Origin of the sequence: Clavibacter michiganensis (genome assembly GCF_016907085.1) — a bacterium.
GTDB lineage: Bacteria > Actinomycetota > Actinomycetes > Actinomycetales > Microbacteriaceae > Clavibacter > Clavibacter michiganensis_O.
In genome coordinates this window covers 1026584-1257269 of sequence record NZ_JAFBBJ010000001.1, presented here as the reverse complement: position 1 = coordinate 1257269, position 230686 = coordinate 1026584, and the positions used below count along the sequence as shown (strand labels likewise).

The following is a 230686-nucleotide window of genomic DNA, read 5'->3' as shown; positions in this document are numbered from 1 at the left end:
CAGGAACTCCTGCGCGAAGGCGACGTGCCCGATGGCGCGGCCCTCCTCGCGGCCGGAGTCGCTCCACTCGGCGAGCACGCTGCCCATGGTCTGGGGCACGAGCCGGGATCCGGCGCCCGCGATGGCGGACTGGAGCACGACGTCCGGGTTCTCGCCGTGGTGCAGCGCGCGGAAGACCTTGACGATCATCGGGTTCACGGCGTGGCCGTCGGCCGAGACCATGTCGTAGATGATCGACGTGTTCGACTGCTCGCCGGAGAGCACGTGGGATCCGACGACGGTCGCGATCTCCACGCCCGGCTGGCGCTGGCCGCGGGCGGTGGCTCCGAGCGAGGTCTCGTCGACGTCGGCGTCGCGGTCGTCGAGGATCGCGCGGATGAGCGCCCACGCGTACGCGGGGTCGTGCGGGCCGTCGTAGACGTGCAGCTCGACGCCGTCGTCCTCGACGGTGGTGCCGATGTGGAAGGGCTTCAGCTCCTCCAGCGGCGCCTGCCGGTAGGTGAGCGGCACCTGGTACAGCACGGGCTTGGCGCTGCCGTGGTCGATGATCAGGTGCGTCTCGATGCGGGCGAACCAGCCCTCGTCGCTGAAGCTCCAGCCGCCGATGCGCTCGAGGCGCGGCTCGGTGCCCTTGGAGGCGAACCAGCGCTGCTCGCGCATCCACGCGGCGAGGAAGTCGGGGATGACGCTGAGGTCGTGGTGCTGCATGGCTCAGGCCACCTTCGCGGTCACGTCGGCGAGCGACGGGTTGGTGGCGGACGAGCCGTCGGGGAAGAGGACGGTCGGGACCGTCTGGTTGCCGCCGTTGATGGCCTCCACGAGCTCCGCGGTGCCGGGCACCTGCTCGATGTCGACCTCGTCGTAGCCGATGCCCGCGCGATCGAGCTGGGCCTTCAGCCGGCGGCAGTAGCCGCACCAGGTGGTGGAGAACATCGTGATCCGCCCGGGGGCAGGTACGTAGGAGGAGGTCTCGGGCGCCATGGTGCTCACCATACGCGCCGTTCTCCACGCCGACCCGGGATCCGCGGCGCGCGAGGAGGTGCTCGGCGCGTCGCGGATCCCCGGGTGCGGTCCCGGTCAGGGGCGGATGCGGATCAGCCGAGCAGCGAGCGCTCGAACCAGGCGTTGCGGAACTTGCCCGCGGGGTCGAGTCGCTCGGCGAGGGCCAGGAAGTCGCCCGATCGCGGGTACAGCGGGGCGATGTCGGCCGCCTGGGCGGCGAAGACCTTGCCCCAGTGCGGCCGTGCGCCGAACGGACGGATCGCCGCCTCGAGCTCGACGAGGAGCGCCTCGACGGCCTCCTGGTCGCGCTTCCACGTGAAGTGCAGGCCGATGGTGGTCTGCCCGAACTGGGGGCTCAGCCACAGCCGGTCCTCGGCGACGGCGCGCAGCTCGCACACGAGGAGGATCGGGCGGATCCGGTCGCCCATGTCGCGCAGCGCCCGCACGGCCTCGACGGCCCGGTCGAGCGGCACGTGGAACTCCGACTGGATCTCCTCGCCGTCGCTCGGCGTGAAGCCCATCTTGAAGTGCGAGAGGCGGTCGGACCAGAGGCCCACGACGCCGAGCTGGGAGGTGCTGTTGACGGGGTCGATGCCGAGGATCGGATGGCGCTCCTCGGTGGCGGCGGGTGCCCCGAAGTAGTCGGCCACGACGACCTCGTCCTCGGGCTGGCCGTCGACGTCGAGCTGCACGCGGCTCTTCAGCCACACCTGGTCGGTGGCATCGCCGAAGCGCGTGAAGACGCTGACGCTGTACGCGCCGCCGAAGACGTCCTCGAGGTTCTCGTCGAACGCGTCCCAGGAGAGGCCCTCGAACACGCGCTGGCGCACGAGGTAGGCGGGCTCGACGTCGAGGGTCACGCGCGTGACGACGCCGAGCGCGCCGAGGCCGACGACCACGCCGTCGAAGTCGTCGTCGCCGCGGCGGTACGTGACGGTCTCGCCGTCGGCCGTGATCATCTCGAGGGCCGCGACCGCGGTGCCGAGGTTGCCGTTGCCGATGCCGGATCCGTGGGTCGCCGTCGCGATGGCGCCGCCGACCGAGATGTGCGGCAGCGACGCGAGGTTGTGGATCGCGAGGCCCTCCTCGCCGAGGAGCTCCGCGAGCTTCCCGTAGGCGAGGCCCGCGGAGAACGTGACGGTGCTGGCGTCGCGGTCGATCACGAGGTCGGCCGGCAGCTCGGCGAGCGAGACCAGCACCTCCGAGTCGGCGATGTCGTTGAACGAGTGGCGGGATCCGAGGACCCGGATCCGAGGCGCGTCGCGGACGATGTCCCGCAGCTCCTCGACGCTCGTCGGCGTGCGGACCTCGCTCGCCCTGTACGCGTAGTTGCCGGCCCAGTTGGTGCCCGCGGTGCCCTGCTCGATGGTGTCGGTCATGCGTCCTCCTCGCGCCCGCCATCGGACGCCGTCGTCTCCAGCTTGCTCGCCCTCCGCGAGGAAGGACGCGCGCCGGGCCGCCCGGATGGGCGACCCGGTCCCGTTCCGCGTCAGCGGCTGCGGATGGTGAGCTCCAGCGTGCGCGCCGACGGCCACAGCTGGTGCTCGGGCAGCACGTCGAGGCCGCACGCGCGCGAGCCGAGCCCGTGCTGCGCGGCGTCGATGTAGAGGTGCACCGCCTCGCTCGCGGGCAGCTCGTGCGGGTGCGCCGCGCGGTCCAGCTCCTGCGGCGTGTGCCGCGAGGCCGTGAAGCCGGGGCGGCGGCCCGCGGTGTCGGGCCGGGCCTGGATCACGATGCCGCCCTCGCCGTCGAACGTGCCGAGCTCGAGCTGGCGCAGGTCGCTGCGGTGGCCGGTCTCCTGGGGCATCGAGTACACGGCGCCCAGGTCGTCGACGAGCGACGAGAACCGGCCGACGAGCGCCGCGCGGCGCGAGTCGGGGTACGACTCGAGCGGGCCGGTGCCGAACCACTCCGCGTTGGTGACGCTCGCGGGCAGGTCGATGCGGATCCCGACGCGCGGCCAGGTGATGGCCCAGCCGGCGCTCGGCACGATGTCGACGCGGAGGCCCAGGTCGCCGTCGGCGCCCTCGGTCCAGCAGTACGTCGTGTCGACCGAGTCGAAGGACTGCGCCGCGCTCGTGCGCACGACGACCGTGAGCGAGCCGGAGCCGACCTTGACCGAGCGGACCCGGTGGGTGAGCCGGTCGAGGCCCGCCTGGCGCCAGCGCGCCTCGCTCGACGGCCCGGGCACGCCCTTGCCGAAGGTGAGGCGCGGATCCGCCAGCTCGTAGGAGCCGCTGCTGTCGCTGCGGTCGTTGTCGGTGGGCGCGCGCCACAGCTCCAGGCGCGGGCCGTCGACCTCGAGCGAGCCGAGGCGCACGAGGCGTCCGGTGGCGAGGTCGAACTCGCCGTCGCCGAGGGTGAGGCGCGTGGCGCCGGATGCGGGGTACGCCTCCTCGTCGGCGTCGACCCAGCGTGCGGGCACGGCCGGCCGCGGCGCGGGCGTGAGGTCGAACTGCTCGACGGCGACCACATGGCCCGCCTCGGCCCACGGCGCGTCGTCGCGGAGGATCGCCTGCACGGTCAGCCACACCTCGGCGCCGTCGGCGGCGAGCTCGCCCGCGTCGAGGGCGTCGGCAGGCAGCGGGATCCGCGCGGTCTCGCCGGCCGCGACGGCCGCGGCGTCGAGGACGCCGGTCGCGATGTCGTCGCCGTCGACCGCGAGCACCCAGACGAGGCTCGCGTGCGCGGTGGAGATCGAGTGGTAGCGGTTCTCGACCACGAGGGACGCGGATCCGCCCTCCCGCTCGAGCCCGAACGCGACGGGCTGTACGACGGCCTTGTACTCGGCGAGGCCGGGCGTGGGGGTGTCGTCGGGCAGGACCATGCCGTCCATCACGAAGTTGCCGTCGTGCACGACCTCGCCGAAGTCGCCGCCGTAGGCGTAGAACGCCTCGCCGTCGGCCGTCTCGGTGAGGATGCCGTGGTCGCGCCACTCCCACACGAATCCGCCGTGCAGGCGCGGGTAGCGGAGCACGAGATCCTCGTACTCGCCGATCTGGCCGGGGCCGTTGCCCATCGCGTGCACGTACTCGCACAGGATGAAGGGCTTGGTGCGCTGGCGCATGCCCTCGCCGGGCGTGCAGCCGAGCAGGTCGCCCGGAATCACGTCGCTGCCGATGGACTCCGTCTCCTGCAGGTTCGAGTACATTCGCGAGTAGACGTCCGTGTACTCGCCCGTGTAGTCGCCCTCGTAGTGCACGGGGCGGCCCGGGTCGCGGCGGTGCACCCACGCCGACATGGCGGCGAGGTTCCGTCCGGTGCCCGACTCGTTGCCGAGGGACCACATGACGATGGACGGGTGGTTCTTGTCGCGCTCGATCGTGCGCTCGATGCGGTCGAGGTACGCGTCGGCGAAGCGCGGGTCGTCGCTCGGGTTGCCGACCCAGCCGCCGAACTCGAAGCCGTGCGTCTCGAGGTCGCACTCGTCGATGACCCAGAAGCCGAGCTCGTCGGCGAGGTCGAGCACGCGGGGGTGCGGCGGGTAGTGGCTGGTGCGGATCGCGTTGACGTTGTGCTGCTTCATCAGCAGCATGTCGGCGCGCGCGTGCTCCTCGTCGAAGACGCGGCCGCGCTCGGGATGGGCCTCGTGCCGGTTGACGCCGTGGAAGACCACGCGGCGGCCGTTGACGAGGAACCGGTCGCCCTCGATGCGCACGGTGCGGAAGCCGAGGCGGATGGAGAGCGCCTCGACGTTGGTGCGGAGGAAGCCCTGGTACTGCGTGGGGCTCTCGGCGCTCCACGGCTCGACGCGGTCCACGTGCACGGGCGCGACGTCGGCGGGGGTGTCCCAGGTGACGTGGATCCCCAGGTCCTCGACCTCGAACGTGACGGGGAACGCGGTCGGCTCCGCGTCGATCTCGACGTGCACCGTGCCGGCGCCCGTCTCGTGGTCGTACTCGGCGCGGGTCCACGCGTCGTCGATGCCGCCCTCGGGGCGGCCGAGGAGGGTGACGTCGCGGAAGATGCCGGGCATCCACCACTGGTCCTGGTCCTCGAGGTAGCTGGCGATCGACCACTGGTGCACGCGCACGGCGAGCACGTTGGATCCGGGGCGCAGCGACGCGGTCACGTCGAACTCGTGCGAGAGGCGGGATCCCATCGCGGTGCCGACCTCGTCGCCGTTCAGCCACACCTTGAACGCCGACTCGACGCCCTCGAAGCGGAGCACGACGCGCTCGAGCGACTGCCAGTCCGTGGGCACGTCGACCTCGACGCGGTAGTCGCCCGTGGGGTTCTCGTCCGGCACGAACGGCGGCTCGACCGGGAACGGGTACTGCACGTTCGTGTAGGCGGGGAGGCCGAAGCGGCCGTCCTGGCCGAGCACCCAGTGGCTCGGCACGGGCATCTCGTCCCAGCTGGAGTCGTCGAACGCGGGGTCGGCCATCTCGTCGGAGAGGCCGCGGGGGGTGGGGGAGAGGCGGAACCGCCAGTCGCCGTTCAGCACGATGCGGGGGGCATCCGAGTGCAGGCAGGACCGGGGACGGCGGGCCGCGCCCGAGGTGGGGGCGAAGTCCTCGAAGTAGGGGAGGGCGTGCGTCATGGGCTTCCTTGCGCGTGGGCGGGTGCGGCGACGTGCCGCGCATCCATCATCGTGGGTCCGGGGGCGACGCGCCGAACGCGCGGACGGCCGGGCAGGTCGCCCCGCCCGGCCGTCCGCGCATGCATCGGTCGCGTCGGGCGTCAGCCCTTCACGGCGCCGTCGGTCAGACCACCCCGCCAGAACCTCTGCAGCACGATCATCGCCGCGATGAGCGGGATGATCGAGACGAGCACGCCGCCCGTGGTCAGCTGGTAGAACTCCGGCAGCCGGTCGACCTGGCTCCGCCAGTTGTTGAGGCCGAGCGTGATCGGGTACAGCTTCGTGTCGGCCAGCATGATCAGCGGCAGGAAGTAGTTGTTCCAGATGCCGACGAGCTGGAAGAGGAACACCGTCACGAGCGCGGGCGTCATGGAGCGCAGCGCGAGCGTGTGGAAGATCCGCAGCTCGCTCGCCCCGTCGATCCGGCCCGACTCGATCACCGCGTCCTCCACGGACGCCTGCGCGTAGATCCGGCAGAGGAACAGGCCGAACGGCGAGACGAGCGACGGGATCAGCACCGACCAGTACGTGTTCGCGATGCCCATGCTGCTGAACAGCAGGAACAGCGGCAGCGCGGTCGCCGTGCCGGGCACGAGCACCCCGCCGAGGATCGTGCCGAACACGATGTTCGATCCCTTGAACTTGTACTTGGCGAGCGCGTACCCGCCGGCGGCCGCGAAGTACGTCGCGACGAGCGCGCCCACCCCGGCGTAGAGCACCGAGTTGAGGAACCAGCGCACGAAGATGCCGTCGTCGTACGTGAACACCATCGTGAGGTTCTGCCAGAGGTTCATGTTCGCGAACAGGAACCCGTTGGTGCTGAACAGGTCGGCCGTCGTCTTCGTGGCGGCGACCACGATGTAGTAGACGGGGACGAGGAAGTACAGCGCGACGAGCGTGAGGATCGCCGTGACGATGATCCGGGTCGCGGGCTTCGAGCCGGCGCCCGGCGTGCTGCCCGCCTTCGACGGACGGCTCACCTTCGCCTCGGCGGCCTGCGCGGCGCGCTTCTGCTCCGCCTTCTCGGCGGCGCTCTCGCTGGTGGTCGGTCGTGCCTCCGTGGCGGTCATGCGCGCGCCCCCTTCTTCCTCGCTGCGGCGGCTTCCCGCTCCTCCTTGGGCTTCCTGTTGGTGAACGCGAGGAACACGAACGACAGCACGAACGCGGCGAGGGCGATGATGACCGCCTGGGCCGCGGCGACGCCGTAGTCGTTGTACGCGAACGCCGTGGTGTACGCCGACAGGTTCGGCGTGTACTGCGAGTCGATCGCGGGGGCCGAGGTGGCGAGCACCTGCGGCTCCGCGAACAGCTGCAGCGTCCCGATGATCGAGAACACGGTCGCGAGCACGAGCGCCGGACGGATCAGCGGCAGCTGGATCGACGTCGCCGTGCGCCATGCGCCCGCTCCGTCGATGCGCGCGGCCTCGTACACGTCGCCGGGGATCGACTTCAGCTGGGCGATGATGATGAGCATGTTGTAGCCCGTGTAGGTCCAGGTCACGATGTTCGCGATGGACCAGAGCACGGTGCCGGCGCCGAGGAAGTCGAGCTGGATCCCGAGCATCTGGCCGATGTCGATGATGGGCGACAGGCCCGGGATGTAGAGGAAGCCCCAGAGGATCGTCGCGATGACGCCCGGCACGCCGTACGGCATGAAGTACGCCGCCCGGAAGAACTGGGGCCACTTCGCCGACGCCGACTCGAGCAGCAGCGCGAGGATCGTGCAGAGGATGATCATCACCGGCACCTGCACGATGCCGAACAGCAGCACCCGGCCGATCGACGCCGTGAAGGCGTCGTTCGCGAGCGCGAGCGCGTAGTTCTCGAACCCGGCGAACACGGTGGTCACGCCCTGCTCACCGAACAGGCCCTCCCGTCGCACGGTCGTGAACGACTGGAACACCGCGTAGATGATCGGCAGGACGAAGGTCAGCAGGAAGACCGCGAGGAACGGCGCGAGCAGCACCCACGGCGCGATGGTCTGCGACTTCTTCAGCTGGCCACGGCTGACGCCGGAGCGCTGCGCCCGGACGGGGCGGGTGCCGGCGCGCTCGCCGCTCGCCTGGCGCGTGTCGACGCTCATGCGGACGCCGCCTCGACGCGCAGGCCCTTGTTCTGGAAGGCCTCGATCACGGCCTCCTGCGCGAGGGGCAGGGACTCGACGAGGGTCTGACCGCTCGTGAGCTTGCGGCGGAACTCGTCCTGCAGCGTGTTCAGCGTGAACTGCGTGAGCGGGCACCAGGTCCAGTCGAGGTTCTGCTCCTTCGCCGCGGGCGCGAACACCTCCTCGTTGTAGCTCTGGCCGCTGAACCACTCGCTCGGCTCCTGCCGGGCGGCGCCGATGTAGTCGGGCGACGGCGACCAGCCGATGCCGGAGTTCTCGATCATCGCGTCGATGCCCTCCGGGGAGGTCGTCATCCACGTCATGAACTTGAGCGCCTCGGCGGGGTGCTTGCTGTTCGCGAGCACGGCCGCGGTGGATCCGCCGAGGTAGCTGGATCCGTACGCCCCGTCGAAGCCCCACGTCTGCATGGGCGCGACCTTCCACTTGCCCTCGCCGCCGGAGACCGACTGGATGAGGGCGTCGCCCCAGCTGGCGCTCGTGACGCCGAAGACCTTGCCGTCCGCGGCGGCCGCGGTCCACGGCGGGGAGAAGGCCGAGTACGAGGTGTTGACCACGTCGTCGTCGATGGCCTTGTCGAAGAACGCGGCGACCTCCATCGTGCGCTCGTCGAGCATGTCGACCACCCAGCGCTCGCCGTCGACCTTGAACCAGTTCGCGCCGGCCTGCGTCGCGTAGGAGGTGAAGACGGAGGCGTCGGCGACGGGGAAGCAGTCGAGGTAGTTGCCGGCGCCGGTCTTCCGCACCTCGGCGCCGAGCGTCGCCCAGTCGTCCCAGGTCGCCGGCGGCTGGCCGCCCACCTGGTCGAGGAGCTCGCGCTGGTAGTAGAAGGCCATGGGGCCGGAGTCCTGCGGGATCCCGAAGACGCCGTCCTGGAAGCTGACCTGCTTCCACAGCGCCTCGTCGTAGCTGTCCCTGTACTCCTCGACGCCGTAGCGGGTGAGGTCGACGAGCCCGTTGGCGAGGAGGAACTCGGGCAGCTGCCGGAGCTCGACCTGGCCGATGTCGGGTCCGCCGCCCGCCGTGATGGCGGAGTACATCTTCTGGTAGCCGCCCGCGTTGCCGCCGGGGATCCAGACCGCCTCGACCTGGATGTCGGGGTTCTGCGCGTTCCACACGTCGGCGACCTTCTGCAGGTCCTTCAGCCAGGCCCAGTACGTGAGCGTGACCTTCTCGCCGGCCTTCGCCGCGGGGATGACCGGATCGGAGTTGACCAGCCTCCCGCCCGGCGCCGAGCACGACGCGAGGGCCAGCGTGCCCGCGGCGGCGGCCCCCACCCCCAGTGCCTGTCTCCTGCTGATCGAATGCGTCATCGCATCCCTCCCGTCGTCGTTGATGGCAGATGGGCCGGAGCCCACGATCACTCTAAGCGCGCGACGAAACTTATTCCTAACCCCTGGTCGGGATTCCCGGGAGGACGACGGCGCGGGCTCAGCGGCGCGCGCCCCGGTTCCGCACGGCCCACTCGAGGGCGTGCATCGCCTGGTCCTTCGTGAGGCGCGTCTCGAGTTCGCAGTTCGGGCACTCGACGCGGTAGGTCGAGCGCAGCGGGACCAGCGGCACGAAGAACACCGTGAAGCGGAGCGTGCGGTGGAGCACGCGCTGGGCACTCGTCACGCCGCAGCGGAGGCACGCGAAGGTCACGATGACGATGAGGGCGTCGCGGGCGCGGGTGCCGAACAGGAGGATCACCTCCTGAGGCTACGCGCGCCGCGCGGAGCATAGGCGGTGGGGCGGCCCCCGGACGAGGAGGCGACGCTCCGCGGATCACCCGGTACGTTCGAGGGACACGCATCCAGCAGATCGGCCCCGCATGACCCCGCACCACGTCGGCGCGCACGTCACCGCGGCGGCGGCCTGCCCGGGAGCCGCGGCGTGATCGTCTTCGTGGTCGTGGGGGCCGTGGGCCTCCTGCTCCTCCTCTCCAGCATCGTGCTCGGCGACCTGCTCGACGCGATCGGCGGCGGCGACGGACTCGTGTCCGGCGTCGCGCTCGGCGCGGCCCTCGCCATCTACGGCGTCGGCGGCGTGCTCGCCGACCAGGCGGGCATCGGATCCGGCGGCGCCATCGCGATCGCCGTGGCCCTCGCGCTCGTCGCCCTCGTCGTGGTGCAGCTCACCGTCCGCTTCGTCGCGAAGCAGGAGAGCGGCGGCTCGTACTCGCCCGTCGGCATGGTCGGCGTCGTCACGTCGCCCACCTCGCCCACGGGCGGCGAGGTGCGGCTCGAGCACATCCGCGAGCTGGAGCGGCGGCTCGCCATGAGCGCGGAGCCGCTCGCCGTCGGCACCCGCATCCGCGTCGTCTCGGAGGACGGGTTCCGCGTGCACGTGGAGCCCGACGCCGACGGCGCCCCCACCACCTAGCAGCACCCGTCCCAACGAGAGGAACCATCCCGTGGACCTGATCTCCGGCGGCACGACAGCCATCGCCGTCATCGTCGTCATCGTCATACTCGTGGCGCTGGTGGCGTTCATCGCCTCCCGCGTCCGCCGCGTCCCGCCGAACCAGGCCCTCGTCATCGTCGGCCGCAACGCCGAGCGGAGCGAGGGCGGCGCCGGCTTCTCCAGCCCGCAGAAGGTCATCATCGGCGGCCGGACCTTCATCTGGCCGATCTTCCAGGAGGGCTTCACGCTCTCCCTGGAGCAGTACCAGACGAGCGTCACGGCCGAGGCGCGCGACGCGAACTTCATCAACACCGCGGTCGTCGCGACCGTCAACTTCAAGGTGACGGGCACCGAGGACGGCGTGCGCCGTGCCGTGCAGCGCTACCTCCTCCAGCAGGATGCCCTACCGGAGATCGTGCGCCAGTCGCTCGAGGGCGCGATCCGCGGCCTCATCGGCGACCGTCCCGTCGACGAGCTCGTCAAGAGCTTCTCGGTCGTGGCGCAGGAGGCCGTGAACCAGACCAAGAACGACCTCGCGGAGCTCGGCCTCCAGATCGAGACGCTCAACGTCCGCGAGATCACGACCCCCGGCAGCTCCTACCTCGACGACCGCGCGCGCTCCAACGCCGCGCGCGCCCGCCAGGTCGCCGAGGTCGCGGAGGCCGAGAACAAGCGGATCTCCGCGCTCGCCGCGATCGAGAACGACCAGCAGACCGCCGAGCGCCAGCTCGAGCTCGACCTGCGCCGCGCGGCCATCAAGGCCGACACCGACCGCGCCAACGCCACCGCGTACGCGGCCGGCGAGCTCGCGAAGGCCGAGCAGGACCGCCTGGTCGCCGACCAGGAGCGCACCGCCGTGGCCGCGCAGGCCGAGGTCTCGAAGGAGCGCCTGCGCATCGACGTGGAGCTCCCCGCCGAGGCGCGCAAGTACGCGACCGTCCAGGACGCGCAGGCCGCGCGTGACGCCGAGAAGGCGAAGGTCGACGTGGAGGTCTACCAGCGCACGCAGAACGCCGAGGCGGCGAAGACCGCGGCCGTGAACGAGGCCGCGTCCATCACCGCGCTCGGGAAGGCCAACGCCGACGCGATCCAGGCCCGCGGCCAGGCGGAGGCCGAGGCGGCCGCCGCGCTCGCCGAGGCGCAGAACAAGCTGTCGCGCGAGGCCCTGCAGGCGCGCATCATCGCGTCGATGCCGGAGATCGCGCGCGAGATGGCGGCGCCGCTCGCCAACGTCGACAACATGACGATCATCTCGGCGGACGGCGCGAACGCGCTCAACCGCTCGGTGGCCGAGAACATGGCGACGCTGCCGAAGCTGCTCAAGGACACCACGGGCATCGACGTCGCGACGGCGCTGAGCTCGTTCCTGGGGTCGACCGCCGCGGGCACGAGCGCGGGCGGGTCGGCGTCCGGCGCGACCGCCACGGACGTCGGCCCCGCGACGGCCGCGTCCGAGGGCGCCGGGATCTGATCCCGATGCCGCGGCTCCTCGGGGCGCACGCCGCCCCGAGGAGCACGGCGTGAGATCCCCGAGCCCGTTCGCGGGGCTGTGGGGCGCGAACGCGCTCTCCAACCTCGCGGACGGGCTCGTCTTCGTCACCATGCCGCTCGTCGCGGCGGGCCTCACCGACGACCCGCGCGGCGTCGCCGGGCTCGCGACGACGTACGCGCTCGTGCGGCTCCTGGTCGCGCTGCCCGTGGGCGTCTACGTCGACCGGCTCGACCGGCGCACGCTGATCGTCGTCGCGAACGCGCTCCGCGGCGTCGCCGTGCTGGGGCTCGCGGTCTCGATCCAGTCGGGCGTCGCGTCGCTGGCCGTGCTCTACGCGGTGATGGCCGTGGTCGGCGTGCTCGAGAGCGCCGCCGATGGGGCCGCGGTCGCCGTGCTGCCGTCGATCGTGCCGGCTGGCCGCCTCGACCGGGCGAACGCACGGATCACGGGCACGCAGCTCGTGGCCGACGAGTTCGTGGGGCCGCCGCTCGGCGGGATCCTGTTCGCGCTCGCCGCCGCCGTGCCCGTGTACGCGACCGGCGGACTGTGGGTCGCTGCAGGTGCGGTGGCGCTCGCGCTGCCGCGGCGCACGCGCGACGTCCCCCTCGCCTCCGCGGCGACGGGTGCGCCGCCGTCCCTGTTCCGTGAGGCCGCGGAGGGCGTGCGCTGGCTCGCCCGGCACCGCGTCGTCGGATCCCTCGCCCTCCTCGGCGGCCTCGCGAGCGTCGGCTACATGCTCCCGTTCTCGGTGCTCGTGCTCTTCGCGGGCGAGCGGCTCGGACTGGATGCGGCCGGCTACGGCGTCCTGCTCGCGGCCAGCGCGCTCGGCGGCCTCGCCGGATCCGCGATCGCCGCACCGCTCGGCGCCCGCCTCGGCTCCCGGTGGACCATCACCGCTGCCCTGACGCTCGGCGCCGCGAGCCTCGCCGGGCTCGCCGTCACGCGGGATCCGATCGTCGCCGGGATCCTGCTCGCGCTCTACATCCTGCACGCGGTGGTCTGGAGCATCTGCGCGACCACGCTCCGGCAGCGTCTCGTCCCGGCGGATCTCCTCGGCCGCGTGGGCGCGGCGGGGCGGGTGGTCAGCCTGCTCGGCCTCGCCGCCGGATCCGCGCTGGGCGGCGTGCTCGCGACTGCCGGCATCGAGCTGCCGACCGTCGCGGGTGCGGTCGTCTTCGCGGGATGCGCCGTGCTCGCGGTCGTGGCGCTGCGCGGATCCGTCGACCGGGATCCCGCGGCCTAGCCCGCGTTCGGCAGCCGCACCTCCACGAGCCCGCCCGTGACGCGGGTCTCGAAGCGGGGCTGCGGCGCGGTCGCCGGTCCGTGGATCACGGCGCCAGTCTTCAGGCTGAACACGCTGTCGTGCCACGGGCAGGTGACGCACGCCTCGCCCGTCTTCGGGTCGGTGCCGAGCTCGCCCTCGTCGAGCGGCGCGGACAGGTGGCTGCAGGTGTCGCTCAGCGCGTCCACCGTCATGCCGTTCCGGCGCACGAGGAGCGGGAGGCCGGCCACGTCGCGCTTCGCGAGGCGGCCGTCGGGCAGCTCGTCGAGGTGGCCGAGCTCCTGCCAGCCGGCGGGGAAGCGGTGCGGCACGTCCTCGGCGTGGTTGGCGCCCGCCGCCTGGCGGTAGGCGAGGTGGCCGCCGAGGAACCCGCCGGCGGAGACGAGGCCGAGGCCCGCGAGGCCGAGCACCTTGCCGCTGGCGTGCTTGCCGCGGGCGCGCTGGATCCAGGAGAGGCCGTAGAGGCCCGTCGCGAGCGCGTTCGCGGCCGAGTGCACGATGCCGACGCGCATCTGCTGCTCGTGCAGCTGCGACCAGTCGGCGTAGCCGGAGACGATGGAGGGCGCCGCGCTCAGCACTCCGACGCCCACGAGCGCGCGGCTGGCCTTCTCGTTGCCGGGCAGGAGGTCGAGGACCGCCGAGGAGACCCACGCGCCGGTCGGGATCAGCACGGCCACGGGGTGCAGCGGGTGCCCGAACGGCACGCCGTGCAGCAGGTCGGCCAGCGCCCGTGGCCTCAGCAGCGCGGTGGCGACGCCCTTCACGCGATCCACGATCGGATCCAGCGCCTCCGCGTCCTCGATCCTCGCGATGGCCGCGACGAGCTTCAGCTCCCTCATGGGGTCTCCTGCCGGTTCCGGCGCCGCCGTCGGCGCTCCCACCCAGGCAACGCCCCAGGGTGAGCAGTGGCAAGGCCGGGCGGGCGGATCCGATGCCGCGGCGCACCCGTCCCGCGTCCCCGCCCGCTCGTCCACAGGCGTCTCGGCCCCGGTCAGCGCGTCGCTACGGTTCGATCGCTCCCCGGCGACGGTCGCCGCGGACCAGAAGGAGTCCACATGTCCTCTCGCCTCGCAGCCACCCCGCGACCCGCCGCCCGGCGCCTCCTGGCGGCGGCCGTCCTCGCGGTGGTCGTCGGCCTCGGCGTCTCGGTGTCCGCCCCGACCGACCCGGCATCCGCGGCGCCTGTCGCGGCGTCCTCGTCCTCCACTGCGGACGCCGGCTCGATCGCGGCGAGCCAGGCGGGACTCGTCAACCGCTCCTTCTTCGTCACGCCATACGACCTCGCGCGACTCTCGTTCGGGCTGACCGACTCCTACAAGCTCGCGGCGCAGATCTGCACGGCGAATCGTTCGGGGAAGTCCTGCGTGCAGATCGTCTCCTACGTCCTCCGGGGCGGACAGGGCTCGGAGAACTGGCACACCTGCAACATCACCGGCGGATACACCGTGGTGTTCCCCGATCTCTTCGCGTCGCACTGCGGCTGACGGTCGCGCGGCACGCACCCGGCGGGAACCCCTCCCGCCCTCCTGATCGCTCCGGCGCTCTCCGCACGGCCCGACGGGCCGGAGGTCTCCTCCGGCCCGTCGGGCCGTGCGCGCATCGCGCCCGCCGTCCCGGGGCAGCGCTCCCGTCGTCCGCTGCCGATCAGGCGTCGGGGTCCCGGGCCGCGTGCCGGGACGCGACCGGTCGGCCATGCCGTGCCGCCCGGTAGCCCGGCGCCCGCAGCCGGCGCGTCCACGGGTACGTCGTGTCCCCGGGCGGGGCCGCGAGCACCGGATCGGCGCGCGTCGGGGTGTCGATGGGCCCGCTCGCGTCGTGGGCGAGATCGATCCGCGCGACCACGTGCCACCGTCCGCGCGGCGTCGCCTGCACGAGCCGCATCCGGACGGGCCGAGCCGCGAGCGCCCGCCCGAGGTCGGCGGCGCCGGCCGGCAGCGACGGATCCGCGTCCACCAGCACGCCGACGAGCACCGGCCCCGCGGATCCGCGGTACGGCATGAGCGTGGTGAGCCGCGCCCCGGAGAGGACGCCCCGCGGCGCGAGGAGGAACCGGCCGACCGGCGAGAGGCCCGTGGACGCGAGCAGGACGTCGACCGTCGTCCCGCCGTCGCCCGGGATCCGCAGCGCGAGGCCGAGCACGTCGGGGAGCGCGGGCGGGAGACCGCCGCCGCGCGAGAGCCGGGCGTCGATGGCGAGCGTCCCGTCGAGGGCGTCGAGCCACGCGAGCCCGGACGCGGCGCGGCCGGCGACGGGCGTCAGCGTCCCCGAGAGCGCGACGCCGTGCGGATGGAGGGGTCGCGGGCGCTGCATGAGGCGGATGGCGGCGACGATCCCCGCGAGGACGTTCCCGCCGACGCGGGCCGGGATGCCGGACATCTCCCGACCCTATTCCGGTGCGCGTTCCGCGTCCGGAACGCGACGACGCCCGGGCCGACCTGCTGGTCGGCCCGGGCGTCGGGCGGTGCGATGCGCCGGGGCGCGTCCCGCTACGGCGTCGGCATGCCGCCGTTGACGTTCAGCGTCTCGCCGATCACGTAGCTCGACTCGTTGGAGGCGAGGAACACGTAGGCGGGCGCGAGCTCGGCGGGCTGGCCGGCGCGGCCGAGCGGGGTCTGCTCGCCGAACTCGGGCAGCGCATCCTCGGGCTGGCCGCCCGCGGTCTGCAGCGGGGTCCAGATCGGGCCGGGCGCGACGACGTTCACGCGGATGCCCTTGGGCGCCAGCTGGCCGGCGAGGCCCTTCGAGAAGGCGTTGATCGAGGCCTTGGTCGTGGCGTAGTGCACGAGGTTGGGCGACGGCGCGTAGGCCTGGATAGAGGACGTGTTGATGATCGAGGAGCCGGGCTTGAGGTGCGGAAGCGCGGCCTTCGTGATCCAGAACATCGCGTAGACGTTGGTCTTGAAGGTCAGGTCGAACTCCTCGTCCGAGATGTCCTCGAGCGCGTCGACGTTCTGCTGCTTGCCCGCGTTGTTCACGACGATGTCGAGTCCGCCGAGGCCCTCGACCGCCTTCGCGACGAGCTCGCGGCTGAACTCGGCCGTGGCGATGTCGCCGGGGATGGCGACGGCCTTGCGACCGGCCTCCTCGATGAGGGCGACGACCTTCTTCGCGTCCTCCTCCTCTTCGGGGAGGTAGGAGAGCGCGACGTCCGCGCCCTCGCGGGCGTAGGCGATCGCGACAGCGGCGCCGATGCCGGAGTCGGCGCCGGTGACGAGGGCCTTGCGTCCCTCGAGGCGGTTCGATCCGCGGTACGTCTTCTCGCCGCGGTCCGCGGTCGCGTCCAGGTCGGCGTCGAGGCCGGGCCCGTCCTGCTGCTGCGCCTTCGGCTCGATGTCGGCGTACATCTTGGTCGGGTCCTGGAACGTGTACTGGTCGGTGCTCATGTGTCTCCTGGTGCTGTGTCCTGTGTGCGGGAAGGGGAGGGGTGGATCAGGTGGGCGGGGTGTCGTCCAGGTCGATGTCCTGGCCCGCGAGGTCGTTCTCGGCGAGCTCGGGCTCGGCCTCGCCGTCGACGCCGAGGACGTCGGCGGTGGGCTCCGCGTCGGCGCCCATGACGGCGTCGTCGTCGGGCTCCTCGACCGGCTCGTCGGTCTCGGGGAGGACGGTCTCGCCGGCGACCGCGTCGTTCACGACCGTGTCGTTCGCGAGGGCCTCGGTGTCGAGGGCCGTGTCGTCACCCGTGGAGTCGTCGGCGGGCGTGGTGGAGGTGGCGTCGGTCACGGTCACTCACCGGCCTCGGGCTTGGGGTGGCCGGGGATCGAGTCGCCGCTGAGGTTGAGCTCGTCGGGATCGACGTCGATCTCGCCGACGTCGTCGGGGCCGCCCGATCCGGGGAGCACCTGCACGTCGTCCGCTGCGGCGGGCACATCGTCGGAGACGCCCTCGCTCTCGACGATCTGCTCGCTCTGCTTCACCTGCGTGTCGTCCTCGCTGGGCGAGATGAAGTCCTTGTCCTGGTTGGTGTCTGAGGTGTCCGCGGGCTGGAGGCGCGGGTCGTCGGTGTCCATGCTTCCGACGCTACGCTCGGCCTCCCGCAGCGTGTGGCGGTGTTCAGGCAACGCGCATGTGCAGTGCCCGGGGCCCGTCGAGACGGCGCCTCCGGGGGCGGATCACTGGTCGTCGGGCCCCTCGCCGAACGGGTCGGGGGTGTCCTCGCGCGCGTCCTCCTCGGCGGCCTCCGCCTGCTCGGCGACCGAATCGGCGTCGATGGGCGCGGGCTCGGCGAGCGGGTGGCGCGGGGCGTCGGCGGCGGGATCCGTCACGTCAGCGGCCCTCGGGGTCGACGTGGCCGGATGCGTCGTCGGCGGGCGCGCTCATGTGCGAGTCGGCCGCGGTGACCGAGCGGTTGTCGGGGACCTCGGGGTAGTCGGCGCTCGCGGGATCCGCGTCCTCGACCTCGAGGGTGTCCTCCTCCGCGTGCCCGTAGTCGGTGCCGTCGGGGTCACGGACCGCGTCGCCGACGCCGGCGGGGGAGTCGCCGCCGCCGACCACGTCGTCCACGGTCACCAGCCCGTCGGGATCGCCGGGTCCGCGCCCGGTGCGGATGCCGTCGGTCTGCTCGTCTCGGTCGCTCATGCTCCTCACCCTACGAGGGGCGATCCGTCCTGACATCGATGCAGACGCCCCCGAATCGGGGTCGCGGCATCGCCTCGCGGAGGGTCCCCGCGAGTCGTCGTCGGCCGGGTTGCGTTCCCGTCCGAGCGCCTCCATATTAGGTGAGCCTTGCCTAACTGGGCTGGGTGCTCGTGACCCGGACACGGCTCCCCACCGAACCGACGAAGGACCCATGACCCTCTCCCCGCACGCCTCCCGCCCCTCCGATCCGGCCCTCGCCGACCGGCTCCCCGCCGACACCGCGACCGTCGCGGATCCCGCCGCCGAGCTCTTCTCCGACCGCTCCCTCCCCGGCTGGGACGCCGCCCTCCGCGCCGCCGCCGCCCACGTGCGCGCCGCCGCCCGCCGCGCCGACGGCCCGTTCACCGGCATCACGCCCGACCGGCTCCGCGGATCCTTCGCCGGGCTCGACCTCGACCGCCCGCTCGGCGGCCTCGACGACGCGCTCGATGAGCTCGACGACCTGTACCTCCGCGACGCCGTCTGGTTCCACGACCCGTCGTACGTCGCGCACCTCAACTGCCCGATCCTCATCCCGGCGATCGCGGGGGAGCTCATCCTCTCCAGCGTCAACACGTCGATGGACACCTGGGACCAGAGCGCGGGCGCGACCCTCATCGAGCGCGCGCTCATCGACTGGACCGCGGCCCGCGCCGGCCTCGGCGACGACGCGGACGGCGTCTTCACGAGCGGTGGCAGCCAGTCGAACCTGCAGGCGCTGCTGCTCGCGCGCGACGAGGCGGCGGCCGTGCACGGGCTGTCGATGGCCGACCGGCAGCGGATGCGGATCCTCGTCAGCGACGTCGGCCACTTCAGCGTCGAGAAGAGCGCGCGGATCCTCGGCCTCGCCTCCGACGCGGTCATCCGCGTGCCGAGCGACGACGCCAAGCGGATGCGCGTCGATGCCCTGGAACGCGAGCTCGCGCGCTGCTACGCGGCCGGGCTCCTGCCGATCGCGGTCGTGGCGACCGCCGGCACCACCGACTTCGGCAGCGTCGACCCGCTGCCCGCGATCGGCAACGTCTGCCGCCGCGAGGGGATCTGGCTGCACGTCGACGCGGCCTACGGCGGCGGCCTGCTGACCTCGCTCCGGCACCGGCACCTGCTCGACGGGATCGAGCGCGCCGACTCCGTGACGGTCGACTACCACAAGACCTTCTTCCAGCCCGTGAGCTCCAGCGCGCTGATCGTGCGCGACGGCCGCACGCTCCGGCACGCGACGCTGCACGCCGACTACCTCAACCCGGCGGATCGCGCGCACGAGGAGATCCCGAACCAGGTCGACAAGTCGCTGCAGACCACGCGGCGCTTCGACGCGCTGAAGCTGTGGCTGACGCTGCGGACGGTGGGCGCCGACGGGGTGGGGCGGATGCTCGACGACGTGATCGCGCTCGCCGACCGCACGTGGTCCGCGCTGAGGCGGGATCCGGCGCTCGAGGTGGTGGTGCGGCCCGAGATCAGCGCGCTCGTGTTCCGGTACGTGCCGGCGGGGGAGCGGGACGGATCCGCGGCGCCCGATGCCGGGGCGCGCTCCGACGCCGTGAACCGCGGCATCCGGCAGGCGATCCAGGACTCCGGCCGCGCGATGGTCGCCGCGACCCGCGTGGGCGGGCGCGCGCACCTCAAGCTCACGCTGCTCAACCCGGCGACGACAGACGCGCACATCGCGGAGATCCTGGGGATGGTGGTGGCGGCGGGCGATGCGCTCGACGCCGGGCTGGACGACGCGGCGGCCGGCGAGCCCACCGCGGCCGCCGACGCCGTCGCGGAGGCCGGCCGATGAGCGCCTCGGGCCGCATCCACGACGCCGTCGCGATCGGCCTCGGTCCCGCGAACCTCGGCCTCGCCTGCCTCGCCGACCCCCTCGACCTCGACCTCGTCGTGCTCGAGCGGAAGCCGCGCTTCGACTGGCACCCCGGCATGATGCTGCCGACCGCGCACCTGCAGACGCCGTTCCTCGCCGACCTCGTGACGCTCGCGGATCCGACCTCGCGCTTCTCGTTCCTCGCGTACCTCAAGGACACCGGGCGGCTGTACTCCTTCTACATCCGCGAGGACTTCTTCGTGCTGCGCAGCGAGTACGTCGCGTACTGCCGATGGGCGGCGGAGCGTGCGCGGGGGATCGAGCTCGACCGCGACGTGCGGGCGGTCTCGTTCGACGAGACCGAGGGCGCCTACGTCGTCGAGTCGGTCGACGCCGCGGGCGCCGCGCACGTGCACCGCGGCCGGAACCTCGTGGTCGGCGTCGGCACGCCGCCGTGGCTGCCCGAGGCCGTCCGCGACCTGCCGGGCGTGGTCCACAGCTCCGGCTACCTCGGCGCCAAGGACGCGCTTCAGGAGCGGGACGCGATCACGGTGGTGGGCAGCGGGCAGAGCGCGGCGGAGATCTACCGCGACCTGCTCGAGGACGTGGACTCCCGCGGCTACCGGCTCGACTGGATCACGCGCTCGCCGCGGTTCTTCCCGCTCGAGTACACGCGGCTCACGCTGGAGATGACGAGCCCCGAGTACAGCGACCACTTCTTCGGCCTGCCCGCGGATGCGCGCGCGGTGCTGCTGCGCGAGCAGCGGAACCTCTACAAGGGGATCGACTCCGAGCTCATCGACGACATCTTCCACACGCTCTACCGGAAGCGGCTCGCGTTCGACGCGCTGCGGGCCGAGGGGCGGCTCGCGGCCGGCGGCGACGCGGGATCCGGCGTGCCGACCCGGCTGCTGACCAACGCGGAGGTGGTGTCGGCGCGGCCGACGCCCGACGGCGGCGCGGTCCTCGGGCTGCGGCACGCGGAGACGGGAGCCGAGCGCGACTGGCCGACGAGCGCGGTCGTCATGGCGAGCGGCTACGACGCACAGGCGCCGCGCATCCTCGACGGGCTCGGCGACCGCGTGCACCGCGACGCACGCGGCCGCCTCGACGTGGCGCGCGAGCACACCGTCGACGCCGCCGGCACGCTCTTCGTGCAGAACGCCGAGGTGCACACGCACGGCTTCGTCGCACCCGACCTCGGCATGACCGCGCACCGCAACTCGCGGATCCTGCGCGCCATCACCGGGCGCGAGGACTACGCGGTGGAGGAGCGGATCGCGTTCCAGGAGTTCGGCCTGCCCGACGACGGACCCGCGGCCGGATCCGGGGTGCTCGCGTGAGCGCGCCCGTCACCGAGGCGTCCGCCGCCGAGTCCCTCGCCTCCGCCCTCGACCTCCGCCCGCTCGACCCGGATGCCGACGCTGCGCTCGTGCACGCCTGGGTCACCGCCCCGCGCGCCCGCTTCTGGCAGATGGAGCACGCGACCCTCGACGAGGTGCGGGCCGAGTACCGGTCCATCGCGGCGGATCCGCGGCGCGAGGCCTGGATCGGCCTCCACGACGGCGCACCCGCCTTCCTCGTGGAGGCGTACGACCCGGCCGACGACCCCATCGGCGCGCACCTGGATCCGCTCCCCGGCGACCGCGGCATGCACCTGCTCGTCGCCCCGCCGGCTGGCGACCCGCTGCCCGGCTTCACGACCGCGGTCATGCGGCACGTCGTCGCGCACCTCCTCCGGGATCCGGCCGTGCGGCGCCTCGTCGTCGAGCCCGACGTGCGCAACACCCGGATCCAGCGCCTCAACGAGCTCGTCGGCTTCCGGCCGCTCCGCGTCGTCGACCTCGGCACGAAGCACGCGCTCCTCAGCGTCGCCACGCGCGACGACGCCCTCCTGCACGCCACCCCCACGGACGGAACCGCCATGACCCTCACCCCCGACCGCAGGCGCGACACTCACCCCGAGACCCGGCCCGCCGCCGCGTCGAGGACCGCCGAGCCGGATCCGCGCGTCCACCGCGCCGCGCACCTCCGCCCCGACGTGTGGGCCGCCGCCACCCGCCACCTCGTCCGCAAGGCGCTCGCCGAGTTCGCGCACGAGCTGCTCATCGCGCCCGAGCGCGTGGATCCGGAGCGCGCTCCCGGTGCGCCGCGCCGCCCGCACGACCCGAGGCGCTGGGCCGACTACCGCGTCGCGAGCGCCGACGGCCGGAGCGTGTACTCGTACCGCGCCAGGATCCTCGAGCTCGACCACTGGGACGTCGACGAGGCGAGCATCCGCCGCACGGTCGACGGCCGGCCCGCCGAGCTCGACGCGACCGACCTCGTGCTCGACCTCCGCGACCGGCTCGGGATCACCGACGAGGTCCTGCCCGTCTACCTCGACGAGATCCAGAGCACGCTCTCGGCCGCCGCCTTCTCGCGCCTCCGCGCCGTGCCGGACGCGCGCGGCCTCCTCACGGCGTCCTACGCCGAGGTCGAGTCGACGATGGACGAGGGGCACCCCTGCTTCGTCGCGACCAACGGCCGCATCGGCTTCGACCTCGACGACCACGACCGGTACGCGCCCGAGGCCGGCCAGGACGTGCGGATCCTCTGGCTCGCCGTGCACGCGCGCCTCGCCCGCTTCACCGCGATCGACGGGCTCGACCGCGAGGCGTTCCTCGACGCCGAGCTCGGCGTCCCCGTCCGCGCACGGTTCCGCGCCCGCATGGAGCAGCTCGGCATCGACCCCGCCGAGCGCGTGCTCGTGCCGGTGCACCCGTGGCAGTGGGAGAACGTGGTCACCGTGACCTTCGCGGGCCTCATCGCCCGGCGCGACATCGTGCTGCTCGGCACGGGCGACGACGAGTACGGCGCGCAGCAGTCGATCCGCACGTGGGCCAACCGCACGACCCCCGAGCGCTGCTACGTGAAGACCTCGCTGTCGATCCTCAACATGGGCTTCACGCGCGGCCTCTCGCCGGCCTACATGGCGGTCACGCCGGCGATCAACGACTGGGTGCACGCGCTCGTCGCGGGCGACCCGGAGTTCGCGCGGCTCGGGTTCGGGATCCTCCGCGAGGTCGCCGCCGTGGGCGTGCGCGACGAGCGGGTCGAGTCCGCGCTGCCGCCCGGCCACTCCCACGGGAAGATGCTGTCCGCGCTCTGGCGCGAGTCGCCCGTGCCGGGGCTCGCGGAGGGCGAGCGGCTGATGAGCATGACGAGCCTGCTGCACGTCGACGCGCACGGCGACACGGTCATCGGCGCGCTCATCGACGCGTCCGGGATCGGCGCGGCCGCGTGGCTGCGGCGCTGGCTCGACGCCTACCTCGTGCCGCTCGCGCACGCGCTGATCGCGCACGACCTCGCGTTCATGCCGCACGGCGAGAACGTGATCCTCGTGCTGCGCGACCACGTCGTCGTCCGCGTGCTGATGAAGGACATCGCCGAGGAGGTCGCCCTCTTCGACACGGAGCGCGAGCTGCCGGAGGACGTGCGGCGGATCCGGATGGAGATCCCCGAGGACGAGCGCACCCTCACGGTCTTCACCGACGTGATGGACGGCTTCCTGCGCTTCGCCGCCGCGCTCCTCGAGGACCGCGACGACCTCGGCCCCGACGGCCTGTGGCGCGTGGCGGCCGAGGCGCTCGCCGACCACGAGCGCGCGCACCCGGAGCTCGCCGAGCGCATCGCCCGGTTCGACCTCTTCGCGCCGTCGTTCGACCGCTCGTGCCTCAACCGGCTGCAGCTGCGCGACAACCGGCGCATGGTCGACCTGCAGGCGCCGGTGATGCAGATCCACGGCTCGCTGCGGAACCCGCTCGCGATCCATCGGGGACTGCGGCCGCGCATCGGCTGAGGCGCCCGTCCGGGCATGCGAGGAGCCGCCGCCCGCTCTCGCGGACGACGGCTCCTCACATCGACTTCCGGTACTCCCGTTCGCCGACTACAAGAGCTGATACGACTACAACGGCACACGTGGTGCCGGCGATGAGGAGCACAAAGGTCGCGACTACCGTCTTCTGCAGACCAGGATCTATGGCCGCCATCGCGCCCGTGAGTGTGAACATCAGCGATGCAAGCCCGAAGAGCTTTCCCACATAGTCGGAGTCTTTTCGCTTCGCGACGTTATGCGCGAATGCTCGGAGGATCGCCCCTATCAAAGCTAGGACCACGCCGCCGAAGAGGATAATCGCCAGGAGCTGTTCCTGGATGGTTGTCAAAGTTGAATGATGGTCACTGGCCGTGCCGAGATCGTCAACGCTTCCGCTCCGGGAGGCGTCAAGGATCAATCGGCCTCCTAGGTCGACTAGGGCGAGGCCCAAGCCCAGGGAGGTGATGATCGTCACCGACAGCAGTAACAATCCGCCGCGCAATGCCCTTTCCTCTTTCTGCTCTTCGTGGTTAGTGCGACGATCATCCGCCATTGCATCTTCCTCTCGCCTTCTGAGGCGCCGTATCGCTTATGCGCGTGTCGTACGGCGGTGCGGTTCTTCCGCTCGGACGCGTCAACTCGATTCTCCACTCACGGCCATGGGCACGATCCTCCTCCTGGCTCCGGAGCATTCCAGCCCCAGTTGGGGCGTCATCGATCGGAGTCGCCGCGACAGGAACCTTTTCTCATGGACGGCGGGTTGGGCGATTCGGAGGGCGGCATGCGAGGAGCCGCCGCCCGCTCTCGCGGACGACGGCTCCTCGTGCGTGGGGCACCTCTGGTGCCCGGCCGGATCAGCTCGCGGCGTGCGCGCCCTGCTCCACCGTCAGCGTCCGGCCCTCCTGGCCCTGCTGCTCGTCGGACGTGACCGCGATCTTCCGCGGCTTCGCCCGCTCGCTCACCGGGATGGTGACGCTCAGCACGCCGTTGGCGTAGTGCGCCGAGATGCGCTCGGTGTCGATGCCCTGGCCGAGCGTCAGCTGCCGGAGGAACGTGCCGGCGACGCGCTCGCGCGTGAGCCACCGCACGTTCTGATCGCCGGCGAGCGTGCGCTCGGCGCGGATGGTCAGCAGCTGGCCGTCCACGTCGATGTCGACCGAGCCCGGGTCGATGCCCGGGAGGTCGGCGGCCAGCACGTAGGTGTCGCCCTCGCGGTGCAGGTCGATGGGCATCGGACGGTTCGCCTGGCGGGTCTCGGCCAGCGCGCCCATGGCGCGGTCCAGCTCGCGGAACGGATCGAAGGTCATGTTCATGCTCGACTCCTCTGATGATCTGCGGTGATGATCTCCGGGGTTGAGCCCCCTCGGCTCAACCACGATGAGATTAGCACTCGGCGCAGGGGAGTGCCAAGCCGTTCGCCGACGGCGAATGCCGCTCTCATCACCTCTTCAGGAGCGGCGGCGGAGGTCGCGCTCCATGCGCCCGATGAGCGTCCAGACCGCGCGCGAGAGGTCCGGGTGCTCCAGCGCGATGCCGCGCAGCAGCCGGTACTCGAAGCGCGCGACGACCCCCGGCTCGGTCGACGGGTGGCGCACGCGCGCCAGCTCCTCGGCCATCCCGTCGGCCTCCAGCGCGTCCTGACGGAGGGTCGCGACCACGTGCTCGTCCACGGTCGGCAGCTGGGGGATGATCTCCCACGGGTCGTCGCCGTTCCGGCAGCGGTGCTCGATCACGGCGTCCAGCTCGTCGCGGGCCTCCTGGCGCAGCACCTCGAGGCTGGCGGGGAAGCGGGCGTGCACGGGCGGATCCTCTCGGGTGGCGGGCCGACGCGCCTCGCGGCCGCCGGTCCCTCCACGCTACGTCACGCTCCGGACCGCTCCCGCCGGGGTGGCCGGATGCCGTCGATAGCCTGGAGGACCGCGACCCAGGAGGATCCATGACCGACCACGCCCGCCCCGTCGCCCTCGTCACGGGAGCCACCCGCGGCATCGGCCGCGCCGTCGCCCAGGACCTCGCCCGCACCCACCGCGTGATCGTGCACGGCCGCGACCGCGACGCCGTCGACGCGCTCGCCGCCACCCTGCCGGACGCCGTCGGCTGGGCCGCCGACCTCGCCGCGAGCGGCCTCGCCGACCTCGTGCCGGAGCTCGACCGGCTGGACGTCCTGGTGCACTCCGCGGGCGTGATCGGCGGCGATGCCGTGGCGGAGACGCCCGTCGACGAGTGGCGCCGCGTCTTCGAGGTCAACGTCTTCGCGGTCGCCGAGGTGACGCGCGTGCTCCTGCCGGCGCTCCGGGCGGCGAAGGGCCAGGTCGTGCTCGTCAACTCCGGATCCGGCTTCACGGCGAACCCGACGGGCGGCGTCTACGCGGGATCCAAGTTCGCCCTCCGCGCGCTCGGCGACGCCCTCCGCGAGGAGGAGCGCCCGAACGGCGTCCGCGTCTCGAGCGTGCACCCGGGCCGCGTCGCCACCGACATGCAGCGCGAGCTCCGCGCCAAGGAGGGCGGCGAGTACGACGAGACGCGCTACCTCGAGCCCGCCTCCGTCGCGCGCGCCGTGCGCCTCGTCGTCGACCAGACCCGCGACGGCACGCTCGAGTCGGTGTCGCTGCGCCCGTTCGGGGGCTGATCCGCGTCCGACCGGCGGCGTAGCGTGCGGGCATGACGACCCCGGGATCCGACGACGCATCCGGGTTCTCGGTCGCGGCGGCCCTCCTCGGCGAGGCCGCACCGATCCGCGTCGTGGGCCGGGGCTCCCTCCGCTCCTCGCTCCCCGTGACGGACCTCGCCGTGTCCGCGCTCGGGCTTCTCGGCGGCGCGGTGGCCGCGCTCGGCGAGGCGGTCGGCCTGCCGCGCCCGCACGAGGTCGTCGTCCACCGCGGGCGCGCCGAGGCGTGGTGCGGGCAGCACGTGGAACCGGTGGGGTGGGCGCTGCCCTCGCCGTGGGATCCGCTCTCCGGCTCGTTCCCGACGCGCGACGGCTCGTGGATCCGCACCCACGCCAACGCGCCCCGCCACCGCGCCGCGCTGCTCCAGGTCACCGGCTGCGCGCCCGAGGCCGACGTCGCGGCGCTCGCCCGGGCGATCGCCGGGTGGGACGCGATCGCCCTCGAGGACGCGGTGGTCGCGGCGGGCGGGGTGGCGGCCGCCCTGCGGACCGCGGGGGAGTGGGCCGCGACGGACGCCGGCCGCGCGGTCGCCGGCGAGCCGCTGGTCGCGCGGGAGGACGGCGGCCGGGGCGCCGACGCGGCGCGCTGGCGGCCCACCGCGGAGGCGCCGCTCGCGGGGATCCGCGTGCTCGACCTGACGCGCGTCATCGCGGGCCCGGCGTGCACGCAGGCGCTCGCGGCCCTCGGCGCGGACGTGCTCCGGCTGGATCCGCCGGACTGGGACGAGCCCGCCGTGCTGCCGCTCGTGATGGCCGGCAAGCGGACCGCGCGGCTCGACGGCCGGACCCCGGACGGCCGGGCGCGCCTCGCCGAGCTGCTGGCCGGCGCGGACGTGCTCGTGCACGGCTACCGTCCCGGCGCCCTCGACGCGCTCGGGTTCCCGCCCGACGAGAGGGAGCGGATCCGCCCGGGCCTCGTCGACGTGACCGTCGACGCGTACGGCTGGACGGGGCCGTGGGCGGGGCGACGCGGCTTCGACTCGATCGTGCAGAGCGCGTCCGGGATCGCGCACGCGGGCATGGTCGCGGCGGGCGGCGACCGTCCCGTGCCGCTGCCCGTGCAGGCGCTCGACTGGGGCACGGGGTACCTCGCCGCCGCCTCCGCGGTCGCGGGGCTGGCGGGGCGGGTGCGCACCGGGCGCGGATCCGCCTGGCGGCTCTCGCTCGCGCGCACCGCGCACGCGCTGCTCGCGCTGCCGCGCTCCGCGGATCCGGACGCGGGCGGCATCGGGGACGCGGACGACTCGCCCCCGCGGCGCGTGACGACCCCGCTCGGCGACGCGCTCATGTCGGCGTCGCCCCTGCCCGTCGGCCCCGCGTCGCTCTCGCCGACGTGGATCCGCACCGCGCTCGGGAGCGACGCACCGATCTGGCGCTGACCCGCGGTCGTGGACGCCGAGAGGGTGAAATGATCTTTTGACGAGACGATCTCGCACGGATACGATCTCCGCATGAGCTCATCCGCCTCGACCCGCGACCCGGACCACGCCGAGGTGGACGCCTCGGGCATCGACTGGGGCTCCGGCGGCATCGAGACGCAGTTCGGCTGGTCCATCCAGGCCGTCTACCAGGGCTTCGTGCGCACGGCGCAGGCCGCCGTCGCCGACGTGCCGGGCGGCCCGCGCGGGTACCAGGTGCTCGTCGCGATCACCACGGAGGAGCCGTCGTCGCAGCTGGCGCTCGCGCAGCGCCTCGGCATCGACAAGACGCAGATGACCTACGTGATCGACGCGCTCGCCGAGGGCGGGCACGTCGAGCGGCAGCCGCATCCGCGGGACCGCCGGATCCGGCAGGTCGTGCCGACCGATGCCGGTCGCGCCCTGCTGGCGACGGCGCGCGTCGCGCTCGGCGAGGTGGAGGACGGCCTGATGGGCGGCCTCGCCCCGGACGAGCGCGTCGCGCTCCGCCGCCTCCTCGCCCGCGTCGCCGTCGGCATCGGCGTGGCCGCCGGCCCCGCCGCCGAGCAGTCGGACGCCGCGCGCCTCGAGCAGCCCGTCGCCGCCCCCCACCGCTCGCGCCGCTCGGCGCGCCGCACCACCCCAGATGGAGAACCCGCATGAGCACCTCGACCCCCGCATCCGCATCCTCGTCCGGCCCCGTCGTCGTCGCCGGCGCGACCGGCGACCTCGGCCGCCGCATCGTCCGCGAGCTCCTCGCGGCCGGCGCCCGCGTCCGCGTCCTCACCCGGCCCGGCAGCACCGCGGCGGCCGAGGCCTGGGGCGACGACCCGCGCGTCGAGGTCGTCGAGGCGGCCTACACCGACCGGGCCGCGCTGATCCGCGCGGTCGCCGGCGCGCGCGTCGTCGTCTCCGCCGTGAGCGGCGCCCGCGCCGTGATCGTGGGGGCGCAGCGCGCGCTCCTGACGGCGGCGGTCGCGGCCGGCGTGCCGCGCTTCATCCCCTCGGACTACTCCGCCGACTACCGCCGCGTCACGCCCGGGAGCAACCGCAACTTCGAGCTGCGGCGCGAGTTCGCGGCCGACCTCGACGCGGCGCCCATCCGTTCCACCTCGGTGCTCAACGGCGCCTTCGCCGACATGCTCACGGGGCAGGCGCCCATCGTCCTGTTCGACCGGCGCCGCGTCCTCTACTGGTCGTCCGCCGATCAGGTGCTCGACTTCACGACCAAGGACGACACGGCCCGCGTGACGGCGCTCGTCGCGCTCGACGACGACGCGCCCCGCGTGGTCGAGGTGGCGGGGGACCGGGTCACGGCGCGCGACCTCGCCCGCATCATGACCGAGATCACCGGCACGCCCTTCGCGCTGCAGTGGGCGGGATCCACGGGCGTCCTCGCGACGGCGGGCAAGGCCATGCGCCGCATCGGCCGCGACGAGCAGGAGACCTTCCCGGCCTGGCAGGGCATGCAGTACCTCGTGAGCATGTACAGCGGCGAGGCGGAGCTCCTCCACGTCGACCGCGAGCGGTTCGGCGCGCACGCCTGGACGAGCGTGCGGGACGTCCTCGCCGCGCACGTCGCCGCGCGCGGAGCCTCGGCCGCCGCGTAGCCGCACGCGGGATCGGGGCGGCCGGGCGACGCGCCCGGCCGCCGCGTCACGAGGCCACGGCTCGCTGGGTGCCGCATCCAGGGGGCGGTGGAAGGGTGGGGCCGCGCCACGAGCGCCGTGGGCCGGCCGTCCGACCGCCCGCACCCGAGAACGAAGGAGACCCATGTCTGCACGCAGCATCCAGTGGCAGCTGGCGAAGCGCCCCACCGGCGAGCCCACCCCCGACGACGTCCGCCGCGTCGAGGTCGACCTGCCCGACCTGGCCGACGGCGAGGTCCGCGTCGAGAACGAGTTCATCTCCGTCGACCCCTACATGCGCGGCCGCATGAACGACGTGCCGTCCTACGTGCCGCCCTTCCAGCTGGACGAGGCCATGACGGGATCCGCCGTCGGCCGCGTCGTCGAGTCCCGCTCCGACGACCTCGCGGTCGGCACGCTCGTCAGCCACATGCTCGGCTGGCGCGACGTCGCCCAGGGCCCGGCCGCCGGCTTCCGCCCCGTCCCCGAGGTGCCCGGCGTGGCATCGTCCGCCCACCTCGGCGTGCTCGGCCTCACGGGCCTCACCGCCTACGTCGGCCTCACCCGCATCGCGTCCATCACGGAGGGCGACGTCGTCTTCGTGTCCGGCGCCGCCGGTGCGGTCGGATCCATGGTCGGCCAGATCGCCCGCCTGCTCGGCGCCTCGCGCGTCGTCGGCAGCGCCGGATCCGCGGAGAAGGTCGAGCGCCTCACCTCGCACCTCGGCTTCGACGCCGCGTTCGACTACCACGGCGGCGACCTCGAGGCGAAGCTCGCGGAGGCGGCGCCCGACGGCATCGACCTCTACTTCGACAACGTCGGCGGCGACCACCTCTCCGCGGCGCTCGGCGCCCTCAAGGACTTCGGCCGCGTCGCCAACTGCGGGTCGATCTCGACCTACAACTCCACCGGCGAGGAGATCGCGATCCGCAACACGGGCCGCATCGTCACGCGCGGCCTCACGCTCCGCGGCTTCACCCTCGGCAACCACCAGGACCTCGCGCCCGAGTTCGCGGCGAAGATGGGCCCGTGGCTCGCCGAGGGCCGCATCACGGCCGACGAGACCGTGATCGACGGCATCGACCGCGCGTTCGAGGCCTTCACCGGCCTCATGCGCGGCGAGAACGTCGGGAAGATGGTCGTGCGGACCAGCGCCTCCGCCTGACCCGCACCTCCCTCGCGTCGTCCTCGGGGAGCGTCGGCGGGGCATCCGCCCGGCGCTCCTCGGCGGCCCCCGCCTCCCGGCCCGACCGCGCCTCGCGCAGGCGCCGCCCCTCGTCCTCGAGGAGGGCGCGGCGCCGCGCGAGGCGGTCGGCGCGGGTCGTGTCGCGCACCGGCAGGCGCAGCGCGTGCTCCGCGGGGATCCCCGCCTGCAGCTGCCGGGCGCGGATGATCTCCACGTCGAGCTCGCCGCCCAGCACGAGCGACAGGTTCCCGATGTAGAGCCACAGCAGCAGCACGATCACCGCGCCGAGCACCCCGTACGTCGATTCGTAGGTCGCGATGGTCGTCACGTACCAGACGAAGCCGGCCGTGCCGAGTCCCCAGGCGACGATCGCCACGAGGCTGCCCCACGTGAGCAGGTCCACGCGGCGCCGGCGCAGGTTCGGCGTCGCGGCGTAGAGCACCCCGATGATCCCCGTCAGCAGCACCACGAGCAGCGGCCACTTCACGACGGCCCACACCACGAGCGTCGTGTCGCCGAGGCCGAGCTGCTGCCCGAGCGCGCGGGCGCCGTCGTCGGTGAGCAGCAGCATCCCGACCATCACGACGCTGACGACGAGCAGCGCGACCGTCACCCCGAGCATCAGCGCCCGGTACTTCACGAGCGGCCGGCCCTCCTCCGTCTCCTGCACGCGGTTCATGGCGCGGCCGAACGCGGTGACGTAGGCCGCCGAGGTCCAGAGCGCGCCGAGGAAGCTCACCGTGAATGCGATGCCCGACCGCGGCCCGTCGGCGAGCTGCTCGACCGGGTCGCGGATCACGTCGACCGCCGAGTCGCCCAGCACCGCCGTGAGGACGCCGAGCACGCCCTCGACGCCCGCGCGCGTGTCGCCGACGACGCCGATGAGGCTGAGCACCGCGACCGCGGCGGGGACGAGCGAGAGCGTGGAGTAGAAGGTGAGGCTCGCGGCCATGTCGATGCCGCGGTGCTTCATGAAGCCGTAGACCGCGCGACGGCAGGCGTACCAGCCGAGCTCGCGACCGATGCGCTGCCGCCGGTGGAGGGCGGCCTCCTCGAGCTCGGCCTGCGGCAGGGCGTCGTCGGGCGCGGCGCGGCGCGGGCGGATGGGCATGCCCGCCAGTCTGACCCACGCCCGGGGTCCCGGCGCTCCCGGCGACCGTCGGCGGCTGGCCGCGCCAGGCCGGGTGCGCTACACAGGGGGGATGGTGCACACATCCTCCGTCGAGATCGAGCGCAAGTACGACGTGGCGGAGGGGATCCCCATCCCGGGCTTCGCCGGCGTCGAGGGGATCGCCGAGGCGCGGACCGCGGAGCCCGCGACGCTCGTGGCGGTCTACCTCGACACCGCCGACCACGCGCTGGCCGACCGCCGCATGATCCTCCGCCGCCGCGAGGGCGGGCACGACGCGGGCTGGCACGTGAAGCTCCCCGCCGACGGCGCCGAGGGCCGCACCGAGCTCGGCTGGCCGCTGGAGGACGGCGACGACGGCGACGGCGGGATCCCCGGACCCGTGCTCGACCAGGTCGCCGTGCACGTGCGCGGCCGGGAGCTCACGCCGCTCGCGCGCCTCGAGACCGTGCGCACGACGGTCACGCTGCACGACGCCGACGGCCGGGCGGTCGCCGAGTTCGCCGACGACCGCGTCACCGCATCCGACATCCGCGGCGGCACCGTGCGCGCCTGGCACGAGTGGGAGGTCGAGCTCCTGCCCGACGCACCCGCGAAGCGGAAGCAGCGCGCGGCGCTCCTCGACCGCATCGAGCGCCACGTCCTCGACGCCGGCGCCCGCCCCTCGGACAGCGTCTCCAAGCTCGCCCGCGCGCTCGGCGCCGACGCGCTCGGCCGGCAGGCGCCCGCGGGTCCCGCCCTGCCGGATCCCGCGACCCTCTCGAAGGAGAGCCCCGCGTCCGAGGTCGCCCGCGCGATCCTCGCCCGCGGCGTCCGCGACCTCGTCGCCGCCGACCCGCACGTGCGCGCCGACGAGCACGACGCCGTGCACCGCATGCGCGTCGCCGTCCGCCGCCTCCGCAGCGCCCTCCGCACCCACCAGGACGTGATCGATCCCGCCGCGACCGCGCCCGTCCGCGCCGAGCTCACGGCGCTCGGGGCGGTGCTCGGCGACGCCCGCGACCTGGAGGTGCTGCGCGACCGCGTCGTCTGGTCCGTGGTGGAGCACGACACGGAGACCGTGCCCGACCACGTCGGCGACGCCCTGCACGACGTCCTCGACGAGCGCCACCGCCGCGCCCGCGAGCGCGTGATCCGGGCGCTCTCGTCCGCGCGCTACGTCGCGCTGCTCGACGACCTCGACCGGCTGGTCCAGGATCCGCCGCTCACCCACGACGCGAGCGCCCCCGCGGGTCCCGCCCTGCACGCCGCCCTCCGCCGCGACGCCGAGCGCGTCGGCCGCCGCGCCGCGGTCGCGCAGGAGGCGGTCGGCGACGCCGCGCGCACCGATGCCCTGCACGAGGTCCGCAAGGCCGCCAAGCGCCTCCGCTACGCCGCGGAGGAGGTCAGCGGACGCACCGTCACGGTCCTCGGCCGGAAGACCATGCGGCTCGCGACCGCCGCCGAGGAGGTGCACGACGAGCTCGGCGAGCACCGCGACGGCCTCGCCATGCAGCGCGTCCTCCGCGAGGAGGCGAGGCGCCTCGCGGCCCGCGGCGAGGACGCCTTCGCGCTCGGCGTGCTGCACGAGGCCGAGCGGCTGCGCACCGAGTCCGCGCTCTGGCGGGCCGAGCGGGCGCTGGAGCGCCTGCTCGCGACCGCCGTCCCGGGAGCGTGAGGGCGGACCGTAAACTCGGTCGGGTGAGCCCCGACGCCGAGCACCCCACCCCGGCGTACGACCCGTCGGAGCTCGACGTCCAGGTCACGGGCGGCACCGTCCGCGGCGTGCGCGAGCGAGGCGTCGAGGCCTGGCGCGGCATCCCCTTCGCGGCCCCGCCCCGCGGCGACCTCCGGTTCCGGGCGCCGCAGCCCGTCGTCGGCTGGGAGGGCGCGCGCTTCGCGCAGCACTTCGGCAAGGTAGCCCCGCAGGTCAGCGCGGGCGCCTTCATGGGCGCGCCGCAGGGCACGCCGATGGGGGAGGACTGCCTCACCGTCAACGTCATCGCGCCGTCCGGCCTCAGCCCCGACGCCGCGCGCGTGAACCGCGAGTCGCAGCTGCGGCCCGTCATGGTCTTCATCCACGGCGGCGCCTACGTCGTCGGATCCTCGCGCGAGAACCCCGTGCAGGGCGAGGGCCTCGTGCGCCAGGGCGGCATCGTCTACGTCAGCTTCAACTACCGGCTCGGCGCCCTCGGCTACCTCGACTTCAGCCGCTACTCGACGCCGGAGCGCCCCATCGAGTCGAACCTGGGCCTGCGCGACCAGGTGCAGGCGCTCCAGTGGGTGCGCGACAACATCCGCGCGTTCGGCGGGGACCCCGACAACGTCACGGTCTTCGGCGAGTCCGCGGGCGGCAACGCCGTCACGACCCTCATGGCCGTGCCCGCGGCGCACGGGCTCTTCGCCCGGGCCATCGCGCAGAGCTCGCCGACGAACGCCGTCTACCCGGCCGAGCAGACCGCGCGCTGGGCCGAGCAGTTCGTGGGACTCCTCGAGGACCGGGCGGGCCGCGCGCCCGACGACGCCGAGGCGGTCCGGCTGCTCACGGCCGCGAGCGCGTCCACGCTCGCCGCGGCGGCGAACGAGCTCATGGTGCGCACGCCCGACCAGGAGCCCGGCACCATCACGTTCAGCCCCGTCATCGACGGCGACGTGCTGCCGGAGCGCCCGCTCGACGCCTTCAAGCACGGGCGCGCGGCCCGGGTGCCGCTCATCATCGGCACGAACGAGCGCGAGGGATCCCTGTTCACCGGCCGTCTCGACATCCTCGCGACCACGCCGCCGCGCATCGAGGCCGTGTTCGCGAAGACCGACGAGGCGCACCGCGCGGAGCTGGCGGCCCTCTATCCCGGCCTCCCGAAGCGCCGGGCCGCCCTCGACTTCGGCGGCGACTACGCCTTCTGGTTCCCGTCGATCAAGGTCGCCGAGCGTCACGCCCGCTACGCGCCCGTGCACTTCTACCGCTTCGACATCGCCCCGCGCCTCGTGCGCCTCATGGGGCTCGACGCCACGCACGGCCTGGAGCTCTTCGCGCTGTTCGACCGCATGGACTCGATGCTCGGCCGCGGCATGACCCTCCTCGGCGGCCGGCGCGCGTTCGTCGCGGCCGGGGAGCGGATGCGCATCGCCTGGCTCCGCTTCGCGCAGGACGGCAGCGTCGACGAGTCCTGGCCCGCCTACGTGGGCGGCGACGACGAGGCGCCGGGCGCCGGCCCGTCGGCCTCCGCGGCGTCGGGGGAGCGCGCGACCCTCGTCTTCGACGTGGTCGACCGCGTCGAGCACGACCCGCACGCCGACCGCCGCGTCGCGTGGCGCGACTTCGTGCCGCACATCTGACCCCTCGGGTCCGGCGCGAGATGTTCATCCGACCGACATCCGCCGGACGCCCGTTCGAGGTGGGCGTGTGCAGGCCGTTAGGATCGTCGACTGTGACATCCGCTCGAGGGATCCGGTAGTGGATCTCACCCTCATCGTCGTCCTGGTCATCGCCCTGGCGCTGTTCTTCGACTTCACCAACGGCTTCCACGACACGGCGAACGCGATGGCCACCCCCATCGCGACAGGTGCGCTGAAGCCGCGGGTGGCCGTCGCCATCGCCGCGGTCCTCAACCTCGTGGGCGCGTTCCTCAGCACCGAGGTCGCGAAGACCGTCTCCGGCGGCATCATCCGCGAGGGCGACGGCGGCGTGCAGATCACGCCGACCATGATCTTCGCCGGGCTCATGGGCGCCATCGTCTGGAACCTCGTCACCTGGCTCCGCGGGCTCCCGTCGAGCTCCAGCCACGCGCTGTTCGGCGGCCTCATCGGCGCGGCCGTCGTGGGCGCGGGCCTCGGCTCGGTCGACTTCGGCGTCGTGCTGTCGAAGGTGATCCTCCCGGCGCTGCTCGCCCCCGCGATCGCCGGCCTCATCGCGTACACGACCACCAAGCTCGCCTACTCGATCACGCGCCGCTCGAGCGGCCCGAACGAGCGCGGCGGCTTCCGCTACGGCCAGATATTCACGTCGTCGCTCGTGGCCCTCGCGCACGGCACGAACGACGCGCAGAAGACCATGGGCATCATCACGCTCACGCTCATCGCGGGCGGCTTCCAGGCGGCGGGCTCCGGCCCCGAGTTCTGGGTCATCGCGGTGTGCGCGGTCGCCATCGCGCTCGGCACGTACATGGGCGGCTGGCGCATCATCCGCACGATGGGATCCGGCCTCACCGAGGTCAAGCCCGCGCAGGGCTTCAGCGCCGAGGCCTCCACCGCGGCCACCATCCTCGCGTCCAGCCACCTCGGCTTCGCGCTCTCGACCACGCAGGTCGCCTCCGGATCCGTCATCGGCTCGGGCCTCGGCCGCCGCGGCGCGTCCGTGCGCTGGAACACGGTCGGCAAGATCGCGCTCGGCTGGTTGCTGACGCTGCCGTCGGCCGCCATCGTGGGCGCGATCGCCGCGTTCGTGGCGAGCACCGGCACGGTCGGCTTCGTCATCGACGCGGTCGTCGGCGTCGCCGTCATCATCTGGATCTTCTGGCGCTCGCGCCGGAACGCGGTCGACGCCCGCAACGCCATCGTCGAGGTGGACGCCGCCGGATTCGCGGTGCGCGGACGCAAGGCCACCAAGGCCGCCCGGAAGGCCAGGGAGGCCGCATGATCGACTGGAGCGCGTTCCTCGTCGTCGCCGTGGCGGCCCTCGTGGGCGCCGTCGCGGTGGTGTGCCTCTTCTCGCTCGGCGTGCGGCTGCTGGCCGTCGGCACCGAGTACGACGACGAGGGCGACAAGGTCTCGGTGACGGGCATCCGCCCGCAGGCCGCGACGGTGGGCGGCTACGTCTGCTTCGCCCTGAGCGGCCTCGCCGTGCTCTACGGCGTGTACCTCATCGTCCCGGCCCTGCACTCCTGACCCGGGTGCGCCGCTGCCCGGGCTGGTCCCGGCGGCGCGCCCGCCCCTAGGCTCGATCCCGTCCCGACAAGGTCGTCGGCTCCTCCCCTCCCCGTCGTCCGACCCGACCCCTCGCGGAAGAAGCCCATGACCGAAGCGCGCACGTCGTCCCCTGCCCCCGAGACCCGCGAAGGGCGCGGCGCGCTCGACCGGTTCTTCGAGATCACGAAGCGCGGCTCGACCTACGCGCGCGAGATCCGCGGCGGCGTCCTCACCTTCGTGACGATGGCGTACATCGTCGTGCTCAACCCGCTGATCCTCGGCGGCTTCAGCGCGGATGCCGCGACGCTCGACGTCGAGGGCAACTGGCTGCGGGCCACGCAGGTGGGCGCCGCGACGGCCCTCACCGCGGGCGTCATGACGATCCTGTTCGGCCTCGTGGCGCGCCTCCCGTTCGCGTTCGCGGCGGGCCTCGGCATCAACTCCTTCCTCGCGGTCAGCGTGGTCGGCGAGGTCACGTGGCCCGAGGCGATGGGCCTCGTGGTCATCAACGGCCTCGTGATCGTGCTGCTCGCCACCACGGGCCTCCGCACCCTGATCTTCCGGGCCGTCCCGCGGGAGCTCAAGACCGCCATCACGGTGGGCATCGGCCTCTTCATCGCGTTCATCGGCTTCGTCGACTCCGGCTTCGTCCGCGGCACGGGCGTGCCCGCGTCGCCGCTCGCGCTCGGGATCGACGGCTCCATCGCGTCGCTGCCGACCGTCGTCTTCATCCTCGGCCTCGTGATCATGGGCGTGCTCATGGCCCGCCGCGTGCCGGGCGCGCTCCTCATCGGCATCGTCGCGACGACGCTCATCGCCATCGTCGTGGAGCAGGTCTTCCACATCGGCCCGTCGAACACCTCCGGCGCGACCGGCTGGAACCTCAACGCGCCCGTGCTGCCCGGCGCCCCCGTCGCGCTGCCCGACCTCGGCCTCGTCGGCGCGTTCGACTTCGGCGCGTTCGGCCGCATCGGGATCATCTCGAGCCTCATGCTCGTCTTCACGCTCGTGTTCACGAACTTCTTCGACGCCATGGGCACCATGACGGGCCTCGCCAAGGCGGCCGACCTCTCGGACGAGCGCGGTGACTTCCCCCGCCTCAAGGGCGCGCTGGTCGTCGAGGGCTTCGGCGCGGTCGCCGGCGGCGCCACCTCGAGCTCGTCGAACACGGTCTTCATCGAGTCGGCATCCGGCATCGGCGAGGGCGCCCGCACGGGCCTCGCGTCGATGGTCACGGGCGTGCTGTTCCTCCTGGCCATGTTCTTCACGCCGCTCACGCAGGTCGTGCCGCTCGAGGTCGCGGCCGCCGCGCTGGTGATCGTCGGCACGCTCATGGCGTCGCAGATCCGCGACATCGTGTGGACCGACTTCTCGGTCGCGCTGCCCGTGTTCCTCACCGTGCTCGTCATGCCGCTCACGTACTCGATCGCCAACGGCATCGGCGTCGGGTTCCTCTCCTGGGTGCTCGTGCGCTCGTTCTCGGGCCGCGTGCGCGAGGTCTCGCCGCTGCTCTGGGTCGTCTCCGCAGGCTTCCTGATCTTCTTCGCGCGCGGGCCCATCGAGCAGCTGCTGGGCGTCTGATCCCTTTGGCGTCGCGCGACCCTCGGCGGTCGCGCGACGCCCAGCCGTGCGTAAGGTGGGACGGGACCCCCTTTCGACGACGCACGGGAGCCCGCTCATGACCGACCTCGACACGCGCGGCGACGTCCGCGAACCCCAAGAGTCCGCGAAGCGGTGGCGCATCGTCGGGCCCGGCCTCGTCGTCGCGGCGACCGGCATCGGCGCGGGCGACCTCGTCGCGACCCTGGTGGCCGGATCCCGCTTCGGCTACGCCCTGCTCTGGGCCGCGGTCCTCGGCGTGATCATCAAGATCTTCCTCGTGGAGGGCGCCGGCCGGTACTCGCTCGCGACGGGCAAGACGATCTTCGAGGGCTGGCGCACCGTCGGCCGCTGGACCACCTGGTACTTCGGGCCGTACATCCTCGTCTGGGGCCTCGTCTACGGCGCCGCCGCGATGAGCTCCTCGGCCCTGCCGCTCGCGGCGCTCTTCCCGGGCGTGGACCTCAAGGTGTTCGCCATCGCGTGCGGCCTCGTGGGCGCGGTCGTCGTCTGGTTCGGCCGCTACTCCGCGTTCGAGAAGATCATCGCGGTGTTCGTCGGCCTGATGTTCGTGACCGTCGTGGGCGCCGCGATCGTCACCGTGCCGAACGTCCCCGCGCTCCTCACGGGCCTCGTGCCCACGATCCCCGAGGGCGGCCTCGTCGTCGCGCTCAGCATCGCGGGCGGCGTCGGCGGCACCATCACGCTCGCGGCGTACGGCTACTGGCTGCGCGAGAAGGGCTGGGTGGCGCCGGGCTGGATGAAGGTCATGCGCATCGACAACTCCGTCGCCTACGTGATGAGCGGCGTCTTCGTCCTCTCGATGCTCGTGGTCGGCGCGGAGCTCCTCTACTCCGCCGACATCGCGCTGGCCGACGGCGAGGGCGGGCTCGTGCAGCTCGCCGACGTGCTGGGGGAGCGCTACGGCGCCTTCATGACGTGGTTCTTCCTGCTCGGCTTCTTCGCCACGTCGTTCTCGTCGATCCTCGGCGTCTGGAACGGCGTCTCGCTCATGTTCGCCGACTTCCTCGGCACCGTCCGCGGGCTCGACGTCGAGGACCCGCGCCGTCGCCTCGGCGGCAGCTACTACCGCGCGTTCATCCTCTGGCTCACGATCCCGCCCATCGGCCTGCTGTTCCTCGACCAGCCGATCGGGCTGATCATCGCGTACGGCGTGCTGGGCGCCCTGTTCATGCCGTTCCTCGCGATCACCCTGCTCGTGCTGCTCAACACCGACCGCACGCCGCGCGCGTGGCGGAACCGGCCGCTCAGCAACACGGTCATGGGCCTCTCGGCGCTGCTGTTCGTGGTGCTCGGCGTGCAGCAGCTCGCCACGGAGGTCGGGAAGCTGCTGTAGCCGCGCGCCCCCGGCTCAGTCGGCGGACGCGGCCTGGCGCACGGCGGGGGAGCCGGCGTCGTCGGTCGCGTCCTCGCCGACGGGCGCCGGCGCGCGGAACACCACGAGCCGGTACAGCGTGAAGTTCCACACGAGGCCGATGAGCACCGCGGTGGCCTTCGCGATGTTGATCTCGAGGAACTCCTGCTCCGCGCTCGTGCCGAACATCAGCAGCGAGCGACCGAAGGTCGTGTCGAAGCCGCGCTCGAAGAGCCAGATGACGCCGCTCTGCAGCAGCAGCGAGCTGAAGCCCGTGACCGCGAAGAACTTGAGGAACCGGCCGATCGTCACGGGCTCGCCGTGCCGGAAGACGAAGAAGTGGTTGAGGAAGTAGGAGATGGTGATGCCGACCGTGACCGAGATGAGGTTCGCGGCGAGCACGGGCATGTGCGCCGCGAGGATCAGCGCGTTGAGCAGCACGAAGTCGAGGCCCGTGTTGAGGAGGCCGGCGATGAGGAAGCGGACGCGGCGGTCGCCGAGGAGTGCGGTCATGCTGATCCTCCCGGTCGGTCGCCGGTCGGTTCGGCGGTGCGCGCGGCGTCTGGGGGCCGGGCCACCCGAAGTGTAACAAGGAGATAACGGCCGACCGCCGTCCCGCGCGGTCGGATCGGCGGTCGCTGGCTAGACTCGACGAGGCCCGGATCCGGGTCATCCCCCGATTCGGAGACGGAACCACCAGCTTGAGCAGTCTCACGATCGTGATCCCCACCTACGAGGAGGCGCGCAACGTCGGGGAGCTGCTGCCCCGCCTCGCGGCCATGGCGGGAGAGAACCCCGACTTCCGGATCACGGCCATGATCGTCGACGACTCCTCGCCCGACGGCACCGCCGACCTCGCCCGGTCGCTCGCGCCGAGCGTCGAGAGCGACACCTTCCGCGTCCGCGTCGAGACGCGCGCGGAGAAGGCCGGCCTCGGCGCCGCGTACATCTGGGCCTTCGAGAAGCTGCTCGGGTCCGACGAGCCGCCCACGCACATCCTGCAGATGGACGCCGACCTCTCGCACGACCCCTCCTACATCACGGAGATGCTGCGCCGGGTGCGCGGCGGGGCCGACCTCGTGGTCGCCTCGCGCTACATCCGCGGCGGGGCCACGCCCGACTGGAACCTCAAGCGCCGGTTCCTGAGCGTCGGCGGCAACCTCTACACGCGCCTCTTCCTCGGCTCGCGCATCACCGACTACACGGGCGGCTTCAACCTCTACGAGACCGGGCTGCTGCGCCGGATCACGCCGTCCACCATCACGACCACGGGCTACGGCTTCCAGATCGAGATGAAGCAGCGCGCGCTGAAGCAGGCGAAGCGGCCCACCGAGGTGGCGATCGTGTTCATGGACCGCACCGAGGGCGAGTCGAAGATCCCGAGCGACACGCTCGTGAAGAACCTGCTCCTCGTGCTCCAGCTGCGCTTCGGGCTGCGCCGGGGCTGACCCGCCGGGTCGTCCTCAGCCCTCGGGCGCGAACAGCGGATCGCCGGGCGCGCGCTGGTGCGGCCGGGCCGGCGCGATGATCGTGCCGCGCCGCCCGCGCTCGTCGACCACCGGATCCGCCTGGCCCAGCACCTGCGAGCGCGCGCGCCCGTGCCTCGCCCAGTACGCGGCGGTCCAGGCGCAGATGAGGCCGTCGAGCAGGTCCTCGAGGTGCTTGTGCTGCCGCTCCACGAGCGCCGGGCCGTCGGCGACGAGCGCCGCCGCGCGCGGGTGCGTCGTGACGTCGAGCGGGGGATCCGCGTGCGCCAGCCCGGCGACCGCCTCGAGCACCACGCGGAACTCGGCCGCGCGATGCGGCCGGCGCTCCGCCGTCGCGAGCAGCGGCGCGAGGCGCTTGTAGCGCGGCTTCCCGCCCGTGAACCCGAGCTCGGGCGCGCCGACGAGCGTCGTGTACGGGTAGCACTCGAGCATCGTGCGGGCGTCCGCGTCGCGCGCGGCACCGGATCCGTCGTCGTACTCCCAGCCCGCGTCCTCCAGCCTCCGCCGGAGCGCGACGGCGCCCTGCGCGGGCAGGCCCTGGTTCGACGGGTACGCGGAGATCCCGAGGCGCCCGTATCGGGACGCGACCTCCTTCTCGGCGAGCCGGCTGCCCGTGGCGTTGGCGACGACGAGCGGTCCGTCGACCGCGGCGACCGCGCCGGGGCCCTCCCAGCGGTCCACCCAGGCGACCACCTCGTCGATCCCGCGGGCCGTCGAGAGGTCCAGCACGCGGCCGGACGCGTCGATGCACGCGAGCCCCGTCTCGCGCGCCGGGCGGGCCGCCGTGCCCTCCGCCCAGGCGAGGTCGATCCCGAGGAAGCGGCGCATCCGACGAGCCTATCCGCGGCCCCGCGCGGCCTCGGCGGGCCGCGACCCCGCTAGTAGGGTCGAGGGATCCTCATGCCACGAGCGACGAGACGATGGAGCCTGCACCGTGACCCCTGTCAGCCCGAACGACGACCGCATCCCGACCCCGGACGGCCACCCCGTCCGGACCGAGACCGACAGCCTGGGGAGCATGGACGTCCCCGCCGACGCGTACTGGGGGATCCACACGGCGCGCGCGCTCGAGAACTTCCCCATCAGCCTGCGGCCCTTGAGCGTCTACCCGGAGTTCGTGGTCGCGCTCGCGCAGGTGAAGCAGGCCGCGGCGCGCGCCAACGTGCAGATCGGCGTGCTCGACGCGCGGAAGGCGAAGCAGATCGACGAGGTCTGCACCGAGATCATCGCGGGGCACCTGCACGACCAGTTCGTGGTCGGCGTGATCCAGGGCGGCGCCGGCACGAGCACCAACATGAACACCAACGAGGTCATCGCGAACCGCGCCCTCGAGCGGGCCGGCCACGCGCTCGGCGACTACCAGCACATGCACCCGCTCGACGACGTGAACCGCAGCCAGTCGACGAACGACACGTACCCGACCGCGCTCAAGGTCGCCCTCATCCACTCGCTGCTGCAGACGCTCGACGAGCTCGACCTGCTGCGTCGCGCGTTCCTCGCGAAGGGCGCGCAGTTCTCGCAGGTGCTCAAGGTGGGGCGCACGCAGCTGCAGGACGCCGTGCCGATGACGCTCGGCCAGGAGTTCCACGGCTTCGCCACCACGCTGGAGGAGGACCACGCGCGGCTCGGCGAGCTCGTGCCGCTGCTGTCGGAGATCAACCTCGGCGCGACGGCGATCGGCACGGGCATCACGGCGGATCCGAACTACGCGGCCGCCGTGCGCGGGCACCTCAGCGCCATCACCGGCTACACGCTCGTGACCGCGAGCGACCTCATCGAGGCGACGAGCGACGCGGGCGTGTTCATGACCCTGTCCTCGACGCTCAAGCGCGGTGCCATCAAGCTCTCGAAGATCTGCAACGACCTGCGGCTGCTGTCGTCGGGTCCGCAGGCGGGGCTGGGCGAGATCAACCTGCCGCCGCGCCAGGCCGGGTCGAGCATCATGCCCGGCAAGGTCAACCCGGTGATCCCCGAGGTCGTCAACCAGGTCGCGTTCTCCATCGCGGGCGCCGACGTGACGGTGACCATGGCGGCCGAGGGCGGGCAGCTGCAGCTCAACGCGTTCGAGCCGGTCATCGCGCACTCGCTGCTGCAGTCGCTGAGCTGGTTGCGGAACGCGGCGAAGACGCTGCGCGTGAACTGCATCGACGGGATCACGGCCAACACCGAGCGGCTCGCGGCGCAGGTGGAGTCGTCGGTGGGCGTCGTCACGGCGCTCACGCCGTACATCGGTTACGCCGCGTCCTCCAGCCTCGCGAAGACGGCGCTCATGACGAGCGCGTCGATCCCGGACCTCGTCGTCGAGGCGGGGCTCATGACGCGGACGCAGGTGGAGAAGATCCTGGCGCCCGACCGGCTCTCGGGGCTGGAGCCCGTGACGGCGGCCATGTCCGTGATCACGCCGGAGATGCTCGCGGCCCACGCGGCCGAGGAGGGCGGGCAGACCGACTGACCCCATCCCGGACGACGACAGCGCGCCGCGGCCCGAGGGCTGCGGCGCGCTGTCTCGTGCGGGGTGGTGCGGGTCAGGAGTCCTGATCGGCGGACGTGCGGGCCGGCGTGGTGCCGGCCGCGTCATCGGCGGGGGCGGCGTGGGCCGGCTCCTCGCGGTGCACGGATCCGGCGATGTCGCCCGGCGTGGGGACGTGCGCGGCGTCGGTGGGCTTCGGGGTCGTCTTCGGCTTCGGCGCGGCCTTCTTCGCGGCGGCCTTCGGCTTGGCGGGTGCGGCGGCCGGGGCGGGCGTCGCCGCGGCAGGCTGCTCGTCCGCGTCCGCGTCCGCGTCGGCGGCCTCGGTCGGGATCGCGACCGGGCCCGTCTCGTCCTCGTCGTCGAACGACGCGAGCGCCTCGTCGCGCGCCTCGGCCGCGGTGAAGACGGCGCGGCGGCCGGCCTCCTCGCCGCGCTCGCGCAGGTCCTCGGCCGTGGCCTGGACGCGCGTGCGCGCCTCCTCGGCGGTCTCGACGACGCGGCCGCGCACGTCCTCCGCGGTCTCGGCGACGCGCTGGCCGACCTCGGTGGCCTGCTGGCCGACGCGGTCGACGACGTGCTTGGTCTGGTCGGCCGTGCGGGTGCCGAGGTCCTTGGCGGTGTCGCCGACCCGGCCCGCGATGTCCTGCGTGGTGCTGCCGACGCGGCCGGCGACGTCCTGCGTGGTGGTGCCGATGCGCTCGCCCACGGTGTGCGCGGTGCGGCCGACCGCGACCGCGGCGCCCTGGACGGCGTGGCCGACGAAGTCCGCGACCTCGCGGGCGGTCTCGACCGTGCGCTCGACGACGACGGGGCCCTTCTCGTCGAGCACGGCCTGCGCCTGGCGGACGCCGCGCTGCACGGGCTCGCTCGACCAGACGGAGCGCGAGGTGCGGGCGATCCCCTCGTAGCGCTTGCGCCCGGCGCGCGCGCCGAGGACGTATCCGGTGCCGATGCCGGCGAGGAAGAGGAGACGGTTGATCATGCGTCGAGCCTAGACGCGGCGGTCGGGGATCGGCCGGGAGCGGCTACGCGTCGTCCTCGCCCTGACGTCCGGTCGCGTCGTGCAGCTCGTCCGTCTCGGGATCCACGGCGTCCGGCGCCGAGACGTCGGCGTCCTCCGGGATCGAGTGGTCGTGGATCGGGTCCTGCGGCTGGTCGGTCATGCGATCGACCCTACGCGCGGCTCGCCCCTCAGAGGATGCGCGTGTGCGTCGTGAGCGAGCCGATGCCCTCGACGGAGACCGTGACCGTGCTGCCGTCCTTGAGGAAGATCTGCGGGTCGCGCGAGTATCCGGCGCCGCTCGTCGTGCCCGTGGAGATGAGCGTGCCCGGCTGAAGCGTGGACGACGTGGAGAGGTAGGAGACGAGGCGCGCGACCGTGCGGACCATGCCGCTCGTGCGGCCGTCCTGCACCGTCTCGCCGTCGAGCACCGTCGTGATGCGGAGGTCCTGCGGATCCGGCACCTCGTCGCGCGTGACGACGACGGGACCCGTGGGGGAGAAGCCGTCGAAGCTCTTGCAGCGGCTCCACTGCTGCTCCGAGAACTGGAGGTTGCGGGCCGTGATGTCGTTGACGACCGTGTAGCCGAAGACGTGGTCGAGGGCGTCGGCCTCCGAGACGTCGCGGGCGGCCGTGCCGATGACCACGCCGAGCTCGACCTCGTAGTCGACCTCCTCGCTGAGCGAGCGCGGCCAGCTCGTGGTGCCCTCGTGGCCGGAGAGCGAGTTGGGCCAGAGCGCGAAGACCGTGGGGGCGGAGGCGCTCGTGATGTTGAGCTCCTCGGCGTGCGCGGAGTAGTTGAGGCCCACCGCGTAGACGGCGGGCGGGCGGAGGATCGCGGAGGCGTGCGTGAGGCCGTCCACCGGCGTGGTGCTGGTGCGGCTCGCGACGGCGCGCTCGACGGTGGCGCGGACGCGGGCCATCTCGTCGTCGCCGCGCTCGATGAGGTCCTGGAGGTCGCGCGGGGAGTCGTCGAGCACCTCGTCGAGGAAGAGCGCCTCGCCCTCGGAGACGATCGCGGCCAGTCGGGGGGTCACGCCGTCGTCGGCGAGGAGGTGGGCGAACTTCATGCCACGAGCGTATCGGGCGGGCGCGGTCGCCCGTGGTTGCGGTCATAACGTGCATGGGAAGGTCCGCCTCACCTGCGGGCGCGCCGGTCAGTCCTCGCGGACGACGTCGTCCGGCGACTTGTCGTGCCGCCAGCCGCGCCACGATGCCTGGCGGAGGCGGCCCGTCGAGGTCCACTCGGCGAACTCGACCTCGCCGACGAGGCGGGGCGTGATCCAGTGCGCGTCGTGGGCGTCGGCCGTCGGCACGTCCGCGAACGGGCTCGTCTTCCGCGCGAGCGGGCCGAAGCGGCGGAGCGCGTCGGCGAGGTCGCGCTCGGTGAAGCCCGTGCCGACGCGGCCCGCGTACTCGAGGCCGTCGGGGCCGGGGACGCCGACGAGCAGCGAGCCGATGCCGGAGGACCGGCTGCCGGATCCGGGGCGCCAGCCGCCGACCACCACCTCCTGCGCGCGGTGGTGCTTGATCTTGATCCAGGCGCTCGACCGGCGGCCTGACTCGTAGGGCGCGTCGACGCGCTTGGCGACGACGCCCTCGAGGCCGAGCTCGCGGCTGGTGGCGAGCGCCCCGTCGAGGTCGCCGTCGAAGGCGGGCGGGACCTGGATCCGGCCGCGGCCCGGCGACCGCACGGCGTCGAAGAGGGCGGCGCGGCGCTCCCGGTACGGCTCCTCGACGAGCACGCGGTCGCCGATCGCGAGCGCGTCGAAGAGCATGAGGTGCACGGGCGCGGCCTTCCGGGCGCGGGCGATGTCCTTGTCTCCCGAGAGGCCGAGGCGCGTCTGCAGGAGGCCGAAGTCGGGGCGGCCGCCGTCGCCGAGCACCACGATCTCGCCGTCGAGCACCGCGGCATCGACGGCGAGCTGGTCGGGCAGCTCGGCGAGCTCGGGGAAGGCGGGCGTGAGGTCGACGCCGTTGCGGCTCGTGATGGTCGCCCGGCCGTCCGCGACGACGGCGATGGCGCGGTAGCCGTCCCACTTCATCTCGACCGCCCACTCCTCGTCGGGGTCGAGCCCGGTGCCGGTCGCGGCCGTCGCGAGCATGGGCGCGGGGGCGGATGCGGCGCCGCCCTTCCGTCGCGCGCCGACGCGCGTGCGCTCGCCCGCCTTCTCGAGCGCGGCGGGGCGGGACGGCTTCGCGTGCGCCGTCGCGGGGGCGTCCGCCGGCTCCATCAGGTGGATCAGCCAGTTCGCGTCGGCTTTCCCGTGCCCGCCGGTGTGGATCAGCGCGTACCGCCGCGGCCCGTCGATGCCGGTGCCCGTGCCCCGGCCGGTCAGCGTCGCGATGACCTCCTTCCCGTCGCGCCACTTCTCCAGCTCGAAGGTGCCCGCGTCCCAGATGGTGACCTCGCCGCCCCCGTACTCGCCCGCGGGGATCGTGCCCTCGAAGGATCCGTACTCGAGCGGGTGGTCCTCGGTCTGCACCGCGAGGTGGTTCGTGCCGTGCTCGGTGGGCACGCCCTTGGGGAGGGCCCAGCTCACCAGCACGCCGTCGTGCTCCAGCCGGAAGTCCCAGTGCAGCGCGCGGGCGTGGTGCTCCTGGATCACGAAGGAGCGGCCCTCGGACGGCGCGGGCGCGTCGGCGGGGACGGGCTCGCTCGTCTTGGCGGCGTCGCGCTTGGAGCGGTAGGTCGCGAGGCGGTCGTCGGCGGCGTCCGGGTCCTTCCGCGCGAAGCCGGCGAGCCGCTCGCGCGTCGGCTCCAGGCTCTCGCGGTGGCCCTCCTCGACGGGGGCGAGCGGATCATGGCGCTTCCGCATCCGCGCGATCACCTCGTCCAGCTCCAGGTGCCGCAGCGTCGGCGACGCGAGCTCGCGCCAGGTGCGCGGCACCGCGACCGTGGGCCGGGAGCGCCCGCGCAGCGAGTACGGCGCGACGGTCGTCTTGGCGGGGTTGTTCTGGCTCCAGTCCACGAGCACCTTGCCCTGCCGCAGCGCCTTCCTCATGTCGCTCACGACGAGGTCCGGGTGGTCGGCCTCCAGCGCGCGGGCCAGCTCGTGCGCGACCTCGGAGATCGCGTCCGCGTCATGGCTGCCGTCGAGGGCGGCGTAGAGGTGGATGCCCTTGGATCCGCTCGTCACCGGGTAGGGCTCGAGGCCCATGTCGCGGAGGATCGCGCGCGCCGCCTTCGCGACCTCGACGCACTCGGGGAGACCGGCGCCCGGGCCCGGGTCGAGGTCGAGCACGAGCCGGTCGGGCCGCCGCTCGTCGCCCGTGCGGCCGAACCGCCACTGCGGCACGTGCAGCTCGAGCGCGGCGATCTGCCCGAGCCAGGTGAGCGTCGCGACGTCGCCCACGAGCGGGTAGTCGTTCGCGTGGTCGCGGTGCTGGATCGCCCGCCGCTGCACCCACTCGGGCGTGTGCGCGTCGAGGTCCTTCTGGAAGAACATCGTCCCCGGCTCGGCGTCGGTGCCGACGCCGTCGACCCAGCGCTTGCGGGTCACGGGCCGGTCGCGGAGGTGCGGCAGCATGTGCGGCGCGATGGCGGCGTAGTAGGCGATGACGTCGCCCTTGGTCGTGCCGGTCGCCGGGTACAGCACCTTGTCGAGGTTCGTGAGCGCGATCCGGTGCCCGTCGACCTCCACCTGCTGCTTCGCGCCCGCCATCGCTCCAGCATGGCCCCGCGGGTGTTCACTCGACCCATGAGAGCCATCTGGAAGGGCGCCGTCACCTTCGGCCTCGTCAACGTGCCCGTGAAGGTCTACAGCGCGACGCAGGACCACGACGTGCCGCTGCACCAGGTGCACGACGCGGACGGCGGGCGGATCCGGTACCAGCGCCGCTGCGAGGTGTGCGGCAAGGTCGTCGACTACGCCCACATCGACAAGGCCTTCGACGACGGCGACCGCACGGTCGTGATCACCGAGGAGGACCTCTCGTCCCTGCCGGAGGAGAAGAGCCGGGAGATCGACGTCGTCGAGTTCGTGCCGAGCGACCAGATCGACCCCGTGATGCTCGACCGCAGCTACTTCCTCGAGCCCGACTCCTCGAGCCCCAAGTCGTACGCGCTCCTGCGCCGCACGCTGCAGGAGACGGACCGCACGGCGATCGTGCACGTGACCCTCCGCCAGCGCACCCGGCTCGCGGCCCTGCGCGTGCGCGGCGACGTGCTCATGCTGCAGACCCTGCTCTGGGACGACGAGGTGCGCGAGGCCGACTTCCCGTCGCTCGACGCCGCGCCCCAGGTGTCGCCGCGGGAGCTGAAGATGTCGGCGCAGCTCGTGGAGGGGTTCGCGGAGGACTTCGACCCGTCGAAGTTCGGCGACGAGTACCAGGAGCAGCTGAAGACCCTCATCGACGCGAAGCTCGCGCAGGGCGACTCGCTCGACACCGACGCGACCTTCGGGGAGTCCGATGACGACGAGGGCGAGGGCGGCGAGGTGCTCGACCTCATGGACGCGTTGAAGCGGAGCATCGAGCGGAGCCGGGGCGGGGGATCCTCGGCGAAGAAGACGACGGCGCGGAAGAAGTCACCCGCGAAGGGGACCGCTGCCAAGGGGTCCGCTGCGAAGAAGCCCGCGGCGAAGAAGTCCGGCGCGAAGAAGCCCGCGGCGAAGAAGCCCGCCGCGAAGAAGTCCGGCGCTGGGAAGCCGACGGTCGCGAAGTCCGAGCCGAAGAGGTCCGCCGAGAGGAAGAGCGCGTAGCCCTGGCACCCCGCGGGCGTCCGCGTGATCCGGGGCCGGCCGGCCACCGGCGCGCCTACGCTGGGATGGACCGCGGCCGCACCCGCGGCGACGACGCCACGAGGAGCCCCATGACCCGCGCGAAGAACGCATCCCGCACGATCCTCATCATCGTCCTCGGCGCCCTGGTCGCGTCGCTCGGCGCGCTCGCCGCGGGTCTGGCGGCGCAGGGGGCGCCCCCGCTCGCGCTCGGGAGCATCATCGGGATCGCCCTGGTGCTCCTCGTGGTCATCGGGGGACTGGGTGCGTCGGGCCGCCGTCGGCGGACGCGCTGACGGATCAGGGGATCAGCCCGCGGCCGGCATCCCGTCGGTCATCACGCGCCAGAGGTGCAGGGTCGCGTACGAGCGCCACGGCGACCACGCGGCGGCGCGCGCATCGAGGGCGCGCGCCTCGTCCGGGAGGCCGAGCGCGGCGGCCCCGCGGCGGACGATGAGGTCGCCGGAGAGCAGGATGTCCGGCTCGCCGAGCGCGCGCATCGCGACGTAGTCGGCGGTCCAGGGGCCGACGCCGTGGAACGCGACGAGCGCGGCCCGGAGCTCCGTGCGCGGCATGCCGGGCTCGATCACGAGCTCGCCGGTCTCGAGCGCCTCGGCGATGCGGATCAGGGTCGCCGTGCGCCGGGCCGGGCCGCGCAAGAGCTCGGCGCCGTCGCGGGCGATGCGCGCGGCGGTCGGCGGCAGGCGCGTGACGGATCCGTGCGTCACCGACGCGGGCAGGTCCTCGCCGAGGTCGGCCGTCATGCGGCCGTGGGTGGCGCGCGCGCTGGCGACGGAGATCTGCTGGCCGACGATGGTGCGGAAGAGGGTGCTCCGCGGATCCAGCGTGCCGGGAATCCGGAGGCCGGGGGTGGCGCGCACGACGGCGGCGAGCGCGGGGTCGCGGGCGAGGTCCGCGTCGATGCGCGCCGCGTCCACGTCGAGGCCGAGCAGGCGGCGCGTGCCGGCGAGGAGCTCGGCGGAATCGGCGCCGTGCTCGACGCGGGTGGTGACCTCGATGCTCGCGTCCGCCTCGTCGCCCGGCTCGCGGTCGACGAGCCGCACGGTCACTGTCCCCGCGCCGTGCGCGAGCCGGGCGGACTGCGTGAACGACGCCGCGTCGCCCTCCTCGGCGCCCGTCACCGCGTGCCAGGAGAGGAAGCGGATCACGCCGCCGCCGTCGAAGGGACCGGGGACCTCGAGCACGGTGCGGGCGACGTGCGCGGCGGCGCCGGGGGAGTCCATGCGACCAGCCTGCCCGACGCCCCCGACCACGACGGGCGCGCGACCTAGGGTGGATCGCATGATCGACGACGAGGTCCACACCCCCTCCGCCGACGCGGGCTCGGACGCGGGGGCCGACGCCGTCCGCGCCGAGCTCGTCCGGGCCCTCGGCGACGTCGTCGACACCGACCCGGCCTCCCTCGAGGACGCGCGCTCCGACCGCTCCGGCTACCGCAGCCCCGCCGACCCGATCGCCGTCGTGCGCGCGACCGAGGTGGATCATGTCGTCACGACCCTCCGCATCGCGAGCGCCACCGGCACGCCCGTCGTCACGCGCGGCGCCGGCACGGGCCTCGCGGGCGGCGCCACGGCGACCGCGGGCGAGATCGTGCTCTCGGTGCGCGGCATGGACCGGATCCTCGAGGTCAGCGAGGCCGACGAGCTCGCGGTGGTGGAGCCCGGCGTCCTCAACGACGACCTCAACGCCCGGCTCGCCCCGCTCGGCCTCTGGTACTCGCCGGATCCCGCGAGCAAGGCCATCTCCACCATCGGCGGCAACATCGCCACCAACGCGGGCGGCCTCCTGTGCGCCAAGTACGGCGTGACCCGCGAGGCCGTCCTCGCGCTCACGGTCGTGCTCGCGGACGGCCGCGTGATCGACACGGGCCACCGCACGGTCAAGGGCGTCACGGGCTACGACCTCACCGCGCTGATGATCGGCTCGGAGGGCACGCTCGGCGTCATCGTGCGGGCGACCGTGCGCCTCCGCCCGCTGCCGACCGCGACGCCGTCGACGGTCGCCGCCTTCTTCCCCGACTCCACCTCGGCGGCGGCCGCGTCGTCCGCGATCACGGCCGCGCGCATCCGGCCCGCCGCCATGGAGCTGCTCGACGCGGACGCGCTGGAGGCCATCGACGCGTTCCTCGGCACCGACCACTCCACGCGCGGATCCGCCCACCTGCTCGTGCGCTGCGACGGACCCGACGCCGCCGACGAGGCCGCGCGCGTGGTCGAGGTCGTCGCGGCGGGCGGCGGCACCGCGGACGTGACCGACGACGCCGACGAGGGCGAGCGCCTCCTCGCCATCCGCCGCGCCTTCCACCCCGCGCTCGCCGCCCGCGGCCGCGTGCTCATCGAGGACGTGGCTGTGCCGCGCTCGCGCCTCGCCGACATGCTCGCGCGGATCCGGGAGATCGAGCGCGAGACGGGCCTCCGGATCCCGACGGTCGCGCACGCGGGCGACGGCAACCTGCACCCGAACTTCTGCATCCCGGAGGACCCGACCACGCCCGACGGCGACGCGACCGGCATCCCCGACGACGTCTGGCGCGCGGCCGACCTCCTCTTCCGCGCGGCCGTCGACCTCGGCGGCACGCTCACGGGCGAGCACGGCGTGGGCCTCCTCAAGCGGCGCTGGCTCGCCGACGAGCTGGGCGACGACGTCATGGGGCTGGCCGCCGGGATCCGTCGCGTCTTCGACCCGCAGGGCATCCTCAACCCCGGCAAGGCGGCCTGAACGGCCCGCGTCGCGCCCCTCGTGTCCGCGTGCGACGCCGCCCCCGACGGCCGCCGACCCCGCCAGTAGGCTGGCGACGCCGATCCGCCGAAGAGAGGGCCGTCGTGACCGACCCGTCCGTCCCCGTGACCGTCCACCGTCCCTCGCCGACCTCCCCGCCGCCGTCCATGGAGCTGCCGACGGCGCACGCGCCCTCGCGCATCACCGCGTCGGCCGTGCTCGGCGTCGTGGGCGTCGCCGTCCTGCTGCTCGTCGGCCTCGTCGTCGCCGCGTACCTCGTGCTCAGCCTCGGGGTCCAGGCCGTCGCGATCTGCGCGCTCCTCGCCCTCATCCCGCTCGCCGGCGTGCTCCTCGCCATCCGCTGGGTCGACCGGTGGGAGCCCGAGCCCCGGCTGGCCCTGCTGTTCGCGCTGCTGTGGGGCGCGGCCGCGTCGGTGGCCATCGCGCTCCTCTTCGACCTCGTCGCGCAGTACGCGCGCCTCGCGATCGGCGTGCCCACGCGCTACACGGAGTTCCTGCAGCTGGCGGTCCAGGCGCCCGTCGTCGAGGAGTCCGCGAAGGCGATCGGGCTGCTCCTCATCTTCTGGGTCGCGCGCCGCCACTTCGACGGGCCGGTGGACGGCGTCGTCTACGGCGCCACCATCGCGGCCGGCTTCGCCTTCACGGAGAACATCGTCTACTTCGGCGGCCCGCTCGTCTCCGGCACGACGGGCACGCTCGTCGGCACGTTCGTGCTCCGCGGCCTCTTCTCGCCGTTCGCGCACGTGACCTTCACCATGATCACCGGCATCGCGATCGGCTACGGCGCGCGCCGCGGACCGGGTGCCGCCCTCGGCTTCGGCGCGATCGGCCTGGTCGGCGCCATCGTGCTGCATGCCCTCTGGAACACGGGCGTCACCATCACGGGCGACTTCCTCTCCTTCTACGTGCTGCTGCAGGTGCCGATCTTCGCGTTCCTCGTGACCGTGGTGATCCTGCTGCGCCGCTACGAGATCCACCTCACGCGCCGCCGCCTCCGCGAGTACGCCGCCGTCGGCTGGTTCACGCCCGCCGAGGTCGAGATGCTGAGCACGTGGCAGGGGCGTCGTCGGGCCCGGCTCTGGGCGCGCACGCGCGGCGGCGAGGCGGGCCGGGCGATGGGGCTGTTCACGCGGGACGCCACCCGGCTCGCGTTCGCCCGCCAGCGGATGCTCTCGGAGCGCCCCGCCGCGTCCGGCCGATCCGAGGCCGGCCACCTCGACGACGAGCGGCGCCTGCTGCGCGCCGTCACCGAGCACCGCGAGGCGCTGCTGCGCGGCGCCCGGGGCTGACGATCCGGGGCTAGCCGCCCGGCGTCGCGGGCGACCCCGGCACCCGTCCGGTGTCGCCCGTCGCGAGTAGCGTCGGAGGCACCACACGAGGAGGCACCACCATGAGCGATGCGAACCAGGACACCACAGGCGGCGACGAGAAGGAGATGCTCGGCTCCTCCACCCCCACGCCGCCGCAGAGCGCCGAGAAGGACCCGAGCACGTGGGTCACGGGCGACGAGCCGATGACGGGCGCGCAGCGCAGCTACCTCGACTCGCTCGCCACGCAGGCCGGCGAGGAGATCCCCGCCGACCTCAACAAGGCGGAGGCGAGCGAGCAGATCGAGCGCCTGCAGGAGAAGAAGGACACGGCGTCGCCGCAGTCCGACGACGCGAGCTGATCGACGCATGGACGGGACGGACGGGCGCCTGATCGGCGCCCGTCCGTCGTCGCGTGGCGCGGGGGCGCACGCAGGGAGGGAGGGCGCATGACCACGCTGGTGGGCTACGTCCGCGTCGCGCGCTCCGAGGAGCCGTACCAGGACCAGGTCGACGCCCTCGACCAGGCCGGCTGCGAGCGCATCTTCGTCGACGTCGCCGGCGGGCGCCGGGCCCCGCGCCCCGGCCTGCAGGACGCGCTCGACTACCTCCGCGAGAACGACGAGCTGCTCGTCGTGAGCCTCGACCGGCTGGGGCCGGGCGCCGCCGACGTCGTGCGGATCCTCAACGGGCTCGAGGCCCGCGGCATCGCCTTCCGGGCCATCCGCGACGGGCTGGAGGCCGGCACCGCGGCCGGCCGCGGGCTGTTCGCGGCCACGCTCGCGCTCGCCACGGTGGAGGCCACGACGGAGGCCGAGCGGCACCGCCGGCGGTCCGCCGATCGGGCCGCGCGGGCCGCGTCGGATGCCGCCCCCGAGGTCGGCGCCGCGACGCCCGCCGCGCCCGCCCTCCCGTCGCTGCCGAAGGGCATCACCCGTCGGAAGCTGCAGATCGCGGTCGAGGAGCGCTCGAAGGGCCGCGACACCGCGGAGATCGCGCGCGTGCTCGACGTGAGCGAGCGCGTCGTCACGCGCGCGCTCGCGTGGGCCGAGTCGGGGCGCCAGGGCGGCATGCTGCGCTGATCTTGACGCGCCGCCCGACGCGCCGCCCGGATCGTCCGCCCGGGGGAGCGGCCGGCACCCGCGACGGAGGCGGCGGGCCCCCGCATTTCCTAGCCTGAGGACATGACCGGATCCCGCCCCGCGCCCGCCCGACGACCGCCGGGCCGCTCCCGGTCCGTCCGCCGCCGCCGTGACGCGGTGCTCGCGGCCGTCGTCGCGACCGCGGTGGTCGGCGTCGGGCTCGCCACCGGGATCCTCCCGTCGCCCGCGGGCGGGGCCTCGGCGGATCCCGCGTCCTGCACGGTCGACGCGCTCACGGCCGGCTGGTCGACCGGCACACTGCACCTCTCGGCCGCGGAGGTCGACGGCGACGCGGGGCGCGCCGTCCTCGACGTGCGTGGCGGCGAGCCGGCGGCGACCGCCAGCACCATGAAGGTCCTCACCGCGGCGGCCGCCGTCGAGGCGCTCGGCCCCGACCGCCGCATCGCGACCCGGGTCGTGCAGGGCGCGCGCGCCGACACGGTCGTCCTCGTCGGCGGGGGCGATCCCACGCTCAGCCGCCTGCCGTCCGGCACCGACGGCGTCTACCCGGACGCCCCGCACCTGGACGACCTCGCGCGCCAGGTGCTCGACGCCCGACGCCAGGATCCCGACCTGGCGGGCGTCCCCATCCGCCGCCTCCAGGTCGACAGCGGGCTGTTCACCGGGCCGGCCTGGCTGCCGGAGTGGCCGCTCGAGGCGAGGCGGGGCGGATCCATGTCGAACATCACGGCGCTCATGGTCGACGGCGACCGCGACGACCCGGCCGAGGCCTACTCGCGCCGCGGCGAGAAGGCGGTCGCGCGCGCGGCCGACGCCTTCGCGGCGCTCCTCGGCGACGACGTGGCGGCCGACGGCCCGCTCGTGACCGCGGCGCCCGGATCCGCCGTTCTCGGCACCGTGGAGTCCGCGCCCGTCCGCGACCTCGTCGGCTACATGCTCACCCACTCGGACGACACGCTCGCCGAGACCCTCGCGCGGCTCGTCGCGATCGAGACGGGCGCGGGCAGCGCGGCCGCGGACATCCAGCGCGGCACGCCCGCCGCCCTCGCCGACCTCGACCTGCCGACCGACGGCATCGTCCTGGTCGACGGCTCCGGCCTGTCGGACGCCAACCGCGTGCCGGCCGCGCTCCTCACCCGGCTCATGGTGCGGATCGCCGAGCACCGCGGCGACCTCGCCATCGTCGACGCGGGTCTCGCCGTCGCCGGGCGCACCGGCACCCTCGCGGAGGGCGGCCGCTTCACGGGCGAGGCGGACGCCGCCGCCGGCCGGATCCGCGGCAAGACGGGCACGCTCGAGCGCATGCACGGCCTCACCGGCATCGCCGACGCGGAGGACGGCACCGAGGTCGCGTTCACGATCTGGGCCGAGGACGTGGATCCGTCCGTCCCCGCGGAGTCCGCCCGCGCCGAGATCGACGCCCTCGCCACCGACCTGCACCGGTGCGGCGGCGCGCTCGGCGGCTGATCCGCGGCGCTCGCGCGCCGAGGCGGGAGGCGGGAGGCTGCTACGCCCCCGCGCGCTCCACGAGCCGGTGGTCGTGCGCGTACACGACGAGCTGCACGCGGTCCCGCAGCGCGAGCTTCGCGAGGATGCTGCTCACGTGCGTCTTCACGGTCGACTCGCTCACGAACTCGAGCGCCGCGACCTCCGCGTTCGACAGCCCGCGCGCCACGTGCCCGAAGACGTCCTTCTCGCGCGCGCTCAGCGACCGGAACTCGGGCGGCGCCACGGGGGCGGGCGCGACGGTCGCGTCGGAGGTGAACAGCTGCGTGAGCTCGTCCGGCGCGAGGACGGCGCTGCCCGCGTGCACGGCGCGGATCGCGGCCGCGAGGAACGCGGGCGTCGCGTCCTTGAGCAGGAAGCCGCTCGCGCCGCCCCGGATCGCCGTGGCCGAGGCGCGGTCCAGCGCGAACGTCGTCAGCACGATCACGCGCGGGGGAGTCTCCCGGGTGCCGTCGAAGAGGGCCCGCACGGTCTCGAGGCCGTCCATCACGGGCATGCGCATGTCGAGGAGCACGACGTCGGGATGCACCTCGTCGATCACGGCGAGGCCCTCCCGCCCGTCGCCGGCCTCGCCGACCACCTCGAGGTCGGGCTGGGCGTCGAGGGCGACGCGCACGCCGCCGCGGAACAGCTCCTGGTCGTCGACGAGCACGATGCGGATCACGGGCGGCCTCCCGGCACGGTGGGGGTGGGGTGCGCGGCGGGCAGGGGGATGCGGGCGCGCGCGGTGAACAGGTGGTCGACGGCCTCGGCCTCGAGGTCGCCTCCGACGGCGGCGAGCCGGGCGCGCATGCCCTCGACGCCCGTGCCGACGCGCAGCGACTCGAGGCCCAGCGGGCCCGTGCGGTCCGGGACGTCGCCGCGTCGGGCGACGGGGTTCTCGACCTCGAGCACGACGTCGGATGCGCGCCAGGTCTCGCGCAGGCGGATCCGGCCGCCCGGCTCCCCGTGCCGCATCGCGTTGGTCGTCATCTCCTGCGCGACGCGGCGGATGACCACCTGGCGCGCGGGATCCACGAGCCGGCGGGCGCCCCGCACCTCGTGCGCGAGGTCGACGCCGGCCGCCCGCACCTGCGCGACGACCGCGTCGAGGTCCTCGGGCCCGTCGTCGGCCTCGGCCGTGCTCGTGCCGCTCAGCACCTCGCGCACCTCGGCGAGCGAGCGGCGGGCGGTGTCGGCGATGGTGGCGGAGACGCCGCGGATCCGCTCCTCGTCGTCGAGGAACTGCACGGAGTCGGCCTGCGCGATGATCACCGCGAGCGAGTGCCCGACGATGTCGTGCACGTCGCGCGCCATGCTCGCCCGCAGCGTCTCGGCCTGCGCGAGGTCGACGGCCTTCACCGCGGTGTCCTCGGCCTGGACGCGGAGGCGCGACTCGGTGGTGCGGGACCGGATCACGCGCACGACGAGGCCGGTCAGCCACGCGAGCAGCAGGGCGAGGACGGGGGCAGCGGCGAAGATCACGCCGCCCGGGCCGCCGGGCTGCGTGAGGACGGCGAACCGCGCGCCCGTCTGCAGGAGGTAGACGGTCGCGACCGCGCCGCCGAGGAGCGCGGAGGCGGCGCCGAGGACGGCGGTGGCGCGGGATCCGCGTCGCGCCGTCGAGTACAGCACGAGGAGGAGCGCGACGTCGGCGAAGCCGGGCCGCTCGCCGAGCTGCCACTGCGCGAGCGCCATCGCCCACGCGAGGACGAGCGCGGCACCGGGGAAGACGGACCGCACGACGACCGCGACGAGCGCCAGCGCGGCGACGAGGAGGCTCGCCTCCTGCACGTCCACGGGCGGCACCACGGCGAAGCCGGCGATGAGGAGGCCGGCGACCGCGTCGATCGACACCTCGACGCCGTCGCGGTGCCGGGGCGCCCGCGTCGACGTCGAGCGCGTCGCGGCGGCGGTCCCGGTGTCCATCGGCCACAGCCTAGGCGCGGGCCCGGGAGCGGATCGCCCCCCCGCGGGTACCGGTCGCCGGTACCCGCGGGGGAGGCGGTGCCTACTTCTTCTTCGTCAGCGCGGATCCCTTGTGGGCCGCGGTCTTGCCGGACTTGTCGCTCTCCACGATGTACGCGGGCTCGTCGCTCGACGCGGTGAAGTGCTGCCCGTCGTGCTGGAAGTCCTTCGTCTTCTCCTCGACGACCTTCCCGTGGGTCTCGCCCTGCGGCGTGTTCCAGGTGACGTGGTCGCCCTTCTTGAGATCCGCCATCAGATCGTCGCCACCGATCCGGAGTCGACGCGGTAGTTGGATCCGTTCACGAACGACGCGAGGTCGGAGCAGAGGAACGCGACCACGTTGGCGACCTCGGCGGGCTCGCCGCGGCGCTTGAGCTCCATGTAGGGGCGCTCCTCGTCGAGGAACGACTCGATCGCGTCGTCCTTCGAGGTGCCCAGCTGGTCGGCGCGCTTCTCCATCATCGCGTCGGTCATGGGCGTGTGGATGAAGGCGGGCGAGACCGCGTTCACGAGCAGGCCCTCCTCCGCGTAGCTGCGGGACAGGCCCTTCGACAGCGCGATGATCCCGGCCTTGGCGGCGCAGTAGGGGAGCTCGTCGTCGTACGGCTGCACGGCGTCCTCGGAGGCGAGGAACACGATCCGGCCCCAGCCGCCCTTGCGGAGCGACGGGAGGAACTGCTTCACGAGCCGCACGGGTCCCATGAGGTCGACCTCGATGGTGTTCGTCCAGCCCTCGTCGTCGATCTCGTGGAAGAGGCCCTGCGCGCCCGTGATGCCCGCGGACTGCACGAGGATGTCGATGTCGCCGACCGCCTCCTGCACCTTGTCGTGCAGCGCGGCGAGCGACTCGACGCTCGTCACGTCGGCCGCGAACGCGTGCACGCGGTCCCCGCCGTCGAGCTTCGCGGCGGCCTCGTCGAGCGAGCCCTGGTCCTGGTCGCTGAGGACGACGGTCGCGCCCTCCGCGAGCAGGATGCGGGCGGTCTCCCACCCGATCCCCGAGTCGGCTCCCGTGATGAGCGCGGTCTTCCCTGTGATGCCGAGATCCATCTCGGTCTCCTCGTCTGCCCCGCGAGGGGCGTCGTCATGTCGTCTGCCGTGCCCGTCGGACACGACGAGGGCCGCACCTGGCGGCGCGGCCCTCGGGTCGTGATGTGCGTGCTGCTCGCGCTACTCGGCGGCCTGGCCGACGCGGCGGTTCTCCGCGGAGACCATCCACGCGTACTGCTCGAGCGCGGTGATGAAGCCGTGGAGGAGGTCCGCGGTGGTCGGGTCCTCCTCGTCGACGTCGTCGTGGACCTCGCGCATGGTGTGCACGGCGGCCTCGAGGCGCTGGGTCACGAGATCGACGGTCTCGGCCGTGTCGACCTCGCCCTGCGGGTACTCGGGGAGCGTCGTGGTCTCGGCGACGGTGTCGCTGCGGCCGTCCGGCGTGGCGTGCAGGGCGCGCATGCGCTCGGCCAGGTCGTCGCTGAACTCGCGGGCCGAGTCGATGATCTCGTCGAGCTGGAGGTGGAGGTCGCGGAAGTTCTTGCCGACGACGTTCCAGTGCGCCTGCTTGCCCTGGATGTGCAGCTCGATGAGGTCGACGAGCACCTTCTGCATGTTCTCGTGCAGCTGCTGGCTGGCCTTGAAGCCGCGCTCGGCGTTCTGGCGCTTGGTGGGCTTCGAGCCCTCGGGCTGGGTGGCCTTCTCGGAGGTGGCGGTGGGGCGATCGACGGTCGTGGTCATGTGCGACTCCTCGTTGTCTGGCGGGGGACCGGGGGTTCCCGGTCCGGGCGGGCGGCCTCCGGAGGAGAGGGACCCGCGGGCCGGGCGCGCGGGTGGCGCGTCGTCCGGCTCGTCACCGACGCTACGCCCGCCCCTTCGTCGTCGCACGAATGGTGAGGGCGCTCACAGTCCGCGTGCAGGAACGGCCGGCCGGGCTTCGCTCCGCGGACGGGCCGGCGCCGCCGGTGCTTGGCTGGATCAATGACCGTCCTCACCTCCGACCTCCGCGTCCTGCGCGACGCCCGCGCGATCCTCGTCGAGAGCCTGTGGTGGGATCCGGCCGGCGACGTCATGTGGAACGACATCACCGCGGGCACGCTGCATCGGAGCCCGTGGCAGGGCACGGTCGACGGATCCGACGACACCGTGCTCGAGCTGCCGCCGCCGCTCGCGTCCTTCCAGCCCGCCGACGACGGGGGCTACGTCGCGGGGCTCGGCGACCGCATCGTGCTCGTCGACCGCGAGGGCCGGATCACGCGCGAGCTCGCCCGGGTGGAGCACGGGCACGGCGGCATCCGGCTCAACGAGGGCAAGGTCGATCCCGACGGCCGCTTCGTCATCGGATCCATGGACGTCACCGACGGCGAGCCCGACGCGGCCGTCTACTCGATCGACGGATCCGGCACCCTCCGCACGCTGCTCGGCGGCTTCGCCGTCACCAACGGTTTCGAGTGGACCGACGGGGGCCGCACCATGGTCCTCGCCGACACCGGGCAGCGGACCGTGTACCGCGCGCCCTACTCGGCCGACGGCGAGCTCGGCGACCTCGAGCACTGGATCCACGGCGAGATGAGCGACGGCCTCACCCTCGACGTGGACGGCTACGCGTGGAACGGGATCTACGGCGGCGGCAAGGTGATCCGCTGGGCGCCCGACGGCACGAAGGACCTCGAGATCGAGATCCCGGCGCCCAACGTCACGTCGGTGGCCTTCGCGGGACCGGACCTCCGCACCCTCGTCATCGGCACCGCCCGCGAGAACCTCACCGAGGAGCAGCTCGAGGAGCACCCGCTCTCCGGCGGCGTCTTCGCGATCGACACCGCCGTCTCCGGGCGCCCTGTGAACGTCTTCCGCACCTCGGTCGCCGACGGCGCGCGAGCGTAGCGTCGAAGGCGCCGTCCGACCGGGCGGCGACACTCTCACGAGGAGGAACGCACATGACCGGAGAGAGCATCCAGGGCCGCACGGTGGCCTTCCTGCTGACAGACGGCTTCGAGCAGGTCGAGCTGACGGAGCCGTGGAAGGCCGTGCAGGAGGCGGGCGGGAAGCCCGTGCTCGTGTCCCCGAAGTCGGACACCGTGCAGGGCCTCAACCACATCGACAAGGCCGACACGTTCGACGTGGACGTGCAGGTGAAGGACGCGAACGCGGCCGACTACGACGGCCTCGTTCTGCCCGGCGGCGTCGTGAACGCGGACGACCTCCGCGTCGACGCCGACTCGGTCGCCTTCGCCAAGGCCTTCTTCACGGCGGGCAAGCCCGTCGCGTCCATCTGCCACGCGCCGTGGATCCTCATCGAGGCCGGCGTGGTCGACGGCCGCCGGATGACCTCGTACCCGACCCTCGCCACCGACCTCCGCAACGCGGGCGCCGAGTGGGTCGACGAGGAGGTCGTGGTCGACAGCGGCTTCGTCACGAGCCGGAACCCCGACGACCTGCCCGCGTTCAACGCGAAGCTGATCGAGGAGATCGCCGAGGGCGAGCACGACGAGCAGCACGCCTGACCCGTCCCCGCGGAACCCGCGCCTAGGGTGAGGGCGTGACCACGCCCTCACCCGACGCGCGCTTCCGCCAGACCACGCCCGCCCCGCGCGCCGTCCGCATCGCCGGACTGGTGATCGCCGTGGCCGGCCTCGTGGCCCTCGTCGCCACCGGGGGCTCCGCGCTCGGCGTGGTCCTCGCCGTGCTGCTCGTGGCCGCCGGGGCCGTCGTCGGGTCGCTGCGGATCCGCATCACGCTCGACCCCGACGACGTCGAGGTGGCGCTCGTGCCGCTGAAGCGCATCCGGATCCCGTACTCCGCCATCGCGGACTGCACGGTCGTCGACCACCTCCGCCCGCGGACCGTCGGCGGCATCGGCGTGCGGACGCTGCCGGGCGGCGGCGCCGCGATCCTGCTCGACGCCGGGCCCGGGGTCGCGATCGAGTCGGCGGACGGCACCCGGCACCTCGTGCGCAGCACCTTCCCGCGGGAGGCGGCCACGCGGATCCGCGACCGGGCCGCGGCCGCGCCGCTCGCGCCGCCCGTCGCCGACGACCCGGAGGATCCGGCCGCGACCACCGCCTAGGCTCGTCGCGTGACCACCGCACCTGCCGCCGCACGCCGTCCCCGCACCTCCCGCCCCGTCGTCGTGGCGCTCGCGGTCGTCGTGGTGGTCGTCGGGTTCGTGCTCGACCAGCTCAGCAAGCGCTGGGCCGTCGACGCCCTCGGCGGCGGCGAGACCATCCCGCTGTTCCCGACCGCGCGCTTCGCCCTCGTCTACAACCCGGGCGTCTCCTTCGGCATGGGCGCCGAGGTGGGGCCGCTGCTCACCGTCGGGATCATGGCGCTCGCGCTCGGCCTCGCCGTGTGGGTCGGCTGGCAGATCCGCCACCGCGCCTCGCTCCTCCAGGTGCTGCTGCTCTCCGCCGTGCTCGCGGGCGCGCTCGGCAACCTCTTCGACCGCATCACGCGCGCGGAGGACGGGCCGCTGTCCGGCCACGTCGTCGACTTCATCGCCGTCGAGTGGTTCGCGGTCTTCAACGTCGCCGACATCCTCACCGTCTGCGGCATGATCGCGTGGGCCGCCACCACGGTGTTCGGGCGCGACCACACGGCCGAGGAGCGCGACGCCGACGCGGACGACGCCGCCGCCGCGTCGCCCGCCGACGCCGGATCCGCGCCCACCGACCGCGCCTGACGCCCCGGCGTAGCGTGAGGGGATGACCACGATCCCCACACTGGAACTGTCCGACGGGAACCGCATCCCCGCCATCGGCCTCGGCACGTACGGGCTCAACGACGACGCGGGCGCCGAGCTCGTCTCCGGCGCGATCGGCGCCGGCTACCGCCTGCTCGACACGGCCCTCAACTACGGCAACGAGGCCGCGGTGGGCGACGGGATGCGCCGCTCCGGCGTCCCGCGCGAACAGCTCTTCCTCACCACCAAGCTGCCCGGCCGCCACCACGGCTACGACGAGACGCTCGCGTCCTTCGAGGAGTCCCGCGCGTCGCTCGGCGTGGACTACGTCGACCTGTACCTCATCCACTGGCCGAACCCGAGCGTCGACAGGTACGTCGACAGCTGGCGCGCGTTCGTCGAGCTGAAGGAGCGCGGGCTCGTCCGCTCCATCGGCGTCTCGAACTTCACGCCCGCGCACCTCACGCGCATCCAGGAGGAGACGGGCGTGCTGCCCGTCGTCAACCAGGTCGAGCTGCACCCGACGTTCGCGCAGGCGGATCTCCGCGCGTTCCACGCCGAGCACGGCATCGTGACGGAGAGCTGGTCGCCGCTCGGCACGCGCGAGCAGCTCATGCAGGACCCCGCCGTCGTCGCGGCCGCCGAGGCGCACGGCGTCACGCCGACGCAGGCCGTGCTGCGCTGGCACGTCCAGTCGGGCGCGCTGCCGATCCCGCGCTCCACGGATCCCGAGCGCCAGCGCCAGAACCTCGACGTCTTCGGCTTCGAGCTCACCGAGGAGGAGGTGCGCGCGATCGGCTCCGGCCCGCAGTCGCGCCTCTGGGACGGCGACCCGGACACGCACGAGGAGATGTAGGGCCCTCCGACCACCCGCGGCCGTCGCGTCCCACCCGGGGCGCGGCGGCCGCGTCGCGTGCGGGGGCGGGTCAGCGTCCGAGCAGCGCGGGGATCCCGAGCAGCACGACGCCACCGACGAGGCACGCGGCCGCGACCAGGACGAGCACGCCGACCCAGAGGATCCCGGGCAGGTGCGTGAGCCGCCCGAGCTGGTCGGCGTCGGACGCGCCACCGCCGCGCCGGGAGCGCGACCGCTGCAGCTCGAGCGTCGCCCGCAGCGCGCCGAGCAGCAGGAAGAGCGCGAGCGAGTGCGCCGCGACGCCCTGCACCACGATCGGCGCGGCGCCCGCGATGACGCCCACCACGACCCCGGCGACGAGGCACGACCACAGCCCGAACCAGTTGCGCACCTGGATCACGACGAGCGCGAGCAGCAGCAGCCAGAGCCACAGGACGGCGGCCGAGCGACCGGATCCCGCCAGCCACGCGGCGCCGAGGCCCGCGAGCGCGGGCGCCGGGTAGCCCGCCAGCAGCGTGACGACCATGCCCGGTCCGCGCGGCCGGCCGACGCTCACCGTGAGGCCCGAGGTGTCCGAGTGCAGCCGGATCCCCGCGAGACGCCGCCCGCTCAGCGTCGCCGCGAGCCCGTGGCCGCCCTCGTGCACGATCGTCACGGCGTGCCGCGTGAGCCGCCAGGCGGCCGGCACGAGCACGAGCACCGCGGCGAGCGCGACGGCGACGAGCGCGGGTCCCGTCTCCAGCGGCGCCTCGACGGCGGTCGCGCGGTCGACGACGTCGCGGACGATCTCGACGGGGTCCATGGGGCTCCTCGGGTCGGCGGGGGTCGCGGGCGTCGGACGGGGAGCCCCAGCCCACCACACGCGCCTGACGGACCGCCGCCGCCCGCCCACCGACTACCGTTGTCGGGTGCCTGACACCCCCGTCTCCGACCTCGTCCGCTCCCTGCTGCTCACCGTCCCCGACTTCCCGCAGCCGGGGATCCTCTTCCGCGACCTCACCCCCGTGCTCGCCGACGGCACCGCGCTGCGTGCCGTGGTCGACGACCTCGTGGCCGCGTGCGGACCCGTCGACGCGGTCGCGGGCGTCGAGGCGCGCGGCTTCCTGCTGGCGGCGGCCGCCGCGTACGCGTCCGGCGTCGGCACGCTCGCGGTCCGCAAGGCCGGCAAGCTGCCCGGCGAGGTGCTGCGCGAGACCTACGCGCTCGAGTACGGGGAGGCGGCCATCGAGCTGCACCCGGGCCAGCTCATGCCGGGATCCCGCGTGCTGCTCCTCGACGACGTCCTCGCCACCGGCGGCACCCTCGAGGCGGCCGCGCGGCTCCTGGAGCGCGCCGGCTACGAGGTCGCCGGGATCGGCGTGGTGCTCGAGCTCGCGGACCTCGGCGGCCGCGCGCGCCTCGCCGGCCACGACGTGCACGCGATCCTCTCGGTCTGACCCGCCCGCGCGGTCAGCCCCAGAGCCGCCGGGTCGCGATCTCCGCGCCCTGCGCCAGGCTCTCCAGCTTCGCCCACGCGATCTGCGGGTGGATCCGCCCGCCGAGCCCGCAGTCGGTCGACGCGATCACGCGCTCCCGGCCCACGAGCCGCGCGTAGCGCTCGATCCGGTCGGCCACGAGCTCCGGGTGCTCGACCACGTTGGTCGCGTGCCCCACGACGCCCGGCACGATGAGCTTCCCGTCGGGCAGCTCCACGTCCTCCCACACGCGCCACTCGTGCTCGTGCCGCGCGTTGGCGCCCTCGAACGAGTACGCGCCCGCGTCGATGTCGAGCATGGTCCGCACGATGTGCCGGAACTCGATGTCGGTCGTGTGCGGTCCGTGCCACGAGCCCCAACAGAGGTGGAAGCGGATCCGCTCTGGCGGAAGCCCGCGCAGCGCGTGGTTGAGCGCCTCCACCCGGATGCGCGTGAAGGCGAGGTAGTCCTCCACGCTCGGCTCCGGGTTGATCTGGTCCCAGTTCTCCGCGATGGACGGGTCGTCGATCTGCAGCACGAGCCCCGCGTCGATGATCGCGACGTACTCCTCGCGCATCGCCTCCGCGCACGCCCAGATGAACTCCTCCTCGGTCGCGTAGTGCAGATTGCCGATGCGGGAGGCGCTGCCGGGGGAGAGGGACGTCAGGAAGCCCTCCTCGTACCCGTTCGCCTCCAGTCCGGCCTTCAGGTGCGCGATGTCGGCCTGGATCGCCGCGTGCCCCGTGTAGGAGACGGGCCCGGTGGCGCTCGGGAACTCGATGGGGGCGTCGCCGACCGTGATGCCGCTCGACGGATCCCGGTAGGCGTCCGCGAAGATCGTCCAGTCGCGTCGGTCGGGGAACGTGGTGAGCCGCACGTGACCCGGCGTGCTGCGCACGGGCTCCGAGGAGAACGGGCCGCCCGGCACGAGCTCGAGCCCGCTGAGCCGCTGGAACGAGTACGACCACCAGGCGCCGTAGTCGATCGCGCTCGACATGGCCTTGCCGTACTCGCCGTCGCCGGGGACGGTGATCCCGACCTCGCGCTGGCGGGCGACGAGGCCGTCGACCGCGTCGGCGAGCACGGCGTCGAGGCCGTCGTCGGCGGGGACCGGCGCGGACGCCGCGCCGCCGCCCGCGATGGCGGCCTTCCTGCTGTCGGCGCGCGCCGCGTTGGCGGCGATGAGCGCGTCCGTCCGCGGCAGGCTGCCGGCGTGGGACGTCTGGATCCGGTCGGTGCTGTCGAGCATGGGGACCTCCGCGGGTCTCTCGTGCCGTCGGGCGGCCTCGCACGACCGCCCGCGGCGAGCGGGAACTGATCGCAGGCGGTGTCCGGCCGCGGATGCGGGTGGGACGCGAGGCTTCGCGGGATGCGCTGCACGCACATGGTCCCATCGGGTCATCCCCGAGGACGGGTCCGGCGCAACAGGGCGTCACGGAACCGGCACCTCCGGCGGATCCGGCGCCCAGGGCGATGCCCGGATGATGGACGGATGCTCCTCCGCCACCCCGTCCTCGGAACCGCCACGGCCCTGTACCTCGGCCTGGTCGCGTGGATCACGCTGTCGCCGGAGCCCTACGACCGCCGCATCGACGGCTACCTCTTCCGCGCCCTCCGCGCCCTGCACCGGCACGACGGCACGGCGTGGATCACGTACTCCTTCGTCGAGGGCGCCGCGAACGTCGCGATGTTCGTGCCCGTCGGCATGTTCCTCGTGCTGCTCCTCGGCCGCTCGCGCTGGTGGCTCGCGATCGCGCTCGGCGTCGGCCTCTCGGCGCTGATCGAGACCGCGCAGATGTTCCTGCCCACGCGCGTCTCCGACGTCCGCGACCTGGTGCACAACGGCCTGGGCGCGCTGATCGGGGTCGTGCTCGTCCTGATCCTCACGGCCCGCTCCGAGAACGCCCGCCGCCGCGCCCTCCGCCGACGCCCGCAGCCGGCCACGACGGGCCCGCAGCGCCTGGCAGGCACGCGTCGCTGACCCCCGCACGGGCCACCCGCCGACCCCGTCGGGACCCCCGCGCGCGGTCAGGCGACGCCGCCTCGGCTCGATAGGATTGACGCCGGAATTCCAAGGGGTGTGCAGGTGACCGGTACGGAGCTGGATCGCGAGCGGGCGTACGTCACCCGCCTCTACGGGCGACTCGACGCGGTGCGGGCGGAGACCCGGGATCAGCTGACGGCGGTGCGCGACAGCCCCACGGGCGGCACGCACCAGAACCGGTCCGAGCGCGACGCGTTCGCGCGCATCTACGAGGACCGCCTGCAGGCGCTGCGCGAGGTCGACGAGCGGCTCGTCTTCGGGCGCCTCGAGTTCGAGGACGGGCACCTGCCGGAGGACGAGCCACGCGACGGGGCACCTGCGCGGACGGCCGGCGACGGGGACCCGGTGTACAGGTACATCGGCCGCATCGGCCTCCGCGACGACGACCTCCAGCCGCTGCTCCTCGACTGGCGCGTGCCGCAGGCGAGCGCGTTCTACCAGGCCACCGCCGCCACGCCGCTCGGCGCCCGCGCCCGCCGCCACCTGACCACGCGCGGCCGCGAGGTCGTGCACGTCGAGGACGAGGTCTTCGACCCCACGCTGCTCGACGAGGGCCGCACGAGCCTCCAGGGCGAGGGCGCGCTGCTCGCCGCGCTCGCCGCGGGCCGCACCGGCCGGATGAACGACATCGTCGCCACCATCCAGGCCGAGCAGGACCGCATCATCCGCTCCGACCTCCGCGGCGTGCTCGTCGTGCAGGGCGGGCCCGGCACCGGCAAGACCGCGGTCGCGCTGCACCGCGCGGCGTACCTCCTCTACTCGCACCGCGACCGGCTCGCCTCCTCGGGCGTCCTCGTGGTGGGTCCCAGCCGCTCCTTCCTCCAGTACATCGAGGCCGTGCTGCCGTCCCTCGGCGAGACGGGCGTCGTGCTCGCGAGCGTCGGCCAGCTCTACCCGGGCATCGACGCGGCCGGGGAGGACGCGCCCGAGGTCGCGGCCGTCAAGGGATCCGCCGAGATGGCCGGCCTGCTGCAGCGCGCCGTGCGCTCGCGCCAGGTCGTCCCCACCGAGGCCGTCACGCTCGACGTCAACGGCGAGCGCATCGTGCTCGAGCCGTCGCTCGTCGCGAACGCGCTCCGCCGCGCGCAGGACAGCCGGAAGCCGCACAACGAGGCCCGCGTGGTCTTCAACAAGGCCGCGCTCGGATCCCTCGCGCAGCTCCTCGCCTCGCAGATGCGCCGCAACGGCAGCGCGCTCGACGACAGCGACCTCGCCATGCTCCGCGAGGACCTCCGCACCTCGTACGACGTGAAGGTCGCTCTCAACACCGCGTGGCTGCCGCTCACCCCGGAGAAGCTGATCCAGGACCTCTACGCGCGCCCGAACTGGCTCGCCTCGCTCACGCCGCGCTGGAGCCCCGAGAAGCGCGCGCTCCTCCGTCGCGACCGCGACGCGCCCTTCACGATCGCCGACGTGCCGCTCCTCGACGAGGCCGCCGAGCTCCTCGGCGAGTTCAGCGCGCAGGCCGACGCGAGCGCCCGCGAGCGCGAGCAGCAGCGCCTCCGCGACATCGAGAACGCCGAGCAGGCCATCGAGAACATGGGCGTCGGCGGCATGGTCACGGCCGAGCGCCTCGCGGAGGGCTTCGCCGAGCAGGCCGCGCGGCGCACGACCGCCGAGCGCGCCGCATCCGACCGCACCTGGACCTACGGCCACATCGTGGTCGACGAGGCGCAGGAGCTGAGCCCCATGCAGTGGCGCGTGCTCCTCCGCCGCTGCCCGCTGCGCTCCTTCACGATCGTGGGCGACGTCGCGCAGGCGAGCTCCGCCGTCGGCGTCACCAGCTGGCAGGACGCGCTCGGCCAGGTGCTCGGCCGCGAGTGGCGCCTCGAGGAGCTCACGGTCAACTACCGCACGCCCGCCCGGATCGCCGAGGCCGCCGAGCGCATGGCCATCGCGCACGGCCTCCCGGTCACCCGCTCGCGTGCGGTCCGCGAGGGGGAGCACCCGATCGACACGGTCGAGGTCGCGACCGACGAGGTCGTGTCCGCCGTCGTCGACGTGGTGGACGAGGAGCGCGAGGGCGGCGACACGGGCACGCTCGCGGTCATCGCCCGCGACGACCGCGTCGAGGAGCTGCACCGGGCGCTCGCCGAGCGGTTCGGATCCGCGGTCGGCATCGGCGTCGGCGGGCTCGGCCGGCCCATCGCGGTGCTCGGCTCGCAGGAGGCCAAGGGCCTGGAGTTCGACGTCGTCGTCATCGCGGAGCCGGACGAGATCCTCGCGCACACCTCGCGCGGCGCCGCCGGCCTCTACGTCGCGATGACGCGGCCCACGCAGCGCCTGCACATCGTCACGTCCACGGGCTTCACCGCCTGACCCGGCGCGCCCCGCGCGACGACGGGGGCGCCGCGGCGGCCGCCTCGTGAACACTATGAAGACAAGTGGCACCGGCCCCCGCACGCGCGGAGGATGGGCCGGTCATGACCCCTCCTCCTGCACCCACCGGCCCCTCGTCCGCATCCGGCACCGGGACGGATCCGGGGCCGGGGGGAGCGCCGCGGGACGAGGTGGATCCGGCACGTGACGGGGTCGCATCGGTCGCCGCCGAGGCGCCGGACGCACCCGACGCCGCGGCCGCTGCCCGCCGCGCGCGCCGCTCGCGCATCATCCAGGTCGTCGTCGTCGTCATCGTCGCCGTCGCGGTCGGCATCGCGCTCGTCCCGCCGCCCGCCGGCGTCGACCCGCGCGGCATGCACATGGCCGGGATCTTCGTCGGCACCGTCCTCGCCCTGATCCTGCAGCCGCTGCCCACCGCGCCCGTCGCGCTGGTCGGCCTCGCGGTCGCGATGCTCACCGGCACCATGACCACGGACGGCGAGGCGCTCGTCGGCTTCGCGAACCCCACCATCTGGCTCATCGTCGCGTCGTTCTTCATCGCCGACGGCTTCCTCGTCACGGGCCTCGGCCGTCGCATCGCGCTGGCGTTCGTGTCGAAGCTCGGCGGATCGAGCCTCGGCCTCGCGTACGGCATGGCGCTCACCGACCTCGTGCTCGCGCCCGCGACGCCGTCGAACACCGCGCGGGCGGGCGGCGTCGTCTACCCGATCGTCGCGTCGCTCAGCCGGGTGCAGGGATCCACCTCCGACTCCGACGCGTCGCGCCGCCGCCTCGGCTCCTACCTCGCGCTCACCAGCGTGCAGGTCAACACCGTCACCTCCGCCATGTTCGTCACGGCCATGGCCGGCAACCCGGTCGCCCAGAAGGCCGCGGCCGACCTCGGCATCGAGGTCACCTGGGGCGGCTGGGCGCTCGCGGCGCTCGTCCCCGGGCTCCTCAGCCTGGTCGTCGTACCGTGGGCGATGTCGCGCGTCTACCCGCCGACGCTCACCCGCACCCCCGAGGCGCCGGCGCACGCGCGCGAGGAGCTGCGGGGGCTCGGCCCGCTGTCCGGCCACGAGCGCATCATGGCGGCCACCTTCGTCCTGCTGCTCGTGCTCTGGTGCGGCGGATCCCTGCTCGGCATCCCCGCCACCGCCGCGGCCTTCGGCGGCATCGCGGTGCTCCTCGTCACGGGCGTCCTCAAGTGGTCGCACCTCGCCGCGAACGCCTCGGCGTGGTCGACGCTCATCTTCTTCGCGGTGCTCGTGGGCATGGCCGACCAGCTCGACGCGCTCGGCGTCATCGACCTCGTGGGCGGAGCCGTCTCGGGATCCGTCGGCGGCCTGCCCTGGCCGTGGGCCTTCGCGGTGCTCGCGCTCGTCTACTTCTTCTCGCACTACCTGTTCGCGTCGAACACGGCCCACATCGTCGCGATGTACGCGGTCTTCCTCGGCGCCGCGGTCGCGACCGGCACGCCTCCGCTGTTCGCCGCGCTCGTGCTCGGCTTCATCGGCAACCTCTTCGGCGGCATCTCGCACTACGCGTCGGGGCCGTCCGGCGTGGTCTTCGGATCCGGCTACGTCACGACGAAGGAGTGGTTCCGCGTCGGCTTCGTGATGGCGATCGTGCTCATCGTGATCTGGGGCGTCGTCGGCACCGCGTGGATGGGCGTGCTCGGCCTCCTGGCCTGACGGTCACCTCTCCTCCGAGGAGCCGTGCAGTCGCCGGTACCGGCGGGGGCTCTGCGCGTGACGCAGCGCGAACAGCCAGGCATCCTCGCCCTCCTCGGGCATGCCCTCGCGGATGCGTCGAGGAGGAGTCAGGGCGCGAGACCGACCGCGGAACAGGAACACCGTCCCCGCCGTACCGGCCGTGAGGGCCGCGAGAGCGCTCCCCGCCGATGCGTACCAGGGATCCGCGGGGAGCCACGCGGGGAGACCGTGCGCCACGACGACCGTCGAGACGGCGGCGACGAGTCCCAGGGTGATCGCGCGCACCTGGATGCGATGGAGCGCGAAGCTCCGCTCGGCTTGCACCACCAGCCGCCGTGCCTCCGCGGCCGCTCGTCGCGCCTCCGCCTCAGCCTCGTGGTGCTGCCCCGCTGTCATCCGGATCTCCGCGATGCGGGCCGACGCCTCCCGCTCGGCGGCGAGGGCCCGCGCGGATGCGGCGGCCTCCGCGCCGAGGCAGCGCTCGACGAGCGCGGCCAGGTTCGCGCTGCCCTGCGGAGCGGGAGCAGGAGCAGGAGCGACCGCGCTCACGGCCGAGGCCGACCTCGGCTCGTATCCCAGCCTCGCGGCCCGCCGCCGCAGCGCTGCGCCCACGGCCGTCGGGGTGATGAAGCTCGCCGCGGCCACCCAGGAGATGGCGACCCGGTCGGAGGCGTGTCCGATCGCCGTGACGACGGGCACCGCGCAATCCGCCACGGCGCCCAGCACCCGCACGTCGTCCAACGCGATCCAGTCGCGCCACCCTCCTCCGCCTCGGTGGACGACGAGGAGATCGGCGTCCCTCGCGGCGACGGCGGTGATGGCCTCGGCGATGTCCTCGGCTCTCCAGAAGTTCACGTCCGCCCATGTGGCGACCACCTCCTTCGGGAGGCTGTCCTTGATGTCGGCACGAGTCGAGCTCGTGCGGGGGCCCAGGAACGTGACGCGCACGGGACCGCGATCGTCGGCGAGGACCCCGTCGAGCTTCGTCGGCGCGGGCCGGCGGGCCTTCAGCTTCTCCTGCGCCTCCGGCCGCAACGACGGATGGGAGGAGAGCGCTCCTCGGCGCACATCGGCGGACAGGCGGCCACGGAGATCCGTCGCCGACACCGCGCTGCCCAGGAGCAGGTGCCGGAAGTCCCTGCCCTGCAGGGAGAGGGTCCCGGTGACGTCGACCACGGTTCCCTCTGCGGGGGTCGCTGTCCCGTTCGCCGGGAGCTTGACCTCGATGGACGCTGTCGTGCTCGTGAGGTAGCCGTCATGGTCGACGAGCTCGAACCAGACGGCGCCCGATCCCGCGCCGCCGAGCCGAGGGTGATGCACCTCGCCTCGGATGCGGACCGGGCGTGCGTCGCCCGCCTCGGCACGTGCGGCGAGCTCACGGAAGGAGATGCGGGGAGTTCCCTCGTCGGGTGGCATGCTGCCGCAGCCTGTCATCGAGCGGGCTGCCGCGGTGACGGCGGTCCCCAGGCCGGTCTGACGCTGCGAGGGCAGGGAGACGGGCCGACCCGATGACGGGCCGGCCCTGCGGTCGTGGTCCCGGCGCCGAGACCCCTCTCCATGCGCCGTCCGTGCGACCGCTCTCCCCATGACATCCGGACCCGTTGTGCATCGCGTCTCTGGTGGTCCGGCGCATTGCAGTGTCTTCGGACCGGGCGCGAGATCGGATCGGCCGGCCAGGTGACGGCTCCCTGTACGCGCCATCCCGCGTGCCGGGCGTCAGCGCACCGGCGCCGGCCAGCCCACGTCGTCGGAGGTCAGGAGCGGCATGTCGCCGCAGCCGTCGAGCACGCGGGCCATGGCGTCGTGCTCGGCCCGTGTCACGCTGAGCTCGGCGCGCACCTTGATCGACACCTGCCGCACCACGAGCGCGCACGCGTCGGCGGGATCCTCGGGCAGCCACGCGTCGGCCGTCGCGTCGGACTTCGCGTTGTTCTCCGCGGCGGACGCGGCGACCAGCTCCAGCGGGTCGTTCGCGAACGCGGCGCGGTAGCCGGCGTCCCAGCGCCACGCGCCCGACGACCACGCGTCCGACAGCGACACGACGTGGTCGATCTGCACCGCCTCGGGATCCCGCGACCGGTCGAACCTCACGCGCGCTCCCGAGTACGGGTCCTCCAGCGCGCCCGCCTGCACCACGCAGCCGCGCGTGCCGCCGCGGATCTCCGCGTCGGCGAGGTCGCGCCGCAGCACGTCGTTGCGGGTGTCGCAGCCGTTGCGGTCCACGTCCGTGCGCCACGCGAAGGACTCGCGGTCGTAGCCCGGCACGCGCTCCTCCGTCCGCACCTCGAGCCCGTCGAGGGCGAGGCGCGCGGATCCGGTGGAGCCCGGCTCCGCGCCCAGCCCCGAGGCGCCGTCGCCGGCCGCGCCCGTGCCGGCCCCCGGATCCCCGCGCCACTGCACGAGGCCCGCGACGATGACGAGCACGAGCGCCGCCAGCGTCACGAGCACGGGCGTCTTCCGCCGCCGCCGCGTCACGGGGTGGGGTTCCGGGAGTCGTAGCCCTCGAACGACGGCAGCGCGCGGATGAGGGTCCACACCACCACCGCGATCAGCAGCCCGCCCACGAGCGACGGTACCCACAGCGCCGCGAACAGCGTGACGATGCCGATGTACGCGTCGCCGAGCCGCGGCCCGCCCGTCACCACCACGATGAAGATGCCCTGCAGCCGCCCGCGCATGTTGTCGGGCACCGCGGTCTGCAGCATGGTGTTGCGGAAGATCGAGGAGATGTTGTCGGCCGCGCCCGTCAGCGCCAGCAGCACGGAGGCCGCGACGATGCCCGGGATGCTGGCGTCCTCGATGCGCGACCCGATGCCGTGCAGCACGCCCGGCTTCGACGCGAGGAGGAGCACGACGCCGAAGCCCGCGGTGGAGAGGCCGTACGCGACGATGGCGAGGCGGATGGCGCGGCCGTGCCGCGTGACCCGCCCGACGGATCCGCTCAGCACGCTGCTCACGAGGCTGCCGACCGCGCCGGCCGCCGTGAGGATCCCGACGGTCACCGGCCCGCCGCCGAGCACCACCGCGCCCACGGCCGGGAACAGCACGCGCGGCTGCCCGAGCGTCATGGCGATGATGTCGACGATGAAGGACATGCGGATGTTCGGCGCGGTCCGGAGGAACCCGAGCCCGTACTTGATCGACGCCAGCCCCGGCCGCTGCACCTCGCCCTCGGGCGCGATCCGGGGCAGCGCGAGCACGCCCGTGAACGCCGCGAGGAACAGCACCGCGTCGACCGTGTAGGTCCACTGGAACCCGACCGACGCGACGAGCACGCCCGCGAGCGCGGGCCCGACGGTGACCATGACGCCGAGGCTGATCCCGCCGAGCGCGCTGGCCGCGGGCAGCAGGTGCGGCGGCAGGATGCGGGGGAGGATCGCCTGCCGGCTCGTCCCGATCACGGTGGCCGCGACCGCGTTGAGGATGCTGAGGGCGTAGAGCGACCACACCGTCTCCGCGTGCGCCCACGCGAGCGCCGCCAGCACGATGGTCGAGCCCCACGCCACGCACGACGCGATGAGCGCGACCTTCCGCCGGTCGAACGCGTCGGCGAGCATGCCGCCGTAGAGCCCCGCGATGATCATCGGCAGCAGCGACAGCACGCCGACGAGCGCGACCGAGCCGGTGGATCCCGTCAGCTCGTACACGTGCAGCCCGATCGCCACCACCGTCATCTGGCTGCCGATGCCCGCGATCGCGTTGCCCGCCCAGAGCCGCGCGAACGCCGGGCTCTCCTGGAGCGGCGACAGGTCGACGAAGTGGCTGCCGCGCACCTGCCGCTCGTCGGGGATCGGGATGGGGGAGGTCTCGGGCGGGGTGCTCACGTGTCGCTGCGTCGTCTCTCTAGAGTGGATTTCCACGCTAGCCGAGTCCACCGACCCCGCCTCGTCGTGCGGCCGTCCGCCCGCGGGAGCGACCCGCCCCTCCTGCTATGCTCGTGCGGTTGCCGTCTGAACGGCCGCGGATCAAGAGAGCTCGCACATCCTGTGACGGGCGCCGCGCAACGAACACGAGAGGGGATCATCACATGGCTCTGGAAGCAGACGTCAAGAAGGCGATCATCGACGAGTACGCGACCCACCCCGGTGACACCGGATCCCCCGAGGTGCAGATCGCGCTCCTCACCAAGCGGATCACGGGCCTCACCGAGCACCTCAAGGAGCACAAGCACGACCACCACACGCGTCGTGGCCTGCTCCTCCTGGTCGGCCAGCGTCGTCGTCTCCTCGGCTACCTGTCCAACGTCGACATCGAGCGCTACCGCGCCCTGATCGCGCGCCTGGGCATCCGCCGCTGACACGCACCACGCGTCGCTGATCGCATCACGACGAGTCGGACGAGCCGTCACCCTCCGGGGTGGCGGCTCGTCTGCGTTAACGAGCACGTCGTCCGCCCGACACCCGGCGCCGCCCGTCCTCCGGGGCCCACGAGAGGCCGGGTGCTACCATGGCCGAAGTGATCCAGCGGACGCCCAGCGTCACGATGCGATCACGACAGATGGAGCTGGCCGGCAGGAGCTGGTCGTTGGTGGTGGTATTCCGAGTCGCTCGGAGCATTCCCACTGATGGCCAGACATGCGCCCGCCGCCGTCGGCCACCGGTCGTCGAGCGGAACCAGCCGCGCACGTGCACCCGGGATCCGCATCAGGCGGGCGCCGACGTGTCGCCTCGCCCGCTCCTCCTCTGTCGTAGGAGGTCCGCATCCACACGGGATGCAGGACGAGCGCCCGACGGGCGTCGCCGAGAGGCGCAACACGAAGGAGAGAGACCTCAATGGAAGGTCCAGAGATCAAGTTCGCCGAGGCAGTCCTCGACAACGGCAAGTACGGAACGCGCACGGTCCGGTTCGAGGCCGGCCGCCTCGCGCAGCAGGCGCAGGGCGCGGTCGCCGCGTACCTCGACGAGGACACGATGCTGCTGTCCGCCACCTCGGTGGGCAAGCACCCGAAGGACAACTTCGACTTCTTCCCCCTGACCATCGACGTCGAGGAGCGCAGCTACGCCGCGGGCAAGATCCCCGGCTCGTTCTTCCGCCGCGAGGGCCGCCCCTCCACCGAGGCGATCCTCGTCTGCCGCCTCATCGACCGGCCGCTGCGCCCGTCGTTCATCACCGGCCTCCGCAACGAGGTCCAGGTCGTCATCACCGTCCTCAGCATCGCGCCGGACGAGTTCTACGACAGCCTCGCCATCAACGCGGCGAGCGCCTCGAGCATGCTCTCGGGCATCCCGTTCTCCGGCCCCATCGCGGGTGTGCGCCTCGCGCTCATCGGCGACCAGTGGGTCGTCTTCCCCAAGCACTCGCAGCTCAAGGAGGCCGTGTTCGACATCACCGTCGCCGGCCGCGTCGTCACCGACGCCCAGGGCAACGAGGACGTCGCGATCATGATGGTCGAGGCCGAGGCCACCGAGGGTGCCTGGGACCTCATCCAGGGCGGCGCCACGAAGCCCGACGAGGCCGTCGTCGCGCAGGGCCTCGAGGCCGCGAAGCCGTTCATCCAGCAGCTCGTCGCCGCGCAGGCCTCGCTCGCGCAGCAGGCCGCGAAGCCCACGGTCGACTACCCCGTCTTCCTGCCGTACGCGCAGGAGACCTACGACGCCGTCAGCGCGCTCGCCCTCGACGAGCTCGGCACCGTCTACCAGATCGCCGACAAGATCGAGCGCCAGGACGCCGACGACGCCCTCAAGACCCGCACCAAGGAGGCCGTGGCCGCCAAGGTCGAGGCCGGCGAGCTGCCCCAGTCGGCGCTCACCGAGTTCTCCGCGGCGTACAAGTCCGTCACGAAGACGGTCGTCCGCGGCCGGATCCTCCGCGACGGGATCCGCATGGACGGTCGCGGCCTCGCCGACATCCGCCCGCTCGACGCCGAGGTGCAGGTCATCCCGCGCGTCCACGGCTCGGCCATCTTCCAGCGCGGCGAGACCCAGATCCTGGGCGTCACCACGCTGAACATGCTCAAGATGGAGCAGCAGATCGACTCGCTGAGCCCCGTCACGAAGAAGCGCTACCTGCACCACTACAACTTCCCGCCCTACTCCACCGGTGAGACCGGTCGCGTCGGGTCGCCGAAGCGTCGCGAGATCGGGCACGGCTTCCTCGCCGAGCGCGCCCTCGTGCCGGTGCTGCCGAGCCGCGAGGACTTCCCCTACGCGATCCGCCAGGTGTCCGAGGCCCTCGGGTCCAACGGATCCACGTCGATGGGCTCCGTCTGCGCCTCGACCCTGTCGCTGCTGAACGCGGGAGTGCCGCTGCGCGCGCCCGTCGCCGGCATCGCCATGGGCCTCGTCTCCGACACCGTCGACGGCCAGGTCCGCTACGCGGCCCTCACCGACATCCTCGGTGCGGAGGACGCGCTCGGCGACATGGACTTCAAGGTCGCGGGCACGTCCGAGTTCGTCACGGCCATCCAGCTGGACACGAAGCTCGACGGCATCCCCACCTCGGTCCTCGACGGCGCGCTCAAGCAGGCGAAGGAGGCCCGCACGGCCATCCTCGGCGTGCTGAACCAGGCCATCGACGCCCCCGACGAGATGGCCCCGACCGCGCCCCGCGTGATCTCGGTCAACATCCCCGTCGACAAGATCGGCGAGCTGATCGGCCCCAAGGGCAAGACGATCAACGCCATCCAGGACGAGACCGGCGCCGACATCTCCATCGAGGAGGACGGCACCGTCTACATCGGCGCCGTCGACGGCCCGTCGGCGGAGGCCGCGCGTGCGCAGGTCAACGCCATCGCGAACCCGACGAACCCCGAGGTCGGCGAGTCCTTCCTGGGCACCGTCGTCAAGATCGCGACGTTCGGCGCGTTCGTCTCGCTGCTCCCCGGCAAGGACGGCCTGCTGCACATCAGCGAGGTCCGCAAGCTCGCCGGCGGCAAGCGCGTCGAGAACGTCGAGGACGTGCTCGGGGTCGGCCAGAAGATCCTGGTGGAGATCACCAAGATCGACGACCGCGGCAAGCTGTCGCTCGCGCCCGTGCTGGAGGAGGCCGCCGATCAGGAGGGCCGCGACGCCGCGAACCACGGCTCCGAGGCGCCCGCGGAGGGCTAGACCCCGCCGCAGCACCCGCACGACACGGATGCCCGTCCCACCTCGGTGGGGCGGGCATCCGTCGTGTGCGGGCTACTTGCCGTCGTTCGGATCCGTCGGGTACGGCACGTCCTCGGCGGGCGGTGCCGAGAGCGACGGAGCCGGGGTCGGATCCGCGGACGCGCTCGGTGCGGGCGTCGGCGCCGGCTCGTCGGGCGTGGTCGTCGGCTCCGGATCAGGCGACGGCGTGACGTCGGGGCTCGTCGTGCCGGGCTCGCCGGTCGTCGGGACGGGCGTCACCTGCTCGGCGCCGCCCGGCGACAGCGCGATCGCCGCGATGACCCAGGCGATCACGAGGACGGCCGCGACCACCGCGAGGACCAGCGCGAGGCGCCGACGTCCGGCGCGGGCCCCTTCGCCCTCGCCCGACGCCGGTCCGTCGCCCTCGTGGGTCACGTCGTCGCCTCGATCCGGCCGCTCAGTCGCCGACGTTGATCGCGGTGCCCATGAGCTGGGCGCGCCCGATCACGTGGGGGAGCATGAGGAAGCCGAGCATCGCGGGCGTCGCGCCCTCCGGGATGTCCAGCGACTCCACGTCGAGCGCGGTGACGGTGAAGAAGTAGCGGTGCGTGCCGTGGCCGGCCGGGGGCGTCGCCCCGAAGAAGCCCGTCGCGCGCGCGTCGTTGTGCAGGGTCACGGCGCCGGCCGGGAGGAGGCCCGCGTCCGGGCTGCCCGCACCGACGGGCAGCGCCGTGGTGGAGGCGGGGATGCCGCGCACCGCCCAGTGCCAGAAGCCGCTGCCGGTGGGGGCGTCGGGGTCGTACGCGGTGAGCACGTAGCTGCGGGTCGCGGCGGGCGCGCCCGTCCAGTTGAGGGCGGGGGAGCGGTCCTCACCACCCTGTCCGGCGCCGCGCGCCGACTGGGGCAGCGCTGCCCCGTCGGCGAAGTCGGGGCTGGTGAGGTGGAAGGGGGCGGCGTCCGGCAGGCGGTGCAGCGGGTCGTTGGGCACGGGGGTTCCTCTCGGTTGTGCTGACCTGCTCAGCCTCGCACGATGGGCCGGGATGCGGCCGGGAAGCATCCTCGTCCCGTCGCCGGACGACCCGCTGTCCGCGCCGGGCTGCGCGGCGGGGCCCCCGAAGAGGGGCTGGGTCCCGACGCGGGGGCCTGGCTAGCGTGGTCGGTGCGGGCAGGTCCACGTGACCGCCCGCCTCCGGGGGACGCATCGGGGGATGCAGACCGCCGAGGGGTGCCGGGGTCGGGGGATCCACGGCACCCCTTCCGGCGGCGCCGCTCGATCGCCTGCCCCGCCGGTCGCCGCGGCCGATGTCCCGGGGACGAACAGGCGCTCGCCTGATTCCTTGGTACGCAAACCTTTCGCCTGCTGGGCGGTACGCTCGGGGTGTGACGACGACCCCTGCCTCCGCCTCGGACGTCGCACCCGCATCCGAGCCCCGTCGCCGCCGCCGAGGACCGCTCGTCCCGCGCCGCACCCACCGGGACGACACGACCACGCAGCCCGCCGCGATCATCGAGGCCACCGTCCAGGCAGCCGGCGCCATCGTCCTCGAGGCCTCCGCCGCGGAGCCCGGCCTGCGCACCGGCGGGAGCATCCCGCAGCCGGCACGCCGCCGCGCCATCGGCGACACCGACCTCCGGGTCTTCCCGCTCGCGCTCGGCGGCAACGTCTTCGGCTGGACGGCCGGCCCGGAGGACACCTCCGCCATCCTCGACCGCTACCAGGAGGCGGGCGGCAACTTCATCGACACCGCCGACTCCTACGCGAGCGGCCGCAGCGAGCACATGATCGGCTCGTGGATGCGCGAGCGCCGCAACCGCGACTCCATGGTCGTCGCCACCAAGATCGGCAAGAGCGAGGACTTCCCCGGCCTCGGCGGATCCCGCATCGAGCGCGCCGTCGACGCCAGCCTCTCGCGGCTCGGCACCGACTTCATCGACCTCCTCTACTTCCACTGGGATGACCTCGACGTGCCGCTCGAGGAGAGCCTCGCGGCCGCGGGCCGCCTCATCGCGTCGGGCAAGGTCCGGCACCTGGCGGCGTCCAACTACGCCGCCGAGCGCCTGCTGCACGCGCGGATCATGGGCGGGCTGTACGACGCCCCGCGGTTCGTCGCGCTGCAGACGCACTACAACCTCGTCAACCGGGCGCCCTACGAGTCGGGGTACCTCGACGTCGTCCGCGGTCAGCAGCTCGCGGTGATGCCCTACTTCGCCCTCGCCAACGGCTTCCTGACGGGCAAGTACCGCACGCGCGACGCGGTGCGCGAGGGTGCCCGCGGGGCTCGGGCCGCGAAGTACCTGACCCGCCGCGGCCTCCGTGTCCTCACCGCCCTCGACGAGATCGCCGACCAGCACTCCACGAGCGTCGCGACGATCGCGCTGGCCTGGCTCCTCGCCAAGCCGGGGATCGTCGCGCCCGTCGCGAGCGCCAGCCGACCCGAGCAGGTGCACGACCTGGTGCAGGCGGCGCACGTGCAGCTCTCGCGGCACGACGTGGCCCGGCTCGACCGCGCGTCCGAGTAGTCGTCCCCCGGGCGTCGCGCCCGCGGTCCCTCCCCGCGATGTGGAGGGTTCCGATGGACGCGCTCGCCTCCCGGCTACCTTTCCGGCACCCGCGATGCCCGACGCCCGTGCGTCCGCTTGTCCGCGCGGGATCCGTACGGCCCGGGGGAGACGACCTTGCACGAGCGACCGCGCGTTCCGTTGCTGCGACAAGGAGGAGCGGTGGCCATCTCGCTTGTCGTCCTCGCCTCGTGCCAGGTGATGGTCGGATGCGCACCGCCATCGTCCCCGACGCCTGCGCCCGCGCCGGCCCCGTCCTTGACGCAGGACCAGCAGGACGACGAGGCGTTCAGGGACGTGATGGCGAGATATGTCGACCTCGATGCGAACTCCGACATAGAAGATGACTTGGATGAGCTCCTGACGGGCAACGTCCTCAACAACGAGAAGACCGGGCTCGCTGAAGCACGACGAACCGGGGAGCGACAAAGCGGCAAGGAGATCGCTTCCGGCTTCCGAGTCACCGATCGAGGTCTGGATCCAGCGGGCCTCCAGTACATGACGGCTCAGGTCTGCCTCGACACCGGCGGTCTGCGCCTCCTTGACGCGAATGGCAAGGACATCACTCCTGAGCACGAAACACGCCGCTCGCTCCAGGTGAAAGCGATCAAGTCGCCAGACTCACTCTGGCGAATCAGCGACATAGTGCGGAACGAGGATGTCCACGCATGCGGATGATGGTCGCGACGCTCACCTCGCTTCTGGTGATCGTCGTCGTCACGGGGCCGTCCGCCGCAGCTCATGCATCAGGTGAGGACTGCTCGACGAAGTACGGTGCCTTCGGCCCATGCTCCTCCGGTCTCATAGGCGACGGAGGAGTTTCCGTCAGCGCGCATGACCGGCAGCCGGCGTCCTCAGATGGAGGACAGTCGAATAGCGGTGAGCAGACACAGCGCGCGGATGCTCAAGGCCTCGTGGCGCCGCCTCCGGTGCCGCGTGGGCGGTGGGCGGTGGATGCGGATGCGCCGTGCAGTCCGAGTGCGCGGCTGTCGGGTGGGGGGCTGTGCGGGGATGGGCGGCACGCATTCCTGCCGCCGGCGAAGGCGCCGGTGAAGCCGGCGGATCCGGTGCCGGTCGCGGCGGCGGTTCCGGGGGTGTCGTTGGCGGATGTGGCGCAGTTCGTGCCGCGGGATGCGTCGATCCGGTCGCAACCGAACGGGTGGGCGATCGTGGGCGCGCCGATGAACCTGTTCACGGACGCGACCGCTCAGGTGGTGGACGGGCAGTTGTTGGGTCGGCCGGCGCAGGTGCGGTTCGTCCCGGTGTCGTTCACCTGGGATCACGGCGACGGCACGAGTTCGACGGTCGCGGGCCCTGGTGCGTCGTGGAAGCGGTTGGGTCAGCAGGACTTCACGACGACCGACACGAGCCACGTGTATCCGAGCATCGGCGACCGGCAGGTGACGTTGACGATCGCGTACTCGCCCAGCTACCGGTTCGACGGGGGAGCGTGGCAGCAGATCGCGGGCACGCTGCCGGTGCAGATCGGCCCGGTCACGATCCATGTCCTCCAGGGATCGACGGTCCTCGTCGGTGGCGCGTGCGGCACCCGGAACGCGGGACCCGGATGCCCATGACCGCCCCATCGCGCGCCGTCAGTCCCCGGGCTGCCGCAGGACCCGTGGCGTAGGGTGACGCTGATGTCCCGCGCCGTAGAACTCCCCCTCGACCTCCCCGAGCTCACCGTGCAGTCGACGGGCGGCGCCCGTGTCCGGCGGTCCGTCCTGCCCTCGGGCGTGCGCATCCTCAGCGAGGACGTGCCCGGCAGCCGCAGCGCCACCATCGGGATGTGGGTCGCGGTCGGCTCGCGCGACGAGCAGCCGGGCGACCTGGGATCCACGCACTTCCTCGAGCACCTCCTCTTCAAGGGCACCCCGTCGCGCACGGCGCTCGACATCGCCGTGTCCTTCGACGCGGTCGGCGGCGAGCACAACGCCGTCACCGCCAAGGAGTACACCTGCTACTACGCCAAGGTGCAGGATCGCGACCTCGGCATGGCCGTCGACGTGCTCGCGGACATGGTCACCTCCAGCCTCATCGACGCCGACGAGTTCGAGACCGAGCGCGGGGTCATCCTCGAGGAGCTCGCCATGGCCGACGACGACCCGGGCGACGTCGTCAGCGAGCGCTTCTTCGAGGCCGTGCTGGGGGATCACCCGCTCGGCCGTCCCATCGGCGGCAGCCCCGCGGACATCGAGGCCGCCGAGCGCGACGCCGTCGTCGCGCACTACCGCCGCAACTACCGCCCGCAGGACCTGGTCATCACGGCGGCGGGCTCCGTGGATCACGACGCCCTCGTCGCGCGCGTCACCGACGGGCTCGAGCGCGCCGGCTGGGATCTCACGGACGTGGCCGCACCGGTCGCGCGTCGCACCGGGTCGACGCCGGTCATCACGCGCGGCAGCGGCCTCGTCGTCGTCGACCGCCCCATCGAGCAGACCAACATCCTGCTCGGCGTGCCCGGTCTCGCCGCATCCGACGACCGCCGGCCTGCTCTCGCGATGCTCAACTCCGTGCTCGGCGGCGGCATGTCCTCGCGCCTGTTCCAGGAGGTCCGCGAGAAGCGCGGCCTCGCGTACTCCGTCTACTCGTTCGGCGCCTCCTACTCGGACGCGGGCGTGTTCGGCCTCTACGCCGGATGCACGGCCGCGAAGACCGAGCAGGTGTCGCGCCTCATGGTCGAGGAGTTCCGGAAGCTCGCCGAGGAGCACGTCACCGAGGAGGAGCTGGCGCGTGCCTTCGGCCAGCTCTCGGGGCAGTCCGCCCTCGCGCTCGAGGACTCGGACACGCGCATGTCGCGGCTCGGCCGGTCGGAGATCACCACCGGCGAGTACGTCGACCTCGACGAGACGCTCTCCCGCCTCTCCCGCGTCACCGCCGACGACGTCCGCGCCCTCGCGGCCGACCTGATGTCCCGACCGCTCTCGATCGCCGCCGTGGGGACCGTCGGCGCCGACGCGTTCACCCCGCTGCTCGAGACCCCCGCGCTCCTGTAGGAGGAACCGTGTCCCACTACATCTACCTCGTGCGCCACGGCGAGCAGCAGGACGCCGAGCACGGCCTCCCGGACGGGCCGCTGTCGGGGCGCGGCAAGCGCCAGGCGCATTGCATCGCCGACCGGCTGAGCGGCGTCCCGTTCACCTCGGTGCGTCACTCGCCGCTCGCGCGGGCGGAGGAGACGGCCGCGATCATGGCGGAGCGCATGCCGGCCATGGAGCCGGAACCGTCTTCGCTCCTGTTCGACTGCATCCCGTCGGGCCCCACCCCGGACATGCCGCACGCGTTCGAGTCGTTCTTCGGCGGGGTCACCGAGGAGGAGATCGACGCCGGCAGCGCCCAGATGGCCGACGCGGTGAGCGAGTTCCTGGCACCGGCGCGCGACGACCGGCACGACCTCCTCATCACCCACAACTTCGTCATCGCGTGGTTCGTGCGGCACGTGTTCGACGCGCCGGAATGGCGGTGGATGGGCATCAACCAGGCGAACTGCGGCCTCACCATCATCCGCGTCCGCTCGGCGAAGCCGCCCGTCCTCGTGGTGCACAACGACCTCGGCCACCTCCCGGTCGAGCTGCGGACCGGCCTCCCGGAGCAGCAGCCGTACTAGCCGCGGTGGCGCGCCGGCCGCCCAGCGTCGCGGTCATGCGCGCCGGTACGCTGGGCGGATGACAACCACGGTCGCCGTCGTCGGCGCAACGGGACGCATGGGCCAGCTGATCTCGCAGATCGTCGAGGCGAGCACCGAGTTCGAGCTCATGGCGAGCCTGGACTCCAAGGACGCGCTGTCGGACATGCTCGGCGCGGACATCGCGGTCGACGTGACGCTCCCGGCGGTCAGCCAGGGCGTCGTCGAGTACGCGGTCGCGCACGGCATGAACGTCCTCGTGGGCACGAGCGGCTGGACGGGCGAGCGCATCACCGAGCTCGAGCGGCGGATCACCGGCAACCTCGCCGTGGGCGTCGTCATCATCCCCAACTTCTCCGTCGGCAGCGTCCTCGCGACCTCGTTCGCGCAGATGGCGGCCCGGTTCTACGACTCCATCGAGATCGTCGAGGCGCACGGCGCGTCCAAGATCGACTCGCCCTCGGGCACGGCGGTGCGCACGGCGGAGCTCATGTCGCAGGCGCGCGGCACCCGCGGCCCGGTGCAGGCGCCGCACACGGACCAGCGGGCGCGTGGCCAGCAGGTGGCGAGCATCCCCGTGCACAGCCTCCGCATGCAGGGCGTCGTCGCCAAGCAGGACGTCGTCTTCGGCGGCAACGGCGAGGTCCTCACCATCAGCCACGACACGCTCGCGCCGAGCGCCTACGAGGCCGGGATCCTGCTCGCCCTCCGCGCCGCCCGCACCGCGCGGGGCGTGGTCGTCGGGCTCGACCGCCTCATCGACCTCGACGGCTCGCGCGAGCGCGCGACGCGGGCGGCTGCCACCGGTGCGGCGTCGGGCCCCGTGGACGACGGCGGGCCGAGCGGCCAGGCCGCCACCGTCACGAGCGCCTGATGGGGACGCGCATCGGCGTCGCCGTCATGGCGGTGCTCATGGTGCTGTACCTGGCGCTGGCCGGCCAGATCGCCGTCCTGCTCCTGATCTCCGGCGAGCCCGTCGGCGTCGTGTTCGGGCTCGCGCTCCTGATCCTCCCGCTGGTCGGCGTGTGGGCGCTCGTGCGCGAGCTGTCCTTCGGCGTGCGAAGCGCGCGCCTGGTGCGGATCCTCGACGGGGAGGGCGGCCTGCCCATCGCCGACCTGCCGACGCGAGCGAGCGGCCGCCCGCTCCGCGACGCCGCCGACGCGGCGTTCCCGGCCTACCAGGCCGAGGTCGAGGAGGATCCCGCCAGCTGGCGCGCGTGGTTCCGCCTCGGCCTCGCGTACGACGCGAGCGGGGACCGGCGCCGGGCGCGCGGGGCCATCCGCCGCGCCATCGCGCTGCACCGCGCCGAGCCCGCCGACTGAGCGACCGGCCGACCCTCCCTCCGGCGGGCCACCCCGCCGGGCTCAGCTCTTCGCGAGCAGCCGGTCGATCGCGAGCTCGACCGTGGTGTCGCGGAACGCGAACCCGTCGGCGAGCAGCTTCTCGGGACGCGCCGGCTGGCTGGAGAGCAGCAGCTCCTTCCCGGCCTCCTGCAGCGCGAGGCGGATGAGGAACTCGGGCGCCGGCACCAGGTAGGGCCGGTGCAGGCGCTTCGCGAGGTGCCGCATCAGCCGGTCGGCCATGACGGGCTCGGGGCCGGTGAGGTTCACGGGTCCGGAGACCGAGGACGTCAGCAGGTGCACGATCGCGGCGGCCTCGTCGCGGAGGGAGATCCACGGCCAGATCTGGCCGCCGGTGCCGAGCTTGCCGGCGAGACCCAGGTTCGTGAGGAGGCGCAGCGGCGCGAGGGCGCCCGCCTGCGCGAGCACCAGCCCGGTGCGCAGGGTGGCGACGCGCACGTCGGAGGGCGCCTCGAACGCCTCGGCCTCCCACGCCTCCACGACCTCGGCGAGGAAGCCCGCGCCACGCGGCGAGTCCTCGGTGAGGCGCTCGGCGGGGCGGTCTCCGTAGAAGCCCACGGCGGATCCGTTCAGCAGCACCCGGGGCGGGTTCGACGCCGACGCGATCGCGCCGACGATCGTCCGCGTGGCGGAGACGCGCGACGCGCGGATCTCCTCCTGGTAGGGCTTCGTCCAGGGCAGGCGGCTGATGGACGCGCCCGAGAGGTTGACGACGGCGTCGACGCCGTCGAGCACCGCGGGATCCAGGCGCCCCTCGGCCGGCTGCCACTCGTGCTCGTCGGGCGAGGACGGCGCGTGGCGCACGAGCGTCTGCACGCGATGCCCGGCGGCGTGGAGCTGGGCCTGCAGCTCGGTGCCGATCGTGCCCCCGGCGCCCGAGATGAGGACGGTGAGCGGGGCGGGGGAGGGAGTGCTGTCGGACATGGTCGAGCCCTTCGTCGGTGCCCATCAGCCTAGGACGCGGCCCCGCACGGCAGCCGGGAGGAGGCGGGCGCGAGCGGGCACGAGCCGTCGCGTACAGTGACGGTCGTGCCCCACGACGACATCGCCTTCCGATCCGACATGACCGTGGAGCTCGTCCGCTCCAGCGCCCACGACTCCGACGTGATCTTCGCCGCCCGCGTCTCCACCGCCGGCGAGAAGACGCTCGAGCGCGCGCTCGACGAGCCCGACGGCCAGGACCGCGCCCTCGAGGGCGACGTCGACACCGAGGCGGAGGAGAAGCGCGTCAAGCGCGACCGCGGCCTCATCAACTACCTCATGCGCGACCGTCACGGATCGCCCTTCGAGCACAACTCCATGACCTTCTACGTGCAGGCCCCGATCTTCGTGTTCCGCGAGTTCATGCGGCACCGCATGGCGTCCTACAACGAGGAGTCGGGCCGCTACAAGGAGCTCGACGCGGTGTTCTACGTCCCCGGCCCCGAGCGGAACCTCGTGCAGGTCGGCAAGCCCGGCGCCTACGAGTTCCACGCGGGCACCCCCGAGCAGACCGCGCTCGTGCAGGAGGAGACCCGGCGCACGTCCACCGAGGCGTACGCCTCGTACCAGCGGATGCTCGAGCAGGGCGTGGCGCGCGAGGTCGCCCGCATCGTGCTGCCGCTCAACATCTACTCGTCGATGTACGTCACGCTCAACGCCCGCGCGCTGATGAACTTCCTGTCGCTGCGCACCAAGCACGAGGACTCGACGTTCCCGAGCTTCCCGCAGCGCGAGATCGAGATGTGCGCCGAGAAGATGGAGACCGAGTTCGAGCGGCTCATGCCCCTGACGCACGCGGCGTTCCAGAAGAACGGCCGCGTCGCCCCGTAGCCCGCGGCGCGTCAGCCGATGCGGCGTCCGGCGCTGTCGCGTTCCGCGTACGGGTAGGCGTCCTTCGTGCCGATGACCCGAACCGACACGAGGTGACCGCGGTCCTCCGGCGTCGCCGTGTACCGCGCGGAGGTGGCACCGGGGATCTCGGCACCGTCACGCAGCCAGCGGTACGAGAACGTCACCGGCGCCGGCCGCCACGATCCGGGACGCGCGGTCAGCTCCCGCCCGACGGCCGGGACGCCGCCGACGACCGGTGTCCCGGGCACGATCGCCCAGGCCCCGACACGCGGTGTCGCGGCTGAGGTGCGCTCGACGGCGATCCTGCCGGGGGAGGATCCGCGGACGGCGACCGTGATGCGCCTCCCGGCGTCCTCGCCCGTGACCTCGTAGGTCGGACCGCGCTCGTCCGAGATCGGCACCCCGTCGCGCTCCCACCGGTAGGCGAGCGACACAGGTGCCGGGCGCCAGGTGCCCGTGCGCACCGAGAGGGTGGTCCCGATCGCCGCGTGCCCGACGATCGCCGGCAGCGGGGTGGATGTCAACGGCAGCGCGCCGGGGGCGCTGCCCGAGGAGACCTCGCGGTACACGTACCTGGCGATGTCCACGTTGCCGCCGAACCAGAACATCATCGACAGGGTCCTGTCGTGTCCGGGCTCGACGGTGATCGAGCCGACGGCTCCCCCGACCGTGTCGGGCCCGGAGTCGAACGAGACATGGACGGACCCGTCCTCGGGCCAGCCCGCGAGCGCGGCCCGGACGTCCCACGAGACGGTGATCCTCGGGCCCTCGACGTCGACGACCGGCGCGTACGGGGTCGGGTACCCGCGCGACGTGACGGCGAGCGGAGCGGACGCGGCACCCACCACGCGGGTGCCGTCGACGACGGCGACGGCGCGGAGGGAGATCGTGTGCGGCCCCGCCGGGGCCGGCAGTCGGATGATCGCGGAGTCGAGGGGGCCGGTGTGCGCCGTCTTCCACGGTGCCCGGCCGTCGAGCAGGTACTCGAACCGGGGATCCACGAGCTCGAGGTGTCCGACGTCGAGGCCCACGTACACCTCGATCTCGGGGACGTCGGTCACCTCGCCGCCCACGACGACCTCGGGTGCCGCCAGGAAGACGGGAGCGGGGGTGGATCGCGCGGGCGTCGCGCCCAGGAGGGAGGCCCCGACTACGAGCGCCAGGGCGAGGGCCAGAGCAGGCGACCGCCTGCTCCGTGCCGAGAGGTCCATGATCCACCGCCGTCCTCCGGACTCCGTCGTCCTGTGCGAAGGGTGCTCGCTCGGCCGGCGTGCCGCATCCCCCCATCCGAGGGGGAGAGGGACCGTCGCATGGCGCGGGTCGCGCACCCGCCCCGGCGACGGTCCGCCCGTTACGATGGTGCCCGTGTCCACAGAGAACCCGTTCGGCCAGGTCCTGGTGGCGCTCGTCACCCCGTTCACCGCCGATGGCGAGGTCGACTGGGCGGGCGTCGAGAAGCACATGGACGACGTCATCGTCGCGGGAGCCGACGGCATCGTCGTCACCGGCACCACGGGCGAGACCAGCACGCTGACCGACCCGGAGAAGATCAAGCTGGTCGAGGTCGGGCGCTCCGTGAGCGCGGGTCGGGCGAAGATCATCACGGGCGGCGGCTCCAACGAGACCGCGCACGCCATGCAGCTCGCCCGTCAGAGCGAGAAGGCCGGCGCCGACGGCAACATGATCGTCACGCCGTACTACAACAAGCCCACGCAGGCCGGCGTCCTCACGCACTTCCGCATGATCGCGGACGCGACCGACCTCCCGGTCATCCTCTACGACATCCCCGGCCGCACGGGCATCCCTATCCAGTACGAGACGATCCTCCGCGCCGCGAAGCACCCGAACATCCTCGCCGTGAAGGACGCCAAGGGCGACCTCGCGCAGGCCAGCCGCGTGCTCAACCAGACCGGCCTCATGTACTTCGCGGGCGACGACGCCAACGCGCTGCCGACCCTCGCGATCGGCGGCACCGGCCTCATCGGCGTCACCGCCAACATCACCGCGACCCCGTACCGCACCATGGTCGACGCCGTGAACGCGGGCGACCTCGCCGCCGCCACCCACGCGCACCAGCAGCTCGAGCCGCTCGTCCGCGCCGTCATGACCCACGTGCCCGGCACGGTCGCGGCGAAGTACATCCTCCACGGGCTCGGCCGCATCGGCAGCCCGCGCGTGCGCCTCCCGCTGGTGGGCCCGGAGGAGTGGGAGGCCGCGCAGATCGAGGACGAGATAGACCTCGTCCGCGACGTCCCCGGCGTCGACTTCCGCAACTTCCGCCCCGACCGCAACGCCGCCGCAGGCGGAGCGCTGCCCCAGGTCGCCGGCACCACGCGCTGACGCGCGCCTCGAGCATCCACCACCGGCCCCTCGGGCCGCATCGTCACCAGAGGAGTCCCATGCCCCACGGCGTCTACGACCCGCCCGAGCTCAAGCCCGGCATCCTGCGCATCACGCCGATCGGCGGCCTCGGCGAGATCGGCCGCAACATGACCACGTTCGAGATCGACGGCAAGATCCTCGTCGTCGACTGCGGCGTGCTCTTCCCCGAGGAGCACCAGCCGGGCGTCGACCTGATCCTCCCCGACTTCTCCTCCATCGCGGACCGCCTGGACGACGTCGTCGGCATCGTCCTCACGCACGGCCACGAGGACCACATCGGCGCGGTGCCGTACCTCCTCAAGCTGAAGCAGGACATCCCGCTGATCGGCTCCGGCCTCACGCTCGCCCTCATCGAGGCGAAGCTCAAGGAGCACCGGATCACGCCGTACACGTTCCAGGTGAAGGAGGGCGACCGCGAGCGCCTCGGGCCGTTCGAGCTCGAGTTCGTGGCCGTCAACCACTCCATCCCGGACGCGCTGGCCGTCGCCATCACGACCGAGGCGGGCAGCGTGCTGCACACCGGCGACTTCAAGATGGACCAGCTGCCGCTCGACGACCGGATCACCGACCTCCGCGCCTTCGCGCGCCTCGGCGAGGCCGGCATCGACCTCTTCATGTCGGACTCCACCAACGCCGACGTCCCCGGCTTCACGCCGACCGAGCGCTCCATCGGCCCCGTGCTCGAGGCCGTCATCTCGAAGGCGCCGCGCCGCGTCATCGTCGCGAGCTTCTCCAGCCACGTGCACCGCGTGCAGCAGGTGCTCGACGCCGCGCACGCGAACGGCCGCCGCGTCGCGTTCATCGGGCGATCCATGATCCGCAACATGACCATCGCGGCCGAGCTCGGCTACCTCAAGGTGCCGGACGGGGTCCTCATCGACTCCAAGAAGGCCGTCAACCTGCCGGACCACGAGATCGTCTACATGAGCACCGGGTCGCAGGGCGAGCCGATGGCGGTACTAAGCCGCATGGCGAACCTCGAGCACCAGATCGAGATCGGGCAGGACGACACCGTCATCCTCGCGTCGAGCCTCATCCCGGGCAACGAGAACGCCGTCTACCGCGTGATCAACGGGCTCACGAAGCTCGGCGCGAACGTGGTGCACAAGGCCAACGCGAAGGTCCACGTCTCGGGCCACGCGGCCGCCGGCGAGCTGCTCTACTGCTACAACATCCTCAAGCCGCGCAACGTCCTGCCGGTGCACGGCGAGTACCGCCACCTGGTCGCGAACCAGCAGCTGGCGATCCAGACCGGTGTCCCGGAGCGCAACACGTTCCTCGCGGAGGACGGCACCGTGCTCGACATGAAGGACGGGCACGTGCGCGTCACGGGCCAGCTCGACGTCGGATACGTCTACGTCGACGGCTCGACCGTGGGCGAGATCACCGACGCCGACCTCAAGGACCGCCGCATCCTCTCCGAGGAGGGCTTCGTCACGATCTTCGTGGTCGTCGAGCCGCAGACCGGCAAGGCCATGGTGGGCCCGGAGATCGAGGCCCGCGGCTTCGCCGAGGACTCGCGCGTGTTCGACAGCGTCAAGCCGCTCGTCGTGAAGGCGCTCGCGGAGGCCGCGGCCAACGGCACGCGCGACACGCACGCGTACTCGCAGGTCGTGCGCCGCACGGTGGGCCGCTGGGTCAACTCGTCGCACCGGCGCCGTCCCATGATCATCCCGGTGGTCATCGAGGCGTAGGCCGGCCGACGGCGGGAGCCGGAGCGCGCAGCACGTCCGGAGGGGGCGGGGGAGACCCGCCCCCTCCTTCGCGCGTGCCGAGCGCGCTCGTCCGCGCGGCCCCCCGACGGGGGTGCGCATGTCATCCCCGTGGACGAAGCGCCGCGCACGACGCCGCCCCTAGCGTCGGAGGCGACCGGACGGACCGCTGGGGACCGCCGGGGAAGGAGCGGCCGTGGGCGTCTGGCGGAGATGGATCCTCCCGATCACGAGGCTGGTGGTGCTCGCGGCGATCGCGGTGGCGCTCGTGCGCATGGCGTTCTTCGGGACGACGACCGAGGAGACGGCCCAGGTGCCGACCGGCTCGGTCGTCGAGTCGCAGGTGCCGGCGTCCATCGCGACCGTGGTCAACGACGTGACCGTGAAGGGCAGCATCCAGCCGGATCCCGACGTCACCGTGAAGGCGACGCTGCAGGGGAAGGTCGCGAAGCTCGTCGCCGGGCAGGGCGCGACGGTCAAGGCCGGCGACCCGATCCTCGTCATCCGCCAGGAGACGCCGGTGGATCCGGTGGTCGCGGCGGACGGCACGGTCACGCAGCCGAAGCCCAAGGTCGTCACCGAGACGGTCACCGCGTCCGCCGCCGGCTCCCTCGCGGAGCTCGGCGTGCTCGTGGGCCAGGAGGTCGCCGTCGGCGACGCGGTCGGCCGGATCGCGCCGCCCACCTTCCGCGCGACCGCGCCGCTGACCGCGGAGGAGCAGTACCGGCTCGTCACGCAGCCGACGGCGGCGAAGGTCGCGATCACGTCCGGGCCGGCCCCGTTCGAGTGCGCGGACCTGCGCATCGGCCAGCAGGCGGCGGGGGGCGCCGGCGGAGCCGGCTCGACGGGTGACGCGGCCGGCGCGGGCGGCACCGGATCCACCGGCGGGACCGAGTCGGCCTCCACCGGCGCGACCGTCTCCTGCGCCGTGCCGGCCGGCACGCGCGTCTTCCCGGGGCTCGCCGCCGACATCACGATCCCCGCGGGCGAGGCGCCCGACGTGCTGACGCTCCCGACGACCGCGGTCGAGGGCCTCGCCGACACGGGCAACGTCTGGCTCGCGTCGGACGGCGGCGAGCCCGAGGAGCGCGCGGTCGGCCTGGGCATCAGCGACGGCAAGGTCGTGCAGATCACCTCGGGCCTCGCGGAGGGCGACATGGTGCTCGAGTTCGTGCCCGGTGCGCCCGTCCCCGAGGACGAGGCGACGACTATGCAGGGCGGGTACGGCGGATGAGCCTCATCCGCTTGGAGCAGGTGACCCGCACGGTCGAGCGTCCGGATGACGAGCCTCTGACGATCCTGCACGGCGTCGACCTCGACGTCTCGGTGGGCGACCACGTGTCCATCGTGGGCCGGTCGGGGTCCGGGAAGTCGACCCTGCTGAACATCCTGGGCCTGCTCGACACCCCGACCACGGGCGAGGTCTACCTCGACGACGTGCCGATGGCCCGTGTCTCGGGATCCCGGCGCGACCGGGCCCGCGGCGGCGACATCGGCTTCATCTTCCAGCAGTTCAACCTGCTGCAGGGCCGCACGGCGCGGGAGAACGTGATGACGCCGCTGCTGTACTCGACGGGCCGCTCGTTCTGGCGGCGGGCGTCGATCGCGGCCGACATGCTCGAGCGGGTCGGCCTGGGCCACCGGGTCGATTCCATGCCCGAGACCATGTCCGGCGGCGAGCAGCAGCGCGTCGCCATCGCCCGCGCTCTCGTGCGCTCGCCCCGCCTGATCCTCGCCGACGAGCCCACCGGCGCCCTCGACATCGAGACCGGCGTCACCGTGATGACCCTGCTGGCCCAGGTCGCGCACGCGTCCGGCGCCGCACTGGTCACGATCACGCACGACCCGACCGTCGCGGCCCGCGCGGACCGGCACCACCGCCTCGAGATGGGCGTGCTCGCGCCGGCCGAGGCCCTCACCCGGGAGGTGCTCGCGTGAGCGGCTGGCTCGCGCGCACGGCGACCGGTCTCGTGGGCGCGGTCGTGGAGGCGTGGGCCGAGCTCCGGATCCACCGCACGCGCGTCATGCTGTCCCTCATCGGCGTCGCGGTCGCGGTGGCGGCGATCACCTCGGTCGTCGGCCTCGGCGCGGTGGCGCAGCAGTCGCAGACCGAGCAGATGGAGCGCCAGTCGGGCCGACCCGCCGCGCTGTCGGTGTCCGCGTACTCCGCGACCGGGGACGGCCTGTCCTACTCCGAGCAGCGCACGCTCCTCGCGGACGTCGCCGACCGGTACGGCATCACCTGGTCCACGATCATCGGATCCACGACGGTGCCGGTCGACTTCGCACGAGGGCAGGTGCAGGTCCAGACCGTCGTGGTCGACCGGGACTACGGCGAGATGCGCCGCGTCGACGTGACGGACGGCCGCTGGTTCGACGAGCGCGACGCCGACCGCCTCGCGCCCGCGCTCGTCGTCAACCCCGCGTTCCTGGCGGAGCTCGGCTCGCCCGAGATCGCCGCTCACCCCTCCGCCGTGCTGCACGGCGAGCGATCGGACCTCGTGGGCGTCGTCGTGGGCACCGTGCCCGCGCAGTACGCGGAGGAGCCGCCGACCGTCTACCTGCAGGCGTCCGATGCCGAGCGCCTGATGTCCGACGACGCGCTCGACGCGATGGCGCCGCAGTCCGAGTTCTGGGTGCCCGAGGCGGAGGCCGACGCGCTCACCGCGTCCATCACCTCGCAGGTGGCGGCCACCGCGCCCGAGGGCCTGCAGGTGAGCGTCGGCCGCAGCGACTGGGGGACGTACGACTACGACCCGCTGCTGTCCGTGAAGATCCTCGTCGGGGGAGTGGCCGGCCTCGTGCTGCTCCTCGGGGCGCTCGGCCTCGTGAACATCTCGCTCGTGACGGTGAAGCAGCGGATCCGCGAGATCGGCGTCCGCCGCAGCTTCGGCGCGAGCGCGGGCCGGGTGTTCTTCGCCGTGATGATGGAGAGCGTCGTGGCCACGGTCGCGGCGGGCGTGGTCGGGGTGATGGCCGCGGTGGCGATCGTCAAGAACCCGTGGATCCTCTCGTACGTCGCCTCGGGCGTCACCGAGTTCCCGCCGTTCCCGCTCTCGGCGGCGCTCCTCGGGCTCGGCGCCTCGCTCGCCGTCGGCGCGATCGCGGGCCTGCTGCCGGCCCTCGTGGCGGTGCGCGTGTCCGTGATCGACGCGATCCGGTACTGATGGCGCGGCCGGGCGGGGAGCGCCCTGCCCGGCCCGGCGCACCGTCGGCGACGGCGGCGCGGGATAACGTGGGTCGCATGGCTACGAGCACCAGGTCGACCAGCCGCGCCGGGAAGACCTCCTCGGGCGCGCCGCGCGCCACGCCCCCGCGCAAGGGGCGTGCCGCTGAGACGAAGCAGCAGACCGTCGCCTACCCCGTCCAGGCCGAGCGCCGCGGACCGCTCGTCGCCGCCTGGATGGGCCTCGCCCACGCCACGGGCGCCCTCTTCCGCGCCCTCGGGCCCGAGAAGCTCGCGAAGGAGGAGCGCCGCGACGGCATCCCCTTCCTGCTCGTGGTGCTCGCGATCGCGGGCGTGGTCGTCGAGTGGTTCAACCCGCTCAACGACGTCGCCATGGCCTTCGACGCGTACACGTTCGGCGGCCTCTTCGGCCGGGTGGCGTTCGCGCTGCCCATCGTGATGGTGCTGCTCGCGCTCTGGCTCTTCCGCCACCCCTCCTCGGTGAGCGACAACGGGCGTATCGGCGTGGGCGTCTCGCTGTTCCTCGTCTCCATCGCCGCGCTCTGCCACATCTTCAACGGCGCCCCGGATCCGCGGGACGGCATGCTCGCGCTGGCCCGCGCCGGAGGCGTGCTCGGCTGGGTGCTCGCGGCGCCCCTGTCCCTGCTGATCACATCGATCGGCGCGGGCATCGTGGCGGGGATCCTGCTGGTGCTCTCCCTCTTCATCATCACGCGCACGCCGCCGAACCGCGTGGGCATGCGCCTGCGCGAGCTGTACTCCTACCTCTTCGGCGCCCCTCCCGTGGACGAGGAGCAGCGCGCCGCCGACCGCGCGGCCCGCAAGGCCCAGGCGACCGAGCAGGTCGAGCTCGAGGGGCTCGACGACGACGGCCCGGTCGACACCGACAGCCTCCCGTGGTGGCGCCGCAACCGCAGCCAGCGCGAGGACGCGCCCGCCTTCGACAGCCCGGTGCTGGCGCCGCACGCCGGATCCGACGACCGCGACGACACGGTCGGACGCACCGCCGCCGAGGCCCCCACGACCGTCATCGACCGCACGGTGGATCCCGACGCCACCCGCCCCGAGCCCGGCGCCTTCGTGGGCGACGACGCCGCGACCCGCCGCATCGACCTCGACCCGCCCGTCGACGCCACGGCGACCGCGATCCTGCCCTCGGTCCCCGTGCACCCCACCGGCATCCGCGACGACGACGAGCCGGCCGTCCTCCCCGGCTTCGAGGACGACGGCTCCGACGCGCCGATCGTGTCGGGGGAGTCCGACGCCCCGCAGGCGCCGTACCGCCTGCCGGCCGCGAGCACCCTCTCGCCCGGCACACCCGCGAAGTCGCGCTCGTCCGTCAACGACGAGGTGGTGCGGGCCCTCACCGAGGTGCTCACGAACTTCCAGGTCGACGCCACGGTCACGGGCTTCTCGCGCGGCCCGACGGTCACGCGCTACGAGCTGGAGCTCGCCCCCGGTGTGAAGGTGGAGCGCGTCACGGCGCTCGCGAAGAACATCAGCTACGCGGTCGCCTCGAACGAGGTCCGGATCCTCTCGCCCATCCCCGGCCGCAGCGCCATCGGCGTGGAGATCCCGAACACCGACCGCGAGATCGTCTCCCTCGGCGACGTGCTCCGCTCGTCCGCCGCGACGAACAGCGCGCACCCGATGACCATCGGCGTCGGCAAGGACGTCGAGGGCGGCTACGTCATCGCCAACCTGGCGAAGATGCCCCACCTCCTGGTGGCGGGATCCACGGGCTCCGGCAAGTCGAGCTTCGTCAACTCCATGATCACCTCGCTCCTCATGCGCGCGAAGCCGAGCGACGTGCGCATGGTGCTCATCGACCCGAAGCGCGTGGAGCTCACCATCTACGCGGGCGTCCCGCATCTCATCACGCCCATCATCACCAACCCGAAGAAGGCGGCCGAGGCGCTGCAGTGGGTGGTGAAGGAGATGGACATGAGGTACGACGACCTCGCCAGCTTCGGCTTCCGCCACATCGACGACTTCAACAAGGCCGTCACGAGCGGGTCCATCGTGCTCCCCGAGGGCAGCGAGCGGACGCTCCGCCCGTACCCCTACCTCCTCGTGGTGGTGGACGAGCTCGCCGACCTCATGATGGTGGCGCCGCGCGACGTCGAGGACTCGATCGTCCGCATCACGCAGCTCGCGCGCGCCGCCGGCATCCACCTGGTGCTCGCCACGCAGCGCCCGTCCGTCGACGTCGTCACGGGCCTCATCAAGGCCAACGTGCCGTCGCGTCTCGCGTTCGCGGTGTCGAGCATGACCGACTCCCGCGTGATCCTCGACCAGCCCGGTGCCGACAAGCTCATCGGCCAGGGCGACGGCCTCTTCCTCCCCATGGGCGCCAACAAGGCGGTCCGCGTGCAGGGCGCATGGGTGCAGGAGGCCGAGATCGCCAAGGTCGTCGAGCACGTGACGCGCCAGGCGCGGCCGGAGTACCGCCAGGACGTCGCGGTCGCCGCCGAGAAGAAGGAGATCGACGCGGACATCGGCGACGACCTCGAGGTGCTGCTCGCGGCCGCCGAGCTCGTCGTCAGCACGCAGTTCGGATCCACGTCGATGCTGCAGCGCAAGCTCCGCGTCGGCTTCGCCAAGGCCGGCCGGCTCATGGACCTGCTCGAGGCGCGCGAGATCGTCGGCCCGTCCGAGGGATCCAAGGCGCGCGACGTGCTCGTCTCCGCCGAGCAGCTCCCGGGCGTGCTCGCGACTCTGCGCGGGGAGACGCCCGCGGCTCCGGCGCCCGCCGCGCCTTCCGCGGCGGCACCGGTCGCCGACGCGGACGACGGGAACCGCTACCCCTCGGATCCGCTGCACAAGGACCTGGACGCGTACGAGCAGGTGGAGGCCGAGGGCGACGACGATGCCTGGGGCCTCACGGGGAGGGACTGACCCATGGCCGAGCGCAGCGCATCCGGTTCGACCGGCACCGGGGCGGCGCGCGTCTGGCGCGCGGGCGACTCCCCGGCGAGCCCCTGGAACGTCGCCAACGTCCTCACGATTGTGCGGATCCTGTTGGCTCCCGTCTTCGTCGTCCTCCTCGCGGCGGACGACGGCGCCGACGGCCCGCTCCGGTACGCGGCCGCGGTGCTCTTCATCCTCGCGATCGCGACCGACGGGGTCGACGGGCACATCGCCCGCAGCCGCAACCTGGTGACCGACCTCGGCAAGCTCCTCGACCCCATCGCCGACAAGGTGCTCACAGGCGCCGCGCTCGTCATGCTCTCGGTGCTCGGCGAGCTGCCCTGGTGGGTGACGATCGTGATCCTCGTGCGCGAGCTCGGCATCACGGCCTACCGGTTCGCCGTGCTCCGCGATCGCGTCGTCGCGGCGTCCCGCGGCGGCAAGCTCAAGACCGTGGCCCAGGCCGTCGCGATCAGCGTGGCGCTGCTCCCGCTGTGGGACGTGGTCGGCGACGGCATGCACGTCGTGAACACGGTGCTCATGTCGATCGCGTTCGTCCTGACGGTCCTCTCCGGCCTCGACTACATGCGCCAGGCGCTGCGGGCGGAGCGCGCCTCGTGAACGCGGCCCACGAGGTCGCCGACGAGCAGCTCGCCGAGCGCGTGATCGCCGCCCTCGTGGCGAGCGGTCGGCGCATCGCGGTCGCGGAGTCGCTGACGGGCGGCCTGCTGACGGCGGCCCTCGTGGGCGTCCCCGGCGCCTCGCGTGCGCTCCTCGGCGGCATCGTCTCCTACGACACGGCCCTCAAGCGCACGATCCTCGGGGTCGAGTCGTCGATCCTCGCCGTCCACGGTGCGGTCCACCCGGATGTGGCCCGGCAGATGGCCCGCGGCGTGCGCCAGGCGTGCGCGATCGACGGGCGCCCCGCGGACGTCGGCGTCTCCACGACCGGAGCCGCGGGTCCGGATCCCCAGGACGGGCAGCAGCCCGGCACCGCGTTCGTCGGCCTGTCCATCGACGGTGACTCGCGCGCGATCGCGCTGCACCTCGACGGAGACCGCCAGGCGGTCCGCGGGGGCGTCGTGCACGCGGCCCTCGCGGCGCTCGTCGAGGCGCTCGAACCCGCCGGGAACATCTGATGCGGCTCCCGCGTTGTCGTAATCACGTTCACAAGCAACGCCCAGTGCCCCTGCTTAGCCTGAGTCCTCGGCCCGATGCTCACCCATCAGCCCCGGACCTCCGGTTCGATCAGGCACCAGGCGAAACGAGGAGGCTCCCGTGGTTCTAGTCCGTCAGGAGATCGGCGACGTCCTTCGAGACTTCCGTCTGCAGAAGGGGCGCACGCTCCGCCAGGTCGCCAGCAAGGCCAGCGTCGCGCTCGGCTACCTCAGCGAGGTCGAGCGGGGCCAGAAGGAGGCGTCGAGCGAGATCCTCGCATCCGTCGCCGACGCCCTCGACACCCCCATCTCCGTCATCATGCGCGAGGTGGGCGACCGCCTCGCCGTCATCGAGGGGCTCAACCCCATCCCCGACACCATCCCCGACGACCTCGTCGCCGGCTTCGACAGCGATCTCGTCGCGCGCTGATCTCCTCCCCACGGCCTCCCGCCCCGCCCGTCCTCGCGACGGGCGGGGCGTCGTCGTCGAGGCGGCAGCGGGTAGCGTGGTCGGCATGCGACTGAGCGAGTTCCAGCGGGCCGTCTCCGACGAGTTCGGCTCCGGCTACGGGCCGGTCCTCGTCGCGGACCTGGTGCTCGGCGAGCTCGGCGGCCGCACGTGCGCGCAGGCGCTGAAGGACGGGACGCCCGCCCGCGAGGTGTGGCTGGCCCTCTGCCGCGCGCAGGACGTGCCGCGCTCGCGGTGGAACGGCGCCGGCGTCCCCGAGCCGCGCATCTGACGCCCTCCGTCCTGCCGCGCGCTCCTGATCCGTCCGCGACACGCGGCGCGTCGTTCGAATATCCCTTCGAACGCGCGTAGTCTCCCCACAGGAGCGATTCGAAGCGCGGACTGCACAGGTCCGGCCCCTCCGGCAGCGATGTCGGCGGCGCCGCATAACGTGCACCTCGCGGAGATCACCCGTCGCCTTGTCGGCACCGGACCCCGCGGCCAGCGGGAGCGGAGCGACAGCCTGCAGGCAACCCACCTTCGACACGAGGAGCACCCCATGGCATCATCGGCAGACCGCGAGAAGTCACTCGAGACCGCGCTCGCACAGATCGACCGGCAGTTCGGCAAGGGCTCGGTCATGCGACTGGGCAGCGACGAGCGCGCACCCGTCGCCGTCATCCCCACCGGCTCGGTCGCGCTGGACGTGGCGCTCGGCATCGGCGGGCTCCCGCGTGGCCGCATCGTCGAGATCTACGGCCCGGAGTCCTCGGGAAAGACCACGCTCACCCTGCATGCCATCGCCAACGCGCAGCGCGCGGGCGGCATCGCGGCGTTCATCGACGCGGAGCACGCGCTCGACCCGGAGTACGCGAAGAAGCTCGGCGTCGACATCGACGCGCTCCTCGTCTCCCAGCCCGACACGGGCGAGCAGGCGCTCGAGATCGCCGACATGCTCGTGCGCTCGGGCTCCATCGACCTCGTCGTCATCGACTCCGTCGCGGCCCTCGTGCCGCGCGCGGAGATCGAGGGCGAGATGGGCGACTCCCACGTGGGCCTCCAGGCGCGCCTCATGTCGCAGGCGCTCCGCAAGCTCACCGGCGGTCTCAACCAGACGCAGACCACCATGATCTTCATCAACCAGCTGCGCGAGAAGATCGGCGTGTTCTTCGGCAGCCCGGAGACCACCGCGGGTGGCAAGGCGCTGAAGTTCTACGCGTCGGTCCGCCTCGACATCCGCCGCATCGAGACGCTGAAGGACGGCACGGACGCGGTCGGCAACCGCACGCGCGTCAAGGTCGTCAAGAACAAGATGGCGCCGCCCTTCAAGCAGGCGGAGTTCGACATCCTCTACGGCACCGGCATCTCCCGCGAGGGCAGCCTCATCGACTTCGGTGTCGAGCACGAGATCGTCCGCAAGTCGGGCGCCTGGTACACCTACGACGGCGACCAGCTCGGCCAGGGCAAGGAGAACTCGCGCAAGCACCTCCTCAACAACCCGGAGATCGCCGCCGAGATCGAGCAGAAGATCAAGGTCAAGCTCGGCCTCGTGAAGGACCCGAACGCCGACGCCGCCCCCGCGGCCGACGCCGCTCCGGCCCCTGTCGCCGCCGCGGCGCCCAAGGCGTCCGCACGCAAGAGCGCCTGACCCGGCGCCCCCTCGGCGGGGTGCGTCCCACGACGCACCCCGCCCCCGCACGACACCGGTCCGACGGCGCCGTCTCGCTCTGCGTGACGCGCGTCCGGGCCTCCTGAGGACGGAAGCACCATGGTCAGATTCCCCTCCGAGGGCGAGCAGGGCACGGGCCCCGGGCCCGATGAGATCGCGCCCGTCGCCTCCCTCGCCGACCGGCGATCGCGTCGGGCGGCCGCCCGGCCGCTCGTCGCGCCCACGCCGCCCGTCGAGGAGTCGTCCGCACCGCGGGTCGAGCCGACGCATCCCTCACGGGGACGCTCGGTCACGGAGGTCGATGGCATCGTCACGATCGGCGCCGCCGTGGACGCGTCGGAGGCCGGTCGCGCCCTCGCCGCCCAGGAGCGCATCGCGGAGGCGCGGCGTGTCCTCGCGGAGGCCGAGGCGCAGGCGTCGCGAGGCGGCAGTGACGCGGCTGTCGCGTTCCCGGAGGCGCCCCAGGCCGAGGATGAGCCCGCGGACGACCCCACTCCCGCCGCGTGGCGTGCCGAGCAGGAGCGCGCCGAGCGCGCGCGCGCCAAGGCCGAGCAGGACGAGGCGTACCGGCAGGACATGCTCCGGCTCGAGGAGGACCGGGTCGAGGACGAGCGCCGCGAGGCGAAGGCCGAGGAGGAGCGCGCCGCGGAACGCACGCCCGAGCGCCAGCGGCGGCGGGCGGACAACGTCCTCGCCAACCGACTGCGCGGTCGCGGGCTCTCTCTCGCGGAGGCGCGCGAGGTGCTCGATGGCGCGGAGATCGATCCGGACATCGCGGAGGAGACGCTCGCCCGGTACGTGTCCCTGCAGTACATCGACGAGGCCGCGCTCGCGGAGCAGATCCTGCACACGCACCTCGACCGCAAGGGGCTCGGTCGACGCTCGGTCGAGATGGAGATGCGCCGTCGCAAGCTGGACCCCCTCGTCATCGAGGAGGCCATGGCCGAGCAGCCGGACGACGAGCTCGCGCGTGCCACCGAGGTTGCGATGAAGCGCGTCGGGCAGCTCTCGTCCTACGACGACGAGACGGCCGAGCGGCGCCTGACCTCGTTCCTCATGCGTCGCGGATACGGCGGTGGCGTCGTGCGCGACGCCACCAAGGCAGCGCTCGCCACGCGACGCGGCTCGTCCCGCGTGCGATTCCGCTGACCCGTCCCACGGGCGGTGTCGGACGCCCCCGCACGTAGGATCGAGTCATCATGAGCACCGTCGCCGATCACGTCCGCGCCGCCCCGTCCGCCGTCGACCGGCCCCGGACGTACGAGGTCCGCACCTACGGCTGCCAGATGAACGTGCATGACTCGGAGCGGCTGACCGGGTCGCTGGAGGCCGCTGGCTATGTGTCGGCAGACGGCGCCGAGGCCGACATCGTCGTGATCAACACGTGCGCGGTCCGGGAGAACGCGGACAACAAGCTCTACGGGAACCTCGGGCACCTCGCCGGTGTCAAGCGCCGGCACGAGGGCATGCAGATCGCGGTCGGAGGCTGCCTCGCGCAGAAGGACCGCGCGACCGTCCTCGAGAAGGCGCCTTGGGTGGACGTCGTGTTCGGCACCCACAACATGGGTGCGCTGCCGACCCTGCTCGAGCGCGCGCGGCACAACGGCGAGGCGCAGCTGGAGATCCTGGAGAGCCTCGAGACCTTCCCTTCCACGCTTCCCACCAAGCGCGACGAGATCGCGAGCGGCTGGGTGTCCATCTCGGTGGGGTGCAACAACACGTGCACGTTCTGCATCGTGCCCGCACTTCGCGGCACGGAGAAGGACCGCCGTCCGGGCGACATCCTCGCCGAGATCCAGGCGCTCGTGGACGACGGCGCGGTGGAGGTGACTCTGCTCGGCCAGAACGTCAACTCCTACGGCGTCGAGTTCGGCGACCGGCAGGCGTTCGGCAAGCTGCTGCGGGCCGCCGGCGCCATCGACGGGCTGGAGCGCATCCGCTTCACGAGCCCGCACCCGGCTGCCTTCACGGACGACGTCATCGACGCGATGGCCGAGACGCCGGCCGTGATGCCGCAGCTGCACATGCCGCTGCAATCGGGATCCGATCGGATCCTCAAGGCGATGCGCCGCTCCTACCGGTCCGAGCGCTTCCTCGGGATACTCGACCGGGTGCGCACGCGCATCCCCGACGCGGCGATCACGACCGACATCATCGTCGGCTTCCCGGGCGAGACGGAGGAGGACTTCCAGGAGACCCTCCGCGTCGTCGAGGCGGCCCGCTTCTCCTCGGCGTTCACGTTCCAGTACTCCATCCGCCCGGGCACGCCCGCCGCGACGATGGAGGAGCAGGTGCCCGCGGACGTCGTGAAGGAGCGGTACGGCCGCCTCACCGCGCTGCAGGAGCGCATCAGCCACGAGGAGAACCAGCGCGTGGTCGGCCGCGCGGTCGAGGTCCTCGTGAGCGCGCACGAGGGTCGGAAGGACGGCGACACGCGCCGGGTCACCGGGCGCGCGCAGGACGGCCGTCTCGTGCACCTCGACGTGCCCGAGGGCAGCGGCGACCCGCGGCCCGGCGACGCGGTCGAGGTCGTGATCACGCGGGCGGCGCCCTTCCACCTCATCGCGGACTCTGCGGACGGCGCGCCGCTGCGGATCCGGCGCACCCGCGCGGGCGACGCGTGGCAGCGCGCGCAGGCCGACTCCTGCGGCGTGCCGACGCCGGCAGCGGGCGCGGGATCGAGTGCCGGCGGGGCGCCGCGCGTCTCGCTCGGTCTGCCCTCGCTCCGCGTCGCCGCGGCCGCGGGCGACGGATCCGCGTACCCGCGACACCGCGCGTGACCCCGATCGTCGCGGTCGTCGGCGCCACCGGCACGGGCAAGTCCGCCCTGTCCCTCGACATCGCGGAGCGCCTGCGGGCCGAGGGTCGCGCGGCGGAGATCGTCAACGCCGACGCCATGCAGCTCTATCGGGGCATGGACATCGGAACGGCGAAGCTGCCCGAGGCCGAGCGGCGCGGCGTGCCGCACCACATGCTCGACGTCCTCGACGTGACCGCGGAGGCCACCGTCGCCGCGTACCAGGACGAGGCGCGCGGGGCCATCAGCGCCATCCTTGAACGCGGCGCTGTCCCGATCCTCGTGGGCGGATCCGGCCTCTACGTCTCGTCGGTGCTCTTCGACTACGACTTCCCCGGGACCGACCCCGAGATCCGGCAGCGCCTGGAGCGGGAGCTCGAGGCGACGGGGCCGGGCATGCTGCACCGGCGCCTCCGCGAGCTCGATCCTGCCGCGGCCCAGCGGATCGGCGCGCACAACGGGCGGCGCCTCGTACGGGCGCTGGAGGTCGTCGAGATCACGGGTCCGCAGCCGGAGCGCGCGTCCGCCGAGCCGCAGTCGTGGCATCCCGCACGGATCCTGGCGCTCACGCTGCCGCGCGAGGAGCTCGTGCCGCGGCTCGACGCCCGCGTGTCCGGCATGTGGGAGGACGGGCTGGTGGACGAGGTGGCCGGGCTGCTGCCGGCCGGTCTCGCCGACGGCGTCACCGCCTCCCGCGCCATCGGCTACGCGCAGGCGGCCCGGCAGCTCGCGGGGGAGCTGACGGAGGAGCAGGCCGTCGAGGAGACCCGCGCGCTCACCCGGCGGTACGCGCGACGCCAGGTGTCGTGGTTCGGCCGCTACGCGGACGCCGTGCGGCTCGATGCGCGCGATGAGCGGCTGCTCGCGCACGCGCTCGACGCCCTCCCGGCGGCGCGCCCGTAGGCTGGCGGGATGGCAGACCTGCAGTTCACCAAGGGCCAGGGCACGGGCAACGACTTCGTGCTGTTCGCGGATCCCGCGGGCGAGATCGACCTGACCGACACGCAGGTGCAGGCGCTCTGCGACCGCCACTTCGGCATCGGCGCCGACGGGACGATCCGCGCGGTGCTCTCGAGCCGCATCCCGGAGGGCCGCGCCGCCCTCGACGAGGACCCGGACGCCGAGTGGTTCATGGACTACCGCAACGTCGACGGCAGCCCCGCCGAGATGTGCGGGAACGGAATCCGCGTCTTCACGCTCTTCCTCATCGAGAACGGTCTCATCGAGCTGCCTCCGGGCCGGACGGTCCCCATCGGCACGCGGGCAGGAGTCCGGGAGGTGCAGCGCAGCGGGTCCGGCTTCCAGGTCGACCTCGGTCGGTGGTCCCTCGCGGGCGGCGAGCCGCTCGTGCGCGCCAAGGACCTGCAGGTCGCGCGCCCGGGCCTCAGCATCGACGTGGGCAACCCGCACGTGGTGGTGGCGCTGTCGAGCGAGGACGAGCTCGCCGAGGCCGACCTCGCGTTCGTGCCGCAGCTGGATCCGGAACCGGCAGACGGCGCGAACGTGGAGCTCGTGGTGCCCGCCGACCCGCTCGTGGTCGACGGCGTGGGCCACATCACGATGCGCGTGCACGAGCGCGGCAGCGGCGAGACGCTGAGCTGCGGCACGGGCGCCGCGGCCGCCGCCCTCGCGACGCGGCACTGGGCGGGTGCGGCCGCTCCGCACCAGTGGCGCGTCCAGCTGCCGGGCGGCGTCCTCGGCGTGCGGATGTTCCCGACCGAGGACGGCGAGCACGTCGGCCTCTCGGGCCCCGCGGAGCTGGTGTTCGACGGGGTCGTGGCGTTGGCCTGACCCGCTCGTCCCGACCCGGGTGCCCGGCGATCGAGGCGGGCGCGGCGGCGGGAGGCGGCGGGCGGCTAGTAGTCCGCGCCGCGGTGCACCCGCAGCACCCGGAAGCCCTTGTCGGACGCGGCGCGCGTCGTCTCGAGGCCCGCGGGCAGGGTGTCGACCAGCCAGCGCTGCAGCGAGTCGGATCCCAGGTTGCGCTGCACGACGAGCCAGGCGTCCGCGTCCGGCGCGAGGCGGGGCATCCAGTCGAGCAGGATCCCGTGCAGCGCCTCCTTGCCGACGCGGATCGGCGGGTTCGACCACACGGTGCCGAACGCGAGGCCGGCGGGGACGTCATCGGGCAGCACGGCGTGGACATTCTCGAGACCGAGGGACCGGGCGTTCGCCCGCGTCAGCTCGAGCGCCCGCTCGTTCACGTCGACCGCCCACACGGTGGCCGCGGGCGACCGCATCGCCAGGTCGAGCGCCACGGGACCCCAGCCGCAGCCCACGTCGAGCAGATGCCCCTCGGCAGGGGGCTCCGGGACGTTGCGCAGCAGCACCAGGGTGCCCTGGTCGACGTGCTCGGGGCTGAAGACGCCGCCCGCGGTCTCGACGTCGACGGTCCGTCCGCCCAGCTCGACCGTGATGGTGCGGGTGCGCAGGGGTCCGGCCGGCGACGGGGAGAAGTAGTGCGCGTCGGCCATACCGGGACGATACCGGACGCCCGCGCTACGATGGGAGCACATGACAACGCACGACGAGCACGACCACGAGCCCGCGGACACGACGACGACGTCCACCGAGAACACCGACCGGGACGACGTCGTCGCGCGCGTCCTCGGACGAGCGGAGAACCGCTCGGCCGGCTACGCCCTCTTCCGCGGATCCGGCGCGCAGGCCCTGTCCGCGAACCCCGACACGGAGCAGGGGTCGGACGGTGACCAGAGCGAACGCGCCGACCGGCAGGCGCTGCGTCGCGTCCCCGGGCTCTCCACCGAGCTCGAGGACGTCACCGAGGTCGAGTACCGGCAGCTGCGCCTCGAGAACGTCGTGCTCATCGGCGTGTACTCGCAGGGTTCCGTCGACGACGCCGAGAACAGCATGCGCGAGCTCGCGGCCCTCGCGGAGACCGCGGGGGCGGTCGTGCTCGACGGACTGCTGCAGCGCCGTCCCACGCCGGACCCCAGCACCTACTTCGGCCGCGGCAAGGCCGAGGAGCTGCGGGCGCTCGTGGCGGCGGTCGGCGCCGACACCGTCATCGCCGACACCGAGCTCGCCCCGAGCCAGCGGCGCGCGCTCGAGGACGTGGTGAAGGTCAAGGTCATCGACCGCACCGCCGTCATCCTCGACATCTTCAGCCAGCACGCCAAGAGCCGCGAGGGCAAGGCGCAGGTCGAGCTCGCGCAGCTGCAGTACCTCCTCCCGCGACTCCGCGGATGGGGCGACTCGATGTCGCGCCAGGCCGGTGGCCAGGTCGGCGGCGCGGGTGCGGGAATGGGATCCCGCGGACCGGGTGAGACGAAGATCGAGCTCGACCGTCGGCGCATCAACACGCGCATGGCGCGCCTCCGCAAGCAGATCGCGGCGATGAAGCCGGCGCGCGACACCAAGCGCGCCAACCGCGACCGGCACGCGGTCCCCTCTGTCGCCATCGTCGGCTACACCAACGCCGGGAAGTCGTCGCTGCTCAACCGGGTGACGAAGGCGGGCGTGCTCGTCGAGAACGCCCTGTTCGCGACGCTCGACGCGACCGTGCGGAAGACGGAGACGGATCAGGGCCAGCTCTACACGCTGGCCGACACCGTCGGATTCGTGCGGAACCTGCCGCACCAGCTGGTCGAGGCGTTCCGCTCGACGCTGGAGGAGCTGGCCGACTCCGACGTGCTCGTGCACGTCGTCGACGCGTCGCACCCGGATCCCGCGGCGCAGCTCGCGACCGTGCACGAGGTCATCGCTGAGGTGGACGCCTCGTCCATCCCCGAGATCGTCGTGTTCAACAAGAGCGACCTCGCCTCCGACGGCGACCGCGTCGTCCTTCGCGGCCTCGCCCCGCAGGGCGTGTTCGTCTCGGCCCGCACGGGCGAGGGCGTCGAGGAGCTGCGTCGGCGCATCGCGGAGCTGCTGCCGCAGCCCACCATCGAGGTCGATCTGCTGGTGCCCTTCGAGCACGGCGAGGTCGTCGCCATGCTGCACGACGGCGCCAAGGTGCTCGAGACCTCGTACGTCGAGGAGGGCACGCGCGTGCGCGCGCTCGTGACGGCCGAGCAGCAGGCGCAGGTCCAGGCGTACTCGGTGGTCCCCGCGGTCTGATCCGCGCCGCGGCACCGCCCACCGCACGCACGAGAGCGGCCGGCCCCTCGGGGACCGGCCGCTCTCGTGCGTCGTGCGCGGGGATCAGACGGAGCGCATGACCGCGACGACCTTGCCGACGACCTCGGCGAAGTCGCCGAGGATCGGCTCGAATGCGCTGTTGCGGGGGAGCAGCCACGTGTGGCCGTCACGCTGGCGGAACACCTTGACGGTGGCCTCGTCGTCGAGCATGGCGGCGACGATGTCGCCGTTCTCCGCGGTCTTCTGCTGGCGGACGACCACCCAGTCGCCGTCGCAGATGGCCGCGTCGATCATGGAGTCGCCGACGACCCGCAGCATGAACAGGTCGCCCTTGCCGACGAGCTGGCGGGGGAGGGGGAAGACCTCCTCGACCATCTGCTCCGCGGTGATGGGGATGCCCGCGGCGATGCGGCCGACCATGGGCACCATGGCGGCGTCGCCCACGGGGGTGGACGGCTCGCCGCTCTCCGTGGCGCCGGTGCCCGGCAGGTCGATGAGGACCTCGAGTGCCCGCGGCCGGTTGGGGTCGCGTCGGAGGTAGCCGGAGAGCTCGAGCTGGTTGAGCTGGTGCGTGACGCTCGAGAGGGAGGCGAGGCCCACGGCGTCGCCGATCTCGCGCATGCTCGGCGGGTAGCCCTGGCCGGCGATGGTGCGCTGGATGAACTCCAGGATCGAGATCTGCTTCTCGCTGAGGCTCTTGCGGCGCCTCGTCGCGCCGCCCCCTGCTGCTCGCTCGTCCGTCATGCCACGGCCCGCCTCTCGTCGCCGACGCCTCCGCGGCACGTGCGACCCGGCGGGCCGACGCCCTCGCGGGGCGATGTCGGTGGTACCCGATGGGATGTACACCAGGCACTCGAAACTGTATCCAGCCGGGGCACCTCGTACAAACACCTGTTCGAGCGTGTCGCGCCCCTGGAGGCCGGATCGAGGCGATGAGGGCTTGCGGAGGGCCGGTTTCGAATGTATGTTCGGAACACAGCTTCGCACCCGGCTCTCCCGGCCGAGAGCCGGGTGCGAGCTGCTCGACCCGCATCGCATGCCGTACCGCACTGCACCGCCGAGCGCGTCGCATCGACGCCCCACCGTCTCGCACGAGAGGTCACCATGAACACCGCAGCCACCACCACCGCAGCCATCACCCCCGCCGGCCCGACTGTCGCACCCGTCGCGGAGGCCGCCGTCGCGCCCCGCACGCGCCTGCGCATCACGCGCCGCGGGCGTCTCGTCCTCACCGCGCTGGTCGCGGCTCCCCTGGCGTTGGGCGCCGGGCTCGTCGCCCTCAACGGCGGTGCGGCCGTCGCGTCGAAGGACGCGTCGGGCACCACGTTCGAATACGTCACCGTGTCGAGCGGCCAGTCCCTGTGGGACCTCGCCGAGGAGATCGCGCCGTCGGCCGACCCGCGCGATGTCATCGCGTCGGTCGTCGATCTCAACCGGCTCCCCTCGTCGGACGTCGCGGCCGGCCAGCAGCTCGCCGTCCCCGCTCAGTACGCCCACTGATCCGGCGCCGGCGCGATCGCGCGGCGATCGTGCGCGGAGGCCGTCGTCGCTCCCGGTGGCGGCCGGGAGGGCGGCGGTCCGGCGGGATGCGATCGGTAGCATGGAGACCATGAGCACCCTCGCGCGCACCGCGCACGTCACGCGGCAGACCAGCGAGTCCCGCATCGATCTCCAGCTCGACCTCGACGGCACCGGTGCCTCCGAGATCAGCACGTCGGTCCCGTTCTACGACCACATGCTCACCGCCTTCGCGAAGCACTCGCTCACCGACCTGAAGGTCACCGCCACGGGAGACACGCACATCGACGTGCACCACACCGTGGAGGACGTGGGGATCGTGCTCGGTCAGGCCATCCGCGAGGCGCTGGGTGACAAGTCCGGCATCGCCCGCTTCGGCGACGCGCTCGTCCCGCTCGACGAGGCCCTGGTGCAGTCGGTCGTCGACATCTCCGGCCGTCCGTTCCTCGCGCACTCGGGTGAGCCCGCCGGCTTCGAGATGCACCTCATCGGCGGCCACTTCACCGGATCCATGGTCCGCCACGTCTTCGAGGCCATCACGTTCCACGCGGGCCTCACGGTGCACGTCACCGTGCTCGGCGGGCGGGACCCCCACCACATCGCGGAGGCCGAATTCAAGTCCTTCGCTCGCGCGTTCCGTCTCGCCAAGGAGCTCGACCCGCGCGTCTCCGGCATCCCGTCCACGAAGGGCGCGCTGTGACGCGGGCCTCCGTCGTCGTCCTCGACTACGGGAGCGGCAACGTCCACTCCGCCGTCAAGGCGCTCGAGCTGGCCGGCGCGGACGTCGAGCTGACGGGCGACCCGAAGCGAGCCCATGAGGCGGACGGCCTCCTCGTCCCCGGCGTCGGCGCCTTCTCGGCCGTCATGACGGCGCTGCGGGCGGCCGGCGGCGACCGGGTCGTCGACCGCCGTCTCGCGGGAGGGCGCCCCGTCCTCGGCATCTGCGTCGGCATGCAGGTCATGTTCGACCGCGGCGTCGAGCGCGACGTCGACGTCGCGGGCCTGGGGGAGTGGCCCGGTACGGTCGATCGCATCGAGTCCGACGTGCTGCCGCACATGGGCTGGAACACCGTCGACGTCCCCGAGGGATCCGCGCTGTTCGCGGGTCTCGAGGACGAGCGGTTCTACTTCGTGCACTCGTACGCCGCGCGCTCGTGGGGCATCGATCCGCTCCCGCCGCTGCCGGCGCCCCGCGTCACGTGGGCCACGCACGGTGAGCGGTTCGTCGCGGCCGTCGAGAACGGCCCGCTCAGCGCCACGCAGTTCCACCCCGAGAAGTCGGGGGCCGCCGGGATCCGGCTGCTCGCGAACTGGCTCGGCACCCTCCGCGCCGCCTGACGCCCGCATCCGCATCCGCCGTCGCCGACGGCCCCGCCCGCACGCCCGATCGATGGAAGGCCCCCATGAGCGAGTTCACCAGCACCCCCCGCCTGACCCTGCTGCCCGCCGTCGACGTGGCGGGCGGGCAGGCCGTCCGCCTGACGCAGGGCGCAGCCGGGACGGAGACCGGCTACGGCGATCCCGTCGACGCCGCCCGCGACTGGGCGGAGCAGGGTGCCGAGTGGCTGCACCTCGTCGACCTCGACGCCGCCTTCGGCCGCGGCGACAACCTGTCGGTCATCTCCCGCGTGATCCGCGCCATCGACGGCGTGCAGATCGAGCTGTCCGGCGGGATCCGCGACGACCGGTCGCTCGACGTGGCGCTCGAGAGCGGCGCGACCCGGATCAACCTCGGCACCGCGGCGCTGGAGAACCCCGAGTGGGCCGCCAGCGTCATCGCGCAGCACGGCGAGGCCGTCGCGGTCGGGCTCGATGTCCGCGGGCGCACCCTCTCCGCGCGCGGCTGGACCCAGGACGGCGGCGACATCTGGGAGGTGCTCGAGCGCCTCGAGGACGCCGGATGCGCGCGCTACGTCGTCACCGACGTCACGAAGGACGGCACGCTCCAGGGCCCGAACCTCCAGCTCCTCCGTGACGTGCTCGAGCGCACCGAGCGCCCGGTCGTCGCCTCCGGCGGCGTCTCGAGCCTCGACGACATCGCCGCGCTCCGCGAGCTGGTGCCGCTCGGCCTCGAGGGGGCGATCGTGGGCAAGGCCCTGTACGCCGGTGCCTTCACGCTCGGCGAGGCGCTCGACGTCGCCGGGGATCGATGACCGGATCCGCTCCGCACGCCGACTCGGCCGGGACCCCCTGGGCGGGTCGCTCGTTCGAGCCCACGCCGTTCCCGGACGACGACGGCTCCGCGCCGCCCGCCGTCGCGGAGGCGCTCGCGCGGCACGGTCGCGGCGAGGTCGGTCAGGCGGCGGTCGTCGACGCGCTCCGCGATGCGCGCCTCCTGATCCCGCTCGTCGCCCGCCTCGGCGAGGAGGGCGAGGGCGCGCACGGCCTGACGGCCGACAAGAGCGCCGAGCTGTCGATCATCACGGTCGCCGGCCCCGACGGCCGCACCGTCATGCCGGTCTTCACGTCCGTCGCCGCGATGGGCAGGTGGAACGCGAAGGCGCGTCCCGTCCCCGCCGACGCCGTCCGCGTGGCGCTGGCCGCGGCGAGCGAGGAGACCGACCTCGTGGTCGTCGACCCGGGGTCCGACACCGAGTTCGTGCTCCGGCGTCCGGCGGTGTGGGCGGTCGCGCGGTCGCTGCCGTGGATCCCGAGCCCCGAGGATCCCGAGGTCGCCGCGGCGCTGGAGGCGAGCGTGGTCGAGGAGCCCGCGGTCGTGGGCCTGAGCACCGCACCGGGGGATCCGCGCGCGCGCCTCGAGGGCCCGGAGCTGACGATCGCGCTGGAACTCGTCGACGGCCTCGATCGCCCGGCTCTCGATGCGCTGCTCGCGCGGCTGCAGGGGGAGTGGTCGCGGAGCGCGGTGCTCGCCGACCGTGTCGACAGCATGGGGCTCCGGATCATCTCGGCCGGCTGAGACGCGGGCCGCGCTCCAGCGCCGCGGCGGCGGCGGGCGCGACCCGGGGTCCGGTGCTCCTAGGAGACGGGCCCGGTGTACTTCTCGCCCGGGCCCTTGCCCACGGCGTCGGGGTAGGGCGAGGCCTCGCGGAACGCGAGCTGCAGGGAGCGCAGGCCGTCGCGCAGGCTGCGCGCGTGCTGGTCGCCCAGCTCCGGGGAGGCGGCGGTGACGAGCCCCGCGAGCGAGATGATCAGCTTCCGCGCCTCGGCGAGGTCGGTCTGCGTGGCGGGATCGTCGGCGAGCCCGCACTTCACGGCCGCGGCGCTCATGAGGTGGACGGCCGTGGTCGTGATGACCTCGACGGCGGAGACCTCGGCGATGTCGCGCGCGTACTGGTCGGCGACGAAGTCGGCGGTGTCGTCGTCGGCGACGCCCGCGGCGGAGGGGCCGTCCCCGGTCGCGGCGCCGGGCTCCTCAAAGCGGTGGACGTGCGCGTCGGGCGCGGTCGTCGCGGGGTCGGGGGTCGGGTCGGTCATGTCTGTCCTCCTGCTCGGGGCGGCCGGGTGGAGCCGGACGGCCGCGGACCCGGTCGGCGCCCGCCCTTCCAGGGCGGGGTCGGCGTCTGCTATGCTTATCGACGGCTCCGGGGCTGTCACAGTCCCGGTTCGAAAGAGGATTGATCTCCCACCCGCGCTTGACCGCCTCCATAGGTTACCGGGTCGATTTCGCTCCCCCGTCCGAACGGCTCCCCTCACCGGGACCAGAGGACGGGAGCCCCGCACATGCGGGGGCCTCGCTGAAGAGCGGGGCAAGGGCGTGTTGCCGAGTACGACGGATCCGTCGCACCCTGGTGAAGAACTCTCCTCGTCTCGTTTCGAGCGGCACACCGCCGCCGAGCCACCCGAAGACACGAATAGGAGCAGTCCATCAGCGATCCCCGTACCAACGATCGAATCCGAGTTCCCGAGGTTCGCCTCGTTGGCCCAGCAGGCGAGCAGGTCGGCGTCGTATCCATCGACGTCGCACTCCGGCTCGCGCAGGAAGCCGACCTCGACCTCGTCGAGGTCGCGCCCAATTCCAAGCCCCCCGTGGCGAAGATCATGGACTACGGCAAGTTCAAGTACGAGGCCGCGCAGAAGGCCAAGGAAGCGCGTCGCAACCAGGCGAACACCATCCTCAAGGAGGTGCGCTTCCGCCTGAAGATCGACAAGCACGACTACGAGACCAAGCGCAAGCGCGCCGAGGGCTTCCTGCAGGACGGCGACAAGGTCAAGGCCATGATCCTGTTCCGCGGGCGCGAGCAGTCGCGTCCGGACCAGGGCGTGCGACTGCTCAAGATGTTCGCGGAGGACGTCGCCGAGTTCGGCAGCGTCGAATCCACCCCCACGATCGACGGCCGCAACATGGTCATGGTCATCGGACCGCACAAGAACAAGTCCGAGGCCAAGGCCGAGGCCAACGCGAAGCGCGACGCCACCAAGGCGAGCGCACGAGAAGCGAGAGAAGAGAACAATGCCTAAGCAGAAGACCCACTCGGGTGCCAAGAAGCGTTTCAAGGTCACCGGCAGCGGCAAGATCATGAAGCAGCAGGCGGGCATGCGGCACAACCTCGAGGTCAAGTCCTCCAAGCGCAAGGCGCGACTCAACCAGGACCAGCCCCTGGCCAAGGCCGACATGAAGGTCGCCAAGAAGCTCCTCGGCCGCTAGGCCCCTCGTCGTCCGCGACACCTGAACTCGAATAGGAATCACTGAAATGGCAAGAGTCAAGAGGGCCGTCAACGCCCACAAGAAGCGTCGGGTCATCCTCGAGCGCGCCGCCGGCTACCGCGGGCAGCGCTCGCGCCTGTACCGCAAGGCCAAGGAGCAGGTCACCCACTCCCTCGTCTACGCGTACCGCGACCGCCGTGCGAAGAAGGGCGAGTTCCGCCGCCTCTGGATCCAGCGCATCAACGCCGCCGCGCGTGCGAACGGCCTCACGTACAACCGCCTCATCCAGGGCCTCTCGCTCGCCGGCGTCCAGGTCGACCGCCGCATCCTCGCGGAGCTCGCGGTCCACGAGCCCGCGACCTTCGCGTCGCTCGTGCAGACGGCCAAGGCCGCCCTGCCCGCGAACACCTCGGCCCCCAAGGTCGCGGCGAACGCCTAGCACCTCCCGCACCACCGCCGACGGCGCGTCCCCACCCGGGGGCGCGCCGTTAGTGTTGCAGGCATGCTCGACAACCCCCGCTCCCCACGCGTCCGCGGCGTCGCCAAGCTCGCGAAGCGGGATGCGCGCGCCGACACCGGCCTGTTCCTCCTCGAGGGGCCGCAGGCCGTCTCCGAGGCGCTCGCCTTCCGGTCGGATCTCGTGCTGGAGCTGTTCGCGACGCCCACGGCCCTCGACCGCTACCCGGATCTGGCGCGCGCCGTCCGCGAGTCCGACATCGAGGTGGAGTTCGTCACCGAGGACGTGATCGCGTCCATGGCCGACACCGTCACCCCGCAGGGCGTCGTGGGCGTGTGCCGGCAGTTCCCGACGTCGCTCAAGCAGATCCTCGGCGACGAGCCGCGCCTCATCGCGATCCTCGAGGAGGTGCGGGACCCCGGCAACGCGGGCACCATCATCCGCGCGGCCGACGCCGCGGGCGCCGACGCCGTCATCCTCACGGGCCGTTCCGTCGACCTCTACAACCCGAAGGTCGTGCGCGCCACGACGGGCTCGCTCTTCCACCTGCCGGTCGCGATCATGCCCGAGCTCGACGCCGTGCTCGAGCGCGTGAAGGCGGCCGGGCTGCAGGTGCTCGCCGCGGACGTGAAGGGCGACGACCTCCTCGCGGAGCGCACCTCGGGCGGGCTCGCCGGCCCGACCGCGTGGCTCTTCGGCAACGAGGCCCGCGGCCTCCAGGACGAGCACCTCGCCCTCGCCGACCGCGCCGTCGTCGTGCCGATCTACGGCCAGGCCGAGTCGATGAACCTCGCGACGGCCGCCTCCGTCTGCCTCTACGAGTCGGCGTTCGCGCAGCGCGCCTGACCCTCGGATCCGCCGACGTCTGACGGGTGCTCGGTCCTCGGCGAGAGCCCCGCACCGCCCTGATCGGCGCAAACGCGGCCGACGCGTCACGATGGGGTGACGATGCCCCGCGGAAACGCGGACGAAACACCGTCATGGATATGGTGTTCGCATGGAGCAGAGCCCGACGGCGGACCCCGCCTCGCCCGCCGCAGCAGCGGTCGGCGAGCCCCTGGTCGTCGTATCCCACGTCAACAAGCACTTCGGGGACCTGCACGTCCTCAAGGACATCTCGACCACGGTGAACCGCGGCGAGGTCGTCGTCGTCATCGGCCCGAGCGGATCCGGCAAGTCGACGCTGTGCCGTGCGATCAACCGGCTCGAGACCATCGACGACGGCACCATCACGATCGACGGCCAGGACCTCCCCTCCGAGGGCGCGGAGCTCGCGCGCCTCCGCGCCGACGTCGGCATGGTGTTCCAGTCGTTCAACCTCTTCGCGCACAAGACCGTGCTCGAGAACGTGACCCTCGGGCCCATCAAGGTCCGCAAGCAGGGCAAGGCCGAGGCGGAGAAGCGAGCGATGGAGCTCCTCGACCGCGTCGGCGTCGCGAACCAGGCGCAGAAGATGCCGGCCCAGCTCTCCGGCGGCCAGCAGCAGCGCGTCGCGATCGCCCGGGCGCTCGCGATGGACCCGAAGCTGATCCTGCTCGACGAACCGACCTCGGCCCTCGACCCCGAGATGATCACCGAGGTCCTCGACGTCATGGTCGGCCTCGCGAAGGACGGCATGACGATGATGGTCGTCACCCACGAGATGGGCTTCGCCCGCAAGGCCGCTGACCGCGTGATCTTCATGGCCGACGGCGCCATCGAGGAGGACACGACGCCCAGCGCGTTCTTCGACGACCCGCAGAGCCCGCGCGCGAAGGACTTCCTCTCCAAGATCCTCGCCCACTGACGCGCGCGGAGGGCACGCGCCCTCCCGCACCCCGCATCCGGACGCCGCCGAGGCAGGCGCGTCCGGGCGCCGCACCACCGGCACGACCCGCACCACGCACCACGAGCGATCCCCATCGCCTCCGTCACCACCCCACCTGCAGAGAAACGGGAACCATGAAGAACAGGAAACTGACCATCGCCGCAGCTGCCGCGATCGTCGTCGTCGCCCTCACGGGCTGCGGCGCCGCGGGCAGCGCGTCGAACAGCGGCATCGACGCCGGCACGAACGCCCCCGAGAACGGCGACGGCCCCTACAAGCTCGAGCTCGCGGAGAACCCGACGTTCGACGAGGGCACGACGATGGCGCGCCTGGCCGCGGCCGGCGAGATGAAGGTCGGCACCAAGTACGACCAGCCGCTCTTCGGCCTCGCGGGCCTCGACGGCAAGCCCGCCGGCTTCGACGTCGCGATCGCCGCGCTCGTCGCCAGCAAGATGGGCATCCCCTTCGACGGCATCAAGTTCACCGAGACGGTGTCCGCGAACCGCGAGCCCTTCATCCAGAACGGCTCGGTCGACGCGGTCGTCGCGACCTACACGATCAACGACAAGCGCAAGGAGGTCGTGGACTTCGCGGGACCGTACTACGTCGCCGGCCAGGCGCTGATGGTCCTCGCGGACGACACCACGATCAACACGCCCGAGGACGTCCGCGGCAAGCAGGTCTGCTCCGTCGCCGGATCCACCCCCGCCGCGAACATCGAGGCCACCTTCGGCGCGGTCGTCGTGCCGACCGACGTCTACAGCAAGTGCCTCGACCCGCTGCGCAACGGCCAGGTGTCCGCGGTCACGACCGACAACGTGATCCTCTCCGGCTTCATCGACCAGAACGAGGGCGAGTTCAAGCTCGTCGGCGACGGCGAGACCTTCACGCAGGAGCCCTACGGCATCGGCATCGCCAAGGGCGACGAGGCGTTCCGCACGTTCATCAACGACACGCTGCAGGAGGCCTACGACGACGGCACCTGGGCGCGCCTGTTCGAGGCGACGGCCGGCACGGTCATCGACACGCCGGAGCCCCCGGCGATCGACCGCTACTAGTCCCACCGGGTCCCGCGTGCGCCGATGCGCGCGCGGGACCCTCCCTCGTCCGGGCACCCGAGCCCGGATCCGACCATCGCCCGGCCGCGCCGGGCGCAGACCATAGGAGGTGCGCCGTGGATGTGATCCTCGACAATCTCGACGTGTTCCTGCGGGGGTTCGGCGGCACGCTGCGCCTCCTCGGCCTCACCGTGCTGTTCGCCCTCCCGCTCGGGATCGTGATCGCCGCGATGAGGATCTCGCCGCTCGCGAGCCTCCGCGCCACCTCCACCGTCTACGTCGAGCTGCTGCGGAACACCCCGCTGCTGCTCGTCTTCACCTTCTTCAGCGTCGTGATCACGTCGATCTCGGGCGCGCTGCCGTTCATGACGGCCGCGGTGCTCGCCCTCACGCTCTACACGGCGCCGTTCTTCGCGGAGGCGATCCGCTCGGGCATCAACAGCGTGCCCGTCGGCCAGGCCGAGGCCGCGCGCAGCATCGGCCTGACGTTCTCGCAGACGCTCGGGTCGGTGATCCTGCCGCAGGCGGTGCGAACGGTCATCCCGCCGCTGATCAACGTGGTCATCGCGCTCACCAAGAACACGTCGATCGCGGGCGCGTACTTCATCTACGAGCTGTTCAACGTGGGCCGCGACGTCGCGAACGCCAACGGCGACGCGGTCGTCTGGGTGTTCGTGGGCGTCGCGTTCTTCTACCTCATCATCACGGTCCCGCTCGGCCAGCTGGCGGACCACCTCGAGAAGCGAGTGGCGGTCTCCCGATGAGCAGTGTCCTCTACGACGTGCCCGGCCCGAAGGCCCGCCGTCGCTCCCGCATCCTCTCCGTCGTCACGGGTCTCATCGTCGTGGCCGTGCTCGCCTTCGCCGCCGTGAAGCTGCAGCAGGCCGGGCAGTTCAGCCCCGACATCTGGCTCGTGCTCAACGACCCGCTCGTCTGGCAGCTCCTCCTCCGGGGCCTCGTCGTGGTGCTGCAGTCGGCCGCGGTCGCCGCCGTCCTCGCGATCCTCCTCGGAATGGTGCTCGCGCTCCTGCGCATGAGCGAGCACCGCGTGATCCGCTACGCCGTCACCGTCGTGCTCGAGTTCTTCCGCGGCATGCCCGTGCTGCTGATGATGCTGTTCATCTACCTCATCTTCCCGATCGGGCCGTACTGGTCGGTCGTCACAGCGCTCACGCTCTACAACGGCGCGATCATCGGCGAGGCCCTGCGATCGGGGATCCTCGGCCTGCCGCGCGGGCAGCGCGAGGCGGGCCTCGCGATCGGCCTGCGCCCGCTGCAGAACCGGCTGCTGGTGGAGTTCCCGCAGGCGTTCCGCACTATGCTGCCGATCATCGTCGCCCAGCTCGTGGTGCTCATCAAGGACACCGCGCTCGGCACCATCGTCAGCCTCGTCGGCCTCACCAAGCAGGGCGAGCTGATCCTCGAGGCCACGAGCCGCGCCAATTCGCTGCCGATCTTCGTGGTGATGGTGGGCATGTACCTGGTGCTCAACCTCTCGGTGTCGACCATCGCGCGGCGCCTCGCCAAGAAGCGCGGACCGCGCGTGGCGAAGACCGTCGCGGCCGGGACCTCGCAGGGCGCGTAGGCGCGTCGCGGGGCCGGTCGCGGGCCGGGGACGCCACCCCCGCTCGGTAGACTCGGGCCTCATGTCCGAACCCCAGATCTCCGAGGAGACCGTCGGAGCCGCCGTGGAGCAGGCGATGGCCGCGCTCGCCGCGACCACCGACTCCGCGTCGCTCGCCGAGGCCCGCTCCGCCCACATCGGCGAGGCGTCGCCGCTCGCCCGGCTCAACGGATCGCTCCGGTCCCTGCCGCCCGAACAGCGCAAGGACGCCGGCAAGCTCGTCGGCCAGTCGCGCGCCCGCGTCACGCAGGCGTTCCAGGCGCGCGAGGCGGAGATCCAGGAGCAGGAGGCCGCCGCGCGCCTCGTCGCCGAGGCCGTGGACGTCACCGCGCTGCCGAGCCGCTGGCGCGCCGGCGCCCGCCACCCGCTCACGATGCTCGAGGAGCGCATCGCCGACATCTTCGTCGGGATGGGCTGGCAGGTGAACGAGGGCCCCGAGCTCGAGAGCGAGTGGTTCAACTTCGACGCGCTGAACTTCCCGCCCGACCACCCGGCGCGCGCGATGCAGGACTCCTTCTACGTGGATCCGACCGACGCGCACCTGGTGCTGCGCACCCACACCTCGCCCGTGCAGATCCGCACGCTGCTCGCCGACGAGCTGCCCGTGTACACGATCGCGCAGGGCCGCACCTTCCGCAGCGACGAGCTCGACGCCACGCACACGCCCGCGTTCCGCCAGATCGAGGGGATCGCGATCGACCGCGGCCTCACCATGGCGCACCTCCGCGGCACCCTCGAGCACTTCGCGCGCTCGATGTTCGGCGAGGACGCGCGCATCCGCCTCCGCCCGAACTACTTCCCGTTCACCGAGCCGAGCGCCGAGATGGACGTCTGGCACCCGGCCGCCGCGGGCGGACCCCGCTGGATCGAGTGGGGCGGCTGCGGCATGGTGAACCCGAACGTGCTGCGCTCCGCGGGCATCGACCCCGACGAGTACCAGGGCTTCGCGTTCGGCATGGGCACCGAGCGCACCCTCATGTTCCGCAACGACCTCTCCGACATGCGCGACATCGTCGAGGGCGACATCCGATTCGGCGCGCAGTTCGGGATGGTGGTGTAGTCGTGAGGATCCCGATCAGCTGGCTCGGCGAGCACGTCGAGCTCCCCGCGGGGGTCACCCCCGAGGACGTCCACGCCTCCCTCGTGAAGGTGGGCCTGGAGGAGGAGGACGTTCACGCGTTCTCGATCTCCGGCCCCGTCGTCGTCGGGCAGGTGCTCGAGGCGAGCCCCGAGCCGCAGACCAACGGCAAGACCATCAACTGGTGCTCCGTCCGCGTCGCCCCCGAGGGCGCCACGGCGGCCGACGGCGGCGGAGACGTCCGCGGCATCGTCTGCGGCGCGCACAACTTCGTCGTGGGCGACAAGGTGGTCGTGAGCCTGCCCGGCGCGGTGCTCCCCGGCCCGTTCCCCATCAGCGCGCGCAAGACCTACGGGCACGTGTCCGACGGCATGATCGCGTCGTCCCGGGAGCTCGGCCTGGGGGAGGAGCACGACGGGATCCTCGTCCTCTCCTCGCTGGGCCTCGACCCCGAGGTCGGCACGGACGCGCTCGCGCTCCTGCACCTCGACGACCAGGCGGTCGAGGTCAACGTCACGCCCGACCGCGGCTACGCGTTCTCGATCCGCGGCATCGCCCGCGAGTACGCGCACGCCACGGGCGCCGCGTTCACCGACCCCGCGGATGCGCTCGCGCTGCTCGCGGCCGACGCACCGGTCCAGGGGGTGGACGTGCGCGTCGACGACGTCGCCCCGATCCGCGGACGCGCGGGCGCCGACGTGTTCGTCACGCGCGTGGTCGCCGGCCTCGACGTCTCCCGGCCCACGCCGCCGTGGATGGTGTCGCGGCTCACGCTCGCGGGCGTCCGGTCGATCTCGCTCGCGGTGGACATCACCAACTACGTGATGCTCGAGCTCGGCCAGCCGCTGCACGCGTACGACCTCGACCGGCTGCAGGGCGGCATCGTCGTCCGCCGCGCCGCCGAGGGCGAGGCGCTCGTCACGCTCGACGGGCGCGAGCGCGCGCTGCACGTCGAGGACCTCGTGATCGCCGACGACTCGGGGCCCGTCGGGCTCGCGGGCGTCATGGGCGGCGCGGCCACCGAGATCGGCGCGGGCACGAGCCGCGTGCTGATCGAGGCCGCGGGCTTCGACCCCGTGTCGATCGCGCGCACGGCCCGTCGGCACAAGCTGCCGAGCGAGGCGTCCAAGCGCTTCGAGCGCGGCGTGGATCCGCGCATCGCGTCCGCCGCCGCCGCGCGCGCCGTGCAGCTCCTCGAGGAGCTCGCCGGCGGTCACGCGGAGGGCCTCGGCTCGATCCTCGACGCGACCGCGCCGCGCGCGGCGATCGAGCTGCCCCTGGGCTACCCGGCGTCGCTCGTCGGCGTGGACTACACCGAGGACGAGGTGCGCCACGCGCTCGTCGACGTCGGCTGCGCGCTCGAGGAGCGCGACGGCGTGCTCGTCGTCACCCCGCCGACCTGGCGTCCCGACCTGCGCGACCGCGCCGACCTCGTGGAGGAGGTCGCGCGCATCGTCGGCTACGACCGGATCCCCGCCGTGCTGCCCGTCGCGCCCCCCGGCCGCGGGCTCACCGCCGCCCAGCGCCTCCGTCGCCAGGCCTCGATCGCGCTCGCCGCGGGCGGACTCACCGAGGTGATGGGATCGCCGTTCGCGTCCGAGGCGCAGAACGCGCGCTTCGGCGCGGCCGACCGCGACGACGCCCCCGCGGTGCGCCTCGCGAACCCGCTCGACGTCGCGTTCCCGTTCCTCCGGCGCTCGCTGCTGCCGGGGCTCATCGAGATCGCGCGCCGCAACCTGTCGCGCGGATCCACCGACCTCGCCGTCTTCGAGACCGGCACCGTGTTCCTGCCCCGCGCCGGCGTCGCGTACGGCTCTCCCGAGATGCCGCCCGGGGCCGCGCGCCCCGACGCGGACGCGCTGCGGGCGCTCGACGCGGGCATCCCGCCGCAGCCGCGCCACGTGGGCGTGCTGATCCTCGGCGACGCCGTCCCGAAGCAGCCGGGCACCCCCGCGCAGCGCGCGGGCCTCGTCGACGCGCTCGACGCCGTGCGGCAGCTCGCGCATGCCGTGGGCGTGGAGATCCGCTTCGAGCAGGGCAGCCACATCGCCCTGCACCCGGGCCGCACGGCCGCGGTCGAGGTCATCACCGCGGACGGCCCCGCCATCGTGGGCTTCGCCGGCGAGCTCCTGCCCGCGCTCGCCGCCGAGCTCGACCTGCCCGAGCGCGTGGCGCTCGCCGAGGTCGACCTCGACCGGCTCGTCGAGCTCGCCGGCGGCGCCGTCGAGGTGCGCACGCTCACCTCGATGCCCGTCGCCACGCAGGACCTCAGCCTGGTCGTGCCGCTCGAGGTGCCGGCGGGGGAGCTGCTCCGCACGGTCATCGAGGGCGCGGGCGACCTGCTCGAGTCCGCCCGTCTGGTCGACGACTACCGCGGTCCCGGCGTCGCGGACGGCACGCGCTCGCTCACGTTCGCGCTCCGCTTCCGCGCGCCCGACCGCACGCTCACCGCGGCCGAGGCGAGCGAGGCCCGCGACGGATCAGTGCGGCTCGCCGCCGAGCGGTTCGGCGCGGCGCTGCGCGAGTAGCGGCCGCCGTCGCACGCACCATCCGCGCGGGCGGGCTCCTCCTCCGGAGGCGCCCGCCCGCGCTGTCGTCCCGCCCGGTCGCCCGACGGGACCCCTCCGGCACCGGCACTAGATTTGATGCATGTCATTCTCAGTCGCCGTCGCGGGCGCCAGCGGCTACGCAGGCGGGGAGCTCCTCCGCCTGCTCGCCGACCACCCGCGCCTCGAGGTCCAGACGCTCACCGCCTTCCAGAACGCGGGCGAGCGTCTGCGACAGGTGCACCCGCACCTCACCTCGTACGCCGACCGCACCTTCGTCGAGACGACCGCCGAGCAGCTCGCGGGCCACGACGTGGTCTTCCTCGCGCTGCCGCACGGGAAGTCGGGCGCCATCACGGCCGAGCTCGACGACCAGACCCTCGTGGTCGACTGCGGCGCCGACCACCGGCTCGTCGACGAGGCCGCGTGGGACGCGTTCTACGGCGGCGAGTTCGCGGGCGCATGGCCCTACGGCCTGCCCGAGCTGCTGCACGCGGAGGAGGGCGGCACCCAGCGCACGCGCCTCTCCGGCGTCAAGCGCATCGCCGTGCCCGGCTGCAACGTCACGGCCATCACGCTCGGGCTCCAGCCCGGCATCCGCGCGGGCGTCATCGAGCCGGAGGACATCGTCGCCGTGCTCGCGGTCGGCCCGTCCGGCGCCGGCCGCTCGCTGAAGACGAACCTGCTGGCCAGCGAGATCCTCGGATCCGCGAGCGCCTACGCGGTCGGGGGCACCCACCGGCACACGCCGGAGATCCGGCAGAACCTCGAGACGGCGGGCGGCGGGCACGTGAGCGTCTCGTTCACGCCCGTGCTCGTGCCGATGGCCCGGGGGATCCTCGCCACGGCCACCGCGCGCCTCGCCCCCGGCTTCTCCGCGCACGACGTGCGCGCCGCATGGGAGCTCGCCTACGCCGACGAGCCGTTCGTGCACCTGCTGCCGGAGGGGACGTTCCCCAACGTGTCCGACGTGACGGGGTCCAACACCGCGCTCGTGGGCCTCGCCATCGACGAGGCCGCGGGCCGCGTCGTCACGGTCACCGCGATCGACAACCTGGTCAAGGGCACGGCGGGCGCGGCGATCCAGTCGGCCAACATCGCGCTCGGCCTCCCCGAGGCCATGGGCCTCCCGGTGAACGGGGTGGCCCCGTGAGCGTCACCGCCGCGCGCGGCTTCGTCGCCGGAGGGGTCGCCGCCGGCCTCAAGTCCACGGGCGCGCTCGACGTCGCCCTCGTCCGCAACACCGGCCCGTCGCAGGCGGCCGCCGCGGTCTTCACCAGCAACCGCTGCCAGGCGAACCCCATCCTCTGGTCGCGCCAGGTCATCGGCGACGGCCGGGTGAGCGCCGTCGTCCTCAACTCCGGCGGGGCGAACTGCTACACGGGATCCCGCGGCTTCCAGGTCACGCACGCCACCGCCGAGGCGGTCGGCCGCGCGCTCGACGTCTCGAGCGGCGACGTGCTCGTCTGCAGCACCGGCCTCATCGGCGAGCAGCTCCCGCTCGAGAAGCTCGAGGACGGGGTCGCCCGCGTCGCCGTAGCGCTCGCCGACGGCGGGGGTGACGACGCGGCCCGCGCCATCATGACCACCGACACGAAGCCGAAGCAGTCGGTGCGATCCTCCGACGACGGCTGGACGGTGGGCGGCATGGCCAAGGGCGCGGGCATGCTCGCGCCGGGGCTCGCGACGATGCTCGTGGTGATCACCACCGACGCCGACCTCGACAGCACCGCGCTCGATGCCGCGCTCCGCGAGTCCACGCGCGTCACGTTCGACCGCCTGGACTCCGACGGCTGCATGTCGACCAACGACCAGGTCACGCTCCTCGCGAGCGGCGCATCCGGCGTCGTGCCGGACGCGGACGCGTTCCAGGCCGCGCTCACCGCGGTGTGCGCCGACCTCGCCGAGCAGCTGCAGGCCGACGCCGAAGGCGCCTCGCACGACATCGCCATCGAGGTCGTCCACGCGGCGTCCGACGACGACGCCGTCGAGGTCGGTCGCGCGGTCGCCCGCAGCAACCTCTTCAAGGCCGCCGTCTTCGGCAACGACCCCAACTGGGGCCGCGTGCTCGCGGCCGTCGGCACGACCGGCGCCGCCTTCGACCCCTACGGCATCGACGTCGCCATCAACGGCGTCCAGGTGTGCCGGGCGGGGGAGCCGCACGAGATTCGCGATCTGGTCGACCTCCACCCGCGCGCCGTGCACGTCCTCATCGACCTGCACGCGGGCGACGCGACCGCGACCATCCTCACCAACGACCTCACGCACGACTACGTGCACGAGAACAGCGCGTACGCCAGCTGATGGGCGGCGCAGACGGGACGGACGTGACCGCCATCACGCAGGACGCCGCCGAGCGCGACCAGGCGCAGGCCGAGTCGAAGGCCGCGACGCTCATCGAGTCGCTGTCATGGCTGCAGCGCTTCCACGACCGCATCGTGGTCGTGAAGTTCGGCGGCAACGCCATGGTCGACGAGGAGCTCACGCGCACCTTCGCCGAGGACGTCGTCTACCTCCGCTACGCGGGGCTGCGTCCGGTCGTCGTGCACGGCGGCGGTCCGCAGATCAGCGCGATGCTCACGCGCCTCGGCATCGAGAGCGAGTTCCGCGGGGGATACCGCGTCACCACGCCCGAGGTCCTCGAGGTCGTGCGCATGGTGCTCACCGGCCAGGTCAGCCGGGACGTCGTGCGCGGCATCAACGCGCACGGCCCACTCGCGGCAGCCGTCTCGGGCGAGGACGCGGGGCTCTTCACGGGCCGCCGTCGTGGCGCCGTGGTCGACGGCGTCGAGGTCGACCTCGGCCTCGTGGGCGACGTCGTGTCCGTGGATCCCACGGCCGTGCTCGCGCAGCTCGACGCCGGCCGCATCCCGGTCGTCTCCTCCATCGCGCCCGACGAGTCCGACCCCGCCGTCTCGCTCAACGTCAACGCGGACGCCGCGGCGGCCGCGCTCGCCGTGGCCCTCGGCGCCGAGAAGCTCGTCATCCTCACCGACGTCGCCGGTCTCTACCGGGACTGGCCCGACCGCGGATCGCTCGTCTCGGACATCCGCGCCGACGAGCTGCGCGCCCTGCTGCCATCCCTCGAGTCGGGCATGATCCCCAAGATGGCGGCGTGCCTCGAGGCCGTCGACGGGGGAGTGCCCAAGGCCGCGATCATCGACGGCCGCATCCCGCACTCGATGCTCCTCGAGATCTTCACCACGAACGGAATCGGAACGGAGGTCGTGCCCGCATGACCACGACCCAGCCAGAGCGCCGCACCACCCAGACCGAGAGCGAGTGGTCCGACCGCTTCCAGGCCGCGATGATGCGCTCGTCCCCGCCGCCGCTCGCCATGCTGGTGCGCGGCGAGGGCTGCCGCGTGTGGGACTCGACCGGCCGCGAGTACCTCGACTTCCTCGCCGGCATCGCCGTCAACTCGCTCGGGCACGCGCACCCGGCGCTGATCCGCGCGGTCACCGAGCAGGTCTCCACGCTCGCGCACGTCTCCAACTACTTCGCGACGCCGCCTCAGATCGCGCTCGCCGAGCGCCTCCGCCGCATCACGGGCGCGGGCGACACCGGTCGCGTCTACTTCGGCAACTCGGGCGCCGAGGCGAACGAGGCCGCGTTCAAGCTCGCGCGCCGCAACGGATCCGCGCATCGCACGCGCGTCATCACGCTGCAGGGCTCCTTCCACGGCCGCACGATGGGCGCCCTCGCGCTCACCGGCCAGCCCGCGCTGCAGGCGCCGTTCCTCCCGCTGCCGGGTGGCGTCGAGCACATCGCGCCGACCCTCGAGGCGCTCGAGGCGGCGATCGACGACAGCGTGCAGGCGCTCATCCTCGAGCCGATCCAGGGCGAGGCCGGCGTGGTCGACCTGCCCGCCGGCTTCCTCCGCCGCGCCCGCGAGCTCACGCGGGAGCACGGCGCGCTGCTCATCCTCGACGAGATCCAGACCGGCGTCGGGCGCACCGGCCGGTGGTTCGCGTACGAGCACGAGGGCATGCGGCCCGACGCGGTCACGATCGCCAAGGGCATCGCGGGCGGCGTGCCCATAGGCGCGCTCGTGGCCTTCGACGCCGCGGCCGACCTCCTGCAGAAGGGCCAGCACGGATCCACCTTCGGCGGGAACCCGCTCGCCACCGCGGCCGGGAACGCGGTGCTCGCGGAGATCGAGGACGCCGGGCTCGTCGAGAACGCCGCCCGCCGCGGCGAGGAGATCCGGGCCGCCATCACGGGCCTCGAGTCCCCGCTCATCGCCGAGGTGCGTGGCCGGGGCCTGCTCATCGGCGTGGGCCTCCACCACGAGGATGCCGGACGCATCGCGGCCGCCGCGCTCGGCGAGGGTCTCATCATCAACGCGCCGAACGCCCGCAGCCTCCGCATCGCGCCGCCGCTCACCGTGGGCGACGCCGAGGTGCGCGACTTCCGCGAGCGGTTCGGCCGGGCGCTGGCGCACCTGCGCTGACCCGGGCGGGGAGCCGGCCGACACGACCGCCCGCGCTCCCTGCCGCCTGCGTCCGCGCACCCCCGGGCGGGGGTGCCCGCGGACGGATCCGCCCCCGCACGTCCCCTAGGCTTGTCTGACCCCGAGTCCCCCGAGAGCGAGCGATGCGATGACCCGCCACTTCCTGCGCGACGACGACCTGAGCCCGGCCGAGCAGGCCGAGGTGCTCGATCTGGCGGTGCAGCTCAAGCGCGAGCGCTGGTCCGAGCGCCCCCTCGCGGGTCCGCAGACGGTGGCCGTGATCTTCGACAAGTCCTCGACCCGCACGCGCGTCTCGTTCGCCGTCGGCATCGCGGACCTCGGCGGCGTCCCGCTCATCATCAGCACCGCCAACAGCCAGCTCGGCGGCAAGGAGACCGCGAGCGACACCGCGCGCGTGCTCGAGCGCCAGGTCGCCGCCATCGTGTGGCGCACCTACGCGCAGTCCGGCCTCGAAGAGATGGCCGCCGGCACCACGGTCCCCGTCGTCAACGCGCTGTCCGACGACTTCCACCCGTGCCAGCTCCTCGCCGACCTCCTCACCATCCGCGAGCACCGCGGGGATCCCGCGGGCCAGACCCTCACCTTCCTGGGCGACGGCGCCTGCAACATGGCGCAGTCCTACCTCCTCGCCGGCGCGACCGCGGGCATGCACGTCCGCATCGCGGCCCCCGCCGGCTACGTCCCGTCGGAGGCCGTCGTCGCGGACGCCGAGCGCATCGCCGCGTCCACGGGCGGCTCCGTCCGCGTCCTCACGGATCCGGTCGAGGCCGTCACGGGCGCCGACGTCGTGGTCACCGACACCTGGGTGTCGATGGGCCGCGAGGAGGAGAAGGCCGTCCGGCTCGCCGAGCTCGGCGCGTACCAGGTCACGACCGAGCTCATGGCGCACGCGGTCGACGACGCGATCTTCCTGCACTGCCTTCCCGCCGACCGCGAGTACGAGGTGGCCTCCGAGGTCATCGACGGTCCGCGATCGGTGGTCTGGGACGAGGCGGAGAACCGCCTGCACGCCCAGAAGGCGCTGCTCGTCTGGCTCCTGCGCCGGTCCTGACGCAGCCCACACCCCGAGACACCTCAGCAACGAAACGGAGAACGGCATGGCCGAACGCGTGGTACTGGCATATTCCGGCGGACTCGACACCTCGGTCGGCATCGGCTGGCTCAAGGACGCCACCGGCAAGGAGGTCGTGGCCCTCGCCGTCGACGTCGGCCAGGGCGGCGAGGACATGGAGGTCATCCGGCAGCGCGCGCTCGACTGCGGTGCGGTCGAGGCCGTCGTGGTGGATGCGAAGGACGAGTTCGCGGACGACTACATCGTCCCCGCGCTCAAGGCCAACGCCCTCTACCAGAAGCGCTACCCGCTGGTCTCGGGCCTCAGCCGCCCGCTGATCGCCAAGCACCTCGCGCGCGTCGCCCACGAGCTCGGCGCGAACAGCGTCGCGCACGGCTGCACGGGCAAGGGCAACGACCAGGTCCGCTTCGAGGCCGCCGTCGCCGCGCTCGCGCCCGACCTCACCTCCATCGCGCCCGTCCGCGACCTCGCGCTCACCCGCGACAAGGCCATCGTCTACGCGAACGAGCACGACCTGCCCATCGAGCAGAGCAAGAAGAGCCCGTACTCGATCGACAAGAACGTCTGGGGCCGCGCGGTCGAGACCGGCTTCCTCGAGGACCCGTGGAACGGCCCCATCGAGGACCTCTACGAGTACACGCAGGACCCCGACGTGCTGCGCGACCCCACCGAGGTCACCATCACGTTCGAGTCCGGCGTCCCCGTCGCGATCGACGGCGTCCGCTACTCGCCGCTCCGCATCGTCCAGGAGCTCAACGCCGCGGCCGGCGCGCACGGCATCGGCCGCATCGACGTGGTGGAGGACCGCCTCGTCGGCATCAAGAGCCGCGAGGTCTACGAGGCCCCCGCCGCGATGACCCTCATCGAGGCGCACGAGGAGCTCGAGAGCCTCACGATCGAGCGCGACCTCGGCCGCTACAAGCGCGGCGTGGAGAAGGACTGGGCGAACCTCGTCTACGACGGACTCTGGTTCTCCGGCCTCAAGCGCTCGCTCGACGCCTTCATCGAGGACTCGCAGCGCCACGTGTCCGGCGACATCCGCATGACGCTCCGCGGCGGACGCGCGGTCGTCACCGGCCGCCGCAGCGAGTCGAGCCTGTACGACTTCGACCTGGCCACCTACGACACGGGCGACACGTTCGACCAGTCGCTGTCCAAGGGCTTCATCGAGCTGTGGTCGCTGCCGAGCAAGATCTCGGCGCGCCGCGACCTCGCGGTCGAGCAAGCCGCGCTGGCGGCCGACGACGCCGCGCCCGCCGCGGAGTAGCCGCATGACCGAGAGCACGGATCCGTCCTCCCGCGCGGGCGAGGCGGGCGCCCTCTGGGGCGGCCGCTTCGCCGGCGGCCCGTCGCCGGAGCTCGTGGCGCTCAGCCGCTCGACGCACTTCGACTGGCAGCTGGCGCCGTACGACATCGCCGGGTCCCGGGCGCACGCCCGTGCTCTCGCGTCCGCGGGCTACCTGACGGACGCCGAGCGCCAGGCCATGCTGCAGGCGCTCGACACCCTGGAGGACCGCGTCCGGTCGGGCGCTCTCGTCGCGTCCGAGGCCGACGAGGACGTGCACGGCGCCCTCGAGCGCGGCCTCATGGACATCGCGGGCACCGAGCTCGGCGGCAAGCTCCGCGCCGGCCGCAGCCGCAACGACCAGATCGCGACGCTCGTGCGCATGTACCTGCGCGACCACGCGGCCGTCATCCACGCGATGCTCGTCCAGCTGATCGACGCGCTGGCCGCGCAGGCGGAGGCGGCGGGGGGCGCGATCATGCCGGGCCGCACCCACCTGCAGCACGCGCAGCCCGTGCTCCTCGCGCACCACCTCCTGGCGCACTGCTGGCCGCTCGTCCGCGACCTCGAGCGGCTCGCCGACTGGGACGCGCGCGCCGACGTCTCGCCCTACGGATCCGGCGCCCTCGCGGGCTCGACCCTCGGCCTCGACGCCGGCGCGGTCGCCCGCGACCTCGGCTTCGCGCGCAGCTCCGAGAACTCCATCGACGGCACGGCCGCCCGCGACGTCGTGGCCGAGTTCGCCTTCGTCCTCGCCCAGGTGGGCATCGACCTGTCGCGGCTCAGCGAGGAGATCATCCTCTGGAACACGCGCGAGTTCGGGTTCGTCACGCTGAGCGACTCGTACTCGACCGGGTCGTCGATCATGCCGCAGAAGAAGAACCCCGACATCGCCGAGCTCGCGCGCGGCAAGTCCGGTCGCCTCATCGGCAACCTCTCGGGCCTGCTCGCGACCCTCAAGGGCCTCCCGCTCGCGTACAACCGCGACCTGCAGGAGGACAAGGAGCCCGTGTTCGACTCGGTGCAGACCCTCGAGGTGCTGCTCCCCGCCTTCACCGGGATGATCGCGACCCTGCGCTTCGACACCGAGCGCATGGCCGAGCTCGCGCCGCAGGGCTTCTCGCTCGCGACCGACGTGGCCGAGTGGCTGGTGAAGCACCGCGTGGCCTTCCGCGACGCGCACGAGATCACGGGCGAGCTCGTGAAGGCCGCCGAGTCCCGTGGCGTGGGCCTCGAGGACCTGTCCGACGACGACCTGCGGGCCGTCTCGCCGCACCTGGTGCCCGAGGTCCGCGAGGTGCTGAGCATCGAGGGATCCGTGGCGAGCCGCGACGGGGTGGGCGGCACCGCCCGCGTCCGGGTGGACGAGCAGCGCGCCGAGCTGGTGCGTCGCGTGGCGGACCTGCGCACGCGGGCCGACGCGGCCGCCGAGCGCCGCGCGTCGGCGGCGTCGGGCGAGGCGTCGGCGTGACGCTCTCGAACGGCCGCCGCCCCGAGCGGCCCGAGCCCCGGCACCGCTGGCTCCTGCCGCTCGTCATCGGGGTGGCCGTCGCCGTCCTGGTGTTCGTCGTGGTCGTCGCGAGCCTCAACGGCGAGCTGATCTGATCCCCGCGTGATCGACGCGGCCTTCTTCGCGCGCGACGCGGTCGAGGTGGCACCCGCCCTCCTCGGCGCGGTCCTGTCGCGCGACTCCGAGGAGGGCCGCGTCGCCGTGCGCCTCACCGAGGTGGAGGCCTACCGCGGGGTGGGCGAGGATCCCGGCTCGCACGCGTTCCGGGGGAAGCGCGCGCGCAACGCGACCATGTTCGGCCCGCCCGGCCACCTCTACGCGTACTTCACGTACGGCATGCACACGTGCGCGAACGTCGTCTGCGGACCCGAGGGGACGAGCGCCGGCGTGCTGCTCCGCGCGGGCGAGGTCGTCGAGGGCATCGAGCTGGCGCGGATCCGACGGGGCGCCGCCGTCCGCGACCGCGACCTGGCGCGCGGCCCCGCGCGCCTGGCGGTGGCGCTCGGCATCCCGCTCTCCGACGACGGCGCGCCGCTCGACGCGGCGCCCTACGGGCTCGTGCTGCCGGACGTGACGCTCGCGCTGCCGGCGTCGGGTCCGCGTGTGGGCGTGTCCGGTCCGGGCGGATCCGGCGAGCTCTTCCCCTGGCGCTTCTGGGTGCCGGGCGATCCGACGGTCTCGCCGTATCGCGCGCACGTCCCGCGCATCCGCCGCTGAGCGGTCCGAGCCTGTCCGCTATCGGACGACGAGCACGACCGCCGCGCAGCTCGCGGCCCACAGCCAGCTGACGAGCGTGCCGATGATGAAGCGCTCGCGCGCCTCCGCCGCCTCGCCGAGCTCCGAGAAGCGGCCGACGCCCTTGATGGCTATGACGACCGCCAGCGCCTCGGGGTAGCCGGCGAGGATCACGGCCACGACGGCCAGGCGCTCGAGCATGCCGATCGTGGCGCCGCCGCGCAGCACCTCGCGAGTCGGCCGACGCAGCGCGGACGGCTCGTCCTCCTGCCCGCGCGGCGCCACCAGGATCCCGCCGTACGCACCGGGCGGAACCGAGCCGCGCGTCGCGAGGGCGAGCACGACGGTGGACGCCGACCCTCCGCCCAGCACCGCGAGCACGACGGCGACGAGCCCGAGGTACCCCACGACCAGCGGGGACGCGGCGCCCGAGAGCGCGAGGCCCAGCACCACCGTGGCGGCGAGAGCTGCGGCGGCCCCGGCGACCGTGCCCGTGCGCGGGGAACGCACGGCCAGCAGCGCGAGCACGAGGCTCGCGGTGGCGAGCACGCAGAGGACGACCCAGGCCGCGACCTCCGCGGGCGAGCCGACGGGGATCACGAGCGGTGCCCGTCCCGCGTCGCGGCGGGTTCCCCGGCTGCCGTCGCTCCCGCGTCGAGGTGCGCCAGCAGCGCCTCGAGCCCGGGGATCGCGGCGCGCTCGGCCCGCCACCCGCTCGTGCGCAGCCGCGTGCTCACCGCCTGCGGCGTGATCCCGAGCTCGGCCGCCACCTCGCGCTGCGTCCCGCCGCCCTGCATGCGGTCGACGACGTCCCAGCCCTGCGGGGTGCGGCGGTCCCGCGCGAGCAGCAGCAGCGTGAGGAGCGCCTCCACCTCCGCGGCGCCGGGCAGCTCCGGTGCGGGGCCGTCATCGGCGCGCGCGGTCGGCGGATCCGTCGCGAGGGCGAACCGCGTCGCGCTCCGCTTCGCCGCGGTGACGGCGTCGCGGGCGGCGATGAACGCCGGCCCCGTCGCCTCGCGCGTCGCCCGGGGGAGCGGGGTCCGCACCGTCCCGATGCCGAGCCCGACGCTCCAGTGCCCAGCGCGCGTGAGCAGCAGCACCATGTCGAGCGCGGTGGCCGCGTCCGCGACGAGCGCCTGCACCTCGTCGCCGGACGTGCGGTCGACCGGGAGCACCAGACGCCCCTCGTAGCGCGCCGCGAGGTCGTCGCGCCCGGTCCCGGCACGATCGACGTCGTGTCGGCTCGCCTTCTGATCGGCCGTGATGACGAACATGCTCACTCCTCAAGTCCCTGAGCTTGATGATGGCACATCAATGCCACGTACTTGACTCGATCGGATCAATGACGAGGAATTGATGCCCATCGGCGCCGAAGGACTCCATCGTGGCGTGGACCCCCGACACCCGACCCGTCGGCCACCGCCGCGCCCCACCGCCCCGGCGATGCCGCGCTGGTACCGTGATCGGGTGACGAACGCCGATCCCGACCGCTTCTCCGCCCAGCGCAACGACCCGTCCTTCGAGGACGTGTGGGAGGAGATCGTCTGGCGGGGGTACGTGCACGTCTCCACGGACCAGGACGCGCTGAAGGAGCTGCTGTCCGGTCCGCCCATCGCCTACTACTGCGGCTTCGACCCCACCGCGCCGAGCCTGCACCTCGGCAACCTCGTGCAGCTGCTCCTCATGCGGCGGCTCCAGCTGGCCGGGCACCGGCCGCTCGGCCTCGTGGGCGGGTCGACGGGGCTCATCGGCGACCCGCGACCGACGGCGGAGCGCACGCTCAACAGCCCGGAGGTCGTGGCGGAGTGGGTCGGCCGCATCCGGGCGCAGGTGTCCGCCTTCCTCAGCCCGGAGGGCGACAACGCCCTGCGCATCGTCAACAACCTGGACTGGACGGCGCCCCTGACCGCCATCGACTTCCTCCGGGAGGTGGGCAAGCACTTCCGGGTGGGCACCATGCTCAAGAAGGACGCCGTGAGCGCGCGCCTCAACTCCGACGAGGGCATCAGCTACACAGAGTTCAGCTACCAGATCCTGCAGGGGCTCGACTTCCGGGAGCTCCACCGCACGTACGGGTGCGTGCTGCAGACCGGCGGCAGCGACCAGTGGGGCAACCTCACCAGCGGCACCGACCTGATCCGGCGCAGCGAGCGGGCGACCGCTCACGCCATCGGCACGCCCCTCATCACCAACTCGGACGGCACCAAGTTCGGCAAGAGCGAGGGCAACGCGGTGTGGCTCGACCCCGAGCTCACGAGCCCGTACGCGTTCTACCAGTTCTGGCTCAACACCGACGACGCCGACGTGATCCACCGCCTGCGCATCTTCACGTTCCTGGACCGGGCGCGCATCGACGAGCTCACGCGCGCCGTGGAGTCCGAGCCGTTCCGGCGCGAGGCGCAGCGCGCGCTCGCGTGGGAGGTGACCACCCTGGTGCACGGGGTCGCGGCGACGGAGTCCGCGATCGCGGCTGCGCAGGCGCTCTTCGGCCAGGGCGAGCTGACCGCTCTCGACGAGCCCACGCTCCGCGCCGCGCTCGGGGAGCTGCCGTCGGCCGAGATCCCCGTCGGGACCACGGTGATCCAGGCCCTGATCGACACGGGTCTGGTCTCGAGCGCGGGGGAGGCCCGGCGCGCGATCACCCAGGGCGGGGTGTACGTGAACAACGTCGCCGTGGGCGACGCGGCAGCCGTCGTGGACGATCTCCTGCGCGGCCGATTCGCCGTGATCCGGCGGGGCAAGAAGACCCTCGCGGGCGTCACCGTCTCCTGAATCCGGCCTCTACCGGGCCTTTGTTCCGGAGGCCGTTGCGACACGCCCGGGATGCGGGTTGTTTTGCGGGGGTGGGGTGGTCCGCGTAATGTCTCCTCTTGTCGCCGGAACGGGCGGGAAGCTGGAAGGCTTCCGGAGCTGTTCTGGTGGGTGATGATCCTGGTGAAACAGAAGTTGCCGTGGCCCTGAGGGTTGCGTGTTTACCATCAACTGAGCTAGGGTCTGATTCTGCTTCCGACGTGAGTGCTGGGCCTGTGTGGTCTGGATCACTCCCACGGGGAGCGGTGGAGTGTGAGCTCCGATGGCTGGCTGTGATGGTCGGTGTCGGGAGCGTCCGTTCCTTGAGAACTCAACAGCGTGCACAATGTCAAATGCCAAATACCCGTTGCGGGTGTCCTTCGGATGCTCGTTTCGGATTCCTTTGGAATACATTTAAACAAACAAGCAAGTCAGTAATGATTTGTTCTGTCGGTTTCAAACTTGCTGGTTCGTGTTCGATTCCCGTTCACGTCTGGCTTTAGATGTGCCGGCTGCTTTTGGGTGGTCGTGCGTTTAAGCATTTATGGAGAGTTTGATCCTGGCTCAGGACGAACGCTGGCGGCGTGCTTAACACATGCAAGTCGAACGGTGATGTCAGAGCTTGCTCTGGCGGATCAGTGGCGAACGGGTGAGTAACACGTGAGTAACCTGCCCCCGACTCTGGGATAACTGCTAGAAATGGTAGCTAATACCGGATATGACGATTGGCCGCATGGTCTGGTCGTGGAAAGAATTTCGGTTGGGGATGGACTCGCGGCCTATCAGGTTGTTGGTGAGGTAATGGCTCACCAAGCCTACGACGGGTAGCCGGCCTGAGAGGGTGACCGGCCACACTGGGACTGAGACACGGCCCAGACTCCTACGGGAGGCAGCAGTGGGGAATATTGCACAATGGGCGCAAGCCTGATGCAGCAACGCCGCGTGAGGGATGACGGCCTTCGGGTTGTAAACCTCTTTTAGTAGGGAAGAAGCGAAAGTGACGGTACCTGCAGAAAAAGCACCGGCTAACTACGTGCCAGCAGCCGCGGTAATACGTAGGGTGCAAGCGTTGTCCGGAATTATTGGGCGTAAAGAGCTCGTAGGCGGTTTGTCGCGTCTGCTGTGAAATCCCGAGGCTCAACCTCGGGTCTGCAGTGGGTACGGGCAGACTAGAGTGCGGTAGGGGAGATTGGAATTCCTGGTGTAGCGGTGGAATGCGCAGATATCAGGAGGAACACCGATGGCGAAGGCAGATCTCTGGGCCGTAACTGACGCTGAGGAGCGAAAGCATGGGGAGCGAACAGGATTAGATACCCTGGTAGTCCATGCCGTAAACGTTGGGAACTAGATGTGGGGACCATTCCACGGTCTCCGTGTCGCAGCTAACGCATTAAGTTCCCCGCCTGGGGAGTACGGCCGCAAGGCTAAAACTCAAAGGAATTGACGGGGGCCCGCACAAGCGGCGGAGCATGCGGATTAATTCGATGCAACGCGAAGAACCTTACCAAGGCTTGACATATACCGGAAACATGCAGAGATGTGTGCCCCGCAAGGTCGGTATACAGGTGGTGCATGGTTGTCGTCAGCTCGTGTCGTGAGATGTTGGGTTAAGTCCCGCAACGAGCGCAACCCTCGTTCTATGTTGCCAGCACGTAATGGTGGGAACTCATAGGAGACTGCCGGGGTCAACTCGGAGGAAGGTGGGGATGACGTCAAATCATCATGCCCCTTATGTCTTGGGCTTCACGCATGCTACAATGGCCGGTACAAAGGGCTGCGATACCGTAAGGTGGAGCGAATCCCAAAAAGCCGGTCTCAGTTCGGATTGAGGTCTGCAACTCGACCTCATGAAGTCGGAGTCGCTAGTAATCGCAGATCAGCAACGCTGCGGTGAATACGTTCCCGGGCCTTGTACACACCGCCCGTCAAGTCATGAAAGTCGGTAACACCCGAAGCCAGTGGCCTAACCGCAAGGGAGGAGCTGTCGAAGGTGGGATCGGTGATTAGGACTAAGTCGTAACAAGGTAGCCGTACCGGAAGGTGCGGCTGGATCACCTCCTTTCTAAGGAGCATGTGCACCTCTCCTCTGTATACAGGGAGATCAATGGTGCCAAGTCACGCGTCAGGCGTCTGTTCTGGCGGTGGCGCTCATGGGTGGAACATTGACATTGATGCCGGCTGATGTGTCGGGCTGCTAGTACGCCTCCTTGTGGGGTGGGAACGTGGTTCGGTGTGTCGAGGGCATGTTGCACGCTGTTGGGTCCTGAGGGACCGGGCCGCATCTTTCGGGGTGTGTCTGGTTTCTTGTCGGACCCTTTCCGTCGTCCCTGAGTGGATGGTGGTGGGGTACCGCCCGTATATTGAGAACTACACAGTGGACGCGAGCATCTTAGATTCACCGGTTTTCCGGTGGATCACAAAGATCTATTTATAGATCATTGGTCAATTCTGTCTCCTCTAGGGGAGGCGAAACGATTCAATCTCATGTGATTTCAAGATTCTAAGAGCAAACGGTGGATGCCTTGGCATCTGGAGCCGAAGAAGGACGTATAAATCTGCGATAAGCCTCGGGGAGCTGATAATAGAGCTTTGATCCGAGGATTTCCGAATGGGGAAACCCCGCCAGGCCCTTTGGGTGACCTGGTGACTCCCGCCTGAATATATAGGGCGGGTAGAGGGAACGTGGGGAAGTGAAACATCTCAGTACCCACAGGAAGAGAAAGCAAAAGCGATTCCGTTAGTAGTGGCGAGCGAAACCGGAAGAGGCCAAACCGATCATGTGTGATATCCGGTAGGAGTTGCATGGTCGGGGTTGCGGGACTTTCCGTACAGTTCTACCGAGCTGTGAGGGCAATGAGCGCGATATAGACGAATGGTCTTGAAAGGCCAGTCATAGAGGGTGCGAACCCCGTAGTCGAAATGTCGTCGCCTGTCCGGAGAGTATCCCAAGTAGCACGGGGCCCGAGAAATCCCGTGTGAATCTGTCAGGACCACCTGATAAGCCTAAATACTCCCAGATGACCGATAGCGGACAAGTACCGTGAGGGAAAGGTGAAAAGTACCCCGGGAGGGGAGTGAAATAGTACCTGAAACCGTTTGCTTACAAACCGTTGGAGCACCCTTGTTGGTGTGACAGCGTGCCTTTTGAAGAATGAGCCTGCGAGTTAGTGATATGTGGCGAGGTTAACCCGTGAGGGGCAGCCGTAGCGAAAGCGAGTCTTAATAGGGCGTATGAGTCGCATGTTCTAGACCCGAAGCGAAGTGATCTATCCATGGCCAGGTTGAAGCGACGGTAAGACGTCGTGGAGGACCGAACCCACTTCAGTTGAAAATGGAGGGGATGAGCTGTGGATAGGGGTGAAAGGCCAATCAAACTTCGTGATAGCTGGTTCTCTCCGAAATGCATTTAGGTGCAGCGTTGCGTGTTTCTTGCCGGAGGTAGAGCTACTGGATGGACGATGGGCCCCAAAAGGTTACTGACTTCAGCCAAACTCCGAATGCCGGTAAGTGAGAGCGCAGCAGTGAGACGGTGGGGGATAAGCTTCATCGTCGAGAGGGAAACAACCCAGACCACCATCTAAGGTCCCTAAGCGCGTGCTAAGTGGGAAAGGATGTGGAGTTGCATAGACAACCAGGAGGTTGGCTTAGAAGCAGCCACCCTTGAAAGAGTGCGTAATAGCTCACTGGTCAAGTGATTCCGCGCCGACAATGTAACGGGGCTCAAGCACGCCACCGAAGTTGTGGCATTTATATTATAGGCAGGCCTTCGTGGTCCAGCCGTATGGATGGGTAGGAGAGCGTCGTGTGGCCAGCGAAGCGGCGGTGTGAACCAGCCGTGGAGGCCACACGAGTGAGAATGCAGGCATGAGTAGCGAAAGACGGGTGAGAAACCCGTCCTCCGAAAGACCAAGGGTTCCAGGGCCAGGCTAATCCGCCCTGGGTAAGTCGGGACCTAAGGCGAGGCCGACAGGCGTAGTCGATGGACAACGGGTTGATATTCCCGTACCGATGAAGAACCGCCCAAGACAATCCAGTAATGCTAAGTGTCTGAATCCTTGATTCGATCCCTTCGGGGTGACGGTCTTGGCCTAGCACACGACCCTACGCTGGGGCGTTTAGCGTATTAACAGGTGTGACGCAGGAAGGTAGCTGAGCCGGGCGATGGTTGTCCCGGTCTAAGGATGTAGGGCAGAAGATAGGCAAATCCGTCTTCTATGTAGCCTGAGACCCGATGGGTAGTCCTCACGGACGAAATCAGTGATCCTATGCTGCCGAGAAAAGCATCGACGCGAGGTTCCAATCGCCCGTACCCCAAACCGACTCAGGTGGTCAGGTAGAGAATACTAAGGAGATCGAGAGAATCGTGGTTAAGGAACTCGGCAAAATGCCCCCGTAACTTCGGGAGAAGGGGGGCCTGAGGCGTGTAGGGATTTACTCCTGAAGCGTTTGAAGGCCGCAGAGACCAGTGGGAAGCGACTGTTTACTAAAAACACAGGTCCGTGCTAAGTCGCAAGACGATGTATACGGACTGACGCCTGCCCGGTGCTGGAAGGTTAAGAGGAACGGTTAGCACGCAAGTGCGAAGCTGAGAATTTAAGCCCCAGTAAACGGCGGTGGTAACTATAACCATCCTAAGGTAGCGAAATTCCTTGTCGGGTAAGTTCCGACCTGCACGAATGGCGTAACGACTTCCCAGCTGTCTCAACCGCGAACTCGGCGAAATTGCACTACGAGTAAAGATGCTCGTTACGCGCAGCAGGACGGAAAGACCCCGTGACCTTTACTACAGCTTGGTATTGGTGTTCGGTGTGGCTTGTGTAGGATAGGTGGGAGACTGTGAAGCTCGGACGCTAGTTCGGGTGGAGTCATTGTTGAAATACCACTCTGGTCACTCTGGATATCTAACTTCGAACCGTAATCCGGTTCAGGGACAGTGCCTGGTGGGTAGTTTAACTGGGGCGGTTGCCTCCTAAAAAGTAACGGAGGCGCCCAAAGGTTCCCTCAACCTGGTTGGTAATCAGGTGTCGAGTGTAAGTGCACAAGGGAGCTTGACTGTGAGACTGACAAGTCGAGCAGGGACGAAAGTCGGGACTAGTGATCCGGCAGTGGCTTGTGGAAGCGCTGTCGCTCAACGGATAAAAGGTACCTCGGGGATAACAGGCTGATCTTGCCCAAGAGTCCATATCGACGGCATGGTTTGGCACCTCGATGTCGGCTCGTCGCATCCTGGGGCTGGAGTAGGTCCCAAGGGTTGGGCTGTTCGCCCATTAAAGCGGTACGCGAGCTGGGTTTAGAACGTCGTGAGACAGTTCGGTCCCTATCCGCTGCGCGCGTAGGAAATTTGAGAAGATCTATCCCTAGTACGAGAGGACCGGGATGGACGAACCTCTGGTGTGTCAGTTGTTCCGCCAGGAGCACCGCTGATTAGCTACGTTCGGAACGGATAACCGCTGAAAGCATCTAAGCGGGAAGCCGGCTTCGAGATGAGATTTCCATCCCTTTTAGGGTGAAGGCTCCCGGCTAGACTACCGGGTTGATAGGCAGGATGTGGAAGCGAGGACTAAAGACTCGTGGAGCTGACCTGTACTAATAAGCCGATATCTTGAAAACACTTTGCTTGCGTCCACTATGTGGTTCCCGATATACGGTCGGGTGCTAATTGAACAACCAGCTTGACTGGTCGATTCATCACAGATTTCATGCCCTGTGGGGTGTGTATGAGGTGTTTCGGCGGCCATAGCGAGAGGGAAACGCCCGGTTACATTCCGAACCCGGAAGCTAAGACTCTCAGCGCCGATGGTACTGCAGGGGGGACCCTGTGGGAGAGTAGGACACCGCCGGACTTAACTTGAGAATGATCGGGGAGGCCCGTCGCACATCGTGCGACGGGCCTTCTCGCGTTAACGCGAGCCATCATCGTCAGGGATGAGGTCGGCGCGAGTGGATCCCGAAGGCCGCCCGTCGATCCCTGGGCGCAGCGGTGCGGGGCATGCGAGACCGCGCCGTGCAGTCGCCACACCGGGCACCAGGTACCACGCACCGGACGTGCGGGCACGGACCGGTCCGTGTCCGTAGGGCGTGGCACCGGTTAGCCTGGGACCAGACTTCCGTAGCACCCACAACACCACAGACATCATCTGGCCCTCGCGGCCGACAGGAGCACAGTGAGCGACTCTTCCGATCGAGACAGCCGGCCTGAGGGCCAGGACCGCGGATCGTCGCACTCGTCGCGCGGGCGTGACGGCGGCAAGCCGCCGTATGAGCGCGGTTCGTCCGGGGCGCCGCGTGGTCCCCGGGATGGCGGTCGGGCCTCTGGTGGTGATCGCTCCGCTGGAGACGGCGAGCGCAAGCCCTGGTCGAAGGACGGTGGGGCGGCATCGCGCCCGCGTGACGGGGAGCGCAAGCCCTGGTCGCGCGACGGCGGTGCCGGGCCTGCCCGCCCTGCTCGGGATGGTGAGCGGAAGCCCTGGTCGAAGGACGGCGGCAGCGGATCTCCTCGTCCGCAGCGAGATGGGGAGCGCAAGCCCTGGTCGCCGGACGGCGGTGGACGGTCGCCTCGTCCTGCGCGGGATGGAGAGCGCAAGCCGTGGTCCAAGGATGGTGGTGCGTCCGCCCGCCCGCAGCGCGATGGTGAGCGCACGCCCTGGTCGCGGGATGGTGCTCCCGCGTCCCGGGGGCCGCGCGACGCCGTGCGGAAGCCGTGGTCGAAGGACGGCGGACGTGACGCGGGTGGCCGTGATGCCGGCCGCGGAGGCGCTCGGCCGCCACGGGACGGCGACAAGCTGTGGACGCGCGACGGACGACCGGCGCGCAACGATCGTGACGCTCCTCGCTACGAGGAGGCCCTGACGGAGGAGCAGCTGCGCGCGCGCGAGCTGCGATCCGTGCGTCCGCGTCACGAGGACCCCGAGATCCCCGAGGACGTGAAGCCGGGAGACCTCGATCGCGTCGCCCGGAACGAGCTGAAGACCCTGAGCAAGGACAACGCCGAGGGCGTCGCGCAGCACCTCGTGATGGCAGCCCGGCTCATCGAGGAGGACCCGGAGCTCGCGCACCGGCACGCCACCTCGGCGGCGCGCCGCGCGGGGCGCATCGCGGTGGTCCGGGAGTCGCTGGCCATCACGGCGTACGCCGTCGGCGACTACGCGCTCGCGCTCCGCGAGCTCCGGACGTACCGGCGCATCTCCGGGAAGAACGACCAGCTCGCGCTCATGGTCGACAGCGAGCGCGGCCAGGGACGCCCGGACAAGGCGCTGGAGCTGGGGCGGTCGGTGCCGAAGGAGACGCTGCCGGCGGCGGAGCAGGTCGCTCTCGCGATCGCGATGTCCGGCGCGCGCCTCGACCTCGGTCAGACCGAGGCGGCGCTCGACGAGCTGTCGATCGCCCAGCTGAACCGCGACGTGGCCTACTCGTACAGCGCGGATCTCTTCCACGCCTACGCGGAGGTGCTCGAGGAGCTGGGCCGTTCCGAGGAGGCCGACGCCTGGCGTCAGCGGGCGGATGCGGCAGAGGCGGCGTTCGCGGATCCCGACGAGGGCTGGGACGACATGGTCGAGGTCGTCGAGGAGGAGCTCGAGGGCGAGGACCCCCGGGATGATGACTCCGCGTACGAAGATTCCGGCATGGCGAGCGTCGACGAGGGATCGTCGGCGGACGCGGTCTCGACCTCCGCGGATCCCGACGAGGACGGCGTGCCGACTCCGCCGAGCGAGGACGGGGACAGCGCGGACATCGCGATCGACGTCGACGACGAGCTCGACGCCGATGCGCATGATCACGCCGACGCCGACGCCGACGCCGACGCCCCCTCGCCCGGCGGCTCCGACGCCGACGACGCCGGGGAGGCGGACCGCGATGTTCGCTAGGGCAGCGAAGGGGAGCGCGCCGCTGGACGGCGTGGACGTGATCCTCGCTGATCTCGACGGCGTCGTGTACGCGGGTCCCGACAGCATCCCCCACGCCGTCGACGCGCTGAACCGCGCGGCGGGCGACGGCATCCGGCTCGGCTACATCACCAACAACGCCTCGCGCACCGACGCCTCGGTCGCAGAGCACCTCAGCTCGCTCGGGCTGACGGTCGCGCCCGAGGACGTCGTCACGTCGCCCCAGGCCGCGCTGCGCCTGCTCGCGGACCGCGTGCCCGCGGGATCCACGGTGCTGGTGGTCGGCGGCGAGGGCCTCGTGCACGAGCTCGAGAAGGCCGGCTACGTGGTCACGCGCTCCACCGATGACGAGCCGGCGGCGGTCGTGCAGGGCTTCTCGCCGGAGGTCGGTTGGGCCCAGCTGGCCGAGGCCGCGTTCGCGCTGGCCGACCCGGACGTCGTGTGGGTCGCGACCAACACCGACTGGACGATCCCCGTCGCGCGCGGCATCGCGCCCGGCAACGGCACGCTCGTCTCGGCCGTGCACACGGCGGTCGGGCGCCTGCCCGTCGTGGCGGGCAAGCCAGAGACGCCCATCTTCGACGTGGCGCGCGAGCGCTTCGGCGCGAAGCGTCCCGTGTTCCTCGGCGACCGGCTGGACACCGACATCCTCGGCGCGACGCGCGCCGGGATGGCGTCCGTGCACGTGCTCACCGGGATCGACCGGGCGAAGCAGCTCCTCGCCGCCGAGGAGGACCAGCGGCCGACCTTCATCCTCGAGCACCTCGGGCAGCTGCACGAGCCCTACCCGGAGACGCGGTTCTCGCAGGAGGGTCGCGTGGCGACGGTCGGGAAGTCCTCCGTGCGCATCGCGGGCGACCGCGTCGAGGTCGTGAAGGACGGCGGGTCCACCATCGATACGCTCCGCGCCGCCTGCGCCGTCATCTGGAACTCGGGCCGGCCGATCTACGGGCTGGACGTGCAGGAGTCCCTCTACGTCGCGGCCGGTGCCGCCGGCGCGGGCCGGGCGTAGCGTGACGGCGTGAGCGACGAGCCGGACGACCGCGACGACCGCGACGTCGCCGAGGAGCTGGTCTCCCGGCTGCAGCTGATCGAGGAGCAGCCGCTCGGTGACCGCGCGGCGGCCTTCGCGCTCCTGCACGACGAGCTGCGCGCACGGCTCGAAGGCGGGGATGGGGCCGCGACGCGTGGGTGACCCCGGCGACGGATCCGCGTCCGCTGCCGAGCCGGTTGCCGGCGAGGCCGTGGGCGGCGAGCTCCGCCTCGACGCCGCCCTGCCCGCCCTCGGCCTCGCGCGCTCGCGCACGCACGCCGCCCGGCTCATCGCCGACGGCCTCGTCACGGTCGACGGGCGCGGGGTCGTCAAGGCGTCCTTCCGCGTGACGCCCGGCTCCGTCGTCGAGGTCGCCGGGACCGACGCCTACGTCAGCCGCGGCGCCCACAAGCTCATCGGCGCGCTCGACGCCTTCCCCGAGGTCCTGGTCGCGGGGCGCCTGGCGCTCGACGTCGGCGCGTCCACCGGCGGCTTCACGCAGGTGCTGCTGGAGCGGGGCGCCCGGCGCGTCGTCGCGCTCGACGTGGGCCACGGGCAGCTGGATCCGCTCATCCGCGAGGATCCGCGCGTCGACGTCGTCGAGGGGTTCAACGTGCGCGACCTGACGCCGGAGTCCCTCGCCGGCGTGACGCCCGCGGATCTCGCGGGGGAGCGGCCCGCGCTCGTGGTCGGCGACCTCTCCTTCATCTCCCTGGGGCTCGTGCTGCCCGCGATCGCGCGCACGATCGCGGAGGGAGCCGACGTCGTGCTGCTGATCAAGCCGCAGTTCGAGGTGGGACGCACGGGGATCCGCGAGGGCATCGTGCACGACCCGGGGCTCCGCGACGACGCCGTCATGCGCGTGCTCTGGGCCGCGTGGGACCAGGGACTCGGCACGGCCGGCCTCGTCTCCTCCCCGATCGTCGGCGGCGCCGGGAACCACGAGTACCTCGCCTGGTTCAGCGGTCGTCGGGGGAGCAATCCGACACAATGGAGATCGACGTCGAACGAGATCACAGGAGCGTGAGCGAAGTGGCTGGACCCGCGAGGCACATCCTGGTCGTGTCCCACACGGGACGGCGCGACTCCATCGACGCGGCGCTCAGCGTGTGCGCGCAGCTGGCCGAGGAGGACGTGCACCTCGTGCTCACGGCCGACGAGAAGGCCGACATCCTGCCCTTCGCGCCCGAGATGCAGGGCGTCGCCGTGCTCGGGGAGGACGTGCAGACGGCGGACCTCGAGATCGTCATCGTCCTCGGCGGGGACGGCACGATCCTGCGCTCGGCCGAGATCGTGCGTGGCACCTCGGTGCCGCTGCTGGGCGTGAACCTCGGGCACGTGGGCTTCCTGGCCGAGAGCGAGCGGGAGGACCTCACGGCCACCGTGCGCCGCGTGCTCGACCGCGACTACACCGTCGAGGAGCGCATGACGCTCGACGTCACGCTCAAGGTCGGCGCCGACATCGTCTACCGCACCTGGGCGCTCAACGAGGCGACCGTGGAGAAGGCCAGCCGCGAGCGCATGCTCGAGGTCGTCGTGGAGATCGACGGCCGGCCGCTCGCGTCGTACGGCTGCGACGGCATGGTCGTGTCGACCCCCACGGGATCCACCGCGTACGCGTTCTCGGCCGGCGGCCCCATCGTGTGGCCGAGCCTCGAGGCCATGCTCGTGGTGCCGCTCAGCCCGCACACGCTCTTCGCCCGCTCGCTCGTCGTGGGTCCCGAGTCCACGGTCGCCGTCGAGGTGCTCAGCCGCACCTCCGGCTCCGGCGTGCTGTGGTGCGACGGACGCCGCACGCGCGACATGCCGCCCGGCGCGCGCGTCGAGACCCGCCGCTCGGACATCCCCGTGCGCCTCGCGCGCCTCAAGCAGTCGCCGTTCACCGACCGCCTCGTGAACAAGTTCGAGCTGCCGGTCACCGGCTGGAGGGGGCCGGTCGACCGTGATTGAGGAGATCACCATCCGCGACCTCGGGGTGATCGGCCAGGCCACGCTGCCGCTCGGGCCCGGATTCACGGCCGTCACCGGCGAGACCGGCGCGGGCAAGACCATGGTCGTCACCGCGCTCGGCCTGCTGCTCGGAGCGCGCGCCGACTCGGGCGCCGTGCGGCAGGGGAGCGAGCGCGCGGTCGTCGAGGGGCGCTGGATCATCGCCGCCGACGGCCCCGTGCCGGAGCGCGTGCGCGACGCCGGGGGAGACGTCGACCCGTTCGGCGACGGGACGCGCGGCGAGCTCATCGTCACGCGCCAGCTCTCGTCCGAGGGACGCAGCCGTGCGTCGGTCGGCGGCCGGGGTGCCCCCGCGGCGCTGCTGACCGAGATCGGCGAGCAGCTCGTCGTCGTGCACGGGCAGTCCGACCAGATGCGGCTGCGGTCGTCCACCGCCCAGCGGCAGGCGCTCGACCGGTTCGCCGGATCCGCGCTCGCGCCCGTGCTCGGCGAGTACCAGGAGGTGTTCCGCCGCTGGCAGTCCGCCCGCGCGGAGCTCGACCGCCTCGTCACGGAGCAGGACGCGCGCACGCGCGAGGCCGAGGAGCTGCGCACGGCCATCGACGCGATCGAGGCCGTCGCGCCCCAGCCGGGTGAGGACGAGGAGCTGCGCGAGCGCATCGACCGCCTCACGAACCTGGAGGACCTGCGGGCTGCGGCGTCCGCGGCCCACGAGCTCATGTCGTCCGAGGACGCGTCCGGCGAGATGGCCGACGCCGCGTCCGTGCTCGACACCGCGCACCGCCGCCTCGACCGGGTCGCCGCGCACGACCCGGGGCTCGCCGAGATCATCGAGTCGCTCGACAGCGCGCGGATCCTCGTGGCGGAGATCGCCGTGCAGCTCTCCGGCTACCTCGCGGGGCTCGACGCCGACGGCGCCCGCGAGCTCGAGACGCTGCAGGACCGCCGCGCCGAGCTCGCCGCCCTCACGCGCGCGCACGGCCCCACCGTGGAGGACGCGCTCGCGTTCCTCGACACCGGCAGCGCGCGCCTGCTCGAGCTCGATGGCGACACCGACCGGATCGACCTGCTGCGCGTCGAGGTGGAGCGCGACGAGCAGCTCGTCGGCGAGCTGGCGGCCCGCGTCACGGCCGTCCGCGAGGAGGCCGGCGTGAGGCTCGCCGCGGCCGTCACGACCGAGCTCGGCGCCCTCGCCATGGCCGACGCGTCCCTCGACGTGCGCGTGTCCCCGCGCGAGGAGCCCGCGCTGTCGGGCGCCGACCGGGTCGAGATCCTGCTGCGGCCGCACGCCGGCGCCGAGGCGCGTCCGCTCGGGCGCGGGGCGTCCGGCGGCGAGCTGTCGCGCGTGATGCTCGCCATCGAGGTCGTGGTGGCCGGCGACGACCCCGTGCCCACGTTCGTGTTCGACGAGGTCGACGCGGGAGTCGGCGGCGCGGCGGCGATCGAGATCGGCCGGCGGCTGGCGCGGCTGGCGGAGCGCGCCCAGGTCATCGTCGTCACGCACCTCGCGCAGGTCGCCGCGTTCTCGACCAACCACCTGCGCGTCGTCAAGGGCGGCGACGGGCAGGTCACGGCGTCGAGCGTCACGCAGCTCGAGGGCGACGCGCGGATCCAGGAGATGGCGCGCCTGCTCTCCGGCCTGCCGGACAGCGAGAGCGGCCTGGCGCACGCGCGCGAGCTCGTGGAGACGGCGGCGTCCCTGCGCTGACCGGACGACCTGCGGCGCGCCGAGGGTGTCGCGGCGCGCGGATTCCCACGTAGGATGGAAGCCCGTGGCGGACATCAATTCAGCGGACACGGACCCGAGCTCGACGGACAGCAGCACCAGCACGACAGGCACGGCGAAGACGACCAGGCACATCTTCGTGACCGGCGGCGTCGTCTCCTCGCTCGGCAAGGGCCTCACGGCGGCCAGCCTGGGCAACCTCCTCACGGCGCGCGGAGTCCGCGTCGTCATGCAGAAGCTCGATCCCTACCTCAACGTGGATCCGGGCACCATGAACCCCTTCCAGCACGGCGAGGTCTTCGTGACCGACGACGGCGCGGAGACCGACCTCGACATCGGGCACTACGAGCGCTTCCTCGACATCGAGCTGGACCAGGCGGCCAACGTGACCACCGGCCAGATCTACTCGGAGGTCATCGCCAAGGAGCGCCGCGGCGAGTACCTCGGCGACACGGTGCAGGTCATCCCGCACATCACCGACGAGATCAAGCGCCGCATGCGCCTGCAGTCCTCCGACGAGCCGCAGCCCGACGTGATCATCACGGAGATCGGCGGCACGGTCGGCGACATCGAGAGCCAGCCGTTCATCGAGGCGGCGCGCCAGGTGCGCCACGAGCTCGGCCGCAACAACGTCTTCTTCGTGCACGTCTCGCTCGTGCCGTACATGGGCGCATCCGGCGAGCAGAAGACCAAGCCCACGCAGCACTCCGTGGCGGCGCTGCGCTCCATCGGGATCCAGCCGGACGCGCTCGTGCTCCGCAGCGACCGGCCCGTCTCCGACTCGAACAAGAAGAAGATCGCGCTCATGTGCGACGTGGACGAGCAGGCCGTCGTGAACGCTGTCGACGTGCCGAGCATCTACGACATCCCCGAGATGCTGCACGGGCAGGGCCTCGACAGCTACATCATCGACCACCTCGGCCTCCCCGCCGCGGACGCCGTGGACTGGTCCGGCTGGAGCGACCTGCTCGACGCCGTGCACGACCCGAAGCACGAGGTCACCGTCGGCCTCGTGGGCAAGTACATCGATCTTCCGGACGCGTACCTCTCGGTCACCGAGGCGCTGCGCGCGGGCGGGTTCGCCCACTCGGCGCGCGTGAAGCTGCGCTGGGTCGCGTCCGACGAGTGCGAGACGCCCGAGGGCGCCGCGAAGAAGCTGGGCGACCTCGACGCGCTGTGCGTGCCGGGCGGGTTCGGCATCCGCGGCATCGAGGGCAAGCTCGGCGCGCTGAAGTTCGCGCGCGACAACAAGATCCCCGTGCTCGGCCTGTGCCTCGGCCTGCAGTGCATGGTCATCGAGTACGCGCGCAACGAGGCCGGCCTCGACGGCGCGTCCTCCAGCGAGTTCGACCCGGAGAGCGAGTTCCCGGTCATAGCGACGATGGCCGAGCAGGTCGACATCATCGCGGGCGGCGACCTGGGCGGCACCATGCGCCTCGGCCTCTACGAGGCGGCGCTCGCGGAGGGATCCCTCGCGGCGGAGCTCTACGGCGCGCCCGTCTCGCACGAGCGCCACCGCCACCGCTACGAGGTCAACAACCAGTACCGCGCGCGCATCCAGGACGCCGGCCTCGTCTTCTCGGGCACCTCGCCCGACGGCACGCTCGTCGAGTACGTGGAGCTACCGCGCGAGGTGCACCCGTTCTACATCGGCACGCAGGCGCACCCGGAGCTCCGGTCGCGGCCGAACCGCGCGCACCCGCTGTTCGCCGGCCTGATCCGCGCCGCGCTCGACCGCCAGGCCGCCAGCACGCTGTTCGTCGAGGACGACGCCGAGGCGGTCGCGTGACGGACGCCGTCGCGGGCTCCCCGGCGGGCGGCCTGCACGACGACGAGGCCTCCTCCGAGATCACGTCGAGCGAGAAGGTGTTCGCGGGGAAGATCTGGGACATCCGCCGCGAGACGTTCGCGTACGGCGACGGCGAGATCACGCGGGAGTTCGTCGACCACACGGGCGCCGTCGCGGTGCTCGCGATCGACGACGAGGACCGCGTGCTCCTCATCAAGCAGTACCGGCACCCCGTGCGCATGCGCGAGTGGGAGATCCCGGCGGGGCTCCTCGACATCACGGGCGAGCCGCCGCTGACGGCCGTTCAGCGCGAGCTCGCGGAGGAGGCCGACCTGGTCGCCGCCGAGTGGAGCGTGCTGGCCGAGTACTACACGACGCCCGGCGGCAGCGACGAGGCGATCCGCGTCTACCTCGCGCGCGGCCTGACCCCCACGGCGGAGGCGTTCGCGCGCACCGACGAGGAGGCCGACATCGAGGTGCGCTGGGTCGACCTCGACGAGGTCGTCACCGCGGTGCTCGAGCGGCGGATCCAGAACCCGTCGACCGTGATCGCGGTGCTGCAGGCGCACCTCGCCCGCGCGCGCGGCTGGTCGACGCTGGGACCCGCCGACGCCCCGTGGCCGCGCCACCCGAAGCTGCGCGACGCCGATCGCGACGGCGGGGGCGCGTCCCCCTCGTGACCGACGCGGCCGAGGGACCCGGGGGAGCGGCGCCCGACGCCGCCCCCGAGGTCCCGGTCGCGCTGCGGCGCGCCGTCGACCGCTGGCTCCGCCACGTCGAGGTGGAGCGCGGCCTGTCCCGCAACACGATCCAGGCCTACCGCCGCGACCTCGCGCGCTACACGGCGCACCTCGCGGCGGAGGGCGTGGCGGATCCGGCAGGTGCGACGAGCGCGCACTTAGCCGGCTTCGCGCAGCGCGTCCGCGACCCCGGGCACGGCGGCCTCACGGCGTCGTCGCTCGCTCGGATGCTCTCGAGCGTGCGGAGCTTCCACCGGTTCCTCGTGGAGGAGGGCATCGTCGAGGTCGACGTGTCCGCCGACCAGAAGCCGCCCAAGCTGCCGAGCCGCCTGCCGAAGGCCGTGTCCATCGAGACGATGGGGCGGATCCTCGACGCGACCGACGGCGACGAGCCGCTCCGCGTGCGCGACAAGGCCCTGCTCGAGCTGCTGTACGCGACGGGCGCGCGCGTCAGCGAGATCACGGCGCTCACGGTCGACGACGTGCTCGGCCCCGACGGCGCCGCGGCCGAGCTCGTGCGGGTGCTCGGCAAGGGCGGCAAGCAGCGCATCGTGCCCGTGGGATCCTTCGCCCGGCGCGCCGTGGACGCCTACCTCGTCCGCGTCCGCCCGATCCTCGCCGCGCGCGGGACCGCGACGCCCGCGCTCTTCCTGGGGCTCCGCGGCCACGCGCTCTCGCGGCAGAACGCGTGGCTCGTGATCAAGGCGGCCGCCGAGCGCGCCGGGGTCACGGAGGAGATCTCGCCGCACACCTTCCGGCACTCGTTCGCGACGCACCTCATCGCGGGCGGCGCCGACGTGCGCGTCGTGCAGGAGCTGCTCGGCCACTCGTCGGTGGCGACCACGCAGATCTACACGCGCGTGACCGTCGACACCCTGCGCGACGTCTACACGACCGCGCACCCGCGTGCCCGCCGGGCGTGAGCGACCCTCCCCGGTAGACTCGCAGGATCCGGCGGACACCCGCCCCGGACGAGCGGCAGAGAGAGATCCACGTGACGCGCAACCCAGATGTGACCGAGCTCCCGGGAATGGACGTCCCCGTGCTCGGACCCACCGGTCGGGAGCTGCGCGAGTTCGCGGAGCCCGAGCCGCTCCAGGGTCACGGCCCCGCCAAGATCATCTCCCTCTGCAACCAGAAGGGCGGCGTCGGCAAGACGACCACCGCCATCAACCTGGGCGCCTCCCTCGCGAGCTACGGCCGCCGCGTGCTGGCCGTCGACTTCGACCCGCAGGGCGCGCTGTCCGCGGGCCTCGGCGTGCAGACGCACGACGCCGTCACCATCTACGACCTGCTGCTCGGCACCGTGAAGGACCCGCGCGAGGCCATCCAGACCACGGGCTTCGAGGGCCTCGACGTCATCCCGGCCAACATCGACCTGTCGGCCGCGGAGGTGCACCTCGTCAACGAGGTCGCCCGCGAGCAGATCCTCGCCAGCGTGCTGCGCAAGGTGAGCGCCGACTACGACGTGATCCTCATCGACTGCCAGCCGTCGCTCGGCCTCCTCACCGTCAACGCGCTCACCGCGAGCCACGGCGTGCTGATCCCGCTGGAGTGCGAGTTCTTCGCCCTCCGCGGCGTCGCGCTGCTGGTGGAGACGATCGAGAAGGTCAAGGACCGGCTGAACCCGGGGCTCGCGCTCGACGGGATCCTCGCGACCATGTACGACTCGCGCACGCTGCACTCGCGCGAGGTGCTGCAGCGCGTGGTCGAGGCGTTCGACGACAGCGTGCTCGAGACCGTGATCGGCCGGACGGTGAAGTTCCCGGACGCGTCGGTGGCGGGCAAGCCGATCATCCAGTTCGCTCCCGAGCACCCGGCCGCGCTCGCGTACCGCAAGGTGGCGCGGGAGCTCATCGCGCGTGGCGCCGTCGCGTAGGGGCGCACCCCTGGCCGAGCGGGAGCTGGCCGGCGACGCGGACGCCGCCGCGGTCCGGACGGATCCCGAGCGCGCGTTCCGGGTCAGCATCGGCAACTTCGAGGGCCCGTTCGACCTGCTGCTGTCGCTCATCGGCAGCCACGAGATGGACATCACCGAGGTGAGCCTCAGCCTCGTGACCAACGAGTTCATCGCGCACATCCGCGGGCTCGACGGGCCCGAGGACCTCGACGAGGCGAGCTCCTTCCTCGTGGTCGCGGCGACGCTGCTCGACCTCAAGCTCGTCGGGCTCCTGCCGCAGGGCGAGCTCGTGGACGCGGAGGACGTGGCACTGCTCGAGGCGCGCGACCTGCTCTTCGCGCGGCTGCTGCAGTACCGCGCGTTCAAGCAGGCGGCCTCGTGGTTCCAGGAGCGGCTGGCCGCGGAGTCCGGTCGCGCGTTCCGGGACGTGCCGCTCGAGGAGCGGTTCCGCGCGCAGGTGCCCGAGCTCGTGTGGACCACGTCGCCCGCGGACCTCGCGGCGATCGCGCTCCTGGCGCTCGCGCCGCGCGAGATCCCGACCGTGGGGCTCGACCACCTGCACGCGCCGCTCGTGAGCATCCGCGAGCAGGCCGCGGTCGTGGTCGCGCGGCTGCGGGGCGGGGGGCCCGTCACGTTCCGGGAGCTCGTCGCGGACGCCGGGGTCACGGGCGTCGTGATCGCGCGCTTCCTGGCGGTGCTCGAGCTGTACCGCGTCGCCGCCATCGAGTTCGACCAGCCGGAGGCGCTCGGCGAGCTCACGCTCACGTGGACCGCCGAGAGCTGGACCGACGACGCGCTCGCGAGCCTGGGGGCCGGCTATGACAGCTGAGCCCGTGGATCCCGCGGACGGCACATCCGCGCCCGACGCCGACGCCCCGCTCGACCTCGACCGCGCGCTCGAGGCGCTGCTCATGGTCGCCGACGAGCCGCAGAGCGCGACGACCCTCGCGACGGCGACCTCGACGCCCGTGCGCGAGGTGCGCCGCGCGATCCAGCGGCTCGTCGACGACTTCGACGGGAAGGCCGGGGGAGTGCGCCGCGGCTTCGAGCTGCGCGAGGTCGGCGGCGGCTGGCGCGTGTACGTGCGGCCGGAGTACGACACGGTGATCCGCGACCACGTGCTCACGCAGAACCCCACGCGCCTCTCGCAGGCGGCGCTCGAGACGCTCGCGGTGATCGCGTACAAGCAGCCGATCAGCCGCAGCCAGGTCGCCGCGATCCGCGCCGTGAACGTGGACTCGGTGGTGCGGACGCTGCTCGCGCGGGGCCTCGTGACGGAGGCCTTCACCGACGGCGAGACCGGCGCGATCCATTACGGTACGACAGACCACCTGCTCACGCAGCTCGGCATCAACTCGCTCGACGAGCTCCCCCCGATCTCCCCGTTGCTCCCCGACGGGGCGGAAGGCTTCCATGACCCCCTCCTCTGAGAACGCCCGTGCCTGGAACCCGGACGAGCCGGTGCAGGGCGTCCGCCTGCAGAAGGTGATGGCCGCCGCCGGCGTCGCCAGCCGCCGCGTCTGCGAGGACATGATCGCCGCGGGCCGCGTCACCGTGAACGGCGAGACCGTCACCGAGCCGGGCCGCCGCATCGACCCGGACGTCGACGAGGTCGCGGTCGACGACCAGGCCGTGCAGCTCGACACCTCCAAGCGCTACCTCATGCTCAACAAGCCCGTCGGGATCTACTCCTCGCTGCGCGACGAGCGCGGCCGGCCCGACCTCCGCGAGTTCACGGAGGAGTTCGAGGAGCGCCTGTTCAACGTCGGCCGCCTCGACGCGGAGACGAGCGGCCTGCTGATCCTCACCAACGACGGCGACCTCGCGCACGTGCTCGCGCACCCGTCGTTCGGCGTGCTGAAGACGTACATCGCGAAGGTCACGGGGCGAGTGACGCCGCAGACCATCCAGCGGCTCACGCAGGGCGTGGACCTCGAGGACGGGCCGATCCAGGCGGATCGCGCGCGCATCCTCTCGGGCGGCGGCGACCAGACGCTCGTGGAGATCACGCTGCACTCGGGCCGCAACCGCATCGTGCGCCGCATGCTCGACGAGGTCGGCCACCCGGTGGAGGAGCTCGTGCGCCGCCAGTTCGGGCCGCTGCACCTCGGATCCCTCGGGGTCGGCCGCGTGCGCGACCTCACCTCCGACGAGCTCGGCCAGCTCCTCACCATCTCGCGCGAGGCCCGCGCGCAGGCCGGACTCGCGACCCCGCAGGGCGCCGGCGCCGCCGCCGAGGCGCAGGGGGACGTGGACCGCGAGGACGGCGAGTGAGCGAGGCCGCGGGCGCGGCCGCCGCGACCGACACGCGCGTGCAGGGCACCGTCCGCATCGTCGGCACGGGCCTGCTCGGCACGAGCATCGCGCTCGGGCTGCGGGCGCGCGGCGTCGACGTGGTGCTGGCCGACGCGTCGCCGACCACGCTCCGCCTCGCCGCGGACATGGGCGCGGGCCGCGTCGCCGACATCTCGACGGCGCCCGACCGGCCGTCGCTCGTCGTCGTCTGCGTGCCGCCGGACGTGACCGCGCGCGTGGTCGCGGCCGAGCTGGCCGCGCACCCGGATGCGCTCGTGACCGACGTCGCGAGCGTGAAGGCCGCGCCGCTCGCCGAGCTCGCCGCGATGGGCGCCGACCTGTCCCGCTACCTCGGCTCCCACCCGCTCGCCGGGCGCGAGCGCGGCGGCCCCGTCTCCGCGACGGGCGACCTCTTCCTCGGCCGCCCCTGGGTCATCGCGGGCCACGACGGCATCACGTACGCCGCCGGTGCGCCCGTCGAGCAGCTGATCCTCGACCTCGGCGCCGTCCCCATCGAGATGACGGCGGAGGAGCACGACGCCTCCGTCGCGCTGGTCTCGCACGTGCCGCAGGTGGTCGCGAGCCTCCTGGCGTCGCGGCTCCAGGACGGCGACGCGGCGGCGCTCGGCCTGTCCGGCCAGGGGCTCCGCGACACCACGCGCATCGCGTCGAGCGACGCGGCGCTGTGGGTGCAGATCCTCGGCGCGAACGCCTCCCGCGTCGTGCCGATCCTCCGCGCCATGCGCGCCGACCTCGACGACGTGATCGACGCGCTCGACGACGTCGACGCGCAGGGGGCGCGCCTGCGCGTGGCCGAGCGGATCCACGCGGGCAACGCGGGCGTCGCGCGCATCCCCGGCAAGCACGGCCAGGACCGCCGCTTCGCCGCCGTGACCGTGATGATCGACGACCGCCCCGGCCAGCTGGCCGCGCTGATCGACGACGTGGGCGCCGCCGACGTCAACATCGAGGACCTGCGCCTCGAGCACTCCCAGGGCGCGCAGGTGGGTCTCGTCGAGATCGCCGTGCTGCCCGAGGCCCGCGACCGCCTGGTCGCGTGGCTCGACGAACGTGACTGGAGGATCGCCGGATGACCGGAGACGCTGTGAACGCCCCCGACCCCGTGGAGAGGGATCCCCTCGAGGACACCCTGCTGGTCGACGCCACGCTCAACCGCACGGTCGTCGCCGTCGACGGCCCCGCCGGCAGCGGCAAGTCGAGCGTGAGCCGCGCCGCCGCGCGCGCCCTCGGCTTCGACTACCAGGACACGGGCGCCGCCTACCGCGCGCTCAGCTGGTTCGCGCTGGAGAGCGGCGTCGACACCGAGGATCCCGCGACCGTCACGAGCCTCATCGAGGGCTTCGACTACGACATCGCCATCGACCCGTCCGAGACCCGGGTCTCCGTCCGCGGCACCGACGTCACCGAGGCGATCCGCGAGCCCCGCGTCTCCGCGGTCGTGAGCCGCGTGGCGCGCGTGCCCGAGGTGCGGCACTACATGGTGGAGCTGTTCCGCTCGCTCATGGCGTCGAGCGACAAGCCCGGCATCGTGGTCGAGGGCCGCGACATCACCACGGTCGTCGCCCCCGACGCCCAGGTCCGCATTCTGCTGACGGCCTCCCCGGAAGCTAGGATGAGCAGGCGTTCCGCGGAGACGTCGACCCAGTCGGCAGCCGCGGTCGGCGAATCACTCGCCTCCCGGGATCGGGCCGACTCGCAGGTCGTCGATTTCATGAACGCCGCAGATGGTGTGACCACCATCGACTCCACGGACATCGACTTCGACCAGACCGTCCAGGCGGTGGTCGATCTCGTTCACGCACGAACAGATTGAGGCGCGACCCGGCGACGGGCCGACACGCCAGAGGACAACATGGCTGATCACGACGACGACTTCCCCGAGCTCGACAGCGGGCTCCACGAGCGCCTGTCGAGCATCGACGAGGACCTGGCCGCCCAGCGCGCGCAGACGCTCCGCGCCGGGCTCGAGGACTACGACCTGGACGACGAGGACCTCGAGGTCCTCGAGGCCGCCACGGACGACCCCGACCAGGTCACGTACCTGCCGGCGCTGCCCGTGCTCGCGGTCGTCGGCCGCCCGAACGTCGGCAAGTCGGCGCTCATCAACCGCATCCTCGGCCGCCGCGAGGCCGTCGTCGAGGACACCCCCGGCGTCACGCGCGACCGCGTCTCCTACAAGGCCGAGTACGGCGGACGCTGGTTCACGCTCGTCGACACCGGCGGCTGGGAGCCCGACGCGAAGGGCATCAACGCGTCCGTGGCCATGCAGGCCGAGATCGCGATGGACCTCGCCGACGCCGTGCTCTTCGTCGTCGACGCCAACGTGGGCGCCACGAGCACGGACGAGCACGTCGTCCGCCTGCTCCGCAAGACCAAGAAGACGGTGATCCTCGCGGCCAACAAGGTCGACGACGCTCGCCAGGAGCCGAACGCCGCCTCGCTGTGGTCGCTCGGCCTCGGCGAGCCGCACCCCGTCTCCGCGCTGCACGGCCGCGGCGTCGCGGATCTCCTCGACCTCGTGCTGAAGACCCTGCCGCTCGTCTCCAAGGTCGCCAAGGAGGAGGTCGGCGGACCCCGCCGCGTCGCCATCCTCGGCCGCCCGAACGTCGGCAAGTCGAGCCTGCTCAACAAGGCCGCGGGCGAGGAGCGCGTGGTCGTCAACGAGCTCGCCGGCACCACGCGCGATCCCGTCGACGAGCAGGTCGAGATCGCCGGCAAGGTGTGGCGCTTCGTCGACACCGCCGGCATCCGCCGCCGCATGCACCTCGCCCAGGGCGCCGACTTCTACGCGTCGCTCCGCACGAGCGCGGCGCTGGAGAAGGCGGAGGTCGCGGTCGTCATGATCGACGTCTCCGAGGTCATCAGCGAGCAGGACATCCGCATCATCGAGCTGGTGCTCGAGTCGGGCCGCGCGCTCGTGCTGGCGTTCAACAAGTGGGACCTCCTCGACGACGAGCGCCGCCGCTACCTGGAGCGCGAGATCGAGACCGACCTCGCGCACGTGTCGTGGGCGCCGCGCGTCAACATCTCGGCGCGCACCGGCCGCCACATGGAGAAGCTCGTGCCGGCGCTCGAGACGGCGCTGGAGTCGTGGGACACCCGCATCGCGACGGGCAAGTTCAACGCGTTCCTCGCCGAGCTCACCGCGGCGCACCCGCACCCCGTGCGCGGCGGCAAGCAGCCGCGCATCCTGTTCGGCACGCAGGCCTCGAGCCGGCCGCCGACATTCGTGCTCTTCACGACCGGGTACCTCGACCCGCAGTACCGTCGCTACATCCAGCGTCGCCTGCGCGAGATCTACGGCTTCGAGGGCAGCCCGATCATCGTCAACATGCGCGTGCGGGAGAAGCGGAAGCGCTAGCGCCCCCTCTCCGCGTCTCATGACGGACGGCGTCGATCCCTCTCGGGGTCGGCGCCGTCCGTGCGTCTGCGGGCGGGCGATCACGTGTACCAGGTCGGCTCCGGGATCTCGCCGAGCAGCACGTGCCGGCCGACCTCGCGGCGCTTGTAGGGGATCGGGTCGTGGAGCGTGTGCGTGCGCAGGTTCCGCCAGAAGATGTCGAGCCCGGCCTTCGACGACGAGGCGCGGGCGCCCGTGAGCTCGAGGATCCGCGTGCCGACCTCCAGCCCGTCCTCCGCGATGCGCGCCTTGGCCGCCGCGACCCGAACCGCGATCTCGCCGCGCTTCCGCTCCGTCAGCTTCTCGCGCGGCGCGTGCAGCACGGCGCTGATCTCGGCGCCCACCTGATCCAGCAGCGCCTCCGACGCCCACAGCTTCGACTGCAGCTGCCCGTAGCCCTCGAGCACGTACCACTCGTCGGTCGCGCGTTCCTTGTCGTCGCCGCCGTACGGCCAGGCCCGGGTGGTGCTGCGCGTGTACGCGGCCGCCGTCTCGAGCGCGCCCTCCGCGATGCCCTGGTAGAAGTTCGCGAACACCAGCTGGATCGCCGGGACGTTGAGCGTGCCGTAGACGAGCGGCTGGAAGACCCTGTCGACGAAGCCGGCGGCATCGGTCCACGGCACGCGGACGTCGCGGATCTCGACCGAGCCCGACTCCGTGAGCCGCTGCCCGAGGCTGTCCCAGTCGTGGCCGAAGACGATGCCCGGCTGGTCGGTGGGCACGATCGCGAACACGTGCGTCTCCGTGCCCTCGATCACGCCCTCCAGCACCGTGAGGTCGGAGACGACGCCGCCCGTCGAGAACGACTTCCGGCCGGAGAAGATCAGGTCGTCGCCGTCCTCGCGGATGACGAGGTCGGAGTCGCGCGGGTTCACGGCGCCGCCGAAGAGGAGGTTCCCGGTCGTGGCGAGCTTCTCGACCGCCGCGATCTGCGCGTCCGTGCCGACGAGCCGCGCGGCCCACGCCCAGAGGTAGTGGTAGCCGAGGAGCTGGCCGATGGATCCGTCGCCGCGGGCGACCGCGCGGATCACCTTGTACGCGGTGTCCCACGTCTGCCCGCCGCCGCCGTGCTCCGCGGGCCCGAGCAGAGTGACGAGGCCGGCGTGCTTGAGCAGCGCGACCTCCTGGTGCGGGCTCGCGCCGGCACGGTCGCGCTCGACCTGGTCGACGGCGAGGATGTCGGCGACCTCGCGGGCGCGGGCGATCCATGCGGCCGGCGTCGTGGGACGCGGGGCGCCCTTCCAGCGGTCGACGGGCGCGTCGCCGAGGGGAGCGGGGCGCGGGCGGTCGGCGGTCTTGGTCGCGGACGCGCTCGCGGGGCTCGCGGTGGATGCGGGGGAGCCGGCGGAGGGTCGGGGCTCGCGGTCGATCAGGGTCATGTCCTGTCCTCTCGTGAAGGGGCGCGACCGGTGCCGCGCCTCGCGGTGGGGCCACGGTAGGGGCGGGCCGGCGGCGTCGCGAGGGGTGTGACGCGGGGTTGCGGGGTGTGACGACGCGGGGCGTCACGGGGTGTCATGCGGGGGAGCGGCCGGCTGTCCGTCTGGCGCTGCCTCGTGGGTTCGCGGGCGGCTCGCGGCGTCACGTCGTACCCTGATCCGGGCGCATCCGACGCCCGCTCACGAGACACGGAGGATCGCACCGGTGGACCAGCTGCTCAGCCGTCTCGATCGGATCGCCGCCGGGCGCCAGGCGGGCCACGTCATCGCGGAGGACATGCGCGACCACCCGTGGACGACCCGGGCGTTCCGCTGGATCCGGTGGATCCTCATCGCCGAGACCCTCGTGGGCGCGACCGCCGTGGCCATCGCCCTGACCCTCGCCGAGGACGGCGTCGCGATCGCCCCGGCCGTCTGGTTCCGCTCCTTCGTCGTGCTCGCGATGACCATCACGCTCTACTACTTCGCCTGGCGCGCCTCGGCCGGCTACTGGTGGGCGTACTCGCGCCTGCGCCTGTTCAGCCAGATCTTCCCCATCGTGACCCTGGTGATCGCCGCGATCCCGGGCCTCTACCCGCTCTGGATGGTCATCGAGCAGATCGTGTTCTCGCTGCTGCTCATCGGGGTGGCGGACATCCTCCGCAGCGACCACATGCGGGACGCGTTCCCGAAGCCGGGGCGGGTGGTTGGCGGATCCGCGGCGGGCTCGTCGTCGGCGCGGCCGTCGGGTGGTGCGGCGGCCTGATCCGGTGCCGCCCGACCGCCTGCGCGTGCCGGAGCAGTGCCGCCGATGCGGTAGGCTCTACGAGTTGCCCAGCGATGGGACAGCGGGCTGTGGCGCAGCTTGGTAGCGCACTTGACTGGGGGTCAAGGGGTCGCAGGTTCAAATCCTGTCAGCCCGACGGACGTGTGGTTCTCGAAGAAACGTGATGGAGCGTTCTGCCGGACCGCACGTGAGTCGATCATCGAGATTCGCAGGTTCACCAAGCAGTCCCCGAGGCGGGACGGCATCGCCGCGCTCCGACCTCGGGCGCGCGGGGCACGTCGACGGATCCGGCGCGGACGTCCTGCTCGCGATCCCGGCCCGTCACGGCCGATGTCGATGCGGCCGACGTGGATGCCGCACCAGGCCCGCAGCGCCCTTCGCGCGGAAGCCGGTCATGGGAGGACGAGCGCGCGCCCAGGGCGGCGGGCCGTGGGTCGTGCACGGCGCATCACCATGACCGTACATCGCGAGATCCGCCATCGACGGCCCAGCCGGGCGGACACGAGGCGGGAAATCCGCGCGACGGGTCGCGGATTTCTCGCGCGTCGCGATACGACGCGGGTGGCGACGGTGGGAAGCAGGCGGAGAAGCGCGGGGGGATTCCTCATCACGATGACGGGCGCTCCGGTGATCCTGATGTCGTGGTGAAGGTCGATCATAGCGGCTGGACCGTCTCCGGGAAACGCCCCCGTTTCAGGTCAGTAAAAAGGCGTCCGGCGACTTCCCGGATCCGCCCCCGATCTCTTCGGCGCCGCAGCCGGCGCGGGGCCGTAATCGCCGCACGCGGCGGGGATGAACGCGCTCCGCCCGAGCGCGAATGCGGCGATCGGAAGCGAGGAATTCCCGTCGCGGGACAGCGTGGTCGACGGCTTATATCACACTCGGATCTGCCCCCTCTGTGGGGGGCTTGACCGGCGCGAGAGGCGACGGATACGTTGACCCCGATAAGACGTCGAGATTTCCGAGGGGATATTCCAATATGGGCGTGCGCATTGACGTCGTACGACCATCGGATGGGATGCGGTCTCTCCTCGGGTATTCATCCGCGATTGCGTCGAATCGAGCGCGAAATGCGATGACGGATCGGTTCGCCCGTCGCCTGCCGGAGCTGGAAACGGGGTTCGAATCCCTCGTCCGAATTTCCGACGCACGTGCTGCCGGGCAGGTGCTCCATCGCGCATCCGACCGGCCCGGGACCGCCGGCCGACCGAGCCGGACCCGCGCACGGGCATGCGGCGGCGTGAATCGCACCCGTCGGGGTGCGCGCGTCCAGGGCCTCGCCGCACGGAGCGGTTCCTGATGGGGGACTCACCCGCGGATCGGGCGCCGGGTCCCGCGGAGACCGTTCGGGAGGACAGCGGGGACGCGGACCTCCTGCCCATGACCGCCGCGCAGCAGGGCATGTACTTCGAGTGCCTGCGTCGTGACAGCCCCGACTACGTCGTCTCGGTCGATCTCCTCGTCGACGCCATCCCGGGGGATCGGCTGAGGGCCGCAGCCGCCCGCATCGTGCAGGAGCAACCCGCGTTGCGCGCCACCCTGTCGGTGGAGCGGAGCGGGGTCTCCTACCGGGTCGCCCGCCACGCGGAACCGGACGTGACGGTGCACGATCTGCGCGGCGACGCCGATGCCGATGCCGCCGCCGACACCGTGGCCGCCGCGCTCATCCGGGCGCCGTTCGACCTGCAGGGCGGTCCGCTCGTCCGCATCGCGCACTGCCGTCTGGGCGACGCGGACCGCGTGATCATCGCCTGTCACCACCTCGTGGCGGACGGCCAGTCCGTGGGATCCCTCGCAGCGCAGCTCATCGACCTCGCGCTCGACGCCGACCGCGATCCGGACGGCCCGCCCGCTGCGGAGGACGTCGGCTTCGCCAGGTACCAGGAGCGTCGGAGCCGGCCTCTGCCCGCGAAGCAGTCCGCACGACGAGAGGCCTACTGGCGTGGTGCGCTCGCCCGACAGGACTCGCCCGACCTGGGGCACTGGCTCCTGCCCGAGAGGGGATCGGGCGACACGGAGGACCTGGGCAGGGAAGTGCGCATGCCCATCGACGCCGGCCTGCACGGCCGGATCCGCGAGGCGGCCATGGCGGTCGAGGTGTCGGAGCACACCGTCTACCTCTCCGTCTTCGGCTTGCTGCTGGCGCGATACGCGGATGCCGGGGCCGTGTCCGTCGCCGTGCCGTTCACGGACCGGCCGGGCATCGACGAGGCCGAGTCGATCGGCTGCTTCCTCACCACCGCTCCCATCCGCCTCGACGCCGACCGCGCGCACACGGTCCGCGCGATGCTCGAGTCCGCGAGCAGCGAGGTCCTCGGAGCCTGGCGGAACATCGGATACCCCGTGGCGGAGCTCCTGAGCGAGCATCCCGCACTCGCCGGCGTCTTCGACATCACGTTCATCCAGGACACCCATCCCTCTCTGCCCGGCGGCGTCCGCCAGCTCCGGCGTCCCGAGATGGCGCCTTTCCCCGGTCGGTTCGCCGTCACCGTGGAGCACCACGACGGCGGCGCGCAGCTGATCCTCCAGTACAAGCCCGGCGCCCTGCTCGAGAGCGAGGTGCGTCGATTCGGGGAGCGATTCGTCGCTCTCCTCGAGCAGCTGCCGACGTCCCTGGACTCCTCCATCGGAGAGCTGCCGATGTCGGCGCCCTCCGAGGATGGCCTGCTGCGCGCGCAGCTCGCGGACACGCATCGATTCGACGCGGAACCGACCCCCCTCGGGCGTCTCTTCCTGGAGAAGACGCGCTCCGCACCGGCCCGCACCGCGTGGCGCGATGCCCACCGTGCGTATTCGAACGCCTGGGCGCATGATTCGGCCGTCATCATCCAGCGGCTGCTCCTCGACACGACCGGGGGCGCGAGCCGGCCGGTGGGCGTCCAGCTGCCCCGCGGCGTGGAGCTGATCGCGTGCGTGTACGGCGTGCTGCTCGCCGGCTGCCATTACGTGCCGTTCTCCGAGAACGAGCCCGGACAGCGCGTGCGGCAGATGTTGGATGACGCGGGCATCGAGGTGGTCATCACGACCAGCGAATCCGATCTGGACTTCGGGGACGGTGTCACGAGAATCGACGTGGACCGCCTGGACGGATTCATCGCCCTCCGTCTCGACGAGCGCGTGGAGACCCAGGAGATCGCGGCGGACGTCGACGTCGACGTCGACGCGCTCGCCTACATCGAATACACCTCGGGTACGACGGGCAGCCCGAAGGGCGTGATGATCCGGCACCGCAACGTGCACAACACCGCGCTCGACCTGGAGAGCGCCTATCCTCTGCGCCAAGACGATTCCTATCTGCTGAAGACCGCATTCACGTTCGACATCTTCGGCACGGAGATCTACGGGTGGCTCGTGGGCGATGGCGCCCTCGTCGTGCTGCCGGTCGGCGCCGAAGCCGACCCGCTGGCCCTCGCCGAGGCGGTCCGCGCGTACGGGGTCACCCACCTGAACATCTCGCCCACGATGCTCCGACTGCTGCTCGACGCCGTCGTGCGCGCGGGCACCCGGGACGCCCTCGCGCCGCTGCGCCACGTGTTCAGCGGTGGTGAGGCTCTCACCCACGACCTCGTGGAGCGGTTCTCCGCGCTCGAGCTGCCCTGCACCCTCGAGAACGTGTACGGCCCCACCGAGGCCACGATGTGGGCCACCCGGAGCACCGCACGTCGCGATGACCGCCATCCCGCGGTGCCGATCGGACGCCCGCTGAACGACTACCGGGTCTACGTGCTGGGAGCGGATGACGCCCTCCTGGGGGCGGGCCTGCCCGGCGAGCTGTGCATCACGGGCGCGGGCGTGGCCGCGGGGTACCTCAACCGCGAGGACCTCACCGCGCAGGCCTTCATCGCCAACCCGTTCTTCGACGAGGCGACGGACGACGACGGCATGCGTCGGATGTACCGGACCGGCGACCTGGGCTACCTCCGAGAGGACGGCGAGTTCGCCTTCCTCCGCCGCATCGACCGGCAGGTGAAGATAGCGGGGGTGCGCATCGAGCTCGTCGAGATCGAGCACGCGCTGCGCGACGTGGACCCGGTCATCGAGGCCGCCGTCGTCGTCGACAGGAACGCATCGGGCACGGACCGGATCGTGGCGTTCTTCCGGGCAGACCGGGCGGTCGGTCCTCCTGAGCTGCGGCAGGCGCTGACGGCGTCGCTTCCCCGGACCAGCATCCCGTCGCTGTTCGTCCAGCTGCCCCGCATCCCCACGTCCGCCGCCGGCAAGATCGACCGCCGAGCGCTCCTCGCCTCGCTCCACGAGCGCGGCGACGAGTCGTCCTCGACCGCAGGAGCGGCGAGCGCCGTCGGGATCGACAGCGCGGCTCCGCCCGCCTCCGGACGGACAGCGCCGGCGACCGCATCCGACGTCCTCCGCCTCCGTTCGATCTGGCAGGCCGTGCTGGGGATCGACGAGAGCATGACCGCCGACCCCGGTGCGTCGTTCTTCGACGTCGGCGGCAACTCGCTGAGCCTCGTGCGGCTGCAGTTCGCCATCGCCGACGAGTTCGGTCGTGACCTCTCCATCGCGGATCTCCTCCGGGCGGCGAGCATCGGCGACCAGGCCCGACTCGTCGCGTCCGTCCCCGGCGGCGCCCCGGCCGATGATCCCGCGGCCGCCACCCCGTCGGCATCGGAGAGCCCGCTCGCCTCGTCGCAGCGGCGTGCCGCCGACGTCGCCATCATCGGCATCGGGGTGCAGGCGCCCGGATCCGTCGACGTGCAGGAGTTCTGGCAGCACCTCCGGGCCGGCGACGAGACGATCACGTTCTACGACGACGACGAGCTGCGTCTCCTGGGCGTCACCGAGGCCGATCTCCGCGACCCCCACTACGTGAAGGCGAGCGGGCGGCTCGACGGCACGGGCGGCTTCGACTCGGCGCTCTTCGCCATCCCGCCGGCGGAGGCGGACGTCACCTCCCCTCAGCTGCGCCTGCTCTACGAGTGCTTCTGGCAGGCCTGCGAGGACGCCGGCTACGATCCCACCGATCTCCCGGGCCGCGTCGGCGTCTTCGCGGGCGGGAGCGACGACTTCGAGTGGTACCGACGGGCGCTCAGCGAGGACAGCGCGTTCGGCAGCGCGTACCAGAACTTCACGCTCGCGACGAACCACTTCCTCAGCACCCGTCTCTCCTACCGGTTCGACCTGACCGGTCCCGCCTACTCCGCGCTCGCGGGCTGCTCGACCTCGCTGCTCACCGTGCACCTCGCCGTGCAGTCGCTCCGGCTGGGCGAGTGCGAGCTGGCCGTCGCCGGGGGAGTGACGCTCGAGCTGCCCAACGAGGGGGGATACCGCTTCGTCGACGGGATGATGCTGTCGCCCGACGGGCACTGCCGCCCCTTCGACGCCGACGCGAACGGCACCGTGTTCTCGAACGGAGCGGCCCTGCTGCTCCTGAAGCCCCTCGCGGCGGCGCAGCGCGACGGTGACCCCGTCTACGCCGTGATCGCCGGCTCGGCCACCGGCAACGACGGGCGACGCAAGCTCTCGTACACCGCGCCGAGCGAGGACGGCCAGTTCGACACCATCCGCGCCGCGTACCGGGATGCCGGGATCGACCCGGCGAGCGTGTCGTTCGTCGAGGCGCATGGGACCGGCACCCTGCTCGGGGACCCGGTCGAGGTCGCATCGCTCTCGCGCGCGTTCGCCGACGCGGCCCCCGGATCCATCGCCCTCGGATCCGTCAAGGGGAACGTCGGCCACACGGACACGGCCGCGGGCGCCATGGGACTCGCGAAGGTCGCGTTGAGCCTCCACGACCGGTACCTGCCCGGGACGTGCAACTTCACCCAGCCCAATTCGCACATCGACTTCGCCACGACGCCGTTCGCGGTGTCCGCGGTCGGGGGTCCGCTGCCGGGCGGCCCGCTCCGAGCGGGCATCAACGCGTTCGGCGTCGGAGGGACCAACGTCCACATGATCCTCGAGACGGCCCCCTCGGGCCCCACCGCCGACGGCGGCCGCGCCGACCGGGCGGGAGAAGGCGCCGACCCCGGGTCGACGTACGAGCTGCTGCAGTTCTCGGCGTCGAGCCCCGCGAGCGTCGCCGCCACCGCGGACCGCGGGCTCCGGCATCTGGCCGCGGACGACGCCGTCGCGCTCGCCGACGCCGCCCACACCCTCCGCGTCGGCCGCGCCGCGAGCGCGCACCGCACCGCGGTGGTCGTCGACGCCCGCGGGTCCCGCGACGCGGGCTCCTGGTCGGCCCGGGCCCTCGCGGCACGAGCGCCCGCGCTGCGGGGCGGCCGGACGGCGTTCCTCTTCTCCGGTCAGGGCAACCAGCATGTCGAGATGGGCCGCGGCCTCCAGCGGCACCCCGGCGAGATCGGCCGGGTGTTCCGGCACTGGACCGACGAGATCATCGGCATGCTCGACGACGGCGACGCCGCGGAGTACCGCGAGATCATGGCCGGAGACGGGGCGGACGGCCGCGTCGATCGCACCGAGTGGTCGCAGCTCGCGATCTTCACGACCCAGTTCGCCACAGCCAAGGTGCTCGAGTCGTTCGGCGTGCGCCCGGACGTGCTGGTCGGCCACAGCGTGGGCGAGCTCACAGCGGCGGCCCTGGCGGGGGTCTGGTCGCTGGGCGACGCCGTCCGTCTCGTCCGCCGACGGGGTCTGATCATGCAGCGCCAGGAGCCGGGCATCATGCTGGCGGTCGCCGCGGACGCGGAGCGCGTGCGGCAGGTCGTCGACGGCCTGGACGACGTGTGGATCTCGCTGGACAACTCCGTCCAGCGCTGCGTGCTGGGCATGGCGGAGTCCGCGTTCCCCGCCGTCATCGACCGCCTCGAGGCGGCGGGCATCCCGGGCAGCCGCCTCCACACCCGGCAGGCGTTCCACACGCCGATGATGGCCGAGGCCGGGCTCGCCTTCGAGGACGAGGTCCGCGCGGTCCGCACCCGGGATCCCCGCATCCCGATCATCTCCAACGTCTCGGGCGCCTTCGTCGCGAGCGGCGAGATGACGGAGCCCCGGTACTGGGGCGACCACATCACCGGCCAGGTGCGGTTCGCCGACTCCCTGCGTGCCCTCCTCTCGGACGAGTGGCTCGGTGGGGCCCCGCTGCACGGCGTGGAGCTCGGCCCGGGACGTTCGCTCACGAGCTTCGCCCTGCACGAGCCGTCCAAGACCGATCGGCATGTCTTCGTGAACGCCCTGCGGCATCCCGTCGAGGAGGTCGCCGACGACGCGCACCTGCTCGCGACCCTGGGCAGCCTGTGGAGCTCCGGCCTCGAGATCGACTGGCGGACGCACACCACGGGCCGCCGGATCAGGCTCCCGGGCACCGCCATGGACAAGCTGCCCCTCGGCGGTCCCTCCGCCGCCGACCGACCCGCGGCGACGGCGTCGCGTGCCGCCGACGTCCCCGTCCCGGCGCGGAGCGAGTCGCGGACGACCGCGTCACCGCGCACCGCCGGGCCGCGAGCCGACGCGGACGGCACCCTCGACGCCGTGCGCGCCGCGTTCCGCTCCGTCCTCGGCTACGCCACCGTGGAGCGGGACGACGACTTCTTCGCGCTCGGCGGCGACTCGCTCAAGGCCACCGTGCTCGTGAGCCGACTCGCGGTCGCGCTGGGCGCGCCCGTCACCGTCGCCGACGTCTTCGCCGCGCCCACCCCGGGGGAGCTGGCGACGAGGCTGTCGCTCGGAGCGGCACCGACGGGAGCGGCCTCGGACGTCGCCGGCGGCGACGCGGCCGCCGTGGCGCTGCGGAGGACGGCCGACGCGGGCGACCACCCGACGAGCCCCTCCCAGAGGCGGATGTACCTCGCCGCGCGACTGAGTCCCGCCGCGCTCGTCTACAACATGCCGTCCGCGACCCACCTCGAGGGGCCGCTCGACCCCGAGAGGGTCCTCGTCGCGCTCGCGCGGCTCGTGGAGCGTCACGAGCCGCTGCGCACGGTGATCGTCCGACGGGGGGACGAGATCCGCCAGCGCGTCCGGGACGCCGGGGACGTCGATCTGCCGCTGGTGCTCTCGGCCGACGAGCTCCCGGGCCCGGTCCGCGTCGACGAGCTCGTCGCGCGGTTCGTGCGTCCCTTCGACCTGGAGAGCGGTCCGCTGTTCCGGATGGAGATCGTCACCCACGCGCACGGCGGCAGCACGCTGCTCTTCGACATCCACCACATCGTGGCCGACGCCGTCTCGGTCGAGATCCTCACACGGGACTTCGGACTCCTCTACGAGGGCGAGCTGGCGCAGCTCCCGCTGCAGTACCGGGACTACGCGGCGCACCTCGCGCTCGAGACGACGGATCGGGCGACGCGCGACGCGGGGCACGACGTGGTGGCGCTGCTCCGCGACGCGCCGACGGGAGAGGCGCTCGTCCGCGACCGCCCGCGTCACGGAGGGGAAGCGCGGGCGGAGCGCGTGCGCCTGCGCCTGGACAGGGGACGATCCGCCGCCCTCGCCGCATGCGCCGAGCAGCACAGGGCCACTCCGTTCATGGTCGTCCTCGCCGTGTGGGGCGCCGTGCTCGGCCGGACCTCGGATCGCGACGACCTGCTCATCGGCGTGCCCGTCTCCGGGCGGACCCTGGCCGACACGACGGAGATGGTCGGCATGTTCGTCAACATGATGCCGGTCCGTCTCCGTCCGTCCCGCGACCGGGGTGTCGCCGACTACCTCGCCGACTGCCGCGACGCCGTGCTCACCGCGCTCGCGCACCAGGACGTGCCCTTCGAGCGCGTCGTCGAGGCCCTCCGTCCGGAGCGGGAGGTGGGTCGTCATCCCCTCGTGGACGTGTCGATCGACTACCACAACGTCGATCACCACGATCTCTCGATCGACGGCGTCGTCGCCCGCCCGATCGACCTCGTCCCCCTCGGGGTCGGGATGGACCTCGTCGTCACCTGCCTCGAGTCGGACGAGGGCCTCGCCCTCGACCTCGACTACGCGGCGGATCTCTTCGACCGCACGACCATCGAGCGACTCGCGCGGCGGTTCGAGCTGCTGCTGTCGCAGGTGGTCGGCGCGACCGAGCCCACGACGGCTCTCGGCGTGCTCGCCGACGCCGACGCCGACGCCGACGCCGACGCCGCCGCCGCCGCTGGCACCGGGATCCGGTCCGGGCCGTTCGCCGCGATCCCCGTCCAGGTCGCCCAGCGCGCCCGCCTCGCACCGGACGACGTCGCCGTGATCGACGCCGACGGTCGGCGCATCGGCTACGCGGACCTGGACGCCCTCGTGAACGCCCAGGCGGCACGGCTCGTCGCCGCGGGACTGCGTGTCGGCGAGCGCGTCGCCCTGTTCGCCGAGCGCGACGCGACGCTCGTCGTGGCGCAGCTGGCGATCCTGCGGGCGGGCGGTGTCTACGTCGCGCTGGACCCGTCGCACCCGCGCGAGAGGCAGGAGCGCATCCTCGACGACGTGGCGCCCCGGTTCGGCTACGCCGCGCACGGTCGGGAGCCCGCGCGCCCCATCCCGATCCTCTTCGACCTGGCCGACTGCCGCTCGCGCCGCCTCGAGGCGTTCGACGCACCCGAGATCGGTGCGGACGATCTCGCCTACGTCGTCCACACCTCCGGATCGACCGGCACGCCGAAGGGCGTGGCCGTGCGCCACGGCGGGATCGCCAACCTCCAGCGCGACCACGCCCGCCGCGGCATGTTCGGCCCGGGCGACACCGTGATCGCCCTCGCGGACCCCACGTTCGACATCGTCGTCTTCGAGACCCTCCTGCCCCTCGCCTCCGGCGCGACCGTGCACATGTGCCCCGCGGGCGACGTCAAGGACGCCTCCGCGATCGCCCGCCGCATGACCGAGCACGGGGTCACCCACATCCAGGTCCCGGTGTCCAAGATGGCGGCGCTCTGCGGGAACGCGCGCTTCCGCGCCGCGCTGCCCGGTCTCCGCGCGATCGTCTGCGGCGGTGAGCACTTCGCGGAGACCCTGCTCGAGCTGCTGCAGGCCTCCACGGAGGCGCGCATCTTCAACATGTACGGGCCCTCCGAGACGACGGTCACCGCGACCGTCAAGGAGTTCGCCCCGGGCGACGACGTGACCATCGGGACCGCCATCGACGGCGTGGAGGTGCTCGTCGTGGGGGAGGACGGCGCCATCCACGGGGCCGGCGTGGTGGGCGAGCTCGTCATCGTCGGCGCGGGCCTGGCCGCCGGGTACACGAACAGCCCCGAGCAGCAGGCCCGGGCGTTCACGGAGCTGCCGGCGCTGCCGGGCGTCCGCGTCTACCGCACGGGTGACCGGGGCATGCGCCGCGCGGACGGGGAGATCATGCTCCGCGGTCGTGTCGATCACCAGGTGAAGCACCACGGGAACCGCATCGAGCTCGGGGAGATCGAGGTGGTGGCCATGGGGGTGGATGGCGTGCAGTACGCCGTCGCCGACGTCGTCCGCGACGAGCTCGTGCTGTGCTGCGTGGGCGCGGACGCCTCCGGATCACGCGCCGCGCTGACCCGGGCGCTCGCCCGGTCGCTGCCCAGCACGATGGTGCCGTCGCGCATCGAGTGGATGCGCGAGCTGCCGACCCTCGCGAACGCGAAGGTCGACCGCAGGGCGCTGCACGCGATCCTGAGCGACAGCCGGGCCGGCACCGCCCGCCCGCCCGGTGCCGGCCCGTCCGGCGTGATCGCCGCCACGACCGCGACCGAGGGCTCCGAGGTCACGCTCGACGTCATCCTCCGCGCCTGGCGCGAGGTGCTCGACCGACCGGTCGACGCCGGCGACGTCTTCTTCGACGTGGGCGGCAACTCGTACAAGCTCATGCTCGTCCACAACCGGCTCACCGAGTCGATCCGTCACGACATCCCGCTCGTCAAGCTGTTCGAGTTCCCGACGCCGGCCCGGCTCGCAGCAGAGCTCGACCGAGGGGCCGCGGCGCACTCGGGATCCGGCTCCGCCGCGGACGACGCGGGCCCTCAGGAGGAGCCGATCACCCTCGACGATCTGGCGGGCCTCGGCGACTGGACGCGGGAGTGGCCCGTCCCGCAGGCGCGGGACGACGATCGTCGCGAGCCGGAGGGCCCCGATCGCCGCATCGCCGTGATCGGGATGGCGGGCGTGTTCCCCGGCGCCGACGGCGTGGAGGAGTTCCTCGACAACCGGGCGGACGGCGTCGTCAGCATCACGCGCTTCACGCGCGACGAGATGCTCGCCGCCGGCATCGACCCGAAGACGATCGATCACCGCCACTACGTCAACGCGCGGGGCCACGTGTCGGCCGATGCCTTCGACGCCGACTTCTTCGGCTACTCGGCCCGAGACGCGGAGTCCATGGACCCCCAGGCCCGACTGCTGCACGAGATCGCCTGGCACGCCCTCGAGGACGGCGGCTACTCCCCGGCCGACTACGACGGACGCATCGGGCTGTTCGCCGGCAGCGGCACCAACTTCGCCTGGATGGCGGGGCTGCTCGGTCGGCAGAACGACTCCGTCGGCGTCTTCGAGGCGCTCACCATGAACGAGAAGGACTTCCTCGCGACCCGCGTCGCCTACAAGCTCGACCTCACCGGTCCCGCCGTGACGGTGCAGACCGCCTGCTCGACCTCCCTGGTCGCGATCCACGAGGCCGTGCAGTGCCTCCGTCGCGGAGAGGCCGAGATGGCCCTCGCCGGTGGCGTGGCCCTCAACTTCCCGCGCAGCGAGGGATACCAGTGGCAGGAGGGGATGATCTTCAGCGAGGACGGCGTGTGCCGTCCGTTCTCCGAGGACGCGAACGGCACGGTCCCGGGGCAGGGCTGCGGCGTCGTCCTGCTCAAGCCGCTGGTCCAGGCGCTGGCGGACGGCGATCCGATCCGCGCGGTGATCTCCGGCACCGCCATGAACAACGACGGCGGGGACAAGGTCGGGTACGCGGCACCGAGCGTCGGCGGCCAGGCGAAGGTCATCCGCGCCGCCGTCGCCGACGCGGCCATCGATCCGGCTGACGTCGGCTACGTGGAGACCCACGGCACGGGCACGAAGCTCGGCGACCCGGTCGAGGTCGCGGCGCTCGCCGAGGTGTACGGACGCGGCGCCACGCGACCCGCCCTCGGTGCGGCGAAGGCGAACATCGGCCATCTCGACGCCGCTGCCGGCGTCGCCGGCTTCATCAGCGCCGTGGGCGTGCTCAGCAGGGGGGCCGTCCCGCCGATGGCCAACTTCACCCGGCTCAACGAGCAGTTCGGCGAGGACGCGCCGTTCTCGGTCCCCACCGCGGCGTTCGAGCCGGCGGGCGGGGTGCGGGCCGCGGCGGTGAGCTCCTTCGGCATCGGGGGGACGAACGTGCACGTCGTGCTCGAGGCCGTCCCGCGGTCCGTCGACGCCGGGGAGAGCGCCGGGATGCGCGGATCCGCGCACGTCGGACCGAGCCTGCTGCCCGTGTCGGCTCGGACGGGCGACGCGCTGGATCGCATGCGCGCCGCTCTCGACGCCCACGTCGGACAGCTGCCGGATGGCGGCCGGCTCCCGGACGCGTCCCACACCCTCGCCCACGGTCGCGCCGAGTTCGACGTGCGTGCCGTGGCGATCGCCGACGCGGGCATGCCGCTCGTCTGGTTCGACGCCGACGCCCCGTCGCTGGCCTTCGACGCGGCCGACTCGACCGTCCTGCGGATGTCCGCCCATCTCGTGACCACCGACGACGTCGCATCCGATGGCCTCGAGAGGGAGCTGCGCACCGCTCTCGCCGTGGAGCTGCAGCCGTTCGACGAGCGCCTCCGCTCCGCGCTGCGATCCGAGCTCAGCGGCTCCGCTCCCGCGTCCGCGCCGGACGAGCCGGGTGCGGTGAGCACGGCGGCGGGACGCATCGCGCAGCTCGTCATCCGCGTCGTCCTCCTGCGCGTCGTCGGGATGGACGGCCTGCGCGCACCCGCCGACCGGGACACGCTGCTGCGCGTCGCCGCGGCGCGCGTGCGCGGGGAGCTGAGCGCCATGGACGCGCTGGTCGCCCTGCGCTCGGGCGCGCTGACGAACGGCCGGGGCGGCACCACCGGGGCGCAGGCGGCGTCCCCGGGAGGCGCGGCGACGACGCTCGTCGGCCGGGAGATCGACGCCGGGGCGGTCCGCCTCGTGCTGTCCTCCGCGTGGGTGCGCGGTGCGGATGTCCCCCGTGCGCGGTTCTCGGCGGCGGGGAGGCGCGTGTCCCTGCCCGGCTACGCGTTCGAGCGCCGCGCGATGCGATCGGACATCCGGCTCGACGATCTGCTGGCGGCGCCCGTGGACGCGGCCGAGGCGGATCTCGCCGCCCTCGCGGCCGACGCGGTCGGCGCCGCGGTCGGCAGCGAAGCCGACATCGTCGAGGTCATCCGGATGGTGTGGGCCGAGGTGCTCGGCGACACCCCGCTCGCCGATGCGGACTTCCTGCTGAGCGGAGGCGACTCGCTCTCCGCGGTGCACTTCTGCTCGCGCCTCGAGGCGGTCTCCGGCGTCGTGTTGACCGTGGGGGACGTGTTCATGGACACGAGCCTCTCCGGCATCGCGGCGACGGCGGTCGCGAAGGCCGGCTCCGCCGGGGGGCGCGCCGCCGCCATCCGCGCCGTGCGCCTGCACGCCCCGAGCGCGGGCGGGCGCACGGCTCCCGCCTCGCCCGCCCAGCGCCGGATCTACGCGGCGTGCATGCTGCGGGAGAACACGTCCGCCTACAACCTCGGCCTCTCCTATCGCGTCGAGGGCGAATTCGACGCCGAGCGGTTCCGCGGCGCGCTGCACGCGCTCGTCGAGCGCCACGAGCAGCTGCGCACGAGCTTCGAGATCGACGGCGGGGAGCTCGTGCAGCGTCTCCACGCGGACGTCCCGGAGTTCGTGGAGATCGTGGAGCTCACCGAGGAGGCGGCCGAGGCCCGCGTGGTGGGGGAGCCCGAGCCGTTCGACCTCGGCCGCGCTCCGCTGATCCGCGCCGACGTGCTGCGCGTGGGGTCGCACCTGCACTACCTCCGACTCGATCTGCATCACATCGTCGGAGACCAGCACTCGCTCGCCGTGCTCGCCGACGAGCTCGCGCTCGCCCTGGGCGGAGAGCCGATGCCGGCCCCCGGAGCGCCGTACACCGACCACTCGTCCGAGATCCTCGAGCACGAGCGCGCAGGGGACTACGCCGCCGACGTCGCGCACTTCGCCGCGCAGCTGGCCGACGACCTGCCGCCCCTGCAGCTGCCCGCGGACCACGGGGTCCCGGATGCCGCCACCTTCGCCGGAGCACGGCACCATCTGGTCTGCCGCGTGCCGAGATCCCTCGTCGTCGAACTCGCCCGCGCGAGCGGCGCGACCCCGTACGCCGTGTTCCTCGCCGCGTTCACCCGGGTCCTCGCCGTGTGGAGCGGCCAGCGCGAGTTCGTGATCGGCGCCGCGATGTCGGGTCGCACCCCGGCGACGAGCACCACGGTCGGGATGTTCGTCAACACCGTCCCCCTGCGGCTCGACGCCGACTCCGCCCTGACCCCCCGAGAGGCGGTCGCCGCCGCGCGCGACACCGCGCTCGCCGCCCTCGCCCACCAGCACGTCCCCGTCGACCTCCTGCTCGCGGCGCTCGGGATCCCCGCCGGCGGCGAGGCGAACGCGCTGTTCGACGTGCTCCTGAACTTCGTGAGCGTCGGAACCGAGGCGTGGGAGCTCGACGGCGCGCGGGCGGAGCCGCTGGCGCCCCGCGACCTGGAGAGCCGCTACGCGCTGTCGCTCAGCGTCTCCGAGCACGCCACGGAATTCGCCATCGACATCGAGTACCGCACGGAGATGTTCGAGGCGTCCACGATCGGGCGCCTCGCCGGCCATCTGGACGAGCTGCTGTCCGAGATGGTGCTCCGCCCGGACGACCGGATGGCGGACCTCCTCCTCGAGACGCCCGCCGAGCGGGATCGACGTCGCGCGGCGCTCACGGCGCCGGGTCCGGCCGTGGACGAGACGCTCGTCGACCGGATGGGCGCGTCGTTCGCCGCGCACGCGGATCTCCCGGCGTTGCGCTGGCGGGAGGAGCAGTGGAGCTACGCGGAGGTCGACCGCATCACGCAGACCCTCGCGGGTGGCCTGCAGGCCGCGGGTGTGGATCGCGGCGCCGTCGTGATGGTGCTGCTCGAGCGGGGCCCGTGGCAGCTGTTCGCCCGGCTCGCGCTGATGCGGTGCGGCGCGATCGAGGTCCCCCTCGATCCCGGCGGCCCCGTCGACCGGATCGTGCACACGTTCCACGACAGCGGCGCGATGCTCGTGCTCATGGACGACCTCGACGCCGTCCAGTGGCCGGACGGGGTGGCCGCGGTCACCCCCACCGGTCTGGAGGGCGCCTACCGCGCGCCCCGGGGCCTCGGCCCCGACAGCCCGCTCATCATGATCTACACGTCGGGCACGACCGGGGCGCCGAAGGGCACGATCGTCACCCACCGGGGGATGCTGAGCACCTGCACCGGCAACGGGTACACCGACTACCGGCCGGGGATGCGCGTGAGCCACCTCACCGGCAACACCTTCGATCCGTCCCTGCTGGACGTCTACAGCGCCCTGCTCGCCGGCGCGACGGTCGTCATGGGCGGCCAGGAGGCGAACATGGACATGCGCGTGCTGGGGGAGTTCCTCCGCACGGAGCGCATCGACGCCGGCGTCCTCATCACCGCCGTGTTCCATCTGCTGATGGCGGAGGACCCGCGGGCCATCGCCGGCATGAGCGCCCTGTACGTGGGCGGCGAGGAGATGCGCACCTGGGCGGCGAAGCGCGCCTTCGACGTGCTCGGCGCCGGTCGGATATTCAACCTGTACGGCCCCACCGAGGCCTCGTGCACCACGACGTTCTTCCGCGTGGACGAGGAGCCGCTCCACGATCGCATGCCGATCGGCCGTCCCGCCGGGAACCGCGAGCTGTTCATCCTGCACCCGGATGGCACGGACGTCCCCCGCGGGGTCCCGGGGGAGCTCTGCGTCGCCGGACCGAGCGTGTCCCTCGGCTACCACCACCGCCCCGAGCTGACGATCGAGAAGTTCGTCCCCGCCGCCACGGTCGCCTCGGAAGGCGACTCCGGCGAGCGGCTCTACCGCACGGGCGACCTGGTCGTGCTCGACGATCACGACGACCTCGTCTTCCTGCGGCGGATCGACCGGCAGATCAAGCACGCGGGCCACCGCATCGAGCTGTCGGAGATCGAGGGCGCGCTGAAGGCCGTCGCGGGCGTCACGGAGGCGGTCGTCGTCCACTCGCTGCAGGGGAGCAACAGCCGGCTCACCGCCTTCTACTCCGGCGAATCGGCCCCCGGGGAGGACGAGCTGCGTCCCGCGCTGCTCGAGCGGCTGCCGCGCCAGCTGGTGCCGCAGGCGCTCGTGCGCGTGCCCGAGCTGCCGCTCACCCGCCACGGCAAGATCGACCGCGCGCGTCTGGCGGAACGCGTGGAGTCCCACGTCGGGCCCGCTCCCGAAGCCCCCACCGGGGACGGCGCCGCGGAGCGGATCCTCGACGCCCTGCGCGCCGTCCTCCCCGGAGCCCCGCTCGGACTCGACGAGGACTTCTTCCGCGCCGGCGCGCAGTCCATCCAGGCGATCGCCGCGGTCCAGCGGCTCCGGGCCGCCGGTCTGGAACTGGAGGTGAGCGACCTGTACCGCCATCCCAACGCCATCGCGCTCGCCGCGTCGCTCGCCGCGCGTCAACCGGCCACCGCCACGGCCGGCAGCGCACGGGAGCTGACTCCGCGTCCCGTGGCCTCCGAGCAGCTCGACCTCATCGTCGCGCGGGCCATCGCGGCCAGCGACAGCGCCGCTCTCGCGCTGGCGCTCGGTGATCCGGAGTACTCGTTCCCCCGGGGGTCGGCAGCGCGTCGGCACCAGGCGACGGGTGCGGCGACGGGCGGGTTCCTCCAGCGCGTGGAGGGAGCGGACGTCGACACGCTGCTCCGCGCGCTCGCGGAGGTCATGTGCCGTCATGAGGCGCTGCGGGTGCGCATGCGGGGCGACCGCTTCGAGGTCATGCCGGAGACGAACGCCCGAGGCATCGCCGCGCTGTTCCAGGTCCATGACCTGCGCTCCGTCGAGGCAGCCCAGGTCGACGAGTGCATCGACCGGCTCGCCCACGGGATGCAGCGCGCGCCCTTCGGGGACGGCCTCCTCTGGCGGTGCACCGTGCTGCGCGACGGCGCCGACGGCTTCCGGCTCGTCTGGGCCTTCCACCACGCCATCTTCGACGGCTCGAGCTCGGCCATCCTCCGGGACGAGATCCGTCAGCTCGTGCGCGGCGAGAGCCTGCCGGAGGCCCCGAGGTTCAGCCGGTTCCTCGAGCACGTCGATTCGAGCCGCGATTGGCGCGCCGAGCTCCAGGACTTCGATCTCCGAGGGTGGTTGGACATGAATCGCACGGTCACCGACGACCTGCGGAGCCGGACCGAGCAGGGCCGGTCCCGCCATCGCATCCCCTATGCCGAGGCCAATCCCCTGGAGAGCGCGCTCGCGGCCATCCATGCGGAGTTCGCGTCCGGTGCCGGCACTGACCCGGTCGCCGTGGGGTTCGTCAACGACTGCCGGCGCTGGGACGGCGCGGACTACAGCGGATGCGTGGGGGAGCTCCTCGACGTCGTCCCCGTCCTCCTCGGTGGCGGCGTCGACGACGCCTCGACATCGGATCGACTCACCCGGACGCTCGACCGGGGTGTCCACTACACGCACTCCCTGGCGGACGGGACGCCGGACGACGGCCTCGACGGAGCCGACACGCCGCTCCTCCGCGAGCTCCGTGACGCCTACGGCGCCGACGGCGGGCGGTTGCGGCTCCTGCTCGTCAACTTCCAGGGCTTCATCGCGCCGGAGGACGTCCCCTCGGCCGACTCCTCCGACCCGGAACACGCTCCGATGGCCCTCGCGCAGGTGAACGCCTGGTACGACGACGAGTTCGTGCACCTCGACATCCACGTGGACGCGTCGCCGGACGAGGCGGTGATCGGCTCATGACCGCGTCGCAGGAGCAGGAGATCGTCATCACCGGCCAGGCTCTCCGCCTGCCGGGCGCGAATTCGCCGGCGGAGTTCTGGCGCGTCCTGTCGGAGGGCGTGGACTGCACCGACACCGTCAGCGATCGTCGCCGAGAGCTCGCGTTCGCGCCCCGGTGGCGGGACACGATCGGCGAGATCGACGGGATCGAGATGTTCGACGCCGCGTTCTTCGACATCGACCCGGACGAGGCGGCGACCATGGATCCGCAGCACCGGATCACCATGGAGGTCGCGCACGACGCGATCGGCAACGCGGGACTGCTCGACACGGGCGAGACGCGGTCGCGTCGATATTCCGTGTTCTCGGCGATGTCCACGAACGCGTACTACCCGCTCGTGTGCCAGCGGCTCGAGGCCGAGGGCGAGCACTCCGTGCACCCCCGCACGATCATGAACTCCATGAACAGCGCGCTCGCTGCGCGCATCTCCCATCAGTACGACTTCACGGGCCCGGTGATGGCCGTCGACACCGCGTGCTCGTCCTTCCTCACGGCGATGGCCCTCGCAGCGGACTCGATACGGCATCAGCGCTGCGACGGGGCCATCGTCGCGGGCGTGAACCTGCTGAGCTCGGCGTTCACGAACGCGCTCTGCAACTGCGGCGGGATCACGACGGGGCTGCCCTTCACCCGGGTCTTCGACGAGCGCGCCGACGGCACGCTGATCGGCGAGGGCGCCGTGGTGGTGGTCCTCGAGCGCGCGGACATCGCCCGCCGCAAGAACCGCAGCGTCCTCGGGACCATCCGCGCGTACGAGGTGAACAACGACGGCGCGTCGCTCAACATCATGGCCCCGAACCCGCGCGGTCAAGCGGCGGTGATCCGCGATTGCTACTCGCCGGCCTCCGCATCCGGCGACGGCTCCGTCCGGGCCGTCGACCACACCCGCATCGGGTACATCGAGACCCACGGCACGGGAACGCGCATCGGCGACCCGATCGAGCTCAACGCCCTCGGCCAGGTGTATCGGAAGGCGGACTTCGGCGACGCCACGGTGGGGATCGGCTCGGTGAAGTCCAACATCGGGCATCTGCTGAGCGCCGCGGGCGGCGCCGGTCTGTCGAAGCTGCTCCTCAGCATGCGGCACGGCACCATGGTGCCGAGCCCGCACTTCGAGATCCCCAACCCGCTCCTGGAACTGGACAGCACGCCGTTCGAGGTCATCGCGGAGCGCACGCCGTGGCCGCGCCGCGACGACGCGCCCCGGCTGGGCGCCATCACCTCGCTCGGGCTCGGGGGCACCAACGTCCACTTCGTCATCGAGGAAGGCGACGCGCGCAGCACGTCCGCCGAGCTGGAGGCCCCCGTGCTCTGCGTGTCGGCGAAGACGCCGCAGGCGCGCGAACGGCTGCTCCGCGACGCGGAGTCGGCGATCGCCGGCGGCGCGGATGCCTACGACGTCGCCATGACCCTCGCCCGCTTCCGCACCGCGCACCCGTGGCGCGCCGCGGCGACGATCGCATCCGACGGCACCGGTCTGACCGGGATACGCCGGTCGTTCGTGGAACGACCGGCGAAGCGCGTGCTTCTCCGATCGCCTGCGCACGGCGTCGCGGCCTCGTCGGAGATCGAGTCCCGGGTCCGATCCCTGCTCGCCGGTCGCGTCCGGGTGACGGACGCTTCGGCCGAGGCCGGCGAGCTCTCCGTCGTCCCCTGCACAGCGGGGGTCTGCGTGCGCGACGGCGACCACGAGCCCCATCTCGATCTCCACCTGACCGACATCGAGATGGCGGCCGAACTGCATCTCCGCGGTGCGCGCGTCGACTGGATGCGGGTATTCCCTGATTTCGTGGGTTCCGTCCACGAGCTGCCCCCCTATCCCTTCGAACGCGAGCCGCATTGGCTCGATCTATGAAAGGCATTCGCTATGGACAAGAACGACATAAAGCATATACTTACCGAGGAGATAGCGATCGAGTTGGGGATGCCGATCGAGCAGATCGACGACCAGGCCAGCTTCATGCGATTGGGCATCTCGTCGGTGCAGGCGTTGAAGGTGGTGAACCGGCTGCGCAAGCGGATCGACCTCGACATCAATCCCGTCGTGATATTCGAGTTCAAGACCATCGACGACATCGCCGAGCATCTGGCCGAGGAGGCCGAGGATCTCGAGTCGTCCTATTAGACGGGCTCGTCGTCGTGGTCGACGCCCGTGGTGCGCGCAATGACTGAACCGACCCTCATGCAGCAGAGAGGCACTCTGGAATGACGATCACGCAATCAGCGAACCTCGCCTATCACGACCGGGTCAAGAAGATCCTGCCGGGTGGCGTGCACTACAACTTCAACATGCCGTGGGAGGAGGTGCCGCTGCACTTCGTCAGCGGCAAGGGGAGCCGGCTCGTCGACATGGACGGAAAGGAGTACCTCGACCTCTACGCCCGCTTCGGCGCCATGATCCTCGGGCACGCCAACGAGGAGTACCTCGACGCCCTCGACGACGCCATGCGCCGGGTGCTCTGCGTGAGCCACTGCGACTTCGACGCCGAGGCCCTCGAGAGCATGAGCGCGCACATCCCGAGCGCGGAGATGATCCGCTTCGGGCTCTCCGGCACCGAGATCGTCCAGACCGCGCTCCGTCTGGCTCGCGCGTACACCGGTCGGAACAGGTTCCTGCGTTTCGAGAACCACTACCACGGCAACGCGGACAACGTCATGGGAGGACGGGTCGTCGACCGGAGGGTCCCGGCGCCCGTCGATTTCCGCGGCGACTACAAGGGAACCGCGGGCCGGGCGGACGACATCATGGCGGACCAGTCCTTCATGGTCCCCTGGAACGACTTCGCGCGCCTCGAGGAGTTCTTCGCGGAGCACGGCGGGACGCTGGCCTGCGTCCTCACGGAGCCGGTGGCCGTGAACGGCGGCTCGGTGGTCGCGGCTCCCGGCTACCTCGAGCGCCTGCGGGAGCTGTGCACCCAGCACGGCGTCGTGCTGGTCTTCGACGAGATGATCACCGGGATGCGCCTCGGCGTCGGCGGGGCCCAGAAGCGCCTCGGCGTCACACCGGATCTCGCGACGTTCGGCAAGGCCATCGGCGGCGGTGGCGTGCCCGTGTCGGCTCTCGTCGGTTCCCGCGAGATCATGCGGCTCCTCGAGAACAAGTCGGTGATCCACGCCGGCACCTACAACGGGTATCCGCTGGGCATGGCCGCGGTGAAGGCGACGTTCGACATCCTCTCGCGAGACGACGAGTCCGCCACGGTCGACATGCACCGGCGCATCACCTCGTTGCAGGACATGCTCGTGGAGGAGGCGACGCGGGTCGGGCTCCCCCTGGTCGTGCAGGGCCCTGCCGGCGTCTCGTCGTTCCATTGCGCGGACGCGCCGCTGGCCGCTCCCGGTGATTACAGCTTCGAGGTCATGAGCAAGGACATCATCGTCGCGACCTCCCTCCAGCGGCACGGCGTGCTCATCTCGAGCGTCTCCCGCATCTACCCGAACGTGCAGCTCAGCGACGGGGATCTCGACTTCTTCGGGAGCCGTGTCCGAGACGCCCTCACCGAGGCGAAGCACATGATCGACGAAATCTACTGAAGGGCTACGGAAAACGATGAACGCCAGCACAGCATCGATTGGGCCCACCACGGGGTCGGCGCGTCGTGGCGCGCCGTACACGAGGTACCTGATCCTCTTCCTCGCCGTATCCATCGGCTCCGTGTGGGGACTCACCCTCCTGTTCCTCGTCGACTACGACTTCGCGGTGAGCGTCTTCGGGGAGCTCGCGCTGACGAACCCCGTCGTGATCGTGATCCTCCACAGCCCGGCGATCGCGGCGCTGGCCATATTCGCGCTCTACGACGGCCCGCGCGGCGTCGCGAACTTCCTCCGGACGCTCGTGCCCCGTCGGAGCGACCTGCCGTGGCTCGCGGCGCTCATGGGCATCATGGTGGCGTACATATTCGGGGTGCGGTACATCGGCATGCTGTTCGGCATCTCGATGCCGCCCGAGCCGCTCGCGCCGGTCGACATGGTGCTCACCTTCTTGTCGATGTTCATCGGCGAGGTCGGGATGCTGGCCATCACCGTGGGCTGGTACGGCTTCTTCATGCCGTTCATGAACCGGGTCACCGGGAGCCACGTGCTGTCGGGCATCGCGACGGGCGTCGGCATCGGCGTCTTCGTCGCTCCCGGCAACCTGTTCTCCTCCTTCGAGCTGGCGACCGCGTGGCCCATCTACGTGGCCCAGCTCTGCGTGCTGTCCATCGGCATGAGCATGCTCATCAGCAAGGGCAAGGGGAACGTGCTGTTCTTCCTGCTCCCGTTCTGGGTGTCCGCATCGGGCAGCTGGCTCGACCTCTACTACTTCAACACGCCCACGCAGCTCGTGCAGCTGGCGCTCTTCAGCATGCTGGTCCTCGTGCTGTGGTTCGTGCTGCGGCGCCAGAGCCGCCGTGAGCTCGATGCGCCGTTCACCTTCCCGGAGTACCTCGAGCGCGACTACACCGTCCAGAACGGCGTCCTGTTCGAAGGCAAGGGCGACCGCAGCCGCGAGGGCGCCGAGCTGGCGGGCGTCGGCGCGGCGGCCGCTCCGCCGTCGTCCGGCTCGGGGTCGACGGACGCGGATCCGGACGGCTCGGTCCGGTGAGGGACGGCACGACGAAGAGCCCCGTCCTCTGGCACGTGCGACCCGACGTCGCCGGCCGCCAGCTGTTCCTGTTCCCGTTCCTCGGCGGCTTCGGCGCCTCGTTCAACCCGCTAGTGCGCAGCCTCCGCGACGGGTGGGACATCTGGACCGTCAATCCCCCCGGTCACGGTCCCTCGCGGGAGGCTCCGATCGATCACCTCGCGGACCTGGTCGCGCGCTACATCGAGGAGTTCGTGCGCGTGCTGCGGCCGGGGGCGGTCTTCTTCGGTCACAGCATGGGCGGCATCGTCGCCTATCACGTGATCAGCGCCCTGGTGCGCTCCGACCGCCTCGCTCCCGCGCTCGTGCCGGTGGACCTCGTGCTCTCCGCGGTGTCCGCCCCGGGGGACGTGCCGGCCCAGAGCTGGTCGCGGTCACGGGATGCCGAGTTGATCGAGCGCCTCATCGCCATCGACGCGATCCCCGCGCTGATCGCGGCGGAGCCGTCCCTGCTCGAGCTGTTCCTCCCCGCCTTCCGATCGGACTACGGCGTGCTCGACGACGCACGTGGCCGTCCCGTCGAGCCCCTGGACGTGCGCACCCGCCTGATCCTCGGCGAGCTCGACCCCCACACGCCGAGCGGGACGTCCGACGCGTGGCAGCGCCATCTGACGTCCCCGCTGCGCACGCAGGTGCTCGCCGGCGAGGGGCACATGTTCGTGCGGCACGCGCTGGAGCCGCTCGACCGGATCCTCGCCGACGTGCGCGACGCCGACGCTCCCGTCGCCGTCGCCGTCGACGGGCAGCGGGGGCGAGGATGACCCCCCACACCGAACCCCGGGCGAGCGCGCCCTCACCCGCCGGCGACGAGGCGGACCCGATCGACCCCCACGGGGCGGACTCCCCGCCGCCGGGCCACGGGTCGGAGGCGGGTCGCTTCCGGATCTTCCTGCTCATCTGGGCGGCGCAGCTCGTCGCGCGGATCGGCAACGGCCTCACGGCGTTCGGCCTCGGGGTCCACGTGTACCAGCAGACGGGCCTCAGCACCTCGGTCGCGCTCGTCACGGTGGCGGCCTTCCTGCCCGGCATCCTCCTCGCGCCGCTGGGCGGCGTGCTGGCGGATCGCTTCGACCGGCGCCTCCTGATGATCTTCGGGGACTCCGCCTCCGCGGTCGGCCTCGTGGCGCTCCTCGTGCTCTTCCACACCGGAACGGACAGCGTCCCGCTCATCTGCGCCGCCGTGGCGTTCAGCTCCGTCTTCACGTCGGTGATGGACCCGGCCTACCGCGCCACGATCACCGATCTCCTGACCCCCGAGCAGTACGCACGGGCGAGCGGCCTCGTGCAGTTGGCGAGCGCGTCCCAGTACCTGATCGCGCCTGCGATCGCGGGTGTCCTCATGGCGTCCTTCGGCATCCGCCTCGTCGTGATGGTCGACATCAGCACGATGGCGTTCACGATCCTGAGCATGCTCCTCGTGTGGCGCGCCATCGGGAGCCGCACCCCCGTCTCCACGAGCGGGTTCTGGGTCGACCTGCGGTTCGGTCTCGTCTACTTCCTGCAGAATCGCGGCCTGCTGCTGCTCATGCTGCTCATCACCCTGATCACGTTCTGCATGGGCTTCCTGCAGACGCTGCTCACGCCGATGCTGCTCGACCTGTCGAACGAGACGACCCTCGGCGTGGTGCGATCCGCGGCGGCCGTGGGGATGGTGATCGCCAGCCTCGTCATCGGCGTGTTCGACATGGGCACCGATCACCGGGCCTATCTCTCCTGGGCGCTCGCGGCCGCCGGCGTCACCGTCTTCTTCATGGGCACGACGCCGGTGGTGCCCCTCATCGGCGTCTTCGCGTTCCTCTTCTTCGCGACCCTGCCGCCGCTCAACACCAGCGTCGAGGTCCTCGTGCGCACCTCCATACCCAACGAGATCCAGGGAAGGATCTGGGGGCTGATGGGATTCGTGTCCCAATTCGGGTACATCGTCGCGTACGCCGTCTCGGGTCCGCTCGCCGACCTCGTCTTCAACCCCCTGCTCACCGACCGGGGAGGGCTCGCCGGCACGGTGGGCTCGCTCATCGGCACGGGTGAGTCCCGGGGCATCGGCCTCATGCTCATGATCGTGGGGGTGCTGCTGCTGCTCATCGCACTGCTGCTCCCGTTCATGAAGAGCGTGCGAGAGATGCAAGCCACGCTCACAGCGCGTTCCGCGCGGAAACGGACCTGACATGTGGATCGTAGGAATCATCGGCGCCGGGCTCGTCACGGCGCTGATCCAGCTGGCGATCGGGGGCTTCCGGGCTGACTTCGTCGAATGGATGCGGGTGCTGCTGCTGCACCAGTTCGCCGTCTCCCACGGCCTCATCGCGGTGCTGGGTTTCATCATCAACGTGCTGTTCCCGGAGCGCACCGCGGCCAGCCTGGGCTGGCCGAGCGGCCCGTTCCAGGTGAAGTACGGCTTCGCCCAGCTCGGTCTGGGGGTGATGGGCGTCCTGGCCATCTGGTTCCAGGGGAACTTCTGGGTCGGGGTCCTCGTCACCCTGTACATCTACGGCCTGAGCGGGCTGTGGACCCACTCGCAGGAGATCATCCGCCATTATCGGAAGACGCGGACCGTCGCCAAGGGCGAGCTCTTCAACATCGTCCTCGACATCGTGTACCACCTGGTGCTCACCTGGATGTCGCTCCAAATCCCCGGTATCTGGGTCCTGTCGTAGGAGGCGCCGCACCACATGACATTCACCTACCTGCTCAACGACCTGCGAAAGAATCGCGGCGTCAACGCCTCCCTGCTCGTGGTCCTCATCCTCAGCGCCTTCCTCATGGCCACCGGCGCGATGGTCATGGAACGCACCGTGGGCTCGGTGGACGCGCTGTTCGCGCAGGCGAAGCCGCCGCATTTCCTGCAGATGCACAAGGGCGACTACGACCCCGCCGCGCTGGACGCCTTCGCCACCGCGCACCCGGAGATCGAGTCCTGGCTGATCGAGGACATGGTCGGCTACGACAGCGCCGCGATCGCCTGGTCGCGCCCCGGGACGACGGAATCCGGCACCCTGGCCGAGAGCCTCATCGACAACCTCTTCGTCACGCAGAACACCGAGTTCGACTTCCTCCTCGACGCCGACAGCGCGATCGTCACGCCGCCGGACGGCTCGATCTTCGTCCCGGTCGCCTACCAGCGGAGCTTCGGCCTGCAGGAGGGCGATGAGCTCCGCATCCGGACCGGCTCCGGCATCGAGGAGTTCGCCATCGCGGGTTTCGTGCGCGACGCGCAGATGGCGTCGTCGCTCTCGTCGGCGACGCGCTTCCTGGTGTCCGACTCCGACTTCCAGCGCCTCCGCTCGAGCGGCGGCAGCCCCGAGATCATCGTCGAGTACCTGCTCTCGGATCCGTCGCAGGCGAACGCGTTCCAGACCGCGTACGAGTCGGACCCGGCGATGCCGAAGAACGGTCAGGCCGTCACGGGCGACATGATCCGCATCATCAACGCCATCAGCGACGGCCTGGTCGCGATCGCCCTGATGTTCGTCAGCTTCCTGCTCATCGCCATCGCCCTGCTCAACGTCCGCTTCGTCATCCGCGGGAGCCTGCAGGACGACGTGCAGCAGATCGGCGCGATGAAGGCCATCGGCCTGCCGGACAAGACGATATCGGGCCTCTACCTGTCGAAGTACAGCGCGATGACCCTCATCGCGTGCGTACTGGGAGGCGCGTTGGCGATCCCCGCGTCGCAGGCGCTCACGAGCGGCATGCGAGCGAGCTACTCGACCGCCCCGGTGACGGCGCTCACCGTCGTGGCCCCCCTCGTCGCGCTCGTGGTCGTGTTCGTCGTCGTGGTCGCCATCAGCCGGCACCTCCTGCGTGCGGTGAACCGCATCGAGGTGGTCAGCGCTCTGGTGCACGGGTCCGTCCTCGACGAGCGTCAGACGGCGCGTCGGGCGAAGCGGCTCGCCCGCCGCGTCAGCCGTTCCGCGTTCGCCTCGTACCGCGGCGGGGACATCGGCCGCCGGATGTCGCTCGCGGACCTCCGCAACGAAGCCGGCCAGTGGGTGCTCCTCCCGCTCGTCTTCCTGCTGGCCGGGATCCTCATCACGCTGCCGACGAACCTGCTGACCACGTTCCAGAGCCCGAAGTTCGTCACGTACATGGGGGCGCCCGAGAGCGATCTGCGCATGGACCTGCAGTTCTCCGACGACCTCGAGCAGGTGCGGGAGGAGACGGACACCGCCCTCGCGGCCGATCCCCGCGTCGCCCGCGTCCAGACCTTCGCGAACGAGCTGGTCGAGACGGAGGGAGAGGAGGGATGGGAGTCGATGCGCGTCGAAGTGGGCGACTACGGCGGAGACACCATCCAGTACCTGCGCGGTGGGCCGCCGGCGACGGGGGAGATCGCGCTGTCGGTGCTGAACGCCGAGCAGTTCGGGGTCGACGTGGGAGACCCGTTCACCATCCGCCGTGACGGGAGCGATGCCGCCCTGACCGTCGGCGGGGTGTACCAGGACATCACGAGCGGCGGCAAGACCGCCAAGATGTCCGGCACGGCGACGGGGGCCGTCACCGGCTACGTCTACTACGCCGCCACCGCGACGGGACAGGACCCCGCCGCCATCGCCAGCGACTACCGGGAGCGCTTCCCCACCGCGACCGTGGTGCCGATGGCCGAGTACGTCACGCAGACCCTCAGCTACGTGACGGACGCCCTGTTCAACGCGGCGGTCCTCGCGACGATCTTCGCGGTCGGGATCGTCGCGCTCATCACGAGCCTCAACCTCACCATGCGGGTCTCCCGCGAGAGGAGGCGCTCCGGCATCCTCTCCGCGCTCGGATTCTCCGGCTCGGACCTCGCGGCGCAGCTGCGGTTCAAGGCGGTCCTCACCATCGTGACGGGGACGGTCCTCGGCGTGGTCATCGCCGCGACCCTGGGCCAGGCCCTGGTCGGCGCGGCCATCTCGCTCGCCGGTCTCGGCATCTCGAGCCTGGTGTTCATCCCGAACCCGCTGCTGGTCTACGTCGCCTATCCGGCGTTGCTCATCGGCGTGGGCGCGGTCAGCGCCATCGTCGTGTCATCCCGGCTCCGTCGCGGCGACACGAGCGCGTGGCTGCGCTCATGACGTCCTCAGCCCGTCCCGCGAACCACGAATCACAGAATGGATCACCGTTGACACTCCCCGACGCCTCCTCGACCATGTCCCGGCCCCTCACGAACGCCCTCACGACGGTGGCGCTGGAGAAGTCCTACCGGTCCACGGAGCCGCCCACGAAGGTGCTGAACGGCATCGACCTCACCGTCCGCCAGGGGGAGTTCCTCGCCGTGATGGGCGCGTCGGGCTCCGGCAAGTCGACGCTGCTCTACTGCATCAGCGGGATGGACCGGCCGACGAAGGGGAGCGTCCGGCTGGGCGACGTCGACCTGACCGACCTCAGCGATCGGGAGATGAGCCACACGCGGCTCACGAGGATGGGCTTCATCTTCCAGCAGGCGTACTTCCTGTCGAACTTCAACGTGCGCGACAACATCCTCCTCGCCGCGCTCAAGGCGCAGCCCAAGGGCCGCGTCGAGGTCGAGGCCCGGGTGGACGCGATGCTCGAGCGGTTCGGCATCGCGCACGTGGCGGAGCACGGCATCACCCAGGTCTCCGGAGGGCAGCTCCAGCGCGCGTCCATCTGCCGTGCTCTCGCGACGCGACCCTCCGTCGTCTTCGCCGACGAGCCCACGGGATCCCTGAACAGCAGCATGACCCAGGAGGTGATGGACGCCCTGACCGACGTCCATCGCGATGGCACCACGGTGATGATGGTGACCCACGATCCCGCGTGCGCGGCGCGCGCCGACCGGGTCGTGTACCTGCGCGACGGCCTCATCGTCGATGAGCGGGACCTGGGCGCCTGGCAGCCGGCCGACGCCGGACGCCGCGAGGACGAGCTCCTCACCTGGCTGCGCGCGCACGACTTCTAGGCCCGGGGCTGCGCGCGCGCGCGTGCGCGGTGCCCGGCCGGCCCGATCCTCCCGACCCCCGAACACCAAGGAGCTCATCATGAACGCAGCGGAATTCGCTGAGGCACTCGCCGAGTACAGCTCGAAGCCAGCCGACGAGATCGAGATGCAGGACGGTCTGAGGGACATCGGCGTCGACTCGGTCAGCATCTTCGAGTTCTCGATGAAGATCGAGGACCGCATCGGAGGGACCGCTGTCGAGCTGACCGAGGACGTCAAGACGGTCCAGGATCTCTTCGAGGCGGTGCAGGACGCCGCAGAGGAGGCGTCGGCCTAGTGCGCTCCGCTCCGCGACCCCCGGAACGCGCGGTGATCACCGGTATGGGCGTCGTGAGCCCGCTCGGTTCCACGCTCGCCGACTTCCAGGAGAGCCTCTTCGCGGGACGGCACGGCATCGTCCCGATCGACCACTTCGACACCCGGGACATGGCCGTCGGGGTCTACGCACCGGTGCGCGGGCTCGACGCCGCAGCCCACTTCGCGCCGCAGGAGCTGCGGCGCCTCGACCCGCACAGCGTCTACGGTCTGGTCGCGGCACGCGAGGCCGTCGCGCACGCGGGACTGTCCGGGGGGATCGACCCCTACCGGCTCGCCGTCAACATGTGCAGCGGTCTGGGCGGCGTCGAGACGGCCCTCCGCGAACACGACGTGCTCCGGCAGAGCGGCCCACGCAAGGTGTCGCCGATGCTGATACCGAAGTGGATCCCGAACATGATCGCCGGGCTGGTCTCGATCGACGTGGGCGCTCGTGGTGGTTCGGTGTCGCACAACGCCGCGTGCGCCTCGAGCGCCGTGAGCATCGGAGAGGGCCTCCGCGCCATCCGCCACGGGTATGCCGACGCGGTCGTCTGCGGGGGCGCCGAAGCCGTCACGCAGCGACTCGTCATGTCCGGATTCCAGTCGCTGCGGGCGCTGAGCACGTCGAGCGACGTCGATCGCGCGAGCATCCCGTTCGACAAGGAGCGCGGCGGCTTCGTCATGGGAGAGGGAGGGGCGGCCGTGGTGCTCGAGCGCGAGTCGCACGCGTTGGCGCGGGGTGCGCGCATCTACGGCGTGGTGAGCGGGTACGGCATCACGAGCGATGCGTCGCACATCACCGCACCGGCGGGAGACGGCGCCGCTATGGCGCGCGCCATCACCGACTCGCTCGCCGAAGCCGATGGCGAGGACGGGCCGGTGGATGACGCGCCCCTGCACGTCAACGCCCACGGCACCGGGACCGTCCTGAACGACCGGATCGAGGCCGCGGTCATCGAACGCGTGCTGGGCGAGCAGACGCTGGTCACGTCGACGAAGTCGATGACCGGCCACATGCTCGGTGCCGCGGGGGTGACGGAGGTGATCGCGAGCGCGCTCGCCCTCGCATCCGGAGCGGTCCCGGCGACGGCCGGGACCGACGAGCTGAGCGAGGAGATGCGGGTCGACGTCGTCCGCGGTTCCGCGCGGCGCGTGGCGATCACCCGTGCCGTGTCGCTCTCGCTCGGGTTCGGCGGCCACAACGTCTCCCTCGTCATCGACCGCGCCGGGAACTGACGCGTTGTCGTGGTCCGATCACGAGCGCTCATCGGGGGATGCCGGCCGCCGGGGGCCCCTCCCGGCGATCGGCGTGGCGACGCCGTGCGACCTCGTCCTCGCGCGACCCGACGACCTCACTGACGCGACGTTCCAGCGGCTGCGCGCCGGACTGCCTCCCGAGCGTCGCGAGATGTGCGACGCGCATCACCGCGAGGACGACCGGCGTGCGAGCGCGCTGGCCTTCGCGCTGCTGCAGCGGATGTGGGAGGAGCGGAACGGGACGTCCGCGATGCCCGCCGTCGAGCGCGGCCGGTACGGCAAGCCCCGCCTGCCGGGTGCCGCCGGTTTCGAGTTCAACCTCTCCCATGACAGGCAGGCGTGCGTCTGCGCGGTCGCGTCCGGGCCCGTCGGCGTCGACGTGCAATCGCGTGTCCCCTTCGACGGCGCGCTGTTCGAGCGCATCGCGGCGGAGGGGGAGCGCGCGCTGGGTGAGCGGCTGAGGCGTCTCGACGATCTCGCGTGGCTGTGGAGCCGCAAGGAGGCGGTCGTCAAGCGATGCGGGCGGGGATTGACCGCGCCGCTGCGGTCGATCGACACCCTCGCCGAGTCCGATCTCGTGTCCTTCGGGGTGGAGGGGGTGGACGCGGTGATCAGCGTGAGCGTCGGCGACGCGTCGGACCGCGGGCTCCTCCGTGACCTGCGGGTGCGTCTGCTCGAGCCCGTACTCGGGACGGACGGCGATCCGGCACCTCTCCTGTGGCGCCAGACCGCTCTCGTCCCGGTGCCGACGCCGGTCTGAGGTGCGGCCGCGGGTCCTCGGCCACCCCGCTCGCGCCGGCCGGCGCCCGGGCCCCGCGCATCGTCGCGGGGGACGACGACGGACGCGATGCCGTCCTCCTGCCCGGCATCGTCCCGATCCCGGTCAGCGCACCATCCGCACCGTGACCATCTCCGCGCCCTGGTACGTCTGCCGCTCCACCCCGCCGTCCCGTACGAACCCGTTCCTCCGGTAGAACGCCGCCGCGCGCGGGTTGTCGTCGGCGGCCCAGAGGTAGGCGGGGGAGTCGCCGACGGCCGCGTCGAACAGGGCCTGGCCGGCGCCGGTGCCGTGGGCGGCGGAGACCATGTTGATCGCGTGGAGCTGGAAGGGGCGGGGCGGATCCTCGTCGCGCGCCGGTCCGGCGAGGGCGAAGCCGACGATGCGGTCGCCGTCGAGGGCGACGAAGACCGGAGCCCCGGTGGAGCCGCCCAGCGAGCCCCGCCACTGCTCGGCCCTCGCTGTGACGTCGAGCCCCTCGAGGTACGCGGCCGGGAGCAGGTGCGCGTACGTCTCCTGCCAGGCGCGGATGTGGACCTCGGCGATCCCGTCGGCGTCGGCGGGCACGGCGGGGCGGACGGTCACGGGCGCGGTCATGCGGCCACGATACGGGCGCGTGACCGCGATGGTCGCGTCGCCGCCGTCACACGGCCCGCAGCACCCGCTTCGGCGGATCGAAGGGGTTGTCCGCGCCCTCGCGTGCGCCGAGGAGCTTCATGACCTCCGGGCGCGTGAGCTCCGACTCGTGGAGCCGGCGGCCGATGGACGGCGCGAGCCGCGGGATCTCCGGCGGGAGCTCGTCGCTGCCCGGCTCGCGGGTCTTCCATCCGCGGCTGCTGAGCTGCCGGTAGAAGCGGGTCCGCTCCTCGGGGCTCGTGCGTCCGAGTCGATGAGCGCGTTCGACGACCGCCTGCATCGACACGCCCCACTCGGCCTTGAGATCGGCGAGCTTGCCCAGCGTCAGGTTCGTCAGCTCCGGTCGGATCATCGTCTCCGGCATCAGGAACTCCGCCGCGAACTCGTCAGCCTGCGCCTCCGCGTCGGGATCGACGTGCGACGCGTGCATCACGAGGTGCCCGAGCTCGTGCGCGAGCGTGAGCCGACGACGATCCGTCGGGGCCGCCGAGTTGAGGATGATGACGGCGTGGTCGCCGGCCCACTGGGACATGCCGTCGATGCGGTGCGTGCCGAGGTCCTCGTCCAGCACGATGACGCCGGCCGACTCGATCCACCGCGTCAGGTCCCGGACGGGGCCGAGGGGCATGCGCCATGCTGCACGCAGCATCGCGGCGGCCTCATACGGTGAGCGATCATCGGGGTCGACGTGGATGACGTGGTTCTGCGGCCGCAGCGGGACCCGCTCGAGCAGGTAGGTCGTCTGCATGCGCGCCGCGTTCAACCGCGCCTCGACGCGCTTCCAGTCCGACGGCTTCGCGGTCTTCTGCCGGCGCATGTGGGCGTCGGCGGCGATGGCGCCGTGCATGCGGAACTCGTGGCGCAGGAACTCCGCCGTCACCCCGAGGGCGGCGCTGAGCCTCTCCGTCATCGCGTGGTCGGGATCCCGCAGGCCGTTCTCGTACCGTGAGAGCGCGGCCTGCGTGATCCCGAGGTCGCTCGCGAGCTCCTCCTGGGTGATCCCCGCCGCACGCCGGAGGACGAGGAGCACGTCGCCGACGTCGCGGCTCACGATGCGGTCCCGTCCGCGGCGGTGTCGTCGTCGAGGACGCTGCGCAGGTCGAGCTCCGGCATCTCGGGGGAGACCGGCTCCCAGGCGAAGCCGCGAGACGATGCGGCCTCGCGTCGGAGACGGACCGCCCAGACGGGGGAGTCCGTGCCGTCGCGGTAGGACAGCACCGCGTCGCCCACGGACCGCATCTCGGCGTCCCAGTAGTAGCCGAGGGCGAGGGGCACGGACTCCAGGCCCTCGAGCGTCAGGGTCGTGCCGCCCCAGAACGCCCGCGAGGCCTCGGTGGGGTAGGCGGAGATCCGGTCGTCGAGATGATGGCGCTTGATGCGGAGGAGGTACATGGTCCCGCTGCGGAGCTCGCGGACGGGCTCGCGGTCACGGATGGTGATCCCCTCCATCCCGTCGACCTCGCGGATCAGCCGCGCCCAGATGCGCTCGTGGAGGAAGTCCGCCGTGAAGCGTGCGGTGAAGCCGGGGAACCAGCCGGGCTGCCAGGCCCGGAACTCGGCGAAGTCATCTCGAGCGCCGTCGACCGCGGCGATGAAGGACTGCACGAACGGGTCGCCGAGATCCGCGAGCACACGATCGCGATCGGGGACAGAGGCGGGGTTCATGCCGGAAAATATACCACCGCCTCGATCTGGAGTGCGGCCGTGCGCCCGCGCGCGCGGACCCTATCGCGGCCCGGATCCGGCTTGCGGCCGGGGGAGGGCCCCTCGCTAGGGTGGTCGCGCAACCCGGTGTGGTCCGTGAGACCCCGGGTGTCGACCGAAGCCTCATTCCCCTCCCAGCGAAGGACGCGATGAGTACTCGCCCACCCATGCCCGCTTCCGCCCCCGACAGCTCAGCCCCCGTCGGCACGGCCCCCGTCGTCGACGGCGCACCGCCCGGCCGCCCCCGCCTCAACCGGCCCGTGTTCCTCGGGTCCGCCCTCGGCATCATCGCCATCGTCGCCTGGGCCTCCCTCGCCCCGACCGCCGCGGCCGACGCGATCGGCGCGGCCGTCGCGTGGGTGTCCGAGACCTTCGGCTGGTACTACATCGCCGTCGTCACGCTGGTGGTCGGCTTCGTGGTCGTCGTCGCGGCCTCCCGGGCCGGCCGCACCCGCCTCGGGCCCGACGACTCCCGGCCCGCGTTCAACTACTTCACCTGGTCGGCCATGCTGTTCGCCGCGGGGATCGGCATCGACCTGATGTTCTTCTCCGTCTCGGAGCCCGTCACCCAGTACCTCGCCCCGCCGACCGGCGACGGGTCCACCGTCGAGGCCGCTCGGCAGGCCATGGTGCTCACGCTCTTCCACTACGGGCTCACCGGGTGGGCGCTCTACGCGCTCATGGGCATGGCGTTCGGCTACTTCGCCTACCGCCACAACCTGCCGCTGAGCATCCGCTCGGCCCTGCACCCCATCTTCGGAAAGCGCATCCACGGCTGGATCGGCCACCTCGTCGACATCGCCGCCGTCCTCGGCACGATCTTCGGCATCGCGACCACGCTCGGCATCGGCGTGGCCCAGCTGAACTTCGGCTTGGACTTCATGTTCGGGATCCCCGAGGACCTGGCCGTGCAGGCGGGCCTCATCGCCCTGTCGGTGATCATGGCGGCCGTCTCGGTGCTCACGGGGGTGGAGAAGGGGATCCGGCGCCTGTCGGAGCTCAACGTGCTCTGCTCCATCGCGCTCATGCTCTTCGTGCTCTTCGCCGGCCGCACGAGCTTCCTCATGGACGCCATCGTGCAGAACGTCGGCGACGTGCTCAGCCGCTTCCCCTCGATGACCCTCGAGACCTTCGCCTACGACCGCCCCGACGCCTGGCTCAGCAGCTGGACCCTGTTCTTCTGGGCCTGGTGGATCGCGTGGGCGCCGTTCGTGGGCCTGTTCCTCGCCCGCATCTCCCGCGGCCGCACCATCCGCGAGTTCGTCATCGGCACGATGGTGGTGCCGTTCGCGTTCATCCTGCTGTGGATCTCGATCTTCGGGAACAGCGCGCTCGACCTCGTCATGGGCGGCGACAGCGCGTTCGGCGACGTCGCGATGAACACCCCGGAGCGCGCGTTCTACTCGCTGCTCGCCGAGTACCCGGGCGTGCCGCTCACGGCCGCGGTCGCGACCTTCACGGGACTCCTCTTCTACGTGACCTCCGCCGACTCCGGCGCGCTCGTGATGGCGAACCTCACCTCGCACCTGCCCGACGCCGACACCGACGGACCCAAGTGGCTGCGCCTGTTCTGGGCCGTCGCCACCGGCGCTCTCACGCTCGTGATGCTCGCGGTGGGCGGCGTGCCGACCCTGCAGAGCGCGACCGTGGTGATGGGCCTGCCGTTCTCGGTGGTGCTGCTGCTCATCATGCTCGGGCTCTACAAGGCCCTGAAGGTGGAGGGATCCCTCGCCCAGAGCTACCGGTCGAGCCTCCCTGGCCTCCTCTCCGGCCGATCCGGCGACGGCGGCCACGGACGCAGCTGGCGCCAGCGGCTCGCCCGCTCCATGACCTACCCCGACCGCGATCGCGCCCAGCGCTTCACCGAGGAGGTGGCGCTGCCCGCGCTCACCGAGGTGCACGACGAGCTCATCGTGCAGGGCGCGACCGTGCGCCTCGTCGAGGGCGAGCACTCCGAGCACGGGATCCGCGAGCTCGACCTCGAGGTGTCGATGGGCGAGGAGCGCGACTTCCGGTACGCCATCCGGCCGGTCCGCTACGAGACGCCCACGTACGCGCCGCACGCGGCCGCCGGATCCGAGGAGCACTACTTCCGCATGGAGGTGTTCTCGCTGGAGGGCAGCCGCGGCTACGACGTGCTCGACTACACGCGCGAGCAGGTGATCGCCGACGTGCTCGACCACTACGAGACCCACCTCGAGTTCCTCCACCTCAACCGCGACGACCCGGGCAACACCGTCGTCGTCGCCCACGATCAGCCCGAGAGGACCGCATGACCACGCATCAGCACACGACCGAGGCACCCGCCTCCCTCTTCATCGACGGCGGCTGGCAGCCTGCCGCGGACGGCGCGACGCGCGAGATCCGCTGCCCCGCGGACGGATCCCTCGTCGGGCACGTCTCCGAGGCCGGCACCGCCGACGTCGAGCGCGCGATCGCGAGCGCCCGCGCCGCGTTCGACGGCGGCGCCTGGTCGCGCACGCCCGCGCCCGAGCGCGGCGACCTCCTCCTCCGCGTGGCCGACGGCCTGGTCGAGCGGAAGGCGGAGTTCGCCCGCGCCGAGACGCTCGACACCGGCAAGCGCCTGGTGGAGAGCGAGATCGACATGGACGACATCGCCGCCTGCTTCCGGTACTTCGGGAAGCTCGCCGGCCAGGACGCCGGGCGCGTCGTCGACGCCGGCGACCCCGACGTGGTGAGCCGCATCGTCCACGAGCCCGTCGGCGTGTGCGGCCTCATCGCGCCGTGGAACTACCCGCTGCTGCAGGCCGCGTGGAAGATCGCGCCGGCGCTCGCCGCGGGCAACGCGTTCGTCCTGAAGCCCAGCGAGCTGACGCCGCACACCTCGATCCTCTTGATGCGGCTGCTCGCCGACGTGGGGCTCCCCGCGGGCGTCGCCAACCTCGTGCTCGGCGCGGGCGCCGTCGCGGGCGCGCCGCTGTCGAGCCACCCCGACGTCGACATGGTCTCGTTCACGGGCGGCCTCGCCACGGGCCGCACCATCGCGGCGGCCGCGGCGGCGACCGTGAAGAAGGTCGCGCTCGAGCTCGGCGGCAAGAACCCCAACGTGGTGTTCGCCGACGCCGACTTCGACGCCGCCGTCGACAACGCCCTCAACGCCGCCTTCGTGCACTCCGGCCAGGTCTGCTCGGCGGGCGCGCGGCTCGTGGTGGAGGAGTCCGTCGCGGAGCGCTTCGTCGACGAGCTCGTGCGCCGGGCCGAGGGGATCCGCCTCGGCGGCCCGTTCGACCCGGACGCGGAGACCGGCCCGCTCATCTCGGCCGCGCACCGCGACAAGGTGCATGCGTACGTCGAGAAGGGCGTCGCCGAGGGCGCGCGCCTCCGCACGGGCGGCGCGTTCGGCACGGGCGACCTCGCGGCCGGCTACTACTACCTGCCCACCGTCCTCGACCGGGTCGAGCGCGGCATGTCCGTGGTGGTCGACGAGGCCTTCGGCCCGGTGGTCACGGTCGAGAAGTTCCGCACGGAGGAGGAGGCGGTCGCCATCGCGAACGACACCGACTACGGGCTCGCGGGCGCCGTGTGGAGCCAGGACGCCGGGAAGGCGCAGCGCGTCGCGCAGGCGCTCCGCCACGGCACCATCTGGATCAACGACTTCCACCCCTACCTGCCGCAGGCGGAGTGGGGCGGCTTCGGCCAGTCCGGCGTCGGCCGCGAGCTCGGCCCGACCGGCCTCGCCGAGTACCAGGAGGCCAAGCACATCTACCAGAACACGCGTCCGCAGGTGACCGGATGGTTCAGGGCGAGATGAGCGACAGCAGGGGAGACGACATGACCGGCACCGAGTACGACTACGTGGTCGTCGGCGGGGGATCCGCGGGCGCGGCCGTCGCCGCCCGCCTCAGCGAGGACCCCGACGTGCAGGTGGCCCTCATCGAGGCCGGCCCGCACGACAAGGACCTCGACGTGGTCCTCCGCCTCGACCGGTGGATGGAGCTGCTCGAGTCCGGCTACGACTGGGACTACCCGATCGAGCCGCAGGAGAACGGCAACTCGTCCATGCGGCACGCGCGCGCCAAGGTGCTGGGCGGCTGCTCGAGCCACAACTCGTGCATCGCGTTCTGGGCGCCGCGGGAGGACCTCGACGGCTGGGCGCACGAGCACGGCGCCACCGGCTGGGACGCCGACAGCACCTACCCGCTGTACCAGCGGCTCGAGACGAACGAGGATCCGGAGCCCCACCACGGCCACGACGGCCCGGTGCACCTCATGAACGTGCCGCCCCGCGACCCGTCCGGCGTCGCGCTCCTCGACGCGTGCGAGCAGGCGGGCATCCCGCGCACGCGCTTCAACACCGGCGAGACCGTGCGGAACGGCGCCGGGTTCTTCCAGATCAACCGCCAGGCGGACGGCACGCGCGCATCCTCGTCGGTCTCGTACCTGCATCCGCTCGCCGACCGCGCGAACCTCACGGTGCTGACCGACCTCAAGGCGCGCGCCCTCGAGTTCGACGACGACGACCGCTGCACGGGCGTGCAGGTCGTCGACAACGCGTTCGCGAGGACGCGCACCATCCGGGCCCGCCGCGAGGTGATCCTCTCGGCCGGCGCCATCGACTCGCCCAAGCTGCTGATGCTCTCGGGCATCGGACCGGCGGCGCACCTCGAGGAGCTCGGCATCCCCGTGCGCGTCGACTCGCCCGGCGTGGGCGAGCACCTGCAGGACCACCCCGAGGGCGTGATCCAGTGGGAGGCCAAGAAGCCCATGCCGACGGAGAGCACCCAGTGGTGGGAGATCGGGATCTTCGCGACCACCGAGGCGGGCCTCGACCGGCCGGACCTCATGTTCCACTACGGCTCGGTGCCGTTCGACATGCACACGGTGCGCCAGGGCTACCCGACGACGGAGAACGGCTTCTGCCTCACGCCGAACGTCACGCACGCGCGCTCGCGCGGCACGGTCCGCCTCCGCAGCCGCGACCACCGCGACAAGCCGCTCGTGGATCCGCGCTACCTCACCGACCCGCACGACATGCGCGTGCTCATCGCCGGGATCCGGCTGGCGCGCGAGATCGTGGCGCAGCCCGCGATGGCCGAGTGGGCGGGCCGCGAGCTGTACCCGGGCGTCGAGGCGCAGACCGACGAGGAGCTCGCGGACTACATCTCCCGCACCCACAACACCGTCTACCACCCGGCGGGCACCGTGCGGATGGGCGCGATCGACGACGCGATGTCGCCGCTGGATCCCGAGCTGCGCGTCAAGGGCGTGACGGGCCTCCGGGTCGCCGACGCCTCCGTGATGCCCGAGCTCACGACCGTGAATCCGAACATCACGACGATGATGATCGGCGAGCGCTGCGCGGACCTCGTGAAGAGCGCGCGGTCGGTCGAGGCGGCGCGGCGCTGATCGCGGCCCGGCGCTGACGGCGGTGCGGCGCTGATCGCGGCGCTGATCGCGGCCCGGCGCGCCGCGGATCGGCGCGCGCCGGCCGCGGATCAGCCCGCCGCGGTCACGGCCGGGACGGCCGCCGCCTGGTCGTAGGCCGCGTGCTCGGCCGCCATCCAGAGCGTGCCGACGACGTGGGAGGAGTCCTCGAAGCGGGCGGCGGCGTTCCCGAACTCGGCGCCGTCGGATCCGTCTCCGGCGAAGATCGGCCCGCCGGAGACGCCCTCGTTCATGTCGCAGGCCACGTCGATCCGCTCCGGGTCGAAGGCCTCGAAGACCCCGCGGCAGCGCTGGAGCGTGCGCGCGTCGAAGCGTCCGGCCCCCGGGTAGCCGTAGACCGTGCCGAGCTCGGCGGGATCCTGGTCGAAGAGCACGGGGGACGCACCGACGACGCTCGTGATGTCGGCCCCGTCCTCGTTCGGCGCGGCCACGGCGAAGGCGGTGTCGTCGCCCTGGTCGCTCTCGTCCTGCGCGTAGCCCGCGGCGACGACCGCGCCGCTCAGAGCCCACGTCCCGTACGGATCCTGGCCGTTCGCGTACGCGGGGGCGAAGATCAGGCGCGAGGCGTACTGCCCGCCGCGGAGGACGCAGTGCCCGGCGGTGGCGACCACCGACCGGTTGCCGGAGACGACGACGTTCGCGCTGCACGTCTCGATGGAGCCGCCGAAGATCCCGAACAGCTTGCCGATGTGGGGGACGACGGGGACCTGCTCGGCGGTGGAGATGGGCGCGGGGGAGGCGGCGTCGGATGCGGTGACCGCCGCGTCGTCGTGCGCGGACGGGGCGGCGGCGTCGAGGGCGTCGACGGTGGTGGCCGCGTCCTCGCTCCGGGTGGCCGCGGCCATCCGGGCCGGTGTCCAGAAGGCGAGCGCGTCGGCGCTCTCCGCGGGCGACGCGTGCAGCTCGAGCGGGCGGGCGGAGGTCGCGGGATCCGTGACGGTCCGGTCGCCCGCCCACGCGGCGGGCGCGCCGGCTAGCAGGGCGGCGACGGCGATGGCGGACGCGGCGGTGAGCCCCGCCGTCCGCGTCCGTCGGCGGGGGAGGTGCGGGGACAGGGGCATGGCGGGTCCTCTCGGGACGCAGCGGAGCGGGACGGAGCAGGATCGCGGCGAGCGCCGCGCGCGCTCACGCTAACGAGCGGCCGCGGCGATCGGCCCGTGCACCGCACAGCCGCCGACCGTCGTCAGCCAGCGCGTGGTCAGCCCGCGCGTCGCCGGGCCGCGATCGCCTCCCGCGCCGGGTCCTTCGCCGCGAGCGCCGCCGCGATCGTCAGCACCGCGTACAGCCCGATGTAGGCGCACAGGATCCACGGGGATCCGCCGCCCCACTGCAGGAACAGCACCGCGAGCAGCGGCGTGAGGCCGACGGAGAAGATGCTGCCGACCTGGTAGCCGAGCGAGACGCCGCTGTAGCGGACGCCCGTCGGGAACTGCTCGGCGAACCAGGCGGCCTGGGGGCCGTAGATGGAGTCGTGGAAGACGTTCATGCCGAGCGCGAAGACGAGGGGCAGGAGCAGCAGCGGGCCGGAGTCGAGGAACGCGAAGAACGGCCAGATGAGGATCCCGATGCCGGCGGCGCTCCCGATGGTGAGGCGGCGGCGGCCGACCCGGTCGGAGATCCAGCCCCACAGGGGAGTGGTGAGCACGCTCAGCGCCGAGACGATGAGCACCGACGTGAGCGCGACGCCCGAGTCGCCGCGCTTCTGGGCGAGGTAGGAGAGCGCGTAGACGGTGAGGATCGAGTAGAGCGCGGGCTGCACGAGGCGGAGCCCGGCGGTGATCAGCACGGCGCGCGGGTGCCTCCGCAGCACGACGCCGAGCGGGAAGCGCTCGACCTCCCCGGCGGCCTTGAGGTCGCGGAACTCGGCGGCGTCCTCCACGCGGAGGCGGATCACGAGGCCTACGCCGACGAGCACGGCGCTGAGGAGGAACGGCAGCCGCCAGCCCCAGGCGAGGAACTGCTCCTCGCCGAGGCCGACGCGCGTCGCCGCGAAGACGCCGGTCGCGAGGAGCATGCCGCCCGCGGATCCCATCTGCGTGAACGCCCCGAACAGGCCGCGGCGGTGGGCGGGGGCGTGCTCGACCGAGAGCAGCGCGGATCCGCCCCACTCGGCACCCGCCGCGATGCCCTGCACGAGCCGCAGGAGGACGAGGCCGACGACGCTCGCGAGGCCGATGGTCGCGTAGGTCGGCAGGACGCCGATGAGCGTCGACGCGATCCCCATCAGCACGAGCGAGTAGACGAGCATGCGCTTGCGTCCGATGCGGTCGCCGAGGTGGCCGGCGACGATCCCGCCGATGGGCCGGGCGAGGAATCCGACGCCGTACGCGGCGAACGACGAGAGCAGGCCCACCGCGGGTGTCTGGTTCGGGAAGAACTGGCTGCCGAACACGAGCGCGGACGCCGTGGCGTAGAGGTAGAAGTCGTAGTACTCGACGGTGGTGCCGACGAACGACGCGGTGAGGACGCGGCGTCGGCGGGAGACGTCGGCGGGGGCCTCGGGCGCGGCGGGCGGTGGCGTGGTCGGCGCGGCGGATGCGGTGGGCGGTGCGGTGGTCATGGGATCTCCAGCGGTGCGGCTGCGGTGCAGGGGAGTGGCGCGAGCGGGGATCCGCTCGGGTGCCGCCCACCGTGGCCCGTGATCCCCCGCAGGGGGAAGGCCCGCGGTCACGGCGCGTAACGCACCCGTGTCACGCGACGTCACGCGACGCGCAGCGGGCGGTCGACGGCAGGAGCCGTCGACCGCCCGCGGGACTGCCGGTGGTCGCTGCTCAGCGCGCGGCGGCCGCCGTCAGCTCGTACGCGGACTGCGCGGCCTCGCGCCAGACCGGCCCGATGTTGTGCGTCCCGTCGTTGGAGCGCTCGGCGACGTTGCCGAACTGCGTGCCGTCGGATCCGTCGCCCAGGAGGATCGGGCCGCCGGAGACGCCGCCGGTCATGTCGCACGCGAGGTCGACCTGCATGGCGGTGTACGCGTCGCCCGTGCCGGCGCAGCGCTGCAGCTCGCTGCCGTCGAAGCGGCCCTCGCCGGGGTAGCCGTACATCGCCACCTGCTGGGCGGCCTGGGCATCGAAGCGCACGGGCGACGCTCCGGTGAGGCTCTGGATGTCGGCGCCGTCGTCGTCGCGCCCGACGGTGAGGAAGCCGGTGTCCTCGGCCTGGTCCTGGTCGTTCCGCTGGTACCACCCGGTCGTGACGTTGCCGCCCGTGACGGGCCAGACGCCGTATGCGGACTCGCCGTCCTGGTACCCCGGAGAGAAGACCATGTCGCTCGAGAACTCCTGCTGCTCCGTGACGCAGTGCCCCGCGGTCGCGATCGTCGACCGGTTCGCGGACTCGACGACGTTCGCGCTGCAGAAGTAGGAGCGGCCGTCGCGCTCGAAGAAGAAGCGGCCGATGTGCGGCACCGGCGCGATCGGCTGGGCGACAGAGGTGGTGGACGCGGCCGAGGCGGCGAGCGGGTCGCCGGTCGCCGGGGCGGATCCATCGGCACCGTCCGCGTCGATGGCCGCGGCCCGGCGCTCGGGCGTCCAGTGCGCGACGGCGGCCATGGCTTCGGCGCTCGTGACCGGGACGCTCACGAGCGGCGTGTTCGCGCCGACGGCGAGCGCGACGGTGCCGGATGCGGACGCGGATGCGGACACGGCCACCGGCGCGGAGGGCTCGTCGGCGGAGGCGGCGGAGGCGACTCCGAGGAGAGCGGTCGTGAGGCCGAGGGCGGCGACGGCGGCGAGGGGCCGACGCGCGGAGGGGGCGGGACGAGAGGGCACGGGGGTCCTTCGGACGGGGCCACGGCGTGGCCGGGACGGAGCCGACGGGCGTCGGAGCCGGTGTGACGTCGATGCGCGGGACGACGGATGAGGACCGGGCCGGCCGCCCGGCGCCTGCCGACCGCGGCCCGCGACGACCGTAGCGACGGGGGATCGGCCGGCGCGCCGCTCCTGCACAGCGCGCCCGCGGCTCGCATGTGACGGCCCGCTACGCCCGCCGGACCCGCATTTCCCCACCCGTGCGACGCTGGGGGTCCGACGAGAGGATCCGCATGCCCGACGCCCGGCCCCCGCTCCGCTTCGCCGCCTTCGTGATGAACACGGCCAGCCACATCCAGCACGGCCTGTGGCGGCACCCGTCCGCCAGGCAGCACGAGTTCGACGACGTCGAGCTGTGGGTGGACCTCGCGAAGACCCTCGAGCGCGGCCGCTTCGACGCCATGTTCTTCGCGGACGTGGTCGGCCTCTACGGTCCCGGCGACGGCGCCTACGACGTCAACGCACGCGAGGGCCTGCAGTTCCCGAGCAACGACCCGTCCGTGCTGATCTCCGCGCTCGCCGTGAGCACCGAGCACCTCGGCTTCGCGTTCACGAGCTCGGTGCTCCAGGCGCACCCGTTCGACTTCGCGCGCAAGGTGTCGACGCTCGACCACATCACGAAGGGGCGCATCGCCTGGAACGTCGTCACGAGCGCGCTCGACGGCGCCGCCCGCAACTTCGGTCACGACGGCCTCGAGGACCACGACGCCCGCTACGCCTGGGCCGACGAGTACCTCGACGTGGTCTACAAGCTGTGGGAGGGATCGTGGGACGACGACGCGCTGCAGCGCGACAAGGAGCGCGGGGTGTTCTCGGACGCGTCGAGGATCCACCGCATCGACCACGAGGGCCCGCGCTACAAGGTGGCAGGTCCCCACCTGTCGTCGCCGTCGCCGCAGCGCACGCCCGTGCTCTTCCAGGCCGGATCCTCGCCCGTCGGCCGCCGCTTCGCCGCCCGGAACGCGGAGGCGCAGTTCATCCTGTCGTCGACGCCCGAGAAGACCCGCGCCCTCATCGCGGACACCCGGGCGCTCGCCGTGGACGCGGGCCGTCGCGCGGACGACCTCTCGTTCTGGCTCGGGCTGTCCTTCATCACGGGCAGCACGGAGGAGGAGGCCAAGCGCAACGAGGCCGAGATCGACGAGTACCTGAGCGCCGACGGCTTCCTCCTGCACTCCAACCTCGGCTTCGACCCGAAGACGGGCGAGCAGCTGGATCCCGCGACGCCGCTCTCCGAGGTCGAGACGCAGGCCGGGCAGAGCCACCTCAACTGGCTGCGCGAGGCGTCGCGCGACCGGGAGTCGACCATCGCCGACCTAGCGCGGCTCTCCGCGAAGCTCCGCGGCCGCGTCGTGGGCACGCCCGAGCAGATCGCCGACGTGCTCGCGGGCTGGCAGGAGGCGGGCGTCGACGGGATCAACGTCATCAACTGGACCCTCCCCGGCAGCTACGAGGACTTCGTCGACCACGTCACGCCCGTGCTCCAGGAGCGCGGCCTGCAGCAGCGCGAGTACGAGCCCGGCACTCTGCGGCACAAGCTGACCGGGCGCGACCGGCTGCCGGAGTCGCACCCGGCGGCGGCGTACCGGGGAGCGTTCTCGTGACGCTCACGGCGACCGCGACGGGCGCCTCCACCGCCGACCTGCGGGCGGAGTTCCTCCCGCTGTTCGCGCGGATCCGCGACGGCGCCGTCGCCCGCGAGCGCGACCGGCAGCTCGCGTTCGACGCCGTCGCGCTCCTCCGCGAGGCGCGGTTCGGCGCGATCCGGCTGCCCGTCGCGGACGGCGGGCGCGGCGCATCCCTGGCCCAGCTCGTCGAGCTCGTGATCGACCTCTCGGCCGCCGACGCCAACGTCGGGCACCTGCTCCGCGGCCACTTCGGCTACGTCGAGCTCGTGCTGCGCCGGCCTCCCGGGCCCGCGCGCGAGGAGTGGATCCGTCGCATCGCGTCCGGCGCCCTCGTCGGCAACGCCACGAGCGAGCAGACCGGCAACACGCTCGCCGACATCTCCACGACCCTCCAGGAGCGCGAGGGCCGCTGGATCCTCGACGGCACCAAGTACTACTCCACCGGCACGCTCTACTCCGACTGGATCTACCTCGCCGCGGGTCGCGCGGCTGCCGACGGCGTCGAGCGCGTGACCCTCGCGATCCCCACCGACGCGCCGGGCGTCACCGCGGTCGACGACTGGGACGCCTTCGGCCAGACCCTCACCGCGAGCGGCACCACGACCTTCCAGGGCGTGGAGGTGGATCCGGCGACCGTGACCGCCTACCGCGAGGCACCGCTGAGCCACATCCAGGCCTTCTACCAGCTGTACCTCGTGGCGGTGCTGGCGGGGATCGCGGCCGAGGTCGAGCGCGACGCGGTCGGGTACGTGCAGAGCCGCACGCGCACCTACATCCACGCGAACGCCGCCCTGCCGCAGGACGACCCGCAGGTGCTCGACGTCGTCGGCCGGATCTCCACCGCCGCGTTCACCGTACGCGCCGCAACGCTCGCGACCGCGGCCCGCCTCGACGAGGCCGTCGCGACCGCCCCTCCCGGCGAGGCCCTCGACCGCCCGACGCTCGACGCGGCCGAGAACGCCGTCTACCAGGCGCAGGTGCACGCGGTCGACCAGGTGCCCGCCGCCGCGACCCTGCTGTTCGAGGTCGGGGGAGCGTCCGCCACGTTCCGCGAGCGCGCTCTCGATCGGCACTGGCGGAACGCCCGCGTCGTCGCGAGCCACAACCCGGCGATCTACAAGGCCCGCGCGATCGGGGAGTTCGCGGTCGCGGGTCGCGGCCCCGTCGACGCGTGGGCCGCCTACGAGAAGGTGGGCGCGACGCCCTTCCCGCGCTGACAGGGCCCCGCGCTGACGGGGCCCCGCGCTGACGGGGCCCCGCGCTGACGGGGCCCCGCGCCGGTCCCGCGGGATCCGTGCCGCCCGAGCTGGGGGCGCCCGGCCGGCCGGCCGCCGCCCGCGCCCTCGGTACGGTGGACGGGCGGCCGCGACGCCGCGGGACGAGGGGATCCATGACGACGCACGCGCCCAGCCGGCCGCAGCTGGACACGACGCCGCTGACCGGACGCATCGACCGCGACGACCTCCGGCGGTTCCGCCGCGACTTCGCCGCGCGCTGCCCCGTGCTGGTCTCGCCGCTGTTCGTCCTCGGCCGCATCGCCCTGGGCATCCTCGCCGTGCTCGCGATCCCGCTCGGGGGCACCCTCCTGCTCGCCGGCGGCCTGGGAGCGATCTTCACCGATGACCCCGAGACCCGCGGCGACGCCCTCGGCATGACCGTGTTCGCGATCCCGATGTTCGGCACCGGCGTCTTCTTCGCCTGGCGCCTGATCCGCACCCGCCGCCGCCGCAGCAGGATCCGCTCCCACTACCGCCTCACCCGCTTCGGGCGGGCCAACGGCCTCAGCTACACGCCCGGGCCGGTCTCCGACGGGCACATGGGATCCGCCGCGCGCGGCATGTTCGTCACCCGCGTCATGCGGCCCCGCACCGTGCGTCCCGTCGAGTTCGGCAACCACGAGCTGGACCAGGGGTCGCGGTTCGACGGCATCACGCAGTACGGCGGCTACGCGATGATCGGCCTCCGCCGCGAGCTGCCGCACATCCAGGTCATCTCGAACCGCACGCGGCTCCGCCGTGCCATGACGCCGACCGTCGACGTCGCGCGCTCGCAGCGCCTCGAGCTCGAGGGCGACTTCGACCGGCACGCCGCGCTCTATTGCCCCGACGGCTACGAGCGCGACGCCCTCTACCTCTTCACGCCCGACGTGATGGCGGTGCTGGTCGACCGGGTGCGCGGATTCGACGTGGAGATCCGCGGCGACCGCCTGCTGCTGCGCTCGCCCGCGGACATGGTGACGCTCGACCCCGACCGCTGGCGCGACGTGATCGACGCCACCGCCGCCCTATTGGCCAAGGTCGACCGCTGGGAGCGCTGGCGCGACGACCGGCTGCGGTCGCTCGAGGGCGAGGAGCGTTCCGTGCTCACCGCGTCCGACGAGGCGCTCGCCGTGCCGGAGCCGGGGAGGATCCGGAGACGCACCCGCCGGTCGCGCGGCGTCGCGGCGGCCGGCCGTCGGCTCCGGATGCGGCCGACGCTCGGGCTCCTCCTCCTCATCGCCCTCGTCGCGGTCTTCTTCGGCCTCGGCTTCCTGAGCACGACGCTGCCGTGACGGGGCCGGGTCGCGCGCCCTCGCGGGAGGGCGCGCGACTGCGCCCGGATCAGCCGACGCGGGACTGGGCCGTGCGGTACGCCGCCTCGATGACGCGGTCCCAGATGGGCGCGACCACGAGCGGCTTCTCCTCCAGGCCGCCGGACAGCACGCTGTACTGGCGGGCGCCCGGGCCCGATCCGTCGAACAGCGGGGCGCCCGACGCGCCCTCCTTCATGTCGCAGTCGAGCTCCTGCCCGCTCTGCCCCTCGAGATTCGTGGCGCGCGCGGTGCCGCTGCAGAGGAACGGCGCGTCGCCCGTGAAGCGGCCCGTGGCCGGGTACCCGATGATCGTCGTGTAGTGCGTCGGCTTCTGGTGGAACTCGACGGGGGAGGCGCCGACGGCCTCCGTGAGCGTGCGCCCGTCGGGGCTGCCGACCGTGAGGAACGCGGTGTCGCGGCCCGGATCCAGCGTCTCGCGCCAGCCGGCCGGCAGCGTCACCGAGGTGACCGGCCAGACCGTGTACGGCTCGCCCTTCATGTACCCGGGCACGAACACCATCTTCGACGGGTCCTTCCCGGGGAACGCGCAGTGGCCGGAGGTCGCGACCGTGAGGCCGTTCTCCGACTCGACGGCGTTGCCCGTGCAGCTCATCTCCTTGCCGTCGACGACGTACGCGACGATGCCGATGTGGGAGACGGGGTCCACCTGCTGCGCCACGGGGATCACGGGGCGGGCGCGGCGCTGGTCGCGCGCCGCGGAGGTGGTGAGCTCGTCCGCGGACGGGGTGTCGTCCGGCGACGTCGGGGTGCCGGTCACGCGCGTGAGCTCGGGGGATCCCGCGCCCTCCAGCCGCTCGGGCGTCCAGAAGGCGACGGCGTCGGCCGCGTCGGCGGCGGATCGCGTGACGGTCGAGGGAGCGGGCACGGTGTCGTCGGCGGTGGCGGACGCCGCGGGGGAGACGGCGACGAGGGCGAGGAGGCCCGCGGCCCCGGCGACCACGGCGAGGGCCGGGCGGTGGAGGAGTTTGCGGGCGAGGATCCGTGCGGCGGTACGGGACACGTGGGTCATGGACGGCCTTTCCGTGGGGGAGCGCCCGCGGGACCCGCGGACGAGGCACCGACGGTAGCTCCCGACCGCGCTCCCGCGAGCCGACGCTGAACAGCCGCGCACCGCCGGCGGGTCAGACTGGGGGCATGACCACGCGCCCCGCATCCCGACCGACGCCCGCCGACGATCACGCGGGCGATCGCCGGCTCGCCCCGGACGGCGGGCGCCGCTCGATCCCGCGCACGCTCGCGCGGATCCTGCTCGGCCTCGTGCTGATCATGGCCGGCACCGGCCACCTCACCGTCGCGCGGGAGTCGTTCCAGGCGCAGGTGCCCACGTGGCTGCCGATGGATCCCGACTTCGTGGTGCTCGCGTCGGGCGTAGTCGAGATCCTGCTCGGCCTGTCGCTCGTGCTCCTCGGCCGCTGGCGGGTGTGGGTCGGCCTCGTGGTCGCGGCGTTCTTCGTCGCGATCTTCCCCGGCAACATCTCGCAGCTCGTCACCCGCACGCCCGCGTTCGGCCTCGAGACCGACGCGGCCCGCGCGATCCGCCTCGTGTTCCAGCCGCTCCTCGTGCTCTGGGCGCTGTGGGCGACCGGCGCGTGGTCGGCCTGGCGGAACCGGCGCGCCCGCGGCTAGGGAGGATCCGGCCTACGCGCGGCCGACGCCGACCCGCGAGAGCAGGGCGGCCGTCGCGGCCCTCACGCCCGTCTCGATCGTGCCCTCCATCGTGGGCGCGAACTGCGGCGTGTGGTTGCCGGGCGGCGGGGTCGCGCCGCCGAACGCCGACGCCTCGACGCCGCCGAACGCCCAGTAGACGGTCGGTACGCCGATGGCCTCGCCCAGGATCCCGAAGTCCTCGCTGCCCATGATGGGCGGCGACTCGACGACCATGTCCGCGCCCAGCTGCGCGGTGAGCGCCGCGACGACGCCGCGCGTCGCCTCCGGGTCGTTGCGGTTCAGCGGGAACGAGACGATCTCCTCGATCTCGGGCTCGGGCGCCCCGCTCGCGGCCGCCTCGGCGAGGATGATCCGCCGCACCGACGCGAGCACGCGCTCCCGCACGGCCGGGTCGAACGTGCGGATGCTGAGGCCGAGCACCGCGTGCTCGGGGATGATGTTCTCCTTCGTGCCCGCCTGGAACGTGCCGACGGTGACGACGGCCGCGGCCTGCGGATCCAGCTCGCGCGCGACCACGGTCTGCAGGCGCAGCACGATGGCGCTGGCCGCGACGATCGGGTCGATGGAGTTCTGCGGCTGCGAGCCGTGCGCGCCGCGGCCCTTCACGGTGACGCGCCACGAGTCGCTCATGCTCATGAACGCGCCCTCGCGCGTCGCGACCACGCCGACGGGGAGCGGGAAGACGTGCTGGCCGAGGATCACCTCGGGGCGCGGCGCGCGGTCCCAGAGGCCGTCGGCGAGCATCGCGCGGGCGCCCTCGCCGGTCTCCTCGCCGGGCTGGAACACGAAGACGATCGTGCCGGCCCAGGCGTCGCGGTTCGCGGCGAGCGCCTGCGCGGTGGTGAGCGCGGCGGCGACGTGGAAGTCGTGGCCGCACCCGTGCATGGTGGGCACCTCCTTGCCCGACGGGTCGATACCCGTGTCGCGGCTGGCGTGCGCGAGGCCCGTCTCCTCGAGGATGGGGAGGCCGTCGGTGTCGGCGCGGAACGCGACCGTCGGGCCGTCGCCGTTGCGGAGGATCCCGACCACGCCGGTGCCGCCCGAGCGGAACGTCTCGGCGCCGATCGCCTCCAGGTACGCCTCGATCGCCGCGGCGGTCGCGTGCTCCTGCATCGAGAGCTCGGGGTGCGCGTGCAGCGAGCGGAACAGCTCGTGCGCGTCCCGCACGTCGTCGTCCAGCAGGCTGACTCCGGGGTGCACGTCCATGGGGATCCTCCTCGCGGGTGGGTGGCGTCCCTCGTGGGGACAGGTGGATCCAGGCTATGCCCGGCCCTCCGGCGCCTCCGCCAAGGGGCCGATCAGACGCGGTCCGCGCTCCCGCCGGCCGGCGGATCGAGGAGCGCCGGGTCGCGGATGATGCCGATGGGCGTCGTGTCCAGCCGCACCGACTGCACGACCACCCGCTTCGCCCGGCGGCGCAGGTGGCGACGCGCCTGCGGGGTCGCGAGCAGGCTGCCGAGCACGAGGCCCGCGCCGATCGCGAGGGTCGTCGCCATCGCGCCGACGAACGCGCCCGTCGCCCCGGACGTGCCGGCCATGGAGTTGAGCAGCGCCGAGGCGACCGCGAGCGAGGGCAGCAGGGATCCGCAGAAGGCGGGCACCGCGATCGCCGTGGCCGACACCCGCACGCGCGCCGCCACCACCGTCCCGAGCGCGCCGAGGAGCGTCGCCACCAGGAAGGTCGCCGCCAGCAGCGGGACGCCGGCGGCCTTGAGGATCCAGAGCGACACCGTGCCGACGAGCGCCATGCCGATGGCGACGGGCATCACGCGCGCGTTGGCGCCCTGCGTGATCCCGGTGGCGCCGGCCGCGAAGAACGTGGTGATGAGCAGCATCCAGAGGGGGAGCGCCCGCAGCGTGATGTCGGTGGGATCCACCTCGATGTCGACGCCCGCGGTGAGCGCCAGGCCGCCCGGGATGCCGACCGCGATGCCCGCGACGATGAGCACGATGATCATGGCCCGCGACAGCGCCATGGCCCGGAAGCCGGAGATCGCGTCCTGGGCCCAGGTGACGATGGTGACGTGGGGGAGGATCAGCACCACCACGGCCGCGACCATCGCGGCGGCGCTCCCCGCGGGCATGACGCCGGACCAGATCGCGAGCGTGCCCACGGCCGCGACGATCGCGGACTGCACGGCGACCACGAAGAACGGCGGGATGCCGCGGCGCGAGAGCTGCCGGCCGAGCACCATGGCGCCGATCATCAGCAGGAACGCCCCGACGGCGCCGGGGAGCGAGCCGCCCGCCTGCAGCGAGACGGAGACGCCGAACAGGCCCATGGCGGCGTCGGTGATCCACGACGGCCAGCGCGGCGGCGACTTGAGCACCTCGACGAGGCCGTCGACGGCGCTCGTCATGTCGCGGTCGTCGTGGAGCAGCTCGTCGACGATCTGGTAGACGAGCGACAGTCGGTGCAGGTCGCTGCCCTCGGCCGTGACGACGCGCAGCTTCACGAGCGGCGGGCCCTCGAGCGGCGCGTACTGGATGGTGATGGCCGTGCCCGTGATGTCGAGCTCCAGCGGCGCGAGGTTCCACTTCGTGCTCACGGCGACGATCGCGATCTCCACCGCGCGCACGTCGGCGCCGGAGGCGAGCATGACCTCGCCGAGGTCGAGGCAGAAGTCGACGATCTGGCGCGGGGAGTACAGGTCGCCGAGGCGGCCGTGCGCGGGCTCGGTCCCCTCGTAGATGGTGCCGCGGAGGCGGGCGCGGACGTCGCGCATCTCCTGCGGGTTGACGCGGCGGCGGCGCTGGCGCGGCGGACGCGCGGCTCCGGGATCCCGGCGGGGGCGCCGCGGGTCGCCGGGCGGCGGGGTGGTGCTCAGCGCGATCAGCGCTCCGTTCGGTGGCCGGCCCGCGTCGAGCGGGGGCGGATGGTGGATCGCTCCCACCCTAGGCGGCGGCCCGGGGGACACGCCCGCGCGGCGCCCGACCCGGAGATCGGACGCCGCGCGGGACGAGCGGACGGATCAGCCCTTCGGGCAGGAGCTGTACGACGCGCTGATGGGGCCTACGGCCTTCGGGGCCGGGCAGATGAACTTCGCGTATGCGCTGTTGCCGTCGAGGTAGCGCTTGAGGAAGGCCGTGACCGCGTTGCGGATCGTGGCGACCGGCACGTGCTGGCCCGCTTCGTGACCGAGGCCCTTCAGCTCCAGGTACTGCTTGGGCGTGCCGGCGGGGATGGAGGCGTACATGGGCGTGCCGTGGTCCTTTGGGTCGGCGACGTCGTCCTTCTGGCCGGTGATGATCAGCGTGGGGGTCATGAGCTTCGGGTACGACGCGTACTTCGCGTTCGGGTCGTTCGCGTCCGGGAAGTCGAAGGGCATGAGCCCGATCGCGGCCTTGACGGACGGGCGGGCCTCCGCCGCCTGGAACGTGCCGCCGCCGCCGAACGAGTAGCCGAGGAAGGCGAGGTCGTTCGCGGAGACCTCGGACTTCACGGCGCTCTGGCCGGTGAGGTAGTCCGCCGCGGCCAGGATCTCCGTGGCGCGCTGGTCGGGGAAGTCGCCCGTGTCGAGGGTGTCGATCGCGAACGCGACGAAGCCCTGCGAGGCGACGAGCTCCGCCATCTCCTTCTCGTCGGCGTTCGTGTCCGTGAAGCCCGGGGTGATCACGACGGCGCCGAGGACGGGCTTGCCGGTGTCCTGCGGCGTGTAGATGACGCCGCCGCCGAACGTCTTCACGGCCGTCTTGGGGACGACCGTGGTGCGCACCGCGAAGGGCGCGTGGTGGTGCGCGACGACCGGCTGGTGGGCGGGGGCGTGGGCCTGGGCCGCGGCGGGGGCCGCGAGGGTCGCGGCGAGCGCGAGCGCGGCGACCGCGGCGGGGCGGCGGAGCGAGGAGGGCATGACGGACATGGGCGTCTTCCTGTTCGAGTGGGCGGGAGCCCGCGGCGATCGCCGCGGACAGGGTGCGGCAGGACGTTAGGGGCACGGGCCCCCGACCGCCGTCCCGCCGTCCCCAGCCGCACCCGCCTGGGGATGATCCGCGCGCCGAGGCCGTCGGATGCGCAGCCGTACCGGCGGCGTCGGGATCCCGTCGGGGACGGGCTGGCGGGATCAGCCCCGAGGGCAGGAGCTGGTCGACGCGCTGATGGGGCCGACGGCCTTCGGCGCCGGGCAGATGTCCTTCGCGTAGGCGCTGTCGCCGTCGAGGTAGCGCTTCAGGAAAGCGGTGACCGCGGTGCGGATGGTGGCGACCGGCTTCCCCATCCCGGCTGCGTGGCCGAGTCCCGTGAGCTGGAGGTACTCCTTCGGCGTGCCGGCCGGGATCGAGTCGTAGGCGGGCTTGCCGAACTTCGCCGGGATGGCGGTCGCGTCCTTCTGCCCGGTGATGATGAGCGTCGGCACCGTCAGCTCCGGGTACGCGGGGTGGGCCGCCTTCGGGTCGCCCGCGGGCGGGTAGTCGTACGGCATGAGGGTCAGGGCGGCCTTGATCGACGGGCGCTTTTGCGCGGCCTGCAGCGTCCCGCCGCCGCCCATCGAGAAGCCGAGGAGGGCGACGCGGTCCGGGGAGACCTCGCCCTTCACGGGGCTCCTGGCGGTGAGGTAGTCCGCCGCCGCGAGCATCTCGGTGGCGCGCTGGTCGGGGAGGTCGGCGCGGTCGCGCGTGTCGATGGTGAAGACGACGAAGCCCTCCGCGGCGAGCTCGGTGCCGTAGGCGGCCATGTCCGACTTCCGCCCGTGGAACCCGGGGGTGACGACGACCGATCCGAGGACCTTCCCCCCGGTGTCGCGTGGAGCGAAGATCGTGCCGCCGCCGAAGCGCGGATCCGCCGTGGCGGGCACGACGGTCTGGTCGACGGCCGACGGCTGCTGGTGGGGAGAGGCGGCGTGGCGCGTCGCGGTGTGGTGGACGGGCGCGGCCGCCTGGGCGGCCGTGGGGACGGCGAGGGTGGCGACGAGCGTGAGGGCGGCTACGGCCGCGGAGCGGGAGCGGAACGCGGGGGGTGTTGCGGGCATGGGGCGTCTCTCGGATCGGGTCGGGGGGGGTCCGCGGCGACGGCCGCCGGACGGAAGTGGACGCTACGGAGGTCGGCGATCCCTCGGGCCCCGCCGCCCCCAGCCCCCGCGCGGGGGCGCGACCGACTCCCGCCCGCGCGTCCCGCCCGCGCGTCCCGCCCCGGCGTCAGAGGATCCGCGTGCCCGGTCCGAGCACGACCTCCCGCCCGAGGCCCGCGTCGACGACCACCGGCACGTCCGCCGCGACCTGCGTGCCCTCGGGGACCCACGCGCGGTCGCGGGCCACCAGGATCACGAGCCCGTCGACGTCGCCGACGGCCGCGAACCCGTCCGTCGCGAAGCCGCCGTAGGGGTGCAGGCCGGCCTCCTCCAGCAGCCCGACCGCGGCGGGCACGTCGTCGACGACGATGCCCACCTCGCTCACCGAGACGACGTCGGATGCCCGGAACGGGCCCGTCGGCAGGCCGTCGGGGGCGAGGGCGCGGCGCTCGATCAGCTCCAGCACCTGCGCGTCGGGCCCGCGGAAGTAGACGGAGCGCGAGTCCCAGGTGCCGGGCCCCGCGAACTCCTCGCGGCCGCCGGGCGCGATGATCTCCGCGCGCTCGCCGAGCCACGCCCGCGCGGATGCGAAGGCGCCCGTCGGGATGGTGAACGCCAGGTGGTGCGCGCCGCGGTACGCGGGGTCGGGCGCGAAGCGGAGCCGCGACGGGCCGATCTGCACCTCGACGGCGTCGTCGGTGGTGCGCACCGGGAAGCCGAGCGCCCGGTAGGCGTCGGCGACCTCGGCGGTGTCGCGGGCGGGCAGGGTCACGGCGTGGATGATCATGCGCCGATCAGAACACCTCAAGCGACCTTGAGGTCAAGCGCGTGCGGGGTCAGCCCAGGAGATCCCGCACGCGCGCCAGCGGGAGGCCGGCGGCGACCGCGATGCGGTGCTCGTCGAGCCCGGCCGCGTGGGCCGCGCGCACCGCCGCGGCGAGCGCCCCGGGGGATGCCTGCGCGCCCTCGGCCGCCTGCGCGAGCAGCGCCGCGTGCCGGTCGTGCTCGGGACCAGGGACCTTCGGCGGCGCACCCGCGTCGATCACCCAGTCCGCGTCCGGGTGCCGGGCCTCGAGCACCAGGCGCCGCACCGCGGGTAGGTCCGGCGCCGACCAGGCAAGGTCGCCGAGGTCGGCGACGGGCACCCAGCGCAGCTCGTCATGGTCGGTGCTGGCGGTCGGCAGCGGCCCCGTCGGATCCACGCGGTAGCAGGCGAGGTCGATCACGCGGTCGCCCACGGGCACCTCGGAGCGGTCGACGAGCGCGCCCACCGTCACGTCGACGCCGAGCTCCTCGCGGATCTCCCGCGCGAGCGCCGCCTCGGGCCGCTCGCCGGGCTCGACCTTGCCGCCCGGGAACTCCCACGTCCCCGCGCCCGGCTTGTGCGCCGCGCGGCGGCAGGCGAGCGCCCGCCCGTCGCGGATCAGCACCGCCGCCACGACCTCGAGTCCCGCCATGCCGTGCCTCCCCGCAGGCGCCGTCCGCCGCCTCGACGCTAGCGGCCCGTCCGACCCGGCGTGCCCGCCCGCGCCCGGGCGGTCCCGACCCGGCCTGTACCGTGGGACATCCGGCATCCGCCGCGACGAGAGGCACCACCCGTGAAGATCAGCCACCAGCGTCACTTCGTGGTCGCGGCCGAGGTGCTGCACCTGCCGAAGGCGGCGGATCAGCTCGGCATCTCGCGCGCGAAGCTCGCCTCCTCCATCCGCGCGATCGAGGAGCACTACGGCCGCGCCGTCTTCGACCCGCAGAGCACCGAGACGCGCCTGACGAAGACCGGCCGCCTCGCGTACGAGGAGGCCCTCGAGGAGCTGGCGAAGCCGTCCACCCCGCCCGAGGCGCCGAAGCCGCCGGCCGGCGGGAAGGCGAAGGCCTCCAAGGGCCAGGGTCGCGCGCCCGTCGTGAAGGGCCAGCCGAAGCCGTACAAGCGCACGCAGGGGCGCTGACCCGGAGGATCAGCGCCCCTGCGACGGGTGGTGCGAGCTACTTCTTCAGGAACTCCAGCACGGCCTGGTTCCACTCCTCGGGGTGGCTGACCGTGACGCCGTGCGGGGCGTCCTTCACCACGTGCAGCTCGGAGCCCGCGATGGCGCGGTGGGTGCGCTCGCCGGATCCCTCGAACGGCACGGTCGCGTCGCTGTCGCCGTGGATGACGAGCGCCGGCACGGTGACCTTGGTGAGGTCGTCGCGGAAGTCCGTGGTCGCGAACGCGGCCATCGACGCGAGCGCCGCGTGCTTCTTCGACTGGTGCGCGAGCGCGATGGCCTCCTGGCGCTCCGCCTCGGTGACCTTGAGCACGCCGTTCGCGGAGTAGAACCCGGTCGTGAACTCGTCGTAGAAGGAGTCCTCGTCCTTCGTGAGGCCGGCGGTCATCTCGGCGGCGGCGTCCTTCGTGAGCGGGCCGTCCGGGTTGTCGTCGGTCTTCTCCAGGTACGGCGGCACCGCGGAGGCGAAGACCACGCTGTGCAGGCGCGCCTCGCCGCGGGTGCCGATGTAGCGGGCGATCTCGCCGCCGCCCATCGAGAAGCCGACGAGCGTGACGTCGACGAGGTCGAGCGCGGTGAGCACGGCGTCGAGGTCGGACGCGAAGGTGTCGTAGTCGTAGCCCGTGAGCGGCTTGTCGCTGCGGCCGAAGCCGCGGCGGTCGTACGTGATGACGCGGAAGCCCGCGGCCTGGAACGCGGGGACCTGCTTGCTCCAGGATTCGCCGGAGAGCGGCCAGCCGTGGATGAGGACCACGGGTCGGCCCGTGCCCCCGGTGTCGTCGACGTGCAGGTTGGTGTCCTTCAGGAGCCCGTGGTGGGCGGTGATCTCGGTCATGCGGTCGTCCTTCCCTCAGTGATGAGTTCGTGCACTACGGATTTCGTTCGGAGCCGACGGCGGACCGGTGCGGTCTCCGGATCCCCTGCGCCCGACTCGACGGCGCGGGCAGCAGGATGGACCCATGCCCGAAGCCAACTCCTCCTACCGCTCCGCCCGTGACCTCTTGCAGGAGATGCGCACCGACCGGACATCCGCGGTCGCGCGCTTCGCGTGGCCCGACGTCGGCGAGTCCTTCAACTGGGCGGTCGACTGGTTCGACCGGATCGCGCGCGGGAGCGACCGCGTCGCGCTGCGCGTGGTCGCGGGCGACGGATCCGAGCGCAGCCTCACCTTCGACGAGATGGCGACGCGCTCCGACCGCGTCGCGACCTGGCTCGTCGGCCGCGGCGTGCGGAGGGGCGACCACGTCATGCTCATGCTCGGCAACCGGGTGGAGCTGTGGGAGACGATGCTCGCGATCATGAAGGCGGGCGCCGTGATCCTGCCCACCTCCACCGTGCTCGGATCCGCCGACCTCGCCGATCGCGTCGCCCGCGCGGGCGTGCGCCACGTCATCGCCGACCTCGCGCACACGGCCGTGTTCGACGACGTGCCGGGGGAGTACGCGCGCATCGCGATCGGCGCGACCGGGGACGCCGCCGTGCCCGCCGGCTGGGCCGACTACCGCGACGCCGACGACGCGCCCGCCGACCGGGTGGGCGTCGAGGTCGCCTCCACGGATCCCGCGCTCGTCTACTTCACCTCCGGCACCACGAGCAAGCCGAAGATGGTCGTGCACACGCACGTCTCGTATCCGGTCGGCCACCTCACGACCGCCTACTGGCTGGGCCTGCAGCCCGGCGACGTGCACCTCGCCATCAGCTCGCCCGGCTGGGGCAAGCACGCGTGGAGCTGCTTCTTCGCGCCGTGGATCGCCGAGGCCACCGTCTTCGTGCACGACTACGCGCGCTTCGACGCGCACGCGCTCGTCGAGCAGCTCGACCGGGCCGAGGTCACGACGTTCTGCGCGCCGCCGACCGTGTGGCGCATGCTCATCCAGGCCGGGATCCGCGAGCGGCCGGGGAGGCTGCGGGAGATCATGTCCGCGGGCGAGCCGCTCAACCCCGAGGTCATCGCGCGCATCGAGGAGTGGTGGGGTCTCACGATCCGCGACGGCTACGGCCAGACCGAGACCACGGCCATCGTCGCCAACGCGCCGGGCGATCCCGTCGTGCCGGGCTCGATGGGCCGGGCGCTGCCGGGCGTCGACCTCGTGCTCGTGGATCCCGTGACGGGCGCTCCCGCCGACGAGGGCGAGATCTGCCTCGACCTCGCCACCCGGCCCGTGAACCTCATGGCCGGCTACCTCGGCGACGACGCCCGCACGGCCGAGTCGCTCCGGGACGGGTTCTTCCACACGGGCGACGTCGCCCGGCGCGACGCCGACGGGACCATCACCTTCATCGGCCGCACCGACGACATCTTCAAGTCGTCGGACTACAAGATCTCGCCGTTCGAGGTCGAGAGCGTGCTCATCGAGCACCCGTCGGTCGCGGAGGCCGCGGTCGTGGGGGCTCCGGACGACGTGCGGCTCAACGTCGCGAAGGCGTACGTGCACCTCGCCGCCGGATGGGAGCCCGACGAGGAGACCGCGCTCGCCGTGCTGAAGCACGCGCGTGAGCGGTGCCCGGCGTTCATGCGCGTGCGCCGCGTGGAGTTCGGCGAGCTGCCGAAGACCGCGTCGGGGAAGATCCGCCGGGTCGAGCTGCGGCAGCGCGAGGTGGCCGCCGCGGACGCCGGCGAGCGGCTCGACGGCGAGTGGCGCGACGACCAGTTCCCGGGGCTGCGGGCGCGTTGACGCGGGGTCCGCGCGGGTCGTCCGCGCGGTGACGGGAGCGGTGCCCGGCGGCCGGTAGCATCCCGTCATGCCCCTCGCCTCCCCGCCCGCCCTCGAGCCGCGGCGGGCCGCCCGGTGAGGGAGAACCCGTCGTTCGCGCTCGAGGACGTCGCCGAGATCCGCCGCCTCGTGGACGAGAACCCGTGGGCCACGATCGTCAGCGGCACGGGCCAGGGGCTCGTCGCCTCGCACTACCCGGTGCTGCTCGATCCCGAGCGCGACGACCTCACGCTCCTCACGCACGTCGGCCGCCCCGACGAGCGGATCCACGAGCTCGGCGAGCGCGACGGCGCGGACGGCGAGGTGCTCGTCATCGTCCAGGGCCCGCACGGCTACGTGTCGCCCGGCTGGTACGACGCCGACCCGGCCGTCCCCACCTGGAACCACGTGTCGGCGCACCTGACCTGCCGCGTCGAGATCCTGTCGCCCGAGGAGAACCTGCGGGTGCTCGGGCAGCTGGTGGACCGCTTCGAGGACCGCATGCCGGAGCCGCGCCGCATGGAGGGCACGCTCGAGGACGCGGCCTACGCGGCCCGGATCAGCGCCGGGACCGTCGGCCTCCGCCTCGTCGTCACGCGGTCCGTCGCCAAGGCGAAGCTCAGCCAGAACAAGCCCCCGCACGTGGTCGAGCGCGTGCTCCATGAGCTCGAGCACGGCGCGGAGTACCCGAACCCGGCGCTCGCCGCGGAGATGCGGCGTGCGAGGGCCCTGACCGCGGGCGGATCCGCCGGGATCGACGCGTGAGCGCCCTGCTCCTCGCGGGCGGACGCCTGCCCGGATCCGACGCGCCCGTCGACGTGCTCGTGCGCGACGGCGTCATCGCGTCCGTCGGTCCCTCCGGGTCCGCCGATGCGTCCGGCGTCGAGACCCGCGCGCTCGACGGCCGCTTCGTCATCCCGGGCCTCTGGGACAACCACGTGCACTTCACCCAGTGGACCAAGGTGTCGCGCCGCCTCGACCTGTCCCGGGCGTCGTCCGCGGCGGAGGCCGTCGACCTCGTGCGCGCCGCGCTCGCGGCCCGCGCGGCCTCCGCCGGGTCCGGCGCCGTCACGAGCCAGGGCGCTCCCGAGGCCCTCGTCGGCTACGGCTTCCGCGACGGCCTCTGGCCCGACCTCCCGACCAAGGACCTCCTCGACGCCGTCGCGGGCGACACCCCCGTGCTCCTCGTCAGCGGCGACCTGCACTGCTGCTGGGCGAGCTCGGCCGCGCTCGCTCCGCACGGCTACGGGGATCACCCCACCGGCCTCCTGCGCGAGGACGACTGCTTCGACTTCATGTACCGCGTGGAGGAGGGCGACGCGTCGTCGCTCGACGCGCAGGCCGTGCAGGTCGCGCGCGAGGCCGCCCGCCGCGGCGTGGTCGGCGTCGTCGACCTCGAGATCGACTGGAATCCGGCTCGCTGGCGGCGACTCGTCGCGCTCGGCCACGACGCGCTCCAGGTCGAGGCCGGCATCTGGCCGCAGGACCTCGACCGGGCGCGCGACGCGGGCCTGCGGACCGGCGACGTGATCGACGGGACGGGCGGCCTCGTGCGCGTGGGGCCCGCGAAGGTCGTCACCGACGGATCCCTCAACACGCGCACCGCGTACTGCTTCGACCCGTACCCCGACCTCGACGGCCAGGGCGGCGACGCGCACGGCGGCGCCTGCGGCCAGCTCTCGGTCCCGCCCGAGGAGCTGCGGGAGCTGATGGTGCGTGCGGCGCGCCAGGGGCTGCGGCCCGCGATCCACGCCATCGGCGACCACGCGAACCGGCTCGCGCTCGACGCGTTCGCGCACCTCGACCGCGTGCTCGGCGGCGCGCACCGCGACGCGGACGGCACCGCCGGATCCATCGAGCACGCCCAGCTGCTGACGCACGAGGACGTCGCGCGGTTCGCCGCTCTCGGCGTGGTCGCGAGCGTCCAGCCCGAGCACGCCATGGACGACCGCGACATCGCCGACGTCTACTGGGCCGGCCGCACGGCCCGCGCCTTCGCGCTCGCCGACCTCCGCGCCGCGGGCACGCGCCTGGCGCTCGGCTCCGACGCGCCCGTCGCGCCGCTGGATCCGTGGGCCACAATGAGCGCCGCCGTCGGCCGGTCGCGCGACGGCCGGGAGCCCTGGCACCCGGAGCAGGCCATCGACCGGGCCGCCGCGCTCGACGCCTCCGTACGCACGCGCGTCGCGGCGGGGGAGCGGGCCGACCTCGCGGTCGTGGACGCGGATCCGCTCGCGGGCTCCACCTCCGCCGACGACCTCCGCGCGATGCGCGTGTCCGCGACCCTCCTCGGCGGCCGCCTCACGCACGACACGCTCGGCGGCTGACCGGCAGGAACACCGCGCGGCCGCCGGGCGTTGGGCCCAGCATGAGAGCGATCACCTACACCCGCACGGGTGCCCCCGACGTCCTGCAGCCCGTCGACCGCGACGAGGCCGCCCCCGGCCGAGGCGAGGTGCGCGTCCGCGTCGTCGTCTCGGGCGTGAACCCCACCGACTGGAAGTCCCGCGACGGCGGCGCGCCCGGGCAGGAGCTGCCGTTCCCGGAGGTCGTCCCGAACCAGGACGGCTCCGGGATCATCGACGCCGTCGGCCCCGACGTCACCGACCTCGCCGTCGGCGACCGGGTCTGGATCATGCTGGCCGCCCACGGCCGCCCCACCGGCACCGCGCAGGAGAAGACCGTCCTCCCCGTCGACCGCGTCGCGCCCCTGCCCGACGGCCTCTCCTTCGACCTCGGCGCGAGCCTCGGCGTCCCCGCCGTCACGGCGCACCGCGCCCTCACCGTCTCCGAGGACGGCCCGTCGCGCCTCGCGCCCGGCGCCCTCGCCGGGAAGCACGTGCTCGTCGCCGGCGGGGCGGGCGCGGTCGGCCACGCGGCCATCCAGCTCGCGCGCTGGGCCGGCGCGACCGTGATCACCACGGTCAGCTCGCCCGAGAAGGCCGCCCTCGCGACGTCCGCCGGCGCGCACCACGTCGTCGACTACAAGCACGGCGACGCGGTGGCGGAGATCCAGACCATCGCGCCCGACGGCGTCGACCTGATCGTCGAGGTCGCCCCGGCGCAGAACGCGGAGCTCAACCAGGCGGTCGCGAAGAACCGCGCGTCGGTCGCCGTGTACGCGAACAACGGCGGCGACACCGTCACCCTGCCCGTCGTCGACAGCTTCGTGAAGAACCTGCGCTACCAGTTCCTGCTGCTCTACACGGTGGGCCAGGAGGCGCTCGACGCCGCCCGCGCCGACATCCACCTCGCCCTCATCGACGGCGCGCTGCCGGTGGGCGAGGAGACGGGCCTGCCGATCACGCGCTTCCCGCTGGACCGCACGGCCGACGCCCACCAGGCGGTCGAGGACGGCGTGACCGGCAAGGTGCTGATCGACGTGACCGAGGCCTGATCCGCAGGGCCCCGGACGACGGATGGCCGCACCGCCCTCGGGCGATGCGGCCATCCGTCTGTCCGCCGCAGGTCGGCGGCGGCGGCGGGCTACTCGGTGCCCGCCACCTGGCGCCTGGAGCGCGGCGACCGCGTGAGCAGCCGCTGCATCACGAGCGGCGCGAGGGCGCTCGTGTTGAGGCAGGTGGAGATCAGGAACGTGATGGCGAGCAGGTTCGTCGGGATGTCCCATGCGTCGCCCAGGAGGTGCAGCGCGAGCACCCCGAGCGAGACGACGAGCAGGAGCCACGACGACCCGCGGAGCCACCGCGGGGTGCGCGCCCCCGCGAGGGCGACGACCGCCATGACGGCGGCGTTGGCGATGGCGAGGGCGAGCGGGCCGGTCATGCCGGCCCTCCACCCGTGGTGCGGTGCTTCCTGGCGTGATCGTGCATGATGTCGTCCCCCTTCGACGGGCCGGATGGCCTGCCTCGACTCTTCCGCAGGTGGGGGTGTCGGGTGAAGTCGGCGATATCGGGGACAAGGGCCCGCCCGGGCGCGTCGTCAGGGCGCGGCGCGCACCAGGGGTGGCGTCCCGGAGAGGTCCAGCCCCACGTCCACCAGCTCCACGCGGCCCGCGAGCGCACGGCCCGGGCCGCGCAGCAGGCCGGGCTTCCCCGCGCCGAACGTGACCGTGACGTCGGCCGGCAGCACCGTCGGATCCGGCACCCGGCCGTCGTCGCAGCCGATGCCGCTCGGGATGTCGCAGGCGATCACGGCGGGACCGCCCTCCGCCGTCGCGACGGGCAGCAGCGCGGCGACGACCCGGCGGCCCTCACCGCGAAGGGCCGGGCTGTCGGTGGTGCCGATGCCGAGGATCCCGTCCACGACGAGCGCCGACGAGCGCGCGATGTCCGCGAGGGTCGCGTCGTCCAGCTCGTCCGCGGAGGTGATGGGCACGCCGGCCGCGACGGCCTGCGCGGCTCCCGCCTCGTGGATGCGCCCGGCCGTGCGGATGACGCCTACCTCGCGGCCCTCGCGCGCGAGCTCGGCCGCGGCCAGCAGCGCGTCGCCGCCGTTGTTCCCGGCGCCGACCAGCACGAGCACGGGACCGTCGGGCGCGAGAGCGCGGCACTCGCGCGCGAGCCCCGCGGCCGCGACGCGCATGAGCTGCGCCCCGGCCGCGAGCAGCGGGGCCTCGGCGGCGCGGATGTCCGCGGCCGCGTAGCCGTCGGCGATCGAGGCGGGGTCGCTCACGACGGCGCGATCCGCTCCACCAGCAGCTCCGCCCACGCGCGGTAGACGCGGCCGTAGAGCGTGTCCTCGGGGTTCGGCGCCGTGAACTCGGGGATCCGCCAGGCCGGGAACGGCACGCTCTCGGTCCGCTCGTGCCGCGCGACGACGCGGCGGGTGCTCCGGTTCAGCGCGTCGGCGTGGCGCCCCACGGGCCCGGCGATGAGCGACGGCGTGACGGGCGAGATCTCGAGTGGCGGGACCTCCGTCACGAGCACGAGCGCCCCCGCGGGCATGCGCGCCTGCATGTCCGTGATGCACGCGTCGAGCAGCGACTCCCACAGCGGCGTCGGGGTGTAGCGGATGGCGTCGCCGATGCCCAGCGCGAGCACGGCCACGTCGGTGCTCGCCCAGGCGGGGAACGCGTCGAGGCCCGCGCGCCAGGAGCGCACGGTGAAGTCGGGGAAGGACTGCACCGACCAGAACACGCCGCGGCCCGTGCGGACGGCGAGCTTGTGCGCGACCTGCCCGGCGACGCCGAGGTCGTGCGACACGGTCTGGTAGCCCACCGCGGTGCCCTCGCCCACGACGGCCAGTCCGTAGGGATCCGGGCCCGGCAGCGAACCGGTGGGGGAATCGCGCGGGAAGGTGGCGCGCCGCATCTCGCGGTAGAGCACGCGGTACTGCAGCCGCCCGATCGTGGCCGACCGGAGCGACGCGAGGGGACCGGCCGAGAGCGCCCGCGAGCCGGCCGCGGCGTGCGCTTCCGGTGCGCCGTGCGGGTGCACGGCGTCGTCGCGACCCGCGTCGTCGTCGGAGGGCGGTGCGCCGGTCATCGCAGCCCGTCCTGTCCGTCGCGATGCCCCCGGAATGGGGACGATCGCAGGATATCCCGCGCGCGGGCACCCCCTCCACCGCGAAGGGGAAGAGGGGGTGCCGGCGGGGCGGATCAGGCCAGGATGTCGCGGACCATGGGCGCGACGATCGTGCCGTAGCGCTCGATCCCGCCCATCATCCGCTCGTGCGAGAACGGGCCGGCGCTGTACTTGAGGTCGAAGCGCGTGGCGCCGACGGCCTTCAGCGTCGCGGCGATCTTGCGGGCGACCGTCTCGGGGGATCCCACGTACAGCGACCCGTGCTCGATCTCCTGCTCGTACGACGCGCGGGCGAGGGGCGGCCAGCCGCGGTCCTTGCCGATGCGGGCGTGCATCACCTGGTAGTCGGGGAAGAAGGCCTCGCGGGCCTCGGCGTCGGTCTCGCCGACGTAGCCGGGCGAGTGGATCCCGACGGGCAGGCGCGGCTGCTCGAGCTGGTCGAGGGCGCGCGCGAACAGGTCGGCGTAGGGCGCGAAGCGGTGCGGCTCGCCGCCGATGATCGCGAGCATGAGCGGGAAGCCATGGCGCGCGGCGCGCACGACCGACTCGGGGCTGCCGCCGACGCCGACCCAGGTCCTGATCCCGTTCGCGGTCTTCGGGAACACGTCGTGCTCCGTGAGGCCGGCGCGCGTGGAGCCGCTCCACGTGACGGGCGTCTCCTTCACGAGCTCGGCGAACAGGCCCAGCTTCTCCTCGAAGAGGCGCTCGTAGTCGCTGAGCTCGTAGCCGAACAGCGGGAACGACTCGGTGAACGAGCCGCGGCCGAGGATGACCTCCGCGCGCCCGTTCGAGACGGCGTCGAGCGTGGCGAAGCTCTGGAAGACGCGCACCGGGTCGTCGGAGCTGAGGACCGTGACGGCGGATCCGAGGCGGATGCGGGACGTCTGCGCGGCGATGGCGGCGAGCGCGACCTCGGGGGAGGAGATCGCGTAGTCGTCCCGGTGGTGCTCGCCCAGGCCGATGAAGTCGATGCCGACCTGGTCGGCGAGCACGCCCTCGGCGACGACGTTGCGGATCACCTCGGCGTAGGGCAGCTCACGGCCGTCCGGTCCGACCGTGACGTCGCCGAACGTGTCCAGTCCGAGCTCGATCTCCTGCGCCATGCTGCCCTGCTTCCTTGATCCATGCGAACGTATGCATTCGGGTCAACTGTACGGGCGGGGTTGGCATTCCCGCGAATCGCGCGCGCGGCGCGGCGGGTCAGTCGGCGACGGGCTCGGCGCGCGCGATCTCGGTGTCCTCGACGCGCGACTCCGGCATCAGCAGCCCCGCGACGACCGTCGCGAGCGCGCACACGCCGACCGCGAGGAACACGGCGCCGGACGCGGCGATCACGGCGTCCGGATCCTTCTGGCCGCCCGCCGACGCGGCGAAGATCGCGTTGGCGATCGCCCCGAACACGGCGACGCCCACCGCGCTGCCGATCGACCGGGCGAAGAGGTTCGCGCCCGTGACGACGCCGCGCTCGCCCCAGCCGACGCTCGACTGCGCGCCGATGAGGCTGGGGGTCGCGACGAGGCCGAGCCCCAGGCCCACCACGAAGCAGCCGGCCGCGATCCCCACGAGCGTCGGGGTGCCCGCGAGCAGCGCGATGGATCCGGTGCCGACGATCGTGAGTGCCATGCCGATGAGCACCGTGCGGCGGAACCCGATGCGGAGGTACAGGCGGCCCGAGAGCGACGCCGAGATGGGCCAGCCGATCGTGAGCGCCGCGAGCGCGAGGCCGGAGACGAGCGGCGTGACGCGGAGCGACCCCTCGAGGTAGGTGGGCACGTAGGACGTGAGGCCGATGAGGATCGCGCCGACGCCGAGCGAGACGAGCGTGGTCGTGAGAAGCAGGCGCCGCGAGAACACCCAGAGCGGGAGCACGGGCTCGGCCGCGCGGCGCTCCACCAGCAGGAACGCGACGATCAGCACGGCGCCGATCGCGAACGCGCCGATGCTCGGCACGGAGTCCCACGCCCACGCCTGGCCGCCCTCGAGCACGGCGAGGATCAGGAGGCTGAGGCCCACCGTGAGGAGCGCGGCGCCCGCGTAGTCGACGCGGTGCCGCGTGCGCTCGATGGACTCGTGGAAGCGGCGGACGATCATCCAGCCGGCGAGGAGGCACAGCGGCACGTTGACGAAGAAGATCCACCGCCATGTCGTGAACTCGGAGAACACGCCGCCGAGGGTCGGACCGACGACGCTGGAGACCGCCCACACGCTCGCGAGGTAGCCCTGCGTCTTGGCGCGCTCGGCGACCGTGTAGATGTCGCCCGCGATCGTGATCGCCATGGGCGCGACCGCGCCGGCGCCGAGGCCCTGGATCGCGCGGGCCGCGATGAGCGCGGGCATGCTCCACGCGAACCCGCACAGGACGGATCCCACGAGGAACAGCCCGATGCCGATGAGGATGATCGGCTTCCGCCCGACGGTGTCGCTGAGCTTCGCGTACAGCGGCACCGACACCGCCTGCGCGAGCAGGTAGATGGAGAACAGCCACGGGAACGAGGCGAAGCCGCCGAGGTCGTCCACGATGGACGGCACCGCGGTGGCGAGGATGGTCGAGTCGATGGCCACGAGGCCCGTCGTCAGCATCAGGGCGATGAGGATGGGTCCGCGCTCGGATCGGAATCCGACGCCAGTGGTGTCAGTCATGGGCCTCCCGGGTCGAACGGTGAACGAGCGCGAGGTCGTCGGCATTCCCGCGACGCGCGATCCGTGTGGTCGACTGGGATCCCCACCGGAAGGACCCCGAGTGACATTCCGCGCGCCCGACGCATTCACCACCCGACCCACGCTCCGCGGCACGTTCGGCATGAGCGCCTCCACGCACTGGCTCGCGTCCGGCACAGGCCAGGCCGTGCTCGAGCGCGGCGGCAACGCGTTCGACGCCGCGGTCGCGAGCGCGTTCGTGCTGCACGTCGTCGAGCCGCACCTCAACGGGCCCGGCGGCGACATGACCGCCGTCGTGCACGTCGCGGGGGAGGCCGCGCCGAAGCTCCTCATGGGCCAGGGATCCGCGCCCGCCGCCGCGACGCCCGAGCGCTTCCGCGCCGAGGGCCTCGACCGCGTGCCCGGCGCCGGAGCGCTCGCCGCCGCCGTGCCCGCCGCGGTCGACGCCTGGCTGCTGCTCCTTCGCGATCACGGCACGTGGGAGCTCGCCGACGTGTGGGCGTTCGCGATCGGGTACGCGCGCGACGGGCATCCGGTGCTGGAGAGCGTCCGCCGCACCATCGCGGGCGTGGGCGACCTGTTCCGCGAGCACTGGTCCGCGTCGGCCGCGTTCTGGATGCCGGATGGCGAGGCGCCCGTCGCCGGATCGCTCGTGCGGAACCCCGCGTGGGCGGCGGCCATGGAGCGGATCCTCGCCGAGGCGTCGGCGGCCGCCGGACCCGACGCGACGCGCGAGGCCCGCATCGAGGCCGCGCGCACCGTCTGGGCGGAGGGCTTCGTCGCGGAGGAGATGGTGGCGAGCGTGCAGGATCCGCACCGGCACTCCACCGGCGCCGACCACGCGGGCCTGATCACCGCCGCTGACCTCGCCGGCTCGCGCGCCTCGTGGGAGGACGCCGTGTCGATCGAGTTCCGCGGCCTGCGCATCTGGAAGACCGACGCGTGGGGTCAGGGGCCAGCGCTGCTGCAGGCCCTGATGATCCTCGACGGGTACTCCGACGACGAGATCGACCCGGCGACGTCCGCCGGGATCCACCGCGTCATCGAGGCGCAGAAGCTCGCCCTCGCCGACCGCGAGGCGTACTACGGCGACGCGGTGCCGGGCGGCGCGCCCCTCGACGCGCTGCTGTCGCCCGAGTACGCGGCGGAGCGGCGCGCGCTCATCACGGACCAGGCGTCGCACGAGCTGCGCCCCGGGCACGTCGCCGGCGTGGAGCCGTTCCTGCCGCCGCTCGTGGTCGAGGGCGACGCGCCCGCGTCCGCCGGCGGCACGGGCGAGCCCACGGTCTCCCGGACGGGCGAGACGCGCGGCGACACCTGCCACCTCGACATCGTCGACCGGTGGGGCAACATGATCTCCGCCACGCCGTCCGGCGGCTGGCTCCAGTCGTCGCCGTTCATCCCGTCGCTCGGCTTCTGCCTCGGCACGCGCCTGCAGATGACGTGGCTCGAGCCCGGCGGCCCGTCGTCGCTGGTGCCCGGGCGTCGGCCGCGCACGACGCTGACGCCCACGCTGATCACGCGCGACGGCCAGCCCGTGGAGGCGCTCGGCTCGCCCGGCGGCGACCAGCAGGACCAGTGGCAGCTGCCCTACCTGCTGCGCACGATCGTCGGCGGCTTCAGCCCGCAGCAGGCGGTCGACGCGCCGACCTTCCACACGACGAGCGTCCCCGGATCCTTCTGGCCGCGCACCTGGACGCCCGGCGGCCTCGTGGTCGAGGGCCGGGTGGGCGACGACGTCATCGCCGACCTGCGGGCCCGCGGGCACGAGGTGGAGGTGGTCGGCGACTGGACGCTCGGGCGCCTCTCGGCCGTGACGCGGGATCCCGGCACCGGCCTCCTGGGAGCCGCGGCCAACCCGCGCGGGGCGCAGGGGTACGCGGTCGGGCGATGACGCTCGACCGGCAGATCGCATCGGCGCTCATCGCGGACCACGCCCGGCGCCGCGTCGGCAGCGACGCGGCGCTGCGGGCGGCGTCGGCGCCCGGCCGGTTCGTCGCCGAGCCGGACGCCGCGACGCCCTCCGTCGGAGTCGTCCTCGGGACCTCCGAGCAGCGGAACGCGACCTGCGGCGACGTGGTGGACCTGCGGGTGCTCGCGGCGGATCCCGCGCACCCGCCCGTCGACGCGGGCGCGGTCGTGGATCCCGCCGAGCGCATCGCCGTCCGCTGGCACGGCCGCGGCTGCACGGTCTCGCAGGCGTCCGCGTCGATGCTCGCCGAGCTCGTGGAGGGGCGGACGGCCGCGGAGGCGTCGGCGCTCGTCGTCGAGCTGCGCGCGCTGATCCGCTCCCACGAGCTCCTCCCCGGCGCGGAGGACCGCCTCGGCGACGCGTTCGCCCTCGCGGACTCCGGCCGCTACCCGCTCCGCGGCACGTGCGCGCTGCTCGCGTGGCACGCGCTCGAGGAGGCGCTCGCGCGCTGAGGCGCGTCCCGTCGCGCGCCGGTCAGCCGTGCGCGCACGTCTCCTCGGCCGCGGTCTGACCCGTCACGTCCTTCGGCAGGACCGTCCCGGGATCGGGGGTCGCGCCCGCGGCGCCGGCATCCTCGGAACCGGGTGACGCCGACGGCGCGGGGGTCGACGGGGGAGCCTGCACACCGCCGCCGATGGAGCCGGGCGCCAGGCTGAAGTCGGAGTCGGAGGAGACCACGCCGATGAGGTCCTTCCCGGCCTGCGTGTCCGGGTCGACGCGACCGTCGTCGCGTCGGATGCTCGGGTACTGCACGAAGCTGAAGCGGTCCGCGGGGATGTCCTTGACGGTGAGGGCGATGGAGGCGATGGCCGCCGGGCTGTCCATGGAGGTCGACAGGCTCATGTTCTCCACGACCGCGCGGGCGATCTCGTAGACCTTCGCGGGGTTCGACAGGGTGCCGCTGCTCGTCACCGTGCGGACGAGGGCGCCGAGGAACACCTGCTGGTTGCTGATGCGATCGATGTCGCTCGCATCGCCGACGCCATGGCGGGTCCGGAGGAACTCGGCGGCCTCGTGGCCGTGGATGACGTTGATGCCGGCCGGCATGTCGAGGCTCGTGTACTTGTCCTTGATGGGCTTGGCCAGGCACACGGGGACTCCGCCCACGGCGTCGGAGACGGCGGCGACGCCGTTGAACTGCACGACGCCCGCGTAGGGGATGCCGATCCCCGTGATGCTCGTGATGGTGCGCACGACGCAGCCCAGCCCGCCGCGGCTGAGCGCCGTGTTCAGCATCACGTGGGTCGCTGCGGGGACGTCCGGCTTGCCGTCCTCGCTCCGGCAGGACGGGATGTCGACGAGCATGTCGCGGGGGAAGGAGATCGCGGTCGCGCGGCTGTGGTCGGCGCTGATGTGCACGAGGACGGTCGCATCGTTGAGACGTCCCGTCCCCACCACCTTCGGGTCGCCGTACCCGTCGCCCTGGCCCTCGCGGCTGTCGCTGCCGACGAGCAGGATGTCGGCGCCGCCGTCGAGCCCGGCCAGCGAGGGTGGGAGCGGGCCGCCGTCGGAGATGTCGACGGAGTTCGCGGAGACCGTGCGGCTGAGGTCCCACGCCGCGATGGCGGTGATGGATCCCGCGCTGACCACCACGACCGCCGCGGTCGCCGCGAGGAGGCCGAGGACCGGTCGGATGGCACCGGGCCGGCGGAGTCGTCCGTGTCGGGCGATCCCGGCCCGCGGGGATCGAGCGGAGCGGGGCGGGCGGCCTGCCGAGGGCTCGTCTTCGAGGGGCTCGTCGTCGAAGGGCAAGGTCGCTCCTGTGCTCGGTCGGTGCGGCGGCGGATCGCGTGCGTCGCGGGACGCGACCGGTCGGCGGATCCCCGGAGGCGCGGGGTCACCGTACTGCGAGGCGGCGTCGCGGCGCGCGGTTCGACACGGTCCCGCAGGCCGGGCGCAGCCGGCTCCCGGGGAGGCGGATCCGTCGTCGGGTCAGGAGCGCCGGTCGACGTCCGCCCCCGTGCTGAGATCGGCGGCCTCGACGAGCTGCGCGTCATGGGCGGCCAGGTAGCGGCGGGCACCCTCGTCGCCGTGGACGGATGCGGCGAGCGGCGCCCAGTGGCCGCGGCCGAGCAGGGCGGGGTGGCCGGGGCGTCCGCGGAAGACGGCCTGGCGCAGGGCCGATGCGTCGACCGGTGCGGCGCCGATCACCCGGCGGACGGTCGCCGCGTCGAGGTCGGGCACGTCCACGGGGACGACGGCGAGGGCGACGGGCGGCGGATCCAGGGCGGCGGCGGCCCGGAGCGCCGCGCGCAGGGAGGCGGACATCCCGAGGGCCCAGTCGTCGGCGCGCACGACGAGCGCGTGAGCGGACTCCGGGCGCGTGGTGAGGAGCGCCTCCGCCTCGTCCGCCCGCTCGCCGAGCACGACGAGCACGGGGGAGCAGCCGGCGTCGGCGAGCGCGCGGATCGCGGTCGCGAGCCACGGCGTGCCGTCGGGATGCGTCGCGAGGGCCTTGGGGCCGCCGTACCGGGTGCCCGCGCCGGCGCCGAGCACGACGCCGGCGATCCGCCCGGCCGAGCGCCCGTCGTCGTCCGCGCCCCGTGATCCCGCCATCCGCCCATGCTAGGAGCGCGCCCGCCGTGCCCTCGCCGTGCCCTCGCCGCGCCCTCGCCGCGCCCAGCCGTGCGGCCTACGCTCGATCCATGGATCCCGACACCGCGTTCGCGCTCGCCCTCACCCTGACGCTCGGAGTGCCGGTGCTCGTGATCGTCGCCGCCGTCGTGCTCGTCGTCGCGAAGGCCCGTGGCGCCGGGTGGGGCTGGTACCTCGTGGGCTCCACGATCGTCGCGCTCGTCCTGGCCCTGGGTCTCGCCGTGCTCGCGGCGTGGGCGACGCGGGACGTCTCCGGGCAGCCGGACGAGTCCGCGGGTGCCTTCGGGATCGTGCTGATGGGCGTCATCGGGGGCGTCGCGACGTTCGTCATCGGGGTCATCGCGGGCACGGCCGGCCTCATCGCGTCCGCCGTCCGCCGCCGCCACCGCGTGCCGTCCTCAGCGCTCGTCCACGGGTGAAGCGGCCCGCAGGCGACCGCGTCGCCTCCACGGGCGACCGCCTCCCGCCGCGCCGCCGCCCCGCACGTGTCCGCCTGCCCGGCCGCGTCGTCCGTGCCGCGACCCGCGTCGGCCCGTCCGGCGCCTTCGCCGCGTTCCTGATCCTCGGCCTCCTCGTCATCACCGCCGCGTCGAGCCTGTTCGCCGGCCTCTACGTCGCCGTGATCGACGACGACAGCGTCGCGCTCCTCGACGAGCCCGCGCTGCACCTGGCGATGGGCGTCCGCTCGCCGTGGCTCGACACCGCCGTGACCGTCTTCACCGAGGCCGCCGGCGTCTACGCCGTGCCGATCGTGGGCGTCGCGGTGATCGTCGCCCTCGCGATCCGCCGTCGTCAGTGGGTGCCGGTCGTGCTCGGCCTCACCGCGGGCGCCGGATCCCTCGCCATGACGGAGGTCGGCAAGGAGCTCGTCGGCCGCGACCGCCCGCCACGCGCCGACGCCGTTCCGCCCTACGAGGCGTCGCCGTCGTTCCCGTCCGGCCACACCCTCAACGCGAGCGTGGTCGCCGGGATCGTCGCGTACCTGCTCGTGCTCCGGCAGATGCGGCGGTCCACGCGCGTGCTCACGTACGTCGTCGCCATCGCGTTCGCCGCGTAGGTGAGCCTCAGCCGCGTCTACCTCGGGCACCACTGGCTGACCGACGTGATCGCCGGCTGGCTGCTGGCGCTCGCGTGGCTCGCCCTCGTCGTCGTGGCGCACCGCGCGTGGCTCCGGCTGCGGGAGGCGCGCGAGCGGGACGAACGAGGCGCCTGAGCGCCGGCGCGCCGTCAGCCCGCCGACACCCGCCGCCCCTGCACGTGCACGGCCGAGATGGCCGGCTCGCGCAGCCCCATCAGCAGCGTGAACAGGATCTGGTCGGTGGCGCGGTCGGCGTCGTCCGCGCGGATCCCGTGGGCGAGCGTCAAGGCGAGCGGCTCCCAGCGGTCCGGCGTGATCGTGAGGAAGTCGGCGTCCTTGCCCACGTC

The 230686-nt window shown here is 72.5% G+C and carries 200 protein-coding genes, 1 tRNA gene, 3 rRNA genes and 1 pseudogene (2 of these 205 cut by a window edge); 137 read left to right on the top strand and 68 right to left on the bottom strand.

Going from position 1 to position 230686, the window contains the following annotated elements; genetic code table 11:
- From JOE38_RS05720 to JOE38_RS05685, 8 genes are all read right to left on the bottom strand, one after another.
- Positions 1-708: the 5' end (the start) of a maltokinase N-terminal cap-like domain-containing protein gene (locus tag JOE38_RS05720; protein ID WP_204575259.1), read on the bottom strand. 762 nt of this gene lie to the left of the window's left edge; 708 of the gene's 1470 nt are visible here — the first part of the coding sequence; it begins with the start codon at positions 706-708; the stop codon falls past the left edge of the window.
- A 3-nt stretch (positions 709-711) separates the two neighbouring features.
- Complete coding sequence (locus JOE38_RS05715) at positions 712-981, bottom strand: mycoredoxin (RefSeq protein WP_012038801.1); 270 nt, start codon at positions 979-981, stop codon at positions 712-714.
- Positions 982-1094: 113 nt separating this feature from the next.
- Entirely contained in the window at positions 1095-2381 is a 1287-nt protein-coding gene (locus JOE38_RS05710) for a D-arabinono-1,4-lactone oxidase (protein ID WP_204575258.1), read from the bottom strand.
- 110 nt (positions 2382-2491) lie between these two features.
- The gene (locus JOE38_RS05705; RefSeq protein ID WP_204575257.1) at positions 2492-5545 is read right to left on the bottom strand and encodes a glycoside hydrolase family 2 TIM barrel-domain containing protein; all 3054 of its coding nucleotides are present in this window, start codon (positions 5543-5545) and stop codon (positions 2492-2494) included.
- A gap of 140 nt (positions 5546-5685) precedes the next feature.
- Entirely contained in the window at positions 5686-6654 is a 969-nt protein-coding gene (locus tag JOE38_RS05700; protein WP_204575256.1) for a carbohydrate ABC transporter permease, read from the bottom strand.
- Entirely contained in the window at positions 6651-7667 is a 1017-nt protein-coding gene (locus JOE38_RS05695; protein ID WP_204575255.1) for a carbohydrate ABC transporter permease, read from the bottom strand. Before JOE38_RS05695 ends, JOE38_RS05700 begins: the two co-directional genes overlap by 4 nt.
- Positions 7664-9019 carry an ABC transporter substrate-binding protein gene (locus JOE38_RS05690; RefSeq protein WP_204575254.1) on the bottom strand — a complete coding sequence of 452 codons (1356 nt, stop codon included), beginning with the start codon at positions 9017-9019 and terminating at the stop codon, positions 7664-7666. The genes JOE38_RS05695 and JOE38_RS05690 overlap by 4 nt, the downstream gene beginning before the upstream one ends.
- A 118-nt stretch (positions 9020-9137) precedes the next feature.
- Complete coding sequence (locus JOE38_RS05685; protein WP_204575253.1) at positions 9138-9398, bottom strand: zinc-ribbon domain-containing protein; 261 nt, start codon at positions 9396-9398, stop codon at positions 9138-9140.
- Between the two features lie 183 nt (positions 9399-9581).
- Between JOE38_RS05685 and JOE38_RS05680 the strand changes: the two genes are divergently transcribed.
- The 3 genes from JOE38_RS05680 to JOE38_RS05670 are packed head-to-tail and all read left to right on the top strand — an operon-like array spanning position 9582 to position 12826.
- Positions 9582-10070 (top strand): NfeD family protein, encoded by a 489-nt coding sequence (locus JOE38_RS05680; protein ID WP_204575252.1) that lies wholly within the window; start codon positions 9582-9584, stop codon positions 10068-10070.
- 31 nt (positions 10071-10101) lie between these two features.
- A complete protein-coding gene (locus JOE38_RS05675) occupies positions 10102-11562 on the top strand; it encodes an SPFH domain-containing protein (protein ID WP_204575251.1) in 1461 nt (486 codons plus the stop codon).
- Positions 11563-11611: 49 nt separating this feature from the next.
- On the top strand, positions 11612-12826 hold the full coding sequence (locus JOE38_RS05670) for an MFS transporter (protein WP_204575250.1): 1215 nt from the start codon (positions 11612-11614) through the stop codon (positions 12824-12826).
- On the opposite strand, the gene JOE38_RS05665 is transcribed toward JOE38_RS05670, so the two are convergent.
- The gene (locus JOE38_RS05665; RefSeq protein ID WP_204575249.1) at positions 12823-13704 is read right to left on the bottom strand and encodes a Rieske 2Fe-2S domain-containing protein; all 882 of its coding nucleotides are present in this window, start codon (positions 13702-13704) and stop codon (positions 12823-12825) included. The genes JOE38_RS05670 and JOE38_RS05665 overlap by 4 nt on opposite strands.
- A gap of 216 nt (positions 13705-13920) precedes the next feature.
- Between JOE38_RS05665 and JOE38_RS05660 the strand changes: the two genes are divergently transcribed.
- Positions 13921-14349: a hypothetical protein gene (locus JOE38_RS05660; protein ID WP_204575248.1), complete on the top strand. Its 429-nt coding sequence runs from the start codon at positions 13921-13923 to the stop codon at positions 14347-14349.
- A 160-nt stretch (positions 14350-14509) separates the two neighbouring features.
- Here the strand turns inward: JOE38_RS05660 and JOE38_RS05655 are convergent, their stop codons facing one another.
- The 6 genes from JOE38_RS05655 to JOE38_RS05630 form a co-directional block, all read right to left on the bottom strand.
- Positions 14510-15241 carry a hypothetical protein gene (locus JOE38_RS05655; protein ID WP_204575247.1) on the bottom strand — a complete coding sequence of 244 codons (732 nt, stop codon included), beginning with the start codon at positions 15239-15241 and terminating at the stop codon, positions 14510-14512.
- A 110-nt stretch (positions 15242-15351) separates the two neighbouring features.
- On the bottom strand, positions 15352-16248 hold the full coding sequence (locus JOE38_RS05650) for a glucose 1-dehydrogenase (protein WP_086522047.1): 897 nt from the start codon (positions 16246-16248) through the stop codon (positions 15352-15354).
- A 46-nt stretch (positions 16249-16294) separates the two neighbouring features.
- Entirely contained in the window at positions 16295-16585 is a 291-nt protein-coding gene (locus JOE38_RS05645) for a hypothetical protein (protein ID WP_239544754.1), read from the bottom strand.
- A gap of 2 nt (positions 16586-16587) precedes the next feature.
- Positions 16588-16872, bottom strand: coding sequence for a hypothetical protein (locus JOE38_RS05640; protein WP_204575245.1), 285 nt, complete (start codon positions 16870-16872; stop codon positions 16588-16590).
- A gap of 102 nt (positions 16873-16974) precedes the next feature.
- Positions 16975-17127, bottom strand: coding sequence for a hypothetical protein (locus JOE38_RS05635; RefSeq protein WP_172405928.1), 153 nt, complete (start codon positions 17125-17127; stop codon positions 16975-16977).
- 1 nt (position 17128) lies between these two features.
- Positions 17129-17440, bottom strand: a complete 312-nt coding sequence (locus tag JOE38_RS05630; protein WP_204575244.1) for a hypothetical protein — start codon at positions 17438-17440, stop codon at positions 17129-17131.
- A 211-nt stretch (positions 17441-17651) separates the two neighbouring features.
- On the opposite strand from JOE38_RS05630, the gene JOE38_RS05625 reads away from it, so the two are divergent.
- The 3 genes from JOE38_RS05625 to JOE38_RS15705 are packed head-to-tail and all read left to right on the top strand — an operon-like array spanning position 17652 to position 23124.
- Complete coding sequence (locus JOE38_RS05625; protein ID WP_204575243.1) at positions 17652-19262, top strand: pyridoxal phosphate-dependent decarboxylase family protein; 1611 nt, start codon at positions 17652-17654, stop codon at positions 19260-19262.
- Positions 19259-20626: a lysine N(6)-hydroxylase/L-ornithine N(5)-oxygenase family protein gene (locus JOE38_RS05620; RefSeq protein ID WP_204575242.1), complete on the top strand. Its 1368-nt coding sequence runs from the start codon at positions 19259-19261 to the stop codon at positions 20624-20626. Before JOE38_RS05625 ends, JOE38_RS05620 begins: the two co-directional genes overlap by 4 nt.
- Positions 20623-23124, top strand: a complete 2502-nt coding sequence (locus tag JOE38_RS15705) for a GNAT family N-acetyltransferase (protein ID WP_204575241.1) — start codon at positions 20623-20625, stop codon at positions 23122-23124. The genes JOE38_RS05620 and JOE38_RS15705 overlap by 4 nt, the downstream gene beginning before the upstream one ends.
- A gap of 55 nt (positions 23125-23179) precedes the next feature.
- Here the strand turns inward: JOE38_RS15705 and JOE38_RS05610 are convergent, their stop codons facing one another.
- From JOE38_RS05610 to JOE38_RS05600, 3 genes are all read right to left on the bottom strand, one after another.
- Positions 23180-23692, bottom strand: coding sequence for a hypothetical protein (locus tag JOE38_RS05610; protein WP_204575240.1), 513 nt, complete (start codon positions 23690-23692; stop codon positions 23180-23182).
- Positions 23693-23993: 301 nt separating this feature from the next.
- Complete coding sequence (locus JOE38_RS05605; protein WP_194667546.1) at positions 23994-24452, bottom strand: Hsp20/alpha crystallin family protein; 459 nt, start codon at positions 24450-24452, stop codon at positions 23994-23996.
- Between the two features lie 135 nt (positions 24453-24587).
- Positions 24588-24938, bottom strand: a complete 351-nt coding sequence (locus JOE38_RS05600; RefSeq protein ID WP_045528564.1) for a hypothetical protein — start codon at positions 24936-24938, stop codon at positions 24588-24590.
- A gap of 137 nt (positions 24939-25075) precedes the next feature.
- Between JOE38_RS05600 and JOE38_RS05595 the strand changes: the two genes are divergently transcribed.
- From JOE38_RS05595 to JOE38_RS05575, 5 genes are all read left to right on the top strand, one after another.
- Positions 25076-25768: an SDR family oxidoreductase gene (locus JOE38_RS05595; RefSeq protein ID WP_204575239.1), complete on the top strand. Its 693-nt coding sequence runs from the start codon at positions 25076-25078 to the stop codon at positions 25766-25768.
- Positions 25769-25800: 32 nt separating this feature from the next.
- On the top strand, positions 25801-27186 hold the full coding sequence (locus tag JOE38_RS05590) for a CoA transferase (RefSeq protein WP_204575238.1): 1386 nt from the start codon (positions 25801-25803) through the stop codon (positions 27184-27186).
- Between the two features lie 72 nt (positions 27187-27258).
- A complete protein-coding gene (locus JOE38_RS05585; RefSeq protein WP_239544753.1) occupies positions 27259-27867 on the top strand; it encodes a MarR family winged helix-turn-helix transcriptional regulator in 609 nt (202 codons plus the stop codon).
- A complete protein-coding gene (locus JOE38_RS05580) occupies positions 27864-28814 on the top strand; it encodes an NmrA family NAD(P)-binding protein (protein ID WP_204575237.1) in 951 nt (316 codons plus the stop codon). The genes JOE38_RS05585 and JOE38_RS05580 overlap by 4 nt, the downstream gene beginning before the upstream one ends.
- A 163-nt stretch (positions 28815-28977) precedes the next feature.
- The gene (locus tag JOE38_RS05575; protein ID WP_204575236.1) at positions 28978-29997 is read left to right on the top strand and encodes an NADP-dependent oxidoreductase; all 1020 of its coding nucleotides are present in this window, start codon (positions 28978-28980) and stop codon (positions 29995-29997) included.
- Here JOE38_RS05575 and JOE38_RS05570 read toward each other — a convergent pair.
- Complete coding sequence (locus tag JOE38_RS05570; RefSeq protein ID WP_204575235.1) at positions 29942-31129, bottom strand: YihY/virulence factor BrkB family protein; 1188 nt, start codon at positions 31127-31129, stop codon at positions 29942-29944. The two genes, JOE38_RS05575 and JOE38_RS05570, sit on opposite strands and share 56 nt — an antisense overlap.
- Positions 31130-31220: 91 nt before the next feature.
- Here JOE38_RS05570 and JOE38_RS05565 point away from each other — a divergent pair, with 91 nt between their 5' ends.
- The 6 genes from JOE38_RS05565 (at position 31221) to JOE38_RS05540 (ending at position 38987) form a co-directional block, all read left to right on the top strand.
- Positions 31221-32804 carry a CYTH and CHAD domain-containing protein gene (locus JOE38_RS05565; RefSeq protein ID WP_204575234.1) on the top strand — a complete coding sequence of 528 codons (1584 nt, stop codon included), beginning with the start codon at positions 31221-31223 and terminating at the stop codon, positions 32802-32804.
- 23 nt (positions 32805-32827) lie between these two features.
- On the top strand, positions 32828-34462 hold the full coding sequence (locus tag JOE38_RS05560; protein WP_307838836.1) for a carboxylesterase/lipase family protein: 1635 nt from the start codon (positions 32828-32830) through the stop codon (positions 34460-34462).
- Between the two features lie 118 nt (positions 34463-34580).
- The gene (locus JOE38_RS05555) at positions 34581-35762 is read left to right on the top strand and encodes an inorganic phosphate transporter (protein WP_204575232.1); all 1182 of its coding nucleotides are present in this window, start codon (positions 34581-34583) and stop codon (positions 35760-35762) included.
- Positions 35759-36010: a hypothetical protein gene (locus JOE38_RS05550; RefSeq protein WP_012038771.1), complete on the top strand. Its 252-nt coding sequence runs from the start codon at positions 35759-35761 to the stop codon at positions 36008-36010. Before JOE38_RS05555 ends, JOE38_RS05550 begins: the two co-directional genes overlap by 4 nt.
- 126 nt (positions 36011-36136) lie before the next feature.
- Positions 36137-37612, top strand: a complete 1476-nt coding sequence (locus JOE38_RS05545) for an NCS2 family permease (protein ID WP_204575231.1) — start codon at positions 36137-36139, stop codon at positions 37610-37612.
- Positions 37613-37709: 97 nt separating this feature from the next.
- Complete coding sequence (locus JOE38_RS05540; protein WP_204575230.1) at positions 37710-38987, top strand: Nramp family divalent metal transporter; 1278 nt, start codon at positions 37710-37712, stop codon at positions 38985-38987.
- Between the two features lie 15 nt (positions 38988-39002).
- On the opposite strand, the gene JOE38_RS05535 is transcribed toward JOE38_RS05540, so the two are convergent.
- On the bottom strand, positions 39003-39518 hold the full coding sequence (locus JOE38_RS05535) for a GtrA family protein (RefSeq protein ID WP_204575229.1): 516 nt from the start codon (positions 39516-39518) through the stop codon (positions 39003-39005).
- A gap of 188 nt (positions 39519-39706) precedes the next feature.
- Between JOE38_RS05535 and JOE38_RS05530 the strand changes: the two genes are divergently transcribed.
- Positions 39707-40453 carry a polyprenol monophosphomannose synthase gene (locus JOE38_RS05530; RefSeq protein ID WP_204575228.1) on the top strand — a complete coding sequence of 249 codons (747 nt, stop codon included), beginning with the start codon at positions 39707-39709 and terminating at the stop codon, positions 40451-40453.
- Positions 40454-40468: 15 nt separating this feature from the next.
- On the opposite strand, the gene JOE38_RS05525 is transcribed toward JOE38_RS05530, so the two are convergent.
- Positions 40469-41320, bottom strand: coding sequence for a DUF429 domain-containing protein (locus JOE38_RS05525; RefSeq protein ID WP_204575227.1), 852 nt, complete (start codon positions 41318-41320; stop codon positions 40469-40471).
- Positions 41321-41426: 106 nt separating this feature from the next.
- Between JOE38_RS05525 and JOE38_RS05520 the strand changes: the two genes are divergently transcribed.
- The gene (locus JOE38_RS05520; protein ID WP_204575226.1) at positions 41427-42944 is read left to right on the top strand and encodes an aspartate ammonia-lyase; all 1518 of its coding nucleotides are present in this window, start codon (positions 41427-41429) and stop codon (positions 42942-42944) included.
- Positions 42945-43017: 73 nt separating this feature from the next.
- Here JOE38_RS05520 and JOE38_RS05515 read toward each other — a convergent pair whose 3' ends face one another.
- From JOE38_RS05515 to JOE38_RS05500, 4 genes are all read right to left on the bottom strand, one after another.
- Positions 43018-43944 carry an apolipoprotein A1/A4/E family protein gene (locus tag JOE38_RS05515; protein WP_204575225.1) on the bottom strand — a complete coding sequence of 309 codons (927 nt, stop codon included), beginning with the start codon at positions 43942-43944 and terminating at the stop codon, positions 43018-43020.
- Positions 43945-43987: 43 nt separating this feature from the next.
- Positions 43988-44125: a hypothetical protein gene (locus JOE38_RS05510; protein ID WP_204575224.1), complete on the bottom strand. Its 138-nt coding sequence runs from the start codon at positions 44123-44125 to the stop codon at positions 43988-43990.
- 28 nt (positions 44126-44153) lie between these two features.
- Entirely contained in the window at positions 44154-45032 is an 879-nt protein-coding gene (locus JOE38_RS05505; protein ID WP_204575223.1) for a fumarylacetoacetate hydrolase family protein, read from the bottom strand.
- A gap of 87 nt (positions 45033-45119) precedes the next feature.
- Positions 45120-47627: an ATP-dependent DNA ligase gene (locus tag JOE38_RS05500; RefSeq protein WP_204575222.1), complete on the bottom strand. Its 2508-nt coding sequence runs from the start codon at positions 47625-47627 to the stop codon at positions 45120-45122.
- A 36-nt stretch (positions 47628-47663) separates the two neighbouring features.
- On the opposite strand from JOE38_RS05500, the gene ku reads away from it, so the two are divergent.
- Positions 47664-48665 (top strand): non-homologous end joining protein Ku, encoded by a 1002-nt coding sequence (ku, locus tag JOE38_RS05495; protein ID WP_204575221.1) that lies wholly within the window; start codon positions 47664-47666, stop codon positions 48663-48665.
- 110 nt (positions 48666-48775) lie between these two features.
- Positions 48776-48979 carry a hypothetical protein gene (locus JOE38_RS05490; RefSeq protein ID WP_204575220.1) on the top strand — a complete coding sequence of 68 codons (204 nt, stop codon included), beginning with the start codon at positions 48776-48778 and terminating at the stop codon, positions 48977-48979.
- Between the two features lie 12 nt (positions 48980-48991).
- Here the strand turns inward: JOE38_RS05490 and JOE38_RS05485 are convergent, their stop codons facing one another.
- Complete coding sequence (locus tag JOE38_RS05485) at positions 48992-49927, bottom strand: DNA-3-methyladenine glycosylase family protein (protein WP_204575219.1); 936 nt, start codon at positions 49925-49927, stop codon at positions 48992-48994.
- Positions 49928-49985: 58 nt separating this feature from the next.
- On the opposite strand from JOE38_RS05485, the gene JOE38_RS05480 reads away from it, so the two are divergent.
- From JOE38_RS05480 to JOE38_RS05460, 5 genes are all read left to right on the top strand, one after another.
- Positions 49986-51422: an FAD-binding oxidoreductase gene (locus tag JOE38_RS05480; RefSeq protein ID WP_204575218.1), complete on the top strand. Its 1437-nt coding sequence runs from the start codon at positions 49986-49988 to the stop codon at positions 51420-51422.
- 104 nt (positions 51423-51526) lie between these two features.
- Positions 51527-52732: a PrsW family intramembrane metalloprotease gene (locus JOE38_RS05475; protein ID WP_204575217.1), complete on the top strand. Its 1206-nt coding sequence runs from the start codon at positions 51527-51529 to the stop codon at positions 52730-52732.
- Positions 52733-52833: 101 nt separating this feature from the next.
- A complete protein-coding gene (locus JOE38_RS05470; RefSeq protein WP_012038756.1) occupies positions 52834-53112 on the top strand; it encodes a DUF3072 domain-containing protein in 279 nt (92 codons plus the stop codon).
- 87 nt (positions 53113-53199) lie between these two features.
- Positions 53200-53832: a recombinase family protein gene (locus JOE38_RS05465; RefSeq protein WP_204575216.1), complete on the top strand. Its 633-nt coding sequence runs from the start codon at positions 53200-53202 to the stop codon at positions 53830-53832.
- A gap of 102 nt (positions 53833-53934) precedes the next feature.
- Positions 53935-55320 carry a D-alanyl-D-alanine carboxypeptidase/D-alanyl-D-alanine-endopeptidase gene (locus tag JOE38_RS05460; protein ID WP_204575215.1) on the top strand — a complete coding sequence of 462 codons (1386 nt, stop codon included), beginning with the start codon at positions 53935-53937 and terminating at the stop codon, positions 55318-55320.
- 40 nt (positions 55321-55360) lie between these two features.
- Here JOE38_RS05460 and JOE38_RS05455 read toward each other — a convergent pair whose 3' ends face one another.
- The 5 genes from JOE38_RS05455 to JOE38_RS05435 form a co-directional block, all read right to left on the bottom strand.
- Positions 55361-56023 carry a response regulator gene (locus JOE38_RS05455; RefSeq protein ID WP_204575214.1) on the bottom strand — a complete coding sequence of 221 codons (663 nt, stop codon included), beginning with the start codon at positions 56021-56023 and terminating at the stop codon, positions 55361-55363.
- Positions 56020-57267 carry a sensor histidine kinase gene (locus JOE38_RS05450; protein WP_204575213.1) on the bottom strand — a complete coding sequence of 416 codons (1248 nt, stop codon included), beginning with the start codon at positions 57265-57267 and terminating at the stop codon, positions 56020-56022. The genes JOE38_RS05455 and JOE38_RS05450 overlap by 4 nt, the downstream gene beginning before the upstream one ends.
- Before the next feature lie 82 nt (positions 57268-57349).
- Positions 57350-57559 carry a hypervirulence associated TUDOR domain-containing protein gene (locus JOE38_RS05445; RefSeq protein WP_086522010.1) on the bottom strand — a complete coding sequence of 70 codons (210 nt, stop codon included), beginning with the start codon at positions 57557-57559 and terminating at the stop codon, positions 57350-57352.
- The gene (locus JOE38_RS05440) at positions 57559-58356 is read right to left on the bottom strand and encodes an SDR family NAD(P)-dependent oxidoreductase (protein WP_204575212.1); all 798 of its coding nucleotides are present in this window, start codon (positions 58354-58356) and stop codon (positions 57559-57561) included. Before JOE38_RS05440 ends, JOE38_RS05445 begins: the two co-directional genes overlap by 1 nt.
- 120 nt (positions 58357-58476) lie before the next feature.
- Positions 58477-59037, bottom strand: coding sequence for a Dps family protein (locus tag JOE38_RS05435; protein ID WP_204575211.1), 561 nt, complete (start codon positions 59035-59037; stop codon positions 58477-58479).
- A gap of 240 nt (positions 59038-59277) precedes the next feature.
- On the opposite strand from JOE38_RS05435, the gene JOE38_RS05430 reads away from it, so the two are divergent.
- From JOE38_RS05430 to JOE38_RS05410, 5 genes are read left to right on the top strand one after another with little or no spacing between them, the layout of a single operon-like run.
- On the top strand, positions 59278-60180 hold the full coding sequence (locus JOE38_RS05430; RefSeq protein WP_204575210.1) for an SMP-30/gluconolactonase/LRE family protein: 903 nt from the start codon (positions 59278-59280) through the stop codon (positions 60178-60180).
- Positions 60181-60233: 53 nt separating this feature from the next.
- Positions 60234-60800 (top strand): type 1 glutamine amidotransferase domain-containing protein, encoded by a 567-nt coding sequence (locus tag JOE38_RS05425; protein WP_204575209.1) that lies wholly within the window; start codon positions 60234-60236, stop codon positions 60798-60800.
- A gap of 35 nt (positions 60801-60835) precedes the next feature.
- Entirely contained in the window at positions 60836-61363 is a 528-nt protein-coding gene (locus tag JOE38_RS05420; protein WP_204575208.1) for a hypothetical protein, read from the top strand.
- 9 nt (positions 61364-61372) lie between these two features.
- On the top strand, positions 61373-61975 hold the full coding sequence (locus JOE38_RS05415; protein WP_204575207.1) for a signal peptidase II: 603 nt from the start codon (positions 61373-61375) through the stop codon (positions 61973-61975).
- Between the two features lie 22 nt (positions 61976-61997).
- On the top strand, positions 61998-62831 hold the full coding sequence (locus JOE38_RS05410) for an aldo/keto reductase (RefSeq protein ID WP_204575206.1): 834 nt from the start codon (positions 61998-62000) through the stop codon (positions 62829-62831).
- Positions 62832-62901: 70 nt separating this feature from the next.
- Here JOE38_RS05410 and JOE38_RS05405 read toward each other — a convergent pair whose 3' ends face one another.
- Positions 62902-63633 carry a M50 family metallopeptidase gene (locus JOE38_RS05405; RefSeq protein WP_204575205.1) on the bottom strand — a complete coding sequence of 244 codons (732 nt, stop codon included), beginning with the start codon at positions 63631-63633 and terminating at the stop codon, positions 62902-62904.
- Positions 63634-63739: 106 nt separating this feature from the next.
- Between JOE38_RS05405 and JOE38_RS05400 the strand changes: the two genes are divergently transcribed.
- Positions 63740-64267 carry an adenine phosphoribosyltransferase gene (locus JOE38_RS05400; RefSeq protein WP_204575204.1) on the top strand — a complete coding sequence of 176 codons (528 nt, stop codon included), beginning with the start codon at positions 63740-63742 and terminating at the stop codon, positions 64265-64267.
- 13 nt (positions 64268-64280) lie between these two features.
- On the opposite strand, the gene JOE38_RS05395 is transcribed toward JOE38_RS05400, so the two are convergent.
- Positions 64281-65534: a cobalamin-independent methionine synthase II family protein gene (locus tag JOE38_RS05395; RefSeq protein ID WP_204575203.1), complete on the bottom strand. Its 1254-nt coding sequence runs from the start codon at positions 65532-65534 to the stop codon at positions 64281-64283.
- A 243-nt stretch (positions 65535-65777) separates the two neighbouring features.
- Here JOE38_RS05395 and JOE38_RS05390 point away from each other — a divergent pair, with 243 nt between their 5' ends.
- From JOE38_RS05390 to JOE38_RS05380, 3 genes are all read left to right on the top strand, one after another.
- Positions 65778-66266 carry a VanZ family protein gene (locus JOE38_RS05390; protein ID WP_204575202.1) on the top strand — a complete coding sequence of 163 codons (489 nt, stop codon included), beginning with the start codon at positions 65778-65780 and terminating at the stop codon, positions 66264-66266.
- A 105-nt stretch (positions 66267-66371) separates the two neighbouring features.
- Positions 66372-68648 carry a HelD family protein gene (locus tag JOE38_RS05385; RefSeq protein WP_204575201.1) on the top strand — a complete coding sequence of 759 codons (2277 nt, stop codon included), beginning with the start codon at positions 66372-66374 and terminating at the stop codon, positions 68646-68648.
- A gap of 104 nt (positions 68649-68752) precedes the next feature.
- A complete protein-coding gene (locus tag JOE38_RS05380) occupies positions 68753-70342 on the top strand; it encodes a DASS family sodium-coupled anion symporter (RefSeq protein ID WP_239544752.1) in 1590 nt (529 codons plus the stop codon).
- A gap of 3 nt (positions 70343-70345) precedes the next feature.
- Here the strand turns inward: JOE38_RS05380 and JOE38_RS05375 are convergent, their stop codons facing one another.
- From JOE38_RS05375 to JOE38_RS05365, 3 genes are all read right to left on the bottom strand, one after another.
- Entirely contained in the window at positions 70346-71683 is a 1338-nt protein-coding gene (locus tag JOE38_RS05375) for an exodeoxyribonuclease VII large subunit (RefSeq protein ID WP_204575200.1), read from the bottom strand.
- A gap of 396 nt (positions 71684-72079) precedes the next feature.
- Positions 72080-72838, bottom strand: a complete 759-nt coding sequence (locus tag JOE38_RS05370; RefSeq protein ID WP_204575199.1) for an HNH endonuclease family protein — start codon at positions 72836-72838, stop codon at positions 72080-72082.
- Positions 72835-74187 carry an MFS transporter gene (locus JOE38_RS05365; protein WP_307838835.1) on the bottom strand — a complete coding sequence of 451 codons (1353 nt, stop codon included), beginning with the start codon at positions 74185-74187 and terminating at the stop codon, positions 72835-72837. Before JOE38_RS05365 ends, JOE38_RS05370 begins: the two co-directional genes overlap by 4 nt.
- A 203-nt stretch (positions 74188-74390) precedes the next feature.
- Here JOE38_RS05365 and rpsO point away from each other — a divergent pair, with 203 nt between their 5' ends.
- Together rpsO and JOE38_RS05355 are read left to right on the top strand one after the other, a co-directional pair.
- Entirely contained in the window at positions 74391-74660 is a 270-nt protein-coding gene (gene rpsO / locus JOE38_RS05360; RefSeq protein ID WP_012038735.1) for a 30S ribosomal protein S15, read from the top strand.
- Between the two features lie 475 nt (positions 74661-75135).
- A complete protein-coding gene (locus JOE38_RS05355) occupies positions 75136-77409 on the top strand; it encodes a polyribonucleotide nucleotidyltransferase (RefSeq protein ID WP_204575198.1) in 2274 nt (757 codons plus the stop codon).
- A gap of 72 nt (positions 77410-77481) precedes the next feature.
- Here JOE38_RS05355 and JOE38_RS05350 read toward each other — a convergent pair whose 3' ends face one another.
- Both JOE38_RS05350 and JOE38_RS05345 read right to left on the bottom strand, forming a co-directional pair.
- Positions 77482-77844: a hypothetical protein gene (locus JOE38_RS05350; protein ID WP_204575197.1), complete on the bottom strand. Its 363-nt coding sequence runs from the start codon at positions 77842-77844 to the stop codon at positions 77482-77484.
- Between the two features lie 22 nt (positions 77845-77866).
- A complete protein-coding gene (locus tag JOE38_RS05345; RefSeq protein WP_204575196.1) occupies positions 77867-78397 on the bottom strand; it encodes a YbhB/YbcL family Raf kinase inhibitor-like protein in 531 nt (176 codons plus the stop codon).
- A gap of 392 nt (positions 78398-78789) precedes the next feature.
- Here JOE38_RS05345 and JOE38_RS05340 point away from each other — a divergent pair, with 392 nt between their 5' ends.
- The 7 genes from JOE38_RS05340 (at position 78790) to JOE38_RS05310 (ending at position 84916) form a co-directional block, all read left to right on the top strand.
- Positions 78790-79929 (top strand): aldo/keto reductase, encoded by a 1140-nt coding sequence (locus tag JOE38_RS05340; protein ID WP_204575195.1) that lies wholly within the window; start codon positions 78790-78792, stop codon positions 79927-79929.
- Positions 79930-80130: 201 nt separating this feature from the next.
- Positions 80131-80646, top strand: coding sequence for a hypothetical protein (locus JOE38_RS05335; protein ID WP_307838834.1), 516 nt, complete (start codon positions 80131-80133; stop codon positions 80644-80646).
- Positions 80637-81545 (top strand): hypothetical protein, encoded by a 909-nt coding sequence (locus tag JOE38_RS05330; protein ID WP_204575194.1) that lies wholly within the window; start codon positions 80637-80639, stop codon positions 81543-81545. Before JOE38_RS05335 ends, JOE38_RS05330 begins: the two co-directional genes overlap by 10 nt.
- Before the next feature lie 63 nt (positions 81546-81608).
- Positions 81609-82964: a M16 family metallopeptidase gene (locus JOE38_RS05325; RefSeq protein WP_204575193.1), complete on the top strand. Its 1356-nt coding sequence runs from the start codon at positions 81609-81611 to the stop codon at positions 82962-82964.
- 8 nt (positions 82965-82972) lie between these two features.
- Positions 82973-83575: a histidine phosphatase family protein gene (locus JOE38_RS05320; RefSeq protein WP_204575192.1), complete on the top strand. Its 603-nt coding sequence runs from the start codon at positions 82973-82975 to the stop codon at positions 83573-83575.
- 58 nt (positions 83576-83633) lie between these two features.
- Entirely contained in the window at positions 83634-84467 is an 834-nt protein-coding gene (dapB, locus tag JOE38_RS05315; RefSeq protein WP_204575191.1) for a 4-hydroxy-tetrahydrodipicolinate reductase, read from the top strand.
- The gene (locus JOE38_RS05310; protein ID WP_204575190.1) at positions 84467-84916 is read left to right on the top strand and encodes a hypothetical protein; all 450 of its coding nucleotides are present in this window, start codon (positions 84467-84469) and stop codon (positions 84914-84916) included. The genes dapB and JOE38_RS05310 overlap by 1 nt, the downstream gene beginning before the upstream one ends.
- Positions 84917-84958: 42 nt before the next feature.
- Here the strand turns inward: JOE38_RS05310 and JOE38_RS05305 are convergent, their stop codons facing one another.
- Entirely contained in the window at positions 84959-85879 is a 921-nt protein-coding gene (locus JOE38_RS05305; RefSeq protein WP_204575189.1) for a TIGR01777 family oxidoreductase, read from the bottom strand.
- A 96-nt stretch (positions 85880-85975) separates the two neighbouring features.
- Here JOE38_RS05305 and thyX point away from each other — a divergent pair, with 96 nt between their 5' ends.
- A complete protein-coding gene (thyX, locus tag JOE38_RS05300) occupies positions 85976-86767 on the top strand; it encodes an FAD-dependent thymidylate synthase (protein ID WP_204575188.1) in 792 nt (263 codons plus the stop codon).
- 11 nt (positions 86768-86778) lie between these two features.
- On the opposite strand, the gene JOE38_RS05295 is transcribed toward thyX, so the two are convergent.
- Complete coding sequence (locus JOE38_RS05295) at positions 86779-87999, bottom strand: hypothetical protein (RefSeq protein ID WP_204575187.1); 1221 nt, start codon at positions 87997-87999, stop codon at positions 86779-86781.
- Between the two features lie 145 nt (positions 88000-88144).
- Between JOE38_RS05295 and dapA the strand changes: the two genes are divergently transcribed.
- From dapA to dapF, 15 genes are all read left to right on the top strand, one after another.
- Positions 88145-89128, top strand: coding sequence for a 4-hydroxy-tetrahydrodipicolinate synthase (gene dapA / locus JOE38_RS05290; protein WP_204575186.1), 984 nt, complete (start codon positions 88145-88147; stop codon positions 89126-89128).
- Positions 89129-89187: 59 nt separating this feature from the next.
- Positions 89188-90864 (top strand): ribonuclease J, encoded by a 1677-nt coding sequence (locus JOE38_RS05285; RefSeq protein ID WP_204575185.1) that lies wholly within the window; start codon positions 89188-89190, stop codon positions 90862-90864.
- 214 nt (positions 90865-91078) lie between these two features.
- On the top strand, positions 91079-92116 hold the full coding sequence (locus tag JOE38_RS05280) for a hypothetical protein (protein ID WP_204575184.1): 1038 nt from the start codon (positions 91079-91081) through the stop codon (positions 92114-92116).
- Positions 92113-92820 carry an ABC transporter ATP-binding protein gene (locus tag JOE38_RS05275; RefSeq protein ID WP_204575183.1) on the top strand — a complete coding sequence of 236 codons (708 nt, stop codon included), beginning with the start codon at positions 92113-92115 and terminating at the stop codon, positions 92818-92820. Before JOE38_RS05280 ends, JOE38_RS05275 begins: the two co-directional genes overlap by 4 nt.
- The gene (locus JOE38_RS05270) at positions 92817-94049 is read left to right on the top strand and encodes an ABC transporter permease (RefSeq protein WP_204575182.1); all 1233 of its coding nucleotides are present in this window, start codon (positions 92817-92819) and stop codon (positions 94047-94049) included. Before JOE38_RS05275 ends, JOE38_RS05270 begins: the two co-directional genes overlap by 4 nt.
- A 77-nt stretch (positions 94050-94126) precedes the next feature.
- Positions 94127-96967, top strand: coding sequence for an FtsK/SpoIIIE family DNA translocase (locus JOE38_RS05265; protein WP_204575181.1), 2841 nt, complete (start codon positions 94127-94129; stop codon positions 96965-96967).
- 3 nt (positions 96968-96970) lie between these two features.
- Positions 96971-97600 carry a CDP-diacylglycerol--glycerol-3-phosphate 3-phosphatidyltransferase gene (pgsA, locus tag JOE38_RS05260; protein ID WP_204575180.1) on the top strand — a complete coding sequence of 210 codons (630 nt, stop codon included), beginning with the start codon at positions 96971-96973 and terminating at the stop codon, positions 97598-97600.
- A complete protein-coding gene (locus tag JOE38_RS05255; RefSeq protein ID WP_204575179.1) occupies positions 97597-98118 on the top strand; it encodes a CinA family protein in 522 nt (173 codons plus the stop codon). The genes pgsA and JOE38_RS05255 overlap by 4 nt, the downstream gene beginning before the upstream one ends.
- 139 nt (positions 98119-98257) lie before the next feature.
- Positions 98258-98566: a helix-turn-helix domain-containing protein gene (locus JOE38_RS05250; RefSeq protein WP_012298599.1), complete on the top strand. Its 309-nt coding sequence runs from the start codon at positions 98258-98260 to the stop codon at positions 98564-98566.
- Between the two features lie 85 nt (positions 98567-98651).
- Positions 98652-98876, top strand: coding sequence for a DUF3046 domain-containing protein (locus JOE38_RS05245; protein WP_204575178.1), 225 nt, complete (start codon positions 98652-98654; stop codon positions 98874-98876).
- A 267-nt stretch (positions 98877-99143) separates the two neighbouring features.
- Positions 99144-100232, top strand: a complete 1089-nt coding sequence (gene recA, locus JOE38_RS05240) for a recombinase RecA (protein WP_204575177.1) — start codon at positions 99144-99146, stop codon at positions 100230-100232.
- A gap of 120 nt (positions 100233-100352) precedes the next feature.
- Positions 100353-101402: a regulatory protein RecX gene (locus JOE38_RS15700; protein WP_239544750.1), complete on the top strand. Its 1050-nt coding sequence runs from the start codon at positions 100353-100355 to the stop codon at positions 101400-101402.
- A gap of 50 nt (positions 101403-101452) precedes the next feature.
- Positions 101453-103033, top strand: coding sequence for a tRNA (N6-isopentenyl adenosine(37)-C2)-methylthiotransferase MiaB (miaB, locus tag JOE38_RS05230; RefSeq protein WP_204575176.1), 1581 nt, complete (start codon positions 101453-101455; stop codon positions 103031-103033).
- On the top strand, positions 103030-103953 hold the full coding sequence (gene miaA / locus JOE38_RS05225; protein ID WP_204575175.1) for a tRNA (adenosine(37)-N6)-dimethylallyltransferase MiaA: 924 nt from the start codon (positions 103030-103032) through the stop codon (positions 103951-103953). The genes miaB and miaA overlap by 4 nt, the downstream gene beginning before the upstream one ends.
- A 9-nt stretch (positions 103954-103962) precedes the next feature.
- The gene (gene dapF / locus JOE38_RS05220) at positions 103963-104841 is read left to right on the top strand and encodes a diaminopimelate epimerase (RefSeq protein WP_204575174.1); all 879 of its coding nucleotides are present in this window, start codon (positions 103963-103965) and stop codon (positions 104839-104841) included.
- A 65-nt stretch (positions 104842-104906) separates the two neighbouring features.
- On the opposite strand, the gene JOE38_RS05215 is transcribed toward dapF, so the two are convergent.
- Entirely contained in the window at positions 104907-105524 is a 618-nt protein-coding gene (locus JOE38_RS05215; RefSeq protein ID WP_204575173.1) for a class I SAM-dependent methyltransferase, read from the bottom strand.
- 40 nt (positions 105525-105564) lie between these two features.
- Between JOE38_RS05215 and hflX the strand changes: the two genes are divergently transcribed.
- Positions 105565-107130 (top strand): GTPase HflX, encoded by a 1566-nt coding sequence (gene hflX / locus JOE38_RS05210; RefSeq protein WP_204575172.1) that lies wholly within the window; start codon positions 105565-105567, stop codon positions 107128-107130.
- Positions 107131-107214: 84 nt separating this feature from the next.
- Here the strand turns inward: hflX and lexA are convergent, their stop codons facing one another.
- The gene (lexA, locus tag JOE38_RS05205) at positions 107215-107895 is read right to left on the bottom strand and encodes a transcriptional repressor LexA (protein WP_204575171.1); all 681 of its coding nucleotides are present in this window, start codon (positions 107893-107895) and stop codon (positions 107215-107217) included.
- Between the two features lie 360 nt (positions 107896-108255).
- Here lexA and JOE38_RS05200 point away from each other — a divergent pair, with 360 nt between their 5' ends.
- The 5 genes from JOE38_RS05200 (at position 108256) to JOE38_RS05180 (ending at position 111586) form a co-directional block, all read left to right on the top strand.
- Positions 108256-108651, top strand: coding sequence for a hypothetical protein (locus tag JOE38_RS05200; RefSeq protein ID WP_204575170.1), 396 nt, complete (start codon positions 108256-108258; stop codon positions 108649-108651).
- 109 nt (positions 108652-108760) lie between these two features.
- Positions 108761-109369 (top strand): imidazoleglycerol-phosphate dehydratase HisB, encoded by a 609-nt coding sequence (gene hisB / locus JOE38_RS05195; protein WP_204575169.1) that lies wholly within the window; start codon positions 108761-108763, stop codon positions 109367-109369.
- Complete coding sequence (hisH, locus tag JOE38_RS05190; protein ID WP_204575168.1) at positions 109366-110007, top strand: imidazole glycerol phosphate synthase subunit HisH; 642 nt, start codon at positions 109366-109368, stop codon at positions 110005-110007. Before hisB ends, hisH begins: the two co-directional genes overlap by 4 nt.
- Positions 110008-110072: 65 nt before the next feature.
- Positions 110073-110822, top strand: coding sequence for a bifunctional 1-(5-phosphoribosyl)-5-((5-phosphoribosylamino)methylideneamino)imidazole-4-carboxamide isomerase/phosphoribosylanthranilate isomerase PriA (gene priA / locus JOE38_RS05185; RefSeq protein WP_015490652.1), 750 nt, complete (start codon positions 110073-110075; stop codon positions 110820-110822).
- The gene (locus JOE38_RS05180; protein WP_204575167.1) at positions 110819-111586 is read left to right on the top strand and encodes an SseB family protein; all 768 of its coding nucleotides are present in this window, start codon (positions 110819-110821) and stop codon (positions 111584-111586) included. Before priA ends, JOE38_RS05180 begins: the two co-directional genes overlap by 4 nt.
- A gap of 59 nt (positions 111587-111645) precedes the next feature.
- Here JOE38_RS05180 and JOE38_RS05175 read toward each other — a convergent pair whose 3' ends face one another.
- Positions 111646-112104 carry a DUF1844 domain-containing protein gene (locus JOE38_RS05175; protein WP_204575166.1) on the bottom strand — a complete coding sequence of 153 codons (459 nt, stop codon included), beginning with the start codon at positions 112102-112104 and terminating at the stop codon, positions 111646-111648.
- Positions 112105-112494: 390 nt separating this feature from the next.
- Between JOE38_RS05175 and infC the strand changes: the two genes are divergently transcribed.
- The 19 genes from infC to JOE38_RS05080 all read left to right on the top strand — a co-directional run bounded on the left by infC (position 112495) and on the right by JOE38_RS05080 (position 130903).
- Complete coding sequence (gene infC, locus JOE38_RS05170) at positions 112495-113088, top strand: translation initiation factor IF-3 (RefSeq protein ID WP_015490649.1); 594 nt, start codon at positions 112495-112497, stop codon at positions 113086-113088.
- Positions 113081-113275, top strand: coding sequence for a 50S ribosomal protein L35 (rpmI, locus tag JOE38_RS05165; RefSeq protein WP_012298616.1), 195 nt, complete (start codon positions 113081-113083; stop codon positions 113273-113275). The genes infC and rpmI overlap by 8 nt, the downstream gene beginning before the upstream one ends.
- A gap of 46 nt (positions 113276-113321) precedes the next feature.
- Positions 113322-113714: a 50S ribosomal protein L20 gene (rplT, locus tag JOE38_RS05160; RefSeq protein ID WP_012038696.1), complete on the top strand. Its 393-nt coding sequence runs from the start codon at positions 113322-113324 to the stop codon at positions 113712-113714.
- 63 nt (positions 113715-113777) lie between these two features.
- The gene (locus JOE38_RS05155; protein ID WP_204575165.1) at positions 113778-114578 is read left to right on the top strand and encodes a TrmH family RNA methyltransferase; all 801 of its coding nucleotides are present in this window, start codon (positions 113778-113780) and stop codon (positions 114576-114578) included.
- Between the two features lie 151 nt (positions 114579-114729).
- On the top strand, positions 114730-115518 hold the full coding sequence (locus tag JOE38_RS05150) for an amino acid ABC transporter ATP-binding protein (protein ID WP_374191156.1): 789 nt from the start codon (positions 114730-114732) through the stop codon (positions 115516-115518).
- Between the two features lie 155 nt (positions 115519-115673).
- Positions 115674-116597 carry a glutamate ABC transporter substrate-binding protein gene (locus JOE38_RS05145; protein WP_204575164.1) on the top strand — a complete coding sequence of 308 codons (924 nt, stop codon included), beginning with the start codon at positions 115674-115676 and terminating at the stop codon, positions 116595-116597.
- Positions 116598-116713: 116 nt separating this feature from the next.
- Positions 116714-117361 carry an amino acid ABC transporter permease gene (locus JOE38_RS05140; protein WP_204575163.1) on the top strand — a complete coding sequence of 216 codons (648 nt, stop codon included), beginning with the start codon at positions 116714-116716 and terminating at the stop codon, positions 117359-117361.
- Positions 117358-118182 (top strand): amino acid ABC transporter permease, encoded by an 825-nt coding sequence (locus tag JOE38_RS05135; protein ID WP_204575162.1) that lies wholly within the window; start codon positions 117358-117360, stop codon positions 118180-118182. Before JOE38_RS05140 ends, JOE38_RS05135 begins: the two co-directional genes overlap by 4 nt.
- Positions 118183-118243: 61 nt before the next feature.
- Positions 118244-119281: a phenylalanine--tRNA ligase subunit alpha gene (gene pheS / locus JOE38_RS05130; protein WP_204575161.1), complete on the top strand. Its 1038-nt coding sequence runs from the start codon at positions 118244-118246 to the stop codon at positions 119279-119281.
- A 2-nt stretch (positions 119282-119283) separates the two neighbouring features.
- A complete protein-coding gene (pheT, locus tag JOE38_RS05125) occupies positions 119284-121827 on the top strand; it encodes a phenylalanine--tRNA ligase subunit beta (RefSeq protein WP_204575160.1) in 2544 nt (847 codons plus the stop codon).
- Positions 121828-121948: 121 nt separating this feature from the next.
- Positions 121949-122998, top strand: a complete 1050-nt coding sequence (gene argC, locus JOE38_RS05120; RefSeq protein ID WP_204575159.1) for an N-acetyl-gamma-glutamyl-phosphate reductase — start codon at positions 121949-121951, stop codon at positions 122996-122998.
- Positions 122995-124149: a bifunctional glutamate N-acetyltransferase/amino-acid acetyltransferase ArgJ gene (argJ, locus tag JOE38_RS05115; RefSeq protein WP_204575158.1), complete on the top strand. Its 1155-nt coding sequence runs from the start codon at positions 122995-122997 to the stop codon at positions 124147-124149. Before argC ends, argJ begins: the two co-directional genes overlap by 4 nt.
- Before the next feature lie 23 nt (positions 124150-124172).
- Positions 124173-125084, top strand: a complete 912-nt coding sequence (gene argB, locus JOE38_RS05110; protein ID WP_175345450.1) for an acetylglutamate kinase — start codon at positions 124173-124175, stop codon at positions 125082-125084.
- Positions 125081-126298 (top strand): acetylornithine transaminase, encoded by a 1218-nt coding sequence (locus JOE38_RS05105; protein WP_204575157.1) that lies wholly within the window; start codon positions 125081-125083, stop codon positions 126296-126298. Before argB ends, JOE38_RS05105 begins: the two co-directional genes overlap by 4 nt.
- A 148-nt stretch (positions 126299-126446) precedes the next feature.
- A complete protein-coding gene (argF, locus tag JOE38_RS05100) occupies positions 126447-127370 on the top strand; it encodes an ornithine carbamoyltransferase (RefSeq protein ID WP_204575156.1) in 924 nt (307 codons plus the stop codon).
- Positions 127371-127416: 46 nt separating this feature from the next.
- On the top strand, positions 127417-128658 hold the full coding sequence (locus JOE38_RS05095) for an argininosuccinate synthase (protein ID WP_204575155.1): 1242 nt from the start codon (positions 127417-127419) through the stop codon (positions 128656-128658).
- A gap of 4 nt (positions 128659-128662) precedes the next feature.
- Entirely contained in the window at positions 128663-130147 is a 1485-nt protein-coding gene (argH, locus tag JOE38_RS05090) for an argininosuccinate lyase (protein WP_204575154.1), read from the top strand.
- Positions 130144-130281, top strand: coding sequence for a hypothetical protein (locus JOE38_RS05085; protein WP_012038681.1), 138 nt, complete (start codon positions 130144-130146; stop codon positions 130279-130281). Before argH ends, JOE38_RS05085 begins: the two co-directional genes overlap by 4 nt.
- Before the next feature lie 7 nt (positions 130282-130288).
- The gene (locus tag JOE38_RS05080; RefSeq protein WP_204575153.1) at positions 130289-130903 is read left to right on the top strand and encodes a DNA-3-methyladenine glycosylase; all 615 of its coding nucleotides are present in this window, start codon (positions 130289-130291) and stop codon (positions 130901-130903) included.
- 18 nt (positions 130904-130921) lie between these two features.
- Here JOE38_RS05080 and JOE38_RS05075 read toward each other — a convergent pair whose 3' ends face one another.
- A complete protein-coding gene (locus tag JOE38_RS05075; RefSeq protein WP_204575152.1) occupies positions 130922-131521 on the bottom strand; it encodes a hypothetical protein in 600 nt (199 codons plus the stop codon).
- Entirely contained in the window at positions 131518-132195 is a 678-nt protein-coding gene (locus tag JOE38_RS05070) for a DNA-binding protein (protein WP_204575151.1), read from the bottom strand. The genes JOE38_RS05075 and JOE38_RS05070 overlap by 4 nt, the downstream gene beginning before the upstream one ends.
- A 169-nt stretch (positions 132196-132364) precedes the next feature.
- Here JOE38_RS05070 and tyrS point away from each other — a divergent pair, with 169 nt between their 5' ends.
- From tyrS to der, 20 genes are all read left to right on the top strand, one after another.
- Complete coding sequence (gene tyrS / locus JOE38_RS05065; RefSeq protein ID WP_239544749.1) at positions 132365-133693, top strand: tyrosine--tRNA ligase; 1329 nt, start codon at positions 132365-132367, stop codon at positions 133691-133693.
- Positions 133694-134252: 559 nt separating this feature from the next.
- Positions 134253-135773, top strand: a 16S ribosomal RNA gene (locus JOE38_RS05060).
- Between the two features lie 428 nt (positions 135774-136201).
- A 23S ribosomal RNA gene (locus JOE38_RS05055) occupies positions 136202-139321 on the top strand.
- Positions 139322-139437: 116 nt separating this feature from the next.
- A 5S ribosomal RNA gene (gene rrf / locus JOE38_RS05050) occupies positions 139438-139554 on the top strand.
- Together the 16S, 23S and 5S rRNA genes form the textbook arrangement of a ribosomal RNA operon.
- A 1041-nt stretch (positions 139555-140595) precedes the next feature.
- Positions 140596-141576: a tetratricopeptide repeat protein gene (locus JOE38_RS05045; protein ID WP_204575149.1), complete on the top strand. Its 981-nt coding sequence runs from the start codon at positions 140596-140598 to the stop codon at positions 141574-141576.
- On the top strand, positions 141566-142606 hold the full coding sequence (locus JOE38_RS05040; RefSeq protein WP_204575148.1) for an HAD-IIA family hydrolase: 1041 nt from the start codon (positions 141566-141568) through the stop codon (positions 142604-142606). Before JOE38_RS05045 ends, JOE38_RS05040 begins: the two co-directional genes overlap by 11 nt.
- A 9-nt stretch (positions 142607-142615) precedes the next feature.
- A complete protein-coding gene (locus tag JOE38_RS05035) occupies positions 142616-142789 on the top strand; it encodes a hypothetical protein (protein ID WP_204575147.1) in 174 nt (57 codons plus the stop codon).
- Complete coding sequence (locus JOE38_RS05030; protein WP_204575146.1) at positions 142782-143654, top strand: TlyA family RNA methyltransferase; 873 nt, start codon at positions 142782-142784, stop codon at positions 143652-143654. Before JOE38_RS05035 ends, JOE38_RS05030 begins: the two co-directional genes overlap by 8 nt.
- A 5-nt stretch (positions 143655-143659) precedes the next feature.
- Entirely contained in the window at positions 143660-144577 is a 918-nt protein-coding gene (locus JOE38_RS05025) for an NAD kinase (RefSeq protein ID WP_374191155.1), read from the top strand.
- The gene (gene recN, locus JOE38_RS05020) at positions 144570-146285 is read left to right on the top strand and encodes a DNA repair protein RecN (protein WP_204575144.1); all 1716 of its coding nucleotides are present in this window, start codon (positions 144570-144572) and stop codon (positions 146283-146285) included. The genes JOE38_RS05025 and recN overlap by 8 nt, the downstream gene beginning before the upstream one ends.
- A gap of 64 nt (positions 146286-146349) precedes the next feature.
- Positions 146350-148092: a CTP synthase gene (locus tag JOE38_RS05015; RefSeq protein ID WP_307838833.1), complete on the top strand. Its 1743-nt coding sequence runs from the start codon at positions 146350-146352 to the stop codon at positions 148090-148092.
- A complete protein-coding gene (locus JOE38_RS05010) occupies positions 148089-148772 on the top strand; it encodes an NUDIX domain-containing protein (RefSeq protein WP_204575143.1) in 684 nt (227 codons plus the stop codon). The genes JOE38_RS05015 and JOE38_RS05010 overlap by 4 nt, the downstream gene beginning before the upstream one ends.
- Positions 148769-149755 (top strand): site-specific tyrosine recombinase XerD, encoded by a 987-nt coding sequence (locus JOE38_RS05005; protein ID WP_204575142.1) that lies wholly within the window; start codon positions 148769-148771, stop codon positions 149753-149755. Before JOE38_RS05010 ends, JOE38_RS05005 begins: the two co-directional genes overlap by 4 nt.
- Before the next feature lie 71 nt (positions 149756-149826).
- A complete protein-coding gene (locus JOE38_RS05000; RefSeq protein ID WP_204575141.1) occupies positions 149827-150711 on the top strand; it encodes a ParA family protein in 885 nt (294 codons plus the stop codon).
- Positions 150695-151561: a segregation and condensation protein A gene (locus tag JOE38_RS04995; protein ID WP_204575140.1), complete on the top strand. Its 867-nt coding sequence runs from the start codon at positions 150695-150697 to the stop codon at positions 151559-151561. The genes JOE38_RS05000 and JOE38_RS04995 overlap by 17 nt, the downstream gene beginning before the upstream one ends.
- Positions 151551-152162 carry an SMC-Scp complex subunit ScpB gene (scpB, locus tag JOE38_RS04990; RefSeq protein ID WP_204575139.1) on the top strand — a complete coding sequence of 204 codons (612 nt, stop codon included), beginning with the start codon at positions 151551-151553 and terminating at the stop codon, positions 152160-152162. Before JOE38_RS04995 ends, scpB begins: the two co-directional genes overlap by 11 nt.
- Positions 152146-153006: a pseudouridine synthase gene (locus tag JOE38_RS04985; protein ID WP_204575138.1), complete on the top strand. Its 861-nt coding sequence runs from the start codon at positions 152146-152148 to the stop codon at positions 153004-153006. The genes scpB and JOE38_RS04985 overlap by 17 nt, the downstream gene beginning before the upstream one ends.
- Entirely contained in the window at positions 153003-154121 is a 1119-nt protein-coding gene (locus tag JOE38_RS04980; RefSeq protein WP_204575137.1) for a prephenate dehydrogenase, read from the top strand. The genes JOE38_RS04985 and JOE38_RS04980 overlap by 4 nt, the downstream gene beginning before the upstream one ends.
- A complete protein-coding gene (gene cmk / locus JOE38_RS04975; protein ID WP_239544748.1) occupies positions 154118-154861 on the top strand; it encodes a (d)CMP kinase in 744 nt (247 codons plus the stop codon). Before JOE38_RS04980 ends, cmk begins: the two co-directional genes overlap by 4 nt.
- 39 nt (positions 154862-154900) lie before the next feature.
- Complete coding sequence (der, locus tag JOE38_RS04970; RefSeq protein ID WP_204575136.1) at positions 154901-156409, top strand: ribosome biogenesis GTPase Der; 1509 nt, start codon at positions 154901-154903, stop codon at positions 156407-156409.
- Positions 156410-156489: 80 nt separating this feature from the next.
- Here the strand turns inward: der and JOE38_RS04965 are convergent, their stop codons facing one another.
- Positions 156490-157827, bottom strand: coding sequence for an acyl-CoA dehydrogenase family protein (locus JOE38_RS04965; RefSeq protein ID WP_204575135.1), 1338 nt, complete (start codon positions 157825-157827; stop codon positions 156490-156492).
- A 262-nt stretch (positions 157828-158089) separates the two neighbouring features.
- Between JOE38_RS04965 and JOE38_RS04960 the strand changes: the two genes are divergently transcribed.
- The 15 genes from JOE38_RS04960 (at position 158090) to JOE38_RS04890 (ending at position 189410) form a co-directional block, all read left to right on the top strand.
- On the top strand, positions 158090-158629 hold the full coding sequence (locus JOE38_RS04960; protein WP_204575134.1) for a hypothetical protein: 540 nt from the start codon (positions 158090-158092) through the stop codon (positions 158627-158629).
- Between the two features lie 83 nt (positions 158630-158712).
- Positions 158713-158786 (top strand) — tRNA-Pro (locus JOE38_RS04955).
- Positions 158787-159949: 1163 nt separating this feature from the next.
- Entirely contained in the window at positions 159950-176497 is a 16548-nt protein-coding gene (locus JOE38_RS04950; RefSeq protein WP_204575133.1) for a non-ribosomal peptide synthetase/type I polyketide synthase, read from the top strand.
- Positions 176494-178392, top strand: coding sequence for a polyketide synthase (locus JOE38_RS04945; protein ID WP_204575132.1), 1899 nt, complete (start codon positions 176494-176496; stop codon positions 178390-178392). The genes JOE38_RS04950 and JOE38_RS04945 overlap by 4 nt, the downstream gene beginning before the upstream one ends.
- Before the next feature lie 12 nt (positions 178393-178404).
- A complete protein-coding gene (locus JOE38_RS04940) occupies positions 178405-178662 on the top strand; it encodes an acyl carrier protein (RefSeq protein ID WP_204575131.1) in 258 nt (85 codons plus the stop codon).
- A gap of 80 nt (positions 178663-178742) precedes the next feature.
- On the top strand, positions 178743-180071 hold the full coding sequence (locus JOE38_RS04935; protein ID WP_204575130.1) for an aspartate aminotransferase family protein: 1329 nt from the start codon (positions 178743-178745) through the stop codon (positions 180069-180071).
- A gap of 121 nt (positions 180072-180192) precedes the next feature.
- Complete coding sequence (locus JOE38_RS04930; protein WP_204575129.1) at positions 180193-181122, top strand: hypothetical protein; 930 nt, start codon at positions 180193-180195, stop codon at positions 181120-181122.
- On the top strand, positions 181119-181922 hold the full coding sequence (locus JOE38_RS04925; RefSeq protein ID WP_204575128.1) for a thioesterase II family protein: 804 nt from the start codon (positions 181119-181121) through the stop codon (positions 181920-181922). Before JOE38_RS04930 ends, JOE38_RS04925 begins: the two co-directional genes overlap by 4 nt.
- A complete protein-coding gene (locus tag JOE38_RS04920; RefSeq protein ID WP_204575127.1) occupies positions 181919-183325 on the top strand; it encodes an MFS transporter in 1407 nt (468 codons plus the stop codon). Before JOE38_RS04925 ends, JOE38_RS04920 begins: the two co-directional genes overlap by 4 nt.
- 1 nt (position 183326) lies before the next feature.
- The gene (locus JOE38_RS04915; protein WP_204575126.1) at positions 183327-183815 is read left to right on the top strand and encodes a DUF6790 family protein; all 489 of its coding nucleotides are present in this window, start codon (positions 183327-183329) and stop codon (positions 183813-183815) included.
- Between the two features lie 15 nt (positions 183816-183830).
- Entirely contained in the window at positions 183831-186212 is a 2382-nt protein-coding gene (locus JOE38_RS04910; protein WP_204575125.1) for an ABC transporter permease, read from the top strand.
- Positions 186213-186259: 47 nt separating this feature from the next.
- Positions 186260-187057 carry an ABC transporter ATP-binding protein gene (locus tag JOE38_RS04905; protein ID WP_239544747.1) on the top strand — a complete coding sequence of 266 codons (798 nt, stop codon included), beginning with the start codon at positions 186260-186262 and terminating at the stop codon, positions 187055-187057.
- A 79-nt stretch (positions 187058-187136) separates the two neighbouring features.
- Positions 187137-187373: a phosphopantetheine-binding protein gene (locus JOE38_RS04900; protein WP_204575124.1), complete on the top strand. Its 237-nt coding sequence runs from the start codon at positions 187137-187139 to the stop codon at positions 187371-187373.
- 32 nt (positions 187374-187405) lie between these two features.
- Positions 187406-188629 (top strand): beta-ketoacyl-[acyl-carrier-protein] synthase family protein, encoded by a 1224-nt coding sequence (locus JOE38_RS04895; RefSeq protein WP_307838832.1) that lies wholly within the window; start codon positions 187406-187408, stop codon positions 188627-188629.
- Positions 188630-188801: 172 nt separating this feature from the next.
- Positions 188802-189410, top strand: a complete 609-nt coding sequence (locus tag JOE38_RS04890) for a 4'-phosphopantetheinyl transferase family protein (protein WP_204575123.1) — start codon at positions 188802-188804, stop codon at positions 189408-189410.
- Positions 189411-189533: 123 nt separating this feature from the next.
- Here JOE38_RS04890 and JOE38_RS04885 read toward each other — a convergent pair whose 3' ends face one another.
- The 3 genes from JOE38_RS04885 to JOE38_RS04875 are packed head-to-tail and all read right to left on the bottom strand — an operon-like array spanning position 189534 to position 191729.
- Positions 189534-190025, bottom strand: coding sequence for a GNAT family N-acetyltransferase (locus JOE38_RS04885; RefSeq protein ID WP_204575122.1), 492 nt, complete (start codon positions 190023-190025; stop codon positions 189534-189536).
- 46 nt (positions 190026-190071) lie between these two features.
- A complete protein-coding gene (locus JOE38_RS04880) occupies positions 190072-191115 on the bottom strand; it encodes a helix-turn-helix domain-containing protein (RefSeq protein ID WP_204575121.1) in 1044 nt (347 codons plus the stop codon).
- Positions 191112-191729, bottom strand: coding sequence for a hypothetical protein (locus JOE38_RS04875; RefSeq protein ID WP_204575120.1), 618 nt, complete (start codon positions 191727-191729; stop codon positions 191112-191114). The genes JOE38_RS04880 and JOE38_RS04875 overlap by 4 nt, the downstream gene beginning before the upstream one ends.
- Positions 191730-191935: 206 nt before the next feature.
- Here JOE38_RS04875 and betT point away from each other — a divergent pair, with 206 nt between their 5' ends.
- The 3 genes from betT to JOE38_RS04860 are packed head-to-tail and all read left to right on the top strand — an operon-like array spanning position 191936 to position 197135.
- Positions 191936-194044: a choline BCCT transporter BetT gene (gene betT, locus JOE38_RS04870; RefSeq protein ID WP_239544746.1), complete on the top strand. Its 2109-nt coding sequence runs from the start codon at positions 191936-191938 to the stop codon at positions 194042-194044.
- Complete coding sequence (locus tag JOE38_RS04865; protein WP_204575118.1) at positions 194041-195540, top strand: aldehyde dehydrogenase family protein; 1500 nt, start codon at positions 194041-194043, stop codon at positions 195538-195540. The genes betT and JOE38_RS04865 overlap by 4 nt, the downstream gene beginning before the upstream one ends.
- 20 nt (positions 195541-195560) lie before the next feature.
- On the top strand, positions 195561-197135 hold the full coding sequence (locus JOE38_RS04860) for a GMC family oxidoreductase (protein WP_204575117.1): 1575 nt from the start codon (positions 195561-195563) through the stop codon (positions 197133-197135).
- Positions 197136-197224: 89 nt separating this feature from the next.
- Here the strand turns inward: JOE38_RS04860 and JOE38_RS04855 are convergent, their stop codons facing one another.
- The 3 genes from JOE38_RS04855 to JOE38_RS04845 all read right to left on the bottom strand — a co-directional run bounded on the left by JOE38_RS04855 (position 197225) and on the right by JOE38_RS04845 (position 200944).
- Positions 197225-198235: a trypsin-like serine peptidase gene (locus tag JOE38_RS04855; protein WP_204575116.1), complete on the bottom strand. Its 1011-nt coding sequence runs from the start codon at positions 198233-198235 to the stop codon at positions 197225-197227.
- Between the two features lie 137 nt (positions 198236-198372).
- Positions 198373-199734 carry an MFS transporter gene (locus JOE38_RS04850; protein WP_204575115.1) on the bottom strand — a complete coding sequence of 454 codons (1362 nt, stop codon included), beginning with the start codon at positions 199732-199734 and terminating at the stop codon, positions 198373-198375.
- A 211-nt stretch (positions 199735-199945) separates the two neighbouring features.
- The gene (locus JOE38_RS04845; RefSeq protein ID WP_204575114.1) at positions 199946-200944 is read right to left on the bottom strand and encodes a trypsin-like serine peptidase; all 999 of its coding nucleotides are present in this window, start codon (positions 200942-200944) and stop codon (positions 199946-199948) included.
- A 272-nt stretch (positions 200945-201216) separates the two neighbouring features.
- On the opposite strand from JOE38_RS04845, the gene JOE38_RS04840 reads away from it, so the two are divergent.
- The 3 genes from JOE38_RS04840 to JOE38_RS04830 all read left to right on the top strand — a co-directional run bounded on the left by JOE38_RS04840 (position 201217) and on the right by JOE38_RS04830 (position 205162).
- Positions 201217-202587, top strand: a complete 1371-nt coding sequence (locus tag JOE38_RS04840; RefSeq protein ID WP_204575113.1) for an LLM class flavin-dependent oxidoreductase — start codon at positions 201217-201219, stop codon at positions 202585-202587.
- Positions 202584-203828, top strand: a complete 1245-nt coding sequence (locus JOE38_RS04835; protein ID WP_204575112.1) for an acyl-CoA dehydrogenase family protein — start codon at positions 202584-202586, stop codon at positions 203826-203828. The genes JOE38_RS04840 and JOE38_RS04835 overlap by 4 nt, the downstream gene beginning before the upstream one ends.
- A 173-nt stretch (positions 203829-204001) precedes the next feature.
- Positions 204002-205162 (top strand): hypothetical protein, encoded by a 1161-nt coding sequence (locus tag JOE38_RS04830; protein ID WP_204575111.1) that lies wholly within the window; start codon positions 204002-204004, stop codon positions 205160-205162.
- A gap of 49 nt (positions 205163-205211) precedes the next feature.
- On the opposite strand, the gene JOE38_RS04825 is transcribed toward JOE38_RS04830, so the two are convergent.
- Entirely contained in the window at positions 205212-206213 is a 1002-nt protein-coding gene (locus tag JOE38_RS04825; protein WP_204575110.1) for a trypsin-like serine peptidase, read from the bottom strand.
- A gap of 125 nt (positions 206214-206338) precedes the next feature.
- On the opposite strand from JOE38_RS04825, the gene JOE38_RS04820 reads away from it, so the two are divergent.
- The gene (locus JOE38_RS04820; protein WP_204575109.1) at positions 206339-206830 is read left to right on the top strand and encodes a DoxX family protein; all 492 of its coding nucleotides are present in this window, start codon (positions 206339-206341) and stop codon (positions 206828-206830) included.
- A 12-nt stretch (positions 206831-206842) separates the two neighbouring features.
- Here JOE38_RS04820 and JOE38_RS04815 read toward each other — a convergent pair whose 3' ends face one another.
- The 6 genes from JOE38_RS04815 to JOE38_RS04790 form a co-directional block, all read right to left on the bottom strand.
- Positions 206843-208078, bottom strand: a complete 1236-nt coding sequence (locus JOE38_RS04815) for an amidohydrolase (protein WP_204575108.1) — start codon at positions 208076-208078, stop codon at positions 206843-206845.
- Between the two features lie 92 nt (positions 208079-208170).
- Positions 208171-209598: a threonine/serine exporter family protein gene (locus JOE38_RS04810; RefSeq protein ID WP_239544745.1), complete on the bottom strand. Its 1428-nt coding sequence runs from the start codon at positions 209596-209598 to the stop codon at positions 208171-208173.
- A 246-nt stretch (positions 209599-209844) separates the two neighbouring features.
- Positions 209845-210732: a dienelactone hydrolase family protein gene (locus JOE38_RS04805; protein ID WP_204575106.1), complete on the bottom strand. Its 888-nt coding sequence runs from the start codon at positions 210730-210732 to the stop codon at positions 209845-209847.
- 201 nt (positions 210733-210933) lie between these two features.
- Positions 210934-211836: an alpha/beta hydrolase gene (locus JOE38_RS04800; RefSeq protein ID WP_204575105.1), complete on the bottom strand. Its 903-nt coding sequence runs from the start codon at positions 211834-211836 to the stop codon at positions 210934-210936.
- Positions 211837-212002: 166 nt separating this feature from the next.
- Positions 212003-212662, bottom strand: a complete 660-nt coding sequence (locus tag JOE38_RS04795) for a hypothetical protein (RefSeq protein WP_204575104.1) — start codon at positions 212660-212662, stop codon at positions 212003-212005.
- A 49-nt stretch (positions 212663-212711) separates the two neighbouring features.
- Complete coding sequence (locus JOE38_RS04790; RefSeq protein ID WP_204575103.1) at positions 212712-213332, bottom strand: (deoxy)nucleoside triphosphate pyrophosphohydrolase; 621 nt, start codon at positions 213330-213332, stop codon at positions 212712-212714.
- A gap of 141 nt (positions 213333-213473) precedes the next feature.
- On the opposite strand from JOE38_RS04790, the gene JOE38_RS04785 reads away from it, so the two are divergent.
- Positions 213474-213821: a LysR family transcriptional regulator gene (locus JOE38_RS04785; RefSeq protein ID WP_043674885.1), complete on the top strand. Its 348-nt coding sequence runs from the start codon at positions 213474-213476 to the stop codon at positions 213819-213821.
- A 37-nt stretch (positions 213822-213858) separates the two neighbouring features.
- Here JOE38_RS04785 and JOE38_RS04780 read toward each other — a convergent pair whose 3' ends face one another.
- A complete protein-coding gene (locus JOE38_RS04780) occupies positions 213859-214695 on the bottom strand; it encodes an alpha/beta fold hydrolase (protein ID WP_204575102.1) in 837 nt (278 codons plus the stop codon).
- A 124-nt stretch (positions 214696-214819) separates the two neighbouring features.
- Between JOE38_RS04780 and JOE38_RS04775 the strand changes: the two genes are divergently transcribed.
- The 4 genes from JOE38_RS04775 (at position 214820) to JOE38_RS04760 (ending at position 219950) form a co-directional block, all read left to right on the top strand.
- A complete protein-coding gene (locus JOE38_RS04775) occupies positions 214820-216535 on the top strand; it encodes an AMP-binding protein (protein ID WP_204575101.1) in 1716 nt (571 codons plus the stop codon).
- Between the two features lie 114 nt (positions 216536-216649).
- On the top strand, positions 216650-217318 hold the full coding sequence (locus JOE38_RS04770) for an FMN-binding negative transcriptional regulator (protein ID WP_204575100.1): 669 nt from the start codon (positions 216650-216652) through the stop codon (positions 217316-217318).
- On the top strand, positions 217315-218880 hold the full coding sequence (locus JOE38_RS04765) for an amidohydrolase (RefSeq protein WP_204575099.1): 1566 nt from the start codon (positions 217315-217317) through the stop codon (positions 218878-218880). The genes JOE38_RS04770 and JOE38_RS04765 overlap by 4 nt, the downstream gene beginning before the upstream one ends.
- 41 nt (positions 218881-218921) lie before the next feature.
- Positions 218922-219950: an NADPH:quinone reductase gene (locus JOE38_RS04760; RefSeq protein WP_204575098.1), complete on the top strand. Its 1029-nt coding sequence runs from the start codon at positions 218922-218924 to the stop codon at positions 219948-219950.
- 89 nt (positions 219951-220039) lie between these two features.
- Here the strand turns inward: JOE38_RS04760 and JOE38_RS04755 are convergent, their stop codons facing one another.
- The 5 genes from JOE38_RS04755 to JOE38_RS04735 form a co-directional block, all read right to left on the bottom strand.
- Entirely contained in the window at positions 220040-220336 is a 297-nt protein-coding gene (locus JOE38_RS04755; protein ID WP_204575097.1) for a hypothetical protein, read from the bottom strand.
- 156 nt (positions 220337-220492) lie between these two features.
- Positions 220493-221185, bottom strand: a complete 693-nt coding sequence (locus tag JOE38_RS04750) for an NAD(P)H-hydrate epimerase (RefSeq protein ID WP_204575096.1) — start codon at positions 221183-221185, stop codon at positions 220493-220495.
- Complete coding sequence (locus tag JOE38_RS04745; protein WP_204575095.1) at positions 221182-221997, bottom strand: esterase; 816 nt, start codon at positions 221995-221997, stop codon at positions 221182-221184. Before JOE38_RS04745 ends, JOE38_RS04750 begins: the two co-directional genes overlap by 4 nt.
- 113 nt (positions 221998-222110) lie before the next feature.
- Positions 222111-223139: an LLM class flavin-dependent oxidoreductase gene (locus JOE38_RS04740; protein ID WP_204575094.1), complete on the bottom strand. Its 1029-nt coding sequence runs from the start codon at positions 223137-223139 to the stop codon at positions 222111-222113.
- 97 nt (positions 223140-223236) lie between these two features.
- Positions 223237-224676: an MDR family MFS transporter gene (locus JOE38_RS04735; protein ID WP_204575093.1), complete on the bottom strand. Its 1440-nt coding sequence runs from the start codon at positions 224674-224676 to the stop codon at positions 223237-223239.
- 160 nt (positions 224677-224836) lie between these two features.
- On the opposite strand from JOE38_RS04735, the gene JOE38_RS04730 reads away from it, so the two are divergent.
- Together JOE38_RS04730 and JOE38_RS04725 are read left to right on the top strand one after the other, a co-directional pair.
- The gene (locus JOE38_RS04730) at positions 224837-226588 is read left to right on the top strand and encodes a gamma-glutamyltransferase family protein (protein WP_239545089.1); all 1752 of its coding nucleotides are present in this window, start codon (positions 224837-224839) and stop codon (positions 226586-226588) included.
- Entirely contained in the window at positions 226585-227118 is a 534-nt protein-coding gene (locus JOE38_RS04725; protein ID WP_204575091.1) for an iron-sulfur cluster assembly scaffold protein, read from the top strand. Before JOE38_RS04730 ends, JOE38_RS04725 begins: the two co-directional genes overlap by 4 nt.
- A 22-nt stretch (positions 227119-227140) precedes the next feature.
- Here JOE38_RS04725 and JOE38_RS04720 read toward each other — a convergent pair whose 3' ends face one another.
- Together JOE38_RS04720 and JOE38_RS04715 are read right to left on the bottom strand one after the other, a co-directional pair.
- Complete coding sequence (locus JOE38_RS04720) at positions 227141-228418, bottom strand: LCP family protein (RefSeq protein WP_204575090.1); 1278 nt, start codon at positions 228416-228418, stop codon at positions 227141-227143.
- Positions 228419-228598: 180 nt separating this feature from the next.
- A complete protein-coding gene (locus JOE38_RS04715) occupies positions 228599-229222 on the bottom strand; it encodes a nucleotidyltransferase family protein (RefSeq protein ID WP_204575089.1) in 624 nt (207 codons plus the stop codon).
- An 89-nt stretch (positions 229223-229311) separates the two neighbouring features.
- Between JOE38_RS04715 and JOE38_RS04710 the strand changes: the two genes are divergently transcribed.
- A complete protein-coding gene (locus JOE38_RS04710; protein ID WP_204575088.1) occupies positions 229312-229680 on the top strand; it encodes a hypothetical protein in 369 nt (122 codons plus the stop codon).
- Positions 229681-229934: 254 nt separating this feature from the next.
- Positions 229935-230474, top strand: a pseudogene (locus JOE38_RS15695) (phosphatase PAP2 family protein).
- A gap of 14 nt (positions 230475-230488) precedes the next feature.
- Here the strand turns inward: JOE38_RS15695 and JOE38_RS04700 are convergent.
- Positions 230489-230686 carry the end of an amidohydrolase family protein gene (locus JOE38_RS04700; protein WP_204575087.1) on the bottom strand. 1257 nt of this gene lie beyond the right edge of the window, so the window shows 198 of its 1455 coding nt (coding positions 1258-1455); its start codon lies off the right edge, out of view; it ends in the stop codon at positions 230489-230491.

What these genes read in the sequence shown, in the direction of transcription:
- JOE38_RS05435 (WP_204575211.1), bottom strand. Translation starts at nt 59,037, where the DNA reads ATGACCACGACCGTCGATCGCCCCACCGCCACCTCCGAGAAGGCCACC.
- JOE38_RS05355 (WP_204575198.1), top strand. Translation starts at nt 75,136, where the DNA reads ATGGAAGGTCCAGAGATCAAGTTCGCCGAGGCAGTCCTCGACAACGGC.
- JOE38_RS04915 (WP_204575126.1), top strand. Translation starts at nt 183,327, where the DNA reads ATGTGGATCGTAGGAATCATCGGCGCCGGGCTCGTCACGGCGCTGATC.
- JOE38_RS05330 (WP_204575194.1), top strand. Translation starts at nt 80,637, where the DNA reads ATGCGGATGATGGTCGCGACGCTCACCTCGCTTCTGGTGATCGTCGTC.
- dapA (WP_204575186.1), top strand. Translation starts at nt 88,145, where the DNA reads ATGGTGCCCGTGTCCACAGAGAACCCGTTCGGCCAGGTCCTGGTGGCG.
- JOE38_RS05395 (WP_204575203.1), bottom strand. Translation starts at nt 65,534, where the DNA reads ATGCTCGACAGCACCGACCGGATCCAGACGTCCCACGCCGGCAGCCTG.
- JOE38_RS04885 (WP_204575122.1), bottom strand. Translation starts at nt 190,025, where the DNA reads ATGACCGCGCCCGTGACCGTCCGCCCCGCCGTGCCCGCCGACGCCGAC.
- JOE38_RS04805 (WP_204575106.1), bottom strand. Translation starts at nt 210,732, where the DNA reads ATGTCCGTCATGCCCTCCTCGCTCCGCCGCCCCGCCGCGGTCGCCGCG.
- JOE38_RS05450 (WP_204575213.1), bottom strand. Translation starts at nt 57,267, where the DNA reads ATGGACACCGGGACCGCCGCCGCGACGCGCTCGACGTCGACGCGGGCG.
- rplT (WP_012038696.1), top strand. Translation starts at nt 113,322, where the DNA reads ATGGCAAGAGTCAAGAGGGCCGTCAACGCCCACAAGAAGCGTCGGGTC.
- ku (WP_204575221.1), top strand. Translation starts at nt 47,664, where the DNA reads ATGAGAGCCATCTGGAAGGGCGCCGTCACCTTCGGCCTCGTCAACGTG.
- JOE38_RS05715 (WP_012038801.1), bottom strand. Translation starts at nt 981, where the DNA reads ATGGCGCCCGAGACCTCCTCCTACGTACCTGCCCCCGGGCGGATCACG.
- recA (WP_204575177.1), top strand. Translation starts at nt 99,144, where the DNA reads ATGGCATCATCGGCAGACCGCGAGAAGTCACTCGAGACCGCGCTCGCA.
- JOE38_RS05510 (WP_204575224.1), bottom strand. Translation starts at nt 44,125, where the DNA reads ATGACCGACCAGCCGCAGGACCCGATCCACGACCACTCGATCCCGGAG.
- der (WP_204575136.1), top strand. Translation starts at nt 154,901, where the DNA reads ATGGCTGATCACGACGACGACTTCCCCGAGCTCGACAGCGGGCTCCAC.
- JOE38_RS04965 (WP_204575135.1), bottom strand. Translation starts at nt 157,827, where the DNA reads ATGACCCTGATCGACCGCGAGCCCCGACCCTCCGCCGGCTCCCCCGCA.
- dapF (WP_204575174.1), top strand. Translation starts at nt 103,963, where the DNA reads ATGGCAGACCTGCAGTTCACCAAGGGCCAGGGCACGGGCAACGACTTC.
- JOE38_RS04800 (WP_204575105.1), bottom strand. Translation starts at nt 211,836, where the DNA reads ATGCCCGCAACACCCCCCGCGTTCCGCTCCCGCTCCGCGGCCGTAGCC.
- JOE38_RS05500 (WP_204575222.1), bottom strand. Translation starts at nt 47,627, where the DNA reads ATGGCGGGCGCGAAGCAGCAGGTGGAGGTCGACGGGCACCGGATCGCG.
- JOE38_RS05245 (WP_204575178.1), top strand. Translation starts at nt 98,652, where the DNA reads ATGCGACTGAGCGAGTTCCAGCGGGCCGTCTCCGACGAGTTCGGCTCC.
- JOE38_RS05490 (WP_204575220.1), top strand. Translation starts at nt 48,776, where the DNA reads ATGACCCGCGCGAAGAACGCATCCCGCACGATCCTCATCATCGTCCTC.
- JOE38_RS05660 (WP_204575248.1), top strand. Translation starts at nt 13,921, where the DNA reads ATGTCCTCTCGCCTCGCAGCCACCCCGCGACCCGCCGCCCGGCGCCTC.
- JOE38_RS05485 (WP_204575219.1), bottom strand. Translation starts at nt 49,927, where the DNA reads ATGGACTCCCCCGGCGCCGCCGCGCACGTCGCCCGCACCGTGCTCGAG.
- argC (WP_204575159.1), top strand. Translation starts at nt 121,949, where the DNA reads ATGTCATTCTCAGTCGCCGTCGCGGGCGCCAGCGGCTACGCAGGCGGG.
- JOE38_RS05470 (WP_012038756.1), top strand. Translation starts at nt 52,834, where the DNA reads ATGAGCGATGCGAACCAGGACACCACAGGCGGCGACGAGAAGGAGATG.
- JOE38_RS05610 (WP_204575240.1), bottom strand. Translation starts at nt 23,692, where the DNA reads ATGGCGGATGATCGTCGCACTAACCACGAAGAGCAGAAAGAGGAAAGG.
- JOE38_RS05540 (WP_204575230.1), top strand. Translation starts at nt 37,710, where the DNA reads ATGACCGACCTCGACACGCGCGGCGACGTCCGCGAACCCCAAGAGTCC.
- JOE38_RS05505 (WP_204575223.1), bottom strand. Translation starts at nt 45,032, where the DNA reads ATGAAGTTCGCCCACCTCCTCGCCGACGACGGCGTGACCCCCCGACTG.
- JOE38_RS05705 (WP_204575257.1), bottom strand. Translation starts at nt 5,545, where the DNA reads ATGACGCACGCCCTCCCCTACTTCGAGGACTTCGCCCCCACCTCGGGC.
- JOE38_RS05215 (WP_204575173.1), bottom strand. Translation starts at nt 105,524, where the DNA reads ATGGCCGACGCGCACTACTTCTCCCCGTCGCCGGCCGGACCCCTGCGC.
- JOE38_RS05460 (WP_204575215.1), top strand. Translation starts at nt 53,935, where the DNA reads ATGACCGGATCCCGCCCCGCGCCCGCCCGACGACCGCCGGGCCGCTCC.
- JOE38_RS05440 (WP_204575212.1), bottom strand. Translation starts at nt 58,356, where the DNA reads ATGGATCTCGGCATCACAGGGAAGACCGCGCTCATCACGGGAGCCGAC.
- JOE38_RS04825 (WP_204575110.1), bottom strand. Translation starts at nt 206,213, where the DNA reads ATGACCCACGTGTCCCGTACCGCCGCACGGATCCTCGCCCGCAAACTC.
- JOE38_RS04735 (WP_204575093.1), bottom strand. Translation starts at nt 224,676, where the DNA reads ATGACTGACACCACTGGCGTCGGATTCCGATCCGAGCGCGGACCCATC.
- JOE38_RS04900 (WP_204575124.1), top strand. Translation starts at nt 187,137, where the DNA reads ATGAACGCAGCGGAATTCGCTGAGGCACTCGCCGAGTACAGCTCGAAG.
- betT (WP_239544746.1), top strand. Translation starts at nt 191,936, where the DNA reads ATGCCCGCTTCCGCCCCCGACAGCTCAGCCCCCGTCGGCACGGCCCCC.
- JOE38_RS04890 (WP_204575123.1), top strand. Translation starts at nt 188,802, where the DNA reads ATGTGCGACGCGCATCACCGCGAGGACGACCGGCGTGCGAGCGCGCTG.
- JOE38_RS05445 (WP_086522010.1), bottom strand. Translation starts at nt 57,559, where the DNA reads ATGGCGGATCTCAAGAAGGGCGACCACGTCACCTGGAACACGCCGCAG.
- JOE38_RS04865 (WP_204575118.1), top strand. Translation starts at nt 194,041, where the DNA reads ATGACCACGCATCAGCACACGACCGAGGCACCCGCCTCCCTCTTCATC.
- JOE38_RS05200 (WP_204575170.1), top strand. Translation starts at nt 108,256, where the DNA reads ATGAACACCGCAGCCACCACCACCGCAGCCATCACCCCCGCCGGCCCG.
- JOE38_RS05700 (WP_204575256.1), bottom strand. Translation starts at nt 6,654, where the DNA reads ATGACCGCCACGGAGGCACGACCGACCACCAGCGAGAGCGCCGCCGAG.
- JOE38_RS05305 (WP_204575189.1), bottom strand. Translation starts at nt 85,879, where the DNA reads ATGTCCGACAGCACTCCCTCCCCCGCCCCGCTCACCGTCCTCATCTCG.
- JOE38_RS05640 (WP_204575245.1), bottom strand. Translation starts at nt 16,872, where the DNA reads ATGGACACCGACGACCCGCGCCTCCAGCCCGCGGACACCTCAGACACC.
- JOE38_RS04795 (WP_204575104.1), bottom strand. Translation starts at nt 212,662, where the DNA reads ATGATCATCCACGCCGTGACCCTGCCCGCCCGCGACACCGCCGAGGTC.
- JOE38_RS04855 (WP_204575116.1), bottom strand. Translation starts at nt 198,235, where the DNA reads ATGCCCCTGTCCCCGCACCTCCCCCGCCGACGGACGCGGACGGCGGGG.
- JOE38_RS05150 (WP_374191156.1), top strand. Translation starts at nt 114,730, where the DNA reads ATGGAGCAGAGCCCGACGGCGGACCCCGCCTCGCCCGCCGCAGCAGCG.
- JOE38_RS05310 (WP_204575190.1), top strand. Translation starts at nt 84,467, where the DNA reads ATGGGGACGCGCATCGGCGTCGCCGTCATGGCGGTGCTCATGGTGCTG.
- JOE38_RS05545 (WP_204575231.1), top strand. Translation starts at nt 36,137, where the DNA reads ATGACCGAAGCGCGCACGTCGTCCCCTGCCCCCGAGACCCGCGAAGGG.
- JOE38_RS05595 (WP_204575239.1), top strand. Translation starts at nt 25,076, where the DNA reads ATGACCGACCACGCCCGCCCCGTCGCCCTCGTCACGGGAGCCACCCGC.
- JOE38_RS05585 (WP_239544753.1), top strand. Translation starts at nt 27,259, where the DNA reads ATGAGCTCATCCGCCTCGACCCGCGACCCGGACCACGCCGAGGTGGAC.
- JOE38_RS05405 (WP_204575205.1), bottom strand. Translation starts at nt 63,633, where the DNA reads ATGGACCCCGTCGAGATCGTCCGCGACGTCGTCGACCGCGCGACCGCC.
- JOE38_RS05525 (WP_204575227.1), bottom strand. Translation starts at nt 41,320, where the DNA reads ATGCGCCGCTTCCTCGGGATCGACCTCGCCTGGGCGGAGGGCACGGCG.
- JOE38_RS05070 (WP_204575151.1), bottom strand. Translation starts at nt 132,195, where the DNA reads ATGTTCGTCATCACGGCCGATCAGAAGGCGAGCCGACACGACGTCGAT.
- JOE38_RS15700 (WP_239544750.1), top strand. Translation starts at nt 100,353, where the DNA reads ATGGTCAGATTCCCCTCCGAGGGCGAGCAGGGCACGGGCCCCGGGCCC.
- miaB (WP_204575176.1), top strand. Translation starts at nt 101,453, where the DNA reads ATGAGCACCGTCGCCGATCACGTCCGCGCCGCCCCGTCCGCCGTCGAC.
- JOE38_RS05430 (WP_204575210.1), top strand. Translation starts at nt 59,278, where the DNA reads ATGACCGTCCTCACCTCCGACCTCCGCGTCCTGCGCGACGCCCGCGCG.
- JOE38_RS05690 (WP_204575254.1), bottom strand. Translation starts at nt 9,019, where the DNA reads ATGACGCATTCGATCAGCAGGAGACAGGCACTGGGGGTGGGGGCCGCC.
- JOE38_RS05325 (WP_204575193.1), top strand. Translation starts at nt 81,609, where the DNA reads ATGTCCCGCGCCGTAGAACTCCCCCTCGACCTCCCCGAGCTCACCGTG.
- JOE38_RS05655 (WP_204575247.1), bottom strand. Translation starts at nt 15,241, where the DNA reads ATGTCCGGCATCCCGGCCCGCGTCGGCGGGAACGTCCTCGCGGGGATC.
- JOE38_RS04755 (WP_204575097.1), bottom strand. Translation starts at nt 220,336, where the DNA reads ATGACCGGCCCGCTCGCCCTCGCCATCGCCAACGCCGCCGTCATGGCG.
- JOE38_RS04935 (WP_204575130.1), top strand. Translation starts at nt 178,743, where the DNA reads ATGACGATCACGCAATCAGCGAACCTCGCCTATCACGACCGGGTCAAG.
- JOE38_RS05380 (WP_239544752.1), top strand. Translation starts at nt 68,753, where the DNA reads ATGACCCCTCCTCCTGCACCCACCGGCCCCTCGTCCGCATCCGGCACC.
- JOE38_RS05265 (WP_204575181.1), top strand. Translation starts at nt 94,127, where the DNA reads ATGGCTACGAGCACCAGGTCGACCAGCCGCGCCGGGAAGACCTCCTCG.
- JOE38_RS05390 (WP_204575202.1), top strand. Translation starts at nt 65,778, where the DNA reads ATGCTCCTCCGCCACCCCGTCCTCGGAACCGCCACGGCCCTGTACCTC.
- JOE38_RS04725 (WP_204575091.1), top strand. Translation starts at nt 226,585, where the DNA reads ATGACGCTCGACCGGCAGATCGCATCGGCGCTCATCGCGGACCACGCC.
- JOE38_RS04860 (WP_204575117.1), top strand. Translation starts at nt 195,561, where the DNA reads ATGACCGGCACCGAGTACGACTACGTGGTCGTCGGCGGGGGATCCGCG.
- JOE38_RS05155 (WP_204575165.1), top strand. Translation starts at nt 113,778, where the DNA reads ATGCTCGACAACCCCCGCTCCCCACGCGTCCGCGGCGTCGCCAAGCTC.
- dapB (WP_204575191.1), top strand. Translation starts at nt 83,634, where the DNA reads ATGACAACCACGGTCGCCGTCGTCGGCGCAACGGGACGCATGGGCCAG.
- JOE38_RS04945 (WP_204575132.1), top strand. Translation starts at nt 176,494, where the DNA reads ATGACCGCGTCGCAGGAGCAGGAGATCGTCATCACCGGCCAGGCTCTC.
- JOE38_RS04985 (WP_204575138.1), top strand. Translation starts at nt 152,146, where the DNA reads ATGACCCCCTCCTCTGAGAACGCCCGTGCCTGGAACCCGGACGAGCCG.
- hflX (WP_204575172.1), top strand. Translation starts at nt 105,565, where the DNA reads ATGACAACGCACGACGAGCACGACCACGAGCCCGCGGACACGACGACG.
- JOE38_RS05275 (WP_204575183.1), top strand. Translation starts at nt 92,113, where the DNA reads ATGAGCCTCATCCGCTTGGAGCAGGTGACCCGCACGGTCGAGCGTCCG.
- JOE38_RS05515 (WP_204575225.1), bottom strand. Translation starts at nt 43,944, where the DNA reads ATGATCAACCGTCTCCTCTTCCTCGCCGGCATCGGCACCGGATACGTC.
- tyrS (WP_239544749.1), top strand. Translation starts at nt 132,365, where the DNA reads ATGCCGCGCTGGTACCGTGATCGGGTGACGAACGCCGATCCCGACCGC.
- JOE38_RS04850 (WP_204575115.1), bottom strand. Translation starts at nt 199,734, where the DNA reads ATGACCACCGCACCGCCCACCGCATCCGCCGCGCCGACCACGCCACCG.
- JOE38_RS04875 (WP_204575120.1), bottom strand. Translation starts at nt 191,729, where the DNA reads ATGAACCCCGCCTCTGTCCCCGATCGCGATCGTGTGCTCGCGGATCTC.
- JOE38_RS05630 (WP_204575244.1), bottom strand. Translation starts at nt 17,440, where the DNA reads ATGAGCGACCGAGACGAGCAGACCGACGGCATCCGCACCGGGCGCGGA.
- JOE38_RS05105 (WP_204575157.1), top strand. Translation starts at nt 125,081, where the DNA reads ATGACCACGACCCAGCCAGAGCGCCGCACCACCCAGACCGAGAGCGAG.
- JOE38_RS05145 (WP_204575164.1), top strand. Translation starts at nt 115,674, where the DNA reads ATGAAGAACAGGAAACTGACCATCGCCGCAGCTGCCGCGATCGTCGTC.
- JOE38_RS04730 (WP_239545089.1), top strand. Translation starts at nt 224,837, where the DNA reads ATGAGCGCCTCCACGCACTGGCTCGCGTCCGGCACAGGCCAGGCCGTG.
- JOE38_RS04830 (WP_204575111.1), top strand. Translation starts at nt 204,002, where the DNA reads ATGACGACGCACGCGCCCAGCCGGCCGCAGCTGGACACGACGCCGCTG.
- JOE38_RS05410 (WP_204575206.1), top strand. Translation starts at nt 61,998, where the DNA reads ATGACCACGATCCCCACACTGGAACTGTCCGACGGGAACCGCATCCCC.
- JOE38_RS04815 (WP_204575108.1), bottom strand. Translation starts at nt 208,078, where the DNA reads ATGGACGTGCACCCCGGAGTCAGCCTGCTGGACGACGACGTGCGGGAC.
- JOE38_RS04745 (WP_204575095.1), bottom strand. Translation starts at nt 221,997, where the DNA reads ATGACCGGCGCACCGCCCTCCGACGACGACGCGGGTCGCGACGACGCC.
- pgsA (WP_204575180.1), top strand. Translation starts at nt 96,971, where the DNA reads ATGGCCGAGCGCAGCGCATCCGGTTCGACCGGCACCGGGGCGGCGCGC.
- JOE38_RS05605 (WP_194667546.1), bottom strand. Translation starts at nt 24,452, where the DNA reads ATGAACATGACCTTCGATCCGTTCCGCGAGCTGGACCGCGCCATGGGC.
- JOE38_RS05040 (WP_204575148.1), top strand. Translation starts at nt 141,566, where the DNA reads ATGTTCGCTAGGGCAGCGAAGGGGAGCGCGCCGCTGGACGGCGTGGAC.
- JOE38_RS04940 (WP_204575131.1), top strand. Translation starts at nt 178,405, where the DNA reads ATGGACAAGAACGACATAAAGCATATACTTACCGAGGAGATAGCGATC.
- JOE38_RS04820 (WP_204575109.1), top strand. Translation starts at nt 206,339, where the DNA reads ATGACCACGCGCCCCGCATCCCGACCGACGCCCGCCGACGATCACGCG.
- lexA (WP_204575171.1), bottom strand. Translation starts at nt 107,895, where the DNA reads ATGACGGACGAGCGAGCAGCAGGGGGCGGCGCGACGAGGCGCCGCAAG.
- JOE38_RS05465 (WP_204575216.1), top strand. Translation starts at nt 53,200, where the DNA reads ATGACCACGCTGGTGGGCTACGTCCGCGTCGCGCGCTCCGAGGAGCCG.
- rpmI (WP_012298616.1), top strand. Translation starts at nt 113,081, where the DNA reads ATGCCTAAGCAGAAGACCCACTCGGGTGCCAAGAAGCGTTTCAAGGTC.
- JOE38_RS05135 (WP_204575162.1), top strand. Translation starts at nt 117,358, where the DNA reads ATGAGCAGTGTCCTCTACGACGTGCCCGGCCCGAAGGCCCGCCGTCGC.
- cmk (WP_239544748.1), top strand. Translation starts at nt 154,118, where the DNA reads ATGACCGGAGACGCTGTGAACGCCCCCGACCCCGTGGAGAGGGATCCC.
- scpB (WP_204575139.1), top strand. Translation starts at nt 151,551, where the DNA reads ATGACAGCTGAGCCCGTGGATCCCGCGGACGGCACATCCGCGCCCGAC.
- argF (WP_204575156.1), top strand. Translation starts at nt 126,447, where the DNA reads ATGACCCGCCACTTCCTGCGCGACGACGACCTGAGCCCGGCCGAGCAG.
- JOE38_RS04910 (WP_204575125.1), top strand. Translation starts at nt 183,831, where the DNA reads ATGACATTCACCTACCTGCTCAACGACCTGCGAAAGAATCGCGGCGTC.
- JOE38_RS04950 (WP_204575133.1), top strand. Translation starts at nt 159,950, where the DNA reads ATGGGGGACTCACCCGCGGATCGGGCGCCGGGTCCCGCGGAGACCGTT.
- JOE38_RS05295 (WP_204575187.1), bottom strand. Translation starts at nt 87,999, where the DNA reads ATGGACCTCTCGGCACGGAGCAGGCGGTCGCCTGCTCTGGCCCTCGCC.
- hisB (WP_204575169.1), top strand. Translation starts at nt 108,761, where the DNA reads ATGAGCACCCTCGCGCGCACCGCGCACGTCACGCGGCAGACCAGCGAG.
- JOE38_RS05710 (WP_204575258.1), bottom strand. Translation starts at nt 2,381, where the DNA reads ATGACCGACACCATCGAGCAGGGCACCGCGGGCACCAACTGGGCCGGC.
- JOE38_RS05620 (WP_204575242.1), top strand. Translation starts at nt 19,259, where the DNA reads ATGAGCGCCTCGGGCCGCATCCACGACGCCGTCGCGATCGGCCTCGGT.
- JOE38_RS05095 (WP_204575155.1), top strand. Translation starts at nt 127,417, where the DNA reads ATGGCCGAACGCGTGGTACTGGCATATTCCGGCGGACTCGACACCTCG.
- JOE38_RS05550 (WP_012038771.1), top strand. Translation starts at nt 35,759, where the DNA reads ATGATCGACTGGAGCGCGTTCCTCGTCGTCGCCGTGGCGGCCCTCGTG.
- JOE38_RS04740 (WP_204575094.1), bottom strand. Translation starts at nt 223,139, where the DNA reads ATGGCGCAGGAGATCGAGCTCGGACTGGACACGTTCGGCGACGTCACG.
- JOE38_RS04760 (WP_204575098.1), top strand. Translation starts at nt 218,922, where the DNA reads ATGAGAGCGATCACCTACACCCGCACGGGTGCCCCCGACGTCCTGCAG.
- argH (WP_204575154.1), top strand. Translation starts at nt 128,663, where the DNA reads ATGACCGAGAGCACGGATCCGTCCTCCCGCGCGGGCGAGGCGGGCGCC.
- JOE38_RS05175 (WP_204575166.1), bottom strand. Translation starts at nt 112,104, where the DNA reads ATGACCGACCCGACCCCCGACCCCGCGACGACCGCGCCCGACGCGCAC.
- JOE38_RS05425 (WP_204575209.1), top strand. Translation starts at nt 60,234, where the DNA reads ATGACCGGAGAGAGCATCCAGGGCCGCACGGTGGCCTTCCTGCTGACA.
- priA (WP_015490652.1), top strand. Translation starts at nt 110,073, where the DNA reads ATGAGCGAGTTCACCAGCACCCCCCGCCTGACCCTGCTGCCCGCCGTC.
- JOE38_RS04810 (WP_239544745.1), bottom strand. Translation starts at nt 209,598, where the DNA reads ATGCGCGACGTCCGCGCCCGCCTCCGCGGCACCATCTACGAGGGGACC.
- JOE38_RS05180 (WP_204575167.1), top strand. Translation starts at nt 110,819, where the DNA reads ATGACCGGATCCGCTCCGCACGCCGACTCGGCCGGGACCCCCTGGGCG.
- JOE38_RS05590 (WP_204575238.1), top strand. Translation starts at nt 25,801, where the DNA reads ATGACGACCCCGGGATCCGACGACGCATCCGGGTTCTCGGTCGCGGCG.
- JOE38_RS05565 (WP_204575234.1), top strand. Translation starts at nt 31,221, where the DNA reads ATGGTGCACACATCCTCCGTCGAGATCGAGCGCAAGTACGACGTGGCG.
- JOE38_RS05650 (WP_086522047.1), bottom strand. Translation starts at nt 16,248, where the DNA reads ATGAGCACCGACCAGTACACGTTCCAGGACCCGACCAAGATGTACGCC.
- JOE38_RS05535 (WP_204575229.1), bottom strand. Translation starts at nt 39,518, where the DNA reads ATGACCGCACTCCTCGGCGACCGCCGCGTCCGCTTCCTCATCGCCGGC.
- rpsO (WP_012038735.1), top strand. Translation starts at nt 74,391, where the DNA reads ATGGCTCTGGAAGCAGACGTCAAGAAGGCGATCATCGACGAGTACGCG.
- JOE38_RS04775 (WP_204575101.1), top strand. Translation starts at nt 214,820, where the DNA reads ATGCCCGAAGCCAACTCCTCCTACCGCTCCGCCCGTGACCTCTTGCAG.
- JOE38_RS05695 (WP_204575255.1), bottom strand. Translation starts at nt 7,667, where the DNA reads ATGAGCGTCGACACGCGCCAGGCGAGCGGCGAGCGCGCCGGCACCCGC.
- JOE38_RS04920 (WP_204575127.1), top strand. Translation starts at nt 181,919, where the DNA reads ATGACCCCCCACACCGAACCCCGGGCGAGCGCGCCCTCACCCGCCGGC.
- JOE38_RS04710 (WP_204575088.1), top strand. Translation starts at nt 229,312, where the DNA reads ATGGATCCCGACACCGCGTTCGCGCTCGCCCTCACCCTGACGCTCGGA.
- JOE38_RS05575 (WP_204575236.1), top strand. Translation starts at nt 28,978, where the DNA reads ATGTCTGCACGCAGCATCCAGTGGCAGCTGGCGAAGCGCCCCACCGGC.
- JOE38_RS04840 (WP_204575113.1), top strand. Translation starts at nt 201,217, where the DNA reads ATGCCCGACGCCCGGCCCCCGCTCCGCTTCGCCGCCTTCGTGATGAAC.
- JOE38_RS04790 (WP_204575103.1), bottom strand. Translation starts at nt 213,332, where the DNA reads ATGGCGGGACTCGAGGTCGTGGCGGCGGTGCTGATCCGCGACGGGCGG.
- pheS (WP_204575161.1), top strand. Translation starts at nt 118,244, where the DNA reads ATGTCCGAACCCCAGATCTCCGAGGAGACCGTCGGAGCCGCCGTGGAG.
- JOE38_RS05570 (WP_204575235.1), bottom strand. Translation starts at nt 31,129, where the DNA reads ATGCCCATCCGCCCGCGCCGCGCCGCGCCCGACGACGCCCTGCCGCAG.
- JOE38_RS05285 (WP_204575185.1), top strand. Translation starts at nt 89,188, where the DNA reads ATGCCCCACGGCGTCTACGACCCGCCCGAGCTCAAGCCCGGCATCCTG.
- JOE38_RS05625 (WP_204575243.1), top strand. Translation starts at nt 17,652, where the DNA reads ATGACCCTCTCCCCGCACGCCTCCCGCCCCTCCGATCCGGCCCTCGCC.
- JOE38_RS05580 (WP_204575237.1), top strand. Translation starts at nt 27,864, where the DNA reads ATGAGCACCTCGACCCCCGCATCCGCATCCTCGTCCGGCCCCGTCGTC.
- JOE38_RS05665 (WP_204575249.1), bottom strand. Translation starts at nt 13,704, where the DNA reads ATGAGGGAGCTGAAGCTCGTCGCGGCCATCGCGAGGATCGAGGACGCG.
- JOE38_RS04715 (WP_204575089.1), bottom strand. Translation starts at nt 229,222, where the DNA reads ATGGCGGGATCACGGGGCGCGGACGACGACGGGCGCTCGGCCGGGCGG.
- JOE38_RS04780 (WP_204575102.1), bottom strand. Translation starts at nt 214,695, where the DNA reads ATGACCGAGATCACCGCCCACCACGGGCTCCTGAAGGACACCAACCTG.
- JOE38_RS05480 (WP_204575218.1), top strand. Translation starts at nt 49,986, where the DNA reads ATGATCGACGACGAGGTCCACACCCCCTCCGCCGACGCGGGCTCGGAC.